Origin of the sequence: Undibacterium parvum (genome assembly GCF_003955735.1) — a bacterium.
Classification (GTDB): domain Bacteria; phylum Pseudomonadota; class Gammaproteobacteria; order Burkholderiales; family Burkholderiaceae_D; genus Undibacterium; species Undibacterium parvum.
The window spans coordinates 1672337-1899275 of the sequence record NZ_CP034464.1 but is presented as its reverse complement, the minus strand read 5'-3'; the positions used below and the strand labels follow the sequence as shown (position 1 = coordinate 1899275).

217 protein-coding genes, 1 pseudogene and 1 riboswitch (2 of these 219 cut by a window edge) are annotated in these 226939 nt (G+C 52.0%); of the genes and pseudogenes, 101 read left to right on the top strand and 117 right to left on the bottom strand.

The annotated features are described in order from the left end of the window. The 5 genes from bioF to EJN92_RS08240 form a co-directional block, all read left to right on the top strand. Positions 1 to 301: the 3' end of an 8-amino-7-oxononanoate synthase gene (gene bioF, locus EJN92_RS08260; RefSeq protein WP_126127383.1), read on the top strand. The gene continues 890 nt to the left of window position 1, outside the view; 301 of the gene's 1191 nt are visible here — the last part of the coding sequence; its start codon lies off the left edge, out of view; it ends in the stop codon at positions 299 to 301. Continuing rightward, entirely contained in the window at positions 298 to 990 is a 693-nt protein-coding gene (gene bioD, locus EJN92_RS08255) for a dethiobiotin synthase (RefSeq protein ID WP_126127382.1), read from the top strand. The genes bioF and bioD overlap by 4 nt, the downstream gene beginning before the upstream one ends. A gap of 24 nt (positions 991 to 1014) precedes the next feature. Then, a complete protein-coding gene (bioB, locus tag EJN92_RS08250; RefSeq protein ID WP_126127381.1) occupies positions 1015 to 2034 on the top strand; it encodes a biotin synthase BioB in 1020 nt (339 codons plus the stop codon). A 66-nt stretch (positions 2035 to 2100) separates the two neighbouring features. Further along, positions 2101 to 4098: an acetyl/propionyl/methylcrotonyl-CoA carboxylase subunit alpha gene (locus EJN92_RS08245; RefSeq protein WP_126127380.1), complete on the top strand. Its 1998-nt coding sequence runs from the start codon at positions 2101 to 2103 to the stop codon at positions 4096 to 4098. 84 nt (positions 4099 to 4182) lie between these two features. Further along, complete coding sequence (locus EJN92_RS08240) at positions 4183 to 5097, top strand: hydroxymethylglutaryl-CoA lyase (RefSeq protein WP_126127379.1); 915 nt, start codon at positions 4183 to 4185, stop codon at positions 5095 to 5097. Positions 5098 to 5380: 283 nt separating this feature from the next. On the opposite strand, the gene EJN92_RS08235 is transcribed toward EJN92_RS08240, so the two are convergent. The 4 genes from EJN92_RS08235 to EJN92_RS08220 form a co-directional block, all read right to left on the bottom strand. Next, the gene (locus EJN92_RS08235; RefSeq protein WP_126127378.1) at positions 5381 to 6091 is read right to left on the bottom strand and encodes a hypothetical protein; all 711 of its coding nucleotides are present in this window, start codon (positions 6089 to 6091) and stop codon (positions 5381 to 5383) included. Positions 6092 to 6133: 42 nt separating this feature from the next. Then, positions 6134 to 6829 carry a tetratricopeptide repeat protein gene (locus tag EJN92_RS08230; protein ID WP_126127377.1) on the bottom strand — a complete coding sequence of 232 codons (696 nt, stop codon included), beginning with the start codon at positions 6827 to 6829 and terminating at the stop codon, positions 6134 to 6136. A gap of 103 nt (positions 6830 to 6932) precedes the next feature. Then, positions 6933 to 7892: a 2-hydroxyacid dehydrogenase gene (locus tag EJN92_RS08225; protein ID WP_126127376.1), complete on the bottom strand. Its 960-nt coding sequence runs from the start codon at positions 7890 to 7892 to the stop codon at positions 6933 to 6935. A gap of 215 nt (positions 7893 to 8107) precedes the next feature. Continuing rightward, positions 8108 to 11272 (bottom strand): fibronectin type III domain-containing protein, encoded by a 3165-nt coding sequence (locus EJN92_RS08220; RefSeq protein WP_126127375.1) that lies wholly within the window; start codon positions 11270 to 11272, stop codon positions 8108 to 8110. A gap of 317 nt (positions 11273 to 11589) precedes the next feature. Here EJN92_RS08220 and EJN92_RS08215 point away from each other — a divergent pair, with 317 nt between their 5' ends. Both EJN92_RS08215 and EJN92_RS08210 read left to right on the top strand, forming a co-directional pair. Beyond that, entirely contained in the window at positions 11590 to 11802 is a 213-nt protein-coding gene (locus tag EJN92_RS08215; protein ID WP_126127374.1) for a hypothetical protein, read from the top strand. A gap of 232 nt (positions 11803 to 12034) precedes the next feature. Continuing rightward, positions 12035 to 13561, top strand: coding sequence for a M48 family metallopeptidase (locus EJN92_RS08210; protein WP_126127373.1), 1527 nt, complete (start codon positions 12035 to 12037; stop codon positions 13559 to 13561). Positions 13562 to 13673: 112 nt separating this feature from the next. On the opposite strand, the gene EJN92_RS08205 is transcribed toward EJN92_RS08210, so the two are convergent. Then, positions 13674 to 14315, bottom strand: coding sequence for a TetR/AcrR family transcriptional regulator (locus EJN92_RS08205; RefSeq protein WP_126127372.1), 642 nt, complete (start codon positions 14313 to 14315; stop codon positions 13674 to 13676). 131 nt (positions 14316 to 14446) lie between these two features. Between EJN92_RS08205 and EJN92_RS08200 the strand changes: the two genes are divergently transcribed. Together EJN92_RS08200 and EJN92_RS08195 are read left to right on the top strand one after the other, a co-directional pair. After that, the gene (locus EJN92_RS08200) at positions 14447 to 14836 is read left to right on the top strand and encodes a darcynin family protein (protein WP_126127371.1); all 390 of its coding nucleotides are present in this window, start codon (positions 14447 to 14449) and stop codon (positions 14834 to 14836) included. Between the two features lie 2 nt (positions 14837 to 14838). Then, positions 14839 to 15120: a 4Fe-4S dicluster domain-containing protein gene (locus tag EJN92_RS08195; RefSeq protein ID WP_126127370.1), complete on the top strand. Its 282-nt coding sequence runs from the start codon at positions 14839 to 14841 to the stop codon at positions 15118 to 15120. On the opposite strand, the gene EJN92_RS08190 is transcribed toward EJN92_RS08195, so the two are convergent. Next, complete coding sequence (locus EJN92_RS08190; RefSeq protein ID WP_126127369.1) at positions 15101 to 16117, bottom strand: GlxA family transcriptional regulator; 1017 nt, start codon at positions 16115 to 16117, stop codon at positions 15101 to 15103. The genes EJN92_RS08195 and EJN92_RS08190 overlap by 20 nt on opposite strands. A gap of 113 nt (positions 16118 to 16230) precedes the next feature. On the opposite strand from EJN92_RS08190, the gene EJN92_RS08185 reads away from it, so the two are divergent. Next, complete coding sequence (locus tag EJN92_RS08185) at positions 16231 to 16869, top strand: cysteine hydrolase family protein (protein WP_126127368.1); 639 nt, start codon at positions 16231 to 16233, stop codon at positions 16867 to 16869. A gap of 44 nt (positions 16870 to 16913) precedes the next feature. Here the strand turns inward: EJN92_RS08185 and EJN92_RS08180 are convergent, their stop codons facing one another. The 6 genes from EJN92_RS08180 to EJN92_RS08155 form a co-directional block, all read right to left on the bottom strand. Continuing rightward, the gene (locus tag EJN92_RS08180; RefSeq protein WP_126127367.1) at positions 16914 to 17822 is read right to left on the bottom strand and encodes a DMT family transporter; all 909 of its coding nucleotides are present in this window, start codon (positions 17820 to 17822) and stop codon (positions 16914 to 16916) included. A 26-nt stretch (positions 17823 to 17848) separates the two neighbouring features. After that, positions 17849 to 18370: a hypothetical protein gene (locus EJN92_RS08175; protein ID WP_126127366.1), complete on the bottom strand. Its 522-nt coding sequence runs from the start codon at positions 18368 to 18370 to the stop codon at positions 17849 to 17851. A gap of 181 nt (positions 18371 to 18551) precedes the next feature. Further along, positions 18552 to 18854 carry a hypothetical protein gene (locus EJN92_RS08170; protein ID WP_194074973.1) on the bottom strand — a complete coding sequence of 101 codons (303 nt, stop codon included), beginning with the start codon at positions 18852 to 18854 and terminating at the stop codon, positions 18552 to 18554. 206 nt (positions 18855 to 19060) lie between these two features. After that, complete coding sequence (locus EJN92_RS08165) at positions 19061 to 19693, bottom strand: GIN domain-containing protein (RefSeq protein WP_126127365.1); 633 nt, start codon at positions 19691 to 19693, stop codon at positions 19061 to 19063. Between the two features lie 201 nt (positions 19694 to 19894). Next, entirely contained in the window at positions 19895 to 20203 is a 309-nt protein-coding gene (locus EJN92_RS08160; protein ID WP_126127364.1) for a cell envelope biogenesis protein TolA, read from the bottom strand. Positions 20204 to 20326: 123 nt separating this feature from the next. Then, entirely contained in the window at positions 20327 to 20878 is a 552-nt protein-coding gene (locus EJN92_RS08155; protein ID WP_126127363.1) for a thymidine kinase, read from the bottom strand. 208 nt (positions 20879 to 21086) lie between these two features. Here EJN92_RS08155 and EJN92_RS08150 point away from each other — a divergent pair, with 208 nt between their 5' ends. Then, positions 21087 to 21563 carry an Hsp20 family protein gene (locus EJN92_RS08150; RefSeq protein WP_126127362.1) on the top strand — a complete coding sequence of 159 codons (477 nt, stop codon included), beginning with the start codon at positions 21087 to 21089 and terminating at the stop codon, positions 21561 to 21563. 67 nt (positions 21564 to 21630) lie between these two features. Here the strand turns inward: EJN92_RS08150 and EJN92_RS08145 are convergent, their stop codons facing one another. Together EJN92_RS08145 and EJN92_RS08140 are read right to left on the bottom strand one after the other, a co-directional pair. Then, positions 21631 to 22767, bottom strand: a complete 1137-nt coding sequence (locus EJN92_RS08145; protein WP_126127361.1) for an alpha-hydroxy acid oxidase — start codon at positions 22765 to 22767, stop codon at positions 21631 to 21633. Between the two features lie 135 nt (positions 22768 to 22902). Beyond that, a complete protein-coding gene (locus EJN92_RS08140; RefSeq protein ID WP_126127360.1) occupies positions 22903 to 23808 on the bottom strand; it encodes a LysR family transcriptional regulator in 906 nt (301 codons plus the stop codon). Between the two features lie 116 nt (positions 23809 to 23924). Between EJN92_RS08140 and hmgA the strand changes: the two genes are divergently transcribed. Next, positions 23925 to 25232, top strand: a complete 1308-nt coding sequence (hmgA, locus tag EJN92_RS08135; protein WP_126127359.1) for a homogentisate 1,2-dioxygenase — start codon at positions 23925 to 23927, stop codon at positions 25230 to 25232. Continuing rightward, complete coding sequence (gene fahA, locus EJN92_RS08130; RefSeq protein WP_126127358.1) at positions 25233 to 26558, top strand: fumarylacetoacetase; 1326 nt, start codon at positions 25233 to 25235, stop codon at positions 26556 to 26558. It begins immediately after the preceding gene. A 238-nt stretch (positions 26559 to 26796) separates the two neighbouring features. On the opposite strand, the gene EJN92_RS08125 is transcribed toward fahA, so the two are convergent. From EJN92_RS08125 to EJN92_RS08110, 4 genes are all read right to left on the bottom strand, one after another. Continuing rightward, the gene (locus tag EJN92_RS08125; protein WP_126127357.1) at positions 26797 to 27195 is read right to left on the bottom strand and encodes a DoxX-like family protein; all 399 of its coding nucleotides are present in this window, start codon (positions 27193 to 27195) and stop codon (positions 26797 to 26799) included. A gap of 16 nt (positions 27196 to 27211) precedes the next feature. Then, entirely contained in the window at positions 27212 to 27694 is a 483-nt protein-coding gene (locus EJN92_RS08120) for a DUF2269 family protein (RefSeq protein ID WP_126127356.1), read from the bottom strand. Beyond that, on the bottom strand, positions 27691 to 28791 hold the full coding sequence (locus EJN92_RS08115) for a saccharopine dehydrogenase family protein (RefSeq protein WP_126127355.1): 1101 nt from the start codon (positions 28789 to 28791) through the stop codon (positions 27691 to 27693). Before EJN92_RS08115 ends, EJN92_RS08120 begins: the two co-directional genes overlap by 4 nt. Positions 28792 to 29078: 287 nt before the next feature. Continuing rightward, the gene (locus EJN92_RS08110; protein ID WP_126127354.1) at positions 29079 to 30125 is read right to left on the bottom strand and encodes an AraC family transcriptional regulator; all 1047 of its coding nucleotides are present in this window, start codon (positions 30123 to 30125) and stop codon (positions 29079 to 29081) included. 161 nt (positions 30126 to 30286) lie between these two features. Between EJN92_RS08110 and EJN92_RS08105 the strand changes: the two genes are divergently transcribed. Together EJN92_RS08105 and EJN92_RS08100 are read left to right on the top strand one after the other, a co-directional pair. Further along, entirely contained in the window at positions 30287 to 31510 is a 1224-nt protein-coding gene (locus tag EJN92_RS08105; RefSeq protein ID WP_126127353.1) for an alkane 1-monooxygenase, read from the top strand. After that, a complete protein-coding gene (locus EJN92_RS08100; protein ID WP_126127352.1) occupies positions 31507 to 31680 on the top strand; it encodes a rubredoxin in 174 nt (57 codons plus the stop codon). Before EJN92_RS08105 ends, EJN92_RS08100 begins: the two co-directional genes overlap by 4 nt. A 282-nt stretch (positions 31681 to 31962) precedes the next feature. On the opposite strand, the gene EJN92_RS08095 is transcribed toward EJN92_RS08100, so the two are convergent. The 3 genes from EJN92_RS08095 to EJN92_RS08085 all read right to left on the bottom strand — a co-directional run bounded on the left by EJN92_RS08095 (position 31963) and on the right by EJN92_RS08085 (position 35920). After that, positions 31963 to 34416, bottom strand: a complete 2454-nt coding sequence (locus EJN92_RS08095; protein ID WP_126127351.1) for a putative bifunctional diguanylate cyclase/phosphodiesterase — start codon at positions 34414 to 34416, stop codon at positions 31963 to 31965. 87 nt (positions 34417 to 34503) lie between these two features. Further along, positions 34504 to 35250, bottom strand: a complete 747-nt coding sequence (locus EJN92_RS08090; protein WP_126127350.1) for a substrate-binding periplasmic protein — start codon at positions 35248 to 35250, stop codon at positions 34504 to 34506. A gap of 220 nt (positions 35251 to 35470) precedes the next feature. Further along, on the bottom strand, positions 35471 to 35920 hold the full coding sequence (locus EJN92_RS08085; protein ID WP_126127349.1) for an MAPEG family protein: 450 nt from the start codon (positions 35918 to 35920) through the stop codon (positions 35471 to 35473). Between the two features lie 181 nt (positions 35921 to 36101). Here EJN92_RS08085 and EJN92_RS08080 point away from each other — a divergent pair, with 181 nt between their 5' ends. Next, positions 36102 to 36938 (top strand): hypothetical protein, encoded by an 837-nt coding sequence (locus EJN92_RS08080; protein WP_126127348.1) that lies wholly within the window; start codon positions 36102 to 36104, stop codon positions 36936 to 36938. On the opposite strand, the gene EJN92_RS08075 is transcribed toward EJN92_RS08080, so the two are convergent. Next, positions 36900 to 37235 (bottom strand): hypothetical protein, encoded by a 336-nt coding sequence (locus EJN92_RS08075; protein WP_126127347.1) that lies wholly within the window; start codon positions 37233 to 37235, stop codon positions 36900 to 36902. The two genes, EJN92_RS08080 and EJN92_RS08075, sit on opposite strands and share 39 nt — an antisense overlap. Positions 37236 to 37524: 289 nt before the next feature. Between EJN92_RS08075 and EJN92_RS08070 the strand changes: the two genes are divergently transcribed. From EJN92_RS08070 to EJN92_RS08050, 5 genes are all read left to right on the top strand, one after another. Beyond that, positions 37525 to 38982: an aminotransferase-like domain-containing protein gene (locus tag EJN92_RS08070; protein WP_126127346.1), complete on the top strand. Its 1458-nt coding sequence runs from the start codon at positions 37525 to 37527 to the stop codon at positions 38980 to 38982. A 212-nt stretch (positions 38983 to 39194) separates the two neighbouring features. After that, entirely contained in the window at positions 39195 to 40526 is a 1332-nt protein-coding gene (locus EJN92_RS08065; protein ID WP_126127345.1) for a dicarboxylate/amino acid:cation symporter, read from the top strand. Between the two features lie 177 nt (positions 40527 to 40703). Further along, a complete protein-coding gene (gene paeA, locus EJN92_RS08060; protein ID WP_126127344.1) occupies positions 40704 to 42020 on the top strand; it encodes a polyamine export protein PaeA in 1317 nt (438 codons plus the stop codon). 58 nt (positions 42021 to 42078) lie between these two features. After that, entirely contained in the window at positions 42079 to 43356 is a 1278-nt protein-coding gene (locus EJN92_RS08055; protein ID WP_126127343.1) for an Hsp70 family protein, read from the top strand. Between the two features lie 141 nt (positions 43357 to 43497). Next, positions 43498 to 45759, top strand: a complete 2262-nt coding sequence (locus tag EJN92_RS08050; protein WP_126127342.1) for a bifunctional diguanylate cyclase/phosphodiesterase — start codon at positions 43498 to 43500, stop codon at positions 45757 to 45759. A gap of 65 nt (positions 45760 to 45824) precedes the next feature. Here EJN92_RS08050 and EJN92_RS08045 read toward each other — a convergent pair whose 3' ends face one another. Continuing rightward, on the bottom strand, positions 45825 to 46325 hold the full coding sequence (locus EJN92_RS08045) for a Spy/CpxP family protein refolding chaperone (RefSeq protein ID WP_126127341.1): 501 nt from the start codon (positions 46323 to 46325) through the stop codon (positions 45825 to 45827). 262 nt (positions 46326 to 46587) lie between these two features. On the opposite strand from EJN92_RS08045, the gene EJN92_RS08040 reads away from it, so the two are divergent. The 3 genes from EJN92_RS08040 to EJN92_RS08030 all read left to right on the top strand — a co-directional run bounded on the left by EJN92_RS08040 (position 46588) and on the right by EJN92_RS08030 (position 49192). Then, on the top strand, positions 46588 to 47307 hold the full coding sequence (locus EJN92_RS08040; RefSeq protein ID WP_126127340.1) for a response regulator: 720 nt from the start codon (positions 46588 to 46590) through the stop codon (positions 47305 to 47307). A gap of 5 nt (positions 47308 to 47312) precedes the next feature. After that, positions 47313 to 48662, top strand: coding sequence for an ATP-binding protein (locus EJN92_RS08035; protein ID WP_227869760.1), 1350 nt, complete (start codon positions 47313 to 47315; stop codon positions 48660 to 48662). Positions 48663 to 48730: 68 nt separating this feature from the next. Next, the gene (locus tag EJN92_RS08030; protein ID WP_126129837.1) at positions 48731 to 49192 is read left to right on the top strand and encodes a DUF2721 domain-containing protein; all 462 of its coding nucleotides are present in this window, start codon (positions 48731 to 48733) and stop codon (positions 49190 to 49192) included. A 223-nt stretch (positions 49193 to 49415) separates the two neighbouring features. On the opposite strand, the gene EJN92_RS08025 is transcribed toward EJN92_RS08030, so the two are convergent. Genes EJN92_RS08025 through EJN92_RS08015 form a run of 3 tightly spaced genes read right to left on the bottom strand, consistent with a single transcriptional unit; the run spans position 49416 to position 51048 of the window. Beyond that, a complete protein-coding gene (locus EJN92_RS08025) occupies positions 49416 to 49892 on the bottom strand; it encodes a GNAT family N-acetyltransferase (RefSeq protein ID WP_227869759.1) in 477 nt (158 codons plus the stop codon). Between the two features lie 8 nt (positions 49893 to 49900). Next, positions 49901 to 50434 (bottom strand): GNAT family N-acetyltransferase, encoded by a 534-nt coding sequence (locus EJN92_RS08020; protein WP_227869758.1) that lies wholly within the window; start codon positions 50432 to 50434, stop codon positions 49901 to 49903. A gap of 2 nt (positions 50435 to 50436) precedes the next feature. After that, a complete protein-coding gene (locus tag EJN92_RS08015) occupies positions 50437 to 51048 on the bottom strand; it encodes a helix-turn-helix domain-containing protein (RefSeq protein ID WP_126127339.1) in 612 nt (203 codons plus the stop codon). A 538-nt stretch (positions 51049 to 51586) separates the two neighbouring features. On the opposite strand from EJN92_RS08015, the gene EJN92_RS08010 reads away from it, so the two are divergent. The 8 genes from EJN92_RS08010 to EJN92_RS07975 all read left to right on the top strand — a co-directional run bounded on the left by EJN92_RS08010 (position 51587) and on the right by EJN92_RS07975 (position 58917). Next, on the top strand, positions 51587 to 52030 hold the full coding sequence (locus EJN92_RS08010) for a hypothetical protein (protein WP_126127338.1): 444 nt from the start codon (positions 51587 to 51589) through the stop codon (positions 52028 to 52030). A gap of 233 nt (positions 52031 to 52263) precedes the next feature. After that, positions 52264 to 52581, top strand: a complete 318-nt coding sequence (locus EJN92_RS08005) for a hypothetical protein (RefSeq protein WP_126127337.1) — start codon at positions 52264 to 52266, stop codon at positions 52579 to 52581. A gap of 618 nt (positions 52582 to 53199) precedes the next feature. Next, positions 53200 to 55332 (top strand): phosphocholine-specific phospholipase C, encoded by a 2133-nt coding sequence (locus EJN92_RS08000; RefSeq protein WP_126127336.1) that lies wholly within the window; start codon positions 53200 to 53202, stop codon positions 55330 to 55332. A gap of 694 nt (positions 55333 to 56026) precedes the next feature. Continuing rightward, positions 56027 to 56230, top strand: coding sequence for a hypothetical protein (locus tag EJN92_RS07995; RefSeq protein ID WP_126127335.1), 204 nt, complete (start codon positions 56027 to 56029; stop codon positions 56228 to 56230). 93 nt (positions 56231 to 56323) lie between these two features. Next, positions 56324 to 56710 carry a DUF6678 family protein gene (locus EJN92_RS07990; RefSeq protein WP_126127334.1) on the top strand — a complete coding sequence of 129 codons (387 nt, stop codon included), beginning with the start codon at positions 56324 to 56326 and terminating at the stop codon, positions 56708 to 56710. A gap of 157 nt (positions 56711 to 56867) precedes the next feature. Continuing rightward, complete coding sequence (locus EJN92_RS07985) at positions 56868 to 57446, top strand: hypothetical protein (RefSeq protein WP_227869757.1); 579 nt, start codon at positions 56868 to 56870, stop codon at positions 57444 to 57446. A gap of 233 nt (positions 57447 to 57679) precedes the next feature. Next, positions 57680 to 58132: a nuclear transport factor 2 family protein gene (locus EJN92_RS07980; RefSeq protein WP_126127333.1), complete on the top strand. Its 453-nt coding sequence runs from the start codon at positions 57680 to 57682 to the stop codon at positions 58130 to 58132. 446 nt (positions 58133 to 58578) lie between these two features. Beyond that, positions 58579 to 58917, top strand: coding sequence for a hypothetical protein (locus EJN92_RS07975; RefSeq protein ID WP_126127332.1), 339 nt, complete (start codon positions 58579 to 58581; stop codon positions 58915 to 58917). Here EJN92_RS07975 and phnE read toward each other — a convergent pair. The 4 genes from phnE to EJN92_RS07955 are packed head-to-tail and all read right to left on the bottom strand — an operon-like array spanning position 58906 to position 62294. Continuing rightward, positions 58906 to 59754, bottom strand: a complete 849-nt coding sequence (phnE, locus tag EJN92_RS07970; RefSeq protein ID WP_126127331.1) for a phosphonate ABC transporter, permease protein PhnE — start codon at positions 59752 to 59754, stop codon at positions 58906 to 58908. The genes EJN92_RS07975 and phnE overlap by 12 nt on opposite strands. 2 nt (positions 59755 to 59756) lie before the next feature. Continuing rightward, complete coding sequence (locus tag EJN92_RS07965; RefSeq protein ID WP_126127330.1) at positions 59757 to 60578, bottom strand: PhnE/PtxC family ABC transporter permease; 822 nt, start codon at positions 60576 to 60578, stop codon at positions 59757 to 59759. An 8-nt stretch (positions 60579 to 60586) separates the two neighbouring features. Next, positions 60587 to 61420, bottom strand: a complete 834-nt coding sequence (locus EJN92_RS07960) for a phosphonate ABC transporter ATP-binding protein (RefSeq protein WP_126127329.1) — start codon at positions 61418 to 61420, stop codon at positions 60587 to 60589. Between the two features lie 7 nt (positions 61421 to 61427). After that, positions 61428 to 62294 (bottom strand): putative selenate ABC transporter substrate-binding protein, encoded by an 867-nt coding sequence (locus EJN92_RS07955; RefSeq protein WP_126127328.1) that lies wholly within the window; start codon positions 62292 to 62294, stop codon positions 61428 to 61430. A gap of 161 nt (positions 62295 to 62455) precedes the next feature. On the opposite strand from EJN92_RS07955, the gene senB reads away from it, so the two are divergent. Further along, positions 62456 to 63445, top strand: a complete 990-nt coding sequence (gene senB / locus EJN92_RS07950; protein ID WP_126127327.1) for a selenoneine biosynthesis selenosugar synthase SenB — start codon at positions 62456 to 62458, stop codon at positions 63443 to 63445. 508 nt (positions 63446 to 63953) lie between these two features. On the opposite strand, the gene EJN92_RS07945 is transcribed toward senB, so the two are convergent. From EJN92_RS07945 to EJN92_RS07920, 6 genes are all read right to left on the bottom strand, one after another. Then, positions 63954 to 64574: a PEP-CTERM sorting domain-containing protein gene (locus EJN92_RS07945; protein ID WP_126127326.1), complete on the bottom strand. Its 621-nt coding sequence runs from the start codon at positions 64572 to 64574 to the stop codon at positions 63954 to 63956. Positions 64575 to 65123: 549 nt separating this feature from the next. Next, positions 65124 to 65546, bottom strand: coding sequence for an SRPBCC family protein (locus tag EJN92_RS07940; protein WP_126127325.1), 423 nt, complete (start codon positions 65544 to 65546; stop codon positions 65124 to 65126). 153 nt (positions 65547 to 65699) lie between these two features. After that, positions 65700 to 66074: a nuclear transport factor 2 family protein gene (locus EJN92_RS07935; protein ID WP_126127324.1), complete on the bottom strand. Its 375-nt coding sequence runs from the start codon at positions 66072 to 66074 to the stop codon at positions 65700 to 65702. Between the two features lie 144 nt (positions 66075 to 66218). After that, a complete protein-coding gene (locus EJN92_RS07930; protein ID WP_126127323.1) occupies positions 66219 to 66968 on the bottom strand; it encodes a ubiquinone/menaquinone biosynthesis methyltransferase in 750 nt (249 codons plus the stop codon). A 322-nt stretch (positions 66969 to 67290) separates the two neighbouring features. After that, positions 67291 to 67815, bottom strand: a complete 525-nt coding sequence (locus EJN92_RS07925; protein ID WP_126127322.1) for an RNA polymerase sigma factor — start codon at positions 67813 to 67815, stop codon at positions 67291 to 67293. Positions 67816 to 67912: 97 nt separating this feature from the next. Next, positions 67913 to 68119, bottom strand: coding sequence for a YgaP family membrane protein (locus tag EJN92_RS07920; protein WP_126127321.1), 207 nt, complete (start codon positions 68117 to 68119; stop codon positions 67913 to 67915). A 307-nt stretch (positions 68120 to 68426) separates the two neighbouring features. Here EJN92_RS07920 and EJN92_RS07915 point away from each other — a divergent pair, with 307 nt between their 5' ends. Together EJN92_RS07915 and EJN92_RS07910 are read left to right on the top strand one after the other, a co-directional pair. Continuing rightward, complete coding sequence (locus EJN92_RS07915; RefSeq protein ID WP_126127320.1) at positions 68427 to 69296, top strand: ABC transporter ATP-binding protein; 870 nt, start codon at positions 68427 to 68429, stop codon at positions 69294 to 69296. Further along, the gene (locus EJN92_RS07910) at positions 69293 to 70876 is read left to right on the top strand and encodes a hypothetical protein (RefSeq protein WP_126127319.1); all 1584 of its coding nucleotides are present in this window, start codon (positions 69293 to 69295) and stop codon (positions 70874 to 70876) included. The genes EJN92_RS07915 and EJN92_RS07910 overlap by 4 nt, the downstream gene beginning before the upstream one ends. 107 nt (positions 70877 to 70983) lie before the next feature. On the opposite strand, the gene EJN92_RS07905 is transcribed toward EJN92_RS07910, so the two are convergent. Together EJN92_RS07905 and EJN92_RS21990 are read right to left on the bottom strand one after the other, a co-directional pair. Continuing rightward, complete coding sequence (locus tag EJN92_RS07905) at positions 70984 to 71760, bottom strand: substrate-binding periplasmic protein (protein WP_126127318.1); 777 nt, start codon at positions 71758 to 71760, stop codon at positions 70984 to 70986. Between the two features lie 232 nt (positions 71761 to 71992). Next, positions 71993 to 72115 (bottom strand): hypothetical protein, encoded by a 123-nt coding sequence (locus tag EJN92_RS21990; RefSeq protein ID WP_265415600.1) that lies wholly within the window; start codon positions 72113 to 72115, stop codon positions 71993 to 71995. A 57-nt stretch (positions 72116 to 72172) separates the two neighbouring features. Between EJN92_RS21990 and EJN92_RS07900 the strand changes: the two genes are divergently transcribed. From EJN92_RS07900 to EJN92_RS07890, 3 genes are all read left to right on the top strand, one after another. Next, entirely contained in the window at positions 72173 to 73216 is a 1044-nt protein-coding gene (locus EJN92_RS07900; protein WP_126127317.1) for a MerR family transcriptional regulator, read from the top strand. 178 nt (positions 73217 to 73394) lie between these two features. Next, the gene (locus EJN92_RS07895) at positions 73395 to 74027 is read left to right on the top strand and encodes a PEP-CTERM sorting domain-containing protein (protein WP_126127316.1); all 633 of its coding nucleotides are present in this window, start codon (positions 73395 to 73397) and stop codon (positions 74025 to 74027) included. Positions 74028 to 74221: 194 nt separating this feature from the next. Next, the gene (locus tag EJN92_RS07890; RefSeq protein WP_126127315.1) at positions 74222 to 74848 is read left to right on the top strand and encodes a hypothetical protein; all 627 of its coding nucleotides are present in this window, start codon (positions 74222 to 74224) and stop codon (positions 74846 to 74848) included. Between the two features lie 142 nt (positions 74849 to 74990). On the opposite strand, the gene EJN92_RS07885 is transcribed toward EJN92_RS07890, so the two are convergent. Beyond that, positions 74991 to 75872: a DMT family transporter gene (locus EJN92_RS07885; protein ID WP_126127314.1), complete on the bottom strand. Its 882-nt coding sequence runs from the start codon at positions 75870 to 75872 to the stop codon at positions 74991 to 74993. A 165-nt stretch (positions 75873 to 76037) separates the two neighbouring features. On the opposite strand from EJN92_RS07885, the gene EJN92_RS07880 reads away from it, so the two are divergent. Together EJN92_RS07880 and EJN92_RS22120 are read left to right on the top strand one after the other, a co-directional pair. Further along, entirely contained in the window at positions 76038 to 76406 is a 369-nt protein-coding gene (locus tag EJN92_RS07880) for an MmcQ/YjbR family DNA-binding protein (RefSeq protein WP_126127313.1), read from the top strand. 92 nt (positions 76407 to 76498) lie between these two features. Beyond that, positions 76499 to 76684, top strand: a pseudogene (locus tag EJN92_RS22120) (restriction endonuclease); the annotation flags it as partial. A gap of 65 nt (positions 76685 to 76749) precedes the next feature. Here EJN92_RS22120 and EJN92_RS07875 read toward each other — a convergent pair. From EJN92_RS07875 to EJN92_RS07855, 5 genes are all read right to left on the bottom strand, one after another. After that, complete coding sequence (locus tag EJN92_RS07875; protein ID WP_126127312.1) at positions 76750 to 77172, bottom strand: hypothetical protein; 423 nt, start codon at positions 77170 to 77172, stop codon at positions 76750 to 76752. Further along, positions 77123 to 77743, bottom strand: a complete 621-nt coding sequence (locus tag EJN92_RS07870; RefSeq protein WP_126127311.1) for a nucleotidyltransferase domain-containing protein — start codon at positions 77741 to 77743, stop codon at positions 77123 to 77125. Before EJN92_RS07870 ends, EJN92_RS07875 begins: the two co-directional genes overlap by 50 nt. 192 nt (positions 77744 to 77935) lie before the next feature. Further along, positions 77936 to 78541 carry a chromate transporter gene (locus EJN92_RS07865; protein ID WP_126127310.1) on the bottom strand — a complete coding sequence of 202 codons (606 nt, stop codon included), beginning with the start codon at positions 78539 to 78541 and terminating at the stop codon, positions 77936 to 77938. Then, the gene (locus tag EJN92_RS07860) at positions 78538 to 79113 is read right to left on the bottom strand and encodes a chromate transporter (protein WP_126127309.1); all 576 of its coding nucleotides are present in this window, start codon (positions 79111 to 79113) and stop codon (positions 78538 to 78540) included. Before EJN92_RS07860 ends, EJN92_RS07865 begins: the two co-directional genes overlap by 4 nt. Positions 79114 to 79215: 102 nt before the next feature. Continuing rightward, positions 79216 to 79710 (bottom strand): phage regulatory CII family protein, encoded by a 495-nt coding sequence (locus tag EJN92_RS07855; protein ID WP_126127308.1) that lies wholly within the window; start codon positions 79708 to 79710, stop codon positions 79216 to 79218. A gap of 202 nt (positions 79711 to 79912) precedes the next feature. On the opposite strand from EJN92_RS07855, the gene EJN92_RS07850 reads away from it, so the two are divergent. Continuing rightward, positions 79913 to 80695, top strand: coding sequence for a hypothetical protein (locus EJN92_RS07850; protein WP_126127307.1), 783 nt, complete (start codon positions 79913 to 79915; stop codon positions 80693 to 80695). A gap of 56 nt (positions 80696 to 80751) precedes the next feature. Here the strand turns inward: EJN92_RS07850 and EJN92_RS07845 are convergent, their stop codons facing one another. The 4 genes from EJN92_RS07845 to EJN92_RS07830 form a co-directional block, all read right to left on the bottom strand. Continuing rightward, positions 80752 to 81663 carry a methylglyoxal synthase gene (locus EJN92_RS07845; RefSeq protein WP_126127306.1) on the bottom strand — a complete coding sequence of 304 codons (912 nt, stop codon included), beginning with the start codon at positions 81661 to 81663 and terminating at the stop codon, positions 80752 to 80754. A gap of 76 nt (positions 81664 to 81739) precedes the next feature. Continuing rightward, a complete protein-coding gene (locus EJN92_RS07840) occupies positions 81740 to 83026 on the bottom strand; it encodes a bifunctional diguanylate cyclase/phosphodiesterase (RefSeq protein WP_170174888.1) in 1287 nt (428 codons plus the stop codon). Beyond that, positions 83026 to 84759, bottom strand: a complete 1734-nt coding sequence (locus tag EJN92_RS07835; RefSeq protein WP_126127304.1) for an HD-GYP domain-containing protein — start codon at positions 84757 to 84759, stop codon at positions 83026 to 83028. The genes EJN92_RS07840 and EJN92_RS07835 overlap by 1 nt, the downstream gene beginning before the upstream one ends. A gap of 196 nt (positions 84760 to 84955) precedes the next feature. Then, positions 84956 to 85618 (bottom strand): GGDEF domain-containing protein, encoded by a 663-nt coding sequence (locus tag EJN92_RS07830; protein WP_126127303.1) that lies wholly within the window; start codon positions 85616 to 85618, stop codon positions 84956 to 84958. A gap of 102 nt (positions 85619 to 85720) precedes the next feature. Between EJN92_RS07830 and EJN92_RS07825 the strand changes: the two genes are divergently transcribed. Both EJN92_RS07825 and EJN92_RS07820 read left to right on the top strand, forming a co-directional pair. Then, positions 85721 to 86650, top strand: a complete 930-nt coding sequence (locus EJN92_RS07825; RefSeq protein ID WP_126127302.1) for a 1-aminocyclopropane-1-carboxylate deaminase/D-cysteine desulfhydrase — start codon at positions 85721 to 85723, stop codon at positions 86648 to 86650. Between the two features lie 281 nt (positions 86651 to 86931). After that, positions 86932 to 89751, top strand: a complete 2820-nt coding sequence (locus EJN92_RS07820; RefSeq protein ID WP_126127301.1) for an ATP-binding protein — start codon at positions 86932 to 86934, stop codon at positions 89749 to 89751. A 10-nt stretch (positions 89752 to 89761) separates the two neighbouring features. On the opposite strand, the gene EJN92_RS07815 is transcribed toward EJN92_RS07820, so the two are convergent. Further along, positions 89762 to 90127, bottom strand: a complete 366-nt coding sequence (locus EJN92_RS07815; RefSeq protein WP_126127300.1) for a hypothetical protein — start codon at positions 90125 to 90127, stop codon at positions 89762 to 89764. 211 nt (positions 90128 to 90338) lie between these two features. Between EJN92_RS07815 and EJN92_RS07810 the strand changes: the two genes are divergently transcribed. After that, complete coding sequence (locus EJN92_RS07810) at positions 90339 to 92639, top strand: DEAD/DEAH box helicase (RefSeq protein ID WP_126127299.1); 2301 nt, start codon at positions 90339 to 90341, stop codon at positions 92637 to 92639. Positions 92640 to 92815: 176 nt separating this feature from the next. Here the strand turns inward: EJN92_RS07810 and EJN92_RS07805 are convergent, their stop codons facing one another. The 4 genes from EJN92_RS07805 to EJN92_RS07790 form a co-directional block, all read right to left on the bottom strand. Beyond that, entirely contained in the window at positions 92816 to 93736 is a 921-nt protein-coding gene (locus EJN92_RS07805; protein WP_126127298.1) for a foldase protein PrsA, read from the bottom strand. Positions 93737 to 94175: 439 nt separating this feature from the next. Next, positions 94176 to 95732 carry an ammonium transporter gene (locus EJN92_RS07800; RefSeq protein WP_126127297.1) on the bottom strand — a complete coding sequence of 519 codons (1557 nt, stop codon included), beginning with the start codon at positions 95730 to 95732 and terminating at the stop codon, positions 94176 to 94178. Positions 95733 to 95751: 19 nt separating this feature from the next. Next, positions 95752 to 96090, bottom strand: a complete 339-nt coding sequence (locus tag EJN92_RS07795; RefSeq protein WP_126127296.1) for a P-II family nitrogen regulator — start codon at positions 96088 to 96090, stop codon at positions 95752 to 95754. A 14-nt stretch (positions 96091 to 96104) separates the two neighbouring features. Continuing rightward, complete coding sequence (locus EJN92_RS07790; RefSeq protein ID WP_126127295.1) at positions 96105 to 96842, bottom strand: TorF family putative porin; 738 nt, start codon at positions 96840 to 96842, stop codon at positions 96105 to 96107. Positions 96843 to 97185: 343 nt separating this feature from the next. Between EJN92_RS07790 and EJN92_RS07785 the strand changes: the two genes are divergently transcribed. From EJN92_RS07785 to EJN92_RS07765, 5 genes are all read left to right on the top strand, one after another. Continuing rightward, positions 97186 to 97416, top strand: a complete 231-nt coding sequence (locus EJN92_RS07785) for an accessory factor UbiK family protein (protein ID WP_126127294.1) — start codon at positions 97186 to 97188, stop codon at positions 97414 to 97416. A gap of 22 nt (positions 97417 to 97438) precedes the next feature. Then, positions 97439 to 98965 (top strand): YifB family Mg chelatase-like AAA ATPase, encoded by a 1527-nt coding sequence (locus EJN92_RS07780; protein ID WP_126127293.1) that lies wholly within the window; start codon positions 97439 to 97441, stop codon positions 98963 to 98965. A 449-nt stretch (positions 98966 to 99414) separates the two neighbouring features. After that, positions 99415 to 100677, top strand: a complete 1263-nt coding sequence (locus tag EJN92_RS07775; RefSeq protein WP_126127292.1) for a hypothetical protein — start codon at positions 99415 to 99417, stop codon at positions 100675 to 100677. A gap of 10 nt (positions 100678 to 100687) precedes the next feature. Next, positions 100688 to 101098: a type 2 periplasmic-binding domain-containing protein gene (locus EJN92_RS07770; RefSeq protein WP_126127291.1), complete on the top strand. Its 411-nt coding sequence runs from the start codon at positions 100688 to 100690 to the stop codon at positions 101096 to 101098. Positions 101099 to 101184: 86 nt separating this feature from the next. Then, entirely contained in the window at positions 101185 to 102861 is a 1677-nt protein-coding gene (locus tag EJN92_RS07765; protein WP_126127290.1) for a methyl-accepting chemotaxis protein, read from the top strand. A gap of 124 nt (positions 102862 to 102985) precedes the next feature. Here the strand turns inward: EJN92_RS07765 and EJN92_RS07760 are convergent, their stop codons facing one another. After that, the gene (locus EJN92_RS07760) at positions 102986 to 104176 is read right to left on the bottom strand and encodes a M20 aminoacylase family protein (RefSeq protein ID WP_126127289.1); all 1191 of its coding nucleotides are present in this window, start codon (positions 104174 to 104176) and stop codon (positions 102986 to 102988) included. On the opposite strand from EJN92_RS07760, the gene EJN92_RS07755 reads away from it, so the two are divergent. From EJN92_RS07755 to EJN92_RS07745, 3 genes are all read left to right on the top strand, one after another. Next, a complete protein-coding gene (locus EJN92_RS07755; protein ID WP_126127288.1) occupies positions 104171 to 104521 on the top strand; it encodes a hypothetical protein in 351 nt (116 codons plus the stop codon). The two genes, EJN92_RS07760 and EJN92_RS07755, sit on opposite strands and share 6 nt — an antisense overlap. Positions 104522 to 104954: 433 nt before the next feature. Then, complete coding sequence (gene sigJ, locus EJN92_RS07750; RefSeq protein WP_126127287.1) at positions 104955 to 105824, top strand: RNA polymerase sigma factor SigJ; 870 nt, start codon at positions 104955 to 104957, stop codon at positions 105822 to 105824. Between the two features lie 92 nt (positions 105825 to 105916). After that, the gene (locus EJN92_RS07745) at positions 105917 to 106384 is read left to right on the top strand and encodes a carboxymuconolactone decarboxylase family protein (RefSeq protein WP_126127286.1); all 468 of its coding nucleotides are present in this window, start codon (positions 105917 to 105919) and stop codon (positions 106382 to 106384) included. A 208-nt stretch (positions 106385 to 106592) separates the two neighbouring features. Here EJN92_RS07745 and EJN92_RS07740 read toward each other — a convergent pair whose 3' ends face one another. The 3 genes from EJN92_RS07740 to EJN92_RS07730 all read right to left on the bottom strand — a co-directional run bounded on the left by EJN92_RS07740 (position 106593) and on the right by EJN92_RS07730 (position 108468). Then, positions 106593 to 106844 (bottom strand): hypothetical protein, encoded by a 252-nt coding sequence (locus tag EJN92_RS07740; RefSeq protein ID WP_126127285.1) that lies wholly within the window; start codon positions 106842 to 106844, stop codon positions 106593 to 106595. 104 nt (positions 106845 to 106948) lie between these two features. Further along, on the bottom strand, positions 106949 to 108049 hold the full coding sequence (locus EJN92_RS07735; protein ID WP_170174887.1) for a radical SAM protein: 1101 nt from the start codon (positions 108047 to 108049) through the stop codon (positions 106949 to 106951). 17 nt (positions 108050 to 108066) lie between these two features. Next, on the bottom strand, positions 108067 to 108468 hold the full coding sequence (locus tag EJN92_RS07730) for a hypothetical protein (protein WP_126127283.1): 402 nt from the start codon (positions 108466 to 108468) through the stop codon (positions 108067 to 108069). 325 nt (positions 108469 to 108793) lie between these two features. On the opposite strand from EJN92_RS07730, the gene EJN92_RS07725 reads away from it, so the two are divergent. Together EJN92_RS07725 and EJN92_RS07720 are read left to right on the top strand one after the other, a co-directional pair. Then, entirely contained in the window at positions 108794 to 109618 is an 825-nt protein-coding gene (locus EJN92_RS07725) for a hypothetical protein (RefSeq protein WP_126127282.1), read from the top strand. 7 nt (positions 109619 to 109625) lie between these two features. Beyond that, positions 109626 to 110915, top strand: coding sequence for a GMC family oxidoreductase N-terminal domain-containing protein (locus tag EJN92_RS07720; RefSeq protein ID WP_126127281.1), 1290 nt, complete (start codon positions 109626 to 109628; stop codon positions 110913 to 110915). Positions 110916 to 111025: 110 nt separating this feature from the next. Here EJN92_RS07720 and EJN92_RS07715 read toward each other — a convergent pair whose 3' ends face one another. Beyond that, the gene (locus EJN92_RS07715; protein ID WP_126127280.1) at positions 111026 to 111418 is read right to left on the bottom strand and encodes an MAPEG family protein; all 393 of its coding nucleotides are present in this window, start codon (positions 111416 to 111418) and stop codon (positions 111026 to 111028) included. A gap of 271 nt (positions 111419 to 111689) precedes the next feature. On the opposite strand from EJN92_RS07715, the gene EJN92_RS07710 reads away from it, so the two are divergent. Next, positions 111690 to 112034 carry a hypothetical protein gene (locus tag EJN92_RS07710; protein ID WP_126127279.1) on the top strand — a complete coding sequence of 115 codons (345 nt, stop codon included), beginning with the start codon at positions 111690 to 111692 and terminating at the stop codon, positions 112032 to 112034. 17 nt (positions 112035 to 112051) lie between these two features. Here EJN92_RS07710 and EJN92_RS21425 read toward each other — a convergent pair whose 3' ends face one another. The 3 genes from EJN92_RS21425 to EJN92_RS07700 all read right to left on the bottom strand — a co-directional run bounded on the left by EJN92_RS21425 (position 112052) and on the right by EJN92_RS07700 (position 113249). Further along, positions 112052 to 112210 carry a hypothetical protein gene (locus tag EJN92_RS21425; RefSeq protein ID WP_157984325.1) on the bottom strand — a complete coding sequence of 53 codons (159 nt, stop codon included), beginning with the start codon at positions 112208 to 112210 and terminating at the stop codon, positions 112052 to 112054. Positions 112211 to 112341: 131 nt separating this feature from the next. Next, positions 112342 to 112683 carry a YXWGXW repeat-containing protein gene (locus EJN92_RS07705; RefSeq protein WP_126127278.1) on the bottom strand — a complete coding sequence of 114 codons (342 nt, stop codon included), beginning with the start codon at positions 112681 to 112683 and terminating at the stop codon, positions 112342 to 112344. A 176-nt stretch (positions 112684 to 112859) separates the two neighbouring features. Beyond that, the gene (locus tag EJN92_RS07700; protein ID WP_227869756.1) at positions 112860 to 113249 is read right to left on the bottom strand and encodes a hypothetical protein; all 390 of its coding nucleotides are present in this window, start codon (positions 113247 to 113249) and stop codon (positions 112860 to 112862) included. Between the two features lie 302 nt (positions 113250 to 113551). Here EJN92_RS07700 and EJN92_RS07695 point away from each other — a divergent pair, with 302 nt between their 5' ends. Then, positions 113552 to 114505 (top strand): helix-turn-helix transcriptional regulator, encoded by a 954-nt coding sequence (locus EJN92_RS07695; protein WP_126127276.1) that lies wholly within the window; start codon positions 113552 to 113554, stop codon positions 114503 to 114505. A gap of 54 nt (positions 114506 to 114559) precedes the next feature. On the opposite strand, the gene EJN92_RS07690 is transcribed toward EJN92_RS07695, so the two are convergent. Beyond that, the gene (locus EJN92_RS07690; RefSeq protein ID WP_126127275.1) at positions 114560 to 115243 is read right to left on the bottom strand and encodes a substrate-binding periplasmic protein; all 684 of its coding nucleotides are present in this window, start codon (positions 115241 to 115243) and stop codon (positions 114560 to 114562) included. A gap of 653 nt (positions 115244 to 115896) precedes the next feature. On the opposite strand from EJN92_RS07690, the gene EJN92_RS07685 reads away from it, so the two are divergent. From EJN92_RS07685 to creC, 3 genes are all read left to right on the top strand, one after another. Continuing rightward, complete coding sequence (locus EJN92_RS07685; protein ID WP_126127274.1) at positions 115897 to 117477, top strand: isocitrate lyase; 1581 nt, start codon at positions 115897 to 115899, stop codon at positions 117475 to 117477. A 330-nt stretch (positions 117478 to 117807) separates the two neighbouring features. Further along, positions 117808 to 118533: a two-component system response regulator CreB gene (gene creB, locus EJN92_RS07680; RefSeq protein WP_126127273.1), complete on the top strand. Its 726-nt coding sequence runs from the start codon at positions 117808 to 117810 to the stop codon at positions 118531 to 118533. Then, positions 118530 to 119954, top strand: coding sequence for a two-component system sensor histidine kinase CreC (gene creC, locus EJN92_RS07675; RefSeq protein ID WP_126127272.1), 1425 nt, complete (start codon positions 118530 to 118532; stop codon positions 119952 to 119954). Before creB ends, creC begins: the two co-directional genes overlap by 4 nt. 298 nt (positions 119955 to 120252) lie before the next feature. On the opposite strand, the gene EJN92_RS07670 is transcribed toward creC, so the two are convergent. After that, the gene (locus tag EJN92_RS07670) at positions 120253 to 120633 is read right to left on the bottom strand and encodes a TipAS antibiotic-recognition domain-containing protein (RefSeq protein WP_126127271.1); all 381 of its coding nucleotides are present in this window, start codon (positions 120631 to 120633) and stop codon (positions 120253 to 120255) included. Positions 120634 to 120815: 182 nt separating this feature from the next. Between EJN92_RS07670 and creD the strand changes: the two genes are divergently transcribed. After that, on the top strand, positions 120816 to 122246 hold the full coding sequence (gene creD, locus EJN92_RS07665) for a cell envelope integrity protein CreD (RefSeq protein ID WP_126127270.1): 1431 nt from the start codon (positions 120816 to 120818) through the stop codon (positions 122244 to 122246). Positions 122247 to 122352: 106 nt separating this feature from the next. On the opposite strand, the gene EJN92_RS07660 is transcribed toward creD, so the two are convergent. Further along, positions 122353 to 123540 (bottom strand): acyltransferase family protein, encoded by a 1188-nt coding sequence (locus tag EJN92_RS07660; protein ID WP_126127269.1) that lies wholly within the window; start codon positions 123538 to 123540, stop codon positions 122353 to 122355. Positions 123541 to 123816: 276 nt separating this feature from the next. Then, the gene (locus EJN92_RS07655; protein ID WP_227869755.1) at positions 123817 to 125166 is read right to left on the bottom strand and encodes a M20/M25/M40 family metallo-hydrolase; all 1350 of its coding nucleotides are present in this window, start codon (positions 125164 to 125166) and stop codon (positions 123817 to 123819) included. 199 nt (positions 125167 to 125365) lie between these two features. Here EJN92_RS07655 and EJN92_RS07650 point away from each other — a divergent pair, with 199 nt between their 5' ends. After that, the gene (locus EJN92_RS07650) at positions 125366 to 125875 is read left to right on the top strand and encodes a hypothetical protein (protein ID WP_126127268.1); all 510 of its coding nucleotides are present in this window, start codon (positions 125366 to 125368) and stop codon (positions 125873 to 125875) included. Between the two features lie 41 nt (positions 125876 to 125916). Here EJN92_RS07650 and EJN92_RS07645 read toward each other — a convergent pair whose 3' ends face one another. The 8 genes from EJN92_RS07645 to EJN92_RS07610 all read right to left on the bottom strand — a co-directional run bounded on the left by EJN92_RS07645 (position 125917) and on the right by EJN92_RS07610 (position 132807). Next, positions 125917 to 126336 carry a nuclear transport factor 2 family protein gene (locus EJN92_RS07645; RefSeq protein WP_126127267.1) on the bottom strand — a complete coding sequence of 140 codons (420 nt, stop codon included), beginning with the start codon at positions 126334 to 126336 and terminating at the stop codon, positions 125917 to 125919. Further along, positions 126333 to 127160, bottom strand: a complete 828-nt coding sequence (locus tag EJN92_RS07640) for an SDR family NAD(P)-dependent oxidoreductase (RefSeq protein ID WP_126127266.1) — start codon at positions 127158 to 127160, stop codon at positions 126333 to 126335. Before EJN92_RS07640 ends, EJN92_RS07645 begins: the two co-directional genes overlap by 4 nt. Beyond that, positions 127157 to 127696: a DUF3833 domain-containing protein gene (locus EJN92_RS07635; RefSeq protein ID WP_126127265.1), complete on the bottom strand. Its 540-nt coding sequence runs from the start codon at positions 127694 to 127696 to the stop codon at positions 127157 to 127159. The genes EJN92_RS07640 and EJN92_RS07635 overlap by 4 nt, the downstream gene beginning before the upstream one ends. After that, on the bottom strand, positions 127693 to 128940 hold the full coding sequence (locus tag EJN92_RS07630) for an MFS transporter (protein ID WP_126127264.1): 1248 nt from the start codon (positions 128938 to 128940) through the stop codon (positions 127693 to 127695). The genes EJN92_RS07635 and EJN92_RS07630 overlap by 4 nt, the downstream gene beginning before the upstream one ends. Further along, positions 128937 to 129479, bottom strand: a complete 543-nt coding sequence (locus tag EJN92_RS07625; protein WP_126127263.1) for a chalcone isomerase family protein — start codon at positions 129477 to 129479, stop codon at positions 128937 to 128939. The genes EJN92_RS07630 and EJN92_RS07625 overlap by 4 nt, the downstream gene beginning before the upstream one ends. Further along, the gene (locus EJN92_RS07620; RefSeq protein ID WP_227869821.1) at positions 129472 to 130617 is read right to left on the bottom strand and encodes an SAM-dependent methyltransferase; all 1146 of its coding nucleotides are present in this window, start codon (positions 130615 to 130617) and stop codon (positions 129472 to 129474) included. The genes EJN92_RS07625 and EJN92_RS07620 overlap by 8 nt, the downstream gene beginning before the upstream one ends. A gap of 89 nt (positions 130618 to 130706) precedes the next feature. After that, positions 130707 to 131498 (bottom strand): DUF1365 domain-containing protein, encoded by a 792-nt coding sequence (locus EJN92_RS07615; protein ID WP_126127262.1) that lies wholly within the window; start codon positions 131496 to 131498, stop codon positions 130707 to 130709. 1 nt (position 131499) lies between these two features. After that, entirely contained in the window at positions 131500 to 132807 is a 1308-nt protein-coding gene (locus tag EJN92_RS07610; RefSeq protein WP_126127261.1) for an NAD(P)/FAD-dependent oxidoreductase, read from the bottom strand. A gap of 138 nt (positions 132808 to 132945) precedes the next feature. On the opposite strand from EJN92_RS07610, the gene EJN92_RS07605 reads away from it, so the two are divergent. Then, positions 132946 to 133551 (top strand): TetR/AcrR family transcriptional regulator, encoded by a 606-nt coding sequence (locus tag EJN92_RS07605; protein ID WP_126127260.1) that lies wholly within the window; start codon positions 132946 to 132948, stop codon positions 133549 to 133551. Between the two features lie 6 nt (positions 133552 to 133557). On the opposite strand, the gene EJN92_RS07600 is transcribed toward EJN92_RS07605, so the two are convergent. The 3 genes from EJN92_RS07600 to EJN92_RS07590 form a co-directional block, all read right to left on the bottom strand. Continuing rightward, positions 133558 to 134301 (bottom strand): DNA alkylation repair protein, encoded by a 744-nt coding sequence (locus tag EJN92_RS07600; RefSeq protein WP_126127259.1) that lies wholly within the window; start codon positions 134299 to 134301, stop codon positions 133558 to 133560. Between the two features lie 25 nt (positions 134302 to 134326). Continuing rightward, positions 134327 to 135202, bottom strand: coding sequence for a DNA ligase (locus tag EJN92_RS07595; RefSeq protein WP_126127258.1), 876 nt, complete (start codon positions 135200 to 135202; stop codon positions 134327 to 134329). Positions 135203 to 135424: 222 nt separating this feature from the next. Further along, positions 135425 to 136381: a LysR family transcriptional regulator gene (locus EJN92_RS07590; RefSeq protein ID WP_126127257.1), complete on the bottom strand. Its 957-nt coding sequence runs from the start codon at positions 136379 to 136381 to the stop codon at positions 135425 to 135427. A 151-nt stretch (positions 136382 to 136532) separates the two neighbouring features. Here EJN92_RS07590 and EJN92_RS07585 point away from each other — a divergent pair, with 151 nt between their 5' ends. From EJN92_RS07585 to EJN92_RS07575, 3 genes are all read left to right on the top strand, one after another. Beyond that, a complete protein-coding gene (locus EJN92_RS07585; protein WP_126127256.1) occupies positions 136533 to 138518 on the top strand; it encodes an alkyl/aryl-sulfatase in 1986 nt (661 codons plus the stop codon). Positions 138519 to 139112: 594 nt separating this feature from the next. Continuing rightward, a complete protein-coding gene (gene acnB / locus EJN92_RS07580; protein ID WP_126127255.1) occupies positions 139113 to 141695 on the top strand; it encodes a bifunctional aconitate hydratase 2/2-methylisocitrate dehydratase in 2583 nt (860 codons plus the stop codon). Between the two features lie 265 nt (positions 141696 to 141960). Further along, positions 141961 to 142851 (top strand): PAS domain-containing protein, encoded by an 891-nt coding sequence (locus EJN92_RS07575; protein ID WP_126127254.1) that lies wholly within the window; start codon positions 141961 to 141963, stop codon positions 142849 to 142851. Between the two features lie 90 nt (positions 142852 to 142941). On the opposite strand, the gene EJN92_RS07570 is transcribed toward EJN92_RS07575, so the two are convergent. After that, positions 142942 to 144936: a PhoX family protein gene (locus EJN92_RS07570; RefSeq protein WP_126127253.1), complete on the bottom strand. Its 1995-nt coding sequence runs from the start codon at positions 144934 to 144936 to the stop codon at positions 142942 to 142944. A gap of 456 nt (positions 144937 to 145392) precedes the next feature. Here EJN92_RS07570 and EJN92_RS07565 point away from each other — a divergent pair, with 456 nt between their 5' ends. Further along, complete coding sequence (locus EJN92_RS07565) at positions 145393 to 146271, top strand: outer envelope protein (RefSeq protein WP_126127252.1); 879 nt, start codon at positions 145393 to 145395, stop codon at positions 146269 to 146271. A 300-nt stretch (positions 146272 to 146571) separates the two neighbouring features. Here the strand turns inward: EJN92_RS07565 and EJN92_RS07560 are convergent, their stop codons facing one another. The 4 genes from EJN92_RS07560 to EJN92_RS07545 are packed head-to-tail and all read right to left on the bottom strand — an operon-like array spanning position 146572 to position 151326. Further along, positions 146572 to 147726, bottom strand: a complete 1155-nt coding sequence (locus EJN92_RS07560) for a BMP family ABC transporter substrate-binding protein (RefSeq protein ID WP_126127251.1) — start codon at positions 147724 to 147726, stop codon at positions 146572 to 146574. A 60-nt stretch (positions 147727 to 147786) separates the two neighbouring features. Beyond that, on the bottom strand, positions 147787 to 148707 hold the full coding sequence (locus EJN92_RS07555) for an ABC transporter permease (RefSeq protein ID WP_126127250.1): 921 nt from the start codon (positions 148705 to 148707) through the stop codon (positions 147787 to 147789). Further along, positions 148707 to 149804 (bottom strand): ABC transporter permease, encoded by a 1098-nt coding sequence (locus tag EJN92_RS07550; protein ID WP_126127249.1) that lies wholly within the window; start codon positions 149802 to 149804, stop codon positions 148707 to 148709. The genes EJN92_RS07555 and EJN92_RS07550 overlap by 1 nt, the downstream gene beginning before the upstream one ends. Next, the gene (locus tag EJN92_RS07545) at positions 149791 to 151326 is read right to left on the bottom strand and encodes an ABC transporter ATP-binding protein (RefSeq protein ID WP_126127248.1); all 1536 of its coding nucleotides are present in this window, start codon (positions 151324 to 151326) and stop codon (positions 149791 to 149793) included. The genes EJN92_RS07550 and EJN92_RS07545 overlap by 14 nt, the downstream gene beginning before the upstream one ends. Positions 151327 to 151932: 606 nt before the next feature. Between EJN92_RS07545 and xdhA the strand changes: the two genes are divergently transcribed. The 5 genes from xdhA to EJN92_RS21420 all read left to right on the top strand — a co-directional run bounded on the left by xdhA (position 151933) and on the right by EJN92_RS21420 (position 158607). Next, positions 151933 to 153411 carry a xanthine dehydrogenase small subunit gene (xdhA, locus tag EJN92_RS07540; RefSeq protein ID WP_126127247.1) on the top strand — a complete coding sequence of 493 codons (1479 nt, stop codon included), beginning with the start codon at positions 151933 to 151935 and terminating at the stop codon, positions 153409 to 153411. A gap of 34 nt (positions 153412 to 153445) precedes the next feature. Next, positions 153446 to 155806 carry a xanthine dehydrogenase molybdopterin binding subunit gene (gene xdhB / locus EJN92_RS07535; protein ID WP_126127246.1) on the top strand — a complete coding sequence of 787 codons (2361 nt, stop codon included), beginning with the start codon at positions 153446 to 153448 and terminating at the stop codon, positions 155804 to 155806. A gap of 12 nt (positions 155807 to 155818) precedes the next feature. Then, positions 155819 to 156904 (top strand): xanthine dehydrogenase accessory protein XdhC, encoded by a 1086-nt coding sequence (gene xdhC, locus EJN92_RS07530; RefSeq protein ID WP_126127245.1) that lies wholly within the window; start codon positions 155819 to 155821, stop codon positions 156902 to 156904. A 150-nt stretch (positions 156905 to 157054) separates the two neighbouring features. Continuing rightward, positions 157055 to 158377, top strand: a complete 1323-nt coding sequence (gene guaD, locus EJN92_RS07525; RefSeq protein WP_126127244.1) for a guanine deaminase — start codon at positions 157055 to 157057, stop codon at positions 158375 to 158377. A 68-nt stretch (positions 158378 to 158445) separates the two neighbouring features. After that, positions 158446 to 158607: a hypothetical protein gene (locus EJN92_RS21420; protein WP_157984324.1), complete on the top strand. Its 162-nt coding sequence runs from the start codon at positions 158446 to 158448 to the stop codon at positions 158605 to 158607. Between the two features lie 64 nt (positions 158608 to 158671). Here the strand turns inward: EJN92_RS21420 and EJN92_RS07520 are convergent, their stop codons facing one another. Together EJN92_RS07520 and EJN92_RS07515 are read right to left on the bottom strand one after the other, a co-directional pair. Beyond that, positions 158672 to 159895, bottom strand: coding sequence for a M20 family metallopeptidase (locus EJN92_RS07520; RefSeq protein ID WP_126127243.1), 1224 nt, complete (start codon positions 159893 to 159895; stop codon positions 158672 to 158674). 72 nt (positions 159896 to 159967) lie between these two features. Continuing rightward, positions 159968 to 161200 (bottom strand): urate hydroxylase PuuD, encoded by a 1233-nt coding sequence (locus EJN92_RS07515; protein ID WP_407701540.1) that lies wholly within the window; start codon positions 161198 to 161200, stop codon positions 159968 to 159970. A 293-nt stretch (positions 161201 to 161493) separates the two neighbouring features. Here EJN92_RS07515 and EJN92_RS07510 point away from each other — a divergent pair, with 293 nt between their 5' ends. Next, on the top strand, positions 161494 to 162432 hold the full coding sequence (locus EJN92_RS07510) for a LysR family transcriptional regulator (protein WP_126127242.1): 939 nt from the start codon (positions 161494 to 161496) through the stop codon (positions 162430 to 162432). Positions 162433 to 162464: 32 nt separating this feature from the next. On the opposite strand, the gene uraH is transcribed toward EJN92_RS07510, so the two are convergent. After that, positions 162465 to 162818 (bottom strand): hydroxyisourate hydrolase, encoded by a 354-nt coding sequence (gene uraH / locus EJN92_RS07505; protein WP_126127241.1) that lies wholly within the window; start codon positions 162816 to 162818, stop codon positions 162465 to 162467. 176 nt (positions 162819 to 162994) lie between these two features. Here uraH and puuE point away from each other — a divergent pair, with 176 nt between their 5' ends. Together puuE and EJN92_RS07495 are read left to right on the top strand one after the other, a co-directional pair. Continuing rightward, positions 162995 to 163957 carry an allantoinase PuuE gene (gene puuE / locus EJN92_RS07500; protein WP_126127240.1) on the top strand — a complete coding sequence of 321 codons (963 nt, stop codon included), beginning with the start codon at positions 162995 to 162997 and terminating at the stop codon, positions 163955 to 163957. Beyond that, on the top strand, positions 163954 to 165711 hold the full coding sequence (locus tag EJN92_RS07495; protein ID WP_126127239.1) for an allantoate amidohydrolase: 1758 nt from the start codon (positions 163954 to 163956) through the stop codon (positions 165709 to 165711). The genes puuE and EJN92_RS07495 overlap by 4 nt, the downstream gene beginning before the upstream one ends. A 201-nt stretch (positions 165712 to 165912) precedes the next feature. On the opposite strand, the gene EJN92_RS07490 is transcribed toward EJN92_RS07495, so the two are convergent. From EJN92_RS07490 to EJN92_RS07465, 6 genes are all read right to left on the bottom strand, one after another. Continuing rightward, positions 165913 to 167181 (bottom strand): glycerate kinase type-2 family protein, encoded by a 1269-nt coding sequence (locus EJN92_RS07490; RefSeq protein ID WP_126127238.1) that lies wholly within the window; start codon positions 167179 to 167181, stop codon positions 165913 to 165915. A gap of 334 nt (positions 167182 to 167515) precedes the next feature. Next, a complete protein-coding gene (locus tag EJN92_RS07485; RefSeq protein WP_126127237.1) occupies positions 167516 to 168427 on the bottom strand; it encodes a Gfo/Idh/MocA family protein in 912 nt (303 codons plus the stop codon). Between the two features lie 127 nt (positions 168428 to 168554). Next, complete coding sequence (locus EJN92_RS07480; RefSeq protein WP_126127236.1) at positions 168555 to 169331, bottom strand: hypothetical protein; 777 nt, start codon at positions 169329 to 169331, stop codon at positions 168555 to 168557. 93 nt (positions 169332 to 169424) lie between these two features. After that, on the bottom strand, positions 169425 to 170225 hold the full coding sequence (locus EJN92_RS07475) for a DUF2491 family protein (RefSeq protein ID WP_126127235.1): 801 nt from the start codon (positions 170223 to 170225) through the stop codon (positions 169425 to 169427). 1 nt (position 170226) lies between these two features. Further along, complete coding sequence (locus tag EJN92_RS07470; RefSeq protein ID WP_126127234.1) at positions 170227 to 171126, bottom strand: hypothetical protein; 900 nt, start codon at positions 171124 to 171126, stop codon at positions 170227 to 170229. 78 nt (positions 171127 to 171204) lie between these two features. Further along, entirely contained in the window at positions 171205 to 171624 is a 420-nt protein-coding gene (locus EJN92_RS07465) for a hypothetical protein (protein ID WP_126127233.1), read from the bottom strand. A 541-nt stretch (positions 171625 to 172165) separates the two neighbouring features. Here EJN92_RS07465 and EJN92_RS21415 point away from each other — a divergent pair. Continuing rightward, positions 172166 to 172489 carry a hypothetical protein gene (locus EJN92_RS21415; protein ID WP_157984323.1) on the top strand — a complete coding sequence of 108 codons (324 nt, stop codon included), beginning with the start codon at positions 172166 to 172168 and terminating at the stop codon, positions 172487 to 172489. A gap of 1067 nt (positions 172490 to 173556) precedes the next feature. Next, entirely contained in the window at positions 173557 to 173859 is a 303-nt protein-coding gene (locus EJN92_RS07460; protein ID WP_227869754.1) for a hypothetical protein, read from the top strand. Positions 173860 to 174034: 175 nt separating this feature from the next. On the opposite strand, the gene EJN92_RS07455 is transcribed toward EJN92_RS07460, so the two are convergent. Beyond that, positions 174035 to 175543 (bottom strand): peptide MFS transporter, encoded by a 1509-nt coding sequence (locus EJN92_RS07455; RefSeq protein ID WP_126127232.1) that lies wholly within the window; start codon positions 175541 to 175543, stop codon positions 174035 to 174037. A 165-nt stretch (positions 175544 to 175708) separates the two neighbouring features. Between EJN92_RS07455 and EJN92_RS21410 the strand changes: the two genes are divergently transcribed. Then, complete coding sequence (locus EJN92_RS21410; protein WP_157984322.1) at positions 175709 to 175855, top strand: hypothetical protein; 147 nt, start codon at positions 175709 to 175711, stop codon at positions 175853 to 175855. Between the two features lie 50 nt (positions 175856 to 175905). Here the strand turns inward: EJN92_RS21410 and EJN92_RS07450 are convergent, their stop codons facing one another. The 4 genes from EJN92_RS07450 to EJN92_RS07440 form a co-directional block, all read right to left on the bottom strand. Next, positions 175906 to 177066 (bottom strand): extracellular solute-binding protein, encoded by a 1161-nt coding sequence (locus EJN92_RS07450; protein WP_126127231.1) that lies wholly within the window; start codon positions 177064 to 177066, stop codon positions 175906 to 175908. A 355-nt stretch (positions 177067 to 177421) separates the two neighbouring features. After that, positions 177422 to 177691, bottom strand: a complete 270-nt coding sequence (locus EJN92_RS21810; protein ID WP_407701539.1) for a hypothetical protein — start codon at positions 177689 to 177691, stop codon at positions 177422 to 177424. Further along, positions 177691 to 178140: a hypothetical protein gene (locus EJN92_RS21805; RefSeq protein WP_227869753.1), complete on the bottom strand. Its 450-nt coding sequence runs from the start codon at positions 178138 to 178140 to the stop codon at positions 177691 to 177693. Before EJN92_RS21805 ends, EJN92_RS21810 begins: the two co-directional genes overlap by 1 nt. A 119-nt stretch (positions 178141 to 178259) precedes the next feature. After that, on the bottom strand, positions 178260 to 178904 hold the full coding sequence (locus EJN92_RS07440; RefSeq protein ID WP_126127229.1) for a hypothetical protein: 645 nt from the start codon (positions 178902 to 178904) through the stop codon (positions 178260 to 178262). A gap of 181 nt (positions 178905 to 179085) precedes the next feature. Then, positions 179086 to 179227: riboswitch (yybP-ykoY riboswitch) on the top strand. 93 nt (positions 179228 to 179320) lie between these two features. On the opposite strand from EJN92_RS07440, the gene EJN92_RS07435 reads away from it, so the two are divergent. The 3 genes from EJN92_RS07435 to EJN92_RS07425 are packed head-to-tail and all read left to right on the top strand — an operon-like array spanning position 179321 to position 181084. Further along, the gene (locus EJN92_RS07435) at positions 179321 to 179893 is read left to right on the top strand and encodes a TMEM165/GDT1 family protein (RefSeq protein WP_126127228.1); all 573 of its coding nucleotides are present in this window, start codon (positions 179321 to 179323) and stop codon (positions 179891 to 179893) included. A gap of 13 nt (positions 179894 to 179906) precedes the next feature. Beyond that, a complete protein-coding gene (arsC, locus tag EJN92_RS07430; protein ID WP_126127227.1) occupies positions 179907 to 180275 on the top strand; it encodes an arsenate reductase (glutaredoxin) in 369 nt (122 codons plus the stop codon). A gap of 2 nt (positions 180276 to 180277) precedes the next feature. Then, positions 180278 to 181084, top strand: a complete 807-nt coding sequence (locus EJN92_RS07425) for a hypothetical protein (protein WP_126127226.1) — start codon at positions 180278 to 180280, stop codon at positions 181082 to 181084. Between the two features lie 23 nt (positions 181085 to 181107). Here EJN92_RS07425 and EJN92_RS07420 read toward each other — a convergent pair whose 3' ends face one another. The 5 genes from EJN92_RS07420 to EJN92_RS07400 all read right to left on the bottom strand — a co-directional run bounded on the left by EJN92_RS07420 (position 181108) and on the right by EJN92_RS07400 (position 187043). Further along, entirely contained in the window at positions 181108 to 181752 is a 645-nt protein-coding gene (locus EJN92_RS07420) for a LysE family transporter (RefSeq protein ID WP_126127225.1), read from the bottom strand. A 65-nt stretch (positions 181753 to 181817) separates the two neighbouring features. After that, on the bottom strand, positions 181818 to 183401 hold the full coding sequence (locus tag EJN92_RS07415; protein ID WP_126127224.1) for an HDOD domain-containing protein: 1584 nt from the start codon (positions 183399 to 183401) through the stop codon (positions 181818 to 181820). A 30-nt stretch (positions 183402 to 183431) separates the two neighbouring features. Further along, entirely contained in the window at positions 183432 to 185060 is a 1629-nt protein-coding gene (locus EJN92_RS07410) for a response regulator (RefSeq protein ID WP_126127223.1), read from the bottom strand. A 447-nt stretch (positions 185061 to 185507) separates the two neighbouring features. Further along, positions 185508 to 185705, bottom strand: coding sequence for a DUF2905 domain-containing protein (locus EJN92_RS07405; protein WP_126127222.1), 198 nt, complete (start codon positions 185703 to 185705; stop codon positions 185508 to 185510). Between the two features lie 144 nt (positions 185706 to 185849). After that, positions 185850 to 187043, bottom strand: a complete 1194-nt coding sequence (locus EJN92_RS07400) for a class I SAM-dependent methyltransferase (protein WP_126127221.1) — start codon at positions 187041 to 187043, stop codon at positions 185850 to 185852. 58 nt (positions 187044 to 187101) lie between these two features. On the opposite strand from EJN92_RS07400, the gene EJN92_RS07395 reads away from it, so the two are divergent. The 3 genes from EJN92_RS07395 to ttcA are packed head-to-tail and all read left to right on the top strand — an operon-like array spanning position 187102 to position 189267. Continuing rightward, positions 187102 to 187911 carry an SDR family oxidoreductase gene (locus EJN92_RS07395; protein ID WP_126127220.1) on the top strand — a complete coding sequence of 270 codons (810 nt, stop codon included), beginning with the start codon at positions 187102 to 187104 and terminating at the stop codon, positions 187909 to 187911. A 16-nt stretch (positions 187912 to 187927) separates the two neighbouring features. After that, entirely contained in the window at positions 187928 to 188326 is a 399-nt protein-coding gene (locus tag EJN92_RS07390) for a dihydroneopterin aldolase (protein ID WP_126127219.1), read from the top strand. A 14-nt stretch (positions 188327 to 188340) separates the two neighbouring features. Next, complete coding sequence (ttcA, locus tag EJN92_RS07385; protein WP_126127218.1) at positions 188341 to 189267, top strand: tRNA 2-thiocytidine(32) synthetase TtcA; 927 nt, start codon at positions 188341 to 188343, stop codon at positions 189265 to 189267. Positions 189268 to 189422: 155 nt separating this feature from the next. Here ttcA and EJN92_RS07380 read toward each other — a convergent pair whose 3' ends face one another. Next, positions 189423 to 190070, bottom strand: coding sequence for a DUF4272 domain-containing protein (locus EJN92_RS07380; RefSeq protein WP_126127217.1), 648 nt, complete (start codon positions 190068 to 190070; stop codon positions 189423 to 189425). 261 nt (positions 190071 to 190331) lie between these two features. Between EJN92_RS07380 and EJN92_RS07375 the strand changes: the two genes are divergently transcribed. Then, positions 190332 to 192647, top strand: coding sequence for an ABC transporter substrate-binding protein (locus EJN92_RS07375; protein WP_126127216.1), 2316 nt, complete (start codon positions 190332 to 190334; stop codon positions 192645 to 192647). Positions 192648 to 192783: 136 nt separating this feature from the next. Then, entirely contained in the window at positions 192784 to 194151 is a 1368-nt protein-coding gene (gene glmU / locus EJN92_RS07370; RefSeq protein WP_126127215.1) for a bifunctional UDP-N-acetylglucosamine diphosphorylase/glucosamine-1-phosphate N-acetyltransferase GlmU, read from the top strand. A gap of 132 nt (positions 194152 to 194283) precedes the next feature. Here the strand turns inward: glmU and EJN92_RS07365 are convergent, their stop codons facing one another. Beyond that, positions 194284 to 195243 (bottom strand): DUF808 domain-containing protein, encoded by a 960-nt coding sequence (locus EJN92_RS07365; RefSeq protein ID WP_126127214.1) that lies wholly within the window; start codon positions 195241 to 195243, stop codon positions 194284 to 194286. A 181-nt stretch (positions 195244 to 195424) separates the two neighbouring features. On the opposite strand from EJN92_RS07365, the gene EJN92_RS07360 reads away from it, so the two are divergent. After that, positions 195425 to 196162 carry a DUF3047 domain-containing protein gene (locus tag EJN92_RS07360; protein ID WP_170174886.1) on the top strand — a complete coding sequence of 246 codons (738 nt, stop codon included), beginning with the start codon at positions 195425 to 195427 and terminating at the stop codon, positions 196160 to 196162. Between the two features lie 416 nt (positions 196163 to 196578). Here the strand turns inward: EJN92_RS07360 and EJN92_RS07355 are convergent, their stop codons facing one another. The 5 genes from EJN92_RS07355 to EJN92_RS07335 form a co-directional block, all read right to left on the bottom strand. Further along, a complete protein-coding gene (locus EJN92_RS07355) occupies positions 196579 to 197157 on the bottom strand; it encodes an HD domain-containing protein (RefSeq protein ID WP_126127212.1) in 579 nt (192 codons plus the stop codon). Between the two features lie 320 nt (positions 197158 to 197477). After that, positions 197478 to 197963, bottom strand: coding sequence for an ecotin (locus tag EJN92_RS07350; protein WP_126127211.1), 486 nt, complete (start codon positions 197961 to 197963; stop codon positions 197478 to 197480). 169 nt (positions 197964 to 198132) lie between these two features. Next, on the bottom strand, positions 198133 to 198513 hold the full coding sequence (locus EJN92_RS07345) for a tautomerase family protein (RefSeq protein WP_126127210.1): 381 nt from the start codon (positions 198511 to 198513) through the stop codon (positions 198133 to 198135). A gap of 159 nt (positions 198514 to 198672) precedes the next feature. Next, positions 198673 to 200295 carry an NAD(P)-binding protein gene (locus EJN92_RS07340; protein WP_126127209.1) on the bottom strand — a complete coding sequence of 541 codons (1623 nt, stop codon included), beginning with the start codon at positions 200293 to 200295 and terminating at the stop codon, positions 198673 to 198675. A gap of 13 nt (positions 200296 to 200308) precedes the next feature. Further along, positions 200309 to 201820: a polyamine aminopropyltransferase gene (locus EJN92_RS07335; RefSeq protein ID WP_126127208.1), complete on the bottom strand. Its 1512-nt coding sequence runs from the start codon at positions 201818 to 201820 to the stop codon at positions 200309 to 200311. A 90-nt stretch (positions 201821 to 201910) separates the two neighbouring features. Between EJN92_RS07335 and EJN92_RS07330 the strand changes: the two genes are divergently transcribed. From EJN92_RS07330 to speD, 5 genes are all read left to right on the top strand, one after another. Further along, entirely contained in the window at positions 201911 to 202297 is a 387-nt protein-coding gene (locus EJN92_RS07330; protein ID WP_126127207.1) for a DUF350 domain-containing protein, read from the top strand. 81 nt (positions 202298 to 202378) lie between these two features. After that, on the top strand, positions 202379 to 203458 hold the full coding sequence (locus tag EJN92_RS07325) for an SPFH domain-containing protein (protein ID WP_126127206.1): 1080 nt from the start codon (positions 202379 to 202381) through the stop codon (positions 203456 to 203458). A gap of 12 nt (positions 203459 to 203470) precedes the next feature. Then, complete coding sequence (locus tag EJN92_RS07320) at positions 203471 to 204961, top strand: DUF4178 domain-containing protein (protein WP_126127205.1); 1491 nt, start codon at positions 203471 to 203473, stop codon at positions 204959 to 204961. A 5-nt stretch (positions 204962 to 204966) separates the two neighbouring features. Next, a complete protein-coding gene (locus tag EJN92_RS07315) occupies positions 204967 to 205146 on the top strand; it encodes a hypothetical protein (RefSeq protein ID WP_126127204.1) in 180 nt (59 codons plus the stop codon). Positions 205147 to 205151: 5 nt separating this feature from the next. Continuing rightward, on the top strand, positions 205152 to 205526 hold the full coding sequence (speD, locus tag EJN92_RS07310) for an adenosylmethionine decarboxylase (protein ID WP_126127203.1): 375 nt from the start codon (positions 205152 to 205154) through the stop codon (positions 205524 to 205526). Positions 205527 to 205896: 370 nt separating this feature from the next. Here speD and EJN92_RS07305 read toward each other — a convergent pair whose 3' ends face one another. Next, positions 205897 to 207915, bottom strand: a complete 2019-nt coding sequence (locus EJN92_RS07305; RefSeq protein ID WP_227869752.1) for an alpha/beta hydrolase family protein — start codon at positions 207913 to 207915, stop codon at positions 205897 to 205899. 455 nt (positions 207916 to 208370) lie between these two features. Here EJN92_RS07305 and EJN92_RS07300 point away from each other — a divergent pair, with 455 nt between their 5' ends. The 4 genes from EJN92_RS07300 (at position 208371) to EJN92_RS07285 (ending at position 212447) form a co-directional block, all read left to right on the top strand. Beyond that, positions 208371 to 208592, top strand: coding sequence for a helix-turn-helix domain-containing protein (locus tag EJN92_RS07300; RefSeq protein ID WP_126127202.1), 222 nt, complete (start codon positions 208371 to 208373; stop codon positions 208590 to 208592). Next, positions 208593 to 210575 (top strand): DUF2075 domain-containing protein, encoded by a 1983-nt coding sequence (locus EJN92_RS07295; RefSeq protein WP_126127201.1) that lies wholly within the window; start codon positions 208593 to 208595, stop codon positions 210573 to 210575. 185 nt (positions 210576 to 210760) lie between these two features. Then, a complete protein-coding gene (locus tag EJN92_RS07290; protein WP_126127200.1) occupies positions 210761 to 212278 on the top strand; it encodes an anti-phage dCTP deaminase in 1518 nt (505 codons plus the stop codon). Then, positions 212232 to 212447, top strand: coding sequence for a hypothetical protein (locus EJN92_RS07285; protein WP_126127199.1), 216 nt, complete (start codon positions 212232 to 212234; stop codon positions 212445 to 212447). The genes EJN92_RS07290 and EJN92_RS07285 overlap by 47 nt, the downstream gene beginning before the upstream one ends. A gap of 161 nt (positions 212448 to 212608) precedes the next feature. Here the strand turns inward: EJN92_RS07285 and EJN92_RS07280 are convergent, their stop codons facing one another. Further along, on the bottom strand, positions 212609 to 213271 hold the full coding sequence (locus EJN92_RS07280; RefSeq protein WP_227869751.1) for an ImmA/IrrE family metallo-endopeptidase: 663 nt from the start codon (positions 213269 to 213271) through the stop codon (positions 212609 to 212611). Between the two features lie 225 nt (positions 213272 to 213496). Next, positions 213497 to 214198 carry a DUF3334 family protein gene (locus tag EJN92_RS07275; protein WP_170174885.1) on the bottom strand — a complete coding sequence of 234 codons (702 nt, stop codon included), beginning with the start codon at positions 214196 to 214198 and terminating at the stop codon, positions 213497 to 213499. 954 nt (positions 214199 to 215152) lie between these two features. Here EJN92_RS07275 and EJN92_RS07270 point away from each other — a divergent pair. The 5 genes from EJN92_RS07270 (at position 215153) to EJN92_RS07250 (ending at position 220207) form a co-directional block, all read left to right on the top strand. Then, entirely contained in the window at positions 215153 to 215791 is a 639-nt protein-coding gene (locus EJN92_RS07270; protein WP_265415610.1) for a PepSY-associated TM helix domain-containing protein, read from the top strand. Between the two features lie 106 nt (positions 215792 to 215897). Further along, positions 215898 to 216410 (top strand): DUF2271 domain-containing protein, encoded by a 513-nt coding sequence (locus EJN92_RS07265; RefSeq protein WP_126127195.1) that lies wholly within the window; start codon positions 215898 to 215900, stop codon positions 216408 to 216410. Between the two features lie 34 nt (positions 216411 to 216444). Beyond that, complete coding sequence (locus EJN92_RS07260) at positions 216445 to 217281, top strand: DUF4198 domain-containing protein (RefSeq protein WP_126127194.1); 837 nt, start codon at positions 216445 to 216447, stop codon at positions 217279 to 217281. A gap of 229 nt (positions 217282 to 217510) precedes the next feature. Continuing rightward, complete coding sequence (locus EJN92_RS07255) at positions 217511 to 218548, top strand: FAD:protein FMN transferase (RefSeq protein ID WP_126127193.1); 1038 nt, start codon at positions 217511 to 217513, stop codon at positions 218546 to 218548. A 9-nt stretch (positions 218549 to 218557) separates the two neighbouring features. After that, positions 218558 to 220207, top strand: a complete 1650-nt coding sequence (locus EJN92_RS07250) for a flavodoxin domain-containing protein (RefSeq protein WP_227869750.1) — start codon at positions 218558 to 218560, stop codon at positions 220205 to 220207. A 135-nt stretch (positions 220208 to 220342) separates the two neighbouring features. Here EJN92_RS07250 and EJN92_RS07245 read toward each other — a convergent pair whose 3' ends face one another. The 6 genes from EJN92_RS07245 to EJN92_RS07220 form a co-directional block, all read right to left on the bottom strand. Next, positions 220343 to 220780 carry a GNAT family N-acetyltransferase gene (locus EJN92_RS07245; RefSeq protein WP_227869749.1) on the bottom strand — a complete coding sequence of 146 codons (438 nt, stop codon included), beginning with the start codon at positions 220778 to 220780 and terminating at the stop codon, positions 220343 to 220345. Positions 220781 to 220843: 63 nt separating this feature from the next. Continuing rightward, positions 220844 to 221770, bottom strand: coding sequence for a histone deacetylase family protein (locus EJN92_RS07240; protein WP_126127192.1), 927 nt, complete (start codon positions 221768 to 221770; stop codon positions 220844 to 220846). Positions 221771 to 221931: 161 nt separating this feature from the next. Next, positions 221932 to 222273 (bottom strand): zinc ribbon domain-containing protein YjdM, encoded by a 342-nt coding sequence (locus EJN92_RS07235; RefSeq protein ID WP_126127191.1) that lies wholly within the window; start codon positions 222271 to 222273, stop codon positions 221932 to 221934. Positions 222274 to 222350: 77 nt separating this feature from the next. Further along, positions 222351 to 222626, bottom strand: a complete 276-nt coding sequence (locus tag EJN92_RS07230) for a TfoX/Sxy family protein (protein ID WP_126127190.1) — start codon at positions 222624 to 222626, stop codon at positions 222351 to 222353. Between the two features lie 34 nt (positions 222627 to 222660). Then, entirely contained in the window at positions 222661 to 223032 is a 372-nt protein-coding gene (locus EJN92_RS07225) for a VOC family protein (protein ID WP_126127189.1), read from the bottom strand. 171 nt (positions 223033 to 223203) lie between these two features. Then, positions 223204 to 224652, bottom strand: a complete 1449-nt coding sequence (locus tag EJN92_RS07220; protein ID WP_126127188.1) for an FxDxF family PEP-CTERM protein — start codon at positions 224650 to 224652, stop codon at positions 223204 to 223206. A 163-nt stretch (positions 224653 to 224815) separates the two neighbouring features. On the opposite strand from EJN92_RS07220, the gene EJN92_RS07215 reads away from it, so the two are divergent. Then, positions 224816 to 225313: a hypothetical protein gene (locus EJN92_RS07215; protein WP_126127187.1), complete on the top strand. Its 498-nt coding sequence runs from the start codon at positions 224816 to 224818 to the stop codon at positions 225311 to 225313. A 313-nt stretch (positions 225314 to 225626) separates the two neighbouring features. On the opposite strand, the gene EJN92_RS07210 is transcribed toward EJN92_RS07215, so the two are convergent. Continuing rightward, on the bottom strand, positions 225627 to 226939 hold the 3' portion of the coding sequence (locus tag EJN92_RS07210; protein WP_126127186.1) for an alkaline phosphatase family protein. 955 nt of this gene lie beyond the right edge of the window; 1313 of the gene's 2268 nt are visible here — the last part of the coding sequence; its start codon lies off the right edge, out of view; the stop codon is at positions 225627 to 225629.

Here is a 226939-nt window from a genome sequence, read left to right as displayed (position 1 = left end):
CCATGCGCGACGCCTCCATCTGCAAGAGCTGATCGCGCAAGTGCGCGGTGATCTGCGCCTGCAACGCTGGACTTTGATGCCATCGACGACCGCCGTGCAGCCCATCATTATCGGTGACAATGCCGAGTCTATGCGCGCCGCTGCCAGCCTGTATGAGCAGGGCATCTGGGTGCCGGCGATACGCCCGCCTACCGTGCCCGATGGCACTGCCAGACTACGCATTACCTTGTCGGCCGCGCATACGCACGACGACGTGGCTTGCCTGCTCGATGCTGTGAACACGCTGGAGGCGAGGGCATGATGCTGCAACGACCACATGATTATTTTGTGACTGGCACCGATACCGAAATCGGCAAGACCTTGGTCAGTAGCGCGCTGTTGCTGGCGTTGGCGCAGCAAGGTTTCAGTACCCTAGGAATGAAGCCAGTCGCCGCCGGTGCCGATCTGATAGACGGCGTTTGGCATAACGAAGATGTCGATGCCCTGATGGCGGCTGCCAGTGTACGTGCCGCGCCCGAGTTGGTGGCACCGTATTTAATGCAGACTCCGGCAGCACCGCATATTGTGGCTGAGCTGGAAAATCTGCAGATTTCCGGCGCGCATATTCAGACTTGTTATCAAGCTTTGACGCAGCAGGCCGATGCCGTGATCGTCGAAGGGGTAGGCGGTTTTTGCGTCCCCTTGAATGCCGACATAGACACTGCCGACATGGCGCAAACTTTAGGCTTGCCAGTCATTTTAGTGGTGGGCATGCGCCTAGGTTGCATCAACCATGCCTTGCTGACGGTGCAGGCGATTGCCGCGCGCGGCCTGAAGTTGGCCGGCTGGGTTGCGAATACCGTCGATGACACTATGTTGTACCCAGATCAAAATCTGGCGGCTTTGCGAGCGCGTATAGACGCGCCCTTGCTGGGCCAGATACCACGCCTAGCGACCCCGACGGCACAGGCTGCCGCCGGGTTTTTGAATTTAGAATTTTTGACGCACTAAATATTTTGAAGTAAAGGAAGAATCATGCAACAGAACGCCTCTCCATTAAATTTCCAAGCTCCGGTCAAAGCGCTAGAGGCTGAAATCTGGCCCGTCGACGATGTGCTGGCACTCTTCGATTTGCCTTTCAACGAGTTGATGTTTAAGGCGCAGCAAGCGCATCGCGAGAACTTCCCGGATGGCGACGTTGAGTTGGCGACCCTGCTGTCGATCAAGACCGGCGGCTGCGAAGAAGATTGCGGTTATTGCCCGCAAGCGGCACGTTACGATACCGGCGTGGTAGCAAAAAAAATGCTGGATGTGCGTGAAGTGCTAGATGCGGCGAAAGCCGCCCGTGAAAACGGCGCGACCCGTTTTTGCATGGGTGCTGCCTGGCGCTCGCCGAAAGAGCGTGACATGGAAAAAGTCGAAACCATGGTGCGCGAAGTCAAAGCCCTGGGGCTGGAAACCTGCGCCACCTTGGGTATGCTGGAAGAAGCACAAGCCCAGCGTTTAGCCGCTGCCGGTCTGGATTACTACAACCATAATCTGGATACCGCGCCCGAGTTTTACGATAATGTGATTTCTACCCGTGATTATCAAGATCGCCTCGATACCCTCGGCCATGTTCGTACTGCCGGCCTGAAAGTCTGCTGTGGCGGTATCGTCGGCATGGGCGAATCGCGTCGCCAGCGCGCCGGTCTGATCGCCCAATTAGCCAACCTGAATCCTTACCCAGAATCGGTGCCGGTGAATCATTTGGTGCAGGTAGAGGGCACACCCTTGCATGGTCTAGATCCGCTCGATCCTTTGGAATTTGTGCGCACTATCGCAGTAGCGCGCCTGACCATGCCAAAAGCACGGGTGCGCTTATCCGCTGGCCGCCGACAGATGGGCGAAGCGGTGCAGGCGATGTGCTTCATGGCAGGCGCTAACTCAATTTTTTACGGCGACAAGTTGCTCACTACCGGCAACCCGGATGCCGAAGACGACCGCGTCTTGCTGGCCAAATTGGGTTTGAAAACACGTGGAAAAGTCGAAGCAAAAGCCGGTAGCTGCAATTAAAAGTAAAGAATAATCCCCGGCTTCACGAGAGCCTGGGGCGTGTATTTTTATCAGAAAGAAACCATCATGTTCACCAAAATCCTGATCGCCAATCGTGGCGAAATCGCCTGCCGTGTTGCCGCTACCGCCCGCCGTATGGGTATCAAAACTGTGGCGGTATATTCTGAAGCCGATGCTAATGCCAAGCATGTGGCGGTCTGCGATGAAGCCATTTTGATCGGACCTGCGCCGGCCAAGGAAAGTTATTTGCGCGCCGATAAGATTATTCAGGTGGCGCTGGCAACTGGTGCGCAGGCGATCCATCCTGGCTATGGTTTTCTTTCTGAAAACGCCGATTTTGCTGATGCCTGTGCCAAGGCTGGCTTGGTGTTTATCGGCCCGCCAGCTTCGGCGATACGCGCCATGGGTAGCAAATCTGCCGCCAAGTCGTTGATGGAAAAAGCCAATGTGCCTTTGGTACCTGGCTACCATGGCGAGACTCAGGATGCCGATTTGTTGCAGAACGAGGCCGACCGTATCGGTTACCCGGTCTTGCTCAAAGCCAGTGCTGGCGGTGGTGGCAAGGGCATGCGCGTGATCGAAAACAGCCTCGATTTCAAAGCGGCTTTAGCGTCCTGCAAACGCGAAGCGATCAGTTCGTTTGGTGACGACAAAGTTTTGGCAGAAAAATATCTACAGCGTCCGCGCCATATCGAAATCCAGGTGTTTGCCGATACCCATGGCGATTGCGTGTATCTGTTCGAACGTGATTGCTCGGTACAGCGCCGCCATCAAAAAGTATTAGAAGAAGCCCCGGCTCCGGGCATGCCGCCAGAGCGCCGCGCCGCCATGGGCGAAGCGGCAGTGGCGGCCGCCAAGGCAGTCGGTTACGTGGGTGCCGGTACGGTCGAGTTCATCGCCAATCAGGACGGCTCTTTCTATTTCATGGAGATGAACACCCGCCTGCAAGTTGAGCATCCGGTGACAGAAATGATCACCGGTACCGATCTGGTCGAATGGCAATTGCGCGTCGCTGCCGGTGAAAAACTGCCTTTGCAACAGTCAGAACTGAAGATCCATGGCCATGCCATCGAAGCGCGTGTGTATGCCGAAAATCCTGAAAAAGGTTTCCTGCCATCGATAGGTACTTTGCGCCATGCGCGCACCCCAGTTGCGGTGAATTTTGAACTCGGTGGTAGCGCTGATCCTGCAGCTTTCCGCATCGACAGCGGCGTGCGTGAAGGCGATAGTATTTCGCCGTTTTACGATCCTATGATCGCCAAGATGATAGTCTGGGGCAAGGACAGAACCGAGGCGCTGGCACGCATGGCGCAAGCCTTGTCGCAGTATCAGATCGTCGGCTTGTCATCGAATATCGCTTTCCTCAAGCGCCTGATAGAGAGCACCGCATTCTCCGGCGCCGATCTGGACACCGGTCTGATCGAGCGCAATCAAGCTGAGTTATTTCCTGAACAGGTGCCTGCATCATTGGCCGTGCTGTCGCTGGCCAGCGTAGCGCTATTGTTGTCCGAGAAAAAATCTGGTGACGACCCATGGCAAAGCAGCCAGGGCTGGCGCATGAATAGCAATCTGCAACGTGCGCTGCAGTTTGATGAAGAGACGCAGACGCATCAAGTGCAAGTGACTTATCTGGAGCGCAGCTGGCAAGTGCAGGCCGGTACGGCAAGCGCCTTAGTGACGCTGGCCAAGGTCGATGGCAGCGATATCACGCTCAAGATAGGTGAGCAGACCGTGCAGGGCACGGTAGTGCGTGACGGCGAGCATTTTCATGTGTTTAGCCAGGGTGCGCACACCAATTTGCATTACAAAGATGCGCTGGCGCATGCCGGTGAAGCTGAAGCGGAAGGCGGTCGCCTGACTGCACCTATGCCGGGCAAGATCGTTGCGGTGATGGTGCAAGCCGGACAAGAAGTGAAAAAAGGCGATGCGCTGGTGATCATGGAAGCCATGAAGATGGAACACACGATCGCTGCACCGCATGATGGCGTGGTCGATGAAGTGCTGTACTCAGTCGGCGATCAAGTTACCGAAGGCGCACCGTTGCTGAGCTTTAAGCAAGACTAGTGCGGTTTGGAATGCGCTCTTCCGTCAGGCTGAGCGCGATCCATTAATCCTATCGCCAATCAAGAATTAGCCGAGGAAATTCACATGCAAAGCGCATTGCCACAACAAGTCAAAATCGTTGAAGTGGGGCCGCGTGATGGCCTGCAAAACGAGAAAGAAACCATCCCTGCTGAGATCAAGATCGCCTTGGTCGATAGGCTGACAGCAGCTGGTTTCGCCAATATCGAAGCGGCTTCGTTTGTCTCGCCTAAGTGGGTGCCGCAGATGGCAACTTCCGCGGAAGTGATGGCCGGTATTGCGCGCAAGCCTGGCGTGATCTATTCGGTGCTGACGCCGAATATGAAGGGCTTTGAAGCCGCGTTGGCGGCCGGTGCTGATGAGGTGGTGATCTTTAGCTCAGCCTCGGAGGCCTTTGCTCAGAAAAATATTAATTGTTCTATCGCTGAATCGATAGCGCGTTTTGCAGAAGTGGCAGCGGCCGCCAAGCTGAATAATATCCGTCTGCGCGGTAGTATTAGCTGCGCCTTCGGTTGCCCCTACCAAGGTGAGGTGGCTCCGGCCAGCGTCGCCGATGTGGTGAAGCGTTTGCGCGATCTGGGCTGCGATGAGATTGATATCGCCGACACCATAGGCGTGGGCACGGCGCTACAAGTACAGCACGTGATGCAACTGGTGGCGCAGGATTTTCCGATTGCGAGTTTATCGGGACATTTCCACGATACCTATGGTCAGGCGCTGGCGAATATTTATGCCAGTTTGGAAGTCGGTATCTCGATTTTTCATTCATCGGTGGCAGGCCTGGGCGGCTGCCCTTACGCCAAGGGCGCGACCGGCAATGTCGCGACCGAAGACGTGCTGTTTCTGCTGCAAGGTCTTGGCATACAGACCGGAATTAATTTGGATGCGGTAGTCGATGCCGGTCAGTTTATCTCTACGCATCTGGGACGTAAGGCAGTCAGCCGTGCCGGCAATGCATTGGCTGCAAAGCGTCTGGGCTGAGTTACTTAAGACGCGCTGCGGATAATCAAAATACTAAGATCCGCAGCGGCTAGCCGCAATGGATATGCGGCTGTTGGCGGCATATTGGCCTGCAGCCCGCATGGAATATGCGCCTTCCATTTTGGGAACTTCTAAAAACCCTATACTCGGGCGCATCGCAGCGTTGCAAATCCTCGCAATACCGACGTATTGCTCCTGTTTGCGCCTTGCGCTGCATCCCGATTAACGGGTTTTTAGAAGTTCCCTTTTTAGAGGTTCTCTTTTAGCTGGCTGACAGCGCGGCTTACTCGCCGAGTAAATCTAGCGATTGCAGCCAGTTCTCGCGCCACTCTAGCAGGCTATCCTGCTCTTCAAAGGCACGGCTTAAACGTGCCATCGGCACCCGGTAGCTGTCGTTTAATCCTAGCGCCAGAGTCACCGGATTCCACAAGGTATTCTTTTTACTCCCGCGCGCATTTCCCTTGATTTTTGCGCCCTCGTCACCGAACACCCCGATTTCGCTGGTGAGCGCCTTGTCTAGGTCGATCTTGAGCATGGCGGCAAACGCGCTTAATACTTGCTCCCGGTTGATGCCTTGTTGCGCTACTTTCGATTTTTCCGGCGCCGTTTTTTCCGCTTCGGTCGGCTTATTTAAGGCATGCAGCAAACGCACGATCTCTTTTTTATAGAAACGTAAATCGCTGAGCGGCCTGCGTATCCCGGGAGAAGCAAGTTGCACAGGAATTTTATCGGCGTCCTTGGTAAACGTGATGAGCACATCTTCGCTGCCAGCGGCCAGTCTTTGGGTATCTTGTTCAAACATGATGGGGGCTGGGTAGCCGCCGTTGGCCTCGCCAAATAGTTCGGGATAGCTGGCGTCATAGTCTAACCAGACATGCGGGGTCAGACCTTGTGCTAATAAGCGGGCTAAGTTCCATGCGCTGTTGGTGTGCTGTTCTAACCAGGCGCAGCATTGTTCTGTGCTGGCGCGGTAGGGTAATTCTGTGATGGTCATTGCTACTTTCGAAGATCGTGAAGATGCTAAGCGACTATCCGCTCAGGGTTTTTCAGCGGGACTAGCTTCCCACTCTTGAGCTAATTTTTTTGCTTCGGCAATTTCCTGCTTGCTCATGTTTTTTTCGGCATAACTGCGATAGGAAATCGCCTCAGGGTAATCGGCCGCTAGTATCAGCCATTTTAAGGCTTCCACCAGATTCACCGTGACTGCTTTGCCCTTGAAGTACATCAGGCCGAGTTGATATTGGGCGCTGGCATTGCCTTGCTCGGCGGCCGCCAAAAACAACTCATAGGCTTTGCGATAATCGCGTGGCGCGCCTATACCCGAAACATACAATATGCCCAGGCTGTACTGAGCATCGGCATAGCCTTGTTCCGCTGACTTTTTGAACCAGGGCAGGGCCCTGGCATGGTTGGCGATGACTCCCTGCCCCTTGGCATACATGCGCCCCAGATTGAGCTGCGCGCGTGCATTGCCTTGATCGGCGGCTTGCTGAAATAGTGCCATCGCCTTTGAGTAATCCTGCGCCAGGCCTTCACCCTTGAGTAGCATCAAGCCCAGATTGAATTGGGCATCGGCTTTGCCCTTGTCGGCGGCTTTTTGAAATGCGGCAGCAGCGGCAGGGTAGTCTTCTTCTGCATACCAGGCGACGCCGTCAGAAAAATCATCCGCCAGGCAAGTCGCTGCCGACAGCGTGAGAGCCAGTATCAATAGCGGTTTTAAATGAGGAAACATACATCTGCCTTGTTGGTGATGGACGACTGACGATGCGAGTGCTGTAAGCGCCTGATTATGCCTATTTTAGTCTGCTTTGCCGGATTATTGTGTTTGAGCGCTTTCAGTAACCGCGCAGGCTATCCACGCTGTTTGGCAATTGCCCATTTTTTCTGTACCGGGCAATATTGCCAGCCACGATGGCAGCCGCAGTGGCCAGATCGGTGGGCGCAGAGATATGCGGCAATACCGTCACTTGCGGGTGCTGCCAATACGCTTGTTGCGGTGGCAGCGGCTCTTGGCTGAAGACATCGAGCACTGCGTGCCTAAGCTGCTGGCTGTCTAGTGCTGCCAATAAGGCGGCGTCTTCGATGATGGCACCTCGCGCAAAATTGATCAGTGCCGCGCCTTTGGGCAGGCAAGCCAGTGTTGCAGCATTGAGCAGACCCTTGGTGTCGGCAGTTAAGGGCAGCAGGCAGACCAGAATATCGGTCTTGGCTAGCATCTGCGGCAATTCGTCTAGCCCTCCAAAGCAAGTCACGTGCTCGAGATTTTTTTTGCTGCGGCTCCAGCCATTCACTTTAAAACCCGCGGCCAGCAAGCGTAGTGCGGCCGCTTCACCCAAGGCACCCAGACCGAGCAGACTGACGGTTTTGTCTTGCGGTTTGATGTAGTCACGTGGCTGCCACAAATTTTGTTTTTGCTGACGCGCGTAGCCGGGCATATCCCGGTGCAAATACAAGACCCAGGCCAGTACCGCTTCTGCCATGGTGTCGGCCAATTGCGGATCGACCAGTCGCACAATTTTCAAGTCGCTAGTCCCGAGGTCGGCCAGCAGACGCTCAACGCCCGCCCAGACGCTGTGCAGCCAGACCAGTTGCGGTAGACGCAGGATGTCGGCGGGATCAGGATTGGCAACAATGGCCAGTTGGCAGCTCTGCCTTTGTTGCTCGCTTAAGCTGTTGAAGGCGACGATCTGCTCTTGCGGCATGGCCTGTTGCAGAGCGCTTATCCATTGCCCGGTTTTGGCGTAATCGGCGGTCGCGATGAAGGGGATGGGTGGGTGAGCGCCGTTAGCAATCATAGTGCAAACACGCTGCTGGAAAATGCGCTGAAAAAATAGTTGGACAGATGACTCAATACTTGCATAGTAGGCTCCTGAAACCAGCTGCAAAGCTGGCTGAAAAATTGATGCGCCTTAAGCGCGACGATCATGAAGATCTGCACGCTTAAGGCTACCCGATTTTTCAGTTCAGGTGTTAGCGCCGACGGTTTTTGGCCGGCTGCGTTATCGCACCATCAATATGGAGCGACTTTCATCACCGCATTCAGGCCATCGCTCAACGAGACTTCGAAAGTGCCGCCGGCAAAGCCCGGCTTCAAGGGGAGATCCTGGCTGCCGCCAGCGGCGTGCAAGCTCAGCACGGTACGTTTGCCGTCCGCGCTAATATGCACGGCGCTCATCCATGGATAAACATGATGGTCCCAGTGTACTTGCAGACTGTTGCCTTGGCGCTTGATGCTGGCAAATTCGCCATTGCTCCAGCGCGTAGCGGCCAGTATGTTGGCGGTAGCCTTCAGTGATTTCGCCTGCATCCGGGCTTGTGAAGGCAAAGCCTTGCCGTCCTTGAGCACATCCATGCTGGTGATATTTGCCACGGCTGGCACTACTACTGCGATGCGTACCGCGCTATCATGATCGGTCACTATCCCAGAAAACCGATGCAGAATGACGCTGCCGTCCTGGCTGATGATGCGCAACTGGTAGTCACCTTTTGCAGGGCTGGCCTGATGTCTGGTGCCTAGCAGATGTACCGGTTCCAGATTAACACTTCCATTGACGGCGATATTGCCGCTGACCAGCATCATGCGTTGACTGGCTAGTGGCGTGATCAGCATCTGCTCAGCGGCTGCAATGGCCTGCGGCCCGTAGCTGTCCTGGCCCTGAATATAGCGCGCCATTTTATGGTAGCTATACTCGGAGAACCAGAGTCCGCTGCAATACGCCATGATGTCGGTATTGCGGCTGCCGAGCGCCCCCGGTGTTTCCAGTGTAGAGGCGGCCTGGTTGTAGAGCGGTGCTTCGCTCAATTGCGCCTTATCGGAGTTCGCCCAGGCGAGCGGCAGATTGGTGAAAAACGGATCAAATCGGGCGACTCCACCACACGGTGCATGTGACAGGCTTAAGGTGTGGCCAAGTTCATGAATCATGGTGCGGTTCAGCGAACTGAAGTCTGCATCATCGCGCATGTCCAGACCAATCGCCGTGGGGCCGCCGACATAGCCGATACCGGCAGTGCTACTCCACTTGATGTTAGGTACAAAACCATAATAGTGACCTTCGGCGTTTTCGCTGATGCGCAGGGCGTCTACCAGGCCTAATACCTGGCTCCATTGATCGCTGCCGCTACCGGTACTGGTCAGGCTATCATCCCAGGTACCGCTAGGTGTCCATGCGGCATGCACGCCTATTTGCACATTGGTAAATGGCATAGTGCGTCTGACGGCTGTGGTGACGTCTGCGCTAGATGGCATTTGCGCCGTATTCGCATTGATCTTCAAGGGAATGAGTGTCAGCTTGAGGGTATTGCGGTCATTCACGGCCGGTGCGCTGTTAAGCGTTTGGCCGTCTGAGGTGCGTACGTCAATTTGCATACCGTTTTTGACCAAAGCCGCCGGCAAGGTCGCATTGCAGGTTTGCGCCAGCGTGTAGGACGGCGTCACAGCGCCACTGTCCAGCGGGAGTTTGGCGGGGCAAGTCATGGCTATTTCTGTGGCATTGCCGCGTACCGAGACTAATACCTGGGGCACACGATTATCGCTGGCACTGATGGCATACAGATAGGCACGTACCAGAACCTCGCGACCAGGTACCAGGATTTGGTAGGTGCTACCGGGGCGTTGTGCCAGAACCTGAGCTATATCGATGGCACGCAAGCGGGTAGATGCCAGATTTTTGGCTACGGTCAGGGTGTAACTAGCGGTGCCGGCAGTATACAAATTAGCGGGCAGACTGGCCGAGATGCTTGCCGTTCCAGGCTGCAGGGCCGTGATGGCGCCGGTAGTGGCGTTGACCTGAGCAACGCTGGTGTTGCTGCTGCTGTAGCGGACGGCACCGGTAGTAATGGTCTTCGTCGCGCTGTTTTTGACCGTAGCCAGCTGTGCCATGTCATTGGTGATGTCAGTTAGCATGGTTTGTGAGGCGTTGGCAAAACTCAGGGTCGCTGGCGTCAGACAATTGAGTACGATGCTGACATCGCCGCCGCTGGCGGTGCTCACCCGGCCGTTAGGCGAGGTGCTACAGGTCTGGCCATTGGCCGCTTGGGTACTGATGCTAGCACCATACTGCTGGCCGGTTTCTACCGTGGTGCTACTGGTGACGCTGCCGTTGCTGCTGATGGTTTCAGTTCTTCTGACCCATTTTCCATTTTCATAGCCATCCATGGTGAGCGCCACATTGCCGTTGAGGCTGGTATCGAGGCCACTGACGTTGAGAATAATTTTGTTGGCAGTATTGATTTTAACGATGGCCGCGCCACTAGCGGCAGAACAACCGCTGTTATTACAGGCCTGCACCGTGTAGCTGTAAGAGACAGCGACACTGAGACCGCTGTCCAAAAATCGGACTGCTGTCAGCGTATTGCCGCCTATCGCAAGATTGTTACGCATGAGTACATAACGGCTGGCACCGTTGACTGCTGCCCAGGAGATATTGACGCTGTCGGCTCCGGCCACCACGGCGGTCGGCAGGGCAGGCACTGCTGGAACCGGGCTTGCCGGTGGAGTAGCCGGTGGCGTCGGCAGCGCTGTTGTGGCGGTAGTGAAAGCCTCGCTCCATTCGGAGCAACCGCTGCTGTTGCAAGCTTGGACGCGGTAGATGTAGCTGGTCGCTGCCGTCAATCCGGTATCGGTGTAGGTCGTTTGCGTCAGTTGCGCGCCATTGGCGATTTCCCAGCCGTCATTTCTTTGCAGCCGATAAGCGCTAGCGCCGCTAACATTGGCCCAGCTAAAGCTGATTTGCTTGTCGTCAGCCTTGAGCAGGGTGGGCGCATTGGCGCGTGCTGGCAAGGCTAAGGGCTTGGCCAGGGTCTTGACTTTGATCTCAAAACCACCGGAACAGGCATTGCCCATGCAAGATTTTAAGGAATACACATAATTTGTCGCTGGCATCAGGCCGCTATCGGTAAAACTGGTCTGGTCACTACGTTTAACCAACTGAGGCGTGGCATCCGCGCCGCTGGCATTGGCAATGCTACGCCATATTTCATAGCTGTTTGCAGCATTGACTGCCTGCCAGCTCAAGGCTACTGTTGACTCTGAGATATTTGGCGTGCTCGCTACAGAAATGGCTGCCGGTGAGGTGGAGGTGCTTGCTACCGGTGATAGTGTTGATCCGCCACCACCGCCACCGCAAGCGGTCAGCAATAGTGCGAAAAAAATGAGGGCGATTTTTTTATTATTCATGCAATTATTCTAAATAAACTATGAGTCGGTACAAATAAAACGCAAAGCTGCCGTGAACTCAAGATTTTTAGGCTTGAAACGGCAGCTTTATTGCTTACTGGTATTACGGTGCGTCGTATCATAGCGTTTTCAGGCATCGCCAAAAAGGCAAAAAATGTAAGAAGATGTAATGGCTCTGCTTATCAAGACTACCGGTGTAATTGGCGGTTAATACAGTGATAAAGCCGTCAACTTATAAACAGTTAACACAGTTGCGCTTAGTTTTAACAGCACCGGACGAAGCGGCTATAATGCGGCTCTAGATGAAAGGATTTATTATGAAAATGCGTACTAAACGTCGTCACCACAACTATCGTTGTGTTTATAATCACCAATTGAGCTTGGTTCTGGAAGCCGCTTTTGCTGAGTTTAAAGAGAATTTTTCCGAGCAAGGTGGCTCTTTAAATAGCGCTTTCGACTCTGTCATGCAATTGGGCGATAGCTATAGACACTTCAAAAAATATGCCATGCGTTTTGTGGTTGCGCACTAAGTAGCCGTTATCAGTATCAGGGCCTCCGTGCCGCCCGCTGTGCTGGCAAGGAGGTCTGTTTAGCGTGCTGGCGGCATCCGTAGCATGACGTGGCACCTTGTTCAGGTTTGCGCGCAAAAACCTACACCGGCCTGTGGCTTTTATGCTGCGGCTTTCCTTGCTTTTGCTTCTGTGGCATAGTTTCTGTTTGGAAATTTAATCGCCTTAAGACCGACCTTGCTGAGCCTAAGCCTTGGACCAACTAGCCTATACCCATTTAGTTCGCCGCCTGGAACACGATTCCAATTTTCATCCTGCGGCCTTCCGTAGCAAGGTTTTGCTGGTCAGCGCGAGCGCCTATCTGGCCTTGTTTGGCGTGTTGATTGCGATTGCCACTTTGCTGTACTTGGGATTGCACTGGGCGCAAAGCCATCGCAGTAGCTACAATATGCTGCGCTTCGGCTTGTTTGCCCTGATTATGCTACCGGTTTTTTGGGTGGTATTTCGTAGTTTTTTCATGCGTCTGCCAGCACCGGAAGGGCGTCCGATCAGGCGTGAAGAAGCGCCTAAATTATTTGAGACTTTAGACAAGATACGTCTGAAATTAAAGGGCCCAAAAATTCATCATGTGCTAATCGACAGTGAATATAATGCCGCCATTTCGCAATTGCCGCGCTTTGGTTTGTTTGGCCCGCACACCAATTATCTGATACTCGGTCTGCCGTATTTATTAGGTGTCACGCACAAAGAAATGCTGGCCACGGTGGCGCACGAATACGGCCATCTGTGCGGAAATCATGGCAAGCTAGGTGCCTGGGTATATCGCCAGCGTCGCACCTTCGGCGCTTTGTACGAACAAGTGCGCGATAGCTCGGACGATAATTGGATACAGGCTGGCATGGCGCGCGCTTTGGGTAAGTTCATGCCCTATTACAATGCGTATACTTTCGTCTTGTCGCGCCAGGATGAGTATGAGGCGGATCGTACCGCCAGCCAGATCGTCGGTGCCAGCGCGAATGCGCATGGCTTGGTGCGTGATGCTTTGCTAGGGCGCTGGGTGCATCAGGATTTTTGGCCCAAGCTGTATCAACAGGCAGAGACCGCGATGCGACCTAGCTTTATGCCGTTTAGCGCGATGCGTATGGCATTTAAAGCCAGTTACGAGCAATGGGCCACGGCCGAACGTCTGGCCGAAGCACTGGCGGAAAAATCGAATCTCAACGATACCCATCCCGCCCTCAGCGAAAGGATAGCGGCAACCGGTCAAAAGGCGGCGTTGCCGACTTGTATCGAGGTCAGTGCGGCCGACGTTTTACTCGGTGGTACCACGACCAAAACTCTGATTGCCGAATTTGATCAGGACTGGTGGAGCAAAGAATCGAAAAAATGGGAGACTCGTTGCAAGTACGTGTTCCGTTCTAAGGCGCGCCTGCAAGAATTGTCGGCTGTGCCCTTGGCACAGGTCGCGCTACTCGATCTGCAAGAATTTGCATTATTGATAGGCGAGTTCGACACCCCGCAAGCGGCCAAACCTGTACTCGAACATTTACTTAAACAAACGGGCGGCCCGTATCCCAAGGCTGCTTTCGTCTATGGCCATATCTTGCTCGATGAGGGCAATGGGCGCGGACTAGAACATCTGGAAAGCGCCGCCGCCAACGATAGGCGCCTGGTAGAGCAAGTAGCGCAACTCGGCTATGATTTTCTGATGAAGCATCAAGGCGAGTATGCGGCGCATGCCTGGTGGAAAAAAATCATGCCAGCTCAAGCCAGCGATTAATTTTAGACTGCTGAAAAATCTAAACCAAGGCATGCCCCAAGGCGCATATTCCATGCGGGCTGCAGGCCTGCCTGGTCTGTAGCCCGCATGGAATATGGGTGTGCGGCCAGGGCTAATGGGCGTCGTCGCGGTAGTGTAGATAGCCCAAGGCAGCGCGTTCTACCCGCATTTTTAATTGCAGGCTGTTGACTTCGCCACGCGCTGCGGCACCGTCGATCAAGGCTTGCACTATGCTTTGCAGATCGATAGCGCTGCTCTGTAAATTACCGGGAATTTGGGCGGCATACGGCGCCAGAGCGGACATCAAAAGGTTAATCAATTGCTGCCGTAATGCCTGCAAAACGGGCGTGCTGGCGTAATCACGTTCGGCATAGTCTAGCGTCGCCGCCAGACCGGCTTGATCAAATTGATGGGCCAAGGCGACGCCCACCAAACGTTTGACTAAACTAGGCAAATCTGCATCGGGTGTGGCTTCATGTTGCCTGACTTGCCCGGATAACTGATCCAGCAGTTGCTGGTGCTGGGCCTCGCTTAGCGCCGCTAGCAAGGCCTGCTTGTTGGGATAGTATTGATACAGCGAGCCTATGCTGACCCCGGCACGCTCGGCCACCTTATTGGTGTTGAATCCAGCCAAGCCATGTTCCCCCAGAATGTGAGCTGCCGCTTGCAAGATCGATGAACAAGTCAGCGTTGCACGCGCTTGTTGCGGAGCCTTTCTTGGCGCGGACAGAGCGCCGGCGGTCTTTTTTTTCATGGAAAAATCCAAAATAAAAACGGGAATAAAAACGCGCTAAATGTGAGTAAAAGCAGAGGCTATAGCGAGTAGTAAAAATGAGCAATTGCTCGCATCATACTCTTACTTTTAACCCTCATAGAGAGAGCATTATGCCGAGTGCAAAAAATAAACCTGCAGCAGTCACGCCCCTGACGATTTTCTGGCTGGTGAAAGCCACGCCCCACTGGCTGGCCTTGGCGCCGCATGGTGAGGGTGGCCGTTTTGCCTTTGTCGATGCGATCATCAAACCTATTCTGGCGCGGTACCCCGGGGTGCAACTGCGCTTCTTCGATGCTGAGGCTTATGCCACCTTGTGTAGTGATGTCATGATGTGGCAACTGAGTAATCGTGAAGAATATCAGGCGCTGGTGGAGGCCTTACGTGAAACTGAGTTTTGGGATCATTACTTTCAAGTACTCCATATTTTGCCTACCGTGGAAGATGGCTACGCCAGTCATTATCAGCACAGCCGCGCCCAAGACCTTGCTGAGCTGGCCTGAATATGGACACTCATGATCAACCTAGTACTGGGTTTTTGCGCCCCTTGATAGATCGCAATTCCTGTGAAGGAAAAGGGCCGTGTGTAGAGATTTGTCCGGCGCAGGTGTTTGTCATGGGCGTGCTGCCCAGGGATGCGCGGCACGCCTTGAGTTGGAAGGGGAAAGTGAAAGCTTTTCTACACGGTTGGCAGCAGGCCCAGATCGTACAAGCTGAGGCCTGTTTAGGCTGTGGTGCTTGTGTCAGCGCCTGCCCGGAACGGGCAATTACGCTGACCCGCGTTTAAACTTAGCACCTTGAAATTCGCGCCTGTAGGCGGACGGGGATGTTTGCAGCTGTTGCGCAAAGTGGCGTCTGAATACTAGCGCCGAAGCGAAGCCGCTGTCGTGAGCGATTTGTTCTATCGAGTGCTGGCTGGTTTCGAGCTGGCGCTGTGCCAAATTCAGTCTTTGGTGTAATAGCCAGTCACCGACCGTGCTGCCTGTGAGTTTTTGAAAGTTGCGGGTAAAACTGCGGCGGCTCATTAAAGCGCGCTGCGCCAATTGATCCAGACTTTGGCTCTCGCTCAGATGCGCCAGCATCCACTCCAACACCTTGGATAAGCGCGTATCGCTGGCCAGCACAGGCAAAGGATGAGCTATGTACTGCGCCTGTCCACCCTGCCTATGCGGTGCCACCACTAAACGGCGTGCCACATCGGTGGCTAACTCCGATCCATACTGGCTACGTAATAAGTGCAGGCAGCAATCGATACCCGCGGCAGTACCCGCCGAGGTGATGAGGTCGCCATGGTCGAGATATAAGACATTGGGATCCAGACTAATCTGTGGAAAGCGCGCAGTAAATTCATCCGCGAGTGCCCAATGGGTAGTGGCGCTACGCCCATCCAGCAGACCTGCATACGCCAGCACGAAGGCACCCAGACATAAGCCCACCAGCCGCGCACCGCGACCGTGCGCCTTGCGTAAGGCTTGCAATAAATATTCTGGGGGCATCGCCAAATCATCGCTCCAGGAGGGCAATACGATGATGTCGGCGCGCTGTAGGGCACGCAGGCCATATTTGGTCGTAATGCTAAAACCCGCGCTGGTCTGTACCGTATGCGGTGCGCGAGCAGTGCTCAGTGCGCAGACCTTGATTTGGAAGTTTGGCTGATTCAATATTCCATGGCGCTCGCCAAAAACCAGACAGGGCACCGACAAATGAAACGGACTAATGCCATCGAAGGCTAGTACCGCGATGTTTATCGAAGGGTTTAGAGAGTTCGAAGAGGTGGGAGACATGGCCTGATTGTATCGTTTATTGGCTATTGGGTCACTTAAGTTTTACGCTGATATGGCTGAGAATAGAGCCCACAGACAGCAGCAAGTCTTCATCCTAAAAGTGAGAAACTAATATGACTACGCCAACTAACTTGCCACCAAAACGCGCCCTGATCGTAATCGATGTACAAAACGAATATTTTACCGGTGGACTCGTGTCTGATTATCCGAATCCAAGCATGGTCTTAAATAATATCGGACTAGCGATGGACGCCGCCCGTGCTGCCGGCGTGCCAGTGGTGGTGGTGCAGCATACCGTGGCGGAAGCCGCGCCGATTTTTCAAAAAGGCCAAGCGGAATGGGACTTGCATGAAGTAGTCAAAAGCCGCCCGCATGATCACCTGATAGAAAAAAACCTGGACAGCGCTTTTTACGAAACAGATCTCGAGGTCTGGTTGCAAGCGCAGCAGATTAATACCCTCAGTATCCTTGGTTACATGACACAAAACTGCAATGCCGCCACGATTTACCAGGCGACGGGTCTAGGCTACACGGTAGAGATGCTGGGTGATGCCAGCGGTGCGGTAGCGTATAAAAATGCGGTGGGCAGCGCCACAGCCGAAGAAATTCATCGCGTCTTTAGTGTCGTGTTCCATTCGAATGTAGCAGCAATCTGTAGTACGGAAGAATGGATAAAGTTGATCACTACGGCTAGCGAAAGCCCCAGAAGTAGTGTGCCGGAGTCAGCATTTGCGGCACGTACAGCGATTTAGTAACAGCATTAGTCCGAGTTTGGCGGAATTAAAAAACCGCCAAACTAGCTGCGTGAAGTTCGCGATGAGACCACGATCCCGGCAACGATCAAAGCGAAGGCCAGGACATGATACAGGTGCGGCAATTCACCCAGAAACGCGGACGACATCAGTGCCGCAAACAGCGGCGTCAGATTGCTGAAGAATCCAGCAACGCTAGGTCCAGCGCGTTGCACGCCGGCACCCCAGCAGCGGAAGGCAATGATGGCGGGGCCGACCGCGACGAATAGCAAGGCGGCACCGAGTGGCCAGCTCCAGCTAATGCTGGGGCTAGTAAGCGTCCATTCGCCAGCCGCAAACAGACCAGACCAGAGTACGCCAAAACCGATTTGCGCCAGCAAAAAAGCTTGCCACTCATTTCTGATCGCCGGTGGATCTTTCGGCTGGGTCAGCAGCCAGCTATAAAACGACCAGGCGATGGTGGCGAAGATCATAAAGATATCGCCTGCTACCAGCTTGAATCCCAATAGCTGGCCTAGATCGCCACGGCTGAGTACCAATAAGACGCCAGCGATAGAAAGTAGCGCTCCCAATATTTGCTGGCGCTTCACTTTTAAACCGAAAAATAGACTGCCGACCAGCAGCATCCAGACCGGCATGCCGGCCGCGACCAGTGTGACATTGATAGGGCTGGACGTTTGCAAGGCCATGTATTGCAAAGCGTTATACAGGCCTATCCCCAATAAGCCTAGTAGGGCAAAGCGTTTACGATTTTCCCATAAGCCGCTATCAGGCCGAAAAATTTTCCAGCCAAAAGGGATAAGTATCAGAAAGGCGATCGCCCAGCGCAAAAAATTGAGCGTGATCGGTGGCACCATCTGGTGCACCAGGCGCCCGACGATCGCATTGCCAGCCCACATCAAGGGGGCGATGGTCAATAAAGCGGCAGTCGAGGAAGAGATTTTTTGTGTCATGCACAGCCTAAATCAATTGATGATTTTTATTCTGGATTACGAAATTCGTTTTCTATCCAGGCGGTGGCGCTGGCTTTATTGAATTTAAATCCAGCCGATACCCGCACTTGGGCTAACTCTACGTTGGCCGCATCGAAAGCGCTGAGTAAGGCGTAGGGGTTATCTTCATCCGGTACGATATCGAGATTCACACGAAAATCGGCATCCGCTAAATTGAGGAACAATGATCTATGCAAAGTAGCGTGCAGGGCTTGCTCGTGCCGGCGTAATACTTCCGACGCGGTCTTTACCAGCGTGCGAAAGGCGGTGCCATCTAAAGGCTTAGGATTTTTTTTGTCGCGCCCCATGGTCCAAGGCCCGACCAATGCCGGCTCTGGTTCACCATCTTTGATCATCGCTACCGCCCAGCCTTCATCGTCTTCATTTTTGATGACACGCGCAGTCCATCCCTTGTCGCTCCAAAGGCGCGGCTCCTGTATGCATTTATCGTTTGCATCCTCGGGGAATTCTTCGGACACGTCGTCATTAATAAGGGTATTCACGGACATTCACTTTCAAAATGGTCATCTTTTCTACTGCTAGCCCTGTATGCTAATCGAAATTGCTTGTCGCCGTATCCGAAACCGTTTGTATCCTTATTTTATGTCGACGTAAACAGAAAAAATCCGGCCTGATTAGGGCCGGATTTTCGCGGGTTTTACTTACCTAAAGCATCGCTAATGCGACATTTTATTTAGTCACAGGTGCTGCTTTTACAGCTGTAGTTGCTGCCGGTGTTGTGCTGCTCATCGGTGCTGCATCAGTTGGCGCTGCTTTGCTTTTCTTACTATGTTTTTTCGAGGTTTTCTTGGCTGTCGGTGCGACTTCCTTGGCCGCTGGCGCTGCGGTAGCAGTAGCCGCAGGAGTTGCTGCTGCAGCAGTTGTGGCGACCGTTGCAGGTGCCGCAGCTTTAGCTGGAGTAGCAGGAGTTTGGGCGAACGCAGTACCCATAGCGAAGGTAGCAGCAACGAGAGTGGCGATCAGCTTATTCATGGTAGGTCCGTTTCTTTATGAGTCGTCGTAGACAATTTCTACGTACTCCTATAACGCGAGTCTTCTGATTTCTGTTGACAGCAAAAACGAATAAATTTGAATTTAATTTTCAAAAAAAATAGAAATAGAAGTAAAGATTATGCGTACATTTTTTACTTACTATAAGTGTCGAAAATTTCACTCAAATTATTGTAATTGTAGTACGCTTAATCGCCCGCGCTGACGCTGCCTATGCCTTCTACCGATTTGCTCACAGAACGCGGTTTTCCATAGTAAGTTAAGGAGCCGATTCCTTGCACTGATGCCTTCAATCTTTCGCTGGCATACACCTTGACTGAGCCTACTCCTTCCAGGCTAACATCGGCTTGTTCGGTGATCAGATTTTTTGTGTCTACCAAGCCCACTCCCTTTGCCTTGAGAGACAGAAATTTTACTTTCCCGTTGGCCTTCAACATGCCCGCACCTTCGTAAGAAATATCCAGGCGTTCACCAGCGGCGTTGTTAATGGTGCTGCTGCCAGCGCCTTCCATTTTGAAACGATTTAATTCAGGTACGGTAATGAAGACTTGCGTGCTGTCAGAAATTTTAATCGAATTTTTTTCTAGGCTCGTGATCACCAATTCATCGCCCACCACTTCGGTACTGATGCTGGCAATAAATTTTGCATCTCCCTTGACCAGGAAAGATTGGGTTTTTCCGACTTCCACCACCAGTGTCATGGCACTTTTACTTTTGATACTTTTAAAGGCTGGCAAAGTGCGATTTTGTTCTTCGGCGTGAGCGCTAAGGCTCAGTAGGATGATGGAAGTAACAAGGGCGCTGCGGGCGAAATTTTTCATCAGTATCTCCTATGCATTTTTCGGCATGAGCGGTGCTCACTAGAACTGCATTATGCGTGCTAAGTCGCTGGGATGGAATACAGTTTGCGATGAATCGTTGTTTCGCATGAGCCAAGTGCAAATCTGGCGATTAGAATGCAAAAACGGCGCATACAGCGCCGTTTTTTTAACATCGATTTTCATCGATGGATTTTTATAGCATTATTTTGCTGGTGTCGTAGCTTTCACTTCTTCAGTCGCAGCGGCTTTTTTACTTGCCGCTGGTTTGGCTGCGTGTTTAGCTTCTTTTGCGGATGCTGGCGCTGCTCCTTTGGCGTCGGCTGCTACCGCTGCAGTGCTGGCGCTGGAAGCTGCCGGAGCTGTTTTTGCGACGCTAGCGGATGCACTGGCTGCTGCTGGCGTTGCTGCTACTGCCGGAGCTGCTGGTTTAGCTGGAGTGCTGCCAGTTTGGGCGAACGCTGTACCCATAGCAAAGGTAGTAGCAACGAGAGTGGCGATTAGCTTGTTCATGTGGTGTCCTGTTCGGTAGTGAGTTTCAATGTCGCAGATAATTTCTGCGTACTCCCATAACGCAGGCAAAGAAAATCTTGTTGACAGCTTTTTTAAAAATATTTCAAAATATTTTTCTTAAAATTAAGCCGTGTAGAAACAGCGTCCACACACATGTTGATAACGTTCATTACCACCGATATCCACTTGTTCGCCAGCGGTAACGCGTTTTCCCTGGCTATCCATACGGATGTTCATGGTGGCTTTTTTACCGCAGGCGCAGATGTTTTTCAGTTCTTCAATATCATCGGCCAATGCCAACAAATAGGCCGATCCCGGAAAAGGCTCGCCTAAAAAATCGCTGCGCAGACCGTAGCAAATTACCGGTATCCCATGTACCTGGGCCAGTTGATGTAATTGCTTGACTTGCGCTGCGCTCAAAAACTGCGCCTCGTCGAGTAGTATGCAATTGACCCGCTCGCTGGCCTGCAAAAAATCATAATGCGCATCAAATACTTCGGCATCGCGTTGCGGCCCCAGGCGTGAAGTGACTTTGCCCGCGCCATAACGATGGTCGATCGCGGCAGTAAATAGTCGCACTTTCTGACCTTGTTCTTCATAGTTATGCGCCACCTGCAGCATGGCGGTGGATTTACCGGCATTCATTGCCGAGTATCGAAAATACAGTTTTGCCACGTTTATTCCTATCCTGAAAACTACACATCAATGTGCGCCTAGCGCGTCCATATCGGGGCGGCTAGCGCAAATTTCAAGATCTTGAAACTTCAAAACCACGTCCCATATTCGCAACAGCAGATGCTCAAATGAGGTCTGCCGATCAGGTGTCCGGCGGTTTTGCCGACACTTTTTTAAACATATCGCTTTAATTGATAAGGATATCATCATGCGTAATTTTGACTTTGCTCCATTGTATCGTTCCGCTATCGGCTTTGATCGCCTGGCACATTTATTTAATGAAGCACAGCGTGCCGAAACAGCACCTAGCTACCCGCCTTACAATATCGAATTGATAGCCGAAGATAAGTACCGCATCACCATGGCACTGGCCGGTTTTGACCGTTCTGAGCTGGAAATTGAGAGTGAGCGCGATCTACTCAAGATCGTCGGTCGCCGCCAGAAACAAGATGCCCAGGGCACCTTCCTGCATCGTGGCATCGCGGCTAGGGATTTTGAACATAGTTTCCGCCTGGCGGACCATGTCAAGGTGATTGCCGCCAAAATGGAAAATGGTTTACTCAATATCGAACTGATACGTGAAATCCCCGAGGCGCATAAACCACGCAAGATCATGATTGATGGCGATAATCTGCAATTGGTGCAGACACCGAATGAATCTCAAGTTGAGCGTCAGGCAGCATAAATTTTGACCAATAAAAAACGCGGGTAAAAACCCGCGTTTTTCTATTGTTTAAGCTATTTTTAAAGTCTTAGCGCACTAAATTCGACGGCCCGACTTCACGTATATCTTTGGTACCTGTCAAGGCCATACTGACATCGAGTTCCTTGTGCAAGATGTCCAGCATCTTGGTGACACCGGCTTCACCCATCGCACCCAAACCATACAAAAATGCGCGTCCTACCAGACTACCCTTGGCACCCAAGGCGGTGGCTTTGAGTATGTCCTGGCCAGTGCGTATACCACCGTCGAACCAGACTTCAGTTTGATGTCCGACCGCGTCTACGATCGCTGGTAAGGCCAGGATTGAGGACATGGCACCATCGAGCTGACGGCCGCCATGGTTACTCACCACGATGGCATCGGCACCGGCGGCGACCGCCAGTTTCGCGTCTTCGACGTCGAGTATGCCTTTTAAAATCAACTTGCCGCCCCATTCTTGCTTGATCCAAGCCACATCATCCCAGGACAGCGTGGGATCGAACTGGCTGGCAGTCCATTCGCTGAGCGTCACGATGCCGCTGGCACCGCCTTTGATATGGCCAGCCAGATTGCCGAAGGTTTTACGTCCAGCCAGCGCACGCAGCGCCCAGCTTGGCTTACAGGCCAGATCGATCAGATTGGCAAGCGTGAATTTTGGCGGTACCGACATGCCGTTCTTTAAATCTTTATGGCGTTGCCCCAATATTTGCAAATCTAAGGTCAGCATCAGTGCCGAGCATTTGGCGGCTTTGGCACGCTGTATCAGTTCCCGGACAAAGCCGCGGTCTCGCATCACATACAGTTGAAACCAGAAGGGCTTGCTGGTGACGCTGGCCACGTCCTCGATAGAGCAAATGCTCATAGTCGATAGCGTGAACGGCACGCCGAATTTTTCTGCCGCGATCGCGCCCAGCATCTCGCCGTTGGCCCATTGCATGCCGGTCAGGCCAGTCGGCGCGATTGCTACCGGCATCGTCACTTCCTGTCCCACCATGGTGCTGTGGGTAGAGCGCTGATCGACATTAATGGCGACGCGCTGGCGTAGCTTGATGGCCGCCAGATCATCGGTATTGGCACGGTAAGTGCTCTCGGTGTAGGAACCGCTGTCGGCATAATCGTAAAACGCCTTAGGGACGCGTTTCTTGGCAAGCAAGCGCAGATCTTCTACGCAGGTGATGACGGGCATGGCGGCTACTCCAGAGAGTGAATTTTGATCTTTGAAGTGTAGAGCAAAAGCAAAATACGATGGGGGAAAACGTTTCAGACTTAGGGTGAAGTTTTTTCAACGTAGTTTTTCTGCATGATTTTCAGCCTTAGCGTCTTATTGCGCAAAATGCTCTGCAATAAAATTGCGCAGCCATTGATTGCCTTGGTCCTGATTAAAACGGCGGTGCCAGAATACATTGGTTTGTAGTGTGGGTAGGCGCAGCGGCGTTTTTACATACTGCAAATTAAACGGCAGAGCGGTGCTTTCCGCCAGTTTTTCTGGCACGGTCACCAGCAAATCATTGGTGCTGACGATATACGGAACGGCCACAAAATGCGGCACGCTAAAGTGCGATGCAGCCTGTATTCCGGCTTTTTCCAGCAACTGATTGATTTTATCGTAGGGGCTCTCGGTAGATGCCACGATCAAGTGTTGTGCCGCTAGAAAATCCCTGGACGAAATACTGGCAGCGGCCAGCGGGTGCTCGCGCCGAAACAGGCAAACATAGTTTTGCTCGAACAGGCGGCGTTGATACAGCGCTTCCGAGATACCCTCAAAAGCACCAATGGCCAGATCTATCCTGCCCGTTTCCATTTCGGTCTTCAGATCGAGGTTATTGGCGCGCAAGGTCGATAGCTGTAGCTGCGGCGCAAACTGGCGGCATAACTGCACCAGTTTGGGCATGAAGTACAGTTCGCCGACATCGGTCATGGCGAGCGTGAAATGACGTTTGCTGCTGGTGGGATCAAAGCTTTCCTGCCGGTTTAAGGCCTGCCGGATATTGGCGAGCGCACTGGCGATAGGCTCGGCCAGTTGCTGTGCCAGCGGCGTCGGTTGCATGCCGGCGGCGGTGCGCACAAACAGCTCATCATCAAAGCTCTTGCGTAGACGCGCCAAGGCATTGCTGACCGCCGGTTGCGACAGGCTAAGTTTTTTCGCCACGCTAGAGATCTGGCGCTCCTGAAACACTTCCTGAAATACCACCAACAGGTTCAGGTCTATATCCTTGGGTTCTATCATGCGTGTTTGATACCATTATTGATTTTGTGAATGAACTACATTTATGTATTTATAGCGCAAAAGTGCCTGCATTGCACTACATTACTGAGGTAAATCACCTTCCAGAGGAATGCAAGATGAGCATCTCAGACACGCTGCGCTACCAAACCGGCTTCTCGAATGAATTCGCCAGCGAGGCCTTACCCGGAGCCTTGCCCAAAAATCAGAACTCGCCACAGCAATGCGCCTACGGCTTGTATGCCGAACAGGTGTCGGGTACGGCGTTTACCGCACCGCGCCATGCCAATCGCCGTTCCTGGCTGTACAGAATACGCCCGGCGGCGATGCATCAGCCCTTTGTGCAAATCGGCAATCGCGGCATGACGAATCAATTTGACGAGCTGCCATCGAGCCCGAATCAATTGCGCTGGGATCCCTTGCCATTGCCGACTGAGCCCGTCGATTTCATAGAATCCTGGCTGACCATGGCCGGTAACGGCTCGGCCGATGCCTTAAGCGGTTGCGCGATTCATCTGTATGCGGCCAATTGCGACATGACGACGCGCTTTTTCTATAACGCCGATGCCGAACTCTTGATCATCCCGCAGCAAGGGCGTTTGCAGATCAAGACCGAGCTTGGCCTGCTGGCGATAGAGCCGCAAGAAATTGCCGTGATCCCGCGCGGCATACGTTTTCAAGTCACGTTGCCCGATGGCGCAGCGCGCGGTTATGTTTGCGAGAATTTTGGCGCCATGCTCAAGCTACCTGATCTGGGCGTGATAGGTTCTAACGGTCTGGCTAATCCGCGTGATTTTCAGATTCCGCATGCTTGGTATGAGGATCTCGAGGGCGATTTTGAACTGATTGCTAAATTTAGCGGTAATCTGTGGCGCGCCAAGATCGGCCATTCACCGCTCGATGTGGTGGCATGGCACGGCAATTTTGCGCCTTATAAATACGATCTGCGTCACTTCAACACCATAGGTTCGATCAGCTATGATCATCCTGATCCATCGATTTTTCTGGTGTTGCAGTCGCCCAGTAATACACCAGGTGTCGATAGCATCGATTTCGTGATCTTCCCGCCGCGCTGGCTGGCTGCCGAAAACACCTTCCGCCCGCCCTGGTTCCACCGCAATATTGCCAGCGAATTCATGGGGCTGATCCATGGCGAGTACGATGCCAAATCCACTGGTTTCCGCCCCGGTGGTGCCAGCCTGCATAATTGCATGAGCGGCCACGGCCCGGATGCGCCTACCTTTGAAAAAGCTAGTCATATCGATACCCGCACACCGCAGAAAGTGGATAACACCATGGCCTTCATGATAGAAAGCTGTAACATCCTCAAACCGACCCGTGCCGCCATGGAGTCGCCGCAATTGCAGGCCGACTATTACCAGTGCTGGCAAGGCATCAAGAAAAATTTTAATCCGGAGCAAAAATAAATGAAGCCACAACTCAATGAAACCCATGATGCAAGCTTGCGCAGCTGGGTCGCCTCCGCCAATACCGGTAACACCGATTTCCCACTACAAAACTTGCCTTACGGCGTGTTTCGTCGTGCTGGCAGCGATGAGCAATTTCGTTTAGGGGTAGCGATCGGTGATCAGATTCTGGATCTGGCGGCAGCCCGTGTCGCGGGGATTTTTTCTGCCTTGGAAAATAAGGAATTCGATAAGGCCATCCTCGGTGACAAACTCAATAGCCTGATGAGTCTGGCACCGGCAGTCTGGTCGCAATTACGCCTCGCGCTGTCACGCGCCTTGCGCCTAGGCGCTAGCGCGCAAGCTGCTTTGCAAAGCTGTCTGCTGGCGCAAAGCGAGGCTGAATATGCCTTACCGGCGCAGATTGGTGATTACACCGATTTCTACACCTCTATCCACCATGCGACCGCGATCGGTAAATTATTGCGCCCGGATAATCCGCTGCTGCCGAATTACAAATGGGTGCCTATCGGCTACCATGGTCGCTCCTCATCGATCGCCGTTTCCGGCCAGGAGTTTCGCCGTCCTTTAGGCCAAACCATGCCGCCTGGCGCTAGCGCACCAGTATTTGGCCCAGCCAAGCGCATGGATTACGAGATGGAAATCGGTATCTTCATCGGCAACGGCAACGCGCTCGGTGACGCTATCCCCATGCAAGAAGCCGAACAACATGTGTTTGGCCTGTGCTTACTCAATGATTGGTCGGCGCGCGATATGCAGGGCTGGGAATATCAACCTCTAGGCCCTTTCCTGGCGAAAAACTTTGCCTCGACCATCTCGCCATGGGTAGTGACGATAGAAGCGCTGGCACCGTATCGCAGCGCCTGGAGCCGCGACGCCGCGGACCCGCAGCCTTTGCCGTATCTGGAGTCTAGCGACTTGCGTGACAGCGGTGCCTTTGATATAGCACTAGAAGTCTTGCTGCAAACCGCCGCCATGCGTTCATCAGGCACCCCACCGCAGCGTCTGTCCTTATCGAACTTCCGCCATTCTTACTGGACGGTGTCGCAACTACTGACGCATCACACTGTGAATGGCTGCAATCTGCGCGCTGGCGATTTGCTCGGTTCTGGCACCCAATCCGGCCCACAACCAGAAGAAGCCGGGTCTCTGATGGAGTTGACACAAGGCGGTAAAAAAACCATCACACTGGCCAACGGTGAGCAACGCCTTTATCTGGAAGACGGCGACAGCATCGTGATGCGCGGCTGGGCCAGTAAAGACGGCGCAGCACGCATAGGTTTTGGTGAAGTGCTCGGTACCTTGTTGCCGGCACGTAGCGAGTAAGAGTGAATGAGCGGAAGTAAGCGCCGCTAAATTATTTTTGAGAAATAACCTGTTAAAAAGGGTCTGAGAGTGTAATTCTCAGACCCTTTTTGTTTTTCGCAGTGAGCAGGCCCGCTGCGCATAGCCCATGCGGCTTTGCGGATAGGCAGGCCGGACAGGCGCATCTGCTATGCCTGAGCGGGCAGGCAGGCTGCAAACCCGCATAGAGTATGCGCCGTGGCGGCATGTGTTCAAAATTTTATGCAGACCGATTTGCTTCCATGATGCTTAAGTAGCCCAGGCAGCAGAGTACCGCGATGTTCTTGCTGATGGGGCCGAAAGGATGGATTAAAAATTCCGGTAAACCTACTGCGATCACCAGACTGTAAGCCAGCACGCAGACGATCTGCGCTTGCCACAATAAGCGAGAGGCACAGGCTGCTGAGGCCAGCCCCATGAGCAAATCAAATAGGCAGGCCGTGGCCAACATGAGCTCCGCAGATTGGCTTATGCCTATACGCTGCAACCATGCCAGGGACAGCGCTTGCGGATAGACAAACCAGGAGACATACGCGGTCCAGCACCAGATTGCGGCCATGCCCAGGCGGCTTAGCCAATACAGGTTGAGCAATTGGCGCTGGAAATTTTTGCCGTTCATATCGCTAAGTGCGTCTTCATAGTGCGGGTTTAAACACCATCAGGTAATACACCAGCATCAGCGCGCAGAAAGCCGGTATCCCTAACCAGAACCAGATCCTAGCTAGCTTGCGATACTCGGCGCTGAGGGGCAGATTGCCTAGATCGGCCACTCTGGCCAAATCGCGCATGCGAATTTGCAGCCACAAGACCGGCAGCCAGCAGGCTCCCGCGAACAGGTAGAGCAGGGTCGCGCAGACTATCCAGCCGCTGAACAAGGGATAACCCCCCAGATAGGCCAGCGCAAAGCCACTCAAGGCTTGCGTGATCACCGCTGGGGTCGTGAAAATCAGATCGGCCAGCACGGTTTTTTCATTCACGATGCGTATCGCCCGCACATCGCCCGTACGGTCAGTTATCCACTTAAAGAAAGCGATGCCTATGCCAGTGCCGAATAAGACAGTGGCGCTGAGGATGTGTAGATACTTGATGCTCAGGTACGGGTTCAAATCCAGGCTCATGCCGGCACCTCGTGCACCTGGTAGGCGCTCAGTGCGGCCAGATAGTCTTCTACCGTGAGTAAGCCCATGCAGGGCATGGCACCGACTGGCAACGCTGCGCCGGCTGCCAGTTTGTGGGCCAGTGCGATCGCCGCACCGCAGGGGATATGCGGGCCATGGTTTTTGTCGGCGATTAAATGCCAGCTAAGTTGCAAGGCTTTGCCGTCCTGATCCAGCCCTTCCATCCTAACAAACATGCCGCCTTTATCGCTGACGTAGCGCTCCAGATGGCCACTGATTGCGTGCAAGGGCGCTACTAGCGGCCCCAGACTTTTGAGCAGCCCGGCTTTTACCAGACAGGCTGCCGCCCAGACGAACAGGTGACCGATAGGGCTGGCAAAACCGGCATGGAAACTGACGCTCTGCACGCCCGCATAACGCAGCGGAAACAACTCTAAATCGGGCACGTCGCAACTACCCAAAAGACGGCGGCCGACAGGTGTCGGGAAGCGATATGCCTGCAGATCGAGCCAGCCGTAAGTCGTTTGCCATCGGCCTGCTTGCCAGCGCGTAAACGCTTTGCCGCAATAACCGAAGACCCCTAGCATGGTGGCCAAGCCAGGCGCGCGCGCTCCCGATCCTATGCCATGCCGGATGAGGTCTAGACGTGAGAAGCGCGGCAGATAGTGATCGACCACCGCTGACGAGAGTGCCGGCAGTGAGCTGGCACCGCTAGTGACCAGCACGCCAGCGGCCCGTGCCGCCTTATCGAGCGCCCCTATGCCAGCCACAAAGGCGCGGCCGTCGGCCAGATCCATGTAGTTGGCACCCGCTGCAATCGCCGCCCTTGCCACCGTGTAATTCTGCCCCTGAAAAGGCCCGGCGGTATGGATCACGGTGTTCAGCTTGAGCGCACTCAGACGCGCCGCCAGATCGGCCCCATTCGCATCGATCGCGACAGCTTGGTTAGAGTTCAAGCCAAGTTGCGTCGCCAGAGCCTGCGCTTTGCTGGCATCGCGCCCGCCTATCAGCAGGTGAATTTGGGGATTTTCTGCCAGCGCCTGACAGATGCGACTACCGAAAAAACCGTAGCCGCCGAGAACGAGAATGGTATGCATAAGCGGACAGTATACCAAGCTGTGCTTTAAATAAGGCACGATGCCAAATTGATTTTGTATAAATAAAAGTTTTTACGATGGTGCTACTTGGTGCTCTTGGCGCGCTAAAACTGCAGGCATTCGGGCGTTCTAAAATTCCCACGGCATGCCCCGCTGCGCATAGCCCATGCGGGTTTGCGGATAGGCAGGCCGGACAGGCGCATGCGCTATGCCTGAGCGGGTAGGGTGGCTGCAGAGGCGCATAGAATATGCGCCGTGGCGGGGGCGCGCAGAATTAGATTGAATGATTAGCCCGCCTGCGTTTTGTTAAATTGATTGCGAAATTCGCTAGGGCTGAGGCCGCACCAGCGCCGGAAGGTACGGCTGAAGTTGGAGTTGTCTTGGTAGCCCAGACGTTCGGCGATGATTTCTATGCTGTCCTGGCTGTGCTGCAGATGCCAGATCGCTTGCTCTTTACGTTTGGCGTCTAGCAGACTTTGATAACTACTGCCTTCCAGTTTGAGCTTGCGCATCAGGGTGCGCGGCGAGACATGCAGTTGTTGCGCGATGGTTGGCAAGTCTGGTAGGGGTGCTTCGCCAGCGGCATGCAGGGCTTGTTTGACGCGTTGCGACAGCGGGCTTTGTAGACCCTCAGTTAAGGCGCGATCACATTCTTTGCGTGCCAGTTCATACGAATTGCTGTCGGCAGTTAGGCAGGGCAGATCGAGTAGTTCTGCTGGAAAATAAAAGCATAGATGGGCGCTGCCGAAACGCACATCTCCTATACCAAAGCGGCGATATTGCCCGGCCCAAGTGGGCGCCGCAAACGGCAGGTCGACCCGCATCGCGGCAAACACATTTCCCACTGCGGTTTCTAATACCCGCATCAGGGTGGCGAAGAGCGCCTCCAGCATAAACTGGCGCACCGCACCTAGTTCGAAACGCTCACTGACTGCTAAGCAGCCAATTGGATGTGATTGATCGCGTTCCTGATAGGTGAAGGCGAAGGTGTCGGCGCGCAGTTGGCCGTAATGGGCGACGGTCTGTAGGAGTTGGCGCAAGCTGCCGCTAGAGATGGCGGCATGTCCGACCGCACCATGCACCGAGACTTGCCCATATGCGCCCAGCTCAAGACCTAGCCAGGGGCAATTGAAACGGCGCTGGGTCGCCAGTATCAGGCGCTCAAAGGTCGCTAAATTGAGTTCGCGTGGATCACTGGCCAACTCGGCCCAGCGCAAACCGGCTTCGGCCAATACCGCGTCGGCATCCACGCCATGCTGACGCAACTGCACATACAGCAGTCTGGCGTAAGCAGGGTGCAAAGTGCAGTTGAGGACGGGCGGCTTGGCTGGCATAGGCTAGGGCTAAAGAAAGTGCAGGTTTGCGTCGTCATTGGACCACGCTCTTCGGGTATTTGGCAGTTTATGACGATTTATTGTCACTTGCAACGGTGTTAATAAAATCCCACAAAGACGACACTGTGTACACAAATAAAAAATATCTGGAGACCTCCACTATGAATCAAACTTTGAAGCCACAGCCCGCTAGTGCTGGCGCTGAACTGAGTAGCACTTACCGCGATCGCAAACGTTATGCCTGGTTGCTGGCCTTACTGGTGCCGCTGGCGGTGGGCTTTGGTCCGTTGCTGATGCTGCTCACCAATGACGTACGCATGTTGTGGATCATGCCTTTTTTCATGTATGTGATCGCGCCTGTGCTCGATTATGTCTTGGGCGAAGACCTGAGCAATCCGCCTGAGAGCGCGGTGCCTATGCTGGATGCCGATGTTTACTACCGCTGGATTACTTTTATATTGGTGCCGGTACTCTGGGCTGGCTTTATCTTCGCGGCCTGGTTTGTGATGCAGCATGCGCTGCCTTGGCATGGGGTGTTGGCAATGATCATCACCGGTGGCATGGTGGGCGGTTTTTGCATTAATCTCGGACATGAAATGGGGCATAAAAACACCAAGTTGGAACGCTGGCTGGCCAAGATCATCCTGGCTCCGAGCGCCTACGGTCACTTCTTCATCGAGCATAATCGTGGCCATCATCGTGACGTCGCGACCCCTGCCGATCCGGCCTCCTCGCGCATGGGCGAAAGTATTTATCGCTTTGTGTTACGCGAAATTCCGGGTGCCTTCAAGCGCGCTTGGGCACTGGAAAAAGATCGCCTGCAGCGTTGTGGTCAGCCGCTGTACTCGCTGCATAACGAGATACTGCAGCCGGCCTTAATTACCCTCACTTTGTGGAGCGCCTTGGCGCTGTGGCTGGGCGTGGCGGTGTTGCCGTTCTTGCTGGCAGTGTCGTGCTGGGCGAATTTTCAGCTGACCTCGGCCAACTATATCGAGCACTATGGTTTGTTGCGTCAAGAGCGCGCGCCAGGGCGTTACGAGATTTGCCAGCCACATCACTCCTGGAATAGTAATCATATTTTTTCCAACTGGGCGCTATTCCATTTGCAACGCCATTCGGATCATCATGCCCATCCTTTGCGGCGCTATCAGTCTTTGCGTCATTTCGAGCAATTACCCCGTCTGCCTAGCGGCTATTTCGGCATGTATCTGCTCAGCTATGTACCACCGCTGTGGTTTTACTTGATGAACCAGCGCTTACTCGAGGTGGTAGGAAATGACGCCAGCCGTATCAATTTTGATCCGCATCGTAAGACGCAATTAATCCAGCGTTACCAGTTGCAGCAAGTCGCAGAAACCCCGGCTGTTGCGGAGCGTGTCGCATGAGCGTGTATCAATGCCCGGAATGCGGCTACCAGTATGACGAGGCCTTGGGCGAGCCGCATGAGGGCTATGCGCCAGGCACACTGTGGGACTCGATCCCAGACAGTTTTTGTTGTCCGAGTTGCGCCGTGCGCGACAAGGCAGATTTTGAAATTGTGCCGGTAGTAAGCTAGTTTTTGTATCTATTCAGCCTGCTACTAAAATTATTAAAAAAACGAAAACCTCTCAAAGGAGACACAGAGACACAGAGAAAAACGGAGAACTGCCTTCTTTCCTCTGTGAATCTCTGTGTCTCTGTGCCTCTGTGTTGAGTGGTTTTGACTTTCTTCATAGCGGGCTGAACAGTAACTAGTTTGTGCGTAAGCAAATGCCAGGTCGGCTAGCGCCCATATTCCATGCGCTTCTCCGGCCTGGCTGGCTGGCAGCCCGCATGGGATATGCGTCTCTGGCCGGGTTCAGTTCTGCTTCAATAAGGCTAAAAAATCCTGTATCGGCAGCGGCTTGCTGAACAGATAGCCCTGATAGTGCACGCAGCCTTTAGCGCTGAGATTTTGCCTTTGTTCTTCGGTCTCTACCCCTTCGGCGATGACATCCAGATTGAGACTGTGCGCCATCGCGATAACGGTGCGCACGATGGCCTTATCGTTGGCATCGGTAGCCAGATCACGCACAAAGGATTGATCGATTTTGATTTGATCCAGAGGCAAACGCTTCAGATATTGTAACGATGAATATCCGGTACCAAAATCATCGAGCGAGAACTGCAAGCCCATAGATTTCAAACGATTCATGGTGGCGATGGTGTCTTCTATATTGTCTAGCAAGAGGCTCTCGGTGAGTTCAAATTTGAGTAACTTGGCGGAGATCTGGTATTTTTCCAGCAGTTCTTGAACTTGCGCCACAAAATTGGCTTGTCGAAATTGTTTGGCGCTGACATTGATCGCCAACACCAGTGGCCGTGTTAGCGGGTTTTGCTGCCACAGCTTAAGCTGGGCGCAGGCGCTTTCCATCACCCAATAGCCTAGTTTCAGTATCAAGCCAGATTCTTCTGCCAAAGGGATAAACTCCCGCGGATACATTAAACCCTTGTGCGGATGGTGCCAGCGTATCAAGGCTTCAGCGCCTAGGGCCTGGTGCGCGCTATTCATCTGTATTTGGTAATACAACTCAAACTGGTTTTGTGCCAGTGCCTGGCGCAACTCTAGTTCCAGTTTGGCGTGCTGCTCTATGGCGTGCTGCATGTGTGGATCGAAGAAGCACAGCGTATTCCTGTGCGCATTTTTTGCCTGATACATCGCGATGTCGGCTTGCTTCATCAATTCTTCTATGGTTTTTTCCTGAGACACAAACAAGCTGGCACCGATGCTGGCGCTGAGTTGATATTGATGGGTATCGAGTTGATACGGCAGACTCAATGCGGCGAGGATTTTTTCACCGATTAATTTGGTCTGGCTGGCAGCCTCGGCTGAATTGCCACTGAGGTTTTCTAGCATCACAATAAATTCATCACCGCCAAAGCGCGAAACGGTGTCGCCTTCGCGTATGCAAGCGCTCAGGCGTTGCGCCACCTGTTGCAGTAACAGGTCGCCCATGTCATGGCCGTGCATATCATTGAGGTCTTTAAATAAATCCAGATCGACCATTAACAAGGCGCCGTGCCGGCTATTGCGTAAGCTCATTGCCAGCGCCTGCTTGAGCCGGTCTAGCAATAAACGTCGATTCGGTAAGCGGGTCAGCGGGTCGTAAAACGCCAAATGTTTGATTTCTTCCGCCGCTGCCATACGTTCGCTAATGTCACGCAAAAAACCGACCGTGCCAAAGACTACGCCTTGATCGTCGATCACGGGTGCCTTGTAAGTTTCGACCCAGGAGGAGTGGCCGTCACGGGTGATTTGTTCTTCTAGGTAGACATTTTTTTTGTTCGCTATGACTTCGCGATCGGCGGCACGGTAGCCTGCTGCCATGGCTGGCGGGACGATGTCGAAATCATTCTTGCCCACTATTTCATCAGCCTTATCTATATCGAACAAGTTTCGGAACGCGACATTGGCTGAAAGGTAGCGGCTTTCGGTATCTTTGAGCCAGACCGCGAACGGGAAGTTATCTAACAAGGCTCGCTGATAGCTCTCTTTGCGCATCAATTGCTGTTGCCCGGCACGCACTTGTTCCAGCGCATCGTGGGCCATGCTTTCGGCCTGGCTGCGCCGCAAAATAATCATTTTTAGCTTGCTCAGGGTGCGGTTGAAGGCGTCGATGACCTGATCAAATTCGCTGCGTTGTATGTAAGACAGTTCCTCAACTTCTTCGGCCTGGTTTGAGGCCAGTCGATTCAATGCATCACGTAAACCGCGTAAAGGGATAAACACCATACGCAGACTAAGTATCAGCATCACCAGCAAAATGAAATCCATGGTCAGCACTTCGATTATGCGTTGCGATAAGGCCAGTCTGAGTTTTTGATCAATTTGCGCGCGCGAAAAATAGATCACGATGTGGGCGGTGCTGATACGTCTTCTTGATTCGTCGATATGCGGCGGCGGATAGATCTGGCTGCGCAGCATTAATGGGCTAGGATTACTCAACTTAGCCGACATTTCCAGCACCCCGCGCGTATCGCGCTTGATACCGGCGATCACATCGTTACGGACCGGATCGAGCAGGTAGATGGCGCTCACCTCGGGAGCACTCAGCACACCTTCGAGCTTGGCTAACATCAGGTCGCGATCCAGTATCCAGACCGGATAAGCTAAATTGGTCTGCAATTGATTCAGTACTTCTTGTTGCTGACGTACGAAACGGCTTTCCAGTTCTCTGGATAACTGGAGTTGGGCGTAAACGCCGAAGGCACTTAAGGTCGCGGTGGTGACCAAAATAAACAAGACGATCAAGCGCAGACGTATGGACTTCATCCTGATGACCCTGTAGCGGTGTATGGGCTTAGTACTCGAAAATTTTTCAAAGACCAGGGGAGCAATTGCCCGGATCTGCCCTGCGTTTTATTTATTGATCATGGCATCAAATAGCAGTCGGAATTTTTTTAATTCCGGATGTAGCTCTTCAAATTTTTTACTAAAACCTACGTGTACGGTTTCTTGTTTGGTTTTCATGACCAGACTGGATTTGTCCTGCATTCTTTCCGGTAAACCGGCCGCTGCCAAATCCTTTAAAGTCATTTGTATCACAGGATCTGGATTGACTACGCAATCGAGCTCTCCTACCAGCATTTTTTTTACCAGATTGGGAAACTCTATGCCCTCAACGATTTTGATTTTCCCCTGTTTGGCAAATTCAAAAAACGCCGCGCCGGGCGCCAGGTAAGACTTTTGATTGCCAAAGCTCATGCCAACAAAATCGCTGGGGAATTGTTTGAACTGGCGATTTTTAATTGCTTCACGATTGCAGTAGACCGCCACTTCTTCCAGATAAATCGGCTTGGAATGGTTCAGGAAAGGGCGTTCATCAGGCCGGTAATAGACCCCGAGTATGCCGGCGCTTTCGCCATGCTCAACTTCAGCGATGGCGCGCCCCCACGGCGCTAATTTAATGCTGACCTCATAGTCAGGCATTTTTTTGAGAATTTTGACGAGGCTGTCTACGTAAGCACCCTTTACTTCACCGTTTTCTAGATATGAAAATGGTTTTTGGCCTTCTTCAGAATATAAAACGATGGGCGTTTTGGCGCCTGCTATCTGGCTGCTCAGTAGTAGTAACAAGCTCCCTAGTAGTCTTGGTATTGTTCGCATCTGCTGCTTTCCTGTACTTTCCTGTGCGTTCTGAGCCAATCGCGCTGGCCTGGCGTGCTGGCAGCGCGTGCCGTTGCAATAGATTTGCTTGATGCAGACCAAGTATTCTCCAATCCTTAAGGACAGACAAGTTCCATTTACTTTATTTTAGGCAGCAGACTGGGGCAAGGAAATTTGGCGGAAGGACGATGTTGTTGTGCGAACACAAAAAAAGCTATTCTCAGCCCTTGATGTTGGCCACTTGCGCGGCAGTCAGTATCCATATCAGCACCAAGACGGCGTTACTTAGGGCGAATGCAGTCAACCTATGCATCACTGCGTTATAACTTAGATGAATAATGCTATGCATTATGCGCAAGGCAACATAGATCCAGGCTAGTGTGAGGATAAGGCTGGAACTTGATGCGGAAATCTGGGTCTCAAGCTGAGTCACATACAGAATCAGGCAGACCACATAGAATAAGACGGGGAGTTCCAGCAAATTCATGTAGTTGCGATTAGGAATGCTGACGTAGGCGGGCACCCTGGACGATTCGCCATATTTGAAATCCTCGCTGACGATCTCGCGCCTTAGCCCGGCGCGAACCCGAAAGTAGGGAATCAACAAGAGCACCAGCGCGGTCCAACACGCTAGAGCAAAAACCGGATAGAGAATCGCAGGATTGTGCATTTTGAATGACTTTATCGATATTTGAGGGACTGCGCACCTTAAGCTAGGCTAGTGCGCTTTTTTTTGCAGTAGAATTCCATTTTTATAATTTAACCGTAATTTGCAAAGCTTTGTTACTTGGCGCTACAGGTGTTTAGGGTATGCTTGCCGACTTGAATTGCTGCAAAATTGATTATCGCACATGAAGTTGTACATCGAACCACCCGAAGACGAACAGATAAGACCGGGCGAAATCCATCTGCATATCCGTTTCCGTCCAGCCAATATGCTGGGGATCTTGCTCGTGGTGTTGATGCATGCTTTGCTACTGTACTACTTGCTACACCTCAAGACACACAAAAAAGAAGGCGATACGGAAAGTCCGCAAAGCCCTATCGTGCTGATGTTTGATGCGCCTAAAGCGGCAACTGCTGCCAGAGCAGAACCAAAAAAAGCACAGAGTAAACCGGTGTTAAGTAAGCCGGTGTCTCAACCTAAGCGCATTACGCCTCTGATCGCTGAGGCCGCTACCCCGCTACCGCCACCTGACAGCACGGCACCGCAAGGCATGGATATGTCTAGCATGCTCAATGCCGCACGCGAACGACGCCGTATGCAGGAAGAAAACGCGGCACAAGAAAATCAACAAGCGCAGCAAGGCAGCCGTGGACTAAGCCCGCAAGAAGTGGCAGAGGCCAATGTCAAGCGCAGCATGCAGCAAGCGAATGGACGTCAAGGTACCAATGGTGTGTTCCAGATCATCAGTAAGAGCACCCGCACTGCGAGTTTTTCCTTCCGAGGCTGGAATCCAGGGAATGCGAATAATAGTTGGCGTCAGGTAATCGAAGTCGATGCTGGCCTGGGTGGCGATGTCGATCTGGCCATCATACGACGCATGATAGAACTGATACGCACTCACTACAAAGGCGACTTCAACTGGGAATCGCAACGCTTGGGCCGCGTGATTAATCTGTCAGCACGGCCACAGGACAGTGCCGAATTAGAGCGCTTTATGATGAAAGAATTTTTTGGCAGTTAAGGGCAGTAGCTTCAGAGAAAAGCGCTTAATTGCAAAAAACACCGCTTGCCAGTTGCGCGGCTCGGGTGCTTCCGCAAGAAATTCAGTATTTTTGCTGGCCTTGATCAGCAGCCAGCCGCTGCGCTGCACCTGATAGCTGGCGCCTTCATACAAAACAGTCTCATGGAAGAAACCGTGCGCGTCGCCCCAGTTTGGCGCCTCACTGAGACTGATGGCGCCCGCAGTTAAATGGATCTTGCTGCCTGCCACTACATAAGCATTCCAAGCCTGTCCTGTGCGTAAAGTCGTGATATGCATGCTGCCCGCCTTGTTTTATGGTTAGGACCTACGCAAAACTGCCCCAGCGTCCTTGTATCCGTCTTGCCGTACTAAAGTACTGTCTTCGACGGCACGCCTAGCTGGAACAATTTTGCTTAAGTCCTAATGGTGAAAGAGTAGCTACAGAATAGCCTTAGCCTGCAAGGCATAACAGACACAGAAAATGACAATCTGCATCGTAGCAGCAGGGTATTTTTAGATCTGTTATTGTCCGATTTAGTCGCAACTGTATCTATTCACGCTGTACCGGCCAGAGGATCATACAAACATGGATACTCAAACACTCTACAAGCGCCTGGCGCAGCATTATTTGCATGCAATTAAAAGTGGCGCTCTGGGGGCAGGAGACCGTATGCCCTCGGTGCGAAAACTGATGGCCTTGCATGAAGTGAGCCTGTCAACCGCCTTGCAACTGTGTCGCCATCTGGAAACTCAGGGCTGGTTAGAGGCGCGCCCGCGTTCTGGCTATTTTGTACGTCATCCTAAGCGCGTACAGTTGGTGCCAGTCGCCGAACCAGCCTCCGGCACGCCTATCGATCCGGCGCAATATGTCGGTATCCATGAGCGCGTTTCGGCCATCATCGCGCAAGGCCAGCGCCCGGTTAAAGTGAACTTGGCACGAGCGACTGGCGCTCCTGATCTGTATCCGGAAACCGAGCTGAGAAATCTGGCAATCCGCATTTTGCGCAATAAACCGAATCTATTGACGAAAGCGATCGCCCCGGGCGGCAACAAGGAGTTGAAAAACGCCTTGGCCAAACGTGCGCTCGACTATGGCATTAGCGCCGCCCCCGATGAGGTGATCGTTACCTATGGCTGTATAGAAGCCCTAAATTTAGCCTTACGCGCAGTCGCGCAAGCCGGTGATGTGATCGCGGTCGAGTCACCGACTTTCTATGGCTTGCTACAAGTCTTGGAAAGTCTGGGGATGAAGGCGCTGGAAATCCCCACTAGCCCGCATACCGGCATTTCTATCGAGGCGCTGGAGCTGGCCATGCAGACCTATGACAACATCAAGGCGGTGGTGGTGGTGCCGCATCTACAAAACCCTCTGGGCAGTATCATGCCAGACGCGCACAAACAAAGGCTAGTGGCCTTATGCGAGCAGCAGCACTTGCCTTTGATCGAAGACGATTCGTATGGAGCGCTGGTCAACGATGATCTGCCGCCGACTGCAGCCAAACATTGGGATACCACAGGCAACGTGATCTACTGCGCCTCTTTGCACAAAATTTTGGCACCGGGCTTGCGGGTAGGCTGGATGCTGGCGGGACGCTGGCATGCCCGCATCAATATGTTGAAGTACGCGCAAACCCGCTACAACGAAGAACTGTCACAATTGGTAGTGGCTGAGTTTCTACAATCGAGTGCTTATGACCGCCATTTGCGGCGCTTACGTGCCACTCTGAGCTTACAACGTGAACGCACAGCCGAGGCCATCGCCGCCTACTTCCCGCCTGGCACCCGTCTTAGTGTGCCCAATGGTGGCGTTTCTATTTGGGTAGAAATGCCGAATCAGCTCTCATCTAAGGAAGTGTTTGAGGCTGCATTGGAGCAAGGCATCCTGGTCTCGCCCGGCTTACTGTATTCCAACTCGAATCGCTTCAATCACTTTTTACGGCTCAATTGCGGTATGCACTTCACGACTGAATTGGACGATGCCTTGCGTAGTCTGGGGAATATTATTCAAAGTTTGGTGCAGCAGCAACGCAGCGCTGCCGCCTGAGTCTGGCGGTTTTTCCCTACGCCAAAAAAACAACACAGGCCTCAATAAATACGCCTTAGGTGTGGAAAGCCACAATAGCGCTACTCCGGAAATTTTTCAATAATGGGACACAGACGGCAATTTGCGTCCTCGTGTTAGACATTATTCAAACCTAGCTTCGTCTTGATGTCTGCAGCACGCCCACCATGACATCAACATAATGGAGACAACGGATGAATAAGCCGCCGCTATATAAATCGCTCTACTTCCAGGTAATTTCCGCCATCCTCATCGGCGTCTTGCTAGGTTACTTTAGCCCTGAAACCGGGGCATCCATGAAGCCGCTGGGTGACGCCTTCATCAAACTGATCAAGATGATGATCGCTCCGATTATTTTCTGCACCGTGGTGGTTGGTATCGCCGGTATGGAAGACATGAAAAAAGTCGGCAAGACCGGCGGCATGGCACTCTTATATTTTGAAGTTGTCAGTACGCTGGCACTGATCATAGGTTTGATCGTGGTCAATGTATGGCAGCCTGGCGCTGGCATGAATATCGACGTCACGACGCTCGATACCAAGGCGGTGGCTGCGTTTGCCGGTCCCAATAAGATGCAAACCACCACCGAATTTTTCATGTCCATCATCCCGAGTACGGTAGTTGATGCCTTTGCCAAGGGCGAAATTTTACAGGTATTGATGTTCTCGGTACTGTTTGGTTTTGCGCTACATCAGTTCGGCGGTCGCGGTACCGTGATCTTTGATTTCATAGAAAAATTTTCACATGTCTTGTTCGTGATAGTCGGCTACATCATGAAAGTAGCGCCTATCGGTGCCTTCGGTGCGATGGCATTCACGATAGGGAAATTCGGTCTCGGCTCCTTGCTCTCCCTGGCGCAATTGATGTTCGCGTTTTACCTGACCTGTTTATTGTTTATCTTTGTGGTACTCGGTAGCATCGCCCGTTTCCACGGCTTTAGTATCTGGAAATTCATCAAATACATCAAAGAAGAATTGCTGATCGTACTTGGCACGTCTTCATCCGAATCGGTGTTGCCGCGCATGATGGCTAAGCTGGAAAATCTGGGTGTGAAGAAATCGGTAGTTGGTCTGGTAATTCCTACCGGTTACTCCTTCAATTTGGATGGCACGTCTATCTATCTGACCATGGCAGCAGTGTTCATTGCGCAAGCCACCAATACCCCGATGACGCTTGCGCAGCAGCTTACTCTTCTGGCCGTCTTGCTACTGACCTCCAAGGGTGCTGCAGGAATTACCGGTAGCGGCTTCATCGTGCTGGCGGCAACCTTATCCGCGGTGGGCGGGGTACCGGTGGCTGGTCTGGCATTGATACTGGGAATAGATCGCTTCATGTCGGAAGCGCGTGCCTTGACCAACTTAATCGGCAATGGTGTCGCCACTATCGTCGTTGGCCAGTGGGGCAAGGATGTGGATATGGAGCGCTTACAGCAATGTCTGAACAACGAAACCATTTCTCAGGCAGAACAGGCAGAACAGCCAGAACTGGTGCTCGATAAGGTCAATCTACATTTAGCGAGCAAGTAAAATTCCCCAACTGTTTAAAAAAAGCGGGCTCTGTAAAGGAGCCCGCTTTTTTATTGTCCTAGACTGCTGACCAGTGCTGTGGATGGCGCAAATTTCGACCAACAGAAATTCTTCTAGCAAAGGCAAAAAATCCAATAGTATATGATGTTCGCCTATCAGACCAGTTCCGGAGTACTCATGGCATTATTCGACCACTTTCTCATCATCGCCTTGCTGGTTGTCATCAGTGCGTTTTTTTCTATGTCTGAGATTTCTCTGGCGGCTGCGCGCAAGGTTAAATTGCAAGTGCTTGAATCCGAGGGCGAATTGCGTGCCGCCAAGGTCTTAGCTTTGCAATTGCAACCCGGACATTTTTTTACCGTGGTGCAAATCGGCGTGAACGGGGTGGCGATATTAGCCGGTATTCTCGGTGAGCAAGCTCTGACGCCGTATTTTTCCAGCGTATTTCATTCGGTATTTGGCAATACCAGTTGGGTAGATACCGCCAGTTTTATGTGTTCGTTCTTATTCGTGACTTCCTTGTTTATCCTGTTTGCCGATCTGATCCCCAAGAAGATGGCGATGATAGCGCCTGAGTCTGTGGCGATGAATGTGGTCGGCCCTATGCTCTGGTGTTTACGTATTTTCAAACCTCTGGTATGGGTATTTAACGGGCTGGCGAATCTTATTTTTCAACTGTTTAATATGTCGACCACGCGCGACGAACAGATCACTTCCGACGACATTTACGCGGTAGTCGATGCCGGTGCCGAAGCCGGGGTATTGCAGGCACGCGAGCATCGCATCATAGGTAATGTGTTTGAACTGGAAAACCGGACGGTGCCGTCTGCCATGACGCAGCGCGACAATATCGTGTATTTCAGCCTGCAAGACAGTGACGTCGTGATACGCCAGAAAATTGCCGAACATCCGCACGCCAAGTTTTTAGTGTGCGACGGCCAGATCGATACCGTGGTTGGCTATGTCGAATCGAAGGACATATTGAAACGTGTCTTGACTAACCAGGCTTTCTCCAAGGTGCAAGAGTTATCCTTACGCACCGCACTGGTGGTGCCAGATTCTTTGACACTATCGGAAGTATTGGAACATTTCAAAGGCACCCGGGAAGATTTTGCCGTGGTGCTCAACGAATACGCGATGGTGGTCGGGGTGATTACGCTCAATGATGTATTAAGTACCCTGATGGGAACCTTGCTCCATCCATTTATGGAAAGCCAGATCGTACAGCGGGATGCCGATTCATGGCTGATCGATGGTGCTACTACGGTAGAAGATGTGTGCCGAGCCTTGGCGATCGATGAACTGCCCGATCAGGAAAATTATGAAACCATTGCCGGCTTCATGATGACCATGTTGAAAAAAATTCCTAAACGCACAGATTGTGTTTATTTTGCCAACTACAAATTTGAAGTGGTCGACATTGACCATTACCGCATCGATCAATTGTTGGTAGTAAGACATAATCCACCTGCTGCGGCTGCGCTTATCGATTGAGTGGGCAAATATCGTCTATAATCTGCGCCCGTTTTAAGATAAGCAGCCAGGAAATTTGATGTCACACGCATGTGGAGTAGATTTTGGAACCTCGAATTCGACGGTAGGCTGGCATAGGCCGGGGCAGTCAGCGCTGCTCACATTAGAACAGGATAAAGTTACTTTGCCATCGGTAGTTTTTTTTAACGCTGATGAAGACGAAGTCAACTATGGCCGTGCGGCACTCACATCCTATCTGGCGGGCTATGAGGGGCGTTTGATGCGCTCTATGAAGAGTTTGCTCGGTACTAGCTTGATCGAAGGTCAGACTGAGGTACAAGGTCGCGCCCTGCCGTTTCGCCAACTCTTGGCGCACTACATTGCCGAATTAAAGCGTAGAGCCGAGCAGTCGGCCGGACAAACTTTCAGTCAGGCGGTATTCGGACGCCCCGTGCATTTTATCGATGATGATAGAAATGCCGATAGGATCGCGCAAAATACCCTGGAAGACATCGCACTGGCGGTGGGTTTTAAAGAGATTTCGTTTCAATACGAACCGATCGCCGCCGCCATCGATTATGAATCAAGAATAGAGCGGGAAGAATTGGTTTTGATTGCCGACATCGGTGGTGGTACTTCGGATTTTTCGCTGGTGCGTTTGTCGCCAGAACGAAGTAAACAAACGGATCGACATAATGATATTTTGGGCAATGGCGGGGTTCACATAGGTGGCACCGATTTTGATAAATATCTGAGTTTGACTCAGATCATGCCCTTGCTGGGTTTGGGCGGGAAACTGGCGAATGGCACAGAAGTGCCTTCCGGGCATTATTTTAATCTTGCCACATGGCATACGATCAATCAGCTGTATAGCCAAAAAGTAACGCGCGAAATGCAAGACATTTACCGCGATGCCAACAACGATGATCTGCGCATACGTCTAGAGAGATTTCTGTTTCTGCTGGATCAACGCGATGGACATTGGTTGGCGATCAAAGCCGAAGAAGCCAAAATTATGCTGTCTGATCAAGATAGCATTAGCCTGAATCTGGATAGATTGCGCAGCAAGACTGGGGCAGCACTAGAGTGTGTGCTCACATTGGAGCAACAAGGTTTTCAAACCGCAATCGCTCATCTGATGGAACAGGTCGCCCTGACCATACAAAAAGTAGTCGATGATGCGGGCGTTAACATGGCCGACATAGACACTGTATTTTTTACCGGTGGTTCTAGCGGAGTACGTGGCTTACGTCAACGCATCGCCGCCATGGTTCCAAACGCGAAAAAAGTAGAAGGCGATTTGTTTGGCAGCATAGGCGCGGGCCTAGGGCTGGATGCGCACCGCCGCTTTGCCTAGCTGGAGCAATTTTTCCTAAGTCCAAATACAGACAGAAAATTTCCTGATACACAACAAAGAGTATGCTATATACTGGAAAAGTATGAGTAAAAACAGTATATAAAAAAGTACTTGCGAGCGTGCTATCTTTTTGGGAAAAACATGTCAAACAATCTATTTGGTCAAGACGATGATGCGCTTTTCATCGAAGAAGATGTCCTCGATCCTGCCCTTAGCCATTTAGCCCAGCGGGTTTGGAAAATTGCGATAGTCGATGATGATGAAGACGTACATCGTGCCACCGAATTTGCCCTGCTCGATGTCAAAATCCTTAATCGTCAACTGGCATTCATTCACACCTATTCGAAAGCCGAAACCCGCGAGCGTTTCGCGCAGGAATCCGAGATTGCGGTAGTCTTGCTCGATGTCGTGATGGAGACTGAACAAGCCGGTTTGGAGTTGGTCAGTTTCATCCGCGATGAATTGAAATGGCGCGATACCCGCATCATCTTGCGTACTGGTCAACCTGGATATGCGCCAGAAGAAGACGCGATCCGCGACTACGATATCAACGACTACAAAACCAAGAACGAACTTACCCGCAAAAAATTGCTGACGGCACTGACTGCCGCAATCCGCTCTTACGATCAAATTCGCACCATCGATGCCAGTCGTCGCGGCCTGCATCAGATCATTGTTTCCAGTGCCTCATTCTCGGTAGAAGACGGCATACATGGCTTCGCTTCCGGTGTGATTACCCAGATCGCAGCGCTATGTGGGGTGCCGCCCGAGGGCCTGTTATGTGCTCAAGGTGATTACCCCGATCAGACCGGCCATAGCACGCGTTTTAGTGTTATCGCTTCGGCCGGTCACTATAGCAAGCTAATGAATTGCCCTATTGATGATATCGAGATCAAAGAGATACGCGAGTCACTCAAGCACGCCTTGACCAATCGAGTCTCCATATTTAACCAAAAAAATATGACACTGTATTTTTCTGGGCAGGGCAATCGGCCGGTCGCTGCGTATATCGATTTGCCGTATGCCTTAAGTGAAATCGATCAACAGTTACTAGAAGTATTTTGTTCGAATTTGGGCGTCTGTCTGGATAATTTGGGCTTGGTCACCCAGCTCAAAAGCCACGCCTATCGCGATCAATTGCTGATGCTGCCGAATCGTTTAAAGTTCATAGAGCAAATCGACGATGCGCTACAAAAACAGTTGGCGCAGCAAATGCTGGTGTTAATCGACATCGATGATTTTGCTGAAATCAATGATGTGCTTGGGCATCACTATGGCGACTTAATGCTCAGAGCAGTGGCGAATCGCTTGCAAGAAAGTCTAGGCGCAGATATTTTTCTGGCGCGAATTTCCGGTGATGTATTTGGCTTACTCGGTGCGCAAGACGCTTTGCAGCCAGACAAATTGCAGGACTTGTTTTCCAGCATGTTTCTGATCGAAGATACCGCCCATAGCGTCTCTATGTCTATGGGCATCGTGGAACTAGACGGCTATGCCAATACCGGCGCTGATGCCTTGAAGGATGCGAGTATTGCACTCAAGCGCACCAAGGGGCATCAGCGTGGCTCGCATACGATCTTTACGCGTGAAATGGGGATAGAAATACGCGAACGGGCGCGCTTAATGCAGCATTTGCACAAGGCCTTTGACGCCGATCGCCTATTTTTGGCGTATCAACCTCAGGTCGATCTGAACAGTCGCCGCCTGATCGGTTTCGAAGCGCTGTTACGCTGGCGCACCGACGAGGGGCTGATGATACCGCCCAATGATTTTATTCCCTTAGCCGAGCACTCTGGCTTGATCATCAGCCTCGGTGCCTGGGTGTTGCGTACTGCTTGCCATGCCATGGTGCTGTTGCAAGAGGCTGGCCTGGCGCCCGATAGAATGGGCGTGAATGTCTCGGTCATACAATTTCGCCAGCCGGACTTCATCCATATTGTAGAAACAGCGCTAAGCGATACCGGCTTGCAGCCGCAGTTTTTGGAATTGGAAATCACAGAATCGGTCACCATGGCAGGGGCCGAAGTGTTTGAAGAGTCGCTCGCCAAATTTAAGCAAATGGGCGTGCAGATCGCGATTGATGACTTTGGTACAGGATTTTCTTCGCTCAGCTATCTCGATAAACTACCGGTAGACAGGCTCAAAATTGACCGCGCTTTTGTCAATCAAATTGATAGCCCGGATGGCCCGCGTATCGCCGAATTGATTACCCAATTGGGTAAAAAACTCGGTCTGCAGCTGATCGCTGAAGGAATAGAAACCGAACACCATTGGCAAGTATTGCGCGATATGGGTTGCCATGAAGGTCAAGGCTTCTTAATTGCCAAGCCCATGATAGAAGCCGACATGATAGGCTGGATCCAAAACTGGAATTCCCAAGCTGCGACTGATTTCAGTATTTAGTTTTAAATCAAAAACGGCTAATTACGGCGCTTTCCGTAATTAGCCTTTTTTAAACTGGCGTCGTACTATTTACTCGCCTTAGCTGGTTCTGCTGGCTGTTTGTGTTGCATGAATTGGTGACGCATATTGCGATGGCTATCATCGAAAATCTTTTGCTGTTCTGGTGTCAGCACCGCATAAAAGCTTTTTAAGGCAGTCAAACGTTCCTGCATCTTGGCCTGATGTTCTTGGCCGCGTTCCAACATTTTTTCCATACGCTCTGGTGTCGTCAACTTGTCCATTTCCTTGCGGTCAGGTGGCGTCGGCATGCTAGTGGGCGTACTCGCCGCGATAAATGTTTTCCAGGCTGGCTCTTGTGCTTCGCTCAGTCTGAGCTTGGCATGCAATTGCGCCAGGTGTTTTTCCATGCCGGCCTTCATTTTTTCATGCATTTTGGCGTGATCCATGCCTTCGCCTCCATGCATAGCGCCCATACCGCTACCGGCATTTTGAGCAAACACGCCGCCTGCGGCAGTAATGGCAACTGCAGTCAAGCCTATGAAAAATTTGTTTTTCAATGATTTCATGATCTTCCTTTATATGGTGGATTGAATCAGGCAATATGCTTGCATTGCTGCATTTGTTTGCCTACTGTGCCTTGCACATGAGCTATATTGCAGCAAACAGCGCGTAGACAAGTGTCATAGATCAATGCTTTGTATCGCAGTGTAACGAGTGAGCAGAATACTGCGGCCGATTGTTTCGCACTGTTTCAAACCAGGCTTACGCTAACATAGCGATACAAAATCAAAGTTTCAATGAGAGTGAGGTGCACCGATAATGAGAAGCATGGATACCCCAAATAAGATACTCATCGTTGACGATGACAGTGAAATACGCAGCCTGCTGGCCGATTACCTAGAGCTCAATGGCTATCTCGCCATGACTGCGGCCGATGGCCTTGCCATGTGGGCCACGCTGAACGAGCATAAATTCGATTTACTGGTGCTCGATTTAAATATGCCTGGCGATGATGGCTTAACGCTATGCCGCAATTTGCGGGCAAAATCGAATATGCCTGTGATTATGCTGACCGCCAGAAGCGAGCCACTAGACCGCATCATCGGCCTGGAAATGGGGGCCGACGATTATTTGGCTAAGCCTTTCGAGCCGCGTGAGCTATTGGCACGCATACGCAGCGTCTTGCGTCGTAGTAATTCATCTTTACATGACGGCAGCGGCGCCGAAGTTCAAAAGCTTAAATTTGCCGACTGGACTTTAGATTTAACCGCGCGCCACCTGATCAGTCCGGATGAAATGGTGGTCGCTTTATCTGGTGCCGAATACCGCTTGCTGAACATTTTTTTAGAGCAGCCCAATCAAGTCTTAAACCGCGATCAGTTACTTAATATCATGCACGGCCGCGATGCCGATCCCTTTGATCGCTCTATCGATATTCAGATCAGCCGCCTGCGTCAAAAATTACGCGAAGATGCGCGCACACCGCAAATCATCAAAACCGTACGCAATGGCGGCTATGTACTGGCAGTCACGGTGACTGCTGAATAAAGTCTATGAACATTTTTAAATCCATGTCGGGGCGGGTGTTCGCCATTTTATTACTCGGTGTAGTCAGTGCCACCTTGCTGACCGGTTGGCTGACCTTTGGTGAGCGGCAAAAAACTATTGCGCAATTTCGCGATTCGCACGCGGTAGAACGGGCCGAGCAATTGGTGTTGGCGGTCGATGCCTTGCCGGCAGAAAATCGGCAAGCCTTTCTGGATACCGCGCCACGCCTGGGTTTGCGCGTCACCACCTTGCCGCAAGTGAGCAGCGACCAAGTTCCGGAGTCGCCCTATGCGGTGGCGCTCAGCGAGCGATTAGGTAAAACCTTCAAGGTCATTTCTTTACCGCAAAAGCTAGAAGATTGCCCGAAGCGGCCGCGCGAGCATAAACAGGTGCATATTCCTTGCGAAGCCCTGGGCATTACCCTACACGATGGCAGCGCTCTAAAATTAATGATTTTACCGCCGCGCAATCCTATGCCGCCTTTACGCAATGATTTTTTTCTGTATTTGCTGCTGTTCTTAAGCATCATCGCGGTGCTGGCTTATCTGGTCTCACGCATGACCATGCGCCCCTTAAACCAATTGGCGCAAGCGGCCACCGATCTGGGGCATGACATCAACCGTCCCGCTTTGCCCGAACGCGGCACCACAGAAATCGTGCAGGCCACCAAGGCTTTCAATGCTATGCAAGCACGGATACGCCAACACATACAGCAGCGCACCCACATGCTGGCGGCGATTACCCATGATCTGCAAACACCGCTGACGCGGCTGCGTTTGCGACTAGAAAAAGTCGGCGATCAAGAGTTGCGTGACAAGCTGATTGGAGATCTGTCAGATATGCAAATGATGGTCAGAGAAGGCCTGGATCTGGCGCGCAGTATGGATAGCCACGAGTCCTTAAAGGCGCTCGATCTCGACTCTTTACTAGACAGTGTTTGCATCGATGCCAGCGACGCTGGCCAGGATGTCAGTCTGAGCGGCAAGTCTGGCGTCACTGTTATGGCCAGACCGCAATCGCTGCGCCGCTGCCTGAATAATCTGATCGACAATGCGGTTAAATACGGCCATCACGCCAGACTCAGTATGGAAACCGTAGAAGCGGCCGGCAATCGGCTCATCCATATTTTGATACGCGATGGCGGCAGCGGTATTCCTGCCGATCAGCAAGGCAAAGTGTTCGAACCTTTTTATCGTATCGAGAGTTCACGCTCGCGCCATACCGGTGGCACCGGTTTGGGCTTGACCATCGCCCAGAACATCGCGCAGCAACATGGTGGCAGCCTGCAGCTGAGTAATCTGCCCGAGGGTGGCTTGCAAGTGCTACTGAGTTTGCCGATAAAACCGGCTTCCTGATGAGGTTTTTCTAACTGGCTGTTAGAATTGAGTATTCGTAGAATTCACGCAGCCAGGAAGCTATTTTGATCACACTACAACTGGGCGACGTCAGCCACATTATTCAACTCGCGATTGCGCCAGTGTTTTTGCTGACCGGCGTCGGTACCACGCTGACGGTACTCACCAATCGGCTGGCGCGCATCATCGATCGCTGCCGGGTACTGGAAGACTTGATACCGGATGATGCCAAACTGCCCCTAAAGCCGGGCTTGTTGCTGGAGCTCGATGAGCTGTACGAACGTACTCATCTGATCAACCGCGCCATCACCCTCAGCACCACCTGTGGCCTGTTGATTTGTCTGGTGATTAGCGCGCTGTTTTTGGCCGACGCCATCGGTCTGGGATTAGATAAAACCATCGCTGCCTTATTTGTCGGCGGCATCCTGGCCCTGGTCGGCAGCTTCATCTATTTCCTGCGCGAGATTTTTGTCGCTACTAAGACCCTCAGTCGGCAAAGAGAGCATGGCAGCCGACGTGCCCGGCAATAAACTGTCTTAGCGCGGACAAATTCAACTTATTTTTTGCTCGGGATTTTTGTTGCCACAAAAAACCTCAGCCAGCAAAGAGAGCATGGCAGCCGACGTGCCCGGCAATAAGCTTAGGACTTACGCAAAACCGCCCCAGCGTCCTTGTCTCCGCCTTGCCGTACCGAAGTACTGTCTTCGGCGCTACGCCTAGCTGGAACAATTTTGCATAAGTCCTAGAGCTGTCTTAGCTCGCCGCAGCCAACTGTTTTTGCATGAACACACTAAATTCATCTTCGGGATAAGTCCCGAATGCCGCGCACACCAGATAACCGGCCTGCGCATACAAACGCTGGGCTTGCGGTTGTAACGTGCCGGTCTCCAACATCATCAGTGCGCAATCAGATTTTTTTGCGGCATTTTCCAAGTGCGCCAAGATGCCTTTTGCAATGCCGCGTCCACGTTGATCAGGCAGCACATACATGCGCTTGAGTTCAGCATAGCTTGCTGTTAATACCAAAGCGCCACATCCTAAGGCCACACCTTGCGCATCACGCGCGACCGCCAAGAGCAACTGATCTTGCGCGACGCTGGCGAGATCGAGCGCATACACGCTGGCCGGTGGGTACAGCGTATGTTGATAGGCGTCCAGTGCGGCGATTAAGGCCATCACATCGGCCTGATCGGTGGATTCAAACGCGATAGAAATTGTGCTATCAGGCATAGTCTTACTCACGCAGACAAAGATTTATAAAACAGCGTGGTCGAACACAATCCACCTTGCGGCCACAGCGCATAATCCGGAATCATGCCGCACTGTATCCAGCCCAGGCGTTGATACAGGCTTTCGGCCCCACCGCCGGTGGCGGTATCGAGCACCAGTAAACTTTTTCCCGCCGCGCGCGCCGCCACATCGGCGGCATCCATCAGGGCGGCAGCGATACCCTGACAACGGGCGCTACGGTGCACCAGTAATTTAGAAATATCGGCGCGGTGCGGCTGATTCTCTGGCTGACTGGTAATTACTTGCACAGTGCCAACGATACGTCCGACAGGATTTCTCGCCACCAGCAAAACGCGCTGCGCGGCTGCTGCGCTAGTGATGACGCCCAGCCAGAAGGCATCCGCCTTGGCAGGCGCTAAAGGTTGCATAAAACTGACCGAGGCGCCGCCTTCGACACAATCGATCAGTAGTTCGCTCAAGGCGGGCAGATCGTCGGGCCTAGCGAGTGCTGTAATTTGCTGTATCGTAAAAATGGGCTGCAAGACTATCTCCTGGTGGGCTGAGAAAAATCGCTATTGATCACCACCAGATAGCGCGCCGGCAAGGCGCTGCTATTGTGATAGACAATTTCATGGTGTTCTTGCATGGCCAGACAATCGCCCGCTTGCAAACTATAGTGAATACCGCCCGAGCTGATTTCCATACTGCCTTCGAGCAGCCAGATCTGCTGCGGTATCCCGCTGTCGCGCTGGCCCGCCTGATAACTGACGGTGGCACCCGCCGGAAACAGCACTTCAACGATCTGTAGCGGCGAGCGAAAATGCGGTGGCGAGATATTTCTGCGCACATAGCCAGATTGCGGATCGGTCCACAGCAATTGCTCGGCGCGCCGCACCAAAGGGCTGGCCGCGTCTTGCGGCTCTTCAAACAAAGAGGCCAAAGTGACACCGAGGCCGAAGGCCAGCTTATCCAAGACCACCGCGGTCGGGCTACTCTCGCCGCGCTCTATCAAAGAAATCATAGAACGGCTGACATGGCACTTGCTCGCCAGCGCCTCAAGCGACATACCACGCTCGGCCCGCAAGCCGCTAATCCGCCTGGCAATCCGCAGATTCAGGTCTTCGTTGTTGTTGGGGTGGGGAGTGGTTTCTGTCATGGTGGATGGATTGTCCAATTTATTGGATGAGCTGTCAAGCGCCGGCCAATAAGTAGCGGCTTACCACAAGGATGCAGCCGCCTGCGAAGCAGCGCAACACCCGGCAAACCCCGCAACATGAGGCGCAAAAACATATACTCCCCCCATTTTTTAATAAAACAGGCTATTCGCGCATATATTAATTGGGCGAAAAAAAACACTAGGGGGAGTATGTTGAGGCAGCCCAGCCAGACGCGTAAGGAAAGACGCAAAAAAAGCGACCCTGACTAAACTGGCAGCGCGCCCACATGACTAGCATTCTGGACAATAAAATTTGAAATTGATTTCAAATATGTCAATATTGTTGATAAAATGAAAGACAACAGCAATCACGCTTTTCACGATTTTTTAGTACCAATCGCATTTACAGTACATCTCGGGAAAGCCAAGCTGAACTTGGGTTTTGAGAGCTTGCTCTTAAATTTTTATGCGACACCCGTCCGTTTCGCCCGTCACGGTGAGGGACATATCTAGTTAGGCCATTACGATGAGAGTATGGATGAGTTTGATTTTCCTCTTAGTTATGCCAGTAATCGCACATGCAGAGGAAGAACAGCGATCGCCAAATGAAATGGGGGTGATCCTATTATCCGAGGCTACAACGCCAAAGTTTTACGTTTTGTGCAAGAAGCTATTCGACGAAAAGACTGACGTGGCTACAGCAGAGAGTTTGAAACTGGCTTACCGAGAGTTTAGGGAGAGGCAAAAGCCATACTTCGAAAAGGTAGACCAAACCATTCATGCTCTTTCAGGGCAGGATCAGATTCAGATCGGGCTTCATATTGGCTACTATTCTCAGAACTATTCCAACGCACTGGCTCAACTAGATTCCGAACGTCAGGAGGCCTTCTGCCGAAGTTTCATTGAATTGCTGGAGCGCAGGCAATTTGATCCTGGGAGCTTCCCCTCAGACGCTTTGATGAAGTTTCTTGGAAAGAACTAACTAAGGCCGTAAGGCGCATTAGGTAGGGCGCCAATAGCGCAGCGTATTGCGCCGCATGGAATGCTTAAAATGGTGCAATACGCTGCGCTATTACACCCTACATCGCTGAACTCGGGTTTTGAGAGCTTGCTCTTAAATGTTTATAAGACACCCGTCCGTTTCGCCCGTCACGGTGACGGACATATCGAGTTAGGCTGTTTCACACAAAATCATTCGGAGAGCTTACACAAAAAATGGAAGAGGAAAAGAGTTACATCAAAGTGGCAAAAGCCCACAAGTTCATTTCGTGGCTTTATGTGGTGGTCACAGCCCTATCCGTGGCTCTTATAGCATTCGGAGTATTTCCACAAATTCTTGAATTCTGGCTTGTCTTTTTGTTTTTGGCCGGATTAGCTGCGCTTCACTATTTCACGGCAAAAGGTGCATTTCGTAAAAGCATCTGGGCGCGAGTTACGTCGATAGTTATCGCCGTGGTCATGCTTTCTGGTTTTCCAATCGGAACCGGATTTGGAATCTACCTGCTAATTCACTGTTTTAGAAGTTGGAAATAGTAGTCTGCAAAAGCCTAATGGCGCTCAACCTTGCGCCTTTCAGCCTGCTAGGGTGGTCAGGTTTTGTGCCCACGCAGAGATGAGCCGCTAGCTATGCATGGAGGATTTGCTTTGATGGGCTTAAGCTGATTTGTCGTGGTTTGAGCCTTAGGCGTGGGCACGATGCTGCTGTGCCCACCCGACTTTCAAGCGCCTGTTCATAAGTAGTGGCTTCCCTCCAAAAAATAAAACCTGAGCCGGGCTTGAGCACAGTAGGCCAAGGGATCTAGCGCATAGCCAATGCGGGTTTCCAGATAGCCAGCGCCAACAGACAGCCAACAGGCATAGCCCATGCGGCTTTCAGGTGGCTTTCAGGGCTAGATACTGTGAGAAGCGCATGGCTTATGCGCAAGAGCGCGGCCGCAAAACCCCCAATCGTAAACCATCGCCATAGTCCAAACGGATACTTAAATGGCGGGTTGGCGACATACGCCTGCCATATTGCTTTGCAATAATTCCAGCCGATTCAGGCAATTTAGTTAATTCTGCCAACTCAGCCAACACGCATCGCAGCCACTTGCCTGCGAGCAGAGCATTAGCCATCGATCAGCCACTCTCTCAAAAACTTAAGGAAAGCTCATGAGCAAGCCCACCAGCAACATCCAGCGCCGCGATTTTTTACGCCGTTCTAGCCAGGGATTAGGCGCGCTATCTGCGGCCTCCTTACTCCCGCTGAGCATACAAAAAGCCCTGGCGATACCGGCCAATTACCGTACCGGCACGATAGAAGATGTAGAACACATCGTGATCCTGATGCAAGAAAATCGCTCTTTTGATCATTATTTCGGCACCCTGCCAGGGGTGCGTGGTTTTGCCGATCCTTTCCCGATACCGCTGGCCAGCGGTCGCTCGGTATGGACCCAGGGTGCTTTGCTACCAATGAGCGTGCGGCCTTTTCATCTGAATACTGAACAAGATTTCTCTTACATGCGGGTCGAGGGCACGCCCCACACCTGGCCAGATGCGCAAAATGCCTGGGATCATGGGCGCATGTCTTTTTGGCCTGTGACGAAAACCAATCACTCTATGGGATATTTTAAAGAGCGCGACATCCCGTTTCAGTTTGCGCTGGCCAATGCGTTTACCTTGTGTGACGCCTACCACTGCTCGTTTATGGGCGGCACCAATACCAACCGCATCTTTCACTGGAGCGGCAGCAACGGCGCGCCCCCGCTCGGTAACGGCCCGGCCGTCGGGAATAGCCACGACAGTCTGGGGGCGGATAATTACGCCGACAGTTACACCTGGCACACTTACCCCGAACGCTTGCAAAGCGCCGGTATCAGCTGGAAAATTTATCAGGATTTAAACGACAATTTCACCGACAATCCGCTGGCAGGATTTAAGACTTACCGCGATGCCGATCGCGATCCAAATCTTGATCCGGATTTAATGGATAAAGCCTTCGGACAACGCGATCTCGATAAACTGCTGGAAGACGTCACCAATAACAGCTTGCCGCAAGTGAGCTGGATCATCGCCACTGCGGCAGGCTCCGAGCATCCGGGGCCATCTAGCCCGGCCCAAGGTGCCGACTACACCGCACGCGTGCTGGAAGCGCTGACCGCCAATCCCGAAGTCTGGAGTAAAACCGTCTTCATCGTCAATTTTGATGAAAACGACGGCTTCTTCGACCACGTGCCAGCCCCTGCCGTACCCTCGTATAGCTTCTGGAGCGAGAACCCCAGCTTGCGCAAGCAAGCCGGCAAATCCAGCGTAGACACCACGGGCGAATACCACCACCACAAGAGTCCACAAGATGACAACGGCTTGCATCTGCACCGGCCGTATGGCTTAGGTGCACGCGTACCTTGCTATGTGATTTCACCCTGGAGTAAGGGCGGCTGGGTCAATTCTCAGGTATTCGACCACACCTCGATTTTGCGATTTATTGCTAAACGTTTTGGCGTAGAAGAACCGAATATCAGCCCTTGGCGCAGCGCCGTTTGCGGTGATTTAAGCTCCGCCTTTAATTTTGCAGAACCGGATGACGCTAGCTTTTTTTCGCAATTTCCACTCACCAAAGAACGCGCCGAACGCGCCCAGGCGCTGCCCGGAAGAAAACTACCGATACTGTTTAGCCGCGGTGATTTACCTCAGCAAGCGAGCGGCATACGGCCATCACGCGCCTTGCCGTATCAGCTCAATTGCCAGGATCAATGCGAGCGTCTAAAACATAGCCTCACGATCGACTTCATCAACCAGGGCGAACAAGCCGCCGTGTTCCATGTCTACGATAAAAAACACCTGTTGCTGATGCCCAGACGCTACACCGTAGCGGCCGGCCAACAACTCAGCGACAGCTGGTATGTCAGCGATTTACTGAAGGGCGAATATGATATCTGGCTACTCGGCCCGAATGGCTTCCATCGCCATTTCAGGGGCAATATCATGCAGGCCAGTGCCAAACCAGAATTGCGCTACGACCCCGCCAACGGTGAAATCGTCTTCCATTTGCACAATAGCGGCAACAGCAATCTGCATTACAAAATCAGCGCCAACGCCTATTTCCCTGGCCAACAGTGGAACGCCACAGTCGCCGCCGGACAGCAACAGCAGATCAGCATCAAGCTCAGCAACAGCGGCAATTGGTATGACTTCACAGTGAGCTGTAGCGAATATCCGACCTACATCCGGCGCTTCGCCGGACGCATGGAAACCGGCCTCGCCACGATCAGCGATCCACGCATGGGAGATCTCACCATAGGCTAAGCAGCTTGCTAGGGTGGGCAGGTTTTTGTGCCCACGCAGAGATGAACCGACAGCTATGCATGGAGGAGTTGCTTTGATGGGCTTAAGCTGATCTGTTGTTAGCCGCCATAAAAACCCAAGAAAATTACATACTCCCCCCATTTTTTAATGAAACGTACGATTCGCCCATATATTCATTGGGCGTTAAAAAACACTAGGGGGAGTATATTTAAGCAGCCCAGCCAGTCGCGTAAGGAAAGACGCAAAAAGGCGATTCTGACTAAACTGGCAGCGTGCCCACATGGCCAGCATTCTGGGCAATAAAAATTGAAATTGATTTCAAATATGTCAATATTATTGATAAAATGAAAGGCAACAGCAATCACGCTTTTCAGGATTTTTTAGTACTCACCGCATTTATAGTACATCGCAGAAAAGCCAAGCTGGACTTGGGTTTTGATAGCTTGCTCTTAAATTGCGACACCCGTCCGTTTCGCCCGTCACGGTGACGGACATTTCTAGTTAAGAGGCAAAAATCATCGATCTCGTTGACGTTCTCAATGCGGCGGAAAACAGTTCTCTTAGATTTCGAGAGCTGAGGTTCTTTGCTGAATCGGTCGAACTGTCGTTGCTTGCATGTTGCGACATGGTGGCGCTTCACGTTGCACGCCAATATGCCGATGGAAGAATGACCTATGATTGCGGGGACTGCATTATGAACTCACTTTTCTTACTTGCCACTTCGCCTGACTTTTGGGCAGTAACCGATGATGAAGTGCCCCCTATCTTATTTGCGGTCTATCAAGCATTTGACGAAGGCGAGTTCCATCATTCAGGTGATGATACGTGCCTAAGTCTCGAGGTTCTGTATACGCAGCCTTTGATTGCAAAAGTCTTGGAACGTAACCATGCCTCTTAACATGACTTTCGAAAGTGACGTGCGAATATGCGTTCTCTTCAAATTTACTGATTGGCGCGCGCGCCTTTCAAATCGGCGTTATACGGTTCGACCATGAATCCAAAGTTGCTAAAAATTAGAAATGAACGCCAATTGGTTTCTGTAATGAATAGCACCAAATGGAAAGAGCTATGTAACGCATTTGAAGTGGAAAACGAAATAAATCCAAATGTGCGCTATAAACGGATTGATTCGAGTGTTATTTATGGTTTTAGTCCAGTGTGGTGGAATGAGATGTTCGACGAAAGTCCGGCAATCGAATGGGTAGATTTTGAACTTGTTAGACGAGAGTTTAGAGGTCATCTAATTTCAGATAAAGAGATCGATATTTCGGAAGAGATTTTTCGTATCATGGCAAGGTTCAATATCCCGTATTCGATAGAGCAATCGTATTTGAGAATTTGGGGTTATCTCAATCAAAATGAGCGGCCAGCCTGGTAGGGGGGGGCAGGTTTTTGTGCCCACGCAGAGATGGACCGACAGCTCTGCATGGAGGATTTGCTTTGATGGGCTTAAGCTGATCTGTTGTTTGAGCCTCACGCGTGGGCACGATGCTGCTGTGCCCACCCGACTTAACAAGACGATCAGTGGGGCGCCAATGTCGATTTTCTCCTTATTAATTTTACGGTGGCGGCAATTCCGGCACCTCAGCGTTGAGGCTCATGGTGATGCCTTTGAATCGCCTAAAATTTTGAAAGCTAAACAAATGAAGAAAAATTTCATTGTCGTCATTACCAGCCTGCTGTTGGTAAATACGCCCGCCCATGCAATCGACGCAAAATACCGTCAGAAGCTTGAACGTTCCGGTTGCACCCAAATGAGCGAGATGCAAGGCTGTGACATCAACAAGAGCAAAGCAGAAAACGCCAAGGCGAACGTCGTCACGGAGACTCCCGCCGCAAGCGCAGTTCAGAGCGCGCAGGCCAATCTGCCACCATATGCCGGCAATTGGGTGGCGGTTGGGCCCACTGGCGCTACTGTGGCGGAGATCCAGATCAACAACCAAGAACAAGTCAAGGTGAACGGCAAGCTAGTGAAAGCCAAACGCAGCGATGGCGCGCTGGTGTTCAAGCAAGGATTCATCACCTACACCATTCAGGGAGATCGCCGCCTCAAGGGTGAAGACTACTGGTACGACTCCGACGCCAAGACCAAGGGTCCCGTCAATGCCAAATAAAGGAATCTTAAGAAGCCAAGGTCGAAATGCCTAAGCTTGCATTCAACACGGATTGTCAACAAGCCTGGTAGGGGGGGCAAGGCCGTATGGCGCATTGGGTAGGGCGTCAATAGCGTAGCGTATTGCGCCGCATGGGATGCTTAAAATGCTGTAATACGCTGCGCTATTACACCCTACAGCGCTGACGGACCTTCCTAGCCATCAACAGACATCTCAGTTTTTCCGGATATCACATGAAAACATCAAGCAGTATTCGTCGCCTTGCCTTGATACTGCCATTGTTATGGCAACTGTCTGCAGTCGCCAACACGAGCAGCTTTGATGCGGCACTTAGGACACATCTTGCAGCGATTGAAAACAGAGATTGGGTCGCTTTTGAGTCGACCTTAACTGAGGCTGATACTTTGACTTTCATCTTACCTAATGGCCGACTTTCGAAGTCCAGCGCAGAGTTCAAGAAATCAACTCAAGCCTGGCTGGCTGATCGGGACTGGTCGTGGTCATATCAAATATTAAGCGCGACATCCAATGCCAGCGCTGGCGTCGCCGTGCTTGATGTTAAATACGCGGACCTGGACGAGGCTGGAGTCGAATACAAGATGCACTACTTGCTCAGCTTGGTATTCAACAAGGAGCGTGGCGGCTGGAGATTAATACACGATCAGAATACGCTCTTATCAAAGTAGCTGCGCCTTGCGTGACTGATCAGATTAAGCTTCAAAGCCGTAAGGCGCATTAAGTGGTGCGCAATACACCGCGCTATTACAATCTACAGCGCTTAAAGCCCACATCAAAAGCCAGCCAAAGAATATACCCCCTATTTTTTCAATAAAACCTGCCATTCGCGCATATATTCATTGGGCAATAGAAAAACACTAGGGGGAGTATCGCAAGTCATCAAGCCTAGGCGCAGATCAAGAAGAAATTAAAACAATTTCAAATTAACTAATTTATTGATAGAATGAAAAGCAATTGCAATAAGGTTTTTTATGGTTTTTTTTAAGCGATTAAATCTTCACTAGGGCTTTGAAAAACCATGCTGCAAGCGCGTTTTGAGCGATTTACCTTAAAACTGTTTCACACTTCCGCTATACCGATCACGGCGACGGATCTATCTCTTAGGCTTTACTTCATGCACGCTTATCGCAAATTGCGCTTCACTCATCTGCTCGCTTTACCCATGGTTAAATCAATGGTCCTGGCATTCGCCCTCGCTCAGCTGCTGTTGCCGTCTGCCGTGGCAACTCCGGTGTACAAGTGCAGCGTCAAAGGGGCTGTGCATTATCAGGAAGGCCCATGCCAGCCGGATAGTCGTAAGCCTCCTACCATTGAAGAGCTCAATGCCGCGCGCCAGAAGCAACTGGGGCAAGAAGCGCAACGCCCTGGCAGCCCAAAGCCGCAGTCCAGTAGCTCGGCCAAGCCTGAGGCCGCAGTGGCTGCGCCAGGCAAGCTGGCCGTTTCAGCGCGATAAAGCACTGCGTATCAGATAGCTGAGCGCATCGACCAGCGCTACCAGCAGCATCATGGCCAGCAAGACGCTGCTGGTTTCGCCCATCTGGAACAGGCCCATGTGGAAGGCCAGCATCTGGCCCAGGCCGCCGGCACCGACCACCCCTAGCACGGCGGCGGCGCGGATATTATTTTCCCAGCGGTACAGGGTGTAACTGAGTAGTTGCGGCAAAACTTGCGGCAAGCTGGCGTACAAAAATATCCGGGTTTCAGAGATGCCACGCAGACGTAGTGCAAAGCCGGGTTCTGGCGGCGCATTTTCTATGGCTTCGGCAAACAGGCGGCCCAACACGCCAGCCGTATGCAGACCTAGCGCCAGAGTCCCGGCAAACGGGCCGAGACCAGCGGCAATCAAGAGTAAGGTAGCCCACACCAGTTCCGGCGTGCTGCGTAGGGCATTCAGCAGCAAACGCGCCGGGCCACGCCAGCGCGCCGGGTCTTGCGCATGCGCCTTGCTGGCCGGTAGTGCCAGCAGCACGCCGAGTATCAGCGCGATGAAGGTACCGAGTGCCGACATCGCCAGAGTTTCTAGGGTCGCCAGCGCTAGCTTGTGCAGAAAAGCGGAGCTGCTTTCGGGATGCATTAGTTCTCCCACAAAGCGTCCCATGCGGCTAATCGCATCCCAGGAGAAAAACTGCGCCCATTGCAGATTGAGGGTAGTAAAGCTGGCCAGCACCAGCAGCGCGACGCCCAAGACTAACCAGCACGACAGACAACGCGCGTTAAACAGCTTGGGCGGCAATTGGGTGGTCGCTGGGGTGCTTGCTTGTTTGGTCGGTGGTGGCTGAGGAGCTTGCATGTTTATGCCAAAATTTTGCGTAAGGCGGCGCTGATGCGGTCGGCCAGCCAGACTAGCGCCATGAACACCAGCAAGATGCTAGCCACTTCCGCGCCATTAAACATCTTCATGGAACTATCCATCAATTGCCCCAGACCGCCAGCGCCGACAAAACCCAGCACTGCGCTGGAGCGTATCGCGCATTCCCAGCGGTACACGGTGTAGCTGGTCAGCTCGGCGGCATTTTGCGGCAGTAGCGCATAGAAAAAAGTTTGCAGGCGACCCGCGCCATTGCGCATCAGGCTGCTGCTGGCATGCGCATCGCTGCTTTCGAGAATATCGGCGTACACCTTGCCCAGCATGCCGCCGTAGGTCAGTGCGATGGCCAGTACGCCCGAGGTCGGCCCCAAGCCCACCACCCGTACAAACACCAGCGCCCAGACCAGCTCAGGAACGCTGCGCAGCACCATCAGGGTCCAGCGCACCAATTGCCGCAGTATGGCCGGTAGCAGCGCCATACGGCCAGTGAGTGCCGACAGCGACAAGACCCGCACCGACAGCAGTGATAAGGGTAGCGCCAGCAGCAGGGCTAGGCTCATACCAGCAGTTGCCATCGCCACGGTGCGCCAGGTTTCCCGCGCCAGTAAGAGTAAAAATTCGGGATCAGACCGTGGCGGAAAAAACGCGCTGATAAAATTCCAGGCCGGTTTCAAGGCATCCGGCTCTAGCAAGATCCAGGGTTTAAATTCGGTCAGGACTAAAGTTGGCCACAACAGCGCCAGACTAGCCAGCGCCCAGAACAGCCGCCCGCGCCAGGCCGGATCACGCAGCGCTGGCTCAGGCATTGCTGAGGTCAACGGCACAACATCACCACTGGTACCGGCGCGCCTGGGAATTGCTCGTCAGTGGGCAGGGCAGGGCCGCTCAGTTCATGCAGTTTTTGCGCATACAGCGCCTGCAAAATTTGTGGGCTGACTTCAGCGGCAGGCAGATCAAAGAACAAGGCACCATCGCGCAAACCGACGATGCGCGGAAAATGCGTCAGCGCCATCTCTACATGATGCAGACTGGCTACCAGTGTTGCGGTGCGCGCACTGGCGGCGGCGGTCAGTGCAACTATGGCCTGCTCGCCGCGCTGCGGATCGAGCGCCGACAGTGGCTCATCGACCAGCAACAGCGTGGCTTCAGACAGCAGCGCACGCGCCAGGCCGACGCGCTGACGTTCGCCGCCTGAGAGTCGGTCGACCCGTTCAAATAATTTATCGCTCAGATCAAAGCTGGCCAGCGCGCGTTCGGCGCGTGGAATGTCTTGCGGATAAAACAGACTGCGCAGACTCGCCCAGATATTTTCATGCGGCAGACGCCCGGCCAGCACCGCCGTCACCACTCTTTGGCGCGGTGGCAAGGGCGGCACCTGTGGTGCTAAAAACAGCTGGCCACGCAGCTTTTGCAAGGCGCTGCGCGAGAGTTGCCAGGGATCGCTATCGTCCAGTTGCAGACTGCCCTGCGATGGCTGTAGCGCACACGCCATCAAATGCAAGAGCGTGGTCTTGCCAGCCCCCGAGGGGCCGATGATGGCAAGCTGTTCGCCAGAGCGCAAACTCAGGCTGAGTTCACGCAAGGCGGGCGCGGCATCCGGCTTGGCGGCCGGATGCCGGCCCGAGACTGCGCGTAAATCTAACTTCATGCTTAGCTTACTTGAGCAAACCAGCGCTATGTGCCGCTTGTTCTATGCCCTTGTAATTTTCAGCTTTGGTAGGGATGAAGCGGGTGGCACGTTGCAACTCTAAAATTTCTTTGCCTTCTGGGCTAGCGCGATCCAGGCTCAAGAAAGCCTTAGTCAATTTTTCGCGTTGTGCCGCTGGCATGTCGGCGTGTACCGTCCAGTTGTAATCATAAAACCCTGGCGTGGTGTAAAACACGCGCACTTTATTCGTGTCGACTTTACCGTCGGCGACAAATTTCTCCCACACCGAAATATTCAAAGCACCAGCATCGACCTTGCCCGCCACTACCGCAGCGATGGTCGCATCATGTGCACCGGAGTAAGCCACGCGTTTAAAATCTTTATCCGGATCGATATTGGCTTGCAGTAAAAAGCTACGTGGCATCAGATGGCCGGAAGTGCTGGACTGCGAACCGAAGCTGACGTTCTTGCCCTTCAGATCAGCCAGCGTTTTGATAGCAGGGTCGCTAGTGATGAAGACCGAGCGAAATTTAGCATCTTCTTCACGCTGCACCAGCGGGATCACCTTGCCGCCCGAGCGCACACTGGCTTGCACAAAAGTAAAACCACCGTACCAGGCCAGATCAACCTGCTTGTTGGCCAGCGCCTCTACCGAGGCGGCGTAGTCAGTCACCGGGGTAAATTCGACCTTCATGCCCAAGGTCTTTTCCAGATATTTGACCAGAGGCGCGGCTTTACGCGCTAGTTCAGTTGGCGATTCATCCGGGATGGCGGTGACTTTAAAGACCGCCTGCGCGTGTAACAGACCAGTAAAACTCAGCAAGCTAAAGCTAAGGGCGGCAGCAAGGGCACGCGTGGCAGACAATTTAAACATGGGATATCCTCAGTGAAAAGGGAATGACGGGGGGCGAATTGTATATTAGACCCGAAATCAACGCCATTTGCACGTGACAGCGCAGACTATTGCGCAGAATTTGCCACAGCTTTGGCCACACATTTATCAAAATTTTTTGCCTATGCCTTACACTGCTGGTTATGAAACAGCCACGCGTACTCATACTCAGCCCGGCCCTGGCCGCGGCGAATAACGGCAATTGGCAGACCGCCTGGCGCTGGTCGCAGATGCTCAGCCCTTACTATCAGACCAAGATCGCGCAAGAATGGGACGGTGAGCCAGCCGAAGTCTTGCTGGCCCTGCATGCGCGCCGTTCGGCCAGCTCGATTGCGCGGTGGGCGCACAGACTAAGCGTTACTGCGGATGCGCCCGGCCTGGGCCTGGTGTTGACCGGCACCGACTTATACCGCGACATACTCAGCGACCCGGCGGCGCAAGCCTCGCTGCGTTACGCGCAAGCACTGGTGGTGTTGCAAGAACGCGGGCCGGATGCCTTGCCGCCAGAGTTGCGCCATAAAGCCCAGGTGATCTTCCAATCGAGTGCCAGCCGCGCCCCGGCACAGAAAACGCCGCAGCACTTACGCGCCCTGATGGTCGGCCATCTGCGCGCCGAAAAATCACCGCAAACCCTGTTCGCCGCTGCCGCGCTACTTGCCGCCCAGTCTGACATTTTCATTGATCATATCGGGGCGGCACTAGAGCCAGAGTTGGGCGCGCAAGCGCAAGCCTGTGCCAGCCAGTATCCGCATTACCGCTGGTTAGGTAGTCAATCGCACAGTCGCACGCTCAGGCATATCCAGCATGCGCATGTCTTGGTACACAGTAGCCGCATCGAGGGCGGCGCGCATGTGGTGCTGGAGGCAGTCTGTAGCGGCACTCCGGTACTGGCCTCACGCATCCCCGGCAATCTCGGCATGCTAGGCGAAAATTACCCAGGCTATTTTGAGCTAGACGATGCCGCCGGACTCGCCGCCTTACTACAACGCTGCCGCCAGGACCAGGAACTGCAGCACGGCTACTATCAAGAAATCGTCCAGGCATGCACGCAACGCGCCCCCTTGTTCAGCCCGGCAGCCGAACAAGCCGCCTTACTAGCGCTGGTACAGGGATTGCTGGCTGGCCGGGCTTGAATTGGCAGGCAGGCGCTGCGATTTTAAATACAAAATAGACGAAGCCCATGACGCCTTACTGGCATAGTGCGTTCACATTTGTAGGGTGCGCCATGCGCACCAATGACTCAAAATCAAAAGCTGGAAATTATTGGCGATTAATGGTGTGCGTGGTGCGCATGGCGCACCCTACGATTTACGCACGCTACGCTTGCTGAAGGGCATTACGCCCGGCAACCAGGCTTTTTGCGTGCTTTAGCGCGCCGAAAAAGGGGACATTCATGTCCTAGCGCCCACGACCGAGTCGATTCCCCGCCACTCCATCAAATTCAACTGCGCCGGTAAGCAAATAGTTTTTAAATCGCACCGTTCCATAATCAAACGGCGTGCACTATCGCTAATTGCTATGTACCTTAAAGGGTCTATTGCATTCGCCATGATTGGGAGTGCAGGTCAAATCTCAACTAACGCAAACAACAAACAAAAAAAGCCACCTTAGAACAGGTGGCTTTTTTACCGAGAAGTATGCTTATGCAGATTTACGACGGAGATATGCTAAAGCAACGAGGCCAAGGCCAAACATTGCGATCGATGTTGGTTCTGGAACATTTTGTTGCGTCGCTGTTTGAAATTTGAAGTTATCCATGTTGAAGAAATGATTGGAGCTCCCTGAGATTGAGAAACGAATTTCATCAAACGCATTGCTATCCGTGACACCGATCATATAGGTGGAGTAGATATCATCGTTTGGCTTGTTAAAATTGTACGTGCCTAAAAGTACGTTGTTGTTATAGACACCTAAAGTGATCACATCTTGCTGCCAATATTCTGCATAGAAACCAACAGAGCTAACTGTGCTGGAGAATTTAGCCCCCCATGTATCAGTGCGGTTAGGTGCATAGTAAGTGTTCGCTGAGGTCGATGAAAAAACGCCATCACCACTTGTCTGTCCAACGATTTGACCACTGAACGTAACGCCATTAGCAGTGTATTGTGTTGATACTAAAGTACCGTCTCCAATCGTATTAAAGTTAACCAAGTTGGACGCAGCATCATATTCTGCTTGGGTGATTTGGGAAGCGTTCGCTGTCATCAAAATAGAGGATAACGCAGCCATTAAAATGATAGAAATAAGTTTGGAATTTTTCATTTATGAGACTTTAAAATAGTGAGATTTAGAAGTTTCAATATAAGCAATTATTATGCCACTCATAGAAATATGTTATAAATCAATAGCTTATCTTTTTTATTGCGTGCGTGTGTAAAATATTTCGACAGTTTTACGCGTGTAATGGCAAGAGCGACCACATGCCTGACAACACCTAACGGTTACAGCCCGTAGGCTGGGTTATTCAGCCCAGCATCCCTTTCCACATCTAGCCGATAATTTCAATTTGCGACTGCTCTTTGTTGCCATGTGCATGCTGGGTTGATGAAGCTTTAACCCAGCCTACCGCGCTGAAGCTGATGAGTTATTACGCAGACTCTTCGATCTGGGAATTACCCGGCAGTCGTTAATGCCAAGCCTCGACAATGCTGCTGCAAGCTATTCGTACGCAAAAGCACTTTTCGATAAATAAGCTTTGTAGTGCAGTTCGTAGGCTGGGCTAGTAAGCCCAGCATCCCTTCCCACATTCAGTCGATAATTTCAATTAGCAGCTGCTCTTTGTTGCCATGTGCATGCTGGGTTGATGAAGCTTTAACCCAGCCTACCGGGTTGTTTGGCTTCAACGTGTCTGGCAAAATTATCTAAGATAGCTTGCCATCCTTGACGTTGTTGTTCCACCAGATGCTCGGTTTCGGCGTCGAAGCTGACGCGTAGCTTGACGCCAAGTTCGTTCTCTATGAATTCGACTACCCCAGTACGGTCGCCGAAGGTATACTCGATTAGCTCGTGAGGCACGATCTTGGTATAGGTACCTGCGAAGTCAAAACCGAAGCTACCGTCTTTGGCCTCCATGCGCGATGAAAACGCCCCACCGGCACGCAAATCGACGCTGGCTTGGGTCGTGTGCCAATCATCAGAAGCCGCATTCCATTGCTTGATGTCGTCCGGCGTGGTGTAAGCGCTCCAGACTTTGGCGATGGGCGCTTTGACGATGGTTTCTACCGAAATTTTCATGGTCTTACTCCTTGTGGTTGACAACTATGTTTGAAAGTAAATGGGTGTGCGGCGTAACTCGTAGGCTGGGCTAGTAAGCCCAGCATTCCTATCCACATTTAGCCGACAATTTTAATTTGCTGCTGCTCTTTGTTGTTGTGTGTTGCGTTGTGCTTAGGAATTGAGATAGTCATGCGGAACCGGTAAACCCTGCGCTTTAAAGAACGATAGTTGATCAAAATATCCCTTCTGATGGCAGATTTTTTCATCCCTAAACTGGAAGAACCCGCAACCTTTCAAACCGAGTGGGTCTCGCCATTGAAGAATCGCAGTATCTCCGCACTCATAGATACGCTCTTCGATACACACCATCTTTGCTCGAGCGAAATCGACCTCAAGCAATTTGCGGATTGCCGAGCGGCCTACCAAAGGTTCAGCAAGAACGGCCTGCTCATTAACAGCGTCTTCCGCGTACATCTCCGCCAAGCCTTGTATGTCTGCTGCATTGAACCTGGCGACCCACTCTCTCATCAATTCTGTCGGTGTCATACGCATTTCTCCTCTTGATAAATCACTAGCTGGTCAGCCCAGTATCCCTATCCACATCTAGCCGACAATTTCAATTTGCCGCTGTTCATTGTGACCATGTTCTTGCTGGGTTGATGAAGCTTTAACCCAGCCGACCGCGCTTTGTTAAGGCCTCTTGCGTGGTTTGCGCGCGCTGTGTATCGCGACGATACCAAGTGATAGTCGCTCGAATTCGACCTCCTCGAAGCCATGGTTTAGCAACTCTTGAGCAAACTGCTCGGCGGATGGGAAGTCGCGAACACCTTGTAATAAGTAGCTGTACGCAGACGCGTCACCACCGCTTGCCAGCCAGCCGAGCGCTGGCATGCAGACGGCCATGTATGTCAGATAGGCGCGATGTAGTAACTTCCAGCGAATATTGGATGCTTCTAAGACGATGAGTCTGCCTCCTGGCGTGAGAACTCGCAGCGCTTCCTGGATTGCTAGGTGGCGGTTGCAGATTTTCAGGCCGAGTGAAATAGAGTATGCGTCGATACTATCTGTCGGTATGGACGGCATGTTCTCGGCATCAAGCAGTCTGAGGCTCAGCGTATCTTGGAAGGAGCGTAGGCGTTGTTCTGCGATTGCGAGCATCTTTGTGCTCACGTCTGATGCGATGACTGTGCGTCCTTGAGTTGAAGCATCGGCTAGTACGCGAAGAATGATGTCGCCGGTTCCGGTCGCGCCATCGAGTAGCGTACGCCACTCTTCATTTGCTATACGCCGTGCGACGCGCCGTTTCCAGAGTCTGTGAATACCAAAGCTAAATACATCGCATAGCTGGTCGTAGCGAGCCGCAATGCGGCCAAAGACATCATCGTTCTGCCATGCGAATTCGGCAGCGTTTTGCTGCGCTGCGGTGTCATCAGTGCTCATTGATAATACTGTTTAATAGCGTAGACCCGCCGCACCGGAACGCAAAAAAATAAGATCCGCGAGCAGCTTGCGGCGGATAAAGTTTGTTCGACTTTAGCGCCAATAGGGCGCTTAGGAATGGAATTGTAAGCGAAACGTTTATTAAATTACTAGCAATTTGACATGCAATCGTGCAAGCGCACGCAAACGATTTCTCAAATCGAAAACCCATCCCGCATATCCCACGCGCCCTACAGGCCGAAATGCTGCCAGCAGGCGCAGCCAGATTGCGTGATCGTTTTTAAATGTGGGCTTGCCGTAAGCTAGGCTTGGCGCAAGCTGCTTATTGGCTACCCAGCAAATACTCGCGAGCTAGCAGGCGGGCGCGGTGTAGGCGGCTTTTGCTGGCGCCTGGGGTTAGTCCTAAATGCTGGGCGATTTCGCCTATGGTGAGTTCTTCAAAATCTCTCAGTAAGATGATCTCTCGATAGTCTTGCGGCAGCGATTCTAGTGCCTGTATCAGTTCTAGTCGCAATTGATCGGTGCTGCGTGTGTTTAGCCAGCTTTCTAGTTTTTCTTCTTCGTAGGGATCGTAGCGCAGCATTTTACGACCGAGCCGGCGGCATTCGCGTGCCACTACTTTAAACAGCCAGCCAGAAAATGCCGCCAGCGCTTGTACCGTGCCGATTTTGCGCGAGAGTATCAGCAGGCTTTCTTGTACCGCATCGTCGACATCGCTGATGGCGCAATGGCGTTGTGCATAGCGGCGTATATCGGGCTGGCATAAGATCAGCACATGATTGAGCGCGCTGGGGTCACCGATCTTGGCGGCAGTGAGTAAGCCGAGATTTTGTTCTGATAATTTCATGCTGTTTTACCCGCATTTTGTAAGCAATTTTGCTGCTGATTTTGCTAGCACTACCGGGGGCAGATGATGCGCCCGGTTGTGCTTATTTTTCTTAGACTTATTGGTCTTTAGTGATGCGGCGTCCGGCCATGGCGCACATAGGGCAAAAGCCGACCAGGCCAGTGAGAGCGAAGCCAACTGCCGAAGCGGCTAGCAACAGCGCGGTGTTGCCACTAAAAAAATAAAAACTCGCTGCCACTGCCAAGGCTGAAGCAATGATACGTGCCAGACGTTCCCACGCGGGTAAATTTTTTGCATATAACATGATGTTTTCCAGTTCCAGGTGATGAGGACATCCCTCACCAACTAAGAGGCGAGTATCTGCAGTTTGGATACGCGCTTGGAAAAATATATTTTTAGGACTTAGGCAATACCGCCCCAGCGTCGTTGCAAGCGCCTAGCCGCAGCAATTTTGCCTAAGTCCTCATTTTCTTAAACCGCGATTTGCGCTTTAAACCGCCTATTTTTCGCTCTGGCCCAAGCTTTAGGCAGCCTGTCGGGTGGTGCTGGCTTGCCCTCACTTGGCGCAGTACAGTGCTAGCCTGATTACAGACTCTGCGAGGAAGCGCATCATGCTGGAAATACGCCAAGTAGTAAAAACCTATGGAAAAAATGCGCCAGCGGTTGACCATGTGAGCTTGTCGCTGACGCAGGGCGTGGTGGGTCTGATCGGCCACAATGGTGCCGGTAAAACCAGCCTGATGCAGATGATCGCGACGCTCACGCGCCCCAGCAGCGGGCAGATCTTGTTTCAGGGCGTCGACATCGTCAAAAACCCGAATGCGATACGCCAACGCCTGGGTTATTTGCCGCAGGATTTTGGCGTGTACGCTAATCTCAGCGCGCTCGAATTTTTGCAGTATTTTGCAGCGCTCAAAGGGGTGCGCAATCCGGCGCGCCTGTTGCAGTTGCTAGAAATGCTGAACCTGCATGAACACGCGCATAAACCGGCATCTACTTTTTCTGGCGGTATGCGGCGTCGCTTAGGCATCGCGCAAGCGTTGATCAATGATCCCGATATTCTGATCGTCGATGAACCCACCGCCGGTCTCGATCCGGAAGAGCGCTTACGGTTTCGCAATTTACTGGCCGAGCTGGGGTTTAAAAAACTGGTGATCATGTCCACCCATATCGTCTCTGATGTGGCGAGTATCGCCAGCGAGTTGGCGATTATGCGTCAGGGCAAATTGATCGCCCATCAAAGCCCGGACGTCTTCCTGCAACAAGCGCGCGGCCAGATCTGGTCGGCACAGGTCGCCCACAGCGATTTTGAGGCGCTCTCTGCCAGGGTCAATGTGTTGCAGGCACAGCGTAGCGGTAGCAGCGTGAATCTACGTATCGCCCATCCGCACAGCCCCTGCGCAGACGCCGCGCTGGCCGAACCTAGTCTGGAAGAAGCCTTGATGGCGCAACGCTACGCCAGCCTGGAGCAAGCCGCATGAAGCTGCATCTACATTTGCATTTACATCTTCTGCTTAGCCTGGTGCAACTAGAACTAAGGCTGCGGCTGCGTCGCCTCAGCACCGTGCTGGTGTTGCTATTGGTAGCGGCTGGTACCTGGGCCATGATACTTGACCCTAAAACCGGGGCCGCAATGATGGTGGTCAATGGCACCCGCACTGCTTACAATAGTGCCGCACTGGCGCTGGGCAGCGCCACCTTAAGCGCCATGCTATTAGGCTTTGTTGGCTTTTATCTGGTGCGCGGCCGGGTGCGCGAAGATCTGCGCCAGGGCCTCGCCAGCGTGATCGCCAGCACGCCAGTCAGCAGCGCCTGGTTTTTACTGGGACGCTGGCTAGGCAATGTCGCCTACCTGAGTCTGATAGGCAGCGTAGTGATGCTGACCATCATGCTCAAGCAAGCGCTAATTGGTGTCGGCGCTATACAGCCGCTGCTGTATCTGCAAAGCTATGCCCTGATGCTGCTGCCGCTGATCTTTTTTTGTAGTAGTTGCGCGCTCTTGTTCGATAGCTTTGTGCCTTTGATGGGTAAGTTCGGTGATCTGTTGTATTTCATCGTCTGGTGCGTGGTCTTGGTGGCGCAAGGCGAGGCGGGCCGCGCCATTAGCACCGATGGATCAGCCATTATGCTGTTCGATTTTTTCGGCATGAGCAGCATCATGCTGATCTTGCTGCATCATTTTGGAACCACCGCGATTGCCTTAGGCGGCGGCCCGTTTAATCCCGCCATGACACCGCTGCTGTTACCCGACGCGCTGTGGTGGTCACTGCCGATTTATTACCGGCTCGCTTGCGGTGCGGTGGCACTGACGCCGCTAGTACCGGCGCTGCTGCTGTTTCACCGCTATTCAGGCGATAAGCTCAAGCCTAGCCTCAGCAACAGCCGCCGTAGCCCTTTGCAGTGGCTCAATCAGGCCTTGCGCCCGCTGGCGGCACTGGCGCGGCCGGTGTTTGCGCTGGCCACGCGCGTGCCAGGCTTGGGCGGCCAACTGATTGCGGAGTTGGCCCTAAGTCTGGCCAGTGCGCCAGCGGCTATCCTAGCCTTACTGTTGATGCCGCTGCTGGCGCTGGCTGCACCCGCCGCCAGTTTGTCTGGCCTCATGCTGGTCGCTACTTTGGTATGGTTATTGTGGATTGCAGATATCGCCAGCCGCGATTATCAGGCCGATACCGAGCACCTGGTACACGCCACCCGCGGCGGCGCGACTAGCCGCTATCTGCGCCATCTGGCGACACCGATCCTACTCGGCTGGCTGTTATTGCTGCCAATTGGCCTGCCCTTGTTCGCCAGCCAGCCGACCAGCCTGCTGGCCTTGCTGGTCGGTATCTGCAGCCTGGCCGCTGCCGCCACTTTGCTGGGGCGCTGCACCGGCAGCGCGCGCAGCTTTCTGGCACTCTCTTTGTTTTGGTTATATGTGGCGATCAATGCGAACGACGTCGCCTGGATAGACCTGCTGGGCTTTAACGGTGCCGCCGATAGCGCATCGATCACGCAGCATGCCCTGATCACGCTGGCGCTGCTAGTGACAGGCTATGCACATACAATCAGGCGGGCTCGCTGAATCAAAGGCGGACATAGAGCTATGGAGTTGACGCTCGCAAAGCAAGCCAGCGCAATAAGTCCGGCTTAAGCGTTCATCCAGGCTAGGCAGGCTGAGTAAATATTTGCCTAGAATCGCAGGAAGGCACTTACATAATCGCCGCGCTCTTTGATCACGGCCTCTAGGGCTTTTTCGTAGCGGGCTCCTAAGTTTGCCGCATCTTTTTTATTGAAAACGGTGTAACCGGGGGTGGCAGGCTCGGGTAGCTCCACAATCCGAATCGCGGCCGCCACGCCTGAGACTTTGGCTTCGTAGCGCAACACGAAGGTATCTGGTGCATAGACCGCGTCCAGACGGCCTAGCATCAATTTTTTAAAATTGCGCACAAACATATCTTGACCACCGCCAACGAGCTCCAGGTTGAGGCCAGCTTGGCGCATGCTGGGCGATAGATACTGCCCTAGAAAAATACCAATTCGCATGCCCTGGAGTGCATCGGCGGATGGCAGCACGGTCACCTTAGAGCTCGCAGCAACAGCCAAACCGGCGCGTGCTTGGTACAGCGATTGGGCTGGGAAAAAATACTTGGCTTCGCGCTCAGGGTTTTTGACGAGCAGCAAAATGGCATCGAGTTCACCAGCATCGAGCATTTTCAGCAGACGCGGCATAGGCAGTTGCTGGAAGTTGACTGTTGGTGCCCCCATGCGCTGCGCCACTAGCCGGAACATATCGACTGCGGCACCCGATGCCTTGCCTGCCGCATCCTGCGTAGCATGCGGCGGCAGATCAAAATAACCAACCCGCAAAGCCTGAGCCTGAGTGCTGATTGACAGCGATAGTAACAGCGACAGACCCGCGATAAGCAAGCGCAACAGAGGCATCCAGAAAGTACGGAAACTAAGCATTTTTCAATCTTATCGGTTTGAAGTGAACAATGTAGACTCAAGCACCCACCTCGCACAAGCGATTTATGTGACTGAGTTTATTGCTTGTGATCAGACAAGAAGACTGCGTTTAACATTACATGGGGCAAGTGATATGGCTTAGTTTAGGATACTACTATGAACGTCAAAAAATCTAAGAGCTGTCAACGCCGGGATGCTGTTGCAGCGCTGAGGAAAAACGGAGGCCTATTTCTTAGTTGAAAATCCCAAACAGCACCCGGCCAGCGCGCATATCCCATGCGGCTTGCCAGCCAGGCAGGCCGAAGAAGCGCATGGAATATGCGCGCTGGCGTATCGCTGCTGCAAAAATATACAATAGTGCTTGACCCTGACCTTAGGTGAGGCTGGAAAGTTGCGTTATGGAGGTGAGGCTATGTTACTAAAGATAGGTGAATTGGCTAGCCGTAGCGGCTTAACGGTGCGTACTTTGCATCACTACGATGAGCTGGGGCTGCTCGCGCCATCCGCGCGCAGCGAGGCTGGCTACCGGCTGTATAACCGCAACGATGTGGCGCGCTTGCACCGCATTTTGGCCTTGCGCCAACTCGGCTTGTCTTTAGCCGAGGTAGCTACCACGCTGGCGAGTGAAGGCGAGGCTTTGCCAGGTCTGATAGCGCGCCAATTACAGGCCTTGAATCTGCAGATCAGCCAGGCAGTGCGTTTACGTGATCGCCTTAGTAATTTGCAGGACACGCTGCAACAGGCGCAGCAAGGCGGGCTTGAACCGGAATTGGCCGATTGGCTGGCTACTTTGGAGTTGATGACGATGTATGACAAATATTTCAGCAGCGATGAGCAGGCCGAGCTGCAGCGACGCAAGAACGATCCGGTGGTGGCTGAGGCGCAATTGAGCTGGCCAGTCTTGATCGCAGAAGTGAAACAGTTGATGGCAGCGGCGTGTCCAGTGGACGAGCCCAGAGTGCTGCAGGCGGCTCAGCGCTGGTCTGATCTGGTCAGGCAATTTACCGGTGGTAAACCCGACCTGATGGTGAAATCGGCGCAGATGATGCTGCAAGAGAGCGGCGTGCAAGCGCAAACCGGCATAGACCCAGCCATGATGGCGTATATGGCCGCGGCCTTGGCCGAGCAACGTTTAGCCATTTATGCACGCTATCTAAATCCGGCCGAGATGCAAAAACTACGCAGCAGCTATGGCAAAAACGGGCTAGCATGGCTACCCCTGATCGCTCGTGTGCGCGCCTTGATGCACGCCGCTGCGGCGGCAGATTCGGCGCAGGTGCAGGCCGCTTGCGCCGAATGGGAGCAACTCACGCAAGCCTTTGCCGGCGTCGATCCGGGCACGCGTCAGAAAATGTGGCTAGCGCTGCAGCAAGAGCCGCAGCGCTTGGCACGTACCGGTGTCGATCAGGCGCTGCTGGCCTTTGTGCGAGCCGCCGGGGTGGATGCGGTCTGTTGAGAATGCACGCTGGTTGGGCAGCGCGATTGTCGATATAGCTGTCGACTTTTTTTACAATCGATCTGTTATTTTTTTCACAAATGCAGCATTAACTGATTGATTTGCTTCATTTAAATTGTTTCGGCATGGAAAATGCTTACTCCCGGACACCACCAATAATAATTCAGGGAGATTCATCATGAAGTCGATATTCCGTTCACAGCTAGCCATCTTCATCCTCGGTTTTATGGCAATGGCGACCGCGCTTTCTAGCGTCGCGGCACCGATTACGCGCAATTTTGATGAGCTAGGTGCACCCGTCGATTGTTGTTTTGGCAGTGGCGCATACAATGTGGTCAGCTATCCGGATCTGACCGTGAGTTCAGGAGCTAGCGCGGTGGTGATGAATTCATCTGGCTGGTCGAACATGCAAACCTCGGGCTTAAATTTATATGGCACTTTAGATGGCTATATCGACCTCACTTTCTCTAGCCTGGTGAATAGTCTCAATTTTGACATCATCAATGGCACCAGCCCGTTTACTTTCACCGCCAGTTTTTTCGACATTTTCGACAATCTGATCGAAGTCGATTTAATGGGTTTAAATAGTTTCGGGACAGCGGGATCGGTAGGGCATATCGCCGGCAGCGTGGGCAATATCGCGAAAGTCAGAATTTCAGGAAATGAAGATTTCGCCATCGACACGATTAGTTTTGAAATAGCCAGGAGCGAAGTACCAGAACCGGCTAGCCTGGCCTTATTCGCCTTAGGCTTACTCAGTTGCGTAGGCATGCTGATGCTGCAAGCCAGACGACGCCAGCAGCGTTATTAAGTAGCGAGATTCAGCAAGCAAAACGCCCGCTAGTTTGCGGGCGTTTTGTTTTATGCATCCTGCTTTTACAGACCGCTGTTTCTAGAATTGAGCGATGGCATGTAAAATAAGCCGCTTGATAGTCTATGCGTTGCCGCTTCTTGCATGCGACTATTGCCTGAAAAATTCTGAACATAGGCTGGCCCGGATAAAAAATGAAATCGATGTACCGCATACGTCTTAGACTACTTTTACCGGCCGCCATCGTGCTATCGCAACTGATCTCACCAGCGCTAGCGGCAGTGGCGCAAACGCAAACCTTTCCTGCCAAATTCAGCCGTGACGAAAGTCTGTTACTGGAGCAGGTTGTGTGCGGACAAAAATATGGGATGGCGCTGGCCGAGATCGATGCACGCGCCTTTGAAGCGAACGCCAGTGCCGCCAATTATGCCGACGTCAAATGCCGCCCGCACGCGCGCCTTGAGGGGCAGCCGCTGTACTACGTGGCGCAATGCGTGCGCAGCGCGAAACAATGGAGCTGCGCCCAAGCCGAGTTAGAAACCCTGGTCCAGCTCAGGCAGCGTCAGTTAGTGATGCGCCCCGGCAGCTTAGATCCGAAACTGGCTTACCAGGCTGTGCAAAAAATTAGCGGCTATGGGTATTTTCAAGCCAAATCTCTCGACGCCGCACTACAATCAACCTGCAACCTGGGCCAGGGCGAGACCCCCGATCTGATCGAAATATCCTGCCAGCACTGGGCGATTACGGTCTCATTTTGGTGCCCGGCTACAGAACCGAAAACCCCTTGTCCACGCGTGATTTTTATGGGCGAACGCCGTTAGAAAATGCGGATTTCGTCCGCGTCTGTTTTTGAATGGCTACCGCGACCGGTGTGCGATTACGCTTTGCTAATCGCACCTACTTTGTCGAAATAAATTCCGAAGAACATCGTGCGCCTTTGCCGCGAGAATAAAAAGGCTACTCCTAAAAATTCCCCAACGCGATCACACCTGTCGCGATGCAGAGCGCACCGATGAGGCGTTGTAGTCTGTCGCCTTCACCTAGTAAGTGGCCGCCGATCAGGGCGGCGAATAGCATGGAGACTTCGCGCGCGGGTGCGACATGGCTCAGTGGTGCGCTTTGCATAGCGTATAGCACCAGCACGTAGGAGATAGGGCTGATGGTGCCGACGATCAGGGCGTATTTCCATTCCAGCCGCCAGGAGGTCAGCGTCGCTTGCTTATCGCGCAGCAGGGCTGGCAGCAGCAGCGCCAGACGGATGAAGTTGCCGAAGTAGTCGACCAGAATAGGCGAGATCAGGATGACTTTGACGGCATAGCCATCGAGCACGGTATAGCTGGCGATAAACAAGCCGGTCAACAGACCGTAATAAATACCCTTGCGCAGGCGCAGCTGTTGGGTCTGATCCTTAAGTTGGCGAAATAAACGCGGACCGCCAGCAATCAGAAACACGCCACCGACCACCGCAATCACGCCTAGCGCGCCGATCAGTGACATACGCTCGCCTAAAAAAAGTAGCGCCGCACCGGATGAGATCAAAGGGCCGAAGCCACGCGCCAGCGGATACACCACGGTCAGGTCGGCCTTGCGGTAACCACGCAACAGGGTGATGAAATACAGCACATGCAAAACCCCGCTGGCGCCGACAAAACTCCATTCCAGCCAGCCCCAATCGGGCACGACATCCCAGCCGAAATACAGGCCAACTGGGGCCCAGACCAGCATCATGATGAGGCTGGTGAAACCAGCAAAGCGCACATCGCCACCAGCTTTTTTGGCCGCGATATTCCATAGTGCGTGAATTAAACCGGCGAGCAGGACGAGCAGAAAGGCGGAATGGGACATGTGGCGCGTTGTAAAGTACAGAGGGCGCTAGTGTAACAAAGCCAAGTGGCAAACACTGCATGAGTTCGCGAGTATTTGCTGCGCCCTCAGGCGCTATGCGCAATCCGCTTGCGCTTCACCAAGGATTTTTGCGATGATGCGCTAAGATTATTTTTGAGAAAACTGATGAATACAAAACAGCTTAAAGACTATTGCAGCAGCTTGCCACAGGTAGAGTGTGCCGTATTTTCTGCCCCCTCGAATATTTTGGTGTACTCGGTACTGGGCAAAAAATTTGCCTATTTTAAGACTAGCGCACCCGAGCAATGGCGCTTTAGCTTGCGCGTGACGCCCGAGCGTTTCCTCGAACTGACCGACCAGGCTGGCATTAAACCGGCGCGGTATATGCACAGATTTCATTGGGTCAGTATCGTTGCGGTCGCCAGTGTCGATCCTGATTATTTGCGCGAGCTGATAGACTGGTCGTACGCTAAGGCTTGCAGTACTCTGAGTAAAAAAGTGCAAAAGCAGCTTGCGGCCACCACACCAAAATGAAGCAAGGATGCTCACGCTTTGTTTAGGTTTTCGTTAAAGTGGCGGCTCGCTAGCGTGCTTCAAGCGCTAGGCGATGATCTCATCTACCAAGTTGGTTCAAAGTCGATACGCCCGTCGGTCCCTATAACCCAGATTGGGCGATCGTGTTTGAAAAGAGTTCTCGCGTTTATCTGGAAAGTGAAACCGAGAGCACCTTGAACGCGACGAAGCGGCGACAGGAAGAAAACGACAAAATCTTATGCGGCGAAAAACACTTTGCCGCGATTGGTGTGGATTATTCAGTGGCGACTAGTATGCGGGATGTCGTACAGGATCTGACTGCGCGGGCGATGATGGGAAATTCTCACCCTAATGCCGTCACAGCATCCAGCAAAACCGCAACATGCTCAATCAGCTCTTCAACAAAACCCAGTGTGACATCGAGATCGCCCTCATATTCCGCCAGGTTGCGCTTGTTGTGTGCTTGATTGAGGATGAGCCATTGTTCTGGTTTGAATTGCAGGGTGTGTTCCAGACACTGAAACACCAGATAACGGTTTTCGCTGCGGTAACCATGTGCGCGTAAGGCGGCCAGTGCCGCTGCATGTGCGGCATTGTAGGCGAGATCGAAACGGCTTTCTAATGCGAGACTGACTTGCCTGGCATCCTGTAGTCGTACTCTTGATGAACGCAATAATCCAGCCAATTCGCGCGCATCAGGTGCTTCTAGCTTTAATTTATTTATCCGTGCCAGGTTGGCTAATTGCGCTGATTCGGGCAATGTCATGCTCTACTCCTTTCACAAAAATTTTGGGCTGTTCTAGTACGCGCATGATGAATGATCTGCCTTCGCTAACGCGTTGCTTGAATTCATCGTGAGAATACAGCGTGGGATTAATGACTCGCCCGAGTTGGGTCTGGGCAGACTGTAAGGCTGTCAGCAGTTGCGCGTTGCTAGCCAATTCGCCCACTACCATTAAATCAATATCACTGCCTGCATGTTCGCTGCCTTTTGCTATTGATCCATAGACGAATGCCAATTCTATTTGCGGCCATAGCGCTTGCAAAGCGGTGCGCAGTACATCGGCGACACCAAAGGTTTTTAAGACGATGCCGCGTAACTCAGCGAAGATGGGTGCCTCGTGATTGGCTTGGTAGTGTTTTTGATTGCCGATTTTTTGTGCGGTGATCAAGCTTGCGGCTTCGAGACGCGCTAATTCGCGCTGTACCGCACCTGACCCCGAGTCGGCCAAGGTGATGATTTCGTTCGCATAGAACGAGCGATCCGGCTGGCCAAATAAGACCGTCAGGACTCGCTGTTGTGTTTTAGAAAATAATGCATCTGAATAAATACCCATATTGGGCATGATACCACCCAATATGGGTATGATCAATCCGTAAAATGGTATTTTGTATGGGAGATTGAGCTTTAAAATCGCACTGGCCTAACGCGCATATCCCATGCGGTCTACAGCCCGGCATGCCCGCCAACCCGCATGGGATATGCGCGTTGGCGGGGGTGCTGAAAATTTTATTCGCTCAGTCGAGCATTAAATCCAGCCGAACCAGCCCAGTGTGGCACCGGCTGCCAGCAACCATAGCAAATGCATTTTGGTGCGCCAGACGATTACGGCGCAGCTTGCGGTGAGTAGCCAGATCGGCCAGTCCTGGCGCAGTGTTTGATGCGCGCTGGCCATGATCCAGCCGGTCGCCAGTAACAGTCCGATGACGATAGGCGCCATGCCGAGTTTGAAAGCGCGTACTGCGCGCAGTTCGCGGTTTTGGTGGCCCCAACGCGCCGCTACAAAGGTCAGCGTGGTGCTGGGGATGAGGATGCCGCCCATGGTGGCCAGCACGCCTAGTAAACCGGCCCAGATGCTACCGGTGTTGAGCCCGACGTTCCAGCCCATCAAGGCAACGAATAAGACATTCGGCCCAGGTGCCGCCTGCGCAATCGCCACCGAAGAATTAAATTGCGCATCAGTGAGCCAGTGCTGTTGATCGACCAGATAGCGGTGCATGTCGGGCAGAGTAGAAATGGCGCCGCCGATAGATAGTAGCGACAGCATCATGTAGTGCATAAAAAGATGCAGCCAATCCTGCCATTGCAGACTGAGTTGCTGCGCCACCTGCAAGCTGCTGGCCACCGCGCTCATGCGCCTAGCTTTCGGTATGCTAGACAGCAGGCCGCGCCGCCTAAACTGATCAGCACATAGATCAGCGGTATCCGCAGCCAGCCTATGCTGACGAAGCACAGTGCACTAAACAGTAAGCAGCTGCGCCAGCCTAAGGGATTGTTGTTGAGGGCGGGTGCCAGTTTGAGGGCGGTGGCAATGATCATGCCGGCAGTCACGGCACTCATGCCGCGCAATGCGCCTGCCACGCCAGGATGGGTGGCGACCTGGGCATACAGCAAGGCCACCAGTAACACGATGAGCAGGGGCAGGCTCAGCATGCCCGCCAGTGCGGCCAGCGCGCCCGGCAAACCGAAGTAACGGCTGCCTATCATCATCGATAGATTGACCACATTCGGGCCGGGCATGATTTGCGCAACCGCCCAGTCCTCTATGAATTCTTCTTTCGTCAACCAGCGTTTTTTCTCAACCAGTTCGCGCTGGACTATCGCCAGTACGCCGCCAAAACCTTGTAGCGCTAATAAGGTGAAAGAGATAAATAAATCCGCCAACGATGTTGGCTGAGGATGGGGGGCAACGGCAGGTTTTGGCATGATGCGCTAAAGTGATTTTATGCGCGCCGGGTGAGCCATGAGAGCGCGCTCATAGCCCTCATTGTAAAGCAGGCGCAGCGATCTTGCTGACCGGCTTACCGGCTACTCTTCGTCTTCGCCTAAGTGATGGATGCGAATACGGGCACGCCATTCGCCCAATGCGGTCAAGGCTCCGAGAAATTCTTTTTCGATCAGATCGGCCTCGGCCACGCTGATGACACCATCCATCAAGGCATCTGACACAGCCTCGGCCACACTGCCGACCTGACTCATCACGCGGCACACGGTTTGCGACAAATCGTCTTTACTAATTTGATCCGGTTCCGGCACACGGAAAGCCGCCATGCCATGCCGTCCCAGCAGCGCATGCAGCGGTAATAAAGCATCCTTAACACCAGCCTGATGACAATGTTCAACGATCATCGAAAGTTCTTCAAACGAGGGGTAGTGGGTCTCGATGCCGGGGGCTAATTTATTGCGTAAGACGTTGACCGAAATTTGCATGCGTAGTGCTAATGCCTCTAGTCCGCCGGGATAGGCGCGCGCCACTTTATACAGAGCATCATGCTGATTCATATCCGAGTATCTGCGTGTCATGGTGAATTTCCTTTTTTATTACCGATGATTTTTGTCTTTTTGCTCATTATGCTGTGTCTACGCAAAATCATGCATACAGCGTCAAGTGCATGGATTGTACAGAGTTGATGCCGATTTATCCATGGAGTGCGGAACTCCGGATGGCATCAAAAATTGACGTAGTGAAGTAAAGTGATTTTCCACCTACACGAGAGGAATTACCATGAGCAATTTGAACGGTTGGGGTTTGACAGCGCGCTTGATCAGCAAACATTTCGGCGTGCTCGGCGATAAAGTGTCGGAGGCGATCGCCAATTTTGATCCAGAAACCGCGACTGAGGCCGATCGCGACCGACTCGCCGATACGCTGCGTGAAACCGCGCAAAAACTGGCCAGCGCACGCGCTTCTTTTGATAAAGAGCAGGCCGATGTAATCAAGCTGCGTGCCTTGATAGAGAATGACGAAAAGGCTAGCGGCACTTTGGCCGACAGGCTCGCTGCCGGTAAGATTTCAGAAGCCACAGTGAGCTTGTTCTGTGACGAACTGGAAGCGAATAAATCCAGATTGCCGCTAGAAGTTCAAGAGCAAGCTGACGCTCAGGAATACATGGGCGAGTTGCAAAAAATCGTCGATGCTTTGTCACAGCAATTAGCCGAGTTTGATGCGACGGCCAAAAAAGCCATGCAAAATCTGGCTTCGGCCAAGGCGCAGAAAGACTTGCAGGAATTGCGGGTAGAGCGCCAGAGTCAGCTCAGTAGTTTGTCTGGTTTAAAAGGACAATCGAGTGCCTTGAACGCCTTGACCAGACGTGCGCAAACGGTCAGCAATGAAGCGGCCGGCATGCGTATCGTGGCCGACATAGGTCAAAAACCTTTGGATCAGGCGGCTGAGATCGATGCTATCAGAAAATCGGTCAGTCAGGCAGACACCAGCGCTGAGAGTACTGTAGACAGATTAAAACGTCTGTCGGCCAAGCCGCAAGATCCTGTGATGGCTGCTGCCTAAGCTGCCTAAGCCTCAAACCAGCGCCTCGATTGATCGGGGCGCTGTTTATTTGTGGCTCAGCAAGCTAGTGCCATGCGTTTTGAGATTAGTTCTAGCCAACGATCTGCGCCGCCAGTTTCGCTCACGACCAGCGCGAAATTGCTGACGGTGCGGGCGGCACGTTCGAGTAACTGGATATCGGCCTCATGCTGGCGTGCCACATGCGGATCTTCTAAAAACAAGATGCGGCGGATTTTTCTATCTAACACCAGTTCGGCAATTTGCGCATCGCCGCCCAAAGGGCCGGACATAAACGGCTGTACCCAATTGCGTCCGGCCTGTTCCCCCTTAATTTTTTGGGCCAGCTGATTCAGTAAACCGCCGGTGGTGCCGGTGGCGTAGCGATGGGAAAATTGGTCTAACAAAGCGAAGTGTTTTTCTGCCATCGCCAGCATGCGTTCTTTCATTGCATCATGGGCGATCAGGGCGATACCCTCGTGCTGTAGCGCGTAGCTAGCGTTTAATGCTGGGTTTGCTGCAGCACCGTTGGCGACGGCTTCTAAATCTAGCCATTCGCGGGCGCTGGCCAAGGTCGACAAGAAGGGCTTTTTGTGGATCACGCATTGACGTTTTAGCGCCTGCGCTTCCGGGAACACCGAAGAAGGATCGACCGGATCGATCAGGTAAATCACCGCATCAACTGCACGCAAAGGATCGCTATCGACCACTCTTGCCACCAGTTTCATCAAGCCGCCTTCGCGACCATAAGGGAAGCGCTGATGTTGGCCGCAAGCAGATAGCAGATCGTGAGAAATGATGGCATCTAAGGTCCGTCCCACCACGATCCACTCTGGCTGCAAGTGGGCGATCGCATCGCGTGATCCGCGCAGTAATTGCACTAAAGCCGAGTCCGGAGCATCTTGATGTGAGCGATTGGCGATCAGACCTATGCGCAGCGCGCGTGGCTTACTTGGAGAATTCTGCAGCATGACGGCTTTCTAAAGGGGAAACATCAAACATTCAAAAATGCGCGATTAGTCTTCGCGTAAAACCGTATACAGCAGATTACTTGCCATGAAAATTGCGGCACCATTCTATTAATGCCTCGCCCGGCATAGGTTTGGCGAAAAAATAGCCCTGAATCTGATCGCAGCCCATCGCTTCTAGCGCTGCCAAAGTATGTGCTTCTTCTACCCCTTCGGCGACCACCGGCAGACCAAAATTATGACCCAGACCGATGATACTCTGGACGATTTGCTTATCGGCGCTAGACTCGGTCATGCCATGAATAAACATCCTATCGATTTTTAATTCATCGATAGGGAAGCGTCGCAAATAAGCCAGCGAAGAATAACCGGTGCCAAAATCATCGATGGATAAATGAAAGCCCAGGTTTTTTAATTCGAACAGTAGATTGGTGGTGTGCTCAATATCGTGGATCAGCGCGCTCTCGGTGATTTCTAAACCGATACTGCTAGCCGGTACATTCCAGATACTCAGCGCGCGTTCCAGAATTTTGGGTAATTGCTCGTGGCTGAGTAAGCGCGCCGAAAGATTTACCCAGACCAGCATGTTCATTCCTGCAGCGCGCCATGCCACGTGTTGTGCCAGCACCTGATTGAACACGCGCATGGTGAGTAACTCTATAAGTCCGCAGCGCTCTACGGTATCAATCAAGACCGTGGTCGCCAGCGCCAGCGCATGATCGGCCGGCCAGCGTACTAAAGCTTCGACCGACACCACGGTTTTCGTGCGTACATCGACCTTAGGCTGATAACGCATCTCCAGCCGGTTGCTGTCTAATACTTCTTCTATCGCGCTGAGTAGATCTTGCGGCAAGTTGCTCAGGTCTTGCTGGGATTCGGCCAACAGAAATTTGTGGTTATCTCTACGGGCATTTTTCTGCGCAGCATCGGCAGCACGCAGTATTGCCATGGCTGATAGCCCGTGCATGGGAGCGCAGGCTATTCCTACCGTGGGATTAAAAAATATGGTTTGGGTCTCAATCTTGAAGGGCGTGTTTAAGGCATTGAGTAAACGATGGACGGCGAGTATGCCTAAGGCTTCTGAGGCTAACTGCGGCAACATAAACCAGCATTCATCTTCATTGACGAAGACATATTTATCTTTGCTGCGTAACAGCGGCTGTATCTGCTTTAGAAATTCCTGGCGCGTTTGCAGCGCATAGTCGGCCATTAACAAGGCCGCAATCCGCTCGCTACGACGCAGTGATACGGCCAATACCGCGACCGATGCGCTAGCGCTGGCGCCTCGTATTTCGTCTTCAAGCGCAGCAATGAAAGCATCCAGAGTAGAAAATTCGCAGTTGCTAGAGGGAGAGAGAGTAGGCATCATGAGGCTCGATAAAAATCGCGATACACTAAACCGTAAGCGCCGTCAGGCAAACCACGGAGAATTTTTTTACGTCGGTTTTCTGCATCTATTTTTTGTCGCATCAGGTCGCATAACGCAGGCTTATCTAAGATGCTTTTATCCGCCGCGGTCAAGAGTAAAACCTTGGGTTCCAGTCGTCTGACTTTATTATGTTCGAGCACGATCGCCACTTCACCTGAGGATAGTTCTATCATGCTACCCACCGGAAAAACCCCGATAGCCTGTACAAATTCTTCTACCAGCGGTGCATGCAATTTAGTGCCGGCTTCTTTGAATAACTCTTTCATGGCGTCAAAGGATGAGCGCGTGACGTCGTACGGGCGTTCCGAGGTCATGGCCGCGAAACTATCGGCAATCGCAGAAATTCGCCCAAACAAGCTGATCCCAGCGCCTGATATGCCTTGCGGATAGCCACTGCCATCGAGGCGTTCATGATGCTCGCTAATGCCGAGTAAAATATTCTGATTCATTGCCCGGTCGGCACTGAGCATATTCACTGCAGCATTTACATGGGTTTGCATCATGCTATGTTCGTCTGCGCTGAATTTGTCGGGTTTGCTCCATAAACTGTCAGGTAACTCCAGTTTTCCTATATCGAGCAGCAGACCGACAAATCCCAATTCGGTCAACTGTTGGCGCGAAAATCCGAGTTGGCGTCCCAAGGTCATCATGTAGATGGCTACTTTTAAGCCGTGCGCGTAGGTTTCCGAATTTTCTGAGCGCATGCGCAATAACCACATCAGCGCTGAGGGGTTGGAAATCACACTCTCGGTCAGCAATTCTACGGTTGGCGCAACTTCGACCAGGGCGATGTTGCGATCGCTGGTAATTTCTTCGGATAATTTCTTGAGCAGGCAATCCGCTTTTTCGATTGCAGTACGGGCATATACGACTTCCTGCTGCAGCGTAGAATGATCTTTGTAGACCACCAAATGCATGGTTTTTGGAATGTAGGCGCGTTTTCTCGGGCGAAATATTTGCTTGCGAATATTCTGACCACGCTGCACCCGCTTATCTTTTTCCCTTTGTTCTTGCCAATTTCTCCAATGTTCTAACCAGTCTAGTTTGGCAAACACAGCATCGCGCGGAAAAAGCGTTTGCAGTACCTGACTAAATTCGAAGGTCGAGGATGGTTGAAATCTCGATGAGCGACCAGGTTTTTTCAGTCTCGCGTTGGCCGCAGCGACGCTGTCGGGCGTCGGGTCGTAGCGCAAATAATAGGGTTTGGGTTGGACTCTTGCTTGAGCGCCATGGGTACTTCCAGTGTGTCTATCGAACACATTATTTTTGGGGCGTCGTAACTGGCCAGGCTTAGTCTCAGCGTTGTGGCGCCAGCTGGCGATTTTTTGCCATAGTGAGGCCGACTCTGGCGCCGGCAAATGAGAGACGAAAACCCTGGTTTCTGGTACGAAGGCGGCATCTGCCGCGCTTTCCAGCTCTACCGGCACATGCAGAGATTCCCAATGCAGATGTAGTAAAGACTTGGGATTACTACGCAGTGGATCGATGACTAATTCTTTGACCATGGCTTGCAGCGATTGCAAATCCAGCACTTCGGTCAATAGAAAACCTTGCAGCATGAAGGGCGTTTGAGTCCACGGCCGGTCTAATTCTGCAACGAACATGCCAACTCTTAAATCATCCACACTTATGCGTAAGGCTTGACAGAGCGAGCGGCTAGATTGACTCATGCCAGGTTTGCCTTTGGAGGAAATGAGAAAGTAGAACCATGATTAATCAGCATGTGGCGATGGTAATTCAAATAAGAGTCGCAGTTTGATAAAAATACCACGATTTGTCTATATAAAAAGTGTATTCGAAAGATAAGCTGCGCCTAGGCTTAAATACTTGTCTGCTAGTATGAAGGCCTGCGGTCCGCACCAAATTTTATTCGCTGGCATTTGCATCGTAGCTAGGTAAATCCGCCTCGATTTGCGCAATCTGTCCTGCGCCTAGGGCTTTGGCTTTCTTGAGTGCCTCCGAGGCGCGTGCCAACATTTTATCAGCGCTATCACCGGGCGCGTTGGCGGTGAGTCCTGTACAAAAGCTGATATTTCGGCCTGGCACGGTGTTGCTCCAGTCGACCTCCGTAATGCGCGCTTGCAGGCGCGCGATCGCTTTAAGGCTTTGATCTAGCCAGGTGGTGGGCATGACGATGGCAAATTCGGTGGCGGCAACCCTACCGAAAGAGTCTAAAGTGCGCAACATGGTATTGGCTTGTGCCGTCACCATTTGCAGGATGTGCTTAGTCGCGTCCTGACCAAATTGCTCCATGATCTCGGGTAAATGGTCGATGCCGATGACCGCAAAGCTAAAGCTATGACCGGTGCGTAGTGAGCGTTCTAACTCGAACTCCAGCTTGGCTAGTAGGGCGCGTCGATTCAACGCGCCCGTCAAAGAGTCGTGGGTGGCGAGCGTCTGCAATTGCGACAAGACCGTCTCTAGCATAGGCAAAATCTCTTCGCGCGGGCCGCCTTGCTTCAGCTGAGCGATCGCTAGCGTGAGTTGCTGTTGGGCATAGGGAACCGATTGCTTGGTGTTACGAGGCATGCTGGTCTCCGTTGGAGGGGGCAAATAGGGCAAATAGGGCAAATAGGGCAAATAGGGCTAAAATGTCTACTCTACCATTTGAATGTCATTGAGCAAGCTTTCATGCAATTATTTCAGGATATTCAGCATTTTTCCCCCTTGCAAGTGTTTAAAAGCCGCTTTTTCCCTGGAATACAGTTGTGGGTCAAGCGGGATGATCTCTTGCATCCCATGGTCTCGGGAAATAAATTTCGCAAGCTCAAATACCCGTTACTCGCCTTGCAAGGCTGTTCGCCTAGTCTGGTGACCATGGGGGGCGCCTGGTCGAATCACCTGCACGCCACTGCGCATGCGGCTAACTTGGCCGGCTATCCAGCGCAAGCTCTGGTACGTGGCTATGCTCAGGATCAAGGCCAGAACAGCGCGACGCTGGACGATTGCCGGGCGTTAGGGATGCAAATACAGTTCGTATCGCGCGACACGTATCGACACTTGCGCGCCGACCCCGATGCCTGGCGCTCGCACGTCAGCGGCCTGCGCGAGCCGCATGTCTGGTTGCCGGAAGGCGGTAGTGACCCGGCAGCATTGCCGGGCGTGGCTGAACTGGTGGCTGAGCTCGTCAGCGATTTAGGCCAGACTCCCGATACGGTGCTGGTGGCCTGCGGTACTGGCGCTACTTTGGCCGGCATACTGGCTGGAATGCAGGGAAATGGCCGGGTGTTGGGAGTGGCGGCGATCAAAAATGCAGAATATTTACATGCGGAAATTGCCAGCTTATTGCAGCGTGCCGGCTACCCATCGTATCAAAATTACGAATTATTAGGTGATTTTCATCATGGCGGTTATGCCAAGGCACCGCCAGCATTGCGCCAGTTCTGCGCCGAACTTACCGCCGAGACTGGGCTTCCGCTCGAACCTGTTTACACGGGGAAAATGTTTTATGCCTTACATCAATTAGTTATGGCAGGAAAATTTCGAGCGGGCGAAAATGTTGTGGCGATACACACAGGCGGGCTCCAGGGCGCGCGCGGCTTTGATACAGATACCCGGTAGGAGTATGGCTTAAAACATGGCAAAACGCACATATTCTATATACGCGGCTAAATAATACCCCCCATATAATCGATATTCTTGGAAGCCTGGCCAGACTTGATCAAGCTAGAAAAATTTGCCCTGATTTAACAAAATGTAGCCCGCGTCTTAATTCATTGTATTATTTCGCAGAAATTTTATTTCTATGGCTGAGCGCTGAACGCTGCGGGCAGAGACAATTTTTGTTCGTCTAAGTCCCAATTTGCAAGTTTCCCTAACTCTGAGGCGGCACTGTATTAAGGATGGATATATTCGTTACCAATGACGAAGTAGTGCAAGCGGAGACTGCTTTACCTGGCTTAGTGCAAAAAGCGCGGCTGCAGACTTTGCTGTTTTTGGCCTGGCATTTACGCCAAAGAGATAGCGCGCGCGCCTTGGCCTTAAGCACAGAGGCAGAAATTCTGATCCTGGTATTGGCACCGGCCTTGCTCACCGCCGATGAAGATGCGCTATACAGTGCGCGCCTGCTACTGGTAAGGGCTGAGCTCAAGTTACTGTATTCCGCCTTGGGCGAAGCACAACAGATGGCAAGGGCGGCTTTGCTGGAGTTTCAGCGTATCGAGGGTGTCGCCGCCCAGCAAGGCTGTTTAGATGCGCATTATCTGTTGGCAATGCTGGGCTTGCGCCAGGGTGTACCAGCCATCGTCGAAGCAGAATTAGCACTGGCCGCTGCACTGGCGCAAACTTGTCAAGATGGCGCCAGAGAAATTGCCGTGCAAGCTTTCCAGGCGATCCAGACTAGTTATCAGAATCTACCGCTGGCGCTGGAGCGCTGGCAATTACATTTCCAGGTGCTGGCGAATGATTTCTCACCAGGCATAGCATGTTGCGCCAATGAATTTTTGTTTTATGGTGCTTCCACCTCGGGTAATTTTGCCCAGGCGGCTGCCTATGGTTTGCAAGCCTATGAATATGCTTTGCAGAGCGGGCAAATTTCTAAGGCGATTGGCATAGGCAGCAATATCGGAGATTCTTTCAATAATCTCAATGATCACCAGTCTGCGCTGCAATGGATGCAGCGTAGTCTGGATCTTGCAAGGTCCACCGCCTGGCCAGTCAGTGTCGGCAATTGCCTGACCCAAATGGCCGAAACCTTGCGCAAATTAGGCCGCCTGGACGCCGCCAAAGAAATGCTGGACGAGGCCTTGCCGCTAGTGGCTTCTATGCGCGATTCACGTCAACATCTGATGGCCTTGCGTTATCTGGGAGATCTCTTGCTCGATCAGGGCGAGTATTTCACAGCGCTTGATTGTTTCAGCGAATTACAAGAACGAGCAGATCAAAGTAAGCAAGTGGATTATAAGATTGGAGCACGGCGTGGTCGCGCCCATGCCCTGTCGCAACTAGGGCGACCGCAAGAGGCATTGCTAGTGGCCGCGCAAGCGCTGCAACTGACACTGGAAAAAGAAGACAAGGCCAGAAAAATTGATGTGCTGCGGGTTTTGGCGACGATTTATACTCAGCATAATTTACCCAAGCCAGGCGAGATATCCGCTGCCAGTGCTAGCTTACATTATTTGCAATTAGCACTCGATACGACCAAGACAATACATGGCTACAGTGTGCCTAGCGAGTTACTCGAAGAGATCGCCGATGCACAGGCTGCGGTCGGTAATTATCAAAAGGCGTTTAAATTTAGCCGTCAGGCCATCGCTGCCCGTGAAAAAATCCACACGCAAGAGGCTGCCAACCGCGCCACTGCGGTGCAACTGAGTAATCATACCGAGCGCATGCGTGCCGAGGCGGAGCACTTACGTCAGTTGGCCAATGCCGAAGCCGATAGAGCCGAGGTATTGCAAAAATCGAGTGCGATCTTGTCCTTGTTAGGCGATATCGGTCAGGAGATTACCGCCAGTCTGGATGCCGATGCGGTATTTCAGACCATTAATCGGCATGTGCAGGGCTTGCTGCATGTTACTGCCTTCGTGATTTACCTGATGGATGCCGATCAACAGAGCATGAGTTCGGCCTTTGGGGTCGAGAACGGCGTGCCTATCGAGCCAGACACCATACAACTTTCAGATCCGACTTCTCGTTCCGTCCAATGCATAGCCGAGCGACGCGAAATCATGACGGAAATTACCGCCGATGAAGAGATCCCCGGCTTGATACCGGGCACAGAGCGCGTCCTGAGCATGTTGTTTGCGCCCTTGATCATCGCCGACAAAGTATTGGGGGTAATGACGATACAGTCGTCCAGAGAACATGCGTATGGGGACAGCGAGCGTATGATTTTCCGTTCACTGTGCGCCTACGGTGCGATTGCCCTGAGCAATGCCGACGCCTATCTGCGCCTGAAGCAAACCCAGGCATACTTAGTCGCACAAGAAAAATTGGCGGCGCTAGGCGCCTTGGTGGCGGGTGTTGCGCACGAGCTCAATACGCCTATAGGCAATTGCCTGCTGGTGGCCAGCACAGTACAAGATAATAGTAAAAAGCTTATCCATAAACTGAGCGATCAAAGTCTGCGCCGCTCTGAATTGACGGCTTATTGTGAAGAGGTTAAAAGTTCTGCAGACATCATGATGCGCGGCTTAACCAGCGCCGCCACCCTGATCAGTAGCTTTAAACAAGTGGCGGTAGACCGCACCTCAGAGCAGCGTCGGAGTTTTGATTTACAGCAGGTGCTCAAAGACATTGTCGCTACCTTAAATATCCGAATCAGCCATGCCGGGCATGCGATACGGCTAGAGGTGGCCAGCAATATCAAGATGGACAGCTATCCCGGTTCCTTGGGTCAGGTGATTACCAATCTGATAGAAAACGCGATTCTGCACGCTTTTGAAGGTGAGCAAATCGGGAATATGCTGATCAAGGCCAGCAGTATCGATGGCAAACGGGTCTTGTTAGAGTTTTCGGATGATGGCAGCGGCATCCCGGCTGAAAATTTGACGCGTATTTTTGACCCGTTTTTCACCACCAAACTTGGGCAAGGTGGCAGTGGTCTGGGTCTGAATATCTGCTACAACATCGTCACTTCTATCTTAAACGGCCAGATCAGCGTGCACAGTGAAGTTGGTGCTGGTACGCGCTTTAGCCTAGATCTGCCGCTCTCAATTTAAGCGCCAGCGATTAAAAGCGATGTTCGTCGACCAGATGTTTGTGAAAACTATATTTGCTGCCACCTTGCAAAACATCGACCAGTTTCTTGGGGTTGGCTGCCGAAATAAAAATATCGGCGACACCATCTTTGACCCGAAATTTTGTCGCTGGACTCAGGATGTTGTTCGCTTTTATCGTTAGATGACGGATTATTTTAGCTTTTTCGCTGCAAATCAAAAAATGCGTGTCTTTCCGAAAATTCGCCAAAGGGATGTTTAACCACCAACCCTCGTCGTTGACATAGCGCACCACATTCGAAAACTGGGTATTGCTCTCATTGAGCAGATTGCTACGCATAGATTCGTTGGCAATTTGTATGGCTTCGGCTTTATTCATCTTGTTCTTTTCTTAATGCATAGGTTGGCGACGTCTGTAAAGCTATTCAGGAGCGCCGATTCAAGCTGCCATTGTATAGGCAAGATCGCAAAACGCCCGTAAAAATGCCCCTAAAAACGCATTTCACTCCCTATATTTGCCGTGTGAGTGTAAACTACGCGCTATATATCCTGTCGCATCCTGCGATTTGAGCGAATCTGTGAGTGTCGCCATGTCTGAAACCAATCCCCTATTTACCGATCTTAATCTCAGCGAGCCGCTTATCCGCGCCCTGAAAGATGTCGGTTACGAATCCCCGTCGCCTATTCAAGCCGCCACTATTCCTGTCTTGCTGGAAAACCGTGACGTGCTCGGCCAAGCGCAAACCGGTACCGGTAAAACCGCTGCGTTTGCCCTGCCTATTCTGTCCCGCATAGATATCCGCCAGACTGCACCGCAAGCATTGGTGTTGGCTCCAACGCGTGAACTGGCGATCCAGGTCGCGGAAGCTTTCCAGACTTATGCCAAGCATATTCCTGGTTTCCACGTCTTGCCAATTTACGGTGGCCAGAGCTACGGTCCGCAATTGTCGGCCTTGCGCCGTGGCGTGCATGTGGTAGTCGGTACGCCGGGTCGCGTGATTGATCATCTGGACAAGGGGTCGCTGGATTTATCCAAGCTGAAAACCCTGGTGCTGGACGAAGCCGATGAAATGCTGCGTATGGGCTTTATCGATGACGTAGAACGCATCTTGAAAGACACGCCGGAAAACCGTCAGGTGGCCTTATTCTCGGCCACGATGCCGTCCGCCATCAAGCGCATCGCCCAGACTTATCTGAACAAGCCAGCCGAGATTACCGTTGCGGCCAAGACCGGTACTGCCGACAATATCCGTCAGCGTTACTGGTTGGTGTCCGGCATGCACAAGCTCGATGCCCTGACACGTATTCTGGAAGCAGAAACTTTTGACGGCATGATCATTTTTGCCCGCACCAAGTTGGGTACCGAAGAGCTGGCTGGCAAACTTTCGGCAAGAGGCTTCTCGGTAGCGGCGATTAACGGCGATATCCAGCAGCAACAGCGCGAGCGCACCATTCAGCAACTGAAAGACGGCAAGATCGATATTCTGGTCGCTACCGACGTCGCTGCCCGTGGTCTGGATGTGGAGCGCATCAGTCACGTGGTCAACTACGATGTACCGCATGATCCGGAAAGCTATACTCACCGTATCGGTCGTACCGGCCGTGCCGGTCGTAGCGGCGAAGCGATTTTGTTTATCACTCCGCGTGAAAAAAATCTGCTGAAAGCCATCGAACGCGCAACGCGTCAACCGATTTCCCCATTGGAATTGCCGTCTATACAAGCGGTGAATGACGTGCGTATCGCGCGCTTCAAGGATCAGATTACCGAGACTCTGGCGCAAGGCGAACTCGAGCAGTTCCTGGCGATCATTGAAGATTACGAGCGCGAAAAAAATGTCCCGGCGTTTGAAATTGCAGCGGCGCTGGCGAAAATGGCGCGTGGTTCCGAGCCTTTGCTGCTCGACAAAAACAAGCGTGAAGTAAAGAGCGACGATAGCTGGCGCGATGAGCAACCGGCACGCAATACCCGCACCGAGCGCGGCGATCGCCCTGCCCGTGGAGAGCGTAGCGACAGATTTGATCGTGGCGACCGCCCTGAGCGCGAAGAGCGCGGTCAACGTCGTGAGCATAGCCCACGCACGGCTGAGCCTGGTATGCGCACTTTCCGTATCGCGGTAGGGCATGAGCATGGTGTTAAGCCTGGCAATATCGTCGGCGCGATCGCCAACGAAGCCAATATCGACTCTAAGTTTATCGGTCGCATCGATATCTATGACGATTACACCGTGCTCGATTTGCCAGACAGTCTGCCACAAGACATGATGGAACATCTCAAATCGGTGCGGGTAGCTGGTCAGGCATTGAACATCCGTGCTGATGGCGCCAGCGGTTCTGCACCAGCGGCGAGTTTCAGCAAAGCACCTGCTGCTGCAGCGAGCAAGCTGACCAAGGTGGTCGAGCGTGCTGCTCGCTTCCCTGGCGAAGAAGAGGCACCGGCCAAGTCTGAGAAAAAACGCCTGGAAAATAAAGGCAAAGTGCAGATTCCTATGCTCAGTTACCGCATAGAAGTGGGCCGCGAGCACGCCGTTACACCGAGCAATATCGTCGGTGCGATTGCCAATGAAGCCGGTCTGGAAGCCAAGCATATCGGCAAGATCGCTATTTTTGACGACTACACCACGCTGGAACTGCCTGATGGCATGCCGCCTGAAGTACTAACACACCTGAAAGGCGTGTGGGTGGCGAATCGCCAACTGAAGATCAGCCCGGTCGCGGCAGGTAGCGTAAATACTGATAAACCAGCCAAGTTCTCCGCGCCCTCCGCTTTTGGCGAGAGAAAAGCCGGTGGCGATCGTCGCGTGCAAGAAAAATCGGCACCACATGCTAAAAAAGACGGCGTAAAACGTCCGTTCAAAGCAGATGGTGCAGGTAATAAACCACCTCGTAAGTAATTGCCAGCAAAGTCGAAGTCGGGCGGAAGTGCACTACAGCTTCCGTTATTAATAACTACCCGGCAGCGATTAAGTACATAAAAAAAGCCCCGTCTGCATAGACGGGGCTTTTTTCTTTGGCGGGATGTATTTTCAGCGCAGGCTAGTCTAACAATACATGCACCGCCAGGCGCTGATTATTTCTTGGCAGGATCAGCAGCAGGAGCTGAAGCTGGCGTTGCTGCGGTAGCCGAGGCTGGTGCCGCGACCGCTGGGGCTGCAGTGATCTCGATCTTGGCTTTAGCCTTCATGTCGTCGAGCATCTTCTTCATGTTTTGCTGCTGTACTTGCTGCGTCAGGCGTGGCTTGACTTGTTCCAGTGTAGGAATAGGATTAGCACGAGTGTCTTCCAACATGATCACGTGGTAACCGAATTGCGATTTGACTGGCTCTTCGGTGAACTTGTCTTTTTCCAGTTTGGCCACGGCAGCGCCAAATTCCGGCACCATGCCGCGTGGATCAAACCAGCCCAGATCGCCACCCTTGTCTTTAGATCCTGGATCTTTCGATTTTGCTTTAGCCAGTGCTTCAAAGGCCTTAGGATCTTTTTTCAGCTTGGCGATGATGTCTTTCGCATCGGCTTCTTTTTCTACCAAAATATGGCGCGCCTTGTACTGATTGCCAGCCGCTTGTGCCTTGATCTTGTCGTACTCGGCCGTCAACATCTCATCGGTAACGGTGTTGGTTTTCATGTAGTCTTGTACATAAGCGTCTGCCAAGACCGATTGCTTGATCATTTCTAATTGATCGGCAACGTCTGGTGTTTTATCCAGACCTTTTTTAGCCGCTTCTTGCGCCACGATCAATTGCATGGCCAGATTGTCGATAATCATTTTGCGAGATTCAGCATTGTCTGGCATGCCTTGACTGGCTTGCTGTTTCAAGATCATCTCAACTTGTTTCTGGCTAATCGCTGTACCGTTCACGGTAGCGGCAACCGCAGCAGGGCTGGTACTCGCACCGGCAGCAGCAGTTTTATCGGCGTCTTTAGAATTACAGGCACTTAAGGCCAACAGCGCAACAGCACTAGTCAGTACGACGCGGGACTTGATCAACATCTTTATCTTCCTTTATGGGTGAGCTATTTGGTTTGCAGGGCGCAACACTCTACGCACTTGCAGCTTGAATGAAAAACGACAGCGAATTCTACTCGCGATTGAGATAAATTACACAAAACTCACTTTTTGTTACGGATTTTTTGATTTTTACGCTGCTAAGGCGAGTGCGGTCGCCGCTGGTTGGCAGTATCCGCGTCCCCAGCACCCAGTTGAAACAGATTTTTTATAGGCATGCTCCAGAGCGCATATTCCATGCGCCCTGCAGGCTGGCATGGCCGCAGACCCGCATGGAATATGCGCGAGCGGGCAGGCACTATTGAGAATTGAATGCTTGCGCGCATAAAAAAAGCACCTACAAGAGGTGCTTATAAAAGCTAGCCCTGCGCTCTGAGCAGGACTAGCGGATACCAGCTATGGTAAAACTGCGCTTAGGACTAGATTAAGAGTGATAAGCAGATTCGCCGTGGCTAGTGATGTCCAGACCTTCACGCTCTTCATCTTCAGGGACGCGCAGGCCAACTACCAGATCAACCAATTTGAAGGCAACGATGGAGACTAGCGCCGACCACAAGATGGTGGTGCCGACTGCAGTTGCCTGTACTGTGACTTGATCGATGATGGAGTAAGGATCCGCCGACATTTTGTTGGTCACGTAATCCATGATCCCTTGACCACCCAATTTTGGTGCAGCAAATACACCAGTCAACAAGGCACCTAAAATACCACCGACGCCATGCACACCGAATACATCCAGAGAATCATCGGCACCGAGTAAGCGCTTCAAACCATTCACACCCCACAGGCAAACGATACCAGCCAGCAATCCGATTACCAAGGCACCCATAGGGCCAACAAAACCGCAGGCTGGAGTGATCGCTACCAGGCCAGCAACCGCACCGGAAGCACCACCCAACATGGAGGGCTTACCTTTCGACATCCACTCGCCAAACACCCAAGATACTGTGGCAGCGGCAGTGGCTAACAAGGTATTGATGAAAGCCAGACCTGCGATATCACCCGCTTCGAGTGCCGAACCGGCATTGAAACCGAACCAGCCCACCCACAACAGGGACGCGCCTATCATAGTCATCGTCAGTGAGTGCGGTGCCATTGCTTCTTTACCGTAGCCAACCCGTTTGCCGATCAGGAAAGCACCCACCAAACCGGCTACCGCCGCATTGATATGAACCACGGTACCGCCGGCGAAATCGAGAGCACCTTTTTGGAACAAGAAGCCGGCTTTGGCTGTTTCTGTGGCTAAGGTTGCTGCATCTTTAATTGCATCTGGGCCAGTCCAGAACCAGACCATATGGGCAATTGGTAAATAACTGAAAGTGAACCACAAGACCACGAACAACAAGACCGCAGTGAACTTAGCACGCTCAGCGAAAGCACCGATGATCAGACCGCAAGTAATCGCTGCGAAAGTTGCCTGGAAGGCGACATAGACAAACTCAGGGATGACCACACCTTTGCTGAATGTAGCAGCAGTCGAGAAGCTGGCGGTAGCCGGATTCCAGATGCCTTGCAAAAACAGACGGTCAAACGAGCCTATGAATCTTCCACCTTCGGTGAAAGCCAGGGAGTACCCATATACACACCACAATACGATGATCACAGCAAAAATCATGAACACTTGCATCAGGATAGACAGCATGTTTTTAGAGCGTACCAGGCCGCCGTAGAACAAGGCCAGGCCTGGGATAGTCATCAAAATCACCAACAAGGTCGAGACCATCATCCAGGCTGTATCGCCCTTGTTTGGCACGGCTGCCGGAGTCGCGACGGCCGATGCGGCGCTGGCCTCAACGGCTGGTGCACTGGTGACGACTGGAGTTGCTGCAACTTCTGCAGCAGCAGAGGCTGGTGCCGAGACCGCAGATGCTACTACTGCCGAAGCGGCAGCGACTTCATCGGCCGCCATGGCAGAAGAAAATACGCTGGCAGACAGTAGCAAAGCGCTGGCAGCAAGCAGGTGTGTAAATAGTTTTTTCATGGATGTCCCCTGTGGCCGATTAGAGCGCGTCGTTGCCGGTTTCACCGGTACGGATACGCACTACTTGTTCTAGTGAATAGACGAAAATTTTACCGTCACCAATTTTGCCGGTGCGGGCTGCGGTTTCTATCGCCTCGATTGCGCGGTCTACGATGCTATCGTCGACCGCTGCTTCGATCTTGGTCTTAGGTAAAAAATCGACCACGTATTCGGCACCACGATACAGTTCGGTGTGTCCTTTTTGACGGCCGAAACCTTTTACTTCGGTCACGGTGATGCCCTGTACACCAATCGCTGACAGTGCTTCACGCACTTCATCGAGCTTAAAGGGTTTGATAATTGCGGTAATTAGTTTCATGGTTGGCTCGAAGTTTAGAATGTTTTAACTGCGGACAAAACGACAGCGGTTTTGCCTGTGAATTTATTGTCTGGCGCTGGCGTAACATACAATTTTTCATTGGCATTGGTACCGATTACGGCCAGACCAAAATTCACACCGAAAAATTCTTTATTCACGCCGACTTTCCAGTCGTCATAGGCAACTGCACTATTATTTTTCACAGATTGATGACCGTAGTGCAGACCCAAGGTGTAACCCGGGGCGACTTCAAAATTGGCACCCAGATCAAGGTAGCCACTGTTTTTGCTGTTATCAAAGCCAAACAGATTCGTCACGCCGTGCGAGTATTTGATATACGCTGGGCCATAACCAACTTGGCCGTAGATTTCGGTGGTATTGGCATCAACCGCTAAGCCATTGGATGGGTAAACATAGGAAAGTACACCGACATCGTAAGACACACCTGGAACGATTTCGCCTTTTTTACCGCCATACACGTCCACTTCAAGATTGCCACTACCACCGGCATCTTTGATCCATTTAATGCTAGACAACCAAGTACCGGCATAAAAGCCACTAGGATTGTGGGTGTAATCCGCACCACCTTGCACGGCTGGTTCCAGACGGGATTGTGAGATGCCGCGATAGCGGTAGTCACTAACGGCACCAAGATTGAAACTAAATTCATTGTCACGCTTAGCCTCTTCGGCATACGCCAGACTGCCAGTGAAAGCTGCTGCAACTGCGGCACAGAGTAGTAGTTTTTTCATTGCGTTCCCTCTTTTGGTTGTATAACAAATGGAAAGATTTTCTTGCTTTTGATTTTGTATAAGCAGAACTCGTGCCAAGTATTGAAAACATACAAAAAATACGCGGATATGCTGCTCGTTTCCCAGTGTAGAGAGGGTGGCGAAGTGTATAAAAGACCTAGTACTTGAGCTGCGATACGCTATGATAAGCATCAAGCTGACTCAAAATAATAGTAAAATATTATTTAAAACATCTAGACTCTGTAATCCCGCACCAAGTTAAAGCGTTACATCTGAGCTGCTGTAAAAGTTACGCACCAAAAATGTGCAAATGACGAGTAAAAACCACTTTATAAGGAATACCATGGATAAGCAAAATTTCTTTTCTGACATGCAAGCTAAAATCAATCAGGCCCTGGAAAACTCTCCGGCAAAAGACATAGAAAAAAATGTCAAGGCCATGATGAGCCAAGGTTTTTCCAAGCTCGATTTGGTGACGCGTGAAGAATTTGATATACAGGCGCAGGTATTGGCCAAGACTAGGGCCAAGCTAGAAGAACTGGAAGCGCGCGTGGCCCAATTAGAAGCTAAATAAGCAGTAAGCCCACGCCTCGGCCATGGCACTCGCCGTACTCAAAAGCCGCGCCCTCAGTGGTATGGACGCCCCTGAAGTCACGGTAGAAGTGCATCTGGCCAATGGCTTACCCAGTTTTACTATCGTTGGTTTGCCCGAGACTGAAGTCAAAGAATCTAAAGACCGGGTGAGGGCGGCCTTACAAAATGCGCGCTTCGATTTTCCCGCGCAACGCATCACCGTCAACTTAGCGCCGGCCGATTTACCGAAAGAATCGGGGCGCTTTGATTTACCTATTGCGCTAGGGATTTTGGCGGCATCTGGGCAAATCCCCGCTGACTGTTTAGATCAATACGAATTTGCCGGTGAGTTATCTTTATCGGGCGAATTACGGCCGGTGCGCGGTGCGCTGGCGATGACTTTTGCAATTTGCAAAGGCGCGGAAAATAGCGGCCAGACAGCACGGGCATTTATTTTACCCAGAGCTAGCGCGGCTGAGGCAGCGCTGGTCGCGGAGGCGCTTATTTATCCCGCCGATTCACTGCTGCAAGTTTGCGCCCACTTCGCCGCTAGCGATCCAGAAACAAGGCTGAGCCGGCATCAGCTGAGTCATGTCGCAGTTCGCCAGAGCTATCCCGATTTTTCTGACGTGAAGGGGCAGGCACAAGCAAAGCGCGCGCTGGAAGTGGCAGCGGCAGGTGGTCATAGTCTGATTTTAGTCGGACCGCCAGGCACCGGGAAATCCATGCTGGCAGCGCGCTTCCCCGGAATTTTGCCCAGCATGACGGATCAGGAAGCCCTGGAATCAGCGGCCGTGCAATCTCTGAGTGGCGGTTTTTCTATCGATAAATGGAAGCTTAGACCCTACCGCGCGCCGCACCATACTGCCTCCGGAGTTGCTTTAGTTGGTGGTGGTGGCACGCCACGTCCTGGTGAAATTTCACTGGCGCACCGGGGCGTATTATTTCTCGATGAACTACCCGAGTTCGATCGCAAGGTGCTGGAAGTCTTGCGTGAACCTTTAGAGTCTGGCCACATCACGATTTCACGTGCGGCTAAACAAGCCGATTTTCCGGCTAGATTTCAACTGATAGCTGCCATGAATCCCTGCCCTTGTGGCTATCTCGGTCACAGCAATGGTAAATGTCACTGCACACCGGACATGGTGGCGCGCTACCAAAATAGAATTTCCGGACCCTTGTTAGACCGCATCGACATGCAAATCCATGTCGGTGCTTTGCCGCATGCCGATTTGCTCAAGCTAGCCGATGGCGAAACCAGTAGTCGCATACAGCTCAGGGTGGAGCAAGCCTTTGCGCGTCAATTAGCGCGTCAGGGTAAAGCCAATAATCTGCTCAGCACCAAAGAATTAGACCGCTATTGCCAGCCCGACGCGGCTGGCGAGCAATTATTGCGCACCGCCATGCAGAAATTGAATTGGTCAGCGCGCGCCTATCATAGAGTTTTAAAAGTGGCGCGCAGCATTGCGGATCTGGCAGACATGCCACAAATCAATCAAAGCCATGTCGCCGAGGCAATCCAGTATAGACGCGCCTTATTGGGGCAGTAGTGGCCAAATAAGTGGTACTGGCTCTGTGTAATCACCTGGTGCTGATCAAACAGAGGTGAACACATCGTGAAATGTAATATTTCGCCCAAAATGCACGAAAATATTTCAACGAGTAACCGATTACTATAAATCAAAAGCGCAGCGTTTTCAGCTATTTACCAAATACCCCACACCCTTAATTGCTTTTGTTGTTGCATATCTGTTGTTATTTGGAATTGGCTTGATTTGGCAAGTCAGGCGACTACACTAATCCCATGCATGGTGCATCCTCCTTCGGATTATTCACTGTTACTGTGCATCTCTAAGCTGCGCTAATACTACTTAAGTGTTCTGTTTAAGATGAGGGCAAAACCCTTATTAGAGTGTGCAATCCATTGTTAAAAAGTGTGCAATCGGTGTTTGCATGTTTCCTGAGAGTTACAATAGAAAAACATTTTTTTGGAGAAACTATGAAAGTGCAACCTTTACTGGCGATGCTCGCCCTTCCTTTCGCCATCTCTTCGGCTTACGCAGAAGATATTAGTAGTGCGCCTACCATTAGCATTAGCGGCTTTGGTACTGCTGCGTATACGTTTAGCGATACCGATGACGCCGAATTTGTGCGCCCTAACCAACTCAATGGCGTCAAGAAAAAACCTAAAGCGGGTCCAGATTCTAATTTCGGGATACAAGCCACTGCCAAATTTAACGACATGTTTTCTGTGACTGGCCAAGGTCTGGTGCGCAAACTGGTGGTTGATGAATTTGTCGGCGAAATTGCCTGGGCTTTCGCCAAAGCCAAGTTTTCGGATGAGTGGAGTGTACGTGCTGGTCGTATCGGTCTGCCGGTGTATATGATTTCTGATTATCGCAATGTCGGTTATGCCAACACCATGTTACGTCCGCCGGTAGAGATGTACAGCCAAGTCCCCTTAGAAAGCGTTGATGGCCTCGACGTGGTCTACCAGAAATCATTTGGCGATACCGCGATTACCGCCCAATTTGCCGTCGGCCAAACTTCGGTAAAGAGTAAATCTCAATACACTGTTGATGCAACTAAATTGACTAGTATTCATTTAGTTGCAGAAAATGGACCCTTCACACTACGCTTTGGTCGCACCGATACTACCTTGAATATTGAAGATTCGGCCTCCGTCAATGCTGTCGTTGGCGGTTTGCGTAAATTTGCAGCCAACCCTGCGCTGGACACGGCATTTGGCTTGAACGCCGCCGCCAATAGTCTGGAAGTAAAAGATACCCACGGTTCATTTACCTCACTAGGCTTAGGGGTAGATTGGAAGAATTTCATCGTCCAGGCGGAGTACGGCAAACGCGACACCGATAGCCTGTCTGTCTCAGATACCAGCTCCTGGTACACCATGTTTGGTTATCGTATAGGTAAATTCTTACCCTACTTTACTCACGCTTCGGTCAAACAAGATAGTGCTAGAACGATAGCTAGCCTGCCAACGACGGGTCCTCTACCATTGCCACCCGCATTGCAAGCGCAACTACTAGGACTTAGTGCAGGCGCAAATGCCTTGACATCACAAGCGCCAATCCAAACTAGCAATAGCATAGGTCTGCGTTGGGACTTCTATAAATCGGCGGCACTCAAGATACAAATGGACAGGTTCTCGCCAGAACAAGGTCCAGGCAATTTTGTCAATGCCAAGTCGACTTTCAAGGGTCCTGTGAATGTGTATGCGGTTGCTATCGATTTCGTATTTTAAGGAGGCCGAGATGAAAAAAATAACTCAAGCAATTTTATTGGCCGTCGCCCTTGCTGCCAGCGCACTTCCTGTGATGGCTGAAGTGGTCATCGTAGTCAACCCCAAAAACGCTGCACCATCCATGACTTCGGAGCAGGCGTCGCAATTTTTTCTGGGAAAATCTTCGTCCATGACGCCGATAGACCAGTCTGAAGGTTCGGCAATCCGCTCTGAATTTTACAAAAAACTGGCCGACAAAGAAGCATCGCAAGTCAAGGCAATTTGGTCTAAACTCGTATTTACAGGCAAGGGTACTTTACCGAAAGAGTATGGATCTAGCGCTGAGGTTAAAAAAGCCATCGCCTCAGATCAGAATGCAATCGGATATATAGAGAAATCGGCAGTCGATGCCAGTGTCAAAGTGGTCGCGACCCTGCCTTAAACGGTAGGCCAAGCTTCAGTAGTGCACAGCGGGAGGGCGAACGCCCTTCCTGCTGGCTTCTAAAAACAGTCTGATAGGGATAAATAATGAGCATCAAACGAAGAATATGGGCATTACCTGTAATTTCCACGGTGATTTTTGGCGTAGGACTGGCAGTGAGCGTGTATTTTTCCACGACAGCGATTACCTCTATCAAGACCACCGAAAGTATCGATTATCCGGTGCTGGATAAGTCCAAAACTTTGCAAAATGATGTACAGGGTTTTGTCGACGCGCTCAAACAAGCGGTCGGTGAAGGCGATAAAAAAGCCATAGATACCATCGCCGAGAACGCCAAAAAAGTACATGAAAAGTTTAAAAAGCTCGGTGAAGTACCTGGGCAGCAAGCCTTGGCAGAGCGTCTGGCCAAAGAATTTGATGCCTATTATGCGCCGGCTTTAACGGTAGCAAAAATCATGATGGGCACCGAGCAAGGCGATCCGCAAGCGGCCATCGCGCAAATGCAGAGCACCCTCAAGCTACTCGAAACCGATTTAGCCAAGACCGTCGAGGCCGCCCAGAAGCAGTTTGCAGCCGGCGTGGATAGCAGCGGTAATAATGTACGCAATGTTTTATACACCGCCATCTTGGTGGCCCTAATCGTGACCTTGGCACTGGGTATAGTTTCATTTTTTGTGGTGCGCACCATCTGGCAGCAATTGGGTGGCGAGCCTGAATATGCCAGAGAAATTGCGGCAGCGGTTGCCGCTGGCGACTTGAGCATGCAGATAGAAATGGACGACAAAGACGATAAAAGCCTGTTGGCAGCGCTCAGAGAAATGCAAGACAGACTCAAAAATATGGTCTCGGATATTAAAATTTCAGCCGAAACCATCAAGGTTGCCAGTGGTGAAATTGCCTCCGGCAATTCTGATCTGTCGTCCCGTACTGAATCACAAGCGAGCAGCCTGGAAGAAACCGCCAGTTCCATGGAAGGCCTGACCGACACGGTTAAACAAAATGCCGACAACGCACGACAAGCCAGCAAGTTGGTAGAAACTGCCTCGAATGTCGCGGTCAAGGGTGGTGAAGTGGTGAGCCAGGTGGTGGCAACCATGACCGACATTAATCAGTCTTCGAAGAAAATTGTCGACATTATTAGCGTCATTGATGGCATCGCTTTCCAAACCAATATTCTGGCCTTGAATGCTGCGGTGGAAGCGGCCCGTGCTGGTGAGCAAGGCCGTGGTTTTGCGGTGGTGGCATCGGAAGTGCGTAACCTGGCGCAGCGTAGTGCGGCAGCGGCGAAAGAGATTAAAACCCTGATCGGTGATTCTGTCGATAAGGTGCATGCCGGATCGCAATTGGTCGATCAAGCTGGACAAACCATGGATGAGATCGTGGCATCGGTAAAACGCGTCAGCGATATCATGAATGAAATCACTTCGGCCAGCCAAGAGCAAAGCGCGGGCATACAAGAAATCAGCATGGCGATAGGCCAGATGGACGAGATGACGCAGCAAAACTCGGCACTGGTCGAGCAAGCCGCAGCTGCGGCAGAATCGCTGGAAGAGCAAGCCGATCACCTGACCCAATCTTTGGAAGTCTTTAAACTCTCAACGGCGGGTGGCTCCATGCAAGCGCCAGCGTCAGTGCGGAGAGCCGCGGCTAGCCCGCAAGTGAAACAGCCAGCGAACAAACCGGCAGCATTAAAAATTGCTGCGCGGCCAGCACCTGCCAAAAAAGCGGCTGGGGCAGTGAGCGAAGATTGGGAAGAGTTTTAAACTAGGTTTTAGCACTGCGTTTTACTATACTCCCCTCATATTTTTTATAAATCAGGCTTTCGCGCGTAATCTATGCGGCTGCAAAAATATACTGAGGTGGAGTATCACATTTATATGCAGTCGCTTAAGGCGTCAAATAAGCCTCGGCCAGCCTAACCCAATAGGTGGCGCCGATAGGCAGTAAATCATCGTTGAAATCATAACTAGGATTATGCAAATTGCAGGGTCCTAGGCCATGCCCGAAGTCACGATGTTCACCCTCTCCATTACCGATAAATACATAGCATCCCGGCTTGGCTTGCAACATGAAGGCAAAGTCTTCCGCGCCCATGGTAGGCTCAACCTGTACATCGACATGGTTTATGCCTACGATGCTTTGCATGACTTGCGCGGCAAAGGCAGTTTGATCGGCATGATTGAGCAAAGGCGGGTAATTGCGTTTGAAATTAAACTCTACCTTGGCATCGAAGGCGGCCGCTGTGTGTACTGCCACCGCTTGCATGCGCTGCTCTAGTAAATCGATGATTTCGCTGGTAAAGCCGCGCACGGTACCGATCAGCGTGGCCTGATCAGGGATCACATTGGTGGCGCTGCCCGAGTGTATTTGGGTAATTGAGAGCACGGCGGATTCTAGCGGGCTGGTATTGCGACTGATAATGGTTTGCCAGCTTTGCGCAATTTGCACCGCCACCATGATAGGGTCAACGCTCTTATGCGGTTGCGCGGCGTGCGAGCCCTTACCACTCACCACCACCTCAAACTCATTCGAAGAGGCCATCATAGGCCCGACTCTGACGCCAAAACTACCGACCGCCGCCCCTGGCCAATTGTGCATGCCATACACTGCGTCCATAGGACAGAGATCAAACAAGCCCTCGTCTATCATGCGTTTGGCACCGCCGCCGCCTTCTTCGGCCGGCTGAAAAATCAGATACACGGTACCGTCGAAATTTTTATGCTGGGATAGATAATGTGCCGCTCCCAGCAACATCGCGGTATGCCCATCATGGCCGCAGGCGTGCATCTTGCCATCGTGGCGCGAGGTATGCGCAAAGCTATTGATCTCTTGCATAGGCAGGGCATCCATGTCGGCGCGCAAACCGATCGCCTTGCTACTCGTGCCGTGTTTGATCACTCCCACAATGCCAGTGCCGGCCAGGCCACGCACAATAGGAATGCCCCATTCTTGCAATTTGGCCGCCACCACGCCGGAAGTGCGATGCTCTTCAAAGCAGAGTTCAGGATGGGCGTGAATATCGCGTCGGATTTGCTGTAACTCGGCATGAAATGCCAGTATGGGATCGATTAATTGCATGTCTCTCTCGGTGGCTTTTTTGGAGTTTTTAGCTGCGTGGAGGAAGTTTACTGTATTTTTGCAAGATTAACAGCAGAGCAAGGTATTGCGCTTATGCCCGGCAACATAGAGATATTAATATGTATGATGACTGGTATACAAAAAATGAAGAAGATTTATTTGCTGCACTGCGATATAGTTCTCCTGTCTCCTCCAACACCTCCTAAGGTTTGGATTTCAGCCCGCACATTATGCGGGCTTTTTTTTGCCCATTTTTTCTATGTAAAAAAGCTGCACTCTGGATTAGACGAAAAACCCGCTGCATTTGAGAAAGCGCTATTCATAAATCGCATGATTGATATATAGAAATAACTATTTGCGAATTTGACGCAGTGCAGTATAGTTCTCCTGTCTCCTCCAACACCGCTAAGGTTTGGATTTCAGCCCGCAAACTATGCGGGCTTTTTTTTGCCTAAAAATTTCCTCGCAATTGGTTCTGGCCAGATTGCACTATGGTGGCGGGCAACAATTCGCTGTGCTTGCGCGAATTTGATATTCACATTTCACATGTCCGGTATTCAAACAATAAAGCAGACAAATAACTACGCCTACTATAAAGTTCTACCTGTCTCCTCCAAAACCTCCTAAGGTTTGGATTTAGCCCGCAGCCTCTGGTTCGCGGGCATTTTTTTGCCTACAGTTTAAGGTGCCTTGGCGCTCAAATAATATTTCCTTTTTTCTGTCACAAATCGGCAAGCTGCTACGTCTCATCAGATCAGCTTCAACTTAGGAATAATTTGTGACTACTCGTCTCGCCGTCTTCACCGGTAATACCGCCCGTCTGTATGGTATCGCCTATCGTATGCTGGGTTCGCGCGCAGAAGCTGACGACATATTGCAAATAGCCTATTTGCGCTGGCACGCCCTAAGCATCGAGCAAATCGATCAGTTGCAAAGTCCACAGGCATGGCTGGTCACTGTGGTGAGCCGACTCTGCATAGATCGCTTGCGCTCGCTCAAAGTGGAGCGGGAAGCGTATATAGGGCCCTGGCTGGCAGAGCCGTTGATCGAGCTAGAGTTGCGCACACCCGAATTATTGGCAGAATTCAGTGATGAGGTCTCATTGGCCTTTATGCATTTACTCGAAAGATTGTCAGTCGAAGAGCGCGCTGCTTATTTATTGCATCAGATTTTCGAGGTGGAATATGTTGAACTGGCCAATTTATTGGGAAAAACCCAAGCGAGCTGTCGACAATTACTGCATCGCGCCAAGCAAAGACTGGCGCAAGCACAAACCCGTTTTTCTGTCAGCCGGGAGCAACACACTCGCCTGTTGCAGGAATTTAGCGAGGCTGCCAGCAGCGGTAATTATCTGGCTTTAAAGGCGTTATTTAACGAACAAGCGAGTTTGACTGGAGATAGCGGTGGCAAGGTGGTTTCTGTCAATCGCGTCTTGCATGGCGCGGCTAGAATCGCCAGGCTGTACCACGTGGTGGCGCGACGCTTCGGCGCGCGCATGCATTTTGAGATGGCCAGGATTAACGGTGAAGTTGGCTTATTGCGCTATCTAGACGGTCAGCTCGATGCTGTGATCTGTATCGCGACGGATGGCGAGAAAATTCTGCATTTGTATACCGTACGTAATCCGGATAAATTGCAAACATCTTAATTTCCGAGGCTATTTGTTGGGTGTCGGTCACAAACACTCAGGCTATAACGTCTTGGCTAGGTAGCTCCGATTATCCATTTAAGGAAACTTCTATGTCAGCACAACGTATTGAGTATGCCAGCCTCGCCCCTAAAGCCTATCAAGCCATGTACGGCGTCAATTTAGCTTTGCAAGAATCGAGTCTGGATCCGCTCCTAATTGATTTGGTGTTTTTACGGGTTTCACAAATCAACGGCTGCGCCTTTTGCATAGATAAACATGCGCATGATTTGTTGCGCCTGGGTGAAGACTTTCAGCGTGTGAATAATTTATCGAGCTGGCGCGACACCAGTTTTTTTTCGGCGCGCGAACAAGCGGCTCTGGCTTGGGCCGAAGCGGTCACCGATATCATCAAAAATCATGCGCCTGAACCCTTGTTCATGGCATTGAAAGAAAACTTCAATGAGCAAGAGATCGCCGAATTGGGGTTTGTGATTGCCCTCATGAATGGCTGGAACCGGATTGCGATCAGCTTCCAACAAAGCGTTGCGCCTAGACCGCGCGCAGCCCTGGCAATCTAACTAGACTCACTATACTCCCCTTAGTATATTTTCATTGCGCACTCAATTCGTGCGCGATAGGCCGATATTGTCAGGTATTTATGGGGAGTATAGGTAATTGGCGAAAAAATGCAGGTGTGCTAGCGCCCCAAAAGCCCAGGCAAGGGGCATCCATGAGTCGGCGATGTCAGCGTGTAAGCTAAGTAATCGGTGCCATGTAGGCTAGCGTTTACTCATCTATATACACATACAGCGCGGCGCACAAAGCAGTGCCTAGCAGATATAAAAGGCGGGTGTCACTGCCTATCAGGTAGGGGTAAAACATTAAAGCTACACCCAGCCATTTGCAGCGTGGACGCTGGTTTTTTTTGCCATAGCGATAGGCGACAAAACCGACCATGCCAAATAGTAGCGAACCCAGAATATAGCTAGTGCTGGGCAGCATCGTCCACAATAAGCCGAGTAATTGTTGTTCTTCCATTAAAGTAGGCTTTCTTAGCGTATCGGCAAAGCGAAAGGAAGCCAAATAATACTTGATTGATAGCGGGACAGCGGCGCTTTCAGCGCCTATCGGCTAAATCTGATTTAGGCAGTTTGCCGAGTACCTGCGCTTACCAAGGACGACGACGGTAGCAGATGACTACGCTCTGCCACTACGTCATACCAATATACGGCCGGGCTTTGTTGGCGTTCCAGCGCGCTTAACTGCTCCCAGCTTTGTTCGCAGACGAGCGCTAGCTGATCGGCGCTACCGCTGTGCAGCCAGTTCTGTGCCAAAGAGACCAAGGATGCTTGATTTAAATTTCCCAGCCAAAATCTTTGGCTGACATCATGCGTCAGCGGTACCAGCATGCCATCGGCTTGTACCACCAGCACTGGTGCTACAGCTGTCAAACGCGTCACCGGTCGTTGCGGCACCAGATGACTGCGATACGACTGCACTTGTTGCCAGCTCAGCGCATCGACATGCACCGCCACTCCCAGTTCCTGGCCAAGGCGGGCCGCCTCCGCTAGACCGACAAACAACTCTTGCGCATCGGGTCGGGCATCGGCCAAGTTGTCGATCGCGCGTCCAGATAAGGTTAATGGATGAATTTGTACGCTACGCGCACCTTGTTCGGCCGCCAATTTCACAATAAATTCCAAACTATCGACATTGTATTGCGTCAGGGTAAAGATGAAGCCGAAGGGCACCCCTGAGGCGCGGATTACCGCCAAATTATTCAGGGTCTTAGCGTAAGCACCGTGCTGAGCGCGGATGGCGTCATGCTCCTGAGGATTGCCGTCGATAGAGATCGCAACCAGATCCAGCATGGGGCTAATTGTTGCCCAGCGCTCGGTCGTGGCCAGCATGCCGTTGCTGGTTATGCTGGTCAGCATACCGAGTGCGCGCGCCTGCTCTAATAAGCCGCTTAACTGTGGATACAAGAGTGGCTCCCCGCCCGACACCGCGAGCTGGCGGTAGCCTAGTTGCGCAGCGTCCCGCAGGCAAGCGCGCAGCATAGAAATATCGAGCTGCTGCCTGAGCCCGGGGCCGGACGAGGTATAGCAATGCGCACACGCCAGATTACACAAGCGTGTAGGATGCACTTGCAGCACCGGTGCCACACCGGTCGGGCTATTGCAACTGCCGGCTATGAAGTCCGGTGCTGAGTGAGCAAGTGAGTCCACAGCAGAATGCGCCATTGTATTTGTCACAGGATTTAGTGACCCAAACCTAATTCACGATTGAGTTGCCCAGGCAGATTTAAATCTTCACGCAGACCGACTCTGGTCACACCAAAATCAAGCTCCATGCGTACCAGATCAGGAAATGGGGTGCCGTCTATAATGATGCGCGGTGGACGCATTTCACCGCCGTGAATATGATGCCATTTGAACCAAAACAAAATATCGTTACCGCAGCGTGGCACATCATCCCCCGAATAACTAAGGGATAATTGCACGCCCGTTGCATCACTACCGCCTATCACTTTGGCAGCCAGTACCTGGGCCGGGGATTCATCGAGTGCCTTGGCTATTTCACGCACGGACTCTTCGCTCAATGTGCGGTTTTTCCAGGCGCTGAGGAGCTTTTCAGAACCCCGTAATTTTTGAGTTGTCATCATATACCTCGTATATAAAATTGGAAAATAAGCTGCAGCGCGAGGCATGCTAGCGAAGTCAATTTAGGACATGAGAATAATAATGCCAATAAATTAATTAAATACAAATGTCGTTTTGCATAGATTTGTTGTTGTTTGTGCATGGAAACAAGAAAATCTGACATTCTCAAATTTTGCCTAATCTCAGTTCCTGAACTAAGCGCTGTAACAGCGTGCTTGCTAAGCATCAGGCTAATGCGGGATACTCGCAGTGGTAGCACATGTTTCGTCAAAATAAAAAACTTGAATGCACCCACACTCGCACTCGCACTCACACTTCGCTGCATTGCTTAAGCACGCCCTTGGTCCGCGCATGCTGAGCGCGCGTATCTGCTTTGCTCTGTTGCTTGCTGGCTTAGCTTGGTCTTGCTGCGTGCCCGCCGATGCAGTGGAAACGGAGCTTCCTACACGTTTTATCATGGGTGCCAATACCGAGGCCACCTCACTACACGGTTCCTGGAACAGAAGAATATTTACCGAAGCTTTCCGCCGTTTAGGCATCGCTTTAGAGGTAAGAGTTGCCCCCTTAAAGCGTTTAGAATTATTGATGAGCAAAGGGGAAATCGACGGCGAGATGAGCCGTGCGCCCGCCTATGGATTGCAGCACCCGGAACTCTTACAAGTCGATGTTGTATTCGCGCAAGTGGTGTTTTCTTTGTACGGACTTAAGAGCATACCGGGCGTGAGCCAACTAGAGGATTTGCGTAATACCAATTACCAGGGAATTTATCGGCGCGGCGTGCTGCTGTGCGAGAAGGAGCTCACGCCCCTACTGCCAGCCCGGCAACTCACTGCCACAAACTCTGCGCTACAAGGTGTTGCTATGCTCAAGCTCGGGCATGGCGACTTTTTTTGCGATGTTAGTTCGTCTCTGGAGAACGAACAATACTCTCAGGACTTTGCCAAATTTATAGATTTAAAAAAGCTGTTTGACATCAGCAGCCCGGTGCCACTCAATCCCTATCTGGCACACAAACATCTGGCGCTACTGCCACGCTTGAGCGCGACTCTCAAACAGATGGAGAAAGAGGGCTTGATCGCAAAATATAGGCAGGAGGCAGAAGCGCAAATGCATCAGTTGTATAGTTTGCCCGCTGCCGACAAAAAATAATAGAGCCATGCAAGCAACGCACAAGAACCTATTTGATGTCATCGTCATCGGTAGTGGACCCGGTGGTGCCACGGTCGCCAGAGAAATGGCGCGCCAGGGTCAACGCGTCTTAATATTAGAGCGGGGTAGCAATGCGCCTTTAACCGGTAAGCTCAGTCAAATGGCGGCCATCGCAGCGATACCTGGGCGTGGCGCTTACTTTAATCGGGATGCCTCTTTGCTGGTACAAGGCGTCACCGCCGGTGGCAGTTCAGCGATTAATTTTGCCACCGCGATGGCGCCGCCGCTGCCCTTGTTTGATGCCTATGGGGTCGATCTGCGGGCAGCATTGAGCGCGCTGCAATCCGAGCTACCGCTAGCTCCTTTGCCTGATAATTTATTGGGCCCGGCCGCGCAGCAATTGTTGCAGGCGGCTCGTAGCCTAGGCCACAATTGGCAAAAGCTCGATAAGATGATTTATCCCTCCTTGTGTCGCACTGGTTGTTGGCGTTGCGTGTATGGCTGCCCGTATGGGGCCAAATGGAGTGCCAGAAATTTTTTAGAGCAAGCCATCGCAGACGGTGCAGAGATGTTGACGGGCGCTACCGTGAGGAAAATTTTGCAGCAAGATAGTACTGCGGTCGGGGTCGAATATCAACATGAGGGGCGCTTGCAACGTGTGTATGCCGGACGTATCGTGTTGGCCGCTGGCGGTATCGCTAGCCCGCAATTGCTGCATGCCTCCGGCTTACTTGCCGCGGGTGCTAGCCATTTCAGCGATCCGGTGGTGGCGGTGATGGGCAGCCTGCAAGGTTTGCACGCGGGTGCCGAGGTGCCGATGGCGGCCGGCATGCACTTGCCAGAAGCAGGCATCATGCTGGCCGATATGAGTTTGCCGCGCCCCATGTATCAAGCCTTTGCGATGCAGGTCGGGCGTTTTGACCGTCTATTGGCACATCAAAAAACCTTGACGCTGATGGTGAAAATTCGCGATCAGATCGGTGGCAGTATAGGGACGCGTTGGGTGAACAAATCTTTACAGGCGGAAGACCAGCAAAAGCTCAGGCATGGGGTCGCATTGGCAAACACAATATTGCGGCAAGCGGGCGCGACACAGATTTTCAAGAGCTGGCATTTTGCCGCCCATCCCGGTGGCAGTATCCGTATCGGTGCAGGCGTCGACAGTGATCTACAAAGTTCGACCAAAAATCTATTTGTCTGCGATGCCTCGGTGATTCCGACAGCCTGGGGCTTACCGCCGACCTTGACCCTGTTGTGTCTGGGCAAACGTCTGGCGGATCATCTCGCCAGCGCCTGAACGCCTGCGTTTAAAAATCGTACACGCAGCTAGCATGCGGTCGCTGGCAGCAAATGCCGCCAGCAGGCGCAGCGCGCTTGCGCCCTAGTTTTTTGATTTGCCGCTACGGCTTAGGCCAGCATAAACAAGGCCACGCAACTGGCAACACCGCCACCCCAAATCAGAGTACGCACAGTGCCGATATTCATCAGATAGGCGACCACATACAGTACCCGCAAGACCACAAAAATCATCGCCCAATTATCGATACGCGCCTGTTCAGCATGCGCCTGCTGCGCCACTAACACCGCGGCAATAAACATAGGTAGCGCTTCAAACCCATTATTCTGAGCCGCGCTGGCTCTTTGCTGCCAGCCACTTAAACCCTTGGCCCACTCGCGCGGATTACTATTGTCATAGCGGCCCGCATTCGCGGCCAGCTTGGCCGAACTGGCCTTGGCTAAACCCACAGTCAGTACTGGCAGCGTGCAAGCCGCCAAGAGACACCAATTTGCTATCGTCATTTGATCCTCGTTTAGGGAGAGTTAAGGGGTGCTAGCTCAAGCTAGGTCGGGCTAAAAGTATGCATTGCCGCTGGCAGATCATAAGCCTATTTGGTATCAAGCCGCTAGCGAGCCCTGCCACTAAACTGCGCACTGCAAACAAAAAACCACGCGACTGGAAAAATCTTGAAAAACAATTTGCGATTCAGTTGTCAACCAGACGCAAAGCGATCGCGTTCTTGGCATACGTAGATAGTCTACGAAAACTCAAAATTAAAGAACAGGATTAAACATGAACAAGCTGATCGCCACTCTCGTTGCCGCTACCTTCGCCATGGGTACAGCTTTCGCACAAAGCCCTGCCACGCCAGCGAAAGCGGCCGCCACAGCGAGCCCGGCAGTGACAGCGCCTGCAGCAGTTGCCAGTAAAACCGTAACAGCAACGCCAGCCATCACAACTGCCGCTGCTAGCCCTGCCGCAGAAGTAAAAACTGCCACGGTCGCAAACAAAGAGGCAGCAAAAACGGCATCCAGTGCACATAAAAAATCCAGCAAAAGTAGTCAAACGGCCAAGGCAAAAAGCCCAGCAAAAACAGCTGAGATGAAGGCCACTGCAGCCGCCACTCCAGTGAAATAATCTAGCTATAAAAATTCTTAAGATGCGTTGATGACAGCTGCCTTTTCCAAGACTGGAATAGCATCTGTTACATCAAAAGAGAATAGAAAATCGATCTGAAACAGGTCGATTTTTTTATGCTCTTTTTGTTGAGAAACCAAAGCTATGCGCAATCTAGATGCGCCTGCTGGCGGCATTTCGTGCTGCGAGGCGCATGCAGATTGGGTATGCGTTTTTGAAAACGCAAAAATGAGTAAGCCCCGACTGGCGGGGCAAGTTACTCAGCTAGCTGTTGTTGATGATAAGTTGCTTGCGCTTAGTGATGTGCTTAGTGATGTCTATCCCAATAACCTTCTCTGAAGCGCCAGGAATGGCCATCGTGATCCCATTGATGCGGTACCCATATATAACCGTGACGTGGTGCTTCCCAATGCCCGGGGTGCCAGATATGACGACCACTTTCCCAGTACCAGGCACCTCCTAGCCAGACATGGCCGGAGTATGGCGCCACGCCTATCACTTCTATTTGCGGTGCTGGTGGTGCGACTTGTACGTAGGAATAATTTTGAGAATAGCGATCATGATACGCAGGTCGCGGTGCCACCACAGTACAGCCACTGACCAGCGCCAATAAGGCCAGCCCTGCCGTCAATTTAGAAACTTTCTGCATTTCTTGCCTCGTCTCAATAGCTCTGAAAATTCAGATCTTTATCCTCAGTTAACGTCGAAGAAATAGTATGGGTTGACGCTGTTTTTTGACGACGAAGCTATCAAAACGTCGGCATGCCGTTTCTCAGCGGCTAAGAATTGCTAGTGCGGGGGAGGGTGACTGAGTAGCGTATAGGTTTATCTCTGTACCCGCGACATTTGCATGATCCAATTGGTTTCCCAACTCAAGCCTTCATCGCTAGAGAAAGCCTGTTGCCAGCGGGCGCTGTTGGGGCTGATATCTGACCAGGTATAGCGCACCAGGATGGCTTTGCCATCAAATTGATCAGGGCCTAGAAAGCTGCCTATGCCATTTTGAAACTGCCCGACCACGGGCGCTGCCAACATGCCGGTACTGGCCTCAATGCCGCCATTTTTATTATTCAACCAGTAGATGCTCCACATAGCGGTTTCTGGATTGTAGATGCGTAAAGACATGCCGATAAAACCGGGGCGCCAGTCTAGCGGAGTAAATTCATCGTAGTTGCCTATGCCGGCCGGTAGTTTTTGCGCATGTTGGATTGCCATAAAGCTTTCCCACTGATCCGACCCGCTCAAAGGCTGAAGTAATTTCTTGTTCTCAATTGACCAGTGTCCCATAAAAAAATCGAAATCCTGCGCGCCCTTTGATGGGCTTGTGATATTGCTTGCTAAGGCGGTCTCTGTGTTAAGTGTTGTCATAGTTTTGTGCTCTGAGCTGGTAAATGAAAATGTAGGCTTAGCCAGGGAGTCAAGAGATCGCCAGGCTAGAATTTCAGTATAGGTGTCAATTAGGACAGTTTTTGACCTAATTTGATCAAACTAGCTTTGATTTTGTATATCATGGGCACATGGCAAATCCCACTACCCGCGTGCTGGCGCTACTCGAACTTTTGCAAGCGCATGGATTGATGAGCGGCACAGAACTGGCGCGCCGACTTGCAGTCGATCCGCGCAGCATACGTCGTTACATACTCAGCTTGGAGAGTCTGGGCATACCGGTGCAGACCCAGCGTGGGCGTGATGGCGGTTATCACCTGATGCAAGGGTTTAAATTACCGCCCATGATGTTCAGCAATGAGGAGGCGGTCGCACTGGCTTTAGGTTTAGTCAGTGCCCGCAGCGTAGGCTGGGTTAGCGCGAGCGCCAGTGCGCTCGCTAAACTAGAGCGTGTGATGCCAGCAACTGTGCGCTCGAACTTGCGGGCAGTTGCCGAAAACCTTGCCTTGGAACTTCCTACTGGCAAGCCAGTCAGCCAGGTCAGCCCCGAGATTTTGAGTCTGCTCAGCAGCGCGATACAGCAGCAACAAAGTCTGCGCCTGAGCTACCATTCGGGACAGCAAGTAAGCAGCACGCGCAGCATAGACGCGTATGGTCTGGCGTACTTAAATGCGCACTGGTATGTGGTGGCTTATTGTCATTTGCGGCTAGGCCTGCGTAGTTTCCGGCTAGATCGCATCAGCGCCTTAGAACTGCTACCAGCTAGCTTTGGCAAACCGCTCAACTTTGACACCATGGCCTACCTAAACACCGCCATCGCAAGCCTGCCACGGACGCATAGCATTAAAGTTGTACTGCATACCGACTTGGCACACGCGCTTGCCGAGATTTTTAGTAGCTTGGGAGTGTTGGAGGTAGTCGATGATGGCATCCTTATGCATAGTCAGGCCGATGATTTGGTGTGGATGGCAAGAGAATTGGCCAGACTACCGTTTTCTTTTACGATACTGGAACCACCAGCACTAGGCGCCGCCTTGGCACTTCATGCTGCTGAACTACTGAAATTGGCTTGCCTTAAAAGTTAATTTCGTCGTGTCTTAAATATTTCTAGCACCGCTATTAGAGCGAATTGAGACCGCTCAACGCGCCAAATGTGGAGCCAAAACGCGCCATTCCGGGCTAGCCCGCAAATCGCGAATATCCGTCCATAGCGCTTCCACAAAGCGTGGATCGCGCTCGTATCTAAGACGGCTAACGCCGAGGTAAAGCGGCAGTTCGAGAAAAGGGTGAGCTAAAATTTCAAACTTGCCCTTGTAAGCGCTTTGTTCCAGCATTGCTTGCGCAGTCTCAATTTGTATAATGGCGACGTCAGCGCGACCGGCTAGCAGTTTCTTAACGCTCTGCTCATCACTATTTGATTCGGAATTACCGGGAACACCTAAGTCGAGCAATTTTTTTTCGACGCTAGCATAACCGCGTCTGTACATCACAGCAGTCTTTAAGCCTAGGAAGTTCTCGCCATTCCAATCTGGTCTAGTACCGGGTCTGCGCACCACAATTTGGGTAATGCTGCCTAATATTTTGCTGTGATCTACCTCTGCATTGCGCAAAGGAAAACGCATAAACGAAAAAAATTTGGGGTTGGCACCTGCACCCAAAGCAGCATCATAAGGCCCATGTTCTACGCCCAAAATACAGCGCGCCCAAGGCACAGCTTCAAACCTGACCGTATGTCCTTTGCGTTGCAGCGCTTCCCGCACTAGCCATTGCGCCTGCCCCTCATGACTAGGGAAAGATAGCGGAGGTAAATCATCATCAAGCATGCATACCACTAATTCGCGTGCCGTCGCTAGCGCTGGTAGGACCAAGAACCCGCATAAAAGTAACGCTCGAAGTATTAACACGATCTTGTTTTGAAGAGCTGCAACAGATTTAAGAGGGGCTTAGCTTTGCGATTGTTGATATCAATCTCCCTGCAAAAGTACCGACATCATATCCATGCTAAATAAGATTTTGGCAAAACACAAAAAGTCCTTAAATATTATTTAATTATTCACAGTGCGAGTTCTTACTATAAGCGCAATCCCAAAGTTTTTCAAATTTGCCTGCGAGACTCGCAGACAAATGAGTTTAGGTGCTCGAAATCATATTGCGGTTGAAAACGGTAGGATTTTTTCACAATGCGAAAAGTTGTTTCCGCATTGTGGTATGCAGCTGCGGAACAAATTAGAAAAAGCCCTCCATTTTTTTGAAAATTGATTTCATATCGCAAAAAAACATATGTAAGTTATTGAAAATAAACATGTAAATTTAAGTTATATGTCTTATATAAGACCTTGTTGTGGCGCAAAAAAACGTCTATTATTCTTCCATGCAGTTCGATTCGATTTTTTCACCGTTTTTCGCACTAGAGTAAGTAAAAGCCTCAACGCTCAATGCGATTTTCTCAATCATGCTTTATATTTAGGAGAACCCTATGTCACTGTATCAAGACGACATCAAAGCCATCGCTGGCCTGAAAGACAAAGAAGGTAGTGCTTGGAACGCGATTAATCCTGAGTCCGCTGCACGCATGCGCGCCCAGAATAAATTCAAAACTGGCCTAGACATTGCTAAGTACACCGCCAAAATCATGCGCGATGACATGGCAGCCTACGATGCCGACTCTTCCAAGTACACACAGTCTCTGGGTTGCTGGCACGGTTTTATCGGTCAACAGAAGATGATTTCTATCAAGAAGCACTTCAATAGCACCGAGCGTCGTTACCTGTACTTGTCTGGCTGGATGGTTGCCGCTCTGCGTTCAGAGTTCGGTCCTTTGCCAGATCAATCCATGCACGAAAAGACAGCTGTTTCTGCTCTGATCAAAGAGCTTTACACATTCTTGCGTCAAGCCGATGCACGTGAACTCGGTGGTTTGTTCCGTCAATTAGACGACGCTGAAGGCGCTGCCAAGCAAGCGATTCAAGCAAAAATCGACAACCACGTTACACACATCGTGCCTATCATTGCCGATATCGATGCCGGTTTCGGTAATGCAGAAGCGACTTACCTGTTGGCTAAACAGTTCATCGAAGCCGGTGCTTGCTGCATCCAGATCGAAAACCAAGTTTCCGATGAAAAGCAATGCGGTCATCAAGACGGTAAAGTGACTGTTCCTCACGAAGATTTCCTGGCTAAGATCCGCGCTATCCGTTACGCCTTCCTGGAATTGGGCGTTGACGACGGTATCATCGTTGCTCGTACTGACTCCCTGGGTGCTGGCTTGACCAAGCAAATCGCTGTCACCAACACACCTGGCGATTTGGGCGACAAGTACAACTCCTTCCTCGATGTTGAAGAAGTTTCTACAGAATCCATGAGCAATGGCGACGTTGTCATCAAACGCGACGGCAAACTCTTGCGTCCTAAGCGCTTGCCAAGTAATTTGTTCCAGTTCCGCTCTGGCACAGGCGAAGAGCGTTGCGTATTGGATTGCATCACTTCCCTGCAAAACGGTGCCGATCTGTTGTGGATAGAAACTGAAAAACCACATATCGCGCAAATCGGCGGTATGGTGAGTGAAATCCGTAAAGTAATTCCAAATGCTAAGCTGGTCTACAACAACAGCCCATCATTCAACTGGACACTGAACTTCCGTCAGCAAATGTTCGACAGCATGAAAAAAGAAGGGAAAGACGTTTCTGCTTACGACCGCGCTGCCTTGATGAGTGTTGAATACGACGCAACTGAATTGGCGATCGCTGCCGATGAAAAAATCCGTACTTTCCAAGCTGACGCAGCGCGTGAAGCCGGCATTTTCCATCACCTGATCACTCTGCCTACTTACCATACAGCTGCCTTGTCGACTGACAATCTGGCAAAAGACTACTTCGGCGACCAAGGTATGTTGGGTTATGTGGCTGGCGTTCAGCGCAAAGAAATCCGTCAGGGTATCGCTTGTGTTAAACATCAGAACATGTCCGGCTCGGACATCGGTGATGATCACAAAGATTATTTCAGTGGCGAAGCTGCTCTGAAAGCATCCGGTAAAGACAACACCATGAACCAGTTCTAAGAACTGCTTTCAGGATGTATGCAAAAAGCTCGCTTCGGCGAGCTTTTTTTTGTCTGCGTGTTTGTCTGCATGCTGTCCGAGATTGTCCGTTCCTGTTGTGCATAATGAGAGTCTAATGCTGATCAGCCGGCGACCATCCCAGCAACATCCCAAAAACATCCAGCAAGCATCGTAGTAAAAACAGTAGCACGCCAGCGCGCATATTCCACGCGGGTTTGCAGCCATACTGGCCTGCAAGGCGCATGGAATATGCGCAGTGGCAGGGTGTATAAATCAATGTCAAGTCTGCTACCATGCGCGCTCTGATGCAATTTTAAGCGCGCAAATTTTATGTCCAGCACTATCCTTATTGTCGAAGACGAAACGGCGATCGCCGATACCCTGTGTTACGCCCTGGCCACCGATGGCTTGAAGCCGCATCATGTAACGCTAGGACAGCAGGCCTTGGATCTGCTACGCGAGCCGGCTGCTCTGGCACCAGCTTTGATTGTGCTCGATGTCGGCCTGCCCGATATCAGCGGCTTTGAAGTATGCCGCCGCCTGCGTCAGTTCTCGAATATTCCCGTGATTTTTTTGACCGCACGCAGCGACGAGATTGATCGCATCGTTGGCCTTGAGATCGGTGCCGATGATTACGTCAGCAAACCGTTTTCACCACGCGAGCTGGTGGCACGCATCCGTGCGGTGTTGCGGCGTCCGCCCTTGGCGGCGAGCGTCACCGAGCTGCCGGCAGCAACCAGCGCACTAGCGGCTGCGGCGACCACTGCAGCGCGTTTTGAATTGCGCAGTGAAGAGGCGCGTATCCTGTATTTTGGTCAGCCTCTGAACCTGACGCGGTATGAATATGCGCTGCTGAAGGTATTAATAGAACGCCCAAGACAATTATTTTCACGCGCCCAGCTGATGGATATGGTGTGGACCAATGCGCCCGAAACGCTGGAGCGTACGGTCGATGCGCATATTAAATCCTTGCGTGCCAAGCTGCGGGTCTTGCAGCCCGATGATGATCCGATACTGACCCAACGCGGCATGGGATATAGCCTGGCACCCCAATGAAAATCGGCCTGCGCATCCTGCTCAGTTATTTTTTGATACTCGCACTGGCGGCCTGGTTGGTGCTGGCGGTGTTTGTCGAAGAAGTCAAACCCGGGGTGCGTGCCACCTTAGAAGATACCCTGGTCGATACCGCCCAGCTATTGGCGCAGTTAGTGGCTGATGATGTCAAGGGTGGTGATCTCGCGCATGCTGCATTGCTAGGACGTATGCAAAACTATGCGCAACGTAGCGTCGACGTGAAAATCAGCGGGGTGCGTAAAGCCAGCCTCGACTATCGCATCACCATCACCGATGCGCGTGGCATGGTGGTGTTCGATACCGATAATCAAGACCTAGGCAAAGACTATTCGCGCTGGAACGATGTCTATCTGACGCTGCGAGGCAAGTACGGCGCGCGCAGCACGCGTACCGACCCAAAGGATGAAGACAGCACTGTGATGCATGTGGCGGCACCGATTATGGATAGTGACCACATCATTGGCGTACTGACAGTGGCCAAACCTATCGCCACCATCATTCCTTTTATAGAACGTAGCCAGGCCAAAATACTGCGCCGTAGCGGCTGGCTGCTGCTCGCTGCACTGATCATCGGTATCGGTTTTTCAATATGGCTGAGCAGCTCGCTGCGCCGTCTGCAGCGTTATGCCGACGCGGTCGCACGCGATGAAAAAGTAGGCTTGCCAGAGTTGGGGAATAACGAGATCGGGGCACTAGCACAAGCGCTGGAAGCGATGCGCATCAAGCTAGAAGGCCGCCAATACGTAGAGCAAGTCATGCATACTCTGGCGCACGAGCTAAAGAGCCCGATCGCCGCGATTCAGGGTTCGGCCGAGTTGCTGACCGAAGACCTGCCTGCCGCCGCCAGACAGCATTTTTTGAACAATATCATAGAGCAAAATCAAAGACAGAAACAGCTGATAGACAAGCTGCTAGCCTTGATTAAGATCGAACAGCAGCACAGCCTGGAACAGCACAGCATAGACCTGGCGAGTTTGCTCGCCCTGGTCAAAGCCGATGCCCATGTGCGCCTGCAAGAGAAAGCCCTGGATCTGCACATCGAATTAGCGCCGGACTTAGTCCGCATCAAGGGCGACGCCTTGTTGCTGCGTCAGGCACTCGGTAATCTGCTAGACAATGCGATCGCCTTTGCCCCGCATGGGAGTCACATCATCCTCAGCGCCAGCCAGGATAATCAAGCGATAGCGCTGAGCGTCAGCGACCGTGGCCCCGGTATCCCCGATTATGCACAGCAGCGCATTTTTGAGCGCTTTTACTCACTAGCGCGGCCGGATGCAGCCAAGAGCACAGGCTTAGGTTTGCCGCTGGTACGCGAGGTAGCCTTATTACATGGCGGCAGTATTAGCGTCAGCAACCGCGCCGAAGGCGGCGCTTGCGCCTGCCTGCGTTTGCCCTTGCCTTAAACCACGCTGTTACTGTTCAGCCCGCTATGAAGAAAGTCAAAACCACTCAACACAGAGGCACAGAGACACAGAGATTCACAGAGGAAAGCAAGGCAGTTCTCCGTTTTTCTCTGTGTCTCTGTGCCTCCTTTGAGAGGTTTTCGATTTTTTTAATAATTTTAGTAGCAGGCTGAATAGATACGCCGCGCTCAAGTATTTCAACACTGCCTAGTCGGGCGCGCATATCCCATGCGGTCTGCAGCCCGGCATGCCGGCAAACCCGCATGGAATATGCGCGTTGGAGCATGCCACAAAAAAATTATAGCCTAGCGGCATAGACGCACATCGCGTCACCCAAAAAACTGACCATCTGCGGATGATAGGCATTGTGGAAATCGCGCATGCCGGGGTTGTCTTGATAAAACAAAGCCATGCCCAGGTAGGCCGCGGGACTCGGAGTGTAAAAGCGGCAGGCGATAGTATAGTGCTGAGCGAGTAGTTCCTGGATATGCGTATCGCTGGCAGTCGAAGTGTCGATCACGGCCGCCAGCGTTTTGTACAGCGCATCCCAATCGGCATGCACCTGATTGCGATCCACATGCGCCCAGTGATCGCTTGCTGCCAGGCTTTTGCTCTGCTCTTGGCTAAGCGCATTTCTGCAAGTTTCCAGATAAGTAGGGTCGAGGTTTTGTAGGCTCATACTGTCAATTTTTCTCAATTTCAATTGATGATTTCTAATGCTATAACTTAGCATTGTACCAATAATTTAATTATCTGAATTACATCCCGCAATATTCGTGCTTCGTCTTCACTTCACACAAAACGCATCAGCAACGCACATGCCTTGTTTACAGTCAGGTTTCCTTATAGCCGGAGTCCTCCATGCAAAGAACTTTACTTTTCAAAACCCTCATCGTGGCGCTGTTGATGCTGCTGATCGGTGTGCCCCTGATGATGATACAAGCCACCATTTCTGATCGTATGCGCTTTCGCGATGCAGCCGTGCGTAGCATTGCGGCCGACTCGGTCAGCGAGCAAACTTTGCTAGGGCCGATACTGGTGCTGCCGTATAGCGAAACGTATGAAGAGCAGGAGATCGTCGATAGTGTCAGCAAAAAAACCGTAGCACGGCGCTATACCTTGCAGCATAAACACTTGGTGTATCCGAACGACTTGAAGTTGACTGGAACGGTCGATACGGACCATCGTTATCGCGGCATCCATAAGGTCTTGGTATATAGCGGCCAACATATCATGACCGGCGATTTTACTTTGCCTCTGTTGACGAATTTGGCGCGTAGCGTGGCCGGTTCTGAGTTGACTGCGGGCCAGCCGTATATTGCCTTAGGTCTGAGCGATACCCGTGGTTTGCGCAATTTCCCCAGCATACTCTGGAACGGTAAGCCGTTTGAATTCAAGCAAGAGAGCAAACTGCGCTCGTTTGGCTCAGGTTTACATGCGCCGCTAGAGTTGATGGCTTTGAGCAGCCCTGAGCAGGTAAAATTTAGCCTGGATCTGACGATAGACGGTATCGAACGCATGCACTTTGTGCCTATTGCTAAAAATAACCAGGTCAGTTTGACTTCGAAATGGCCGCATCCGCAATTTGGCGGGCGCTTTTTGCCGACCCCGAAAGAGCGCAAGATTGATCAGAACGGCTTTTCTGCCACCTGGAATATTTCGGCATTAGCCAGCAGTGCGCAACAGCAGTTTAGCGCCTTAGAACTAGGCCGTGCGATTGATGCTCCGGCGGTCGTTGCCAGCGCCACCGTCGATGTTTCAGCGGCACCTGCGGCAGCCATGGCGATGACTGAACTGGATAGTTTTAGCGTGGCGTTTATCGAACCGATTAATGTGTATTCGCAAGCGGATCGCGCCATCAAATACGGCATGCTGTTTGTGGCGCTGACTTTCGCCGCCTTCTTCCTGTTTGAAATTTTGAAGTCGCTGCCTATCCATCCCATCCAATATACTTTGGTCGGTCTGGCACTGGCCTTATTTTTTCTGTTGCTGGTGAGCTTGTCCGAACATATCTCTTTTGCGCATGCGTACTTGCTGGCCGGTGGCGGCTGTATTTTGCTGATCGCCTTTTACCTCAGTTTTGTATTGCATAGCTGGCAGCGTGGCCTAGGTTTTGGCGGCGGCCTGTGTCTGTTGTATGGGGCACTGTTCGGGCTACTGCAATCAGAAAACAATGCCCTGATCATGGGTAGTATCCTGCTGTTTGCTGTGTTGACAAGCATCATGGTGGTGACCCGTAAGGTCAACTGGTATCAACTGGGTAACGCGACTAGCAACAAAATCGCCCCGTAAATCAGCTGTGCAGCCCTCGCAAGGTCTGAATTAAAAACCTTGCGAGGCTGGCTAGTTCAGCATCAATACTTAAAATCGATGCTGAGCTTTTTTGATTGCTGGGTGGCTAAGTCAGACTAGTCGTAGTGCGCTTAGGGTTAGGCGCAGCTAGTGGGGTTGCCGGTGGCGCTGCGGCGCTGCTGAAATAGCGCTCGCGTAACCGCATGAACGGGGTCTCGACCAAGGCATACAGCAGATAGCCCGCTATGAGCGAGCACAGCAACATGAGGCTCAGTCCTAGTGCCGATTCCAGACCGATACCGGCTTGTTTGATCGGTGCGCTCAGGATGAAAAATACCGCCTTATGCACCAGATAAATCGCATACGACCATAGTGCTAGATAAGAGCAGCCGGGAATCTTGAATTTGTGGAGTAAGCAGCTTGGGCTGAGTGCCGCCAGCACCAGTAAAGAAAAACTAATCGCCATCAGCGAGTAGCCCCAAGTCGTCATGGCATAGGTATAGCCTTGCGGCTCTACATAATGATAATTGGCAAATAGGTAGAACATCAGCGCCACACAGCCCAGGCCCAAGAGCAAGAATTGATTGCCCCATTGCTGCAGTCTGGACCATACCGGACGGTGGTAATTTTTGATTAGTGCCAGCGCAACGCCGGGTAAGAGTTCATCAAAGCGCGCCAGTGAAGAGTAATAAATATACCCGTAAAAAGATTCGGCATCTTGCACATAGTTTTGCCAAAGATAGGCGCGCAGCGCAATCGCGCCACAGATCAAACCGAGCAATAGTAACCAGGCATAGATCATCGATTTCTTAAGATAGCGAGAGCCTGCCACAAAAAGTAAAGCGAGCGCTGGCAAGATCAGATAAAACTGTTCTTCTATGCACAAAGACCAGGCGTGCGAAAACGCGGTGCCAGTATGCAGGCCGAGGTTTTGGGTGAAGCTCAAGAAGCGCCACAATGACGGCGGGCTGCTGCCACCCATCACGCCTGGCAGCAGAAAGTAAAATGCCAGCACCACATAAAAACTCGGCAGTGTGCGTAAAAATCGCCGTATATAAAAGTTTTTAAGAGAGAAATCCTGACGTCGCAGGCTAGCAAAAATCTGATTCCCTATCAGATAACCGCTCAGCACAAAAAACAAGTCGACCCCGCTCCAACCGATTTGGCTAAAAATCCCGAAGGTGTCGGCACGACTCACCACCACCTTGTAGTGATACATCAAGACCAGCAAAATGGCGCAACTACGTAAAGTATCGAGACCGTGTAAGCGCCCGACTAAGGAGGATTTTTGCATAGAGAAAGTAGTGCTGTGGTGGCGAGTGCCGACTCAGACCAAGTCGCGCTTTTAAAGTTCCATCCAGATAAAAAATGCGCATAGCCAGAGCGGCAATTTGAAACATGGGTGTACATCTATTCCACCAACCGGGTTTTCCCAGACTCTTGCGAGATATAAAACACGGCATGCCTCAGCGCGCATATTCCATGCGCCTTGCAGGCCGGCATGCCCGCAAACCCGCATGGAATATGCGCCTTAAGGCATGCCCTGGTTTTAGACCGATAGAAATTGGGCTTAACGCGTCAATCTATAGATCATTAGGGCCGCGCGTATGCTGGCTCTTTCTAGCGAGGCTAGTTCCATATCCTCGTCGGGCGAGTGGGCGCCGCGTCCGCTGGCGCCTAAGCCATCCAGGCTATCCAGATACGGTGCGACAAATTGTATATCGCCGGCACCGCGCAGGCCGGGGGCGATGATTTCCAGACTGCCTAGACCGGCATCCTGGCTAGCTTGCGAGTAACGCTGGAAAATCGCCAGATTGCCAGCGCTCGGTGCCATCGCCGGATAGGTTTCGCGAAAGCTGATCTCAGCACTGGTGCCGGGCAAATTTTGCGCAACGATGGCGCGCATCTTGGCATAGGTACGCTCGCGTTGCGCATTACTCAGATACCGTAAATCGCCTTTCACCAGGGCGCTTTTGGGGATCACATTGTTCTTGCCAAAGGCCGTGCCGGTGCTGCTAGTGTCGTCATGGCTCAGCTCGCTGCCACCGAGCATCAGACCGGCATTAAAGGTCAGATCGGGCTCGATTAATTGTTCACGGAAGCTATTGAGTATGCGGGCGGTTTCATAAATGGCGCCGTAACCGTGCGCACCAAAGACCCCGGCAGAGTGGCCTTGCTGGCCTTGCACTTTCAGGGAAAAACTACCCGAGGCGCGTCGACCTATGGTGGCGGTATCCTTGCCATCTTTACCGTGGATAGCATTCTCGAACGCCAGTGCAATGTCGCTTTGTTTGGCTGCCGCGATCAGATCGGCGCGGGCGATTTCTAGCGGGCTACCTGCGCGCTCCTCATCGCCGCTGAACACCACGCGTATGCTGGCGCTGTCTAGTGCACCGATTTTTTTCAGGGCACGCAAAGCTTCCAGTATCACCACATCGCCGCCCTTCATGTCCGAGACGCCCTGGCCGCGAATTCTATCGCCATGGCGCTCCCATAAAGCGACTTTGCTGTCGGCCTCAAACACGGTATCGAGATGGCCGATCAGCAGAACACGTTTGCCTTGCTGGCCTGCGCCCTCGTGCTCGGCGATGAGATGGCCAGCTCTTTGCATGGCGGCAGGCATCTCCGCCCAGCGCGTGCTGAAACCCAATTGCTGCAACTGTGCCTGAAACAATTGTCCGACGGCGCGCACCCCGGCATGGTTCATGGTGCCACTGTTGATCTTCACGCTTTGCTCTAACAGTGCGATCGCTTGCCCAGAGTTTTCTTTGACTGCGGCGATCAATTGCTGTTCACTGAGGCTTAAATTTGCCGCCGGATTTTCGGCTGCTGTGCTGCCGTTAGCGGTTCCCGCCATGCCCAAGCAAGCCCATGTAAAAACTCGCAGTAATTGCTTAGAAACGCCGAAGTAAGTCTGCATGCATGCACTCCTGATAGAAAATTTATTCTGAAATTTCCATCATTATTGCAGGGAGTATGCAGAATAGCGAATTCCACGATTAGCGTTTTCTGCGCCGCTTGCTGTATGCTGCAGGTCTGCAGCGCATCCAGCATTATATTCAGCGTGATATTCAGCGTGATATTCAGCGTGATATTCAGATTCAGCGAGCCCAATTTCTATGAACGACAACAGCACTAGTAAGCCTAACGCCATCCCCGATAGCCTGGCCGAGATGTTACCGGTCGGTATGCTGGCCAATGGCGGGCTGGCCGCCGATGCCATGGCCGCCATCGCAAATCGCCGCCATGCGGTCGCTGGCTGGGAAGCGTTTCATTATGAGCGCATTTCTGAGAGTGAATTTGAAATCACCGGCGGCATGCTGGTGATGGCCGGCAATAGCAAAAAATGGCCTGGCCCGCACGATTGCGTCAGCATCACGGAGGCCGAGATTTTACAAGAAATGAGGGCTATGCTTGCGCCCGCCGTGGTCAGCCTCCCGCCTACACCCGCCTCCACACTGCTGCCAGCAGCAAGTTCTGCACTCGCTGCTGGACTGTATTTGCAAGTTCAGTTGGCCCTGCCGGAAGATGAGGCAGGACGTCAGCGCATTCTGAAAGCCTTCCATTTGCAGGCCGATTTTTTTGGTGCCAAAGTACTGGCTTGCTCTTTGCACGATAGTCTTAACTAGACTAGCTTAGACTAGAATTTCGTTTAAAGCCATGTCCCTCATTATTGACTTGCGCTAAATTTTTTGCGCAACCAACGTACCGGGGCACCAATCAGTGGGAGTTTTTGCCACAATTCTTCCGCCGGATCCCAGTAATCGCGGTGATCGATAATCTGCCCCTGATCGTTCAAGCGCAGATGGGTGCCGCCATTCACGGTGTAGGTTTTGCCGTTCAATCCAAACAAAAACTGCCAACTCAAAAAAGCTTGCTGATTCTGCTGAAATGAATCGATCACGATAAATCTGGGGTTTTCGGTGGTGGCAAACATGTGCAGAAAAATCTGCTGTATCGCCGCCACGCCAGTGACCTCGTTAAACGGATCTTTGAATGTGGCTAGCGCCGCGTACAGTGCATGAATCTCGGGTAGGCTTGTCGGGCTAAGTGTGGAATACCACGCTATGATTTTTTCTAAATGGCTCATGCCTGTCCTGGTTGATTTAAGAAACGATCAAATAAAGCAAAGCGCCAGCGGTAGGGCAGTATTTGCAAAAATTTGAGTACACGGGTGAAGCGACGCGGAAAGTGAATTTCAAACTGACCCTGTTGCATGCCTTTGATGATGGCAACGGCGGCTTGTTCCGGGCTCTGTAGTGCAGGCATAAAAAAAGTGTTTTTTGCGGTTAATTCGGTTTTGACGAAGCCAGGATTGACCAGATAAACATTGATATTTTTAGGATGCAGATCGAGATACAGTAACTCAGACAAATTAATCAAGGCCGCTTTGCTTGGGCCATACACACTGGCGTTGGGAAGACCCACGTAACCTGCCACACTGGCGATGATGGCGATGCCGCCGCTACCTTGCTGCATCATGTCAGGCAAGATATTGGCTAAGCCTTGATACACGCTTTGCAGATTGATTTGTAAGGTGTTGGCGGCATCGCTGCCACGCACATCCCAACTACGTTCCGGTTGATATTTGGCGGCGCAGAACATGATCAGATCTAGCCCGCCCAAGCAGTTCTGAATTTGTTGGTGTGAGCTAGCCCAGGCCTGTTCATCCTGCACGTCAAACGGCAGTATCAGGGCATTGGTGTGGGTGGCGGCGATACGTTCAAGTTGCGCTGCGCGCCGGGCAGACAATACCACTTGGGCACCCAGATGCAGGAAGGCGGCGGCCAAGGCAGCACCTATTCCGCTAGAGGCGCCGATCAGCCAGATACGTTTGCCTTGCCATTCATGGATACGGCTGTTCAATGGTGTTAGCAGGGCGGGGCACCAGCTGCTGTCGTCGATTTTGCTCATGCTGGTCTCCTGCGGAAAAATAGCGTGACTTGTCCGAGTTCGACGCCAAATTTGCGCATGCTGGTGCGATTGATTAAGGTATCTTGATCCATCAAATACATCCAATCGTCCATCTGCATTTCATAGATGCTACCCGATACCGGAAGCAATAATGTGTATTGCCAATGTAGCGCATTGCCTGCAATCTGGCCGAGCGCGATACCTTTGACATCGTCCGCAGTGCCATGCCAGGTTCCGTCGGCCTGTTTGCTCAGACGCCAGATTCTTTGTTGGGTGCTGCCATCGTCATACTCAAATTTCTCATCGAGTACCAATTGCTCATTAATTTTTTTGCCCTCTATCGTGACTTTAAAACGTTTTACCACGCTGCCGTCTCGTTGTTGAAACATGCCCCAGGCATCGCTGGTGCCAATAAAATATTTCTCTAAATCGAAACTTGGTTTCTGGTCTTTGTAGTGATTCACGTCATTCATGGCGCATGAGCTGAGCAGAGCGCTGATAAAGAGGGCGTAGCAAGTGCGGAAAAATGTTTTCATGATGGATACCGGTGGAGTAAGCGGAGCGCGATCAGTTTTAAGACGCAAGGTACAGCGGCGTACAGCAAAACCAGACTGGCACTATGGCTAGCCTGGCCGGGTTGATATTGAAGTAGAGCCAAGAGCGGCAGGCCTAAGCCTGAGACGGCCAGCGCTAGTTTTCCCAGCAGTGTCCAGAAGCCGTAATAACTGGCGGCGGGCTGTTCGGCTGGAATGATTTCTGCCAATAATACTGGCGGCAATGCCAGATCCGCGCCTAATGCCAGCCCAGCCGCCGCACAAATCAGGAAATAAGCGCCAACGTCGCCACTGGAGAGAAAACTGCAACCGACGAAGCTGAGTATCGCCAGCAGCATGCCGAGCTTCCATGCCGCGACGCAGCCGTAGCGCTTGGCAAGCTTGATCCACAAAGGTAGGCCGATTGCTCCGGTGATGAAATACAGCGCCAGAAAATAGCCGCTCAATTGGGGGGCTTGAATTCTGTCATTGATGAAAAACAGCGCCAGTGTGGCGGGTATAGAAACTGACAGTGAATTGATGAAATAGATGGGCAACAGACGCCGGAACAAGGGGTTAGCCAATACCACGCGCAAGTTGGGATTCGTGCTGCTTGCTTGCGCTTTCCATCTGGGGGCATACAGCAATAGACTGGCAAGTGAGAGCGCCAACAAAATTGCAAAGCCAATTGCGTAGTTGTTCAGAGCCAGGTTCACTTGGCTGTTTTTTTGTTGCAGGATGAAACTCGGTATCAGGCTGGCGAGTATCAGACCGGCCAGACTTAGGCCTTCGCGCCAGGCCGCGGCGCCTAGTAAGCTGGTTTGAGCCTTGTCAGAATGGCCGCTCTGACTGAGTCTGGCACCCCAGGAAAGATAGGCGATATTGAGCAAACTGTGGGCGCTGTAGGCCAGCACTAGCATCAGACCCAGCCACATCAGTAAGCCACTGCCGACGGCAAAGGCCGGAGGTAACCACAGACCAAAAAACGCGGCTGCCAATACGGCTGCTGCGGCGATGAGCCAACGCCCGATGTGGTGCTGATGGCGGTCGATCAGGCGTCCCAGCAATGGGTCTTGCACTGTGTCTAACAAGCGGGCAAAAAACAAGACCAGACCGGTACTTGCCAGTGGCAAGCCCAATTGTGTGGTGTAGTAGGCCGGAATTTGCACATATACCGGTAAGGCCGACATCGCCAATGGCATTCCTAATAGACCGTAGGCCAGCGCCATCAGTGTCGGCGATTTCATGGCTGGGCACCAATTAACTGCTGGCGCAAATTGCTGTCTTTGCTACGCGGATCAAACCAGATGGCGAAAAACGCATCGGCAAATTGAGGATCATTAATCTCTGCCAGTAATTTGTCACGACTATAAAATTTGCAACCGATCTTGGGCAGGTTGACGCCGATCAATTGCTCGCCGTGTTTGACGTCGGTGAAGGCCGTTTCCATATGCTTGCGCCAGCGTTGCAGTAGTTCAGGGCTGACACTGCTCCCTTGCAGACGCTTGATTTCATCAATGCTGGTATCGACGAAGCGCTCACGGCTGATCGCGCGCTGGTAAGTTAGCTCCAATGCAAAAGGGGATTTCGCATCAAAATTGCTCGCCGCTGACCACAGTTTTGCATTGTAGATGTGCAGGCCGAACCAGCGTAAATCACCGCTACCTAAAAGCTTGGCTTGCGGCAGATCCTGACGCCACTCGACTGCAAAAGCCTGACTGCTGATGGTACTGATCAGCAAGATGCTGAGCGCCAGTAGACGAGCTCTTATGTTGAACTTACGCATTTTTTTCCAATAAAAATTGGTAGACATCAGTGCTGCCTTCGTTGAAACCGGCTTCGCAATAGGCAAAATACATGTGCCAGATCCGTTGAAACGCCGCTCCGAAGCCTTGTGCTTCTATGCTAGTGAGTTGTTGGTTAAAAGCTTGGTTCCAGCGCCGTAAGGTCTCGGCGTAATCGCGACCAAATGCATATTCATGTTTCACTTGCAATCCCTGCTTTTGTGCCTGCTGGCAGAAACGTTCAGGGCTAGGCAGCATGCCACCGGGAAAAATGTATTGCTGAATGAAATCGGTACCGCTGCGGTAACGCTCAAAACGTGATTCTTGTATCGTGATGCTTTGTATTAAAGCTTGGCCGCCTATCTTCAAGCGTTGCTGAACGGTCGCGAAGTAGCCGGCCCAATATTTTTCACCGACGGCTTCAAACATTTCTATGGAGACGATGGCATCGTAACTACCATGCAGGTCGCGGTAATCACATAATTCCAAACGCACTAAGTCTTGCAGTTTTGCCTGTTCGATGCGCTGTTGCGCGATCGCCAGTTGCGAAGGTGAAATCGTTACCCCATGCACAGCGATGCCCAACTTGCCGGCGTGCTCGGCAAATCCACCCCAGCCGCAACCTATTTCTAAAACCTGGTCACCCGCCTTGAGTTGCAGCACGTCGATAATGCGCTGATATTTCTGATGCTGGGCTTGTTGCAAGCTGATTTGATAATCGCCGTCGAAAATCGCGCTAGAATAAGTCCAGCTAGGATCTAACCAGAGACGGTAAAAATCATTGCCCAGGTCATAATGGGCGTGGATGTTGCGGCTACTGCCACTGCGGGTATTCGGACGTAGCCAGTGTTTAATGCGGTACCAAAGTGTGCTCAGTTTGCCGCCGAACAGCGCCGGTTCTAAGCTGTTTTCATTGCGAATTGCCAAACGCAGTAAGGCCACCAAATCGGGGCTCTCTAGCCAACCAGCTTCATAACTTTCCGCAAAGCCTATATCGCCGGCGCGCAGTATGCGCTGGCAAGCTCGCCAATCATGAATCCGCAACACGGCACTGGGCGCCTGATGAAAGTCGCCGAATAATAGGTGTTGCTCGTCGGGCGTAATAATGCGCAGATGACCTTGCTTTAAATTATTCAGCATTTTGAGAAAAAGACGTGCCGACGCAGGTATTTTTTGTTCAGATTTGGTCGCATTCAGGGCGGCTGTTTGCGGGGGTTTGCTTGCGCTGTTCACTTTGTTCTCTCCTTTGATTCTGTATGACTGACGGTCAGTTTTGATGCCGGTGCTGCTGCTTGATGGAAAAACGGCACCTGTTTTCGCCATAGCAATAAGGCTTGCCAGTGGATACGCCAGACCACTCCCAAGCCGAGTAAGGGCTGGCGCAGCAGGGCCAATAGCAAATTGCCGCGGCTTAGCGCCTGCTTGCGCGCGTTAATTGCGGTATTGATCAGTACCCCTTCGGTATCGTCATAATCAATATTGACCTGGCTGCTCTGCGCGCTGTCCGCGAAGCTAAAGCGATAGCTGCCTTTGACCTCACAAAAAGGCGAAACATGCATCATTTTTGTACTCAGCAGCGTGCTCTCTTTGCGGATGGCACTACCGTCTTCATTGCGCAAAAGGTATAGATGGTGCTCGCCGAAAGTGTTGTTGACTTCCGCTAGTACCGCGACCAATTCCCCTTGACGATTGTGGCAATACCAGAGATTGATGGGATTAAACGCGTAGCCAAAGATGCGCGGAAAAGTCTGCAGAAACACATGGCCGTCGAGCGCTAGGCCCTGATTTTTGAGCAAGTCCTGTATCCATAACAAAAGATTGGAGCCGTCGCGTGGTCCATAATCTTTAAAAAAAAGTGAGAGCGGACGCCAGCGATTGACACCGAAAATGAAGTTGTTAAGGAGGTGAGTGTGCGCCAGATTGATGCGCACAAAAAATACCGGGTAGATGAATCGGTGCAGCACCGGACGCAAGCGTTGGTGCATCACCTGTGCGACGAGGAGGCTAGATTGGGAGTGCATATTAAAGACTCGCCCATTCCGGTGCCACTGCAAAATCGCGCGCCACCCTTATTGCCGATTTCAAGCCGTCTTCATGAAAACCATAGCCAGTCCAGGCACCGGCAAACCAGATCTTGTTTTTTCCTTGTATCTCAGGCAAGCGGCGCTGAGCGCGGATTGCGGCGCTGTTAAATATCGGATGTTGGTACTCAAATTTGGCCAAAATGCTGTTATTTGCTGGCGCACAAAAAGGATTGAGTGTCACCACCACCGGCTGCTTGATGCTGAGATTTTGCAGTTGATTCAATAGGTAGCTGACGCATACAGGTCGGCTTTGCGCTAACAACTGCTGAGCACTATTTCCGGAATCTGCTGCACCCAGGTAGTTCCAGGCCGACCAGACCTTTTTTCTCTTGGGCAGTAAGTTGAGGTCGGTGTGCAAAACAGCGGTATTTGCCTGGTAGTGTATCGCCGAGAGCAGTTCTTGCTCGGTGCTGCTGGCGTCTTTTAGCAGGCGCAAAGTGTCGGGCGCATGCGTGGCGAAAACCACGGCATCAAACTGCTCGCTGGCATGGCTAGTGATCAGCTCAACTCCTGCCGCATTTCTCCGTACCGACAACACCGGCGTATATAGTCTGACATCGGGCAAAACGGCGGCAATTTTTCTTACGTATTCGCGGGCACCACCAGACACCGTGCGCCATTTTGGGCGATTATTGACTTGCAACAAGGCGTGGTTGATACAAAATTGCAGGAAGCTGCTGGCCGGGAAATCTAAAATGTCCTCAGGCGAACTAGACCAAATAGCGGCCGCCATCGGTAATAAATAGGCATTGCGAAATTCAGTACTGTAATGATCCGCCAGTAAAAGTTCACCCAAAGTGATTTCACTGATCAGGCAGCGCTCTAAATTTTGTTCTGCGGCGGCATTAAATTTTAAGATGTCGCGCAACATTTTATAAAACGAAGGCGAGAGCAGATTACTGCGCTGGGCAAACACGGTATCAAGATTGGTGCCTGCCCATTCCAGTTTGCCATCTTCCAGTGAGACCCCGAAAGACATGTCAGACGGATAACTGGCAACCTTAAGCTCTTCCAAAAGTTTGATCAGATTGGGGTAAGTGTGATCATTGAAGACCAGAAAACCGGTATCGACCGCTTCCGATTTGCCCTCTAAATGGATATCCACGGTGTTGGTGTGCCCACCCAGATAAGCGCCGGCTTCAAACAAGACCACCTCATGCTTCTGATTAAGAAAGTAAGCGCTAGCTAGCCCAGAAATCCCCGAGCCAATTACCGCGATGCGCTGACCTTGTGCTTGATTTGTCATTGTTTGCTCTGCTTATCCATGGTCAAAATGCTCTAGCGAAGAGTTATTTGTTGTGATTTAATTGAGTGGATACTACTTTGCTGCTAATATTAATACTGTTCTAAAATAAATGCTACTACTTAGTAGCAATAAATACTAATGAGTATATTTGGCAAATTAAGTTTCAAAGATCAGGCGTTTAAGTTGCGCGAAGATTCTATTCTGGATGCCACTACCGGCATCCTGGCGACCAAGGGTTTTGATTTGATGACCATGGACGACGTTGCCAATTTGATCGGCATCTCCAAGCCTAGTCTGTATAAACACTTCAAATCGAAGGAAGATTTGGTTGGTAGCACGATGTTGCGCTTGCTCGATGCAGCGACGCAGCAACTGGAGCAATTGCCAGCCAGTCTGAGCGCGCAGGCAAAACTGGCGGCTTTACTGGAATGGGCGTTGCGGGTGCGACTGGAGGGCGGCTTGCCATTTTTACCCTCTACCAGTGCGCATGTGCGCGAGATGCTGATGCGCAATTTGAAGTATGTCGGCAAAGTCATCAAGCTCAACTCCCAGTTAGAAAAGCTGGTGCAGCAGGCGCAAAAGGCGGGCGACCTCAATCCTGATCTGCCTAGCGATGTGATCTTGTATAGTTATTACGCGCGAACTTGTGATCCGGCGGTAGAGTATCTGCAAAGATTTAGCAAAATGAAGCCGGATGACATCGTGCGCCACATGCTGCGAGTGTGTTTCGCCGGGCTGAAATAGTCGCGACTATGCTGAGCAGACATTCAGTCTGGGGCGCGTGCTGATGCCCAGTTCAGGCAGATGTTTGCTGGCTTCGCGATAACTCAGGCCAGATAAATGGGTGCGCTCGGCGACTAAAAATCCGCGCACCGCCTCAGAGTCGTGCCTGGCATAGTCGCGCAAAGCCCAGCCGATTGCCTTGCGAATAAAAAATTCTTTCTCGGGTGCCAGCATCTTGGCATAGGTAAAAAGGCGAGTCACATCAGTGGCCTCGCGCCAGCCTAGCTGATGCAGTATAGTCACTCGCCTGAGCCAAAAATTTGGGTGCTGCAGGGCCGCGTCCATGCAGCTTTGGCAGTCGGCTTGTGCACTCATTTGCATACTGCGCTGCGCAAATAAGACATCGCCGATTACTCCCGCCAAAGCGTCTACGCTATCCCACCAGGATTTATTCTGTACCAGCTGCAATAACTGCGGGATATCTTGTACGCTAAGTTGCCGGTAATGCTGCGCCAATAGGTCGATGGCCAGATACTGATATTCGCGTTCTGGCAGCGTCCAGAGTTGCTCTGCCAGCGACAATAGTCGCGCTGCCGTACAGCCTTTAAACGCTTTGATGAGTGGTTTGCAAGCCTGCCGGCGCGCTGGTGCGGCGACACCTAAAAACGCAAAGTGATGCTGCATATACGCCGCCATCGCAGGCGCTTTTTGCGGCTGCGCCAGCTTTGATAGCTGCTGTTGAAAACAAGTGAATGCAGAATCTAAAGGCATGGGATGCAATTTTTTTGGGGGGGACTTATTCTGGCTGCTGCAAACGCAAATAGCTGGCAAATTTTGGCAGGCCGTTGGAGGTGAGATCACGATAACGGTAACTGATAGTGCTGCCTATCGTGGGTGGATCGCGCCGCTGCGCATCCGAGAAGCCGGTTCCTAAGCGCAAACGCTGGCCATTTTCTGTCTGCACCAGCAAGGCACCGAGCATGCCCCGATATTTTCCCTTGCCTGCCTCATGCGCCAGCACGATGGCTTCGGCATCGAATTGTGGTTTGAGTTTGAGTAAGACTGCGCTACGCCCGCTCTGCCATGGCGCATCGGCACGATGCAACATCAACCCCTCGCCACCAGCTTGCACGATTTGCGCTAAGCGCGCCGTGAGCGCTGCATGGTCTTGCACTGCTTCTTGCGCAACCAGCTGTAGCCAGGGCTGCGCGGCCTGCGTCACCAGTGTCTGCAAGCTGGCGATACGCTGGCGGAAGTCACCCGCGCCTTCAGGTAATTCATACAGTTGATAGCTAATTGCACGCCACTCCTCATCGCGAGGCTGCTGCCTGCGCACGGCGGCCGAGAGTCGCTCAAAAGTCTGGCGGCCCATCCACAATTCGCCATCTAAAGCCTGTGCCGGTAAGGCAGCGGTGAACCAGGACGGCGCAGAGATTAGTCGACCGCTGCGAAAACGCAAATGGCTGCCATCCCAGTAGGCGCGCACCCCGTCGAGTTTTTCACTGAGCAAATACAGGCTGGGGTCAAACTGTGCTGAGTAATTTTGTGCCAGCGGCAAGGCGGGCGGATTGGTCACACTCTTGGCGGCAGCGGCGCACATCGGTAGCGGCAACGCCAAACTGAATAACGATACACAGAGCCGACGACGGCGAACAAGAGCTGCTGTTAGCATGGTATAGCCTTGATTAAGACCGACAACAATAAATTTTTAGGTATAAATTTCAAAAATAATTGTAGTCTTTTAATAAAGTAATTGCATCTCAATTTTACAAGAACGCGTATCGCCAAACTCAGTAGTGTCAATATAATTTATATACACCACCCAGTATATTTTATTCGCACATATATCTTCTGTGCAAATGGGCTATTTCTATAAAAAATAAGGGGAGTATATCTATTTTAGAGGTAGGAGGCTGGTGATACGCGTTAACTGTTCGGGATGTAATTCTGCCAATTGGCTGGCCAGAGCCTGCAGTTTTTCGATTAAAAATAAGGCGACCGGGGAATGGCTGCGACCTTGCAGCGAGACCACGCCCATCTCTGAATGCAACAGCGGTATGCCTGACAACGGCAAGGGGATCAGCGAGCCGTTGGCCAGTTCATCGATGACGGCGGCATGGATCAGCGCCATTACCGTATCGGAACCGATGGCGGTGCGTTTCAGTGTCATGACATCGTCGCACTCCAGCGCGATCGGCAGTTCGGCATCAGCCGGAAGTTTGAGTAGTTGCGCGATGGCTAGTCGTATCGCTTGCGGCAAGCGCACGCTGGCGATGCCAAACGGCAGGATGTCACTGAGGCTAAGCGCGCTTTGCTTGAGTAAGGGGTGTCCAGCGCGCACGAAAAAACCGCCGAATTGGCGTGCCAATAAGCTGATTTGTAAATCCGCGCTAGGCGGCAGGTCGCGCGTATCTGCAACAAAAAAATCGAGTTCTTCATTGCGCAAATGTTCTAGCAGGTAATTCCAGTTATTCACTTCCACCCGCAGTTTGATGCCAGGATAAGCTTGCCTCAGCGCGGGCATGAGCTCGGGTAGCATGCTCACGGCAGGAAAAGGCCCGACACCGAAGGCGAGGTTGCCAATCAGATTCTTGCGATACAGATCGATATCGCGCTCCAGGCAACGGCTGTCAAACAACAGTTTGCGCGCTCTTTGTATGAGAAACACACCGGCTGCAGTGGCGCTGACTTCGCTGTTGCCGCGCTCAAACAGGCGCATCCCCAACTCTTCTTCCAGCGCTTGTATGCTGCGGCTAAAAGCGGGTTGCGACAGATGCACCTGTGCCGCGGCCCGCGCGAAATTGCGCTCATCGGCCAGTGCCAAGACGTGTTTTAGTCGTTTTAAGTTCATATTGTCTTGATATGTCTCGATACCAATCGGGAATGCGCTGAGCTCAGCTCGCTAAGATCATGCAGAAAGCGCATTAAGTCTAGCTTAAATTTGCATTGGACTGCATCACAGGCAGGTTTTACTCTACATAAAAACCTAAAAAGGAGACAAAATGCAAAAAAATTCTAAACGCACAGGCCTGGCTGGTCTATCTGCATTGGCTGCAATGCTTTTGCTGCTGAGCGCCTGCAATAAAAATGCCGGAATCGGCGGCAAGGCTGGCGATGCCAGTAGCAGCACGATGAAGTCGAATCAGGCGTTCGCGCAAGAACTCAAACTCGATGACGGGCAAGACTTTGCCGACGCCAAACGTGGTTTGATTGCCAGACCCAGCGGGCAAATACTAGGCGCGGATGGTACGGTGCTGATCGACTTCGATGCTTTTAAATTTATCGAGGGCAAGGCACCCGATACCGTTAACCCTAGCCTGTGGCGACACGCCATGCTCAATGCCCAAATTGGTCTGTTCAAGGTCACCGACGGTATCTACCAATTGCGGGGTTTTGATATCGCTAATATCACGCTGATTGAAGGAGACAGCGGTTGGATCGTGGTAGACACCTTGACTAGCCGCGAAAGCGCGGCGGCAGCGCTCGCTTTTGCGCGCCAGCACTTGGGCAACAAGGCGGTGACGGCGATCATTTTTACGCATAGTCACGCCGATCATTTCGGTGGTGCGCTTGGTATTATTTCGCAACAAGAGCTGGCGCAACGCAAGATTCCTATCATCGCCTCCGAAGGTTTTATGGAAGAAGCGACCAGTGAAAATCTGATGGTCGGTACCGCCATGGGAAGGCGATCAAGCTATCAGTTCGGTAAAGATCTGGAACGCTCGGCCAAAGGTATGGTCGATACGGGTTTGGGTAAAGGCGTGGCCTACGGTAATTTTGGTATTTTGCAGCCAACTGTCATCATCAAGCAAGCTAGCCAAGAGATGAGATTGGATGGCGTACGGATGGTGTTTCATAATGTGCCGGGAGCGGAAGCGCCAGCCGAAATGAGCTTTAGTATCCCGGATAAAAAAGCCTATGGTGGCGCTGAAAATCTGGCGCAGACCATGCATAACTTGTTGCCGGTACGCGGTGCCAAAGTGCGCGATGCTTTGCGGTGGTCGAATTACATGGAGCAAGCACTAGAACAGACGGCCGACGCCGAGGTCTATTTCGGACAACATAATTGGCCAATTTGGGGGCATGAGCGTATCGCCGAATTTATCACCAAACACCGGGATGTCTACAAATATACGCATGACCAAAGCGTTAGACTGATCAATGCCGGTTACACCCCACGTGAGATTGCCGAGACAGTCAAGTTACCTAAGTCCCTATCCTCGTATTTTGGCGCGCGCGGCTATTACGGCGACCTGCGACATAATGTGAAGGCGGTGTATCAACATTATCTGGGCGCTTATGATGGCAATCCGGCCAATCTTAATCCGCTGCCTCCGCAAGAATCGGCCAGGCATTATCTGGAGTTGATAGGCGGGGCCGATAAAGCGGTGGCAGCGGCGCAACTGGCTTTCGATAAGGGAGATTACCGGTGGGCCGCCGAATTACTGAATCAGGCGGTGTTCGGCCAGCCCGACCACAGGGGCGCGAAAGAGTTGCTGGCGCGCACTTACGATCAGATGGGCTACATGGCAGAAGCGGCCACCTGGCGTAATAGCTACCTCACCGCCGCCGCAGAGTTGCGTAATGGCCCGCCAAAAACAGGCATTAATCGAGCTAATTTTAGCGACATGTTGATGCAAACCCCGATCGAGCGTTTCTTAGAGGCCATGGCGGCCGGTCTGGATGGTCCCGCTGCCGAAGGTAAAGATATAATGATCAATCTGATACTGACGGACGCCCAGGAGTCGTTTGTCTTGTGGATAGAAAACGCCGTCTTGCACTTCAAAAAAGCACCGCCTGCCGCAAGCGCGAATGCCAGCCTGACCTTAACCAAGGGCATCTTTATCAAAATGATGGCAGGAACCGCCGGTGTAAAAGACACCTTGTTTAGTGATGACCTGAAGGTCGAGGGTAGTAAGCTTGATCTGGTGCGTTTTTTTACGCTGATCGACAAAGCACCGGGTACTTTCGCTATCGTCAGTAAATAAGCGAACACTCAGACTGTCAGTGATTGAAACGCAGAGGAGCATCAGCACGTTTGCCTGAGCTTCTCTGCGGTGACTTTATCGCGCAGTGCATCGCAGCCCTTGCTTCATCTTGCGCAATATCGAAGACAGTCTCTATTCTTGCCAAAGATTACTATTTTTAGCAAAAAACCACATATCTCGGCCATAAATTAAGCGATTTATCGCTAAATGTGCGTCTTGTAAGCAGCACGAAAGCAAGCTGCTTCAAAATTTTATTTCGAAATCGCCTAATTAACCGCTGTATTACGAGATAATGTCGGTCTTATCGTCTATCAGCATGCGCAATCCCCCCATTTTTCTGAAAATTAATTCCAGCGAAAAATGCGCTAAAAGTAATTTAAACGCAAGTAAGCGTGGATAAACGCAATTAAGTTCGGCTAACACTCTGAATTTTTTTGATGTGTACATCCTTACTTCAGAATACTGGCCGGAATACCTGAGACGGTTTTTTTGTTCGTTTGCAGCCAGGTTCTGACGGAAAAGTGCAGATGCTGATATGGTCGCCCAATCTAGCTTGATTGGTATACGTTTTTGTTCATTGAAAGGGAGTTGATTATGTTGCAAGCCTATCGTGCCCACGTCGCCGAACGCGCCGCCCTCGGAATTCCACCTTTGCCTTTGTCTGCCAAGCAGACTGCTGAGGTGATTGAGTTGTTGAAGAATCCGCCTGCCGGTGAAGCAGCGACCCTCTTAGAATTGATCATCCACCGCGTTCCTGCCGGTGTTGATGATGCCGCTAAAGTGAAAGCCAGTTACCTGGCTGCGGTGGCGCATGGTACAGAAACTTGTACCCTGATCTCACGCGAAAAAGCTGCAGAACTGCTAGGCACTATGCTGGGTGGTTACAACATCAGCCCTATGATCGATTTGCTGGACGACGCAGTGGTGGCACAAGCTGCTGCCGATGGCCTGAAAAAGACTCTGCTGATGTTTGATCAGTTCCATGACGTAAAAGAAAAAGCCGACAAGGGCAATGCTCAGGCTAAAGCCGTGTTGCAAAGCTGGGCCGATGCTGAATGGTTCACTTCACGTCCTGAAGTGGCAAAATCGATCATGTTGACCGTCTTCAAATGCGAAGGCGAAATCAACACTGATGATCTCTCTCCTGCACCAGACGCTTTTAGCCGCCCGGATATCCCTATGCACGCTTTGGCGATGCATAAAAATGCGCGTCCAGGTATCGTGCCTGAAGAAGACGGCAAGCGTGGTCCAGTCAAGTTTTTTGACGAACTCAAATCCAAAGGCAACCTGGTTGCTTACGTTGGCGACGTCGTGGGTACTGGCTCTTCGCGTAAATCAGCGACCAACTCGGTGCTGTGGTTTACTGGTGAAGACATTCCTTTCGTACCGAACAAGCGTTTTGGTGGTGTTTGTCTGGGCAGCAAGATCGCTCCGATTTTCTACAACACCATGGAAGATTCCGGCGCCTTGCCGATCGAACTCGATGTCAGCCAGATGAACATGGGCGACGTCATCGAACTGCGTCCGTTTGACGGTCAGGCATTGAAAGACGGTAAAGTGATCGCTGAATTCAAGGTTAAGAGCGAAGTCTTGTTTGATGAAGTACGTGCCGGTGGACGTATTCCTTTGATCATCGGTCGTGGTTTAACTGCGAAAGCACGTGAAGCATTGGGTCTGCCAGTCTCCACTTTGTTCCGCTTGCCACAAAATCCTGTGGATACCAAAAAAGGCTTTACGCTGGCGCAAAAAATGGTCGGTCGCGCATGTGGCTTGCCTGAAGGTCAGGGCGTACGTCCAGGCACTTATTGCGAACCAAAAATGACTAGCGTCGGTTCGCAAGATACGACTGGCCCGATGACCCGTGACGAGCTGAAAGATCTGGCTTGCTTAGGTTTCAGTGCGGATCTGGTGATGCAATCGTTCTGCCATACAGCTGCATATCCGAAGCCAGTTGACGTCAAGATGCACCACGAGTTGCCAGATTTTATGAGCACCCGCGGCGGTATTCCTCTGCGTCCGGGCGATGGCATTATCCATAGCTGGCTCAACCGTATGTTGTTGCCGGATACCGTCGGTACTGGCGGCGATAGCCACACCCGTTTCCCTATCGGTATCAGCTTCCCAGCCGGTTCTGGTCTGGTTGCTTTCGGTGCCGCCACTGGCGTGATGCCTCTGGATATGCCGGAAAGCGTCCTGGTACGTTTCAAGGGCAAGCTGCAAGCTGGCGTTACTCTGCGTGACCTGGTCAATGCGATTCCTTTGTACGCGATCAAGGCTGGTCTGCTGACGGTTGCCAAGCAAGGTAAGAAAAACATTTTCTCCGGTCGTATTCTGGAAATCGAAGGCTTGCCAGATTTGAAGGTAGAGCAAGCGTTTGAATTGTCTGATGCCTCCGCTGAGCGTAGCGCCGGTGGTTGCACCGTGCATCTGAACAAAGAACCTATCATCGAATACATCAACAGCAACATCACCATGTTGAAATGGATGATCGCTGAAGGTTACTCTGATGTACGCACCATCAAACGTCGTATCGCCGCAATGGAAGCATGGTTGGCGGATCCGCAATTGCTCAAGGGCGATGCCGATGCAGAATACGCAGCCGTGATTGAAATCGATCTGGCCGATATCCACGAACCTATCGTGGCCTGCCCTAACGATCCGGATGACGTCAAGACCTTATCCGACGTTTCTGGTGCAGTGATTGATGAAGTGTTTATCGGTTCTTGCATGACCAACATCGGCCACTTCCGCGCCGCTTCCAAGCTGCTGGAAAACAAGCGCGATATCCCGGTCAAACTATGGATGGCGCCGCCAACCAAGATGGACGCCAAACAGTTGACCGAGGAAGGCCATTACGGCGTCTTGGGTTCGGCTGGCGCACGTATGGAAATGCCGGGTTGCAGCCTGTGCATGGGTAACCAGGCACAAGTGAAAGAGGGCGCAACTGTGTTTTCTACCTCGACCCGTAACTTCCCTAACCGTCTGGGTAAAAACAGTAATGTTTACCTCGGTAGCGCTGAACTAGCCGCAATTTGCTCCAAGCTGGGTCGTATCCCGACTAAAGCGGAGTACATGAGCGACATGCAAGTATTGACCGGTGCTAGCGACAAGATCTATCAATACCTCAATTTTGATCAAGTTCAGGATTACACCGCCGCTGCTGCGACTGTGAAATAAGTAAAACTGACGCTGTTTGTGCTGTTAGAAAAAGCCCCGCCATTGATGGCGGGGCTTTTTTTTGTGCCTAAGACGCATCACTGGGGGATAATGAAATTTCTGATTTTTACTGCGCTCAGTTGCGCTGTGCAGTATGGCGTATACTGCAACAAGTTCTTACTCTTTTGTCTTGCGCGAGTATTTCGAGTTTAAAACCATGACTTGAACCAAAGCGCCTTGCTGCACCCTGCCACACTGCGCTTAGTACACACTATCAGGAGCAAATATGAATTCTGATCCTCAGCTTGATGCCACGCAAGACGAATGGTTAATCGACGACGATGTGCCACCGCCCAATTCTGAGCTGGCGCCGGAACTGCTACCTTGGCGTGTGCTGATTGTGGATGATGATGTCGATGTCCATGTGGTGACCAAATTTTCTCTGCGCAACACGACTTTTAAGAATCGCCCGCTGAATTTTTTACATGCTTACAGCGGTAAAGAAGGCTTGAGTATCCTGCGCGATACACCGGACGTGGCCTTGGTGTTGTTGGATGTGGTCATGGAGACTGAGAACGCGGGCTTAGTGCTGGCGAGGCAGATCCGCGCTGAACTGAACAATCAACTGGTGAGAGTGGTGTTACGTACTGGGCAATCTGGGCTGGCGCTGGAACAAAGCGTGATTGTTGATTACGACATCAATGACTACCGCACCAAGAGTGATCTGACCACGCAGAAATTATTTACCACGGTGATTTCGTCCTTGCGCGCTTACGATAGCTTGCTGACCGCTACGCAAAGCCATATTGCGCTCCAACTGGCGATGGCAAAAATTAAGGAGTTGCGCGCCGGTCTGGATAGACATGCGGCCTTAACGATCGCCGATGAAGACGGTAAATTAATCTACGTGAACGATAAATTTTGCGCTGACTCTCAGTACGCGCGGCAAGAATTGATAGGATCGGCGTATTTGGATTTATTCAGTGAAGCGCAAAGACTCCTCTTTATGCAAGACATCTGGCGCGGTTTGCAACAAGGGCAAGCCTGGCAAGGCGCACTGCAGGCTAGACTGAAAGACGGCAGCACGCTTACTCTGGACTGCAGCATCATCCCCTTACTCGATACTCAGGGCAAGCCCTATCATTATCTGGCGATTTATTCTGCGATCAGCGCATAATCAAAAAAGAGGATAGGAGCATGCGCCCCTATCCTCTTTTTTTATGCCGCCACAGAAAAAGCGGGGTAGTTAAACCCCCGCTTAATTTTCTTAGCCCTTGCTCAGTTTCACACTAGTCGCGTCTGCAGTCAGATAACCAACGGCGGCACCGAATCTATCCTTGTAGTTGGCGCGTACCAAAGGATCCAAAGTCGGTTGTACTTTACCGTGCAAGGAGCTGATCCAGTCGCCAGGATGCTGGAAATTACTCATGATGTAAGTCCAACCGTTGAGATCATCGACTACATGCAGACCGGTCGCTTCAGCACCGGCAGGCATAGACATCAGACGCGACAAAATTTTGGTGTCGACGTTGTAGGCCCACAGGAAGTTGTTCACGTGGTAGCCGCTGTCTTCACCGATAAACAAGGTGCGCAGTTTTTCCGAGAATTTAAGGTTGTCGGGATTGCCTATCTTGTCCGGATTAGCCAGATTGCCCAGTGCGTCCGCCGCGATATCTTCACCGACCAGCAAGGCCTTGGTTTGCATCGGTACCCATTCGCTCTTGATCGCCGCACCTGCGGTGTCGCTCTGACCGCCACCCAGACTGTGCGCCATAACGCCGCCGGCTACTAAGGCCTTGTCGAGAGCGATACCGCTTTGTGCATTCCAACCCTTGGCATTGTCCTTGACCATGGAGTCAACCATATTTTGCAATGCCGAGTAAGCGACTTTATCCTTGATATTGACGGTCGTACCTTCCATCTTGGTGAAGCCCATACTGCCGCCAACCAGGTAGGCATAGCGATGGGTTTCAAGGAAGGCAGCGGCTTTTTCCATGTTCGGTTTGAGCTTAATCCAGTTGGGTTTACCACCCGTGAAAATCTTAGTAAAGCTGGCATCGAGAGGATCTGTTTTGGAGACCGTCATGATGTCGGAAGGCTTCAAAGTATTGGCCATGTTTTCGATCTCGGCGCTGGTCGCGTGGCCGAGATTAATCCATGTCAGTTTGGCGCCGGCAGCAGCAGGATCATTGGAGAAGCCTGTGCCGATTTTTGCGACATATAAGGTACCTGCCGACAGATCTTTTTCATTATCGGCGACAAAAATAAACAAGCCGCTATTGGTCGCGTCATCGCCCATCAGTACGGTACGATTGTCCGGCATCACTTGCACCAGTTCATGCGAGATGCGGCCCATGCAGTAATGCTTCTTGATGCTACCGGTACCGTCAGGATTAACCGTTACTTCTGGCAGATGGCCGTAGTGGTAAGGATTGGCTGCAGTCTCGCTGCCGAAGGTATTTTTACTATACGCTTTGAACTGAGGATCATCGCTGGCAAACGGTGCATTCGGTTCGTATTCTTCGGATGATAAATGGGTGCCCCATGGCGACAGGCTGGCACCGCAAGTGATCCACAGGCCGTGTACTTTAGAGGTGTCGACGTTGTGGTATTTAACCAGGCTCAGCTTACCTGTGATTTGATCCTGATCCAGAGTCAGCACGGCGATAGGGGACGGTAGTTTTCCATACATGTCTGCCTCGGCAGGCAGTGTGCCGTTCAAGTCTGTGCCAAATTGATTGCGTGTGGTGTACTCAAATTGCACGACGGCGAAGACTGCCTTACCTTTGATGCCCGTGATAGTCGGATTGGCTAACGACAACAGGGAGGTGCCGTCTGGCGAATCAGAAAAAATATGACGTTCTTTGCCAGCTACGGAGTTATCCATGATGGGCTTGTTATTAATGTCGTAGTAAGCGCCCGCCAATACTTTGCCGCCCGCGCCATCTGGCACCATGTCACCAGTGACGAAGAATGGCTGATACGCCAGCTTGTAATCTGTCACGCTCTTGTCACTCATGGTCACGCTCAAGGTCGAGCCTACTGTAGTCGTCGCCATTGCCGCGGCATTCGCCAGAGTTGGTGCCGCCATAGAACTAAATGATGCCGATACAAAACTCACTGCCGGAACCGCTTCAGCCGCAGTACTACCGCCGCAGCCCGTCAACATCGAGGCCAGCGACAGTGAACCCAGCGGTAGCATGGGCGCAGCAGAGAGGAATTTTAAGGCTTGACGACGACCGATTTGAGGATGATCTGACATGATTCTATTTTTCCAATGTGATTAATAACAAGATGCAGCCGCATGATAAAATAAGTTGCTGATACGCAATTGCGAAGCTAGCATGAGGCGGAAGTATAGAAAGCAAGTGTGACAAGATGATGACGAAAAAATCATCTTGAATTGTTCTAGGCCAAGAAACAATACTTTGAAACCTGAATGAGCGGTGCTGGGTAGCTGCCAGATGTTATATGGGGACTCCGCCGTGCCACCATCTTGATGGCTTCAGCTCATAGATAAATTGCTGTTGCGCAGTTACTACATCGCAGTTACTACATCGTAAGTACATGCCAAGAAAAAATTTAAACGCAATTTAGCGTGAAAACATACATTTGCACATATAAGTAGTATTTGCTCTTATCGTCAGTCGAGCGCGGTTTTTTTAACATACTTCAAATGACATTAAGTCGAAATAATCTAACCACTAGGAGTCCGTTTATGTCCCGAAATACTTACCTGCTAAAACCAATTTGTCTGGCGCTTGCCCTGTGCGCTGGTGCTGCCGCCCACGCAGCTGACTGGAGCGACACCTCGATTAATTATCGTTATATTCCTAAGGAAAGCGGTTTTATCGTGGACGCCGCAGGCAATAAAGTTGACGTCGCTAAAAACATTGTTTCGCTCGAGCATATCAGCGGCTTTAAATACGGTAGCAACTACTTCAATGTCGACATCTTGAAGTCGGATAGCAATGATCCTGCCAACGGCAGCACTTCAGGCGCGCAGGAATTCTTTGCGATTTACCGCAATAATCTCAATCTCAGTAGCCTCACTGGCAGCAGCATGAAGTTTGGGGTCGTCAAAGAAATCTCACTGACCACAGGATTTAATGCAGGTGCAAAAAATAATGAAAACGCAGCGCAACCTCTGGCATTTTTATTTGGCCCTACCTTGCAATTCGCTTTGCCAGCAGGTTATCTGAACGTCGGACTGCAAGCCTATAAGGAAACCAATAACAGTAAGTTTGCCGGTGGTAAGCAAGATTATGATGTCGCCGCCCAACTCAATGTGGTCTGGGGTATACCTTTCAATGCCGGTGTTCCCGCCAATTTCAAGGGTTTCATGAGTGTCACTGGTGCTAAAGGAACAGGTAAGGGCACTGGCATAGAGACCAGCACCGAAACCTTGCTCGATGCCTTAGTTATGTTCGATCTGGGCTCATTGTCCGGTAAAAAAGATACCTTTTACGCGGGTGTCGGCTATCGCTATTGGAATAATAAATTTGGGAATAATGAAAGCGCGCCTGGCTTTGCTGGCACTTTGAATAAAGCGGGCCATGTTTCTTCGCCTTTCCTGCAACTTGAGGCGCATTTCTAAGCTAAGCAAGAGGCTGGGGTATAGACGCAGTCTAGCTCCGATTTAATTCTGGTTTCATGGATACTAGTAGAGGGTATGAGAGTAGCTAAGGTGTTTGCGCTCATTGTATATGCGCAAGCGCCTTGTCTAACTCCATACTCCCCTATTTTTTGAAATAAGCAGATTTCTATCTAGCTCAATTTTTATCTGCAGGGTGCGGTGTTTCGATGGCCGCATGCGGCACTTTCTGGCGCTGAAAGCTGGCTCATCAGATACAAAAAAGCCGCTATAAAAGCGGCTTTTTTGCGTCTTGCTGAAGCTTTATTTGGAGCCGGGTATCTTGCCTTCCACGCCCTTGACGTAGAAATTCAGACCACCCAGGAACTTGTCGTCGGCTACCGCGTCTTTGGCAATTTGCTCCTTGCCAGTATTGTCCACGATAGGGCCTTTCCAGATGGAGAAACTACCGGCCTTCAAGCCTGCCTTGATTTCATCTATCTTGGCCTTGGTTTCGGCAGGCACATCGTCGGCGATTGCAACGATATCAATCGCGCCTTCTTTGACGCCCCACCAGCTTTGAGTCGAAGTGGTTTTGCCTTCCAGCGCATCCCTGGTGGTTTTGATGTAATACGGAGCCCAGTTGATGATGGCCGATGCCAGATGCGCCTTAGGACCGTAGGCGGTCATGTCGGAGTCCCAGCCGAAGGCGCGTGCGCCCTTGTCTTGGGCGGTCTTCAAGACGGCCGGTGAATCGGTGTTCTGGAACAAGACGTCGGCACCACCATTGATCAGGCTGGTGGCAGCTTCGGTTTCTTTAGGTGGATTGAACCACTCGTTGACCCACACTACCTTGGTCTTGATTTTTGGATTGGAGCTTTGTGCGCCCAGCGTGAAGCTATTGATGTTACGGATCACTTCTGGAATAGGTACCGACGCCACGACACCGAGGGTGCCAGACTTGCTCATCTTGCCGGCAATCACGCCAGCCATGTAGGCGCCTTCATAGGTGCGGCTATCGTAGGTGCTCATGTTGGGGGCGGTCTTGTAACCGGTGGCGTGCTGGAAGTGAACCTCCTTGCTATCGGCTGCGACTTTCAGCATGGGTTCCATGTAGCCGAAGGTGGTGCCGAAAATCAGTTTATTGCCTTGGCCTACCATGTCGCGGATAACGCGCTCGGCATCCGCAGACTCAGGCACGCTTTCAACGAACGAGGTCTGGATCTTGTCGCCAAATTCTTTTTCTAGCGCCTTGCGTCCATTGTCGTGCGCAAAGCTCCAGCCACCGTCGCCGACTGGGCCTACGTAGGCGAAGGCGATTTTCAGAGCTTCAGGCTTGGCAACTGCGGCAACCGCAGTCGGGGCAGCAGCTGGTGCCGTAACGGGTTCTTCCTTCTTGCCACAGCCTACCAGGGCAGCGCTCGCCACGGCCGTCAAGGCTGCAATTTTCAGTAATGCGCGTTTTTGCAAATCTGTCATGTCAGTTCTTTCTAAAAAACTTAGAGGTGGTGGAAAAAATCAGCATTTAGGCTGAGGAAACTATGAACCTGGGTAAAACGGTTTTCCTATCGCAGCAGGCATATTAATCTTAATCCAGCGCGGGTTACGCGAGATTAGCGCTAACACCACGATGGTCGCTACGTAGGGCAGCATGCTCAAAAATTGGCTAGGTATTTCTACCCCTATGCCTTGTAAATGGAATTGCAGCATGGTCACGCCACCAAACAGATAAGCACCTAGCAATATGCGTGCCGGACGCCAGGTGGCAAAGGTGGTGAGTGCCAGTGCAATCCAGCCCTTGCCCGACACAATGCCCTCTACCCACAGTGGGGTGTAGACGATGGAAATATACGCGCCCGCCAGGCCACACAAGGCACCGCCTAGGGTGACCGCGGCTAAGCGTATCCAACGCACTGGGTAGCCCAAAGCGTGCGCTGATTCTGGGCTCTCACCCACACTGCGTAGTATCAGGCCAGCGCGGCTGCGATACAAAAACCAGATCAGGGCCAGCGCAAACAAGACTGTCAGGTAAACCAAAGGGTGCTGGCGAAACAGCGCCGGGCCCAGCAGCGGAATATCAGACAGATAGGGAATCGCAAAATTGGGGCGCTCGGGCATTTTTTCCTGCACGTAGGCAATCCCGGCAAAGGCTGAAAAGCCCGCACCAAATAGGCTCAGTGCTAAGCCGGTGGCGTATTGATTGGTATTGAGCCAGATCACCAGCACGCCGAAGATGGCCGCCATCAGTGCACCCGCTCCTATGCCTGCCAGAAAGCCCAGCGTGTCGCTGCCGCTATGCACCACCGTGGCAAATCCGGCGATCGCTGCGCACAGCATCATGCCCTCGGCACCCAGATTGATGATGCCAGCCTTTTCATTGATGAGCAGGCCCAGCGCGGCGATCGCCAGCACGGTGCCGGCATTGAGGGTCGCTGCAATTAAGAGTGCGTATGCTTCCATTATGATCTTGCTCCTAGCGCTAAGGACTTGCTGGTGGTGGATATCCACCGCAAACGGTAATTGACCAGCGTGTCACAGGCCAGCAAACTAAATAGCAGCAGCCCCTGAAACACCCCCGTCAGCGATTTGGGAAGCCCAAGACGCGACTGCGCCAGCTCTCCACCAATATAGAACATGCTCATCAACAGTGCCGAGAACACCATGCCGACTGGATGTAGGCGTCCCACATAGGCCACGATAATGGCGGCAAAGCCATAGCCAGCCGGCACATAAGGGGTGAGTTGGCCGATCGGTCCTGCCACCTCTAGCGCACCGGCCAGACCGGCCATGCCGCCCGAGATCATCAATGCGGTCCACAGCGCGCGGCGCGATGAGAAGCCGGCGTAACGCGCCGCAGCGGGTGCCAAGCCGCCCACTTGCAGTGCAAAACCGGCGCGGGTACGAAACAGAAACACCCAGATCCCGGCCGCTCCAAGTAAGGCAAATAGCACACTAATGCTGACCCGAGAGCCTTCAAACAGGCGCGGAATCCGGGTCGCTAACTCGAAGCTTTTGGTTTGCGGAAAATTATAGCCGTTCGGATCTTTCCAAGGGCCAAACACCAGGTAACTCAAGACCTGCACCGCCACGTAGACCAGCATCAGACTGACCAGAATTTCATTGGCGTTAAAGCGGTCGCGTAGCAGCGCGGTTAAGCTGGCCCAGGCCATGCCGCCCAAAATACCGGCTAGCAGCAAGCTCGGTATTATCCAAGCACCAGTGGTTTTGTCCGCCAGCAGCGCCACCCCGCTGGCGGCAATTGCGCCCAGTATGTATTGCCCCTCAGCGCCGATATTCCATACGTTGGAGCGAAAGCAGACCGCCAGTCCTAGCGCAATGAGAAGTAGGGGTGTGGCCTTGACTACCAATTCACCCCATGCATAGGCATTGCGTATCGGCTCCCAAAAGAATACTTGCAGGCCGCGTACAGGATCTTTGCCCAACAGCGCAAACAAAATCACGCCTATGATGACCGTGCACAACAGCGCCAGTAAGGGCGAGCCGTAACTCCAGAACTGCGAGGGCTGGGGGCGTACTTCGAGTTTAAGCCGCGCCATCTTGCACCTCCGTTACTTCATTCCATAGACCGCTCATCCATGCACCAATTTTTGCCACTGTTGCCTCCGCCATCGCTAAAGAGGGCGACAACTTGCCGCGTGCAATCACATGCATGCGGTCACACACCTCAAATAATTCATCTAATTCTTCGCTGACCACCAGCACCGCGCAGCCAGCCTCACGCAGCGCTAATATTTCACCGCGTATCTGCGCTGCAGCTCCGACGTCCACGCCCCAGGTTGGTTGCGACAAGATCAGCAGCCTCGGTTTGGCATCGATCTCGCGTCCGACGATAAATTTTTGCAAATTCCCGCCAGACAGCGAGCGCGCCACCGCCAAGGGACCATTCGCCTTGACTTTGTATTCTTTAATCAGGCGCGTTGCGTGCGCTTCCAGCTGACGCACCCTTAGCCACCCTCCGGCAAAGCGCGGCATACAAATCGCATCATTGCGGGTAAGTAGTAAATTGTGCGCCAAACTCAGAGTGGGCACAGCACCACGCCCGAGTCGCTCTTCGGGTACAAAGTGCAGACCCATCTTGCGCCGCTGCCCCGGGTGCAGGTGCGAGACATCGAGCGGCCCCAACTTAATACTGCCTCGCGGCGAGCGACAGTCTTCGCCGGACAAGGCACACAACAATTCTTTCTGACCATTGCCAGAAACTCCGGCAATCCCGACGACCTCGCCGCAACGCACTTGTAGTTGAATATTCTCCAGGTCTACCCCAAACTGGTCTTCGCATTGCAGGTTCAGTCCCTTCACCGTCAACACTTCAGCGCCGGCCAGTTTAGTCGTGTGCTCCAGCGATGCTGGTTCTGCACCTATCATCAGACGCGACAGTGAGGCATTGGATTCTTGCTGCGGGTTGCATACCCCGGTGACCTTGCCGCCGCGCAGCACGGTACAGGCAGTGCATAGTTCGCGAATTTCGTGCAGCTTGTGGCTGATGTACAAAATGCTGCAGCCCTCGCTGGCAAGTTTTTTGAGCACCACAAATAGTTTCTGTACCGCCTGTGGTGTCAGCACCGAGGTCGGTTCGTCCAGTATCAAGAGCTCTGGGCGCGTCAGCAGGGCACGGATGATTTCTACCCTTTGCATCTCACCCACGCTCAGGGTATGCACCGGACGAGCCGGGTCTATGTCTAGCCCGTACTCATTGGCCTTAGCGATAATGCTGGCCGTGACTTGCGCCAGCGTACTGCGGGTTAGCCCTAGCCACACGTTCTCGGCCACGCTCATGGTGTCAAACAGGTTGAAGTGTTGGAACACCATGCTGATGCCGTTGGCGCGCGCATCCTTGGGGTTGCGGATCTCGATCAACTGGCCGTTCAGCAGAACCTGACCGGCATCCGGTTTGACCGCGCCATAAATGATTTTCATCAGGGTCGATTTGCCAGCGCCATTTTCGCCCAAGACGGCGTGGATTTCGCCGGGCATGACGGTTAACGCGACCTCGCTATTGGCTATGACGCCGGGATAGGCCTTGGTGATGCCCTGCAATTGTAGTCTGGGTATGCTCATGAAATGGGCGGTCTCACTTTTTTATGCGGCTGCAAGGGACTTCACACGATCACGCCAACAGTGGGCCTAGCTGTTGGCGGTTTCGTGCGAAAGCGACTAATTCATCATGCTGAGAAATATCAATGCTTAGGATGGCGAGTGCTAGGGACTACACTAAACCCTCGCCAATTTGCATTTTTCTATTTATATTCAGCAAAAATGATGTCAATCAATAAATTCTTATGCGCAAAGACTAGCATTTGCGCCACCCCGCATTATATGCAATAAATGATGTTAACTATTTGACGACAGCTAAACTTAAGCGACTTCATGAGGTCGGGTTGACGTGTTAGGGCTAGCTGCATGCTGCGGTAAAAAAGATAGCTTCTACATACGTGTTGTTTATCGCTCTAGAAATAACAAATTCCATGTTATTTATACAAAATCGCCCAGCTATCACAAGTGGGCGATTTTTTTTAAAACTCCCTATACTGATAGGTGTCATCCGCCTTGCAGCTGAGCTTGCTTTTATTTTTTTAAATAGATAGTTAACATCATCGGGCAGATATAGTACTAAGTGCCGCGAATGCTACTCTTTGCATATAAGAATTTCAATACGGAGCACCCATGTCTGAACCGATACGTTTTTACTTTCAAGGCCAAATCCAGCAAGTCGATGACATTGCGCCTACCCAGACTATTTTGCAGCATTTGCGCGAAGACAGACATTGCAGCGGCACCAAAGAAGGCTGTGCTGAGGGTGATTGCGGCGCTTGTACTGTGGTCATCGGCGAACTAAAGGATGGCAAGCTAGAGATGAAATCGGTGAATTCCTGCATACAGTTCATGCCTACGCTAGATGGTAAGGCCTTGTTCACGGTAGAAGATCTCAAGCAGCCCAATGGTGACATGCATCCGGTGCAGCAAGCACTAGTGGAATGCCATGGCTCGCAATGCGGCTTTTGTACGCCGGGTTTTGCGATGTCCTTGTGGAGCCTGTATTTAAAAAAAGACGGAGAACAGACTCAGAAAAGTGCACCGTGTCGCAAAGAAATAGACGAAACTTTATCTGGCAATCTGTGCCGTTGCACCGGTTACCGCCCGATTATCGATGCGGCAAAACGCATGGGCGAACTAGCTGCGGTTAGCTTTGATCAAGCGGCATTGACGGCCTCTTTGCAAAGCTTGCAACGTAGCGAAATGTTCCGCTATCAGCAAGCTGGTCAAACTTTCTACGCTCCGCGCACAATCGCGCAATTAGTGGCTATCCGTGCCGCTAAGCCTAAGGCTTGCATCTTGTCCGGCTCTACCGATGTCGGCCTGTGGGTCACTAAGCAGATGCGCGATCTGGGCGATATTATCTACATACGTGAAGTGGCGGAACTGAAAACCATCACGCAAGCGCATGGCATGTTAGAAATCGCTGCTGGCGTGAATCTGAACGATGCTTACCAAGCGGTGTGCCGTCACTACCCGGAGCAATTGACCGAGATGTGGCAGCGCTTCGCCTCCCAACCGATACGCAATACCGGCACCTTGGGCGGCAGTGTCGCCAATGGTTCGCCGATCGGCGATTCCGCGCCCTGGTTGATTGCGCTAGGCGCAGAAATCGTCTTGCGCGGTATCCATGGCCAGCGCGTACTTTTGCTAGAAAATTTCTATCTTGATTACATGAAAAAGGATATGCAGCCCGACGAATTTGTCGAGGCGCTGCGGATTCCTATGCCACGCGAGCATTTGCAGTTTCGTACTTACAAACTGGCGAAACGCTACGACCAAGACATTTCGGCAGTCTGCGCCGCGTTCGCCATTACGCTAGACGGCGATATCGTGCGCGATGCGCATATCGCATATGGCGGCATGGCGGCCACTTCCAAGCGCGCGCCGCAAGCGGAAGCGGCCTTAAATGGACAGCCGTGGAATGAAGCGAATTTGCAAAAAGCGATGACACTGCTGGCTCAGGATTACACGCCCTTAAGTGATATGCGCGCCTCGGCTCAATACCGTATGCAAACAGCGCAAAATTTAATGCGCCGCTTCTGGCTAGAGACCCGCATCGATGCGCCGCTGGCGCTGAAATCCCTCAGTGCTTTTGCTAACGCCTAAGGCTGCTCGCTTAGAAATAAAGATAGAGAATTGAATGAATAAGCAAACTGAAGCTTTCCTGACTAAGTTACCCGATGCCACTTCCGCCTGGGCTGAAGTCGGATTAGCGCGCACCCACGAATCGGCGGTCTTGCACGTACTTGGTGAAGCCACTTACACCGACGATATTCCTGAAGTACAAGGCACCCTGCATGCCGCACTCGGACTGTCAGCCAAAGCGCACGCGCATATCCTGTCTATGAATCTGGATGCAGTGAAGAGTTCGCCTGGTGTGGTGGCCGTCTACACTGCCAAAGATATTCCCGGTAGCAATGATTGTGGTCCCATCATCCATGATGATCCTATCCTATCGGAAGGCCTGGTTGAATATGTCGGCCAGCCACTCTTTGTAGTCGTCGCTGATAGTCACGATAATGCGCGCCGTGCCGCCCGCAAAGCCGATATCAGTTATCAGGAATTACCTGCGATTTTGACCCCGCAAGAGGCCAAGCAAGCGCAGTCTTTCGTGGTGCCACCGATGCGTTTGCAACGCGGAAACGCGCAAAGTGCTTTCGAAAGATCGCCACATCGTGTCAAGGGTGAACTGTACGTAGGTGGGCAAGAACAGTTTTATCTGGAAGGCCAGATTTCTTATGCGATTCCGAAAGAAGATAATGGCATGCTGGTGTATTGTTCGACCCAGCATCCTACTGAAATGCAGCACGTAGTGGCGCATGCACTCAATGTTCATTCACACAAAATTGTAGTTGAATGCCGCCGCATGGGTGGTGGCTTTGGCGGCAAGGAATCGCAGTCTGCCTTGTGGGCGGCCTTGGCCGCGATATCTGCTTCGCACTTGAAGCGCCCGGTCAAATTGCGTGCTGACCGTGACGATGACATGCTGGTCACCGGTAAGCGTCATTGCTTCCATTACGAATATGAAGTCGGCTATGACGACAGCGGCCGCATCATTGCCGCCAAGGTCGAGATGGTATCGCGCGCTGGCTATTCGGCCGATCTGTCGGCACCGGTGGCGACCCGCGCGGTCTGTCATTTCGATAATACCTACTACCTGGCCGATGTCGACATCATCGCCATGTGCGGCAAGACCAACACCCAGTCGAACACTGCTTTCCGCGGCTTCGGTGGCCCGCAGGGCGCGATCGCGATCGAATACATTGTCGATGAGATCGCCCGCAATCTGGGACAAGATGCACTGGATATCCGCAAGATTAATTTCTACGGTCGCAACGATGCCGAAGGTCGCAATGTCACCCAATACGGCCAGAAGGTGGTGGATAACGTGATTCATGAACTGGTGGCAGAGTTAGAAGCCAGCAGTGAATATCGTGCGCGGCGCGCTGCAGTTATCGCGTTTAACGCGAGCAGTGCTGTCCTGAAAAAAGGTCTGGCGTTGACACCGCTGAAGTTCGGCATTGCGTTTAATGTCACACATCTCAATCAGGCTGGCGCTCTGGTGCACGTGTACACCGACGGCTCGGTACTGGTGAATCATGGCGGCACTGAAATGGGCCAAGGTATCAATATCAAGGTTTGCCAGGTGGTCGCGCATGAACTTGGCATCCCTTTGAAAATGGTGCGTGCCACCGCTACCGATACCAGTAAGGTGGCCAATACCTCGGCCACCGCAGCGTCTACCGGCGCTGATTTGAACGGCAAAGCGGCGCAAGCTGCGGCGCACACGATACGCCAGCGTTTAGCCGAGTTTGCCGTCACGACTTATGGCGGTGAGCTGACAGCCGTGCGTTTTGAGCATGGTCTGATTCATGTCAATGCCCAAGCTATCCCATTTGAAGAAATCGTCGGTAAAGCTTATCTGGCAAGGATACAACTGTGGTCGGATGGCTTCTATGCTACGCCCGGCTTGCATTGGGATCCGAAAACCATGAGCGGCAATCCTTTCTCGTATTTTGCTTATGGCGCTTCGGTGTCCGAGGTGATCGTCGATAGCCTGACTGGCGAATGGAAATTGTTGCGTGCCGATGCGCTGTACGATGCCGGAAAATCCTTGAATCCTGCCATTGATATCGGCCAGGTAGAGGGTGCTTTTATTCAAGGCATGGGCTGGTTGACCACCGAAGAGTTGTGTTGGAATCAAAGTGGTAAGTTGATGACGCATGCACCTTCCACCTACAAGATACCGGCGATCTCGGATTGCCCGGAAGACTTCCGGGTAGCCTTGTTTAAAAATAGCAATGTGCAAGACAGCATACATAGATCCAAGGCGGTCGGTGAACCGCCGCTACTGTTACCATTCTCAGTATTTTTTGCGATCCGCGATGCGGTCGCCAGTGTCGGCGCATATAAATTTAATCCGCCTTTAAATTCGCCCGCTACTTCCGAGGCGATCTTGACGGCGATTACTGCAGTTAGCAAGATGGCCAATGCGGCCTGATGGGGTGGATCTATGATAGTTTGGCTCAATGCTTTGCTGGCGCATAGCGGTCCAAAAATACTGGTGACAGTGGCGCAGGTACTAGGCTCAGGCCCGCGTGAGCCTGGCGCAAAAATGCTGGTGACCGCGCAGCAAAGCGTGGATACGATAGGCGGCGGTCATTTGGAAATGCGCGCTATCGAGATCGCGCGCGAGATGCTGGCGCTGCCGGCCGGTGCACTGGCCGCTGAACGCAGGCTGGAGCGCTTTGCGCTCGGGCCTAGCCTGGGGCAATGCTGCGGTGGGGTCGTGCACCTGGCGTTTGAGCGTATCGAGCAGGATGCGCTGGCGTATTTCAGTTGCCTGAATCAGCGCTGGCGGCTGGGGCAAGATAGCCAGCGCTTTGTCTGTCTCGATCAGCTGAATGCTGTTTCCCTAGGTGAGACTGCTGGTACGCATTTACTCGGGCCGGATTTAACGACACAGTTAGTATCGCTGGTGGATCACAGAGCGGCTTGCGAGGTGATACAAGATTGTGCCGGACAGCGCTGGCTGGTGGATACCTGTTTGGCCTATAAGCCGCATCTGATGCTGTTCGGTGCTGGTCATGTTGGTAGCGCCATCGTGCGGGCACTGGCCGACTTGCCATGCCAAGTGACCTGGGTCGATGAAAGGGAAGACTTGTTCCCAGCGCTATTGCCGGCCAATGTCAGGATAGAAGCGACCGATACGCCGGAAGCGCTGATTGCCAGCGCGCCGGCAGGTGTGAGTTTTCTGGTGCTGACGCATAGCCACGTACTGGATCAGCATTTGTCAGAACATATTTTACGGCGTGATGATTTTAGTTGGTTCGGCCTGATAGGCTCACAAACCAAACGCGTGCAGTTTGAACGGCGCTTGCGCGAGCGCGGCATTCCGGCTCAGCGTTTGGAACAGATGGTTTGCCCGATAGGTCTGCCTGGCATACGCGGCAAACAACCGGCAGTCATCGCCGTAGCTGTCGCGGCACAATTACTACAGGTGTGGGAAACTATTGAGCAGCAGCAAGAACTTAGTGACGCGCTTGCTCAGATGAGTAGAGCTAGCAGCCGGCAGGATGTCTTAGACGAATGCCACTAGCTGGCTACGGCGCGCAATGCAGATGCGCCGTAGCACCTGGATTGAATATTCTAGGGCGGGTGCGAGCCGCGCTGCTTTGCCCTACATTAGCGCGGGTTTCACCCGCCCTACGTCACCATTAATATTATTTGTATTGAAGGAAGCGCCACCATGGCCACCACAGAATCCAGCAGCGCCGCCGTGCAAGCCTACCGCGCTAGCGTCCTGCACTTTAGCAATGACCCCGCGTTTCACCAGCAAGCCTATGAATGGCATGAAGACGGTTTACTGATCATCCAGGACGGCAAAGTAGTGGCCGCTGGCGATTACGCACAACTGAAAAATAGCTTGCCGCAAACTACTGACGTGCAAGATTATCGCGGCAAGATCATCATGCCAGGCTTTATCGACACGCATATTCACTATCCGCAAACCGACATGATCGCTTCGCCAGCAGCGGGTTTATTGCCTTGGCTGGAGACCTATACTTTCCCGACCGAACGCAAATTTTCAGACCCCGCGCATGCGCAAGAAGTCGCCAGTTTTTTTCTGGATGAATTGCTGCGCTGTGGCACCACTACCGCCATGGTGTATTGCACCGTGCATCCAGAATCGGTCGAAGCTTTCTTCGCCGAGAGCGAAGCGCGTAATCTGCGCATGGTGGCAGGCAAGGTCATGATGGATAGAAATTGTCCAGAATTTTTGCGTGACGGTGCAGAAACTGGCGCACGCGAGAGCGAAAACCTGATCAAAAAATGGCATAAACGTGGTCGCCAGTTGTATGCGATCACGCCGCGCTTTGCCCCTACCTCTAGCGATGCGCAAATGCAATTGGCAGGTGAGTTGGCACGCGCCTATCCAGACGTGTATCTGCAAACCCATGTGGCCGAAAACACTGAGGAAGTGGCGTGGGTCAAAGCCCTGTATCCGGAAGCGCGCAGCTATCTGGATGTCTACGATCATTACGGCATGTTGCGCCCACGTTCCATGTATGGCCATTGCATCTGGCTCGATGATGCAGATCGAACACGGATGGCAGAGACTCAGTCGGCGGTCTCGTTTTGCCCAACCTCTAACTTATTCCTGGGCAGTGGTTTGTTCGATTTCGAGCGTGCCGACGCGCATCAAGTTTCCTTGTCGCTGGCCACCGATGTCGGCGGCGGAACCTCGTTTTCTATGCTGCAAACCATGAACGAGGCGTATAAGGTGGCGCGCCTGGGCGGCAGCTATCTGCCCGCTTTGCGCATGTTTTACCTGGCCACGCTGGGCGGCGCACGCAGCATGCAACTGGAAGGCACGATAGGCAATTTTTTGCCCGGTGCCGAAGCCGATTTCATCGTACTCGATCCGCAAGCCACGCCGCTATTGGCGCGACGCACAGCGCGCACCAATAGCATGGAAGAATTATTGTTCGCGCTTGCCATGCTGGGCGATGACCGTACTGTTCTCGCGACCTATGCGGCCGGTCAACTAGTACATCAGCGCCAGACCTAAACGAAGCCGTTGTATTTGAATCGAGTTTATTGATTTTAGAAGTTTTCAAAAGTGTAGGCGCAATATCCATGCGCTCTCCAGACCAATATGCTCTGGTAAGCCGCATGGATATTGCGCAAGCTAGTTTGGGAACTTCTAAAAACCCTATACTCGGGCGCATCGCGGCGTTGCAAATCCTCGCAATACCGACGTATTGCTCCGGTTTGCGCCTTGCGCTGCATCCCGATTAACGGGTTTTTAGAAGTTCCCGTTTAGAACTTCTAAATTCCGAAGCTAGCTGCTTGGTGTATTCCGCTAGCCCAGTAAGTCTGACAAACTACGGGCGATCACCTTGGTGGCACGTCTTAAATCTTCTAGATTCAATCGCTCATCGGCGCGCTTGGCGTGCGATTCCAAAACTGTGCGTGGGCCTGCACCGTAAATCACGCCGGGGATACCCACTTCGCTAAACAGCCTGACATCGGTGTACAGCGGGGTACCGAGTGCCGGGATTTTTTCGCCAAATACTTGCTCACCATGTTTTTGTATCGCCGCCACCAGCGGTGCATTGCCTGGTAATGGTCGCATCGCATTGGCCAGCAAGATGCGTTTGATCTCCACGCTGATACCCGGCATGCTGCTGGCCGCGTTTTGTATGACTTGATGCAGCGTGGCTTCTACCTCGGCGGGATTTTCCTCAGGGATCATGCGTCTATCGAGTTTGATCGTGACGCGGCCCGGGATCACGTTGGTATTGGTGCCGCCTTGTATCATGCCCACGTTCAGATACGGGTGAGTAATGCCTTCCACCTCTGAGCAGATTTTTTTGTACAGAGTGTTTTGCGCATACAGGGCGTTCAAGATCAGGGTCGCACCTTGCAGAGCATCGACGCCAGAATCGGGAATCGCAGCGTGCGCCATCTTACCGTGTACTGTCACTTCCATTTGCAGGCAACCGTTATGCGCGGTGATGACCTGATACGAAAATCCGGCCGCAATCATCAGATCAGGCTTAATGATATTTTTTTTAAGCAGCCATGCTGGTCCGACTTCGCCACCAAATTCTTCATCGTAAGTGAACAACAGTTCTACACTGCCGGCCTGCGGTTTAGCCACCGCTTCCAAGGCGCGCAAGGCAAAGGTAAAAGTAGAGAAATCACATTTACTCACGGCGCTAGCACGGCCATAGATATGCCCGTTTTCTATCTCACCACCATAGGGTTTTTTGGTCCAGCCCTCACCTGGCGGCACCACATCACCGTGCGCATTCAAGAGCACGGTTTTTCCCGGGCCGTAGTGGCGGCGTACCAGCAGATTGGTGATGCTTTCTAAACCCGCAGCGTGTACTTCGGCTTCTGGTACTGCATATTTTTCCACCTCCAGGCCAAACTCTTGCAGCAGTTCTGCGGTGCGCTCGGCATGTGGGGTATTGTTGCCTGGTGGGGTGTCGGTAGGCACCTGTATCAGTTTCTGTAAAAACTGTACCTGCTCGTCAAAATGAGCGTCAATCCAGGCGTCTAGTTGTGAATAATTATTCATTTGCATCCTCAAAATTTTATAAATGATTGCTAGTGCTGCAGTGCGTATCTGAAACGCGTTTTAAATAGCGTCTTATTTTGCACCGGCTTCATACCAGACGGCGATCAGCTCACGTTCGGCTTCGGTGATCTCGGTCAGATTAGCGATAGGCATGGCTTTTAATACCACCGCTTGTTGATACAGCTTGGCAGCGTTCTGGTGGATCTGCTCCGATGTGTCGAGTAGGATGCCGGCCGGTGCGGTGGCAAAGCCAGGCTGGCTAGGTTGCACCGAATGGCAGCTGGCACAACGCTGCTTGATAACCGCTTGTACTTGGCTAAATTCGCCGACGTCGGTGACGCCAGCTGCGGCCGCTAGCCGCTTTACTGGCGGTTTTGGGGCAATCGCGATCGCCACGACCAGTAATAAACTTAGGCCCGCTGCCGGATAAGCCCAATTCGTGATGCCTTTGTGGCGCAGGTTAAAGAAGTGACGTATCAAAACACCAGCGGCAATAATGCCTGCCAACACCAACCAGTTATAGCTGTGGTTATACGTCATGGCGTAGTGGTTACTGATCATGATGAACAGCACTGGCAGGGTAAAGTAATTATTGTGGACGCTGCGCTGTTTGGCTTTCTGGCCGTGGATAGGATCCGGCGATTTTCCGGCTTGCATCGCTTCGACTAGTTTGCGCTGGCCAGGGATAATCAGCATCAGCACATTCCCCACCATCATAGTGCCTATCATGGCACCAACGTGGATGTAGGCAGCGCGCCCGCTGAGTAATTTCGAGAGTACGAACGCCACCGCCACAATGAACAAGAACATCACGCTGCCGAACAAGCCTTCGCGCTTGCCCAGTGGCGAGCGGCACAGCAAGTCGTAGAACGCCCAGCCAGCAATCAACGTACCCAGACCTATGCTGATCGCTTGCAGCGTGCTCAGGTCGGCCACCGATTTGTCTATCATCATGGCCGAGGCGTTGAAGTAATACACGATAATTAGCAGCGAGAAACCGGATATCCAGGTCCAGTAGGCTTCCCACTTGAACCAGTGCAATTCTTGCGGTAATTCTTTCGGTGCCACCAGGTATTTTTGCGGATTGTAAAAGCCGCCGCCATGCACCGCCCACAGTTCGCCCGAGACGCCTTTATTCGCCAATTCCGATCCGGGTTTCGGTGGTCGGATGTTGTTGTCTAACCACACGAAATAAAACGATGCGCCTATCCAGGCGATGCCGGTAATCAGATGCAGCCAACGCACAATTAAATTGAGCCATTCCGTGCCATAAGCAAGCAAAAATGCCGGCAAAAAAGCTTCCATCTAGATCTCTCCTATGTGAAGCTCGTCTGCCACCGCGGGCTCTCCAGACGAGAGGGACTAAGTCCCAATTTGGTCGCGAACTGTAATCAGCTCCGCTGCGACCGCAATATTGACTTTCGCTTACACAATAGCAGTGACTCCGCTAGTTTTGCATTTGTGCAGGCAAAATTTGCGCCTCCTTTTCCAGAGATCGCAAAGTTTTATAAAGTCTAAGCAAGATAAAGGTATTTGTAGCTTTTTTCATTGGAATCAACGTATATTAAAAATACACATTTCAATATACCGCGAAGATCATGGCCAATTTACCCAATCACTTAGACTTGCACCTGATACGCATTCTATATCTGCTTTTGAGTGAAAAAAACGTCTCGCGGGTCGCACTCAAGTTGAATCAGCCTCAGCCTTCTATTTCGGCTTCCTTACGCAAATTGCGTGAACTGACCGGCGATCAACTGCTGGTGCGTGGTGGTCGCGGTATGGTGGCGACCCCGCATGGTGAGAGTCTGTTGAAACCTGCCAAGCGTATCCTCGATGAAACCGAATTGCTATTCGAGCGTAAGCTGCCGTTTGCCTCGCAGCAGGAGAGTCGCACTTTTCATATTGCCGCGCCGGATTCGCTGGATATCCAGTTTTTGCCCGGTGTGGTAGAACGTTTTCGGCGCGAATCACCGAAGAGCCGTATCGTGATTCATGGCCTGGGGGCCGAGGTGGATTACATACGCAAGTTATCTGACGGTGATCTTGATCTGGTGATCGCCAATTGGGATGAGCCGCCGCAACATTTGCACTTATCCAAACTGTTTGAAGATCCTATCGTGTGCGCCATGCGTGCCGACAGCCCGTATGCCAAGCGTACCGCCAGCGATCAGATGACACTGGAAGATTATCTGAGCTTGCCGCATGTGGCTCCGTCGCAAATGCTGTCCGGCTATCATGGAGTGATCGATGCTTTTCTGGAACGGCAAAATTTGCGCCGGAATGTGGTGGTGGAGTCGGCTTACTTTGGTCTGATGCCGTATATGCTCAGCAACACCGAACTGGTGTTGACGACTGGCAAGCAATACCTGCGCTATTACGAAAAAAACCTGCAACTCAAAACCTTCGAGGTGCCGGTTAAATTTCCACCGCTGCGCTTTTATCAGCTATGGCACGAGCGGGTACATCATGCCCCCGAACATAAGTGGTTGCGCGAGCAAATCACTGATGCGGCCAAAGCAATTATCGTCAAGTAGGGGCCAGCGGCGAGCGCCGCTGCGCCGCAAAATTAACTGCCGCGATAGGTTGAATAGGCCCAAGGCGAAACCACCAAAGGTACATGGTAGTTTTGCGTCACATCGGCAATCCCAAAGGCCAGGGTGACGCGGTCAATAAATTTGGGGCTAGGTAAAGTGTGCCCTTGCGCATCAAAATAATCTCCTGCCGCAAACACCAGTTCATACAGACCCGCCTTCAGGTCGGCACCTTCCAGCAGGGGTGCATTGCAGCGCCCATCGTGGTTGGTGAGTTCGGTTTTTAATAGACGCTTGCCGCCGGCCTCGACCGCATACAACTCTATCTGGACACCGACTCCAGCTTGTCCTAATGTGATATCCAATACGTGTGTGCTGAGCTTACCCATGGTTTCTTCCTATATCGTCGTGTTGAAAATAGCTATCAGTCAAATCATATACTGCCAGCAAGCGATCACTATATTATTCGACATATACAAATCATGTCTGCGTCATAAGCCTAGCGCCGAGCAAGCGCTTCATCATTGCTGATTTCAGATTAACCCCTCATTCTTGCAGGTGTACATTGAACGATAGCTACCAGAATTACCCGCGTGATTTGATCGGCTACGGCCGTGATGTACCACATGCGCAATGGCCAGGTGCTGCCAGAATCGCTCTGCAATTTGTCCTCAATTACGAGGAGGGCAGTGAAAACTGCGTGTTGCATGGCGACCGGGCTTCCGAAACATTTTTATCTGAAATCATCGGTGCGCAGGCTTTCGAGATGCGTCACATGAGCATGGAAAGTCTGTACGAATACGGTTCGCGCGCTGGCCTGTGGCGCTTGTTACGCTTGTTTGAAGAACGCAAATTACCGCTGACGGTGTTTGGTGTTTCTATGGCGCTCAAGCGCAATCCCGATGCTTTGGCAGCATTTCAGGAGCTAGGTCATGAGATCGCCTGTCACGCACTACGCTGGATCAGCTATCAGCACATGGATGAAGCGACTGAACGTGCGCATATGGCCGAAGCGGTACAGATCATCCAGCAGATGACAGGTGCGGCACCGGCCGGCTGGTACACCGGACGCGATTCACCGAATACCCGTAAGCTAGTAGTCGAACATGGCGGTTTTCGCTATGACTCGGATCACTACGGCGACGATCTGCCGTTCTGGCAAGAAGTTGCGATTAGCGATGCGGCAGGCCAGACTGTGTTGAAACCGCATTTGATTGTGCCATATACCTTAGATACCAATGACATGCGCTTTGCCGCCATGCAGGGCTTCAATTCTGGTACTCAATTTTTTGATTATCTGAAGGACGCCTTCGATGTTTTGTATGCAGAAGGCGATCCGCAAGGATTAAATCGCCCTAAGATGCTATCGATAGGCATGCATTGCCGCTTACTCGGGCGGCCGGCAAGGATAGCTGCACTGGCGCGCTTTCTCGATTATGTGCAAGCGCATGATCAGGTCTGGATTACGCGGCGCATCGATATTGCCGAACATTGGCATCACACTCACCCTCATACTTTTTCTAAATGACGACTACTCTGGACTATCTTAATCACGCTAGCGCGGATGAATTTGTGGCACTGCTGAGCGGCATTTATGAACACTCTCCATGGATACCGCAAAGCGCAGAAGCGCAACGCCCGTTTGCCACGCTAGCGGCCTTAAAACTGGCGCTGCAGGGCGTGGTCAGCAGTGCCGCCGAGAGTGCGCAGTTGGCGCTGATACTGGCCCATCCCGAGTTGGCTGGAAAGGCAGCGATTGCCGGTGAACTAACCAAAGAATCTAGTGAGGAGCAAGCGCAGGCCGGTTTAAGCCACTGTAGTCCAGAAGAATTCAACCGCCTGCATCAACTCAATGCCGACTACAAGACTAAGTTCGGTTTTCCTTTCATCGTCGCGGTCAAAGGGCCGGATGGCCTAGGTTATACGCGTTCGGCCATCATCAGTATTTTCAGTCGCCGCATCAAGAACCAGCGCGACTATGAGTTGGCCGAATGTCTGCGCCAGATTAGCCGTATCGCGGAACTGCGCCTCAACGACTTACTCGGACATTGCCTGCAATTTGGCAATCGCATCATGGCATGCAGCGAAACCCTGGCCGCTTGGAGCGATGAAGAAAATGCCCTGACCTGCGCCTATATGACAGCAGCCCATCAAAAAACCGCGGCACAGTTGGCGCTGTGGATGCGTGAGGCTGGTATGCAAGTGACTATTGATGCGGTGGGTAACGTGGTCGGCCGCTACTTGTCCGATGTGGCGAATGCCAAGACGCTCATGACAGGCTCGCATTACGACACCGTTTGCAATGGCGGCAAATATGATGGGCGTGAAGGTATTTTACTGCCGATAGCCATCGTTAAACATTTGCACGAGCGCGGCGAAAAGCTGCCGTTTCATTTTGAAATTATTGGCTTCGCGGAAGAAGAAGGAGTGCGCTTTAAGAGCACTTTTCTCGGTAGTAATGCCATCATCGGTCAGTTTGATCTGGCCTTGCTGGATAAATGCGATGCCGATGGCGTGACTATGCGTGAGGCATTAACGGCGGCCGGGCATGATGTTACGGCTATCCCTGCGATCGCGCGTAATCCTGCTGATATTCTCGGTTTTGTTGAGGTTCATATAGAACAGGGGCCGGTATTGTTAGGGCGTGATTTGCCGGTCGGTATCGTCACTTCTATCGCCGGTAGTTGCCGCTATCTGGTCGAGTTGACTGGCGTGGCTAGCCATGCCGGCACCACGCCGATGACTATGCGTAAGGATGCTGGCGCGGCAGCCGCCGAAATCATTTTGTATATTGAAGAACGCTGTGCGCAGTCACCGTCTTTGGTTGGCACGGTCGGCCAGTTGCAGGTGCCGAATGGCTCGGTCAATGTGATCCCTGGTGTCTGCAAATTTTCTATGGATATCCGGGCCGCCGATGATGCGACGCGGGATGCCGCAGTGGCCGACATTTTGCAGCGGATACAAGCGATTTGCCAGCGCCGCAATATTGAGTTCAGTCTGAATAAAGTGATCGCGGCGGCGGCCGCACCTTGCGCCAGTTGGTTGATGCAGCAGTTAGCCGCTGCCACTGCGCGCGCCGGTGTGCCAGTCTTAGAATTGCCCTCGGGGGCTGGGCATGACGCCATGGCGCTTGCTAAAATCTGCGATGTGGCGATGTTGTTTACCCGTTGCGGCAACGGCGGCATCAGCCACAATCCGCTGGAAAGCATGACCGCTGACGATGCCGAGGTATCGGCCCAGATACTGCTGGATTTTTTGCGCAATTTTAAAGCTAAGGAGTAGTTTTGCGTGTATTGGGAGGGCAGAGTTTCTGCTCTCAAGAAAGCGGGTGCTGCCTGAGCCTGGCACCCGCTTTTTCATATACTGCTACCGGGTATATTTTCAATGCCAACGTCGTTATTGCGCAAGTGATAGTGTTTTATTTCATTTTATAGGGAGTATATGAAATTCTGGCAAACGCCAATGGCCAGAATTAGGGGGGGGCTACAGTATCAGGATCGCCCGGAAATCATTGACATTGGTCAGGGTCGGCCCGCTCACCACCAGATCAGCTAGGGCGCTGAAAAATCCATAACCATCATTGTTTTCCAGCATAGCTTTGGCATGTAGATTGAGGACGCTGGCGCGCACGCCAGTCGCCGGCTCGTACAGTGCACCGGCATTGTCTTCCGAGCCATCGATGCCATCGGTATCGCAGGCAATCGCGTGGATACCTGGCTGGCCGTCCAGGGCCAATGCCAGACTGAGTAAAAATTCTGCATTACGACCGCCGCGCCCTGTACCGCGCACGGTGACCGTGGTTTCTCCACCCGACAGCAGGACGCAGGGTTTTTGAAAAGGTTGGTCGTGTTTTGCCACCTGTTTCGCGATCGCCGCATGCATCAAGGCTACATCGCTGGCCTCGCCTTCTATGCCGTCCGACAAAATATAGGCAGTGATACCGGCGGCACGCGCCGTGGCGGCAGCCGCTTCTAGCGCCATTTGCGCGGTGGCGATGATGTGATGGGAGTTGCGGGTAAAGCGCGCGTCGCCAGGCTTAGGCGTTTCAGCGGCACCGGACTGCAAATGAGCGCGTATTTCGCTAGGAATTTCTATCTGATATTTGCGTAAAATCGCCAGGGCTTGTTGGCAGCTAGTGGCATCGGGCAGGGTAGGACCGCTGGCGATGATGCCGGGATCATCGCCCGGCACATCGGAAATCATCAGGCTCACCACACGCGCCGGTGCGCAGGCCAAGGCCAGTCGACCGCCCTTGATTTTGGATAAGTGCTTGCGCACACAATTCATTTCAGAAATCGCAGCACCGCTTTTGAGCAGGGCTTTATTGATCGCCTGTTTTTGTTCCAGCGTGATGCCGTCTGCCGGCAAGGCCAATAAGGCCGAGCCGCCGCCCGAGATCAGGCAGATCACCAGATCGTCTGGGCTTAGCCCCTGCACCATGGCCAGCATGCGCGTGGCCGCTAGTCGGCCAGCCTCATCGGGGACCGGATGCGCCGCCTCCACTACCTGTATGCGCTGGCAAGTTGCGCCGTGCGCGTAACGCGTGACGACCAGGCCAGAGAGTGCGCCAGTCCAATACTGCTCCAGGGTTTTCGCCATGGCCGCCGCGCCTTTGCCAGCACCGATGACTATCGTGCGGCCTTGCGCGGGTGGTTCTGGCAGAAAGGCCGGCAGACACTTTTCGGCGCTGACGGCATGCACTGCACTGGAATACAGATCGAGTAAAAATTGACGTGGCGCTAGAGTGCTCATGCTGGAAAACTTTCAAAAAAACCGGAAGAGGGTAAAAACGCAGTGCAGGATAATTTATACGCACTATAAATTATCCTTAAATCAGGCAAATACGAATGAAATTTTTTTGTGTGTGCTTGGATTTTTTAAAGTGAGTAATTAGCTCAGCGCGATCTGTTGATGCAACATCAATTCAACACAATTCGACCAAGCTGCACAACACCGATTGCCTTACGCCTTGTAAAGCCGGGTCCAGATATTTTTTCTGTCGGCCTACCCGAAAACCCCGCTGCCGGTCTGCAGGCCGCATGAAATAAGCGTCTGCGCATGCCGCTTGTGGCGGCACAGGACTGTACTAGCTTAGACTCTGAACGATGCGCTCGCACATCAGGTGGGTGGCTAAATCGGCATCCGCTGTCTCGCTAGTGAAGGTAGCTTGCGCAGTACGCGCCCTGACACGGTTTAAAAAGTCTTGAATGATTTGCGGAAAACCGCGCCTATACAGTGCGCTATCCCAATCTTTTAAGACATGTTGAGTCTCTAAGCCTTGCGCAAAATGGCTAGTGTTTTGCATACCCGTGACGCGCCATTTTTGCCCCAGGCTCAGCACTTCCAGCACTTCTTCTGTGATCCCGCTATCTCTATGCATGATGCCGCTGGCGTTGAAATTCTCGCCGCTTAAATTTAGGACGATATGCCGGGTTAAGCCGTCCACAATGTTGGCGCTTACTTGCATTTCACTGACCGCAGCAGGTGCCAGAAACAACAGGGTATCGACCACGTGGATGAAATCGTCGAACACAAATTGGCGTAAAGGCGCAGGCTGAAAAGTACGGTTCTTTTGCATCAAGATCACTTGTCGTTGCGGCTGGCTGGCTAGCGCCTGATACATGGGCGCGTAACGACGATTAAAGCCTGTCATTAGCAGGCGTCCACAGGTCTGGGCTAAGGCCAGTAATTGCTCAGACTCGGCAGCGTTATCGGCGATAGGCTTGTCGACATACACGTCTATCCCTTGCTGTAACAGATAGGCCACGATCTCGCGATGGGAGGCGGTGGCGGTATGGACAAAGGCTGCTTGTACGCCTTGTTCCGCCAGTTTTCTGTAGTCGGTCTCGGTGGCAGTAATGCGGTATTTTTGTGCCAGTTGCTGCAATTGCTCAGCATTGCGGGTACACAAAACCAGCTCTACATTGTCCAGACTAGTGAGTATCGGGAGGTAGGCTTTTTGAGCAATATCGCCCAAACCTATGACGGCTATACGCATGTTGATTACGCTAAGAAGCGCCTGAGGCTGTGAATTAACGCCATCATACGCAAAAAAGCCGGGACGGATCCCGGCTTTTGCTGATGCTTAAAAAAATGCCTGAAACTAATGTCTGCTTAGGCTGCGCTTAAGCTGCACTAGTGTCAGCCGGTTTTGCCGACAAACGGCGCAGTCTGTCCATGGTGCTTTCGCCGCTGGTGTCGCCCAGTGCCACAGATTTTCTGATGGCATCAATCTCTGCGGCCTGGTCTAGTGGCTTCTGACCGATGTCGGCCACGATCTTCATGCCGGCCGCTTCATTGCTGACAGTTTGGGCGCGCTTGGTTAAGGCATTCAAGGCGCTGGAATGGCCTTGCAAACCGGACAGCCCGGCCAACTGGCTCTGGCGTTCTGCACGCAGTGCTTGCAAATCTTTTTGCGCATTCGCCGAGGCCAGAGTCTGCAGCGCTTTTTTGGCTGCTGCATCAAAATCAGCCAATTGCTTGGAGAAGGCGTCGACGATTTTTTGCAGCTCGTTCATGTAGTCTTGCGCATCCTGTTCTTCTTGAAGTTCTACCGGCAAGCGTGATTTATTCGCTTCCAGTTCGTCGCAAAACATGGTGACAGTAGCTTCCGAAATTTTGCCTGAGGCCAGCCTGTCGGCTAACACTTCCAGCGCTTTCTCATCGGTGGCGATCAGGGTGCGCAGCTTGATCACATCGTCGTGTTCTTTGTCGAAAGAGGCACGTGCGGCCGCCAGCTTTTGCGCGGTTTGGCGCAGCGTATCGGCCAAACGATCGCGATCTGCTTCGGTCGCCGTTTCCGGATCAAAATTGGCGATGGCTTCAGAAATTTTGTCGCCCAAAACACCAAAGTGTTTAGAAATCAAACGCGCTGTCAGGCCCCAACCATTTAAATTACTCATTTTTACTTCCTCAAGAATTAGAAAAATATCCAGCTACTACATTTATCGGTGCAAAGATTTTTACCTACTTACTACTCGTGCTGCTGTTTTTTACTATCGAATCACGACACGGTCTTGCGCTAAAGGCAGGCCTATCATGAAGTCGACATGGATACCACGGCGTGTCGCATCGCCATCCTGATCCGCCACAATTTCGGTGCTGATCAATAAATATTCCGGCGTGCCGGCCACATCGCGGCTATATGGCATGAAGATGATCTGCTGCTTCAAGCCATGTTCGCCAGCGGCATCATCGATGCGGGTTTCCGTGCCTTTAAACGGTGGCACAAATTCTGCCGCCGGGTTGCCCGCATCGCGCTGGTAAGTGAGGCTATCGGCATCGCCAAACACCGCAGCCAGATCAGCCTCAACCCAACCCAGTCCGGCTAGTTGTTCGCGCCACAGCGTATAGGTTTTATCGCCCAGACCATAACCGGCGCTGCCCATGAAGGCCTCCTGGTCTTCTGCGCTTTCCGGGATCATCCGGGTTAAGCGGGTGCAGTACATCAGTTCGCTAACCTTGCCTTCGCTATCCTGGTACAGCTGCAAAAACTTTTCCTGCGCCTGATCCGCAGCGCTGTCATCGTCGCCGGTGGACAGGTAATAGCGATACAGTATGCCCTTCATATCCAGATCGACGCGGCTGATCGCCTTGATCAAATTGTCTGCCAATGCCGGTATCTGCATCAGTGAGCCATTGGTGTTGGCGTGAATAAACGGTGTCATTTGCAGACTCAGTATGCCGCCTATGCGCGCGCCCAGAGGCAGGCTCTGGTCTTCGCGCTTTTCGCCTTCGGCGATACCGTGTCGTGCCGCTATCCCACGTACGTATTTGTAGGCATCGTTCCAAGCCATGTCAGACCTTTCCTAGTGAATAATTGGGGGATTTTTTCATACTCTTGCCGCGATTTAAAAAGCGAACCAGGCCCCAGCCCAAGCCGCCCAACACCGCAATCCAAAATAGAATGCGCAGCATATGCATAAACCCAGATGGTTCATCTTGCTTGACGCTGGCCGGCAGTCGCGCTGCGCCCGCGCCCGCATTAACGCCGGATTTATCATACGCAATCACGTCGCTGCCATCGCTGCCGGCATTTGCATTGCGATTATCGATAGGCTCCAGCCCGCCGTTATGGCTAGTGTTATTGCTCGGTGCCGGTGCCCGGCTATGCATGGATTGGCCTAACAAAAACCACATCCAGCCATTGCTAGAGCCGCCGCTATTGTTATTGATGATGATGGGCTGTTGCGCTATCGGCGGTGCAACCGGCGGTGAATACTGGCCACCGTTAGCCGAACGCCCAAACTGTGTGTCGTTGCCGCGACCGCTATTGCCCGCATTGTCGTATCCGCGATTATTATTAGCGTTGGCAGCGTTGCTGGCATTGGCGGCATTTCTGGCATCCATGGTTTTCAGCGCATTCGCATTGGCAGCATTGCGATCCAGATCCTTATTCATAGCTGAACCAGATTTTTGATCGTTGCCATTGCCATTGCCGGAACTAGCGCTGTCACTACGCTTACCGAAAGAGCCAAACGAGGTATTTTTGCTGGCACTACCATCAGAGCTAGTGCTCGATGATTTAGCCGCGCTACTACCAGAGCTGCTGCTGCGTTGCGAAGAGAAGCCGCCCTTGAAAGACGAGCTGCTAGATTTACCCGAGCTGCTGCTCTTGGCCTCGGCCATGCCGGCACCGGGCATCGCCAGCGCCAGGCTTAAGCTCAATAAACCGATGATAGTGCGTAATTGCGTCATGGCGTTTCCAATGCGTTTCTAATAGTGATTGCGGTAGATCAGGCTGTTTTGTTCTTTTTTTGAGTCAAGGCGAGCGGTTTAGTTCACACCGGCTTTACCCTGGCTGCGCATAGAGCTTAAAAACAAGGCCAGACCGCCAAAAGCTAAAATCAAAATCACCAGCAATTCAAATAGCGACATATTGCGTAAATTAAAGTGCAGCGAGGCGATCACGCCAAACAACAAAGCCCCCAGCGAGCCTAGCGCTAACACCCAGCCGAGCAAACTCTTGACGTTGTAAAACACCATGGCGATGCCAAGGATGAAGGGAATCATGATCATGCCGCTGGTAATGCTGATGTTGCCGCCAAAGGCTTGCACCCCGTACATGCCATAACCCATACCAAAACTCGATTGCACCATGACTGCATTAAACAGCATATAAAAACCGCCGCACATCATGAACAGGCCAATAAAAAATTTGCCTACGCCGCCTTCTGTTCCGCCTGCACCTTGCATTGTTTGCTCCCGATAAAAATATTATTTGATTTTTTGCGCCAGCCTTTATTGCTAGCTGAGCGAATTGTAGGCGAGATCATAGAAATCGCGCATGGTAATAGAAGCGAGAAATTACCATAGATAGGTAGCTTATTGCTAACTTAATGGTAAGTACTTGTATCGATGGGATAAATTTTATAGAAATAGGGCGAGTGCAACCCGCAAGGCTAGAGCGGTAGGTGCGATTAGCAACGCGTAATCGCACGTATGTAGCTGCGCCGTAGCGGTTTTAGAAAACGACCTTGCCAACGCGCATATTCCATGCGCTTCTTCAAGCATGCTGGCCTGCGAGCCGCATGGGATATGCGCGGTGGGCTTGCTGGTGTTTTTGTTTGCTGTTGTTCTGCGTTTTATTGTTTTCTGTGGTTGTTGTGCGATTGCTGGCCGGTGGTAGACCGGCGGCTACTTACTTTTCTTGCTTCGCCAAGAAACGTAAGCAAAAGAAGGCGCCGCAAAGTCGCTGCCCTTCGGGTGCCCAATTGTGCAAGTCGTAAAATGGGAAATGAAGCAAACTCGCTGCGCTCAGACAGCTTCACTTCTGATCCATTTTCCGCCCCGCACAATTGGCAGCGCCACATGCGAATTCGATTCAAAAGCCAAGTCAAAAGCCAAGTCAAAAACCAAGTCAAAAACCAAGTCAAAAACCAAGTCAAAAACCAAGTCAAAAGCCAAGTCAACAGCAGCAGATTGCCGTAGCTTGATAAGCTTGGGCGTTGCTTGTGCGGAGAAGCGGCGGCTGCACTACGGATGTGTTGACCTTCGCTTTCCGCATGTGGCGCTGCCGCTTGTGCATGGCAGAAAATGGATTAGAAATGAAGCTGTTTGAGCCGCAGGCGAGTTTGCTTCATTTCCCATTTTTTGACTTGCACAGGCGGGAACCCGCAGGGCAGCGACTTTGCGTCGCCTTCTTTTGCTTCCGTTTCTTGGCGAAGCAAGAAAAGGGAGTAGCCGCCGGTCTACCACCGGCCAGCAATCGCACAGCTACTACAGAAATATAAACAAGACCAAGCCACAGCCACAGCAAAGCAAAAACAGCATGCCGCCAGCGCGCATATCCCATGCGGCTCTCAGGCATGTGTGCTTGAAGAGGCGCATGGAATATGCGCAGTGGCGCTGTCTGTTTTTAAATTTCATTCAGCACAGCATGCGTACGATTACGCTGCGCTAATCGTACCTACGCGGGCTTACGGAGACGCGCAAGTCGCACTACGGATGTTTTGACCTTCGCCGTCCGCATGTGGCGCTGCCGCTTGTGCATGGCAGAAAATGGATTAGAAAGGTTCGTGTTTGAGCGTAGCGAGTTTCGAACTTTTCCCATTTTTTGACGTGCACAGGCGGGAACCCGAAGGGCAGCGACTTTGCGTCGCCTTCTTTTGCTTCCGTTTCTTGGTGAAGCAAGAAAAGGGAGTAGCTGCCGGTCTACCACCGGCCAGCAATCGCACAGCTACGACAGAAATACAAACACGCCCAGGCAAAAGCAAATCAAAAACAGCATGCCGCCAACGCGCATATTCCATGCGGGCTACAGGCCAGTGTGCTTGAAGAAGCGCATGGAATATGCGCAGTGGCGTTGCCTGCATTTGGAATTTGATACGGAGTACTAATTGAAGCCAAATACGCCTTACCGAGTTATGTAATGATTGCGGCGTGCCGGCATTGTGTGTTCAAATCGGTAGGGTGCGCCATGCGCACCGCTGGTTCAAGATCAACAACAGGTAAATTCGGTGAGTATTGCTTTTAATGGTGCGCATGGCGCACCCTACGATTTACCCACGCTACGCTTGCTTAATGTTTTATGCGTCACTCGTCCGATTCGCCCGTCACCGTGACACACATATCTAGTTATGCCTTATGAATTCTCCGTCGTCATCGAGTCCGAACATTAGCCCAGTCATGTTGCCATTCACACTTGCAGCCGTGGTTCAGGTGCTTGAGTGGGGCGCTCAACCTGAACAGTCTCCGCACTCTCATAAACAAATTGCGATGTGGTGTGATCGATTCTGGTGTCAGTACATTGATGTTGATGTATCGCCCGAGATTGAACGTTTGCTCCCGATCCTTACTGACGTTGAAACCCATTGGGATTTATATCTCGCAAACACTTATCAAATAGAAGAATTGCGCGCTCGTTCTTTCGAGGATGAGCGTCTTCCTGTTGAGTGGTTTCAAGACTGGTTATCAAAAGTAACCGCATAACATGACAGTCGATTGTGACGCCGTGAAATTGTTCGTTCTTCGTGTTAGCTGCGACTCGCTGCGCACATCACTTTTGCGTTAATTGCGATTGCCAAACCGAAATCGCATACCCACAGCAGTACCTGAAACAAAAAAGCGACCCGCAGGTCGCTTTTTTAATTTCAAACAAATGCGCCTACTTCACGCCATGCATTAACTTCTGCACCAGCGGTGCGATCAATAGCAGTAACACGCCTGCGCCTAGCAGAGAATAAAAGCCCAGGGTGTAGCCGGCTAGCGCCGACTGTACCGACAGGCCAGAGTCGCCGCTGACGTGGCTGGCGAAGATGCCGGATAAATTGTTGCCGATGCCGGTAGAGAGAAACCAGCCGCCCATGCCTAGCCCGACCAGACGGCTTGGTGCCAGCTTGGTCACCATCGACAAGCCGATAGGTGACAGACATAGTTCGCCTACCGATTGGATCACGTAGACCATGATCAGGGTCCAGAACGGGATCTCGTTGTTGGCGTCTACCAGCGACGACAAGGCGAACATCAACAGGGCAAACGCCATCGCGTTAAAGATCAGGCCCAGGCCGAATTTACGTGGTATCGATGGGTTGGCATTGCGCCGCCCCAGCATTACCCAGATGGTGGCGATCACCGGTGCCAGAGCGATCACGGCGATAGAATTGACGCTCTGAAACCAGGCGGTAGGGAAGCTGAAACCACCCAGATCACGGTTGACGATATGTTCGGCCAGGAAGGTAAACGAGCTACCGGCTTGCTCTAAAAATACCCAGAACAAGATATTGAAGGCGAAGATGATTAGCATCGCAATCGCCTTGTCGCGCGCCACTTTGCCTTCGCGTATCCCTTCCAGCAACAACATTACCGATAAGCCGACGAATAAAACGGTGAGCAGCATTTGTAATTTTTGCGCACCGACGGCGAGTAAGAAATACATCAGCGGTATCACGCACAGCGCACCTAGCGCCACATACGCGACCCGTGCCAGGCTGTGCGCGCCGGCCGGTGGTGCACCTATGCCCTTGAGCATCTTGCGCCCTAGCGCAAACCAGATCAGGCTGATTACCATGCCGATCCCGGCCGCGATGAAGACGATTTTGTAAGCAGGGGTGTCGCCGGTATTGAAGACTTTTTGCGCCAGTAATTGGGTCAGGATAGGGGCGAAGAAGGCGCCGACATTGATGCCCATATAAAAAATCGTGAAGCCGGAATCGCGCCGTGTGTCGTTCAGGCTATACAGCTTGCCGACCATGGTGGAGATATTCGGTTTGAACATGCCATTGCCGACGATGATGGTGGCCAGACCTAGCTTAAATACATCGGGATCGGGAAAAGAAATCGCAAACAAGCCGCAGGCCATGAACACCGCGCCGAGTAAAATCGAGCGTTGATAGCCGAGGTAGCGATCCGCGATGTAGCCGCCAAACAGCGCGCCGGCATACACCAGCGCAAGGTAAGAACCGTAAGTCAGATTGGCGACCGCCTGGCCGCTGGAGTCGCCACTGTAAAACTGGCTGACGATGTACAGCACCAGCGCCCAGCGTATTCCGTAGAAGGCAAAGCGCTCCCAGAATTCGGCCATGAATAACATCCACAGGGGCGCCGGATGCCCCAAGATTTGCTTAAACTCCGGTATCGCCACCTCGTGTTGCGCTGCGCTTGCAGTACTGCTCATGCCATACTCCTGTTGCTGATCGATGAAGGGATGTTCATAAGTAAGTAGCAGGCCATGCACTGCGCATGATAAGCGCGCCGCAGCCAGTCTTACTTTGGACGGCATTCTAATCTACAAAAGCCTTGGCACTGTCGTTAGCGTGAGGTATTTTTGAAAAAGCCCAACATGAGCAAGCCCAGCGCGCATATTCCATGCGGGTTTGCGGCCATGCCGGCCTGCAAGGCGCATGGGATATGCGCGCTGGCGGGGTGCCGTTTGTTGGGTGATTTTGTAGCCTCACTAGAGCAGAGAAGCCTGGTCGCTACACGCTGAGTGAAAAAAAGAGGCCACTATCGGCCTCTTTTGAACTTAGCGCTTGGCGATCATAGACCGGTCTTGAACTGGGTATAGATGCGGGTACGAATACGGCGTATGTCGCCGTTCACCGCTTCTGCTGCCGCGAATTTTTTCTTGTCGGCGTCGCTGACAAACACGGTCTTATTTTCGCTGACTTCTTTATTGACAAACTTGACGCTGCTTAAATTGGTATTCGCGTAGAACACCTTATTGGTCAGGCTGGCGTGGACTTCGGGGCGCATGATGTAATTCATCCAGAGTAAGGCATTGCCTGGATGCGGTGCGTCGATAGGGATCGCCATATTGTCCATAAAAGAAACCGTGGCATTGGGCATCAAGGCCAGTATCTCGTTACCGTTTTTTGAGTCTATGGCGCGCTGGCGGGCGATGTTGATATCGCCGGAATAACCGAGCACCGCACATAAGCTGCCGCTGGCGAGATTATTGATATAGCCGGACGAACTGAACAGGCTAATGTAGGGGCGAATTTCTTTCAGGCGCGCGTTCACGTCCTGATAGTCGCCGCTATTATTCGAGAATGGGTTTCTTCCTAAATATTGTAAAAACACCGGTATCACGGTGGAGGGTGCATCGAGGACCGAGACGCCGCAGGACTTGAGTCTGGAAATATATTTTGGATTAAAGATCAGCTCCATAGGATTGTCCGGCATAGGTAAATCGCCGAGTGCTTCTTTGACTTTTTTGGTATTGATACCTATCGTTTCAAAACCCCATAGCCAGCTGGTCAGATAGGCGTTTCCCGGGTCGGCCTTGGCCATGGCGGCCAGCATAACAGGATCCATATTCACCAGATTCGTCAGTTTGCTCTTATCTAGTTTCATTAATAAGCCGCCTTTGATCTGTATGCTGGCCCACTCGGTCGAGGTGACCACTACGTCATAGCCGGTTTTGCCGGCCACCAATTTGGCGTGCAGGGTTTCGCTGCTGTCCATGGTGTCATAGCGCACTTTGATGCCAGTCTCTTTCTCAAAATTGCTGACGGTATCTTCTGCAATGTAGTCCGACCAATTGTAGACGTAGAGAATTTTTTCTTCCTGCGGCAGTGCCGCCTGCGCTAGTGATGTCACCAGTCCAAATATCGATGCGAGTAATAGCTTACTCAATGTCGGTGCCGAATTTACTCTCAATCTTGCTCTTAGTGCTGGTCTCGAAATTGTTGATTTCATATCAATCTTTCAAAAATACAAATTTGTAAATAACGCGATATCCCTGCTTCGCAGCGATCCTCGAATGCCGGATGCGCAGCGCTAAATCTAAGCGAGGGGCTAAATAAACACGATGACGCTCTTACCCTGGGCAATAGTATTGGCTGTCACGTCTTAGCAAAAGTGAGGTTTCTTACTGGAATTGATAAATATTTATCATGAGTACAGCGGGCGCTAGGCGTGGCGCGTGTGCGGGTATGATTACGCAGCACAGCGTAGTGAAAAATCGCGAGGGCGTATCAGGAAGAGATGGCCAAAATCCAACAACTAGGGGCTTGAGGCGAATCGGTTCGGTTTAGCTATGCCACCAAAGTAACTACTTGAGCTCGGCTGGGTGATTCAAAGCTTGCTGTTCTATCGAGTGAGTAATTTTCGCCAGCTCGCCAGATTTTTTGAGCCTCTGTATGCTGAAACTTATGAAAGGAACTAAGGCGCGATGCTTGACGTGAAGATACAAATATAAGTCCCGGGTATCTAGTACAACGGGTTCGTTAATATCGGTGATGCCTAGTTTTTTGATGGCTATTTTTCCGTTTAAGCTCGAGGTAATAGCGATATCAAAGCGCGCCAAATTGAGCATCTGCATCAGTTTATCAACCTGGTTTGTTTCGGTGATCGAGGGGCGCCCCGCACAAGCTCTGCCGAAGTATTGATGCCACGTACCATGCCGAGCTTGTAGGACAGTAAGTCTTGCGGTTTTGTGATGATAATATGAGAGCCAGATTTGAGGAAAGCACTGGTTTGAAACGCATAGTAGGGCGGATCGACACGGATTAATTCTGGAAATGCGTCGGCGTAATTGACGTTTCTGGCAACCTCCCCATCCAATAGCCCAGCCCGAGCTTCCAAGGTGGCACGCGCTGCGGGGCGCTTCTCTGAACTAATAATAATGTCGGTTTTTTTGAATATTTCTATCAATACTTTGCTGCCGACCTCGCTAACCGACGAGTCTGCATTGACTGCTAACTTTAGACTGGTTTGCGCCAGCGCTTCAGTCTGTGTCAGCAGCATCAATAACAAGATAAGTATTTTCATACATCCCCTTTCGCGAGTATCTAGAGCATTGTGCTATACGCTAAGGTCGATGTCACCAACGCGCAGACGGGTGCTGCGTTTTGGTGATCGCGGGTGGGCTTGGTCTTATAGCGATTAGCTCAACTCGGTTTCTTGGCTAGGCTGACAGTCTCACCGCTGGGAATACCATCGGTTTTCCAGCGATCAAATTCGCCTTGTATCGCCACCAAAGTTTGCTGACTTATTTCGGGCAAGCTGCCGCCCAAAATTTTCTTGGCCTGCTCAAACCCTAGCTCAACTGCCGCACGGATTTTATCGATTTTTGCAGGATCACCACCAATCGCGCCCTTGGCAAAACTGAGTATGCGCTCGGCTGTTTTTTGCACGCCAAATTCACCGTCTGGCCCTATCGCTGCTTTGGCGGCTTCTATGGTCTTAGGATCTACCGTCAACTTTTGTTCGCCGCTCACCACTTTTTGCAAGTTCAAACCTTGCTGCTCTATCAGTGGTCGTATCAGGTCTATGATTTCTTGCGCCTTGCGGTCTGACTCTTCTAGCAAGGCAGCCAGATCAGGTTTTTCTTTGGCCTGGCTTACGCGTGGATCGCTGTAAGTAAATGAGGTTTTGCTGCTGGCACTGGCCGATAAACTGACGCTATCTTGCGATAGAGTAGGGCTGGGCACGTTACGGGTGAGCGTCTCGGCGTGCTCGTTATCCCGTAACTTAACGGGCAGTTTGCTGGCAGGCAGTGGGCTGGGGGCGGTAGTATCGATACGGACAGTCATGATGTACTCCTTTTTGTTTGCCTAAAGCAAACTGAGTAATGCAGAAAAATACAGAAAAACACAGACGAATACAAATAAATTCTGAGGAGAAATTCCTTTTACCTTACTGGTCTAGCATAGAGTATTAACGGCCAGATTACCGAAAAATCAAGGGCTAGACCACAATGCGGTATAATTCTGGTTCATATTCATTGGGGAGTAGCCTCTTTCAGCCAGCTGAAAGAAGCGCATCAACATACTTGGCCATCCGGTCATGGTGCGTTTGATCAAGATAGAACTTTTCGCTGCAGCAATTTAGCTTAAGTCCTAGAAAATTTTGATTTGGCAAGACTTTTGATATATGCGTTTCCGCTATCCAGGGATGGGGCGGGGGACGCGTGTATCATCAGTTTAATCGCCCTATCCCAAGACTAATCATGGAAGCTTTCTTCGTCTCTACTCTTGCTGTCGCCGTGGGTGAAATCGGTGACAAGACTCAGTTACTCGCCCTGTTGCTGGCGGCGCGCTATAAAAAACCGATACCCATCATCCTCGGCATCCTAGTTGCTACGCTTGCCAATCACGCTTTAGCAGGCTTGCTGGGGCATTGGGTGGTCCAACATATTTCTTCCGAAATGTTGCGCTGGGCCTTGGGCTTATCGTTTTTGGGCATTGCCGCCTGGACCCTGAAACCAGACGAAATGGGTGATGAGGGCCTCAATGAAGGCCGCTACGGGGTATTTTTATTAACCTGCGTAACGTTTTTTCTGGCCGAGATTGGCGACAAAACCCAATTGGCAACGGTCGCGCTGGCAGCCAAATATAGTAATTTGTGGCTGGTGATTGCGGGCACTACCCTGGGCATGATGATTGCTGACGTACCAGCGGTATTTTTAGGCAAGATCGCGGCACCGAATTTCCCTTTCAAATTGGTACGCTGGATTGCTGCGACGCTGTTTGCCATTTTGGGCGTTCTGGTGTTGCTGGGTATAGGCGACAGATTTTTATAAATAAGACTAAATTATGATTACCATCTACCACAATCCTCGTTGCTCCAAATCGCGTGAAACTCTGGCCTTAGTGCAACAGGTTTCCAGTGAACAGAATCTGCCACTGGAAGTGGTGGATTATCAAAAATCGGCTTTGAATATCGCCCAATTGCAGCATTTGCAGCAGCAATTAGGCGGCAGCCTAAGCGCTATGCTGCGCGAGAATGAAGACGAATATGCGAGCTTGAGCTTGGCTCAGGCCGATGATGAGACATTGTTGGCTGCGTTAGTCGCGCACCCAAAATTACTGCAAAGACCTATCGTTAGCTATCTAGGCAAAGCGGCGATAGGGCGACCACCTGAACTGGTGTTGTCGCTATTTAAAAACACCACTAAGGCATAGGCATGAGCGAATTTATTTTATCTGCAGGCAGCGTCGTCAAATTCGGTACGATTTCGACTGCGCTTTACCCTATTTTCCGCAATGGCATCGCAGCGGATACTCCGCGCGCAGGCTTTCAAGACGGCCGTGAAACGCTGCCATCGAATGGCGTTTATGTCGGTGAATTAATGGCCTACTTTGCGGCCTGCGGGGCTTTTTGCAATGCCACCAGTACTTTGCATGGCGCGCATGAAGAAGTGATGTCGCGCTTCGTGCAGCAGTTGCAAAACGCCCACGGCGAAAAACCTGTGATGCCAGAATTGGAAGAGATCGCGACGCAAGCAGGCTTGCCGGTGATACTAGAAATCACTCTGGAAGAGGATTGCGTCTTGCTGGCTGACGATCAATTCATTACTGATGGGAATGCCGAAAAAAGCTGGAAACTCTGGCGTAGCGGCATCTTGAGGAGGGCTGGTGGTATCCCGGCTAGCTGGATCAAAAAATTCTATTTTCCGCGCTTACTCGATTATCGCGATGTCGCCAGCGGCCGCAATACCCGCGTCTTGGAGCAAACTACAGATAGCGCGCTGATGGTAGGTGGCTTGATGCAGTCCTGGCACAAAGATACGCCGGGCGACCTGTTGCAGGCCTTCAAGAAGCAATACGGTCGCATCAACTTCTCGCAATCTAGTGCGTTTGACGAAACCGCGCTGGAGCGTTTTTTCAATCTGAGCGCCATGCTTGATCCTGCTACCCGCCTACTCAATCAAATGACGATTTGGCAGGATGTCGATGCGCTGGCCAAGAAGCAGGCAATACCGCTAGGCTGATGGGAGCGGCTTAGGTCAACAACCTAGGCCGCAGGGTTGCGCTTGACGAAAAACAGCGCAGCCCCGATTGCCATCAAAATACCACCAAAAAATCTGTTCTGCTTTTTGAGTAAAGCCGGATCACGGAAGAATCTCTGCATGGACGAGGCGGCAAAGGCATAGCTATGCATCACCACCAAATCGACCAGACACATGGTCACGCCGAGTATTAGCAACTGTGGCAAGACGGGCGCGCTCTGACTGATAAATTGCGGCAACACTGCCACCATAAAAATGATGCCCTTGGGATTGGTGGCATTGGTAAAAAAACCGATCAAAAAACGTTTGCTCCAACTTGGCAACACGGTTTGTGCGACGGCGACATCGGAGGTTATAGGACTCAAAACTTTGGCACGCCACTGGCTGATACCCAGATAGATCAGATACAAAGCACCGATGGTCTTGACGCTGTTAAACGCCACTTCGGAAGCCATGAGGAGAGAGCCAACCCCGGCCCCGGCGATTGCCAGCACCAGCAATAAGCCCGCTTGCAGACCAATAATCGTGCCGGTAGTTTTTTTGACTCCATACGAGAGACCATGCGACATCGATAGCACCGCGCCGGAGCCGGGCGAGATGGCGATCACGCAAGCGGCGAGAAAAAAGGCAAACCAGGTAGTGAAGGGCATGATCAATTCAAATGAAATAGTGGGAGACTGAAGTCTAACATAGCTCCGAAACGAAATTACTCGCGCTAGCCGCGCATCATGGCTGCTATCAATTGACTCTTGAGGGTTTTAATCAGGGCGGTCTCATCGGCTGGCACCCCTTCCTCAGCAGTCAAGGCGCGATCCGCGTAAAAAAAGCCTATGGCCTTTTTTTGCAGCACTAGCGGCAAGATAATAAAACTGCGCGTATCTGGTAGTAAATCTTTATGCCATTGCGGCAAAAGGTTTTGTATTTTTGCGACCGCAGCGTCGGAAATCATCAGATCGACATTATTGCTCATGGCTAGGTGGAACACATCTTTTTCTTCTTTGACTGGAAACACAAAGCGTCGCTGTCGCTCTGCATACAGTTCACCGACCGAAACCCTGGCCACATACGCACCTTGCTTCATATCGCGCAGGCAGGCGGTGGCAAAACGAAATCCCATGGCGCTGTACAGAGTCTCTAGCACCAATAAAATCATGTCATTGAGTTTGACTTGATCCGAGGCCATCATCTGCATTACATCCTGCACGCCGGCCAATAACAAATCTCTGGCATTGCTGGGTTTGCCGCTAGGATGACGCGGCGCAACTTGCAAAGCTGCGCTATCAAAAGTGCTCAGCATAAATTCACTGTCTAACAGCCCGCTGGCATCGGCTTCTTCGCTCAGGTCGACTGCGCCGACCTGAGCATTTTGCAATAAGCCTATACCCATACTTTCGGCCAATTCACGGGTCTCTATTTCTACTCTATCGAGCATTTGCTCGAAGTGCGACTTGTCTAATTCCAGCGCCTTTGAGAAACGTGGCAATAAAGTACTGCAACGCGCTGCCAGACTTTGGCTGGATGCTTGCGCGCCTGGTGCGAACATGATGCCGGCCACCGCATCACTAAAGCTGGCAACCTGCTTTAACCAATCGCTACGATGCTGTGCTTTCTTGACTTCGCCATTGGGCAAAGGGCCCAAGGATTGGATGATGGTATCGGGGATTTTCCATTCCTGTAAAACGGCCTCACCGAGACGCGCATAACTGCAACCAAGCAAAAAATTGGCGGCGTCACTGGCCTGGTCGATCGCACTGGTTTCCATCAGATGTATGCGCTCATGCAATTGGTGATCGAAAGACGCCAATAAAACCTTGCCGATATTTTTAAACAGGGCGGCCACCGCGGCTTCTTCGGCATCGGCAAATTTACTACGTTGCGCTAGCTCGCGCGCGACGATGCTGGCGCACAGGGAATGTACCAATTCTTTACGTACGCTTCTGGCTTGGTTTTTATTGCTAAAGCCATCCACTAACAGCATCGCCAGTGCGCTGGTTTTCACCGCATTAAAGCCTAGCAAGAAGATCGCGCGCGACACCGTCGTCACTGGGCCACCAGCGTGGCTGCGATATTGCAGAGTGTTGGAAAGTCTGAGAATTTTTTGTGTCAGGGCGACATCGGCCAGCACAAAGTGCGCCAATTTTGAGACTGGATCTTCACCGGAGGAAGTGATCTCCAAAACCTTGGCGATAGAGATGCCCAAAGTCGGTAAGGTTTCATCTTCTTTAATTTTTTTAAGCAGACGATCGCGTGGCAATTCTTGCCCCGGTGATCCAAAATACTCTGACGAATGCGTAGACATGCCGTCCCCTCTTTTTATTCTATTTTTGTGCTATTTTTTGTTTTGCACTATGGTAATGCCATATTTTTTCTGTAATTCATCATACAAACCGCGGATCGCCTTCATGCGTGGATTCATAGGGTCGAGTTTGGCGGCGGCGGCGATCAGGCTCTTGGCTTGTTCACCGATTTTATTGTCCCAACCCAGGTTCTCCAGGCACTTGAGCGCGGCCAGCGCGGCGTTCATCACCACTTGCGGATTATCGGGCGATTTGTGGGCGGCGCTAGACATCAAATCGAGCGAGCCACGGAAATCGCCTTGCTTGGCTTTTTGCACACCTAGCGCCACCAACTCCATGACTTCTTTCTGACTACGTTGTGCCAATTCTTTACCCAGATGTCCTTTGCCTGCGCTCTCGAATACGCCGATAGCGCGATTCATGAGTTTTTGATCGCCAGCATTGCGCATCACATCCATGATCACTTCTGAGGCGGCGTCTTCCTTATCGTTTTCCAGGCAGCTTTTGGCTAAACCCAATTTATTTTCTACCGACAAACCTATGTCTTCGCGGCTCGCCAGCACCGCAGCATCGAGTTCATCACTGAGTCTGGCGTCCCCGGTTCCGGCATGTACCATGGCCGCTGAAATGGCGCGGCAAGCCGCAGTCTTTTTCAGACCGACCATGTTTTTTTCCATGTCGCGTATCACCGATTTAGCCTGCTCATGGTCGCCTTTTTTGACCAAGGCACTGACCAGATTGAGATGATCTTCGGGGTCGCGAAATTCTGAAAATTTAACCTTGCTGACGACTTTTTTAAACACCGTTTCGGCGGTTTCTATATCGCCAGTACGCAAAGAAATTTCACCCAGATGACGCAAGCGCCGCACCGCATGCGGCGACACCGCGACCGCGTTGTCGAGGACGTTTTTCGCTTCGGGTAATTCGCCTGCGGCTTCATGCGTCTTGGCTAGCCAGTCATAGGCATCCATGTACTTATCATTCTCGCCGACCAGGGTCTTTAAAATATTTTCGGCTTCTTCGTAGCGGCCTTGCATGAACAGAGTTTTGGCCAAACCCAGTTTGGCCCAGGCCACCGCCCTCATCTCAAATACTTTGCTGTACAGTTGCTCGGCCTCTTCGGCCTCACCGAGTATCACGTAGAGTTCGGCGCGGAAGCGCATAAAGTCGATCAGATAACGCGGATAATTGTTTTCGCCTTCAACGCAAGCGGCGATCGCTTCACGGATCGCACCCTGTTCCATCAAGCCATACACTTCGATAAACGCCTTGCGCTTTTCTATCGCTTTCATGACGCGTTCTAGCAGGGTGTCGGCAGTAAATGGTTTGAGTAAATAATCGGACGGTGCCAGCTCGGCCGCGCTGACTACTTTGGCGTAGCCGCGCTCGGCCGTGACCATGATGAAGATGGTGGATAAAGGAGTGAGTTTGTGATGCCGCACATCTTCCAGCAATTGCTGGCCATCTTGACCTACGCCCAGATCGTATTCGCACAAGACCAGATCGAATACCTTGGCCTGTATGGTACGCGCCGCGATACCGGCGGTATGCGCATGCTCGATCTTGGTGATGCCACATAAGTTGAGCATATTGTGCAAGCTGACGCGCATGCCCGGATTGGGCTCGATCAGCAAGGCGCGAAAATCACTCAAATCGATCATGAAAACCTTTAACTTTATTAGGACTTACGCAAAATTGTCCCAGCTAGGGGTACCGCCGAAGACAGTACTTTCGTACGACAAGGCGGCTACAACAACGCTGGGGCGGTTTTGCGTAAGTCCTCTTTATGTTTTGACTGGAGGCTTAGTTTCTAAACAACAGCTGTCGCACCACCAGAACTCTGCTTTCATTATAGACAGGATATGGTGTGTAAACCGCGACTTATTGCCGCAAACTCTAGTCGATTTTTCAAGCAGTCGCTAGTTTCTGCCTTGATCGATACCAGGCTGCGCGCTTAATGTGAATACCAATTTGTATTATTTATGGCAATAAAAGTAATTTTTTATAAATGATTTTGCTTAATTTTTTACGTCTTAGGAGACGGTATGGTTGGCCGTGAGATAGCGCAAACTAACAGTAAACCAGCCTAGGCAAGCGCTGGCCTGGCGCTACTTCAGAAAGCGCGCGATCAGCAATACTGCCAGCGACAACAGGATGGTGGAGGCAAACGGTAGCGAGAACACGCGACCGAATAACTTGAAACGCAGATCGCCAGGCAAACGCCCTATGCCGAGTTTTTCTAACCAGGGCAAGAGCGCGGAAAACACGATCAAGGCGAAAAATATCACGACTACCCAACGTATCATTTCGTTTCCTTTTTTTGAATTTTACAGATACTCCCCCCATTTTTTATACAAATTGCTCGTTTGCCCGCATATATAAAGCGGCATGTATAAATACTAGGAGGGAGTATAAAGTGACTCTGGCTATTTCAATTTTAAAATGGGGCACTACAGCCTGTGCCTACGATCATGTCTTTGCAGCTCAGCGGGTAATTGCGCCCCGCAACCAAGCACTAAGACCTTAAACAATTCCCCCATTTCTGCTGGCGAAACCAGCTTTTGCAGGGCGTTGGCAGCCGGCAGATAGCGCTGTGGATCTTCTACCGGTGTGCGCAACAGGATCTCGCCTATGCCAGCTTCCAGCAAAAAACCAGCTTGACTGGTGTAGGCCAAGAGCTCCAGGCCACTCTCGAGGGCGGCTCTGGCGATGGCGGTAAAATCCACGTGCGCCGTAATATCTTGCAAACCTGGCAAATAAAACGGGTCGGGATGCGCGTGATGCCGATAGTGGCACATCAGCGTGCCCTGTATGCGTTGATCCAGATAATATTCATGGGCAGGGAAGCCATAATCGAACCAGATCGCGAGCCCGGCCTTGCCATTTTGACTGTGACCTGCCTGCAACATCTGTGCCACGCTGTGCATGAAACCGATCGCGACCGCATGCACTTCGGTCGTATAGCCAGGTGCAAAATTCTCGGCGTCGGGTATCTGCGCCACCAACTGCGCAGCTGCCTGGCGCGACGCTTGCGATACAAAATCACCTTGCGCATCGAGCACCACATCGAGTTCGGACCAGCCTTGCCCAGTCTTTTGCACCAGCGCGACCGGCATCGCATCGAGCACCTCATTACCGAGTACCACACCAGAAAAAGCGCCCGGCATAGTTTGCAACCAGAGCACTTGTGGGAAGTCTTTCAGCAATTCTTCTTGTCTGGCTCTGAGCTCTCCGGACAATTCCACGATAAAATAGCGCTCTAGCGCAATTCCTGAGGTTTGACATTCAGTTAAGAAGTCAAACGCCAGCCTACCGCTACCGGCGCCGAACTCCATGATATTGGCCGAGGTTTGCGGGAATAATTTGGCGCACACTCGCGCCAGTGTGGCACCGAACAAGGCGGACATCTCGGGTGAGGTTGTAAAATCCCCGTCTTTGCCAAGTTTAATCGCGCCGCCACTGTAATAACCGAGTTGCGGTGCGTACAAGGCCAGCTCCATATAGCGCGCAAACGAGATCGCGCCAGCGTTGGCGGCGATCTCGGCGCAGATCACTTGTCGCAAGGCCTCTGAGGCAGCTTGCGCATCAGCACTGGGGACGGGTAGGGATAATTTGTTATTGGGTGTGGGATTAAGAAGTCGCATACCGCCATTGTAGTACCGCAGGCTATCGAAACTCTATAGAAAACGCAGAAATCAGCTCATGACCCAAGCAACTAGCAGCACAACACAGCACTCGCCACGGGTGGCCTTAGTCACCGGCGCCGCTAAGCGTATCGGCCGCCAGATCGCGCTGAGTCTGGCGCAGCGCGGCTGGGACATCGCCGTGCATTACAGCCGCTCTGCTGATGAGGCTGCCAGCCTGGTCGCTGAGATACAGACTTTGGGCCAACGCGCAGTCGCGCTGCAAGCCGATCTGGCCGATGAGGCCGCAGTGCAAAGCCTAGTGCCGCGCGCCATCGCGGCACTCGGTAGCATCAGCTGCCTGGTGAATAACGCCTCGCTGTTTGAACAAGATGATGCCGCCAGTTTTACTAGCGCATGTTTGAATAAGCACATGCAAGTCAATCTGAGCGCGCCGCTGTTGCTGACGCAAGCCCTGCATTCCGCCACTGCCGAAGGCACGCAAGCCTGCGTGATCAATTTGTTAGATCAAAAACTGTATAACCTTAATCCCGATTTTTTGTCCTACACCTTATCCAAAGCGGCGCTGCAATGCGCTACCACCACGCTGGCGCAAGCCTGCGCGCCGCGTTTGCGGGTGGTCGGCATCGCGCCTGGCATCAGCCTGATTTCTGGCGACCAAACCGAGGCCGACTTTGCGCTAGCGCATCAACGTACCCCATTAGGTCGCTCCAGCACTCCCCAGGATATCGCCAATACGGTATGCTTCGTGGCCGAAGCGACGGCGATTACCGGCACCACGATCTTAGTCGACGGTGGCCAGCATTTGATTCCCCTGCAGCGCGACGTGATGTTTCTCGCCAATGCCAAACCAGTTTCACCTCTCTAAGTCAGCAAAGCCCATTATGTTATCTATCCTGCATCATCCTCAACTCGCCGATTGCCGTCGCCTGTTTTTGCGCAACTACGAAGTTTCTATCAACATCGGCGTGCACGAGTTTGAAAAGAAAGGTGAGCAGCGCGTCATGATCAATGTCGACCTGTACATCCCGCTGGCCTTGTCGACCCCAAAAGCTGATCATCTCGACGAGGTGGTCGATTACGATTTCATGCGCAGCACCATTGCGGCCCGGGTGTCGCAAGGCCATGTGCATTTGCAAGAGACGCTATGCGATGACGTCGCCACCATCATGCTGGCCCACCCACGCGTACGTGCGGTGCGAGTCTCGACCATGAAACCGGATGTCTACCCGGACTGCGAAGGCGTAGGCGTAGAAGTATTTCAGATCAAGAACGAAGCGTAATTAAGAAACCTATCATGCAAGCAATAACACCCCTAGAGCAGCAGCCCGCAAGCCAAAAATCGCAGGAAAAAATCACCTACGAAAACAATAAGCTGCACAAGCGCTTATGCCGTCAGGTCGGCCAGGCGATTGGCGATTTTAATATGATAGAAGAGGGCGACAAGGTCATGGTCTGCCTGTCGGGCGGCAAAGACAGCTACGCTCTACTGGATATTTTGATGACGCTGCGCCAACGCGCGCCGATTAATTTCGAGATTGTCGCGGTCAACCTGGATCAGAAACAGCCGAATTTCCCTGACCATATCTTGCCCGCGTATCTGGAAAAACTTGGTATCCCTTACCACATAGAAAATCAAGATACCTATAGCATCGTCAAGCGCCTGATCCCGGAAGGCAAGACCACCTGCTCGCTGTGTTCACGTCTACGGCGTGGCATCTTGTATCGGGTCGCCGATGAACTCGGTGCGAATAAAATAGCACTGGGTCATCACCGCGACGACATCCTGGAAACCTTTTTCTTAAATATGTTCTTCGGCGGTAAGCTCAAAGGGATGCCGGCCAAACTGCAATCGGACGATGGCAAACATATCGTGATCCGCCCTATGGCTTACGTCAAAGAAGCCGATTCCGAGCGCTATGCCCAGGTTAAGCAATTCCCTATCATCCCTTGCGACCTGTGCGGCTCACAAGAAAATCTGCAACGCAAGCAGATCAAAAACCTGATGCGCGACTGGGAAAAGCAATACCCTGGCCGCGTCGAGAGCATTTTCTCGTCTTTGTCTACGGTAGTGCCTTCGCACCTGATGGACCAGAACCTGTTCAACTTCAAACAGCTGCAAGCGACCGGTGTGGCCGACGCCAACGGCGATATTGCCTTTGACGAAGAACCCTGCGCAGTACCGACCAGCGGCGTGATTTCGCTGCATCTGGATCAGGACTAGTAGCAAGCCTTAGCCGGGGAAATTAAAAAACGGATCCGGCTAAGGCGCATATTCCATGCGCCTTGCCAGCCTGCCTGGCCTGCAGCCCGCATGGGATATGCGCGTCTGGCCTATGCCTTAAAAATTTTCAATCTGGCTAAGCAAGCAGCCAAGGATTAGGTTTCGGTGCTGACCTTATCCCAGTCGTTTTCTTCTTCATACTGGCAGATCCAGTTGACGGCTTGATGCCATTGTCTTACGGTCACGGCGTTAATGCTGGCGGGGCAAGCGCGGCCTGTGAGTTGGCTATGCCGCACTTCCCAATGCAGGCGATACAGTAGGTCGGAGTAATCCATGATCGCGCTTTTACTACGCGGTTTCAGTGCGGTGCTCAGCTTGTCCGGTGCTTCCAGCGCATGTGGAAATAATTTACTAAAATTTTTCAAATTAGAAGGCGTTGCCGCAACCGCGATTTTGTCGGTGAGGCCGGCGCACCAGGCCAGAAAATACCAGGCTTCCTGACTTTCAGAAAATGTTTGAAATTGCGCTTCACTCGGGCTCGTCGCAAATATAAACGCATGTTCTTGCACCGACAAACAAGACTCCAACTGATGGGTGCTGAGGTAAGCTCGCATGGCGGTGCAGTCGCGCGCCTGCGCCGCACTTACCACTGCCCACAAGGCTAGCAGCCGTTGCAGCAGTTGCTCTGGGCTGCGCAAAGTGACTTCTTCATCACTCTCTATCACGTGCAATTGCACATTAATGCGTATGCCGCGTTTGTGGAGTTGCAGCTCTGAAGCTTCTTTGCGTTGTTCTGGATTCATAGATAAATTTCAAGCAGTCTGATGCAAGCATCATAGAGGATGGAATTATGCCATGCGTCGCGCTCCTGACTCGCACTTTAAAGTGGGCGACTAGTGGCCCAGCCAAGCGCAGAAAATTTAAGCTGCAAAAAGTGCTATGCTTTTATCCAATAAATTACTATTATTGCAATCAAAGCCAGCGCGCTATTCATATCGCGCTGGCGCTAACGCTGATTGAAAACAGTGGGTTTTCTGTATGTGCTTCCTGACCTAGGCGAATACATGATTTTTTTAAACCAAGTGACTAGACGCTGCCATATAAGTAGCCAACGGCTAGTGCTAGGATTTTGTGTTTCTCTAAGCGGCCTATTCGCCCCCAGTGCTGCGGCGTTGGACGACATCAATCTACAACTCAAATATCTACATCAATTTCAATTTGCTGGTTATTACGCGGCATTGGAGCAAGGTTATTATCGCGAGGCTGGTTTGGATGTGCATATCTCGGAAGGGATCAGTGGTAAAGAGCCGCTGGAAAATGTGCTCTCAGGGAAAAGTCAATTTGGGGTCGGCAGTAGCAGCCTCTTGCTGGAACGCCATGCTGGAAAACCGGTAGTGGTGCTTGGGGTGGTTTTTCAACATTCGCCCTATGTGTTGTTAACTCCCAAAACCACAGCGACCCAAACCATCCATGATATTGCAGGAAAATCGCTGATGTTGGCGGCGCAATCGGAAGAGATTATTGCCTATCTAAAAAAGGAAGGCATCGCCTTGGATGGCATTAAGCAGCTCGAGCATAGCTTTAAACCGGATGATTTAATTAATGGCAAGGTCTACGGATTTTCTGCTTACTCTACCAATGAAACCGATTATCTGGATCGCGCCGGTTTCGCTTATCAAGCGTATACGCCGCGCTCGGCCGGTATCGATTTTTATGGCGACAATTTATTTACCAGCGAACAGGAGATTGCCAAGCATCCGGCTCGCGTGCGGGCTTTTCGGGAAGCGAGTATGCGTGGCTGGCAGTATGCGATGAGCCATACAGAAGAAATCAGCGATCTGATTTTGGCCAAATATTCACAACGCAATAGCCGAGAGCATTTGCTGTATGAAGCCAAGCAGATGATGCCGCTACTGCAGCCAGTCTTGGTAGAGATGGGCTATATGAATCCGGGTCGCTGGCAGCACATAGGCGAAGTCTATGCCGAATTGGGTATGCTGCCTAAGCACGTCTCTCTGGACGGCTTTTTATATGAGCCCAATCCACGTCTGGATTTGGTTTGGTGGTATCGGGCCTTGGCCGCAGTTGTCTTGATCGCGGCCTGCGCCTGGTTGATCCACATTAAACATCTCAGCACAGAGCGAGGCATCGCCCGGGCACGCATCAAGGCCAGTGAAGAACGTCTGAATTTCGCCATGCAAGGCGCAGGTTATGGGGTCTGGGATTGGGACATCCCTAGCGGAACCGTAATGTATTCGGAGCGCTGGCGTGAGATGCACGGCTACCAGCAAGACGAGGTGCCAAATTGCTTAGAAGGCTGGGAACAACGGGTTCATCCAGATGATCTGAGTAAAATCAAAGTGGCGATGCTTGATTATTTGAAGGGCAAGAGCGACAGTTACGTCAATGAACACCGCGCCCTCAATAAAGATGGGAGTTGGAAATGGGTAGTCGATCGCGGTATGGTGGTGAGTCGCGATGCGCATGGCAAGCCACTGCGCATGGTGTGCACGCATGCCGACATCAGCGAGCGCAAACAGTACGAGTCCAACCTACAGCATCTCAATGAGCAATTAGAGTTACGCGTAGAAGAACGCACCCGTGAACTGAGTCTGGCGATGCAGCAAGTGATACAGTCGGAAAAATTAGCATCGCTCGGCTCTCTAGTGGCAGGCATTTCCCACGAACTCAATACACCGATAGGCAATACCCTGATGGTTGCCTCCACCCTCAATGACAGAATAAGCCAACTCGATGCGCTACTCGCCAGTGGACATATTAGCCGCAGCAAACTCCATCTATTGCTGGAAGATTGCCAGAACGCGAGCGCACTGATCATGCGCAACAGCCAACGCTCGGGCGAATTAATCGCCAGCTTCAAGCGCGTCGCGGTGGATCAAACCAGCGAGCGCAGGCGCAACTTCGATCTGCACATCTTAGTCCAAGACATACTCAATGCGCTGGGGCCAGCAATACGACGTGCCAAGGCCGAGGTAGAGATACGCATCGCAGCCGGTCTGCAAATGGATAGTTATCCCGGTTACCTTGAGCAGATACTCAGTAATCTGGTGATGAACTCACTGCACCACGGTTTTAATGCGAGCAAGAGCGGGCATATTCTGATCAGCGCACAGCAGCTAATAGACAGCGTAGAGCTGGTGTATCAAGATGACGGCTTGGGCATCGCCAAAGAGCTACAGCATCGCGTATTTGAACCCTTCTACACCACCAAACTGGGGCAAGGCGGTTCGGGCTTGGGTCTGTCTATCGTCTACAACCTAACCCATGCCATCTTCAAGGGCAAGGTACAACTAGAGAGCGAAGCCGGACATGGCTTGCGCATCGTATTTAATTTTCCCTTATTGCCGCCTGAGCAGTAAAACCGCGGCCGCTATGGTCCAGCAGCAGCTCCGCACTAAGCCTAAGCTAGCCTAGTCAGTTTTTGCAATCATTTCGCCTAGAAACAAAATGGGCGGTATGTTAAAATTTGCACAATATTCACTAGAAAGCTCTCCCATGAATGTCGTTATCCTCGCCGCCGGTATGGGCAAACGTATGCAATCGGCCTTACCTAAGGTCTTGCACCCCTTGGCCGGTAAGCCTTTGCTGTCGCACGTGATAGACACGGCGCGCAGTCTGCAAAACATAGGTTCTGCCAATATCTGCGTGATCTACGGCCATGGCGGCGAGCAAGTGCCCGCCACAGTAGCTGCCGACGACCTGCGGTTTGCCAAGCAAGAGCCGCAGCTAGGCACTGGCCATGCAGTGGCGCAAGCCAGCGCTGTGTTAGACGACAGCGTGCCGACTCTGGTGCTGTACGGCGATGTGCCTTTGACCACCAGCGCCAGCTTGCAAAGACTGATCACGGCTGCGGGCCAAGACAAACTCGCCATCCTGACCGCCGAAATGGCCGACCCGACTGGCCTGGGTCGCATGGTGCGTGAAGACGGCAAAATAGTGCGCATCGTCGAGCAAAAAGATGCCAATGAAGCAGAAAAACAGATTACAGAAATCAACACCGGTATCCTGATCGCGCCGACTGCCAAGCTGAAATACTGGTTGACCACGCTCTCCAACAATAACGCGCAAGGCGAGTACTACCTGACCGACATCGTGGCGCGCGCCGTGGCCGACGGCGTGGCAGTCGTTTCGGCACAACCAGATGCGATCTGGGAAACTCTGGGCGTGAATAGCAAGGTGCAACTGGCAGAATTAGAGCGCGTCCATCAAAGTAATATCGCCAAGCGTCTGCTGGAACAAGGCGTCACTTTAATGGACCCGGCGCGTATCGATGTGCGTGGCACACTCACTTGCGGACGCGATGTCAGCATCGATGTCGGTTGCGTGTTTGAAGGCTGTGTCACTTTGGAAGACGGCGTTAGCGTTGGCCCCAACTGCGTGATTAAAGATGCGCATATCAAAGCCGGTAGCAGCATCAAGGCCTTCTGCCATATCGACGAAGCGATCATCGGTGCCAAATCGCAGATCGGCCCCTATGCCAGACTGCGCCCCGGCACAGAATTGGCTGACGACGTGCATATCGGTAATTTTGTCGAAGTAAAAAACAGCCAGATCGCGGCTCACAGCAAGGCCAATCATCTGGCCTACATCGGTGATGCCACCGTCGGCAGCCGCGTCAACATCGGTGCCGGCACCATCACCTGCAATTACGACGGTGCCAACAAGTTCCGCACCATCATAGAAGACGATGTTTTCATCGGTAGCGACAGCCAATTGGTAGCGCCGGTCACGGTAGGTAAGGGCGCAACCCTGGGCGCTGGCACCACCCTGACCAAGGATGCACCAGCGGGCAAATTGACCGTTTCACGCGCCCGCCAAATCACCCTAGACAACTGGCAGCGTCCGCAAAAAATCAAGAAGTAATCAAGAAGTAAGTTGCCTCAAAAAATTTACCAGCACCACCCCGCTCGCGCATATTCCATGCGGCTTCGCAAGGCACAGCCCTGCAGGCCGCATAGGATATGCGTGCTGGCAGGGGTGGTTTTTAAATTTACGCTACGCAGGCTTGCTCTTAAACACGCCGTAGATACGCTGCAATAGCGTCACCGCGACCAGCACGATGGCGCCGGCGATCACTCCAGCTATGGCATTCAGCAGCGATGGTGTGAGCGCTGCCAACAGCGCGCCTACTCCAGCCACACTGGCAACTGCTAGTGCGCTGTTTTCTATGAAGTGATGCACCGCTGGGATGCCATGCGTCAGGATGCCGCCGCCGACCATGAACATGGCGATGGTACCGATCACGGTCAGCGCCCTCATCAGCTTAGGGGCAAACGCCAGCAGCGCATCGCCGACGCTATGACGCAAGCCACGCAAGGCGGCGCTACCTTTTTTTGTTTTTAGATACAGGCCGATATCGTCTAGCTTAACGATCAGACCGACCAGTCCATACACGCCGACCGTCATGATGATGGCGATCGCGCTGAGCACCACCACTTGGCGCGAAAACGCGGCCCCCGCCACCGTGCCCAGGGTAATGATGATGATCTCACCGCTGAGTACAAAATCGGTACGGATCGCGCCCTTGATCTTATCTTTTTCAAAGGCCAGCATATCGACTTCTTCATGCGCCAAAGCCTGCACCAGATCATCATGTTCAGCCTGATCTTCAGCGGCGCTATGTAAATACTTATGCGCTAGTTTTTCAAAACCTTCAAAACACAGGTAAGCACCGCCGAGCATTAATAAGGGCATGATCAAGACCGGCGCAAAGGCACTCAAAGCCAATGCCAGCGGCACTAAGATCAGTTTATTTTTAAACGAACCCATTGCTACTGCCCACACTATCGGCAACTCGCGACTGGCGCGCACTCCGCTGACTTGTTCGGCATTCAAAGCCAGATCATCGCCCAAGACGCCAGCAGTTTTTTTGGCTGCCAGATTGGTCATGGAGGCGACATCATCTAGCACACTGGCAATATCATCGAATAGAACTAAGAGGCTGGCACCGGCCATAACAGAAATTCCTTTTTGCGTGAATGCGGTATGACCTGCGCAAGAATAAGCGCTGGCCGAAAGCTGCCATTATGCCACTGCCATGCTCTGTCTAGCGCTCCAGATAGCAGAAAGGGCGATGGCCAACCGGTATAGAAATAAAGCGCTAAAATACTTGTCAGCCTCACGATGAGATCGCATGATGAAAACATCGCCTTTTTTCTTGACTATCTTGCTGTCCACCATCAGCTCTTGGGGAGTAGCGGCCGATACGCTGCCAGCTTGCCAGACCCAGACCCTGCAGCTGGCTTTTGCACAGCATCCGGATGAATGGGCGCATGTGCCCTTGTCTAAATTTAAAAACGATACCCAGTACAAACTAGTGCAAGAAGCTGGGCGCAAAGTTTTACGTGCCGAAGCCGACGATTCGGCCTCGCTGTACGCGCTCAAACTCAAAACTCCCAGCACAGAATTTAGCAGCTTGCAATGGCGCTGGAAAACCGACGCCTTAATCCCCGGCGCCGACAACCGCGATCAGAAACGCGAAGATTCGCCCTTGCGCGTGATGCTGTCGTTTGATGGCGATCTTGCTAGCCTACCGGAGACCGAGCAATTTCGCATCAAGATGAGTAAGGTAATCGCAGGCGTTGAATTACCGTTTGCCACCTTGATGTATATCTGGAGCGAACAGCACGCTCTTGAAAGCATCATTCCTTCGGCGCATACCAGTCAGCTCAAAATGCTGGTAGTGGCATCGGGTAAGCACGGGCTGGGCACATGGCAAGCCATGCAGCGAGATATTGCGGAGGATTATCGTCGGGCCTTTGGCAGCGCGCCTGGCCGCCTGATAGGCGTATCGGTGATGACAGACACCGACAATACCGGGAAAAAAGCGGTGGGTTGGTATGCCGACTTGAGTCTGAGCTGCGCCAATAAATAAGGCAATGAGTATGCTAAAAATGCGCTACAAATGTGCTGCTAAACTGAAGCAAGCGATCTGTCCCCGGAACGGGGCTGGTACTGTAGATGGACTATGCGATGAAATTAATTAAAACGGCTTTTACAACATTCCTACAACTATTCACGAAAAAAACACAATAAAAATTAATTGCCTTCTTTATTTACGATGACCGAAATCAGAGCAATACTGGTCAGTGCAAAAGTGAGCAAAATTTGAACTTCGATGATGGCGTTAAACATGATTTTCTTCCTAAAAGTGGGTACGGAAGGCATGATAAGCAAAGAACAAATATAAGTACAATGATCCTTTCTGATGTTAGATATTCATGATTTGAATATCTATTCTAATTTTATTGCCAGCCTTGCTTGCGCCTATTTTTTAGGCAAAGCCTAGCTTCATTCTAAGTCTTTACTTGTGTAAATAGTGTTTCTTGGATTGGCAAACAGCTTACGCAGCATAGGTTCAAACTCGACCACAGGGAAAGTCTCGGCATGCGGATCGAAGGATGGGCTATCGTATAATTCGCAAAATTCTGCAGTACGTTCGAAATTCGGATTGCTGCGAAATTGCTCGCGCATATCTCTGTCCATGCCCAGATGATGGAAGAAATAATAGCCCTGAAAAATCCCGTGATGTTGCACCATCCACAGATTTTCTTCGCTGACGAAGGGTTTTAAAATCGCCGCCGCGATATCCGGATGATTGAAGGAGCCTAAAGTGTCACCGATATCATGCAGCAAGGCACAGCACACATATTCATCATCGCGGCCATCGCGCAAGGCGCGGGTGGCGGTCTGCAGCGAGTGGGTATAGCGATCGATACGAAAGCCGCCAAAATCACCTTCTAGCAATTGCAGATGACGTATCACGCGATCCGGCAAGCCCTTGCTGTACTGCATAAATTCTTCTGCGATAATTTTCCAATCCTCGGCACTGCCGTCTTGCATACGGACAAAATGAGCACGGGCACGCATGATTTTTCTCCTCTGAAATGTAATTGCAGTTTCCATCTGGCCAGCAGTGTCGCTACCGATCGGGGCGCCAACCTTAGGCTTACTAGCCTACACCTCAGTGTAGTTCAGAGCGAAGGAATATTGGTGTTTTTTACAATTTATGTGTGGTTTTCAGAAATCATTATTCTGTGTGGCGATCAGCAAAAAAACCAAACGAACAAGGCGGGCGGATAAATCATTTTTGCGTTCATGCCTGGCTAGGGTTTGCCCTGAGTGTCATTGGTGGCCTACAATGGGCGAGCATCTGCCAGTCAAGGTTACGACCAAGTCCAACGCCAAGCCTAGGATTTTTCCATGCTCCTGGTTTCAGGACTTGCACTCCAAATGCGGTAACGCACTTCAGTCCCTGCAGGCACATACACCACGATAGGCAAACGGCTGTTATAGCGGATCAAAAAAGGCTCGCCGCCCAGGCTAACAAAGCGCGCCAGCTTAGGCGCATTTGGGTCTATCGCCATCAGCGTGCCCGCCATAGGCCCGATTTGTTTGACCAGATAGCGCTCGAAACCCCAGCCCTGTATGGTTTCGGTGCTGATCTGGCCGCCGAAAAAATAACGATTGTGCGCGTCCACCTCTACTGTCTTACCGACGATTAATTCGACCTTGAACCCAGCCTCATCTTCTTGCACCGGCACTTGCAAGACATGTCTGAGCATGCCTGGTTCGGCTGCCGGAAACGCCTGCATATTGTCAGCCGCCTGGCTGATAGGCATGACACACATTACCAATAGGCTAGCACCGAAGAATTTTTTGACAGTCTTGAGCATGGGGTTTCCTTTTTTTGAGAGAATACAATCTGACACAGTGTGGCGCGGCTCACTATGCTCAGAATAAATTATAGCATTGGCCTAACACGCATATTCCATGCGGCTTAGCGGCCAAGCCTGCTGCAGGCCGCATGGAATATGCGTGAGCGGCCGAGGTCTTTTTTTTAATTTAAGTGTGCAGCAGACGACCACCGGAAAACGACCAGTTTTCCCACTGGGTTTCCTTGAACACCAGCATGACATTTTCTGGCTGTATATTTTTCTTGCTAAATTCCTGCATTAAGAAGGATAGAAATTCTTTTTTTACTTTGACACTACGGCCTAGCGACCAGAGTATCTCGATCAACACAAAATCGCTAGTACGCGCGCCTTGCACATCCGGATAGCCAGTATCAAAGCGAAAGTCTTCAGCATCTAATTCCAACACGCGCTGGAACTTGTCGGTAGCGGGCACGCCGACATGCTGCAAGGCCAGATGGATGGTATCTAAAATCAGTGATTTAAATTCGTTTGATTTTGGTTTGCAGACGCTAATGGTAATGAGTGGCATGATGAGACTCCTGTCAGTTTGTAAGGAAAAACTAAATAGCTAGATCTACTTCTACATCAAAAAATCGACTCCGCCAGCGCGCATATTCCATGCGCTTCTGCGGGCATGCCAGCTGCAAACCCGCATGGGTATTGCGTCACCGGCCAGTGCTCATAATTTCTATCGTACCGCCAATTTGGCCGCGCGATAGCCCCACCATGCGGCTTCTTCAAATACCGAAAAGCCTGACAAGTCGGCGTGTGCGAACAGAATCGGGCCGTCTAATTCTCGCAGCGCCTTCAGACCGGCATTGCTACGAAAGCCAGGACGTGGCGCGGCCATGGCGTGACCGCGTAAGGTGATGTCGACCCGCTCTACGTTAGCGGCAAAGCGCCAGCCGTAGGCAGTCTTTAAGTCGGCGCTGGCTACGGCGAGTAATTCTTTCGGGCTGGCTGTCTCCATCCATTTGCGCGCCTGTTCAGGGCTGCGGTCGGACAGCGCGACATAGGCGCTGAACACGGTTTTGTCCGGCGGCGTGACGCGTATATCCTGATGGGTAGAGACCACATAACCGAGTCCCGGTTCCTGATACACCACGTTATCCCACGACAGCGGCGCTTCCGGCAATTCCTTGGGGAAGGCTTTCATGAGAAAGTTCGCCACCATCCACGGCGCGTAGACCGGCGTATGTAGGGTCGGATCAAAGCCATATTGCCGGATATTCTCGATCACGCGTGCCGCCACATACAGCGGCATGGCGCAGATGGCTTTACGGGCGCGTACCGTGTAGGTGGTGGCAACGCCATTGATCAGTTCAAAGCACAGCGCCTCCACCCCATCTGGCGTGGGTGTGAGCGAGATGGCGGTGCCGTTTTTACGGCCACCCCCGGCGGCTTTATCGATTGCTTCGGCCACTGGTTGCATGCCGCCTGGCCAGGTCAGCCAGGCACCATTGCCGGCGTTCTCGGCCTGGCCCCAGCGGCTGCAGTAGTAATGCAAGCCGGCCCAGGCCGAGACCTGGTCGTAGCGCGTACCATAATCATCACGGCAGCAATAATTCAGATACCAGTGCAGGCTGGGTGCGTGATAGCCGTTTTGCTCTAACCAGGTTTTCAGCGTGATCTTATCCAGCGCCTGCCACTCGGGATCGGCCGAAGACTGCACGGTGGGGAATACAAACACGCGCTTGCCATCGCTGCCATGCAAATTGCGCAGCCGCTCGACTTCGGCGAAGAAGCGCTGATGCTCGGCCAGATCTTGCGGCGGCACGCCTGCTGTGGGGATGAAGCCATCCTGCCATTTGCCGTTGATCAGCAAACGCTCTTCCGGCCCATGCAACAGGTAGCGCTCGTCGTAGTAAGGTTTTTCGCTGTATGGATTGCGCTGGATGATACCCAGATCACTCAAAATTTCGCGCACATGCACAGACTCGGGCGAAGGCAGCGGCAGATAATGGCCGCCGGTCGGGTAGGCCAGATCGCCAAAATGGCCACCGGCTGCATTGCCATATGGCTGCGGCCCCTTGATCATCAAAAAATCTTGCCGCCCTAGTTTGTTTAGCTTCCACGCGGCAGTCAGGCCGGCAATGCCTGAGCCCAAGATCAACACATCGGTATTGATGATTTCTGAAGGCGGCGGCATGGCGCTGTTCTTACGCAAATTATTGCGTAAAAAATGCCCTTGCTCGCGGCCGGGGAAGTTCACGCTGGTATCGATCTCTTGCCAGCGGCTAAATCCAGCAGCGCTACCCAGCGCAGCGGCACCACTGGCGGCGCTCCAGACCAGAAACGAACGACGCTTCATCTGAACCTCATCATCAGCGGATTACCTGACGCCAGTCTTGCTCAAATTCATGCACCAAGGACTGGGTATTGAGGCGATTGGCCGGCATTTCCTGACGCGGCATATCCGGCGGGAAGCTAAACATTTCACGCGTGGTAGCGGCATTCAGGTAGCGCATAGGCAGACGATATTCGGTAGGCGGGGAATACGCCTGCTGCGGTGAGGCCAGCACAAAACCCCATTCGCCAAACGAGGGCACATAGGCGTGATATGGATAAGTGCGCAGACCGACTTCGCGCAGCGTGGCATCGATAGTCCAAAACGCGTGTGGCGCAAAAAACGGTGAGGTGGCCTGCACCACCATCAAACCGCTGGCAGCCAGGTGTTTTTTTAAAATGCCGTAAAACGGTACCGAATACAGCTTGCCTAAGGCGAAGCTAGACGGATCGGGGAAATCAACGATGGCGGCATCAAACATGTCCTGCGTATTTTGCAACCAGATGGCGGCATCCGCATTCACCACTGTCACCCTAGGATCACTGAATGAAGCATGATTGAGTTTTACCAGCTCAGGGCGTTGGGTAAAGGCGGTCGTCATGGCGGGATCAAGATCGACCAGCGTCACCTGTTTGACATTCGGATAGCGCAGTACTTCGCGCAAAGCCAAACCATCGCCACCGCCAAGTATCAAAACAGAGCGCGCCCACGGCAGGGTTTGCATCACCGGATGCACCAGCGCTTCGTGGTAGCGATATTCGTCGCGTGAAGAAAACTGTAGATTGCCATTGATGTACAGACGCAGATCGTCTTTCCAGTGCGTGATCACCAGACGCTGATATGGTGTGCTGGTGGTAAATACGATTTCGTCGCCAAATAAGCCGTGCTCACCCCAAGCCACCAAACGGTCCGACATGATGAAGCCAAACACCAGAAAACACATGACGCTAGCGGCCCGCAAAAAACGGCCGGCTATGTTTTTCAGTTCGGCCTTAAATACGTGAATAGTCCACAGCGCCACCGCCACATTGAGCATGCCAAATAAAAAACCGGTGCGCGCCAGCCCCAGATACGGCGCCAGTACCAGCGGAAACAAGAGCGAGACCGCCAACGCACCCAGATAATCGAAGGTTAGTACGCGGCTGACCAGCTCATTGAAGCCGGTATCACGGGCGTTCAGGGCGCGCATCACCAGAGGCACTTCCATGCCGACTAGGGCACCGATCAAGAACACCAGCACGTACAGCAAAATGCGAAACGGTGCCGCCATCCAGGTGAAGGTCATAAACAATAAAGCGGCTGAAACGCCACCGATTAAACCCACCGCAAGCTCAATGTCGACAAAGCGCGATAGCACGTCCTCGTCTTTGACATATTTAGAAAAATGCGCGCCCACTCCCATGGCAAACAGGTAGCAGCCTATGATGGTAGAAAATTGCAAGATAGAGTCGCCCAGCAGGTAGCTAGACAAGGCGCCCGCGATCAGCTCATAGGCTAAACCGCAGGAGGCGACCACGAAGACCGAAAGAATTAATATTTTTTTATTCATAGGCTCACTTTTGGACTAGTATACTTTCTTCATGCCATTCTAGTAATTTTCTTTTGTACATTTTCTCTGAATTTTTAAAGTGAGAGCGCCGTGCCCATCATTCTCAATTACCTACTCCATCTGGCCGTAGCCAGTGGCCTGATTGCACTGTTTTTGTGGGTGTACACCGCCATCACACCTTTCAATGAATTTCTCTTGATACGCCAGGGTAACAACGCCGCTGCACTATCACTGGCGGGTAGCCTGATCGGCTTCTCTTTGACCATCGCTTCTAGTCTGATCCACACCGCCAATTACCAGCAGTTTGCGGCCTGGGCCTTTGGCGCGCTGTTGGTACAAGTATTGGCGTATGGCGTCACCACCATGATTTTGCGCAATTCTAAAGAGCATATCGAATCCGGTAATACCGCCTATGGCGGCTTGCTGGGCGCGATCTCTTTATCTATCGGTGCGGTGAATGCCGCCTGTATTTCCTAAGCAAATATTTACAGCTATTTTTAGCGTATTTATTCAGCGTATTTTTTACCGAACATCCCACCACTATCTCCGGAGACCATCATGAGTATCGGTTCATTTATCAAGAAGCAGTTTGTCGACGTACTGCAATGGAATGAAGACACAGAAGGCGTACTGGCATGGCGTTTTCCTATGCAAGATTTTGAGATACAAAACGGCGGCATGTTGACCGTGCGCGAATCGCAAGTAGCGATTTTCGTCAACGAAGGCGTAGTGGCAGACGTCTTTGGCCCAGGCAATCACAAGCTCAGCACCAATACTCTGCCGGTGCTGACCAATCTTAAAAATTGGGACAAGCTGTTTGATTCGCCGTTCAAATCAGATGTGTATTTTTTCAGCACGCGCATTCAGACCGGGCGCAAGTGGGGCACGGTGCAGCCGGTCACGATACGCGACAAAGATTTCGACATGATCAGAGTGCGCGCTTTCGGCATGTATTCGTATCGCGTCACCGATGCAAAAAGGTTCTTTACCGAAATTAGCGGCACCCGCGATGTCTACACGCGCGACGAAGTCGAAGATCAGTTGCGCGGCATCACGCTCGCCACCATGGCCAATTCTTTGGGCGGTGCCAATGTGTCCTTCCTTGATATGGCGGCCAACCAAACCTTGATGGCGCAGCAGATCAAGGGCGAGCTGGCAACCGCCTTCGATAAATACGGTCTGGGTCTGGATGAATTTAATGTCGCCAGCGTCAGCTTGCCGGAAGAGCTGCAAGCGGCCTTGGATGAGCGTATCTCGGCGGGCATGAAGGGTGGTTTGGGGACCGACAAGATGGCCGGCTTTACCAAGTTTCAGGTGGCAAGCTCAATTCCACTGGCGGCGCAGAACGAAGGCGGCCTGGCCGGTCTCGGTGCAGGTTTATCGGCTGGCGTAGGTTTTGGCCAGGTCATGACGCAAGGCTTGCAGGACGCGATGCATGCTCAGCCTGCTGCTGCTGCTGCCGCTGCTGCACCTTTGGCCGCGGCAGCGCTGGTGGCAACGGCCGCCACCCCGGCGCCAGCAGAGCAAGACATAGAGGCGCGTCTGGGCAAGCTCAAGGGTTTACTCGACAAAGGTTTGATTACCGCCGCCGACTACGATAGCGCCAAAGCCGAAATGCTCAAAAAATTGATAGGCTAGATCGCACCATCCATGCAAACTGTTTCTTGTCCCGGCTGTGGTGCAGCAGTCGTTTTCCGTTCGCACGCCTCCGTCATGGCGGTCTGCGAGTATTGCAAAACCACGGTCTTAAAAGATGCCGATACCGTCAAGGATTTCGGCAAGATGTCGGCTGTGCTGGAAGATTACTCGCCGCTGCAGCTAGGTAGTTCCGGCGTGTTTGGCGGACGTGCCTTTGATGTCATCGGTCGTATCCAGCTGCGCTATTCTGCTGGCATGTGGAACGAGTGGTATCTGCTGTTTGAAGATGGCACAGCCGCCTGGTTGGGCGACTCTTCCGGCCAGTTCACGCTCACCACTGAAAAAACCGGCAACAGCAATCTGCCTGCCTTCGCCGACATCGTGGTCGCGCAAACTTACGAGATCGCTGGCTTGCCGTATCTGGCCGCTGAAGTGCGGATCGCCGATTGCATAGGCGGGCAGGGCGAGTTGCCGTTTAAAGTCGGGCCGGGTTGGCAGGCCAGGCTGGCAGACTTCCGTCATGGCAGTCAGTTTTTGACCCTGGACTATTCGGATGTAGACCAAGCTAGCGACAACAGTAAGCAAAACCAAGCCGCGCTGTATATCGGCAAAGCGGTCACGCTGGGCGAATTAAAATTTCAGTTATTGCGCGATGAAGATGCGATTAAAGCCTCGGCCGGAAAATTTCGCGGCAAGATTACTAGTCTCAATTGCCCCGCCTGCGGCAGCAATATGGATTATCTACCCGGTCTCACTGCCAATGTAATTTGTTCGCGCTGCCACTCGCAGCTAGACACCAGCGGCACGGTAGCACAAGTGCTGGCCAGCGCCGATCGCATGAGTAAGCTAAATACCACGCTAGAACTCGGTGCCAAGGCGACGATTAGCGCCAACAACTACCAGATCATAGGCCTGATGAAACGCAAAGACGATGAGAACACCGTCTGGACCGAATACCTGTTGTACAGTACCCGCGCTGGCTTCTTGTGGCTGATAGAAACCAATGAAGGCTGGGCCAGGGCACAAGTGCTGGCCGACTGGCCGCTCTGGTATCACGGCGAGAACGCTACTCTGGGCGATAAGAGCTATAAAAAACTCTATGACTACCGCGCCAAAGTGATCTTCGCTGCCGGTGCCTTCAATTGGCGGGTGGCGGTCGGCGGCAGCATCAATGTCACTGAATTTGAAAGTGGTAGAAATAAGCTGGCCGCCGAAATCAGCGCAGATGAAATCACCTGGTCATTATCCACCCCGGTGGCGGCCGATCAGATCCGCGCCTGGTTTGGCGATACTATCAAGGCCGATAAAGCGGCTGGCGCTGACAGCGATGAAGCAGCCATCGCCAGCCTAAGTCGTAAGTTTATTTTTGCGATTTTGGCGATTAACTTAATCCCTTTATTAGCTAGTTTTGATGCCAACTGGTGGGTGGTCGGGCTGGCGGTCGCGGCGATTTATTACCCCGCCAAATTGATGGGGCCAGCCGGTAAGGGCGAGGACGAATAATAGATATGAAGAATAAATTTTTTATCTACGCAATGCTGGTGACGGTGCTCTCATCGAGCGTGAGCTGGGGCCGGCTGCTGTTCTCCAGCCGCAACGCCGGCAGTGGTAGTAGCTGGAGCTCTAATTCTGGCACTAGTGGCGGCTCTTGGGGTAGCGGCAGCGGTGGTGGCGGTGGCCACAAATGATACCCATGTCTGCAACTGTGGCTAGCTATCTGCCTTGCGGTCGGCATTTAATCGCCGATCTATACGGCGTCGCAGCTGAGAAACTGCGCGATGCCAGCAGCATGGAGGCCTTGCTACGCGCCGCTGCCGAAGCGGCCGGTGCCCATATTCTGTTTAGCCACTTCCATAGCTTCGATGCCGGGCAAGGCATCACCGGCGTGGTCTTGCTGGCCGAATCGCATATCACGATACACACCTGGCCAGAACACGGCTATGCCGCGCTGGATATTTTCATCTGCGGTCAAGCGCAAGCCGAACTGGCGCTACAATACATCAAACAGAGCTTAGCAGCGACTCACTGCGAGCTAAACCGCATACAGCGTGGCCAGAGCAAAATGTAAACAGCACTAGCCCAGCGCGCATATTCCATGCGCCTCTCCGGCCTGCCCGGTCTGCAGCCCGCACCGGATATGCGCGTCTGGCATGCCCGTTTTAAATTTTTTTTGTGAATAGTTGGTAAGCGCAGATATCAATTAACGTCATCCTCGCGATGCGATGATTGATCTCCCTTCTCCCGCTAGCGGGAGAAGGGTAGGGGATGAGGGTGATTGAGTAAGGCATCAGGTCAATAGAAACAATACTTGAAGCGCCAGACAAATACGCATTTCTGTATCTGAACCATCCTCATCCCAACCCGCAAGCAGGAGAAGGGCTTTGTAGAGCGAGCTGAACAGTAACCCGTAGCCACGCTAGCTAGCACAAGGTGTCACCTCAATGCCCGATATTCTGATCCAAAAATTTCTCTACCCGGCTCCAGAAATCGACATTGTTTTTTAATAGATGCCAGCCATGGCCTTCTTCTGTGTACTCTATCCATTCCACTTTGGGGTTGCTGTTCTTGACGGCCGAGTAAAATTTATTTCCGTGTACGATGGGCACGCGGAGGTCAGAGCCGCCGTAGGCTAATAACAGCGGCTGCTTGATGCGCTCTGCCAGCAATAAAGGCGAGGTGGCCTTGATCTGTGCCGCATCTTTTTTCTGGTCAGCCACCAACACCGGCATCCCGTATTTTTCCCATTGTTCGCCCATGTCGCTCCAGACTACGTCATACATCAGATTGATGTCGGTAACGCCTACCCAGTTGATACCGCATTTATACAAATCCGGGTCTTTGATGAGACCCATCAAAGTCGCATAGCCGCCGTAGCTGGCTCCGGCGATACAGATACGTTTAGGATCGGCATAACCTTGCGCGATAGCCCAGCGGGTACCGTCGGCGATATCGTCTTGCATGGCTAGGCCCCATTGCTTCCAGCCCGCTTTAAAATGCTTGCTGCCATAACCGGTGCTACCTCTAAATTCTGGTTCCAGTACGGCATAACCACGTGACGCCAAGAATTGTGCATCGTGATCCCAGCGCCAATGCACGCCACGCATGTAGGGGCCGCCATGCACCAGTACCACCATAGGCAAATTTTTATTTTTGCCTTTTGGCAGCGTCAGATACGCGGGAATACTGAGGCCATCTCTGGCCGTGTACTTGACCGCATCTTTGTAAGCCATGTCGGCTGCCTTGATGTTGGGGCGCACCGCGCCTAGCTTGTCCAAAGTCTCGGTCTTGAGGTGGTACAGGTACCAGGCGCCAGGATCAATATCTGAAAATGATTGCACCAGTACCACATCAGTGGTGTTTTTTTCGGCCACAGAAATACGATTTACGGTGCCCGGTAGTGTCGCATCAATTTTCTGCTGGATTTTTTGCATGGCCGGATCTAGCCAGAACGTGCCTTCGGCATCAGTCTCATAATCCACACCGAGCAGCTTGTTTTGTTGCATATTAAAGATGACGCTACCGCTAAAATCATAGCCCTTCAAAGTGACCAAAGGCGCGGCATCCATCTGCTTTTTCTGTATGTCATACCGATACACAGATCTAATATCCTGACCGTTATGCGCAGTCACCAGCAGTGTGCCGTCCGGGGCCAAAAACAAGGGTGTGAAGCCAGCTCCCATATGCCTATCGAACTCAATTAACTTGTTCCAGCTATCGCTGACAGGATCTTTGTAATGCACCGCCTCGAGGTTTTTGTCAAAAGTCACGGCCACGCGTGGCACCCCCTGTTTATCGATCAGCCATTTATTGACTTCGCCAGGCCGGTTGACCGAAGTCGCTTGCGCCGTCACGGTATTGAGACGTATCAGATTGTAGCTATGGCGTTCATTGCGATAAGGGTTGGTCACCTGGATGACAAAGATCTCGTCCGAATTTTCAGCATGATTTACATCGGAAAAAAAGGTATTCCAAGGCTGGATTTTAGCGATGCTGGCGCTTCTTACAAAAGCCGTTGAGCGTTCTACCAATTGGCGCGCCTGGCTACCATCCTTGTTGATGGCAAACAGGCCGGGCGCGGTGTGGGTATCGCCTACACCGATTTTTCTATCGGTCAGGTCATACACCAGACGATTACTATTCACCCAGTGGTAGCTTTGGATGTCGGCATCCTTGTAATGCACCAGCACCTTGGGCACTAAAGTAGCGAGATCCATCACCGCCAACATCAGGCGATCTTGATTATCCGAGATTAATAAAGCCAAGCTACTGCCATCCGGCGACAGCGTGGCCTTAGTGAATTTAGGATTCTGAAAAAAATCTTCTATGCTGTAGCGCGATGCGGATGCTGGTGCCGATGCAGGCTCGGCGGCACGCGCCAGCAAGGGCGCAAAAAATAGACCACTCAGTAAGCAAATAAAAAGCGATTTACGCCCAACTGCTAAGGATGTTTGTTTCACGGCGGTGCTCAAGGTGGATGAAGAAGCTTGGCATTGTACCTAGAATAAATGCCAACAATCGGCTAATTTCAAATATTGGTGCGCATACTCTATGCGGCCTCTGGCACGATATCGGCCTGCAAGCCGCACGGGGATTGCGCGAACGATTGTGAATACCAGAAAAATCCCGCAACGCGCCAGCATCAGATGATCTGGCCCGCGCAGATAGCCGCTATTGCGCATGCCGATCCGGTGCGTTTTTTAACAGCACCTCCCCGCTCACGCATATCCCATGCGGCTTTGCCGACATATACCTTGGCAAGGCGCATGGAATATGCGCGAGGGCAGGGTGATATTTTGGATGTAGCGAGCTAACGTGTAATCGTTAAATAAAAATCAATTTGTGACTTATAGTCCGTAGACCTATAAGTCACACCATCGCATGCTTTGCCCAACGAAAATACTAGGGCGAACGCATGCTTAATCCACAGTTGCAAGAGTTTGGTCTTCACCTCAAAAAGCTGCGCCTAGCGCGTGGACTGAGTCAAGAACAATTGGGTTTGATTGCCGAATTGGATCGCACTTACATCAGTGGCATAGAGCGTGGCGTGCGTAATGTGAGCTTGACCAATATCTTGCGCATTGCCCAGGCGCTTGGTGTGCCGCCCGCAGAGTTGTTCAATGCTGGTGATCAATAAATGTCAAAGCGCGCCTACTACGCAGCGACCATCGCTGACTTTCTTACTGCATCGCCCGACGCCATCATTGGCCAGATTACTCAGCATCACTCCCAAAACTTAGAACACTTGCAAACCGGTGCGTGGGCCAGCCAGATCGATATTCTGCAGAGCGCATTAAAAACGCTTAATGCTGGTCACATTTTGTTTGAAGTGCAAATTCCACGTATGGGTAGACGCGCCGATGTGGTCTTGATTGTTGACGACATTATTTTTGTGATCGAATTTAAAGTTGGAGCCAAACACGCCACGCCGCAAGATCTAAGGCAAGCGCATGGCTACGCCATCGACCTACATCATTTTCATGAAGGTAGCCACGACAAAACCATCGTGCCACTTCTGCTAGCGACTGAATCCGCTGCCAAAGTATTCTGTCTGCCAGCGCAGCTTGAGCGCGTGTATGCGCCACTGTGCGCCAATGCCGGCAACTTGTTGGCGCTAATTACTTACTGCGTGAGTCACATCCCCGCACCGCAGGCGATCAACTATCAAGCTTGGCAGCAATCTGCCTACAAACCTACGCCGACCATCATAGAAGCGGCGCAGGCCTTATATTCAAATCATAACGTGGCCGACATCGCTCGCAGCGATGCGGGTGCGCAAAACCTGCATCTGACATCGCAAGCGATACAAGACATCGTGCACGCCGCACGTATCAATCGGCGCAAGACTATCTGCTTTGTTACGGGTGTACCCGGTGCCGGTAAAACTTTGGTCGGCTTAAATATTGCCACCTCTAGCACCCATCTGGATGATGACGAGCACGCGGTATTCTTATCTGGGAATGGCCCCTTGGTAGAAGTGCTAACCGAAGCGCTGGCGCGCGATAGCGTACAGCGAGACCCCGGCAGCACCAAAGCGCATCAGCTAAGAAGCGCCGAAGCCAAAATACAAAACATTCATAAATTCAGAGATGAATCATTAAAGGATCTAAACAAAGCGCCGCCAGAACGTGTCGTCATTTTTGATGAAGCACAACGCGCTTGGGATCTAGAGAATACCGCCAAATTCATGAACCAAAAGCGCGGGCAAAAAAACTTTAATCAATCCGAACCAGAATTTTTAATCAGCGTGATGGATAGACACGCCGACTGGTGCGTGATCGTCGCCCTGATCGGCGGCGGGCAAGAGATCAACACCGGCGAGGCCGGTCTGCAGGGCTGGGTCGATGCGCTGGCAACGCAGTTTGCGGGTTGGGATGTGCACTACTCAAACAAACTTACGCAGATTGAATATGCTGGCCGCGATGTCAATTTCAGCGCTATCGCACACGCAAAGCCGCAAGCTAGCCTGCATCTGGCCACAGCGATGCGATCATTCAGAGCAGAAAAACTCTCGCACATGGTGCACTACCTGATCCACAATCAGCCAACAAAAGCGCGGGCATGCTACCAAGGATTCAAACATAAATTCCCGATCAAAATCACGCGCAATCTAGCCACCGCCAAAGCATGGATCAAGCAGCAAGCACGCGCCAATGAAACCAAGGGCATGATCGCCTCATCCGGCGCAGTACGTCTGAAACCTGAAGGCATCTTCGTAAAAAATAGATTATCCGCCGCCGACTGGTTTCTCAATCCGCAGGACGACATACGCTCTTGCCATTTTTTAGAGGACGTCGCCACCGAATTTGATATCCAAGGCCTAGAACTAGACTGGTGCCTGTTAGGCTGGGACGCCGACTACCGCCACCACAAAACGGATGGCAAGCAAGACGGCCATTTTGAACACTGGAAATTCACTGGCACCAGCTGGAAGCGCAGACAGCAAGAAGAACAACAGCGCTACCTAGAAAACGCCTACCGCGTACTACTGACCAGAGCCCGCCAAGGCATGGTGATCTTTGTACCGCAAGGTGATGCAGAAGATGCGACCCGTTTGCCGGAATATTTGGATGGGACGTTTGAGTATTTGTTGAGTTGTGGGCTTGAGGTTTTGGGATAAAGAAATTGAAGACGTAATCGCCATGCTGTGCTTGGCAGGATATGGTGAAGTCGCTAACAAATCAACTTCAATTTTAATCAGATTTGCCCTTCATTGTTGTTTTATTGATTATTTCCAAAAAGAAATTGTATTTCATGAAATAGATATGATATTGTAAATTTGTGTGTTTATTTAGAAAGCTATTTATGGCGTTAGTAATGGCGAAAGCTGGATCATCAAGTAAGAAGAACTCGATGGAGAAATTTTATACCGACGAAATCGTTATTGGATTATGCGGGCCAATTGGTGTTGATTTACCATTAATTGCAGTAAAAATTATCGAAAATTTGCGTTCATATAATTACGATTCTGAGCATATCAAGATGAGTAAATTGATTGGTGAATGTAATGGAGATAAAGATGATACTGGGTTAGAGAGAAAACGTAGATTGATTCAAGAAGGTAATGCATTAAGAGAGAAGAATGAGCGGGGCTCTTTTCTTGCTGAAAAAGCGATAGAGAAAATATTTGAATCCAGAGCTACTGCTTTCCCGGATGGAAAATTCGCTTCACGTCGAGTATGTTTTATTATTGACTCGATTAAGAATACGTCCGAAGCAAAGAAATTTAGAGAAATTTATGGGGATTCTTTTTATTTAATAAGTGTGTTTTCTGCAAATACGAAAAAAATAGAAAATTTAACTCGTGGAGCCGATAATCTTAAAGCGCAAGCAAAACAGATTATTGAGGATGACTTCAATCAGAAAGGGGAATTCGGTCAGCAAGTCAGTAAAGTTTTTCAAACTGCTGATTACTTTTTTCGATTGGATGGCGCTGCAGATGCTGATGGTAAAGTACAGCGACTATTTAAATTGATTTTCGGGGCCGAAATTATCACACCTGAGAAATCGGAAACGGCAATGTATTCAGCTGCGTCCGCGGCACGAAATTCAGCGTGTCTTTCACGTCAAGTCGGCGCCGCAATTATTGATGCTGACGGGGATGTAATTTCAACTGGATGGAATGATGTTCCAAAATTTGGTGGCGGCACCTATAGATTTGGTGAAGTTGATAATCGTTGTTTTAATAGTGGAAAATTCTGCAGGAATGATCAAGAAAAAAACACTTTAATAAGCAGCATAGTTGACGAATTAATTGATAAAGGTGTTGTAGATGGCGCAAAAAAATCAATTGCTTATCAGGTAATCGAAAAATCCAAAGTAAGTGATCTCATTGAATTTTCTCGCGCGGTCCATGCAGAAATGCTTGCAATATTAAATGCTGCAAAGTCATCCTCAGGGCAGTTAAAAAATGCCGTGTTATACTGCACGACGTACCCATGTCATTCATGCGCAAGACACATCGTTGCAGCAGGAATCAAGGAAGTTTATTTCATCGAGCCTTATGCTAAAAGTAAAGCTGTTACGTTGCATTCGGATTCAATTACAGAAGATGAAAATGATAGTGGTAAGTTAAGGATTCTCGCCTATGAAGGCGTGGCACCAAGTAGGTTTTTAGATTTTTTCTCAATTAAAAAAGATAGAAAATTTGGTGAGGGTGAGTATAAAATTCATCCGAAAATAGAATTAAAACCTCAAGTAGATAAAATGTTTGAAGCAGTCCATGTGCTTGAAGCAATAGTTGTTGATGGCCTATCTTCAACTGACGGAGATGATGATGGAAACAAAAAAGAAATCCCAGAAGCCAGCAACAAGGCAGCTTGAGTTTGATTTTGAATCGAAGGTATTTATTCGAGCAAATACTATTGCGTCAGCAAAGGTAATAGATTTTAACTTGGCGAAAAGACGATTAAACGTAGATATTGTGCGTGAAAATATTCCTGCTTCTGAACTTAAACAAATTATAGAAAATTTAATTTCTAGATACAAATAATATAAAAGCCAATCAATCGATTGGCTTTTATATTTAAACTACAGAAATTGAACGGAAGCCGATGTCAGCGCGTAGGTTGGGCTAAAGCTCTATCAGCCCAACGCTTTTAAATGGACATTGAATCAAACGGTTCCGCATCACATAAATTTTCTATCACCGCATCAACTCGTTTTCAAAAACTGAAAACCATCCTTCAAATCATTCATCCATGTGATCGCGATCAGCTTTTCATGTTGCAGTCTGCCGACTACGATGCCTGGGTGTATACCAGTTTTTTTGGCGAAATTTCGTATCTCGGTTTTGTTTTTTCCTAGCGCTGCCAGTTGCTGCGCCTGCTCTGCCGGGATTAAAAAATCACGTGCCCAGGCGTTGGCTTGCTGTTCTTCTTTTGAGCTGGTATCGGCTTTGCTCGGGTCATCGAGGAACACGGATTTTTTTTCTTTGCTGTGCAGCAGGATGTGCGCCAGCTCGTGGAATAGCGTGAACCAGAATCTGTCGTTGGATTCGCCGTACAGCGAGAGCTGTATTAGGGGCCCGTGCGGGTTAAGCCAGCGCGCTACGCCAGAGACGTGGGTACCGGGGATGGCAGGCACCAGCACCAGTGTCACCCCCGCTTCTTGCAGCAGGCGCTTTAGCTGCGGCTCAAATTCTTGCTGTGGCAGTTGGGTCAGCGCTCGTATTTCTGCCAGCTTGGCGCGCAGGCGCGCTTCATCGTAGTGCGGGGTATCGGCTTTTTCTGCCAGCTGCTCGCCCATGCGCAACCAGGCGGAGATCGCGCCGATGTTGGCTGGTTCGCTAAGGCTACGGCGGAATTGCATTTGCATGCTGCCATTGGTCCGGCGCCAGCGCGCATATTCCATGCGGGTTTGCTGGCATATGGCTTGGGAAGGCGCATGGGCTATGCGCGTTGGGCTTGTTGGCTTTTATTTTTTTGGGGCACGCACGCTAGTATCTCTCGGCTTGGCACTGGCGCAAATTAAAAGGGCTGCATCGCTGCAGCCCTTTTAATTTGTTTGCTGTTGCTACTAATATTGCCGCTACTGCTGCAATTACATGCCCAGCGAGCGCAACAGTTCGTCGGCGTCGCTGTCGTTGTTGGCTGCTGGTGCCGGGCTGGCTGCTGCGGCATTGCTTTGATTGGCTTGTTGCAGGTCCATAAAGGCATCTGGGTCGACGATTTCGCTGGAATCAAAATCATGCAGTTTGATGAATTCGGTGCGGTCTATGGCGAGTTCAAGATAGAAAATATTATTCGCTTCGGTGAAGAAAGAGACGCGCCGCATTTCCGGGCGGTCTAGCGGGGTGTCGACGCTGAGCATGACTTGCTTGGTCAGTACCAGCATCTTGGGTTGGTTTTGGGTGATATTGGTTTGCAGTTCGCGCCGCACCTTGCCGGTAAAATCGCCGACGATTTGGTTCATCAGTTCGCCCAAGATATTTGCTACTTCATCCGAGGTGAAGTTAGTAGCCAGTTCGGACTTGGGCATGCCCATGCTGAGCATGTATTTTTCGTAGATTTCTAGCGCTGCGGCACCGGCAAAATTGAGCACTACCAAACCAGAAAAGCCACCGTCAAACAAGACGAAGCAGCCGATGTCGGGCTTGAGGCCAGTCTTGGTAATGCGTTGCACCATGCCTGAATAATGGATCTTGGTTTGGGTGGCCACGTTCAGCACCCGCGTGACCGAATTGCAAAGACTGGTCAAGACATCTTCTGTTCCGTAGACGACACCGGTTTCTTTATTAGGCATGTTCAACTCCTGAAAATATTTCTTGAAAAGCAATTTATCTTATCTTGCCAGTCTGCACAGGCTAGCACTATGAGGCGGTATCGTCCAGCGTCTTGCTGTTTGCGGACATGGTTTGCTGCTATGCATGGCTTTTCCAGGGACGGGTAGCGCTGCTGAGCTTGGCCTGGTGCACGGCCTGTCGATGGGAATAGTGAAAGAATATGCAATGGGACGCGTTGCGTCCAGCAGTTTCACGCTTTCTGCGTGCTTTCCGCATGATTTATAAGACTTAAGCCTACCGCGCTGCTTGTGATGTTGTTAAAAGGTATTGCACCAGAGGGCGGGGAAGTGGCAAAACCGTGCCTTTACTGGCCGCTTTTACGATTTCCTGAAACTGAGGGCTGGGCTTGATCTCGGGCCGTGAGTATTGAGTGTGCGCAGTTACTTGTTCAGTCCGCTATGAAGAAAGTCAAAACCACTCAACACAGAGGCACAGAGACACAGAGATTCACAGAGGAAAGCAAGTTAGTTCTCCGTTTTTCTCTGTGTCTCTGTGCCTCCTTTGAGAGGTTTTCGTTTTGTTTTTAATAATTTTAGTAGCAGGCTGAACAGTTACCGTGCGCATAGAGTTTCATAAAGCATGCCGCCAGCGCGCATATTCCATGCGCTTGTCCAGCCTGGCTGGCCTGCGAGGCGCATGGGATATGGGTCTCCGGCGTGCCGCCTTGTTAGATTTTGTCGAAATGATATAGATCTATAAAATTTTCCTGACAAGAAATTTTCTATGTATAATTGCGAATCATTATCATTTACATGAAGATCTGATTTTCTGTTTATCGCCTTATGTCTAGCCCAGTTTCTCCTCCCCTTGCTATGCCAACTGCGCCTAATGTTGCGACTAAGCTTGCGCCTGATGCAGCGCCGCTGTGCGGCTTTCAGGCGGCCGCCTTGGGTCAGCAGAAGCGCGCTTTTTGGATGCGCCAATTGCATCAGTGGCATTGGATAAGTTCGGCGCTGTGTCTGATGGCGATGCTGATGTTTGCACTCAGCGGTATCACCTTAAATCATTCGGCGCAGATAGAGGGGCATCCTGTGCTGACGCATACAGAAGCGCAATTGCCTGATTCTCTGTTGAAGCTGTTGCAGGCGCGCCAGGCTCGGGTGGCTGACGCGGCTGGTATGCCTGCTTCGGCTACCTCGGCTGCCACTGTGGAGTCGGTCGCATTGCCATCGGCGGTGGCTCATTGGCTAGAGGCGACGCTGGCGGTGAGCGTGGCACAGCGGGCGCTGGAGTGGTCGCCGCAAGAAGTGGTGGTGGCTTTGCCACGCCCCGGTGGCGATGCCTGGCTGCGCATAGAGTTAGACAGCGGTGCCATCGAATATGAGAAAACCGAGCGCGGCTGGATCGCCTACTTAAACGATCTGCATAAGGGTCGCAATACCGGTGTGGCCTGGAGCTGGTTTATTGATGCCTTTGCCGTCGCTTGTCTGATTTTTTGCCTGACTGGTTTGCTGCTGCTGCAAGTACACGCAGCGAACCGGCGCGCCACCTGGCCTGTGGTGGTCCTGGGTTTGTTATTGCCAGCCTTGCTTGCCATCGTGTTTATTCATTAGGGGGATGGCCGCAAAACCGCCCGGTGTCGTACCCGACGCCTAGCCAAAATAGTTTTGCAGCCGTCTCATTTTTTTGCTGTCTGTTGATACTGAAAGCGCATTTTTTATGCATAAGTTACTCCCCTTTGCCCTTGGTAGTTTGCTCGCCGCACCCGTGGTGGCGGCCGATTTGAATCTAAAAATTGAAGTGCCGCGCTTAACGGTGGCGGAGTATCACCGTCCGTATGTGGCGGTCTGGATAGAGCGCCCGGATCAATCCCTGGCCGGCAATCTGGCGGTTTGGTATGACCTGAAGAAGCGCGATAACGAGGGCAGCAAATGGCTCAAGGATATGCGGCAATGGTGGCGTCGTAGTGGCCGCGATTTGCAGATGCCAGTTGATGGCGTCAGTGGTGCGACTAAGGTAGTGGGTGAGCATAGTCTGAGCTTCTCGGGCGATAAGGGTGTGCTGGCAAAATTACCGGCAGGCGATTACCAATTGCTGGTAGAAGCGGCGCGTGAAGGCGGTGGCCGCGAGGTCGTGAAAGTGCCGTTTCAGTGGTCGGGCAAGGCGGACCAGCAAATCAAGGTGCAGGGAACCAATGAGTTGGGGCTAATTACCCTGAACATTAAATCTTAAGCCGCTCTTCGATTACCTCTAAAGAAAATTCAGTATGAAAAATTTGCCCATCCGCTCTTTCGCACCGCGCTTTAGCCTGCATCTTTTGCTGTGCGCCGCCCTGATAACGCCGCTTGCTGCGCAGGCGCATCGTACCTTTTTACTGCCTAGCGCCACCGTGGTGGCGGGCAATACGCCTTGGGTCAGTTTCGATGCGGCCGCTGCCACCGATCTGTTTTATTTTGATCATGTGCCTTTGCAGCTCGATAGCCTGGTGATCGCAACCCCGGATGGCAGTGCTGCCAAAGCCGAAAACGCCAGCACCGGTAAATATCGCAGCAGTTTTGATCTGCGTCTGAGCCAAAAAGGCACGTATAAACTGAGTCTGTTAAATCAAAACTTGTTCGCCAATTACAAAGAGCAAGGCGTGGCCAAACGCTGGCGCGGCACTGCCGAAGCGATGGCGAAAGAAATCCCGGCTAATGCAGAAGAGCTGCAAGTGACGCAGATGCAGGGACGTATCGAAACCTTCGTGAGCAACGGTAAGCCCGGCAAAAAAGCGCTTGAAGTGACTGGCAAAGGTTTGGAACTCGATCCGATCACACATCCGAATGATTTGATGGCTGGCGAAGCAGCGCAGTTTCGCTTGCTACTCGATGGCAAACCGGCGGTAGCGGTCAAGGTAACCGTGATCGCCGGTGGCATACGCTATCGCCAAAACCTTGGCGAGCAAATCATCAGCACCGATGCCGATGGCAAGTTCAGCGTCAATTGGCAGGGCGCCGGTATGTATTGGATGGAGGCCAGTGTCAGCGATAAAAATACCACGCTGCCAGCAGCCAAGGAAAGACGCGCCAATTACGTGGCGACTTTAGAAGTTTTACCGCAATAGGCGCAGGTTTTTAGCGCGTTTAATTCGTAGTTTATTTTGGTAACTGTTCAGCTCGCTATCCAAAGCCCTTCTCCCGCGAGCGGGCGAGGGAGTTTTCATCGCTGGCTGAACAGTTACTAATTTGTTTGTAGTTTGTAATTTGTGTTGCTGCACTCAGACTGAGCCACCAGCTCTTAAAGAGTGCCGCTATGATTAAAAATCCCAGCAATCGCTAGCAAGGATGCCTCGCATGAAGACCACTGTAAATTCCAAACGTGTGCTGATACCAAGCGGCTTAGAGGCGCCGCCAGCGCTGCCCGTTGATGCTCAGTTACGCCAGTTGCAAGGTGCGACTATGGGCACGCACTGGACCGTCAAGTTAATGGTTGCGGGCGAGATCTCTCCGGCATTTTTGCAACTGGGGATAGAGCGGCAACTGGCCCAGGTGGTGGCGCAGATGAGCCATTGGGAGAGCCATTCCAATCTCTGCAAATTTAATCATGCTGCGGCAGGGACTTGGCAAGTGCTGCCACCAGAATTTTTTCAGGTGCTCGATTACGCGCTGTATCTGGCGCAGCAAACCTCTGGTGCTTACGATCCTAGTGTCGGTAAGCTGGTCGACCTGTGGGGCTTTGGCCCCAAGTCCAAGCCACAAAAAATGCCGAGTGCCACTGCCATCGCGGCCGCCAAGCAAGACGCTGGTTGGCAGCGGGTGCAGGTCGATAGACTTTTGCGCAGGGTACGCCAGCCTGGCGGCTTGTCTTTAGATCTGTCTTCTATCGCCAAGGGCTATGCGGTCGACCAGGTGGCCCGCTGGCTGCAGAGTCAGGGCGTGGTCTCGTATCTGGTCGAAGTTGGCGGCGAACTACGCGGTTACGGCATCAAGCAAGACCAGCAGCCTTGGTGGGTAGAGTTAGAACATCCGGCCACCCTGGCGGCGCAGGGAAGTGCCGCTGCCAACGACAGCAGCACCATCTTGGCGCTGCATGGCTGGTCTATCGCCACCTCGGGTGATTATCGCCAGCAAATACAGCTCGGTGATCGCAATTTTTCGCACAGTATCGATCCGCGCAGCGGCTATCCGCTCACGCATAATTTGGCTTCGGTCACGGTGCTGCATGCCGAGTGCATGGTGGCTGATGCACTCGCCACCGCGCTGATGGTGATGGGGCTTAAGCAGGGCATGGCGTATGCCGAAGAATGGCGTCTAGCTTGTCGCTTCATCAGTAAAACCAAGGATGGCTATCGCGAAAGTATGAGCCCGGCGATGCGCCTCATGTTGTCGTAAGGGAGGTTTATGTCACGCATGCAAAAATTGCTGAACTGGCGCGGCTACCACCGCTTGTTTGCCGCACTGGCGCTGAGCCTGATAGGCGCTGCCTTGTTATTGCTGAGCCAGTTGCCGGCGCACACCACCGATCGTAATCTGGCGGCCATGCTCTTGCTGCTGGCCTACGGCGCGTTTTGCCTGCCGTATTTTTGGCGTGCCCGTGCAGCGCTGCTCAGCGCCGATGCGCCAGATCCTAGCCAAATTTTGTATATCGTGTACGCCAGCCAGACTGGCTATGCCGAGCAGCTGGCCCGCCAAACCGCACAGGCTTTGCAGGAGCTAGATCTACGCCTGAGCCTGCTGAGCATCTCAGAATTTGATCGTGCTAGGTTGCAGCAGGCGCGCCGCGTCTTGTTCATCGTTAGCACTACCGGCGAGGGTGATGCGCCGGATAGCGCCGCACATTTTTTGGATAGTTTAAGTCAGCCAGGCCAGCCTTTAGATTCTTTGCAATACGCGATACTCGCCTTAGGCGACCGCCATTACCGCCACTATTGCGCCTTTGGATTTCGCCTACAGCAATGGCTGCAGCAACAGCAGGCACAGGCCTGGTTTGAATTGATAGAAGTGGATCAGGGCGATCCCGCTGCCTTGGCCGATTGGCAGCAGCAACTCAACCAGACCTTGAACTCGCGCGCTGGTACTAGCCTGGCGATGGATTGGCGTGCCCCGGCGTATGGCGATTGGATTTTGCATGAGCGCAGCTTGCTTAATCCTGGCAGCGCTGGCGCACCAGCCTTTCATCTAACATTAGGTTTAGCCGCTGATACGCAGGCTAGCGCAAGTACATGGCAAGCCGGTGATATTGCCGAAATTGGCCCGCAAAATATCCCGCAGCAGATCGAGCATTGGTTGCATAGCCATGCTTTAAACGGCGCGACCCAAGTTTGCATAGGCGAACAAAACCTCAGTCTGCGCCAGCATCTGCGGCATAGAGTTTTGCCAGTCAGCCTGTCTGATCTGAGGACTAGTCCCGACGATGACAGCCTGGCTTGGGTGGCGCAATTGCCTATGCTGCCACATCGCGCTTATTCGATTGCCTCGATCGCGGCCGATGGTCAGCTAGAATTATTGGTCAGACAGATTCGTCTGGAAGATGGCGGCCTAGGTTTAGGCTCGGGCTGGCTGACCGAGTATGCCGCCTGCGGTAGCCAGATCGCCTTGCGGATACGTGAGAACCGCGCCTTTCATGCGCCGTTTGATGATAGACCGCTCATCTTAATCGGCAACGGCACCGGGCTTGCTGGCCTGCGCGCGCATCTGAAACAAAGAGCCTTGCAAGGCCATCATCGCAACTGGCTGCTGTTTGGCGAGCGCCATCAGCAACACGATTATTTTTATCAGGATGAGCTACAAGCCTGGCACGCTAGCGGGGTTTTAAAAAGACTCGATCTGGCATTTTCGCGCGATCAAACTCAGGCGCGCTATGTGCAAGACAAACTACTAGAACAAGCCGATAGCCTACGCGCCTGGGTGGCGCAAGGTGCCGCCATTTACGTCTGTGGCAGCCTGCAAGGCATGGCTGCTGGTGTGAGCGAAGCCCTCATCAACATACTTGGTGCCGCGCACCTACAAGAACTGAGCCAGCAAGGACGGTATCGGCGCGATGTGTATTGACGATGGGTATTGACGATGTGTATTGCGTGTCTAAAAAAATATACGGCATAGGCCGCTGGCCCATATTCCATGCGGGTCTCCAGCCTGCCTGGCCTGCAGCCCGCATGGGATATGCGCGCTGGCAGGGTTGACTTTTTATTCTTGCGGCCGCTCTAGCGTGTAGAACACTTCTATCGCATCCTTCATCTCACCGCGGGTCCAGCCTTGTTTGGCATAGAAACGATCGGCGCGGGTATTGGCCTCAGTGCCCAGCGTGACTTTCTGATGGCCCTGATTAAACAGCCAATCGCTTGCCAGTTTGAGTAAGGGCGCGCCTGCGCCTTTGCCTTCGGCGTCCGGGCTGACAAACAAGGCCCAGATCGAGGCATCGGCGCTGGCTGCATACGAAAATCCTATGATCTTGCCTTGCTCTTCACAGACCCAGCCGCGTCCCAGTTGCGCTAGATAGTCTTCATACATCTGCGCGGGCACGCGGGCCGGATTGTTTAGCACGTTTTCTTTGACCGCCAGACGTATCACTTGCATGGCGGGGATGTCGGCACTGACGGCGCGACGAAAGCTTAAATTTGTCATGGTATCGCTAGCTGAAAAAAACGCTGATTATCCCTTAAATCTGGGTGCGTTCCTAATCCGCGCCTAATCAGCGCCGATCAATACCTTTACGTGGGCCGCAGCGCTACGCCCCAAAGGCGAGAGCACGTAACCACCTTCCAGGCAGGAGACAATGCGCCCCTGTGCATAGGTGTTGGCGACTTTGACGATTTGCGCGGTGACCCAGGCGTAGTCGTCCTCGACCAGACCCAGATTGCCCATATCGTCTTCACGGTGGCCATCAAAGCCGGCCGAGATAAAGATCATTTGCGGTTTAAATTTTTCTAGGGCCGGGATCCAGGTCTCGCTCACCGAGGCGCGGAACGCCTTACTGCCAGAGCGGCTAGGCAGGCTGACATTGACCATGTTGGGGCCCATGGGCACCGCACCGGAGAAGGGGTAGACGCCTTCTTCAAAGGTCGAGCACATCAGTACGCGGGGATCTTCATGCAGGATGTTTTCGCTGCCATTGCCATGATGCACATCAAAATCAATCAACGCCACCCGCTCTAAGCCATGCACATTCAGCGCATGGCGGATGCCGACCGCGACATTATTGAAGAAGCAAAAACCCGCCGCCGAGGCACGCCCTGCATGGTGGCCAGGTGGCCGTACATTGCAAAAAGCCACCTTGGCGTCGCCCTTGATGACCAGATCGGCGGCCAGCACCGCGGCACCAGCGGCACGTTTGGCAGCCTGAAAGGTGAACGGATTCATGCGGGTATCGGGATCTATCTGCACATAACCAGAACTCGGGCGGTGCGCCTCGACATCGCGCACAAACAGCGCTGAATGGGCTTGCTCTAATTGGCTCGTGCTCGCCAATGGTGCTTCATAGCTTTGCATGTAGTCGAGCAGACCAGTGATGAGCAATTGATCATTGATGGCGCCGATACGCGCCGGACATTCGGGGTGATCCACGCCCATTTCATGCTTTTGGCAATCAGGGTGAGTAATGTAAGCTGCCAGCAAGGGAAGTTCTCCACAAAAATGCGACAAAAACTCATTGTAGGACTAAATACAGGCACAACTTTGCGCCTAGACAAAGGAAAACACCGAAATCTCACTGAGGCGCGGATTTTGCAACACTGCAGCGACAGCCCAGAGCCTGGCTGGCGCTGCAGGGCAAGGGTTTAGGCTTTTTTCAGGTAGCAGGCTTTTAACATGAAGCTGCCGGCATCCATCTTGCAGTCGACTTCATGATCGCCACCGACCAGACGGATACTTTTTACTTTTGAGCCCATCTTCAGCGTAATCGAAGAACCCTTAACTTTTAAGTCCTTGATCAGAACCACCGCATCGCCATCCGACAAGACATTGCCCAGGGCATCTTTGACGATACGCTCGTCATTGTCATCGGCTGCCGCCGCAGCCACCATAGGCCATTCGTGACCGCAATCGGCGCAGACATAATTCTCAGCGTCAGGGTAAGTGTTTTCCATAGAACATACTGGGCAAGCTGGCAGGGTAGACATGATTTCTTTCGGTAAATGCGAAGTGCTAAGTCCGCCAGTATAAACCAGCGACTGCTGCTTTCCCTAACGGTGGGCGCTCAAACTTGCGGCTGGCTTAGGAATTGCTCTAGCGCCAGCAGTAGGCTGGCGCGATGTTCGCGCGCCACTTGTTGCCAGCTCAGGCCAGTCAATGCGCCTTCCAAGGCCCACAATAAATTCAGGCTGACATTGCCAGTAACGCGTTGGCAGCGTGCATAGGCCGCCACGGCACCGAGCTGGCGCAATTCTTGTAGGTTGTGGATGCAGGCTTGCGCCAAGATGTGCTGAGACTTGGGTCCCAGATTCGGCAAGTCGGCAATCTTGGTGTGCTGCATGGGCGACGTATTAGGCGACGGGTTAGGCCACGTATTAGGCGACGTATTTACTCTGGATTAATTCGATACGATTGCCAAACGGATCTTCGGTAAACACTCTTCGCACTTCCGGTAATTCTTCATTTTTCAGCACCGCGTAGCCAGCCGCGCGTAACAGCGTGCACAGGGCATCGAGATCTCTGACGATAAAGGCCGGATGGGCTTTTTTGGCGGGCTGAAAATTAACTTCGGCACCCAGGTGGATTTGCCTATCGCCACAGGCAAACCAGGCGCCGCCACGCAATTGCATCAACACCGGCTTAGGCAGTTCAAGCATGCCCAGGATGCCGGCATAAAACTCTCTGGCCAGTTCCTCGCCGCCTACTGGTATTGCAATTTGTACGTGATCGAGTTCAATAACTTGCATGGTTAGACCTCAAAAATAGATGATGAGAATTCTATACCAGTCGCAGGTGTTTGTGCTGCGTAGTCAGTGCTGTCGCCTGATCAGACGCTAGTCTAGTCGTGAAAAATAAAAACCGAAACGAGTTCGGTTTTTATTTTGTTCGCAGTGCCTAATATTTTCAATTTTCAATTTTCAATTATTAATTTTTCTTCTGCGTACCGCTACACCGACAAAGGCCAAACCAGCCAATAACATGGCGTAGCTGCTAGGCTCGGGTACTGCCGATACCGCTTGTGCAGTGTAGCTATAGCCTGCGCCCAGATCGGCATCGGTGACACCAAAGACGTAAAACTTATTATGTCCGGCGCTGCCTGCGACGAAGTCATTATCGTTAGACACATACAGAGTATGCGTTTTAACCCCTTTGATCATCAAATCTTCACCGAAAGCCATGCCTTCAATTTTTGAAGGGATATTATTGCTGCTGATACCGTTCGCATTCAGAGTGCTCACCACATCGAGCAATAAAGATTTCCCGACCGCTTTAGAGCTCAGATCACCGCTGATATTGCTGACATCTTGCGCGCCTGTCAGATCGATTTTAAAGATTTGTTTTGCCACTGCAGTAGTGCCGTCGCCCAGACCTTTGCCATCGCGCTCGTCGACTAAGAACTGGTGATCGTTGAGTGCCACGATTTCGCTCACGCCACTACCAGTGCTCAGTTTGTAGGCATATTGATGAGTCGCTCCGGAAGCGATATCGATGGTCACGATACGCACATTTTTGTTACTGTCTTGCGCTAGCGGGGCCTGCATGATGCCCACCAGGGTTTTGCCGTCGGGCGAAATCGCCAAACCTTCCATGCCCTTGTTGGTAACGCGGCCGCTGCTATTGCCTGCAATTTCTATGCTGCTTTGTGCGCTCGGCTTGCTAATCGCAAGATTGGAGGGCAATTCAAACGATTTGATGCGAGTGCCGCTGGCGCGATCAAATTGGTAGACGTAAGGGCCGTATTCGTCAGACACAAAAACGCTCTTGCCGTCGTTCGAGACCCGCACCGCTTCCGGGTCTAAGCGCGCATTATTCGGGTTGCTGGAAGACTTGCTGGCATCAAAATTATCCGAGCGACCGGTAAAATAATTAGTTTTGTCGATCGCATTGAGTAGCGGTACACCACTTCCTAAAGTATACGAGGTGCTGCCCACGGTGCCTGTGCCCAGTGCGCCTGTGCCGTACACCAAAGGCGTGGCGCTAGATAATAGAGTCGTGGCGCTGAGTACCGGCGTTAAGTTGTAGGCCAAGCCTGAGCCTGAAGTGTTCTGAGTCAGCGCCAAGTTAATGGTTTGGAAGCGCGCAATGTAAGAAGTGGTGTCATCTACCAGAGGATTGTAGGCAGTGGCGTTGGGGCCGCGATCCGGTGTCGCAATAAAGGTATTGCCACCGGCCCATGCCAGGCCAGAACCGACGCCGCCGAGTAAATTGCCGGCCAAACCGTTTTCCAGCAAACCTGAGGTTTTCGCGGACAGATCAGCGCCGCTGCCATCCAAAGTGCCTATCGCCAATAAAGAAATACTCGCGTTGGCAGCTTGCGTGGCGAATGCGGCTAGCAATAACAAAGGCAGAATTTTTTTTGGCGACATGGGTGGCTTTCAGTTTGGTTTTAGGGAATTATCATGAAATTTTAATAAGTAAATGTGACTTGGCGATGACAAGGCTGAGTGTTGTGGAATATTGAAAAAAACAGCAAAGCCCTGATATACACTATCCGAGTAGCGAATTTTTTTCCCAATCAGGAGCAAGACCATGAGCGATAACAAGAGCCAATTAAGCGATAAGCTGTCAGAGTTTTTGGATGAGACTGAAAAAAATCTAGAGGTGATCGCAAAAGTGGCTGCGGCCACCGCTGCTGAATTTGCCGAGCAAGCTAGTCGGGTCGCTGACCAAGCCTGGGATAGCGGCAAGCTGGCTGCCAGTGAGGTGAGCGCCAAGGCCTTGCTGGTGGGTGATGATCTCGCCATGAAAGCAGCGCAAGCCGCTGATGCCGCTAATCTACTGGCCGAACAAGTCTCGTTGAAGGCGGCAGAGCTAGCCGATAGCGCCACTCTGGTGGCCGATCAAGTGTGGGACAGCAGCGCCCAGACTGCCAATGAGGTCGCGGCCAAAGCGGCCATAGTGGGCGAGCAACTGGCCTTAAAAGCCGCCAATGTGGCACTTAAAGCTGATGCGTTGGCGGTGCAGGCAGCGATTAAGATGGGCGACTTCGCCGACAAATTACGCGACAACGCTGGCGTAGAAAAATAGTTTTACAAATTTAAAATGGCACCGGCCGCTGGCGCATATTCCATGCGGGTTTGCAGGCATACCGGCCTGCCAGCCGCACCAGATATGCGCGCTGGCGGCATGCCATTTTGCATGCTAGCGCCGCCGTCACTGTTCAGCCCGCTATGAAGAAAGTCAAAACCATTCAACACAGAGGCACAGAGACACAGAGATTCACAGAGGAAAGCCAAGCAGTTCTCCGTTTTTCTCTGTGTCTCTGTGCCTCCTTTGAGAGGTTTTCGTTTTGTTTTTAATAATTTTAGTAGCAGGCTGAGCAGTTAGTGCACCGCTGTCATTATTTAGGCGCGGTCTTTTTCTTAGTGCTAACTGGCCGCGCTTTTCCCGCCATCAAGCTGGCAAATTTTTGTTCCGCCAATTTGCGTAATTGCGTATCGCTGATTTGCTTAAGCTTGGCTGAACTAGGCGCGCTGGCTTTACGGGCAGCCGGCTTGGCTTTTAGGTCTTCGGGCAGATTGGCGACAAAATACATCAGGGCTTCGCGTGAGCCATCGACTGGGCTTTCTGGCGTTGCGCCCGCTCCGGCTTTCTTCAGCGCGGTTACCGCGTTGGCAGCCAGCTTGAGTGGAGTGTCAGTGCGCGGAGTGCTGCGTTTGCTCAGTTCTGGTAATAGACTCTTGCTCTGATACACACCGGCCGCGCTGCTGGTACGTGCGCTCAAGGGCGGCATCGCCCATTTATCGCAGAGGTAACGCAAAATACTGCTGTGCTCAAACTGCGTTTTGCAGACTCCGGCATCGACCCAAGGCGAGACTAGGATGGCGGGCACCCTTACCCCTAAACGATTAAATGCAAACTCCTTGGTGTTTGAGTCGGGAGCAACCGTCAAGGGCGGCGGCACATGATCAAAAAACCCGCCATGTTCGTCATACGTAACGATCAATAAAGTCGACTCCCATAACTCTTGGTTGGCGCGTAGCGCCTGATACACATTGGCGATCAGCTGCTCGCCCAGCGCGACGTCGGAAGGTGGGTGTTGATCGTTTTCGTCTGCGCCAAAATAGGCCGGCTCGATAAACACGTAGTCAGGGAAGTCACTTTCAGGACCGGCCACGTCAGTATAAAAATTTTTCATGCCTGAGTAATGCGAAGTGAATAGTTTAGGCAATAGCTTGGTCATGACTATGCTCTGCGGCACACCTTGATGGTAGATGCGCCAGGTTTTATCGGCATCATCGAGGCGATTGTAAATGGTGTCCTGATTGTTGCCGAACAAGTTAGCCGGATGCTGACGTGAAGGCATCAGCACTCGGCCCAGGCAAGTGCCGCTGTGCACAAAGAAGCGGTTCGGCCAGGTCGGCCCTGGCATAGACGAAAACCAGTGATCGCAGACTAAAAAATTGCGCGCCAGACCATGCAAGGCCGGCAGACTATCTTTGGCCGCAGTGGCACCGAGAGGGAAGTAACTCATGACTTGCTCGACTTGGCCGGGATTACTTTCCTTGACGCCAGCCACACTCAGATAAGCATCGACAAAGCCACCCATGGGCGGCACTGTACTGCTACCCATTTGCGCCATTACATCGACATACTCGTGCGGCATATCGATGGCGATCTTGTTCATCGCATTCGGTTTTTGCGCATAGGATA

Bases quoted from the DNA above. Each gene is read 5' to 3' on its own strand.
- EJN92_RS07835 (WP_126127304.1), bottom strand. From the start codon at position 84,759: ATGAGTCAATCTAGCCGCTCGCTCTGTCAAGCCTTACGCATAAGTGTG.
- EJN92_RS07255 (WP_126127193.1), top strand. From the start codon at position 217,511: ATGAAGACCACTGTAAATTCCAAACGTGTGCTGATACCAAGCGGCTTA.
- EJN92_RS07730 (WP_126127283.1), bottom strand. From the start codon at position 108,468: ATGACAACTCAAAAATTACGGGGTTCTGAAAAGCTCCTCAGCGCCTGG.
- EJN92_RS07335 (WP_126127208.1), bottom strand. From the start codon at position 201,820: ATGAATAAAAAAATATTAATTCTTTCGGTCTTCGTGGTCGCCTCCTGC.
- EJN92_RS08195 (WP_126127370.1), top strand. From the start codon at position 14,839: ATGGACACTCATGATCAACCTAGTACTGGGTTTTTGCGCCCCTTGATA.
- EJN92_RS07820 (WP_126127301.1), top strand. From the start codon at position 86,932: ATGGATATATTCGTTACCAATGACGAAGTAGTGCAAGCGGAGACTGCT.
- EJN92_RS07380 (WP_126127217.1), bottom strand. From the start codon at position 190,070: ATGAATCCAGAACAACGCAAAGAAGCTTCAGAGCTGCAACTCCACAAA.
- paeA (WP_126127344.1), top strand. From the start codon at position 40,704: ATGGCATTATTCGACCACTTTCTCATCATCGCCTTGCTGGTTGTCATC.
- EJN92_RS08035 (WP_227869760.1), top strand. From the start codon at position 47,313: ATGAACATTTTTAAATCCATGTCGGGGCGGGTGTTCGCCATTTTATTA.
- EJN92_RS07320 (WP_126127205.1), top strand. From the start codon at position 203,471: ATGCAAACTGTTTCTTGTCCCGGCTGTGGTGCAGCAGTCGTTTTCCGT.
- EJN92_RS07470 (WP_126127234.1), bottom strand. From the start codon at position 171,126: ATGACGCAATTACGCACTATCATCGGTTTATTGAGCTTAAGCCTGGCG.
- EJN92_RS07780 (WP_126127293.1), top strand. From the start codon at position 97,439: ATGGCACTCGCCGTACTCAAAAGCCGCGCCCTCAGTGGTATGGACGCC.
- EJN92_RS07700 (WP_227869756.1), bottom strand. From the start codon at position 113,249: ATGGCAATCCAACATGCGCAAAAACTACCGGCCGGCATAGGCAACTAC.
- EJN92_RS08205 (WP_126127372.1), bottom strand. From the start codon at position 14,315: ATGAAAAAAAAGACCGCCGGCGCTCTGTCCGCGCCAAGAAAGGCTCCG.
- EJN92_RS07975 (WP_126127332.1), top strand. From the start codon at position 58,579: ATGCACGCTTATCGCAAATTGCGCTTCACTCATCTGCTCGCTTTACCC.
- EJN92_RS07890 (WP_126127315.1), top strand. From the start codon at position 74,222: ATGAAATCGATGTACCGCATACGTCTTAGACTACTTTTACCGGCCGCC.
- EJN92_RS07695 (WP_126127276.1), top strand. From the start codon at position 113,552: ATGGCAAATCCCACTACCCGCGTGCTGGCGCTACTCGAACTTTTGCAA.
- fahA (WP_126127358.1), top strand. From the start codon at position 25,233: ATGAAGCCACAACTCAATGAAACCCATGATGCAAGCTTGCGCAGCTGG.
- EJN92_RS08215 (WP_126127374.1), top strand. From the start codon at position 11,590: ATGAAAATGCGTACTAAACGTCGTCACCACAACTATCGTTGTGTTTAT.
- EJN92_RS07795 (WP_126127296.1), bottom strand. From the start codon at position 96,090: ATGAAACTAATTACCGCAATTATCAAACCCTTTAAGCTCGATGAAGTG.
- bioB (WP_126127381.1), top strand. From the start codon at position 1,015: ATGCAACAGAACGCCTCTCCATTAAATTTCCAAGCTCCGGTCAAAGCG.
- EJN92_RS08010 (WP_126127338.1), top strand. From the start codon at position 51,587: ATGAGTTTGATTTTCCTCTTAGTTATGCCAGTAATCGCACATGCAGAG.
- EJN92_RS21425 (WP_157984325.1), bottom strand. From the start codon at position 112,210: ATGCCGCCAGCAGGCGCATCTAGATTGCGCATAGCTTTGGTTTCTCAA.
- EJN92_RS07265 (WP_126127195.1), top strand. From the start codon at position 215,898: ATGCATAAGTTACTCCCCTTTGCCCTTGGTAGTTTGCTCGCCGCACCC.
- EJN92_RS07340 (WP_126127209.1), bottom strand. From the start codon at position 200,295: ATGAAGCGTCGTTCGTTTCTGGTCTGGAGCGCCGCCAGTGGTGCCGCT.
- EJN92_RS08165 (WP_126127365.1), bottom strand. From the start codon at position 19,693: ATGAAAAATTTCGCCCGCAGCGCCCTTGTTACTTCCATCATCCTACTG.
- EJN92_RS07775 (WP_126127292.1), top strand. From the start codon at position 99,415: ATGAAAGTGCAACCTTTACTGGCGATGCTCGCCCTTCCTTTCGCCATC.
- uraH (WP_126127241.1), bottom strand. From the start codon at position 162,818: ATGGGTAAGCTCAGCACACACGTATTGGATATCACATTAGGACAAGCT.
- EJN92_RS08050 (WP_126127342.1), top strand. From the start codon at position 43,498: ATGTCAAACAATCTATTTGGTCAAGACGATGATGCGCTTTTCATCGAA.
- EJN92_RS07865 (WP_126127310.1), bottom strand. From the start codon at position 78,541: ATGAGCGCGGTGGCCAGCAGCTTGCAGGTGGCGCAGCAACTCAGTCTG.
- ttcA (WP_126127218.1), top strand. From the start codon at position 188,341: ATGCAAGCAATAACACCCCTAGAGCAGCAGCCCGCAAGCCAAAAATCG.
- EJN92_RS21805 (WP_227869753.1), bottom strand. From the start codon at position 178,140: ATGAAAATACTTATCTTGTTATTGATGCTGCTGACACAGACTGAAGCG.
- EJN92_RS07325 (WP_126127206.1), top strand. From the start codon at position 202,379: ATGAGTATCGGTTCATTTATCAAGAAGCAGTTTGTCGACGTACTGCAA.
- hmgA (WP_126127359.1), top strand. From the start codon at position 23,925: ATGAGCATCTCAGACACGCTGCGCTACCAAACCGGCTTCTCGAATGAA.
- EJN92_RS08125 (WP_126127357.1), bottom strand. From the start codon at position 27,195: ATGAACGGCAAAAATTTCCAGCGCCAATTGCTCAACCTGTATTGGCTA.
- EJN92_RS07845 (WP_126127306.1), bottom strand. From the start codon at position 81,663: ATGCTGCAGAATTCTCCAAGTAAGCCACGCGCGCTGCGCATAGGTCTG.
- EJN92_RS07375 (WP_126127216.1), top strand. From the start codon at position 190,332: ATGATTTTTTTAAACCAAGTGACTAGACGCTGCCATATAAGTAGCCAA.
- EJN92_RS07410 (WP_126127223.1), bottom strand. From the start codon at position 185,060: ATGATCGATTTGAGTGATTTTCGCGCCTTGCTGATCGAGCCCAATCCG.
- EJN92_RS07945 (WP_126127326.1), bottom strand. From the start codon at position 64,574: ATGAAAAATTCCAAACTTATTTCTATCATTTTAATGGCTGCGTTATCC.
- EJN92_RS07720 (WP_126127281.1), top strand. From the start codon at position 109,626: ATGCAAGCAACGCACAAGAACCTATTTGATGTCATCGTCATCGGTAGT.
- EJN92_RS07815 (WP_126127300.1), bottom strand. From the start codon at position 90,127: ATGAATAAAGCCGAAGCCATACAAATTGCCAACGAATCTATGCGTAGC.
- EJN92_RS08150 (WP_126127362.1), top strand. From the start codon at position 21,087: ATGCGTAATTTTGACTTTGCTCCATTGTATCGTTCCGCTATCGGCTTT.
- EJN92_RS07465 (WP_126127233.1), bottom strand. From the start codon at position 171,624: ATGCAAGGTGCAGGCGGAACAGAAGGCGGCGTAGGCAAATTTTTTATT.
- EJN92_RS07990 (WP_126127334.1), top strand. From the start codon at position 56,324: ATGAATCCAAAGTTGCTAAAAATTAGAAATGAACGCCAATTGGTTTCT.
- EJN92_RS07635 (WP_126127265.1), bottom strand. From the start codon at position 127,696: ATGAAAACATTTTTCCGCACTTGCTACGCCCTCTTTATCAGCGCTCTG.
- EJN92_RS07685 (WP_126127274.1), top strand. From the start codon at position 115,897: ATGTCACTGTATCAAGACGACATCAAAGCCATCGCTGGCCTGAAAGAC.
- EJN92_RS08235 (WP_126127378.1), bottom strand. From the start codon at position 6,091: ATGACCATCACAGAATTACCCTACCGCGCCAGCACAGAACAATGCTGC.
- EJN92_RS07480 (WP_126127236.1), bottom strand. From the start codon at position 169,331: ATGAGTAATTTAAATGGTTGGGGCCTGACAGCGCGTTTGATTTCTAAA.
- EJN92_RS07765 (WP_126127290.1), top strand. From the start codon at position 101,185: ATGAGCATCAAACGAAGAATATGGGCATTACCTGTAATTTCCACGGTG.
- senB (WP_126127327.1), top strand. From the start codon at position 62,456: ATGAAACAGCCACGCGTACTCATACTCAGCCCGGCCCTGGCCGCGGCG.
- EJN92_RS08180 (WP_126127367.1), bottom strand. From the start codon at position 17,822: ATGACACAAAAAATCTCTTCCTCGACTGCCGCTTTATTGACCATCGCC.
- EJN92_RS07275 (WP_170174885.1), bottom strand. From the start codon at position 214,198: ATGCCTAATAAAGAAACCGGTGTCGTCTACGGAACAGAAGATGTCTTG.
- EJN92_RS08070 (WP_126127346.1), top strand. From the start codon at position 37,525: ATGGATACTCAAACACTCTACAAGCGCCTGGCGCAGCATTATTTGCAT.
- EJN92_RS07360 (WP_170174886.1), top strand. From the start codon at position 195,425: ATGAAAACATCGCCTTTTTTCTTGACTATCTTGCTGTCCACCATCAGC.
- guaD (WP_126127244.1), top strand. From the start codon at position 157,055: ATGGCCACCACAGAATCCAGCAGCGCCGCCGTGCAAGCCTACCGCGCT.
- EJN92_RS07230 (WP_126127190.1), bottom strand. From the start codon at position 222,626: ATGCAGCACACCAAGATTGCCGACTTGCCGAATCTGGGACCCAAGTCT.
- EJN92_RS07315 (WP_126127204.1), top strand. From the start codon at position 204,967: ATGAAGAATAAATTTTTTATCTACGCAATGCTGGTGACGGTGCTCTCA.
- EJN92_RS07350 (WP_126127211.1), bottom strand. From the start codon at position 197,963: ATGCTCAAGACTGTCAAAAAATTCTTCGGTGCTAGCCTATTGGTAATG.
- xdhC (WP_126127245.1), top strand. From the start codon at position 155,819: ATGATAGTTTGGCTCAATGCTTTGCTGGCGCATAGCGGTCCAAAAATA.
- EJN92_RS07840 (WP_170174888.1), bottom strand. From the start codon at position 83,026: ATGCCTACTCTCTCTCCCTCTAGCAACTGCGAATTTTCTACTCTGGAT.
- EJN92_RS07620 (WP_227869821.1), bottom strand. From the start codon at position 130,617: ATGCTGAATAATTTAAAGCAAGGTCATCTGCGCATTATTACGCCCGAC.
- EJN92_RS08245 (WP_126127380.1), top strand. From the start codon at position 2,101: ATGTTCACCAAAATCCTGATCGCCAATCGTGGCGAAATCGCCTGCCGT.
- EJN92_RS08240 (WP_126127379.1), top strand. From the start codon at position 4,183: ATGCAAAGCGCATTGCCACAACAAGTCAAAATCGTTGAAGTGGGGCCG.
- EJN92_RS07520 (WP_126127243.1), bottom strand. From the start codon at position 159,895: ATGAATAATTATTCACAACTAGACGCCTGGATTGACGCTCATTTTGAC.
- EJN92_RS08160 (WP_126127364.1), bottom strand. From the start codon at position 20,203: ATGAACAAGCTAATCGCCACTCTCGTTGCTACTACCTTTGCTATGGGT.
- EJN92_RS07810 (WP_126127299.1), top strand. From the start codon at position 90,339: ATGTCTGAAACCAATCCCCTATTTACCGATCTTAATCTCAGCGAGCCG.
- EJN92_RS07895 (WP_126127316.1), top strand. From the start codon at position 73,395: ATGAAGTCGATATTCCGTTCACAGCTAGCCATCTTCATCCTCGGTTTT.
- EJN92_RS07625 (WP_126127263.1), bottom strand. From the start codon at position 129,479: ATGCGTAAGTTCAACATAAGAGCTCGTCTACTGGCGCTCAGCATCTTG.
- EJN92_RS07630 (WP_126127264.1), bottom strand. From the start codon at position 128,940: ATGAAATCGCCGACACTGATGGCGCTGGCCTACGGTCTATTAGGAATG.
- EJN92_RS07870 (WP_126127311.1), bottom strand. From the start codon at position 77,743: ATGGGTATTTATTCAGATGCATTATTTTCTAAAACACAACAGCGAGTC.
- EJN92_RS07490 (WP_126127238.1), bottom strand. From the start codon at position 167,181: ATGAGCACTCTAGCGCCACGTCAATTTTTACTCGATCTGTATTCCAGT.
- EJN92_RS08005 (WP_126127337.1), top strand. From the start codon at position 52,264: ATGGAAGAGGAAAAGAGTTACATCAAAGTGGCAAAAGCCCACAAGTTC.
- EJN92_RS08190 (WP_126127369.1), bottom strand. From the start codon at position 16,117: ATGTCTCCCACCTCTTCGAACTCTCTAAACCCTTCGATAAACATCGCG.
- arsC (WP_126127227.1), top strand. From the start codon at position 179,907: ATGATTACCATCTACCACAATCCTCGTTGCTCCAAATCGCGTGAAACT.
- EJN92_RS07740 (WP_126127285.1), bottom strand. From the start codon at position 106,844: ATGGAAGAACAACAATTACTCGGCTTATTGTGGACGATGCTGCCCAGC.
- EJN92_RS07415 (WP_126127224.1), bottom strand. From the start codon at position 183,401: ATGTCTACGCATTCGTCAGAGTATTTTGGATCACCGGGGCAAGAATTG.
- EJN92_RS07365 (WP_126127214.1), bottom strand. From the start codon at position 195,243: ATGGCCGGTGCCAGCCTCTTAGTTCTATTCGATGATATTGCCAGTGTG.
- EJN92_RS07550 (WP_126127249.1), bottom strand. From the start codon at position 149,804: ATGGCGCGGCTTAAACTCGAAGTACGCCCCCAGCCCTCGCAGTTCTGG.
- EJN92_RS07825 (WP_126127302.1), top strand. From the start codon at position 85,721: ATGCAATTATTTCAGGATATTCAGCATTTTTCCCCCTTGCAAGTGTTT.
- EJN92_RS21420 (WP_157984324.1), top strand. From the start codon at position 158,446: ATGCGCTCTCCAGACCAATATGCTCTGGTAAGCCGCATGGATATTGCG.
- EJN92_RS07570 (WP_126127253.1), bottom strand. From the start codon at position 144,936: ATGTCAGATCATCCTCAAATCGGTCGTCGTCAAGCCTTAAAATTCCTC.
- EJN92_RS07260 (WP_126127194.1), top strand. From the start codon at position 216,445: ATGAAAAATTTGCCCATCCGCTCTTTCGCACCGCGCTTTAGCCTGCAT.
- EJN92_RS07980 (WP_126127333.1), top strand. From the start codon at position 57,680: ATGAAAACATCAAGCAGTATTCGTCGCCTTGCCTTGATACTGCCATTG.
- EJN92_RS07560 (WP_126127251.1), bottom strand. From the start codon at position 147,726: ATGACAGATTTGCAAAAACGCGCATTACTGAAAATTGCAGCCTTGACG.
- EJN92_RS08230 (WP_126127377.1), bottom strand. From the start codon at position 6,829: ATGTTTCCTCATTTAAAACCGCTATTGATACTGGCTCTCACGCTGTCG.
- EJN92_RS08065 (WP_126127345.1), top strand. From the start codon at position 39,195: ATGAATAAGCCGCCGCTATATAAATCGCTCTACTTCCAGGTAATTTCC.
- EJN92_RS07640 (WP_126127266.1), bottom strand. From the start codon at position 127,160: ATGAGCAAAATCGACGACAGCAGCTGGTGCCCCGCCCTGCTAACACCA.
- EJN92_RS07250 (WP_227869750.1), top strand. From the start codon at position 218,558: ATGTCACGCATGCAAAAATTGCTGAACTGGCGCGGCTACCACCGCTTG.
- EJN92_RS08080 (WP_126127348.1), top strand. From the start codon at position 36,102: ATGAAGTTGTACATCGAACCACCCGAAGACGAACAGATAAGACCGGGC.
- EJN92_RS07850 (WP_126127307.1), top strand. From the start codon at position 79,913: ATGAGCAATTTGAACGGTTGGGGTTTGACAGCGCGCTTGATCAGCAAA.
- EJN92_RS07955 (WP_126127328.1), bottom strand. From the start codon at position 62,294: ATGTTTAAATTGTCTGCCACGCGTGCCCTTGCTGCCGCCCTTAGCTTT.
- EJN92_RS08140 (WP_126127360.1), bottom strand. From the start codon at position 23,808: ATGATAGAACCCAAGGATATAGACCTGAACCTGTTGGTGGTATTTCAG.
- EJN92_RS07830 (WP_126127303.1), bottom strand. From the start codon at position 85,618: ATGCCTCGTAACACCAAGCAATCGGTTCCCTATGCCCAACAGCAACTC.
- EJN92_RS07910 (WP_126127319.1), top strand. From the start codon at position 69,293: ATGAAGCTGCATCTACATTTGCATTTACATCTTCTGCTTAGCCTGGTG.
- EJN92_RS07245 (WP_227869749.1), bottom strand. From the start codon at position 220,780: ATGACAAATTTAAGCTTTCGTCGCGCCGTCAGTGCCGACATCCCCGCC.
- EJN92_RS07885 (WP_126127314.1), bottom strand. From the start codon at position 75,872: ATGTCCCATTCCGCCTTTCTGCTCGTCCTGCTCGCCGGTTTAATTCAC.
- EJN92_RS07455 (WP_126127232.1), bottom strand. From the start codon at position 175,543: ATGAGCAGTACTGCAAGCGCAGCGCAACACGAGGTGGCGATACCGGAG.
- EJN92_RS08040 (WP_126127340.1), top strand. From the start codon at position 46,588: ATGGATACCCCAAATAAGATACTCATCGTTGACGATGACAGTGAAATA.
- EJN92_RS07300 (WP_126127202.1), top strand. From the start codon at position 208,371: ATGCTTAATCCACAGTTGCAAGAGTTTGGTCTTCACCTCAAAAAGCTG.
- EJN92_RS07585 (WP_126127256.1), top strand. From the start codon at position 136,533: ATGCAAAAAAATTCTAAACGCACAGGCCTGGCTGGTCTATCTGCATTG.
- EJN92_RS07345 (WP_126127210.1), bottom strand. From the start codon at position 198,513: ATGCCACTCATTACCATTAGCGTCTGCAAACCAAAATCAAACGAATTT.
- EJN92_RS07855 (WP_126127308.1), bottom strand. From the start codon at position 79,710: ATGACACGCAGATACTCGGATATGAATCAGCATGATGCTCTGTATAAA.
- EJN92_RS07670 (WP_126127271.1), bottom strand. From the start codon at position 120,633: ATGAGCCTACAAAACCTCGACCCTACTTATCTGGAAACTTGCAGAAAT.
- EJN92_RS07995 (WP_126127335.1), top strand. From the start codon at position 56,027: ATGAACTCACTTTTCTTACTTGCCACTTCGCCTGACTTTTGGGCAGTA.
- EJN92_RS07595 (WP_126127258.1), bottom strand. From the start codon at position 135,202: ATGCTAACAGCAGCTCTTGTTCGCCGTCGTCGGCTCTGTGTATCGTTA.
- EJN92_RS07905 (WP_126127318.1), bottom strand. From the start codon at position 71,760: ATGCTTAGTTTCCGTACTTTCTGGATGCCTCTGTTGCGCTTGCTTATC.
- EJN92_RS07225 (WP_126127189.1), bottom strand. From the start codon at position 223,032: ATGCAAGTTATTGAACTCGATCACGTACAAATTGCAATACCAGTAGGC.
- EJN92_RS07645 (WP_126127267.1), bottom strand. From the start codon at position 126,336: ATGAGCCATTTAGAAAAAATCATAGCGTGGTATTCCACACTTAGCCCG.
- glmU (WP_126127215.1), top strand. From the start codon at position 192,784: ATGAATGTCGTTATCCTCGCCGCCGGTATGGGCAAACGTATGCAATCG.
- EJN92_RS08045 (WP_126127341.1), bottom strand. From the start codon at position 46,325: ATGAAATCATTGAAAAACAAATTTTTCATAGGCTTGACTGCAGTTGCC.
- EJN92_RS07390 (WP_126127219.1), top strand. From the start codon at position 187,928: ATGTTATCTATCCTGCATCATCCTCAACTCGCCGATTGCCGTCGCCTG.
- EJN92_RS07295 (WP_126127201.1), top strand. From the start codon at position 208,593: ATGTCAAAGCGCGCCTACTACGCAGCGACCATCGCTGACTTTCTTACT.
- EJN92_RS07515 (WP_407701540.1), bottom strand. From the start codon at position 161,200: ATGGAAGCTTTTTTGCCGGCATTTTTGCTTGCTTATGGCACGGAATGG.
- EJN92_RS21415 (WP_157984323.1), top strand. From the start codon at position 172,166: ATGAAGCAAACTCGCTGCGCTCAGACAGCTTCACTTCTGATCCATTTT.
- EJN92_RS08100 (WP_126127352.1), top strand. From the start codon at position 31,507: ATGAGCGTGTATCAATGCCCGGAATGCGGCTACCAGTATGACGAGGCC.
- EJN92_RS08175 (WP_126127366.1), bottom strand. From the start codon at position 18,370: ATGTCCGTGAATACCCTTATTAATGACGACGTGTCCGAAGAATTCCCC.
- EJN92_RS07440 (WP_126127229.1), bottom strand. From the start codon at position 178,904: ATGACTGTCCGTATCGATACTACCGCCCCCAGCCCACTGCCTGCCAGC.
- EJN92_RS07425 (WP_126127226.1), top strand. From the start codon at position 180,278: ATGAGCGAATTTATTTTATCTGCAGGCAGCGTCGTCAAATTCGGTACG.
- EJN92_RS07435 (WP_126127228.1), top strand. From the start codon at position 179,321: ATGGAAGCTTTCTTCGTCTCTACTCTTGCTGTCGCCGTGGGTGAAATC.
- EJN92_RS07285 (WP_126127199.1), top strand. From the start codon at position 212,232: ATGGAAACAAAAAAGAAATCCCAGAAGCCAGCAACAAGGCAGCTTGAG.
- EJN92_RS08220 (WP_126127375.1), bottom strand. From the start codon at position 11,272: ATGAATAATAAAAAAATCGCCCTCATTTTTTTCGCACTATTGCTGACC.
- EJN92_RS07355 (WP_126127212.1), bottom strand. From the start codon at position 197,157: ATGCGTGCCCGTGCTCATTTTGTCCGTATGCAAGACGGCAGTGCCGAG.
- EJN92_RS07565 (WP_126127252.1), top strand. From the start codon at position 145,393: ATGTCCCGAAATACTTACCTGCTAAAACCAATTTGTCTGGCGCTTGCC.
- EJN92_RS07290 (WP_126127200.1), top strand. From the start codon at position 210,761: ATGGCGTTAGTAATGGCGAAAGCTGGATCATCAAGTAAGAAGAACTCG.
- EJN92_RS07880 (WP_126127313.1), top strand. From the start codon at position 76,038: ATGAATACAAAACAGCTTAAAGACTATTGCAGCAGCTTGCCACAGGTA.
- EJN92_RS07875 (WP_126127312.1), bottom strand. From the start codon at position 77,172: ATGACATTGCCCGAATCAGCGCAATTAGCCAACCTGGCACGGATAAAT.
- speD (WP_126127203.1), top strand. From the start codon at position 205,152: ATGTCTGCAACTGTGGCTAGCTATCTGCCTTGCGGTCGGCATTTAATC.
- EJN92_RS07475 (WP_126127235.1), bottom strand. From the start codon at position 170,225: ATGGCTTGGAACGATGCCTACAAATACGTACGTGGGATAGCGGCACGA.
- creC (WP_126127272.1), top strand. From the start codon at position 118,530: ATGAAAATCGGCCTGCGCATCCTGCTCAGTTATTTTTTGATACTCGCA.
- acnB (WP_126127255.1), top strand. From the start codon at position 139,113: ATGTTGCAAGCCTATCGTGCCCACGTCGCCGAACGCGCCGCCCTCGGA.
- EJN92_RS07960 (WP_126127329.1), bottom strand. From the start codon at position 61,420: ATGAAGTTAGATTTACGCGCAGTCTCGGGCCGGCATCCGGCCGCCAAG.
- EJN92_RS07935 (WP_126127324.1), bottom strand. From the start codon at position 66,074: ATGACACCGACAGAATTGATGAGAGAGTGGGTCGCCAGGTTCAATGCA.
- EJN92_RS07690 (WP_126127275.1), bottom strand. From the start codon at position 115,243: ATGCTTGATGATGATTTACCTCCGCTATCTTTCCCTAGTCATGAGGGG.
- EJN92_RS08095 (WP_126127351.1), bottom strand. From the start codon at position 34,416: ATGAAGTCCATACGTCTGCGCTTGATCGTCTTGTTTATTTTGGTCACC.
- EJN92_RS08025 (WP_227869759.1), bottom strand. From the start codon at position 49,892: ATGCCTGATAGCACAATTTCTATCGCGTTTGAATCCACCGATCAGGCC.
- EJN92_RS21410 (WP_157984322.1), top strand. From the start codon at position 175,709: ATGAGCAAGCCCAGCGCGCATATTCCATGCGGGTTTGCGGCCATGCCG.
- EJN92_RS08055 (WP_126127343.1), top strand. From the start codon at position 42,079: ATGTCACACGCATGTGGAGTAGATTTTGGAACCTCGAATTCGACGGTA.
- EJN92_RS07605 (WP_126127260.1), top strand. From the start codon at position 132,946: ATGAGTATATTTGGCAAATTAAGTTTCAAAGATCAGGCGTTTAAGTTG.
- bioD (WP_126127382.1), top strand. From the start codon at position 298: ATGATGCTGCAACGACCACATGATTATTTTGTGACTGGCACCGATACC.
- EJN92_RS07930 (WP_126127323.1), bottom strand. From the start codon at position 66,968: ATGAGCACTGATGACACCGCAGCGCAGCAAAACGCTGCCGAATTCGCA.
- EJN92_RS07235 (WP_126127191.1), bottom strand. From the start codon at position 222,273: ATGTCTACCCTGCCAGCTTGCCCAGTATGTTCTATGGAAAACACTTAC.
- EJN92_RS07420 (WP_126127225.1), bottom strand. From the start codon at position 181,752: ATGCCCTTCACTACCTGGTTTGCCTTTTTTCTCGCCGCTTGCGTGATC.
- EJN92_RS07215 (WP_126127187.1), top strand. From the start codon at position 224,816: ATGAGCGATAACAAGAGCCAATTAAGCGATAAGCTGTCAGAGTTTTTG.
- EJN92_RS07785 (WP_126127294.1), top strand. From the start codon at position 97,186: ATGGATAAGCAAAATTTCTTTTCTGACATGCAAGCTAAAATCAATCAG.
- EJN92_RS07590 (WP_126127257.1), bottom strand. From the start codon at position 136,381: ATGAACTTAAAACGACTAAAACACGTCTTGGCACTGGCCGATGAGCGC.
- EJN92_RS08120 (WP_126127356.1), bottom strand. From the start codon at position 27,694: ATGAGCCTGGATTTGAACCCGTACCTGAGCATCAAGTATCTACACATC.
- EJN92_RS08225 (WP_126127376.1), bottom strand. From the start codon at position 7,892: ATGATTGCTAACGGCGCTCACCCACCCATCCCCTTCATCGCGACCGCC.
- EJN92_RS08105 (WP_126127353.1), top strand. From the start codon at position 30,287: ATGAATCAAACTTTGAAGCCACAGCCCGCTAGTGCTGGCGCTGAACTG.
- EJN92_RS07450 (WP_126127231.1), bottom strand. From the start codon at position 177,066: ATGAAATCAACAATTTCGAGACCAGCACTAAGAGCAAGATTGAGAGTA.
- EJN92_RS07745 (WP_126127286.1), top strand. From the start codon at position 105,917: ATGTCAGCACAACGTATTGAGTATGCCAGCCTCGCCCCTAAAGCCTAT.
- EJN92_RS07395 (WP_126127220.1), top strand. From the start codon at position 187,102: ATGACCCAAGCAACTAGCAGCACAACACAGCACTCGCCACGGGTGGCC.
- EJN92_RS08000 (WP_126127336.1), top strand. From the start codon at position 53,200: ATGAGCAAGCCCACCAGCAACATCCAGCGCCGCGATTTTTTACGCCGT.
- xdhB (WP_126127246.1), top strand. From the start codon at position 153,446: ATGAATAAGCAAACTGAAGCTTTCCTGACTAAGTTACCCGATGCCACT.
- EJN92_RS07715 (WP_126127280.1), bottom strand. From the start codon at position 111,418: ATGACGATAGCAAATTGGTGTCTCTTGGCGGCTTGCACGCTGCCAGTA.
- EJN92_RS07900 (WP_126127317.1), top strand. From the start codon at position 72,173: ATGTTACTAAAGATAGGTGAATTGGCTAGCCGTAGCGGCTTAACGGTG.
- EJN92_RS07965 (WP_126127330.1), bottom strand. From the start codon at position 60,578: ATGCCTGAGCCAGCGCTGCGTGATCCGGCCTGGCGCGGGCGGCTGTTC.
- EJN92_RS07790 (WP_126127295.1), bottom strand. From the start codon at position 96,842: ATGAAAAAACTACTACTCTGTGCCGCAGTTGCAGCAGCTTTCACTGGC.
- EJN92_RS07860 (WP_126127309.1), bottom strand. From the start codon at position 79,113: ATGCCAAAACCTGCCGTTGCCCCCCATCCTCAGCCAACATCGTTGGCG.
- EJN92_RS07485 (WP_126127237.1), bottom strand. From the start codon at position 168,427: ATGCGTATAGCCGTCATAGGTTTGGGCGATATTGCTCAAAAAGCCTAC.
- EJN92_RS07405 (WP_126127222.1), bottom strand. From the start codon at position 185,705: ATGATACGTTGGGTAGTCGTGATATTTTTCGCCTTGATCGTGTTTTCC.
- EJN92_RS08075 (WP_126127347.1), bottom strand. From the start codon at position 37,235: ATGCATATCACGACTTTACGCACAGGACAGGCTTGGAATGCTTATGTA.
- EJN92_RS08110 (WP_126127354.1), bottom strand. From the start codon at position 30,125: ATGCCAGCCAAGCCGCCCGTCCTCAACTGCACTTTGCACCCTGCTTAC.
- EJN92_RS07710 (WP_126127279.1), top strand. From the start codon at position 111,690: ATGAACAAGCTGATCGCCACTCTCGTTGCCGCTACCTTCGCCATGGGT.
- EJN92_RS07650 (WP_126127268.1), top strand. From the start codon at position 125,366: ATGAACGACAACAGCACTAGTAAGCCTAACGCCATCCCCGATAGCCTG.
- EJN92_RS08015 (WP_126127339.1), bottom strand. From the start codon at position 51,048: ATGACAGAAACCACTCCCCACCCCAACAACAACGAAGACCTGAATCTG.
- EJN92_RS07495 (WP_126127239.1), top strand. From the start codon at position 163,954: ATGACGACTACTCTGGACTATCTTAATCACGCTAGCGCGGATGAATTT.
- EJN92_RS08170 (WP_194074973.1), bottom strand. From the start codon at position 18,854: ATGAATAAGCTGATCGCCACTCTCGTTGCTGCTACCTTCGCTATGGGT.
- EJN92_RS08145 (WP_126127361.1), bottom strand. From the start codon at position 22,767: ATGCCCGTCATCACCTGCGTAGAAGATCTGCGCTTGCTTGCCAAGAAA.
- creB (WP_126127273.1), top strand. From the start codon at position 117,808: ATGTCCAGCACTATCCTTATTGTCGAAGACGAAACGGCGATCGCCGAT.
- EJN92_RS07760 (WP_126127289.1), bottom strand. From the start codon at position 104,176: ATGCAATTAATCGATCCCATACTGGCATTTCATGCCGAGTTACAGCAA.
- EJN92_RS07615 (WP_126127262.1), bottom strand. From the start codon at position 131,498: ATGCACTCCCAATCTAGCCTCCTCGTCGCACAGGTGATGCACCAACGC.
- EJN92_RS08185 (WP_126127368.1), top strand. From the start codon at position 16,231: ATGACTACGCCAACTAACTTGCCACCAAAACGCGCCCTGATCGTAATC.
- EJN92_RS07555 (WP_126127250.1), bottom strand. From the start codon at position 148,707: ATGGAAGCATACGCACTCTTAATTGCAGCGACCCTCAATGCCGGCACC.
- EJN92_RS07735 (WP_170174887.1), bottom strand. From the start codon at position 108,049: ATGGCGCATTCTGCTGTGGACTCACTTGCTCACTCAGCACCGGACTTC.
- EJN92_RS07270 (WP_265415610.1), top strand. From the start codon at position 215,153: ATGCGCCAATTGCATCAGTGGCATTGGATAAGTTCGGCGCTGTGTCTG.
- EJN92_RS07800 (WP_126127297.1), bottom strand. From the start codon at position 95,732: ATGAAAAAACTATTTACACACCTGCTTGCTGCCAGCGCTTTGCTACTG.
- EJN92_RS07660 (WP_126127269.1), bottom strand. From the start codon at position 123,540: ATGCAAAAATCCTCCTTAGTCGGGCGCTTACACGGTCTCGATACTTTA.
- EJN92_RS07655 (WP_227869755.1), bottom strand. From the start codon at position 125,166: ATGCAGACTTACTTCGGCGTTTCTAAGCAATTACTGCGAGTTTTTACA.
- EJN92_RS07915 (WP_126127320.1), top strand. From the start codon at position 68,427: ATGCTGGAAATACGCCAAGTAGTAAAAACCTATGGAAAAAATGCGCCA.
- EJN92_RS07600 (WP_126127259.1), bottom strand. From the start codon at position 134,301: ATGCCTTTAGATTCTGCATTCACTTGTTTTCAACAGCAGCTATCAAAG.
- EJN92_RS07805 (WP_126127298.1), bottom strand. From the start codon at position 93,736: ATGTTGATCAAGTCCCGCGTCGTACTGACTAGTGCTGTTGCGCTGTTG.
- EJN92_RS07920 (WP_126127321.1), bottom strand. From the start codon at position 68,119: ATGTTATATGCAAAAAATTTACCCGCGTGGGAACGTCTGGCACGTATC.
- EJN92_RS08115 (WP_126127355.1), bottom strand. From the start codon at position 28,791: ATGCATACCATTCTCGTTCTCGGCGGCTACGGTTTTTTCGGTAGTCGC.
- EJN92_RS07705 (WP_126127278.1), bottom strand. From the start codon at position 112,683: ATGCAGAAAGTTTCTAAATTGACGGCAGGGCTGGCCTTATTGGCGCTG.
- EJN92_RS07925 (WP_126127322.1), bottom strand. From the start codon at position 67,815: ATGAAATTATCAGAACAAAATCTCGGCTTACTCACTGCCGCCAAGATC.
- EJN92_RS08085 (WP_126127349.1), bottom strand. From the start codon at position 35,920: ATGCACAATCCTGCGATTCTCTATCCGGTTTTTGCTCTAGCGTGTTGG.
- EJN92_RS07770 (WP_126127291.1), top strand. From the start codon at position 100,688: ATGAAAAAAATAACTCAAGCAATTTTATTGGCCGTCGCCCTTGCTGCC.
- EJN92_RS07220 (WP_126127188.1), bottom strand. From the start codon at position 224,652: ATGTCGCCAAAAAAAATTCTGCCTTTGTTATTGCTAGCCGCATTCGCC.
- EJN92_RS07575 (WP_126127254.1), top strand. From the start codon at position 141,961: ATGAATTCTGATCCTCAGCTTGATGCCACGCAAGACGAATGGTTAATC.
- creD (WP_126127270.1), top strand. From the start codon at position 120,816: ATGCAAAGAACTTTACTTTTCAAAACCCTCATCGTGGCGCTGTTGATG.
- EJN92_RS07400 (WP_126127221.1), bottom strand. From the start codon at position 187,043: ATGCGACTTCTTAATCCCACACCCAATAACAAATTATCCCTACCCGTC.
- EJN92_RS08090 (WP_126127350.1), bottom strand. From the start codon at position 35,250: ATGCGAACAATACCAAGACTACTAGGGAGCTTGTTACTACTACTGAGC.
- EJN92_RS21810 (WP_407701539.1), bottom strand. From the start codon at position 177,691: ATGCAGATGCTCAATTTGGCGCGCTTTGATATCGCTATTACCTCGAGC.
- EJN92_RS07280 (WP_227869751.1), bottom strand. From the start codon at position 213,271: ATGCAAATGCAATTCCGCCGTAGCCTTAGCGAACCAGCCAACATCGGC.
- EJN92_RS08200 (WP_126127371.1), top strand. From the start codon at position 14,447: ATGCCGAGTGCAAAAAATAAACCTGCAGCAGTCACGCCCCTGACGATT.
- EJN92_RS07545 (WP_126127248.1), bottom strand. From the start codon at position 151,326: ATGAGCATACCCAGACTACAATTGCAGGGCATCACCAAGGCCTATCCC.
- EJN92_RS07985 (WP_227869757.1), top strand. From the start codon at position 56,868: ATGTCGATTTTCTCCTTATTAATTTTACGGTGGCGGCAATTCCGGCAC.
- EJN92_RS07510 (WP_126127242.1), top strand. From the start codon at position 161,494: ATGGCCAATTTACCCAATCACTTAGACTTGCACCTGATACGCATTCTA.
- phnE (WP_126127331.1), bottom strand. From the start codon at position 59,754: ATGCAAGCTCCTCAGCCACCACCGACCAAACAAGCAAGCACCCCAGCG.
- EJN92_RS07460 (WP_227869754.1), top strand. From the start codon at position 173,557: ATGTTGCCATTCACACTTGCAGCCGTGGTTCAGGTGCTTGAGTGGGGC.
- EJN92_RS07940 (WP_126127325.1), bottom strand. From the start codon at position 65,546: ATGAAAATTTCGGTAGAAACCATCGTCAAAGCGCCCATCGCCAAAGTC.
- EJN92_RS07610 (WP_126127261.1), bottom strand. From the start codon at position 132,807: ATGACAAATCAAGCACAAGGTCAGCGCATCGCGGTAATTGGCTCGGGG.
- xdhA (WP_126127247.1), top strand. From the start codon at position 151,933: ATGTCTGAACCGATACGTTTTTACTTTCAAGGCCAAATCCAGCAAGTC.